The following is a 230,686-nucleotide window of genomic DNA, read 5'->3' as shown; positions in this document are numbered from 1 at the left end:
AATGGTATTTGTGTTGGTATTGACCTGAAGCTCGAGATTGCCTGTGCGCGGAGCCTTGATGTCCTGACCGCCATTGTAAACTAATTTACCCGGCTCTGTCTCTCCATACGAATTACTCCAATTCCGTTCAGGTGTCAGTTTAAATGTCAATTTTCCTTCTGGAAAATTGATTATTCCCGTATAGATTCCATCGCTCGTCGGCGAAATCAACGATTCGGCATTGGCCTCTACCCAATCTTCGTACGCGCCTATGGCATACAAATAGCTCGTCGAAGCATACGGGCTTGCTTTAAGACTTGCCAAAGCTGAAAACACAGCGGCAATTTTCGTATTGATACTCGACTTGAGGCGAACATCAAAATCTGAAACTGTTCCGGTTGGCACGCCAAGGGAAAGTAGGTACCCATTCAGTTCATTGCCCGTAAATCCCAGGCTTGTCCGGCCATTAGGGATCACTACTTCCTTTACAGTTTTAAAATTATCCCCTTTCAAACCGATCTGCAGCACATTGGTCACAGCAGCTTGAAAGCCAAAGTCAGGCTGTACCAGTGTAAGGTGTAACACAGTGTCACTGGCATTATCTTTTGACAGGGTCACCGCGGTTTTATCGAGGGTCAATGTCGCCGGTTTTATGGCATCGTCGCTAGCCAATCTTGCTTGTGTCTCGTCTTTTTTACAACTCTGGAAGACCACAAACAAAGTCAGGATCATTCCGATATAGTGTCTAATTTTCATCCCTTTATTTTTTATTTTGGCGTCCGTCAGGCCTATCGATTGCACGTCATGGAATACGATACTGCCCGATACTCCAATATGATATTCAATTAATTATAACCCGGATTTTGAACAAGATTTGAGTTAGCAATCAAATCTGCCGCAGGAATGGGAAATAATACCCGATAGCTTTCCACTGCCTGTCCTGCCAATACACCGCCTTTAAATGGCCATAGGTAATTATCGCCCGTAAATTTTCCATAGCGGATCAAATCAGACCTTCTAAATCCTTCCCAGTATAGTTCCTTAACGCGTTCGTTGAGAATATCGTCCAACGAAAGATTGGTTAAGTTTCCGCTGTTGTTACCATAGGCACGGACACGCAGCTTATTCACATAATCGAGTGCCTTGGCCATCGTACCACCTGTTCCACCACGCAATGTCGCCTCAGCATAAATCAAATTCATCTCAGCGAGGCGGATTAATGGAAAGTCTACAGATGCCACAAAACCTTCTGCGGCGGTAGGTGCCGATCCATCCCTGTTCACATTACGGAATTTGGTCACGGCCAAACCCTGCTTATAGACAGCGATATCTTCAATTTTAACACTTGTATTTAAGTGAAACATCGCACGCTTGTCCGTTACTCCGGAATAATCACCAAAAATCGTTGCGATATTATCGCGTACGCGGTTACCGGCCCAACCACCTCCGGGAACACCAAAGGAAGTCGGATTCATTGTTGCATCGATAGCAGCATTGATGAGGTAAGTCGTTCCACCTTTACTTTGTGTTTTGGTACCGTCATAAGGCAAGTAGAAAATAAATTCAGGATTGTTGACATCATTATCCGCATAAAATAATTGGCTATAATTCGTGCCCAAGCTATAGCCTGAGTTCAGCACCTTTTCGGCATAGGTAATGGCTTCGCCATATTTTTTATTGCCAGTTCCCAGGTACACCTCGGCATTGAGATACAATCTGGCCAATAATCCCCATGCGGCTACTTGGTCAATACGTCCATAAACGTTCTGTTTGGCTCCTTTCAGTTGATTGGCGACTTCCAGGAGCTCTTTTTCCACATAAGCAAAGAGTTCAGCTCTCTTAATCTGCGGTGGAGACACCTTCCCTACAGGAGTTTCTTCGGTTACAAAGGGTGGATTTCCAAACAGATCAAGCAATACCCAATAGTTATATGCACGCAAAAAGCGAGCTTCGGCACGATAGTAAGCGATTTCAGTTTTATCTGCATCCGAGATGCCGCGGCCGCTCAATTTCGCATCTGTACTTTCTCTTAGAAATTCATTGACGAGCGTCGCACTATAGATACAACGGGTGTAAAGACCGCGGAGCATGGGGTTACTATCATCAAACTTGAGGTAATCCAAACCGCTAACTCCGCCATCATTAAGCCATGCACAAGCGGCCTCGTCTGTTGTCAGTTCCTGTGCATTCCAAAAAAGACGCAAGAAATCCGAAGTACCCGCATCGAGACCACCTAGATCTGTATTGTTTGGCCCCGAGGTACTGGTCATGGTCAATGAACCATATAATCGCGCGAAAGCCATTGTATACCCTTTGAAATCCTTATAGGCTAGATCCGCGGTGACATCATTGGTCGGTTTGAGATCCAAATCCTTATGGCAGCTCGAAAGCGATAGTGCCATTAAACAGACCGTTATATATTTATTTAGTTTTTTCATGTTGTTTATGCTTTAAATCAAATTCTTTCAGTTTAAAAATTGACATTGACTCCGAGTACATAGGTACGTGGTCTAGGATAAAAACGATCATCTATACCATTGGAAATTTCAGGATCCACGCCTTTGTATTTTGAAATCGTAAATACATTTTGCACGGTAGCCGAAATCGAAAGCGTAGCTTTGCTGTTGCGGATAAAATGACCAACCTGATAAGCGACATTAAGGTTATCCATCTTTAAAAAAGAAGCATTTTTGACATAATAATCACTGAGTAACTGTTTTTCTTTGAAATTGGTATTCAAAAAGTCCACAGGTGCATTGTTGATCACCAAAGATGCCTGGTCGATCACATTGTAACTGCTTCCAAAATTGGACGAAACATTATCGTAGACATAGTTGTCCAAATTGGCTCTCAAAGTTGTGCTTGCAGACCATTTTTTGTACGAGTAAGCAGCCGAAAAACCGATCAGATATTTAGGCAAAGGCGATTTATACATGTAACGGTCGCTATCACTGATCACGCCGTCGCCGTTGCGATCCACATACAACCCCTCTACTGGTTTTCCAGCATCATCATATACCTGTTGATAGACCCTAAAGCTATAAGGTGTAAACCCCACCATGTGGGCCTGAATATTGTTGCCCGTACCACCACGGATACCACCTGTTTCGATCATAAAATTCGGATCGTCCGATAGCGTCAAATTGGTGACTTTACTTCTGTTATAGGTCAGGTTGATGCCAAGGTCCAAGGTTGAATTTTCCGTTTTAACCGGTAACACATGTAGATTAAATTCAAGACCTTGGTTTTCCATATTACCGACGTTAGTCAGTAGAAAATTGCTAAAGTTGGATCCCACCGCAATCGGAATGGTACTCAATAGGTCCTTGGTTTTTTTTGAATAATAGTCCACGCTACCATAAATGCGATTATCGTTAAAACCAAAATCGATTCCGGCATTATAGGTTGTGGTACTTTCCCAACGGATATCACCATCGTAAACTACCGGCGAGTACAAATAATAATATTCATTGCCAAAGCGGTACATCGACTGGTCACCACCTATGGTATAATTAGGCATATAGGAATAATTTGCTATACCATCCTGTTGTCCGGTTTTCCCATAACTCAACCGTAGTTTCAGATCCGAGATCGCGTTGTGATCTTTTAAGAAACCTTCATTTTTTGCTCGCCAGGTAAAGCCCACCGATGGAAAATATCCCCAGCGATTATCGGGACTGAATCGGGAAGATCCGTCCGCCCTTAACGTTCCGGACAGCACATAACGGTTGTCATAGGAATAGATCATCCGTCCATAATAGGAGATCAGCAGATTTTCAGGTTTATCAAAAGGAAGATTCACCGAGGTCAAAATGTCCCCTGCCTCACTGGTGCGATCGAAATTATAGGACTTCGTGCTATTTTTATAATAGCCATAGCCCAAGGTAGCGTCAATATTACTTTTTATAGCTGGCAATTCTTTATCATATTTCAGATAGAATTCCAACACTTTATTGTTGATATCTGACTTATACTGTGTACGTTCCCCTCCTTCATTAAAATTACGCGCCGCAATAGCAGGTGTCAGGGTGTTTCCTTTAGCACGAGCCAAATCATAACTCACATTCAGGTTAGCATGAAGCTCGGGCAAGAAATGCATGCTGTAGTCTAATTTGGCATTTCCCGTGCTCCGAAAGACATCTCCAATATCTTTTCGCAATTCCAGTAATGCCAAAGGGTTTCTGGGCGAATTTGGATTCGGTTTCCCACCCTGTATCCATTCGTAGTATCCTCCAAAGCTATTTTTATCATCAACATAGACCGGTTGGGTCGGGTCAAACTGTATGGCTGAACCGATAGCGTCCTGCGTTGCGAATTTGGATTTCGACCAAGTTGCGCGTGCGTTTACCTCCAATTTCAGATGATTATCGAAAAAATTGGGCGTCAAGGCCAATGAAGTTGCTGTCCTCTTCATGTTGTCATTTTTCAGCACACCATTCTGGTTCATATATCCGACCGAAACACGATAAGGCATCTTGGCAACTTTTGAGGCGATATTGATATTATTATCCGTTGTAAAAGCATTACCATAGATCACATCCTGCCAATCGGTATTCGCTGTTCCCAACAGCTTTTTCATCGCGTCGGTTCCATTTGCATTGACATAATCACGAATCTGATCTGCGGACAATAAATCGACTTTCTTAGCTACTGTCGCCAGTGAATTCTGTGTACTGAAATTGACCTGCGTACCGGCACGGCTACCTTTCTTGGTGGTAATCATAATGACACCATTGGATGCACGCGAACCATAGATTGCTGTTGCATTGGCATCTTTCAGGATAGTAAACGTCTCGATATCATTTGGATTAATCATACTCAAGGGATTGGCAACCCCTGAAATGCCACCACCAGCCAATGGGATTCCATCAACAACAATAAGTGGATCATTGCTGGCGTTTAAGGAAGCTCCCGTCCGGATACGAATTGTGCTTCCTGCTCCTGGCTGTCCGCCACTGGTTGTGATCTGCACACCCGGTACTTTACCCATTATGAGCTGCTCAGGAGAAGAAATCTGTCCTTTTTGAAAGTCTTTTGATGTTACCGTACTGATCGATCCCGTAAGATCACTTTTCTTTTGTGTACCGTAACCAATAACGACGACCTCCTCTAGGGCACTCGTATTGGATTTAAGGTAGAGGTTTAACGGATTTCGTCCATCGTTCACTTGGATTAAAGTATCCAAGCTCGCATATCCGACCATGCTCACTTTCAGGTGTAATTTCCCCGTTTGCAGTCTATCCAAGCTAAAATCCCCATTCGCATTGGTAGACAGCGATTTTTGAATATCCTCAAAGCGCACTGTGGCACCGACCAAGGAATTTCCTTTCTGGTCCATTACTCGCCCTTGAAGCGTCGCCTGTTGGGCGAATGCCGAAGCACTTACCCCAAGTAGCATGTTCAGAGCCCAAAATGGACGTAATAGCTGTTTGTTCATAAAATAACCGTTTATTTATTTAGTTTTGTTTTGCTTATCAATTGGTATTGCCCTGGTAAAAGGCTCAGTTTTGACTGGCCGGACCAGTTGAGCTCTTTCCCCGTAAAATTATCCACCCACTGTCCCTTTAATGCTTGCGGCAATGCAAACTCCGCATCTTCTACTCCGAAATTGCCAAGTACCCCTACTTGTTGCCCATCTTTTTCCAGTACAAAATATTTCACTACATCCTTTACACCTGCGGCAGTGATATTTCCATTTTGAAAGATGTTATTTTGCGTTTTAAAACGTGTGAGTTTGGCATAGGTCTCAAAGAGCTGCCTACGCTCGTCTTGTTGCAGATAATTCCATAAAAGCGGTTTTTCACCCGTACGTCCATTTTCGTCGATAGACACATCATAGCCATATTCACCAAACTGCCAGATCATCTTTGGCCCCGGTGAAGCCAATAAAAACAGGGCCGCCAATTCCATACGTTTGAGCGCTGTACTCAAGTTTTTGATGTTATAACTACCTGATGAATTCCCATAATTCAGGCATTTGAACAACAGCCGTTGTTCGTCGTGACTTTCCATATAGGATACAAAAGAAGGCTGCGCCATACCGTGGCTGGTGGCAAACAATCTGCCCAGATCTGAGCCATTATTTGCATTCCATCCCATTGCTGCTTCATTGAAGACAGTATTCATATTATTCCAGAGCAGCATGCCCGATTGTGCCAGCTCCATTTCTTCCTGATCTCCACCAAGATGTTCAAGAATAATATAACAGGAAGGATCTATGCTATGAACATGCTGCTGGTATTGCTTCAAAATGGCCACACGGGATGCATCATAGGCATTCCAGGCGCTGAGGTCATTTTCCGAAGTCCCCGAATTTTTCTGCGTGAATCCTTTGGACAAGTCAAATCGAAAACCATCAATTTTATACTCTTGCATCCAATAGGTCAACACATCCTTGACAAAGGTTTGGGTATAGCTACTTTCATGGTTGAAGTCGAAACCGACATTGAACGGATGTCTAGCGACGGTATTGAACCAAGGGCTATTCCCAGCGACATTGCCCTTTTCAAAATAAAGCTGTACGAGTGGGGACTGACCAAAAGCATGATTAAATACAACGTCCAAAATCACGGCAATACCGTTTTCATGACAAGCATCCACATAGGCTTTCAAGTCATTTTTCAATCCATAATATTTATCCAGAGCGCGATGGAAAGAAGGATTATAACCCCAAGTCGAATTTCCCTCCGATTCCTGGACAGGCATCAATTCAACCGCATTAACCCCTAAGCGTTTTAAATAAGCTAGGGAGTCTTTTAGTGTGGTGTACCGATGCTGTTTGACAAAATCACGGACTAACAATTCATAAATCACCAGATTACCTTGCGCAGGTTTAGTAAATGAGCTGTTTTTCCAAGAATAAGGCTTTTCTGCGAGATCCAATACCCCCACAATTCCGTGCGCTGCTGCCGGATAAGCTGGCAGTACATTGCTTGTCAGACCCAAGGCCGGATCATTTTGTGGATCGAGAATGAGTTCGGCATAGGGGTCAGCAATATAAAGTTGACCATCGACCAAAAACTCATAAGTATATTTTTGAGCGAAATCCAGATTAGATAAAGTCACCCACCAGGTTTTACCATCCGGTGTCTGACTCATCGCATAGGCTGGCAATGCTTTATAACCGTTAAAATCCCCCAATAGATACACACTGTTTTTCAAGGGGGCAGTCAATGCGAAACTGACTTGTCCTTTTTCCTTATTGATTGTCGTCCCGTTGGGATTAACGCCTCTTGGAAGCGCCGCAATGGCCGGTTTTGCCTGTACAAGTAATGTGATTTTAGTCGTAGCGACCTGACCACCTATTTCCAGACGTGCCTCAAGCTCATGCAGCCCATTGCTTTGTAAGCTGACGGATTTTTCCAACGACAGCGCAGCAGTAGATTCTGCTAGTTGCTGGCCATTGTCCCAGATACTGATTTTTCCGGACCGCGTTGCCTGAACTTCAAGCTTCAAATCTTCGCCAACGACATACATATGCTCGGTTGTAATCGGATCAGTGGGTTGCAGCGTAGGTGACACAAATCGAATCGCCTGCCCATTGCTCGCCACAAGAGGCAGAAATAAATCTGAATTATTTTGGTTTCGTTGGATCAGCGATCCATCGCCATTGCGTGCCAAAAATGCCAGCTGGCCAAAGGCCTCAGCGTTGCTCAGGTTAAAGAATTTGGCGGGAGTAAATGTGAATGAATAAAGTCCAGCCGCGATAAACTTCAATTTGTAGGCATTGTCGTTCGTTGACCAGTCTGTCACCACGTGTTGCCAGTTACCACCATTGATAGGGATCAATCCAGCGTGTAGGTATAGATCTGCTGTACTACCTTTTAAAGCAGCATTTCCTTTTGAAAAATCAAATTGCAGTGTAATTTCCCTATCCCAGAAGAGGAATGGAGAAGAAAGATTGACGAGGCCGGTCTCCGGCCGTTCAGTCACAGGCGGCTGTTCAATATCAACAATATCTTTTTTATTTGCACATGATGCTAATAGGACGACCATCCAAAGATACCCTATTAAACGCGTGATATGCTTCCCCATCGATAACTAGTTTTCATTGGAAATTGACAATGGGAACGTTCCCGAAATCAAGGTAAAAAGAAATCGCCTATTGCGATTTTCTGGATTTCCCCTTCCAATATTTTATACAAATTGATTATTTAAATATTTTCGGGAATGTTCCCGAAAGTAATCAAAGCTAAATAATGGGATGACAAAAAACAAATATTTTTTTTCTTATTTCAGGCTGGATTTTTGAAAAATAAGCTGGGAATCAAGGTAAACCGAATTAGCAAACTTATCACTAGTTGGATCATCCATCTTATCCAAGAGGTATTTTGTTACTAATTCGCCCATTTCATAGGCCGGTTGTTTCACCACGCTGAGTGCTGGATCAATGAGATCGGCGATATCCAGACAGGAAAAACAAATAATCTTGAGATCTTCCGGAATCCGTATCCCCTGCTGCTTGGCAACGCGGATACTGGAAATCGCCAAGCGCTCAACAGAAGCAAATATGGCATCTGGTTTCTCCCTTTCGATCAAGGCGGCAATATCCCGCATATTTTGTTCCGCATCGTTAACAGTATCCAAGATCAGTTCCGGATGGATCGTCAGTCCAGCTTCCAGCAAAGCTTTCTCGTACCCGTTTTTACGGACCTTACCAATAGAAACATTGGGATTGATGGCGAGGTAAGCAATCCGTTTGCAGGCATTCGTAATCAAATGCTTCGTTGCGAGATAAGCCGAATCAAAGTCATTTCCCGTAATGTAGCCCCCTTTCCAGTCGTCATATGCGCGGTCAAAAAACATCACCGGAATACCTCGTTCTTCCAGCAACTGGATATGGGAGTGATCTTTTCCTTCACCTGAAGCCGAGATGATAACACCATCCACCCGCCCATTTGCTAAGGAACGAATGATAGAGGCTTCATTCTGCACCTGATGATCAGTCACGTAAATCAAGGTATGGTAGCCCTTTGACCGCGCCACAGCTTCAATGCCCTTGATGGCCTGTGAAAAAAACTTATTGCCAAATTCGGGGATAATAATCGCAATAGTCAGGCTTTTGTTCGCTTTGAGGCTACTTGCATAAACATTTGGCGAAAACCCTATTTCTTCGGCCATAGCCAAAATACGAGCTTTCGTAGCCGGATTAATATCGACGTTATCCCGAAATGCACGGGAGACGGTGGACTTTGACAAGCCTAGTCTTTTGGCCAAATCTACTATTGTTAATTGAGACATATCGGGGTTCCCTCTGCTGTTCGTATTTAATAATTGCTTAATACAAATAAAGCAATTATCTCTCCAGAATAACAAATTTTCTTTTTTGTTCCCCCTGTTTTAAATCAGCTAGTCATGTATTTTTTTATCACCGTATAAGAAAAGCAATCTAGTGATCAAACATTGTAAATGATTATTCCAATATGCTAGCTTTCATCATCTTTCCGCCATCAGACAACTTGCCTATTTCGGCCAGTCAAAAACTAGTTTTACCTAATACCATTTTCATACTTTACTCGCTGTTTGTTCGGTACTACTTCGGTATTTGTTCGGTACTACTTCGGTTGGAACCGAATAAGCAACGACTAACTTCCGAAGAAAAAACGTCTATTATACGAAAGAATGTTGAAGTTGATAGCTAGAAAATATAAGGTCAAACTTGTCAAGTATGCGATTCGATGTCTATAACATGTTGCTGTCTAAGATAGGGTAATACAGGTCTGTATTGTGGTAGAAATATTGATCAATAAACAAAACAGGCTTGACAAAACAGGCTTGACAAAACAATCTTGTCAAGCCTGAGTCGAAAATTTACAGCAAAGACTAGAATTTTCTAAAATCCCATTCACCGCGATAGGGTCGGCTGCGCATGAGATTAGCATAGTCATTGTCGAACTGTTCTTTGTGTGGATTCCATTTCAAATCCTTTTGAAGTTCATAAGCAATATTAATGGCATTGCACACTGAGCTCGTCCGGTGGCCTATTTCCACATCACAGATAGGCTTGCTTCTTTTTTTAATCGCATCAACCCAGTCCTGATAGTGATTATCGCTATAATACAGACGACGATCTGCAGATGTCAATTTAAGATTGGCCAAATTTTCCGGATTCGAGCGGATAAATTCTCTGCTTACTTCAATCTTACCTTTTTCACCGATAAACTGAATCGCATTATGTACTCCCCATTGCACATGATTTACCTTAACACCATTTGCGTAGCTAAAGGAAAGCCCCGTGTTGCTATTGGCTTCTTTGGGTGGATTAAAATGAACTGGGCCAGATTCGTCCATGCCCAATGCCCATTGGACGATGTCAAACATATGCGCCCCCCAATCGGTGATATAACCACCGCCAAAATCGCGATAGCCGCGCCACCATGCCCATTTATCATCTTCCAATGGCGGACTTAAGATTGGGTTGTATCCCCTATAGGGTGAAGGTCCTACCCACATATCCCAGTCGAGATAGTCGGGTGCTGGCATGGATGGAAGATCACATTGCTTGACCGGCTCGCCAACAGATACGTTGATTTCCTTTATTTTACCGATATAACCGTTGAGAACCAGTTCTGCGGCCTGTCTAAAATTGTACGACGAACGCTGCATGCTACCTGTTTGAAATACACGTTTATATTTGCGGGTTGCATCGACCATTGCCCGACCTTCGGCAATGGTAAGCGCAAGAGGTTTCTCACAATAGATATCCTTTCCAGCTTTAGCAGCATCGACCGCAATCTGTGCATGCCAATGATCCGGCGTCGCGATGACAACCGCATCAATATCTTTTCGACCCAACAGTTCCCGATAATGGTGATATGCTTTGATTTCGACCTGTGCCTTTGATAGTTCCGTTTGTTTTTTTGTTGTTGCAGCAATAAATGCAGCCAATTTGTTACGATCGACATCACAGGCAGCCAGACTGGCGATTTCCTTACAGCGATTGAGGCCATTCATTAAGGTATAGGATTGTTTTCCTACACCAATAAAGCCAAGATTGATACGATCGCTTGGTGCAAGGAATCCATTTCCCCCCAACACAACGCGAGGGACAATTGTAAAAGCCAAAGAGGATACAATCCCCTTGGCTATAAATTCTCTTCTTTTCATTCTTTATTTTATAATTTATTTTCTGTTCGTCTTTACCGGCACTTTATCAGGCCTTTGACGGCAAATTGGTTTAGCTATAAATGATTTATTCAGGTTTTCCTAAAGATAGTTTATTCTTGAATCGGAACCAAGGTAATCGACACAATCTCCGGTAGAACATCGCCTTCTATGGCTGTAGCTTGCAAAATTACCTTTGTACTGGGCTCGCCAATCACTTGCTGAGACACTTCTATGGTCCCCATACTCACTTCCTTAAATTTAGTTACTTGTTCAGCTATAAATTCCCATGGCAGTTGCTGGCCGAGCATCGAGAGCATAATTTTTCCTCGATGCTTGTTGTTGGGCAGATAATTAATGAGCACCTTATACTTACCGGGTTTTTGAATTTTGATATCCCAAAATACCCTGTCCTGAAGATCTTTCCATTGGCCGATAGCGTTTGGACGATTGGGATCATGGGTATGTGCGCCAATTATTTTCAACCCCTTCCCTTCCTGTAGTTTTGCATTATTTGCGTTCATTACAATACGCCCATCTGCCTGTGTCTGGGTCAGACTCTCCTCAATAATTGGTTTTCCCTGTATTTCAACAACAATAACTTTCGGGCCTTTACCTTTATCAAAGGTATCGACAGGAATTACAGGTTTTCCATTCTCCGAAGCAGGTTTTACTTTCGTTTTGGGCGAAGCCAAAGTATAAACAGCTGTCACCTTGTTTTTGATAGGCAGATCTATTTTTCCACTGGCAGGGCGGTCAAAGACATGCAGGTATAATTTACCGTTCTTTTGAGTGCAATAGCCCCAATCCAGGGCCTGAAAAGGACTGGCCGTGGTTCCGTATATCGCTTCACTATTGATCTTCATCCAATCACCGATCTGTTCCATAATCCGCACCGCAGGTTCGGGAATTGCTCCATCTCCATCCGGACCGACATTCAACAGAAAATTGCCGCCTTTACTCACCGTTTCTACAAATAATTGCATGATCTTGGGAAAGCTTTTCCAGTTTTGATCGTGAGCACTGTAACCATAACTTTCATTCATGGTATGGCTCACCTCCCAATACATGCCAGGTAGACCTGTCGGTGGAATATATTTCTCCGGAGTTCCGATATCACCGTTCTTATTTTCAAGTCCATTCCAAAATCGATTATTGATAATAATGTTGGGCTGCCATTTGATCAGATCTGTCAAAATATGTTTTGTACCCCAGGCTTCGCCCTCACGCTGTTTGCTACTGAAATCGGGCCATAACATATCTAAACGCCCATAATGTTGGGCAAGCTCTTTAATTTGACCATAGAGATAGGCTTTATACCGCTCATGATCAGGCTGATGGTTATCCGTATTCGGATTTAACTGAAATGCCTCATAAGAATCGGGATGCTGCCAATCCAACAGCGAATAATAGGCTCCCACTTTCATTCCCTCCTGGCGGAAAGCTTCCATAATTTCGCGGTAAAGATCTCTTCCCTTTGGCGATAAATTTGCCGTACCCGTTACATCATTTTTCAGGGCATAAGGCTGTTGGCTATTGAATAGACTAAAACCTTCGTGGTGTCGGGAGGTCAGCACCATATACTTCATTCCCGTTTTTTTTGCAAGACGCGCCCAGGACTTCGGATCAAAAGAACGTAATGTGAATTTTGGTTTCAGCACTTCAGCATACTGCTTGCTAGGAATTTTACCCCAAGTCTGAATCCATTCGGCATAATGTTGTGGGTATTGCTTTCCTTCAAAAGAACCTCCTGCGGCACTGTATAAGCCCCAATGGATAAATAGTCCAAAACGGGCTTCCTTAAACCATTCCATGCGCTTATCTTGAGTCTCTTGCCAACCAGCCACACCTTCATAAGGTGGCGACTTGGTCTGTGAAATTGCGCCCTCAGTCATGCACAGCAACATTCCCACCGCTACTGCACACTTCCACTTAAAAAAATTGATTTTCATCATGATATAGATTTATACATAAAAGTTCATTCATTCGGATGACAAACCATCGCCGATTAGAAACCCAAAGTTTTAATTTCCGTCTGGATAGCAGCATATGCTTTGCTTGCATCTTCCATTGGAATTCCCTTGGATAGTCCAGGTCGTTTATGACCTGCAAAAGTCAACCATGCGTCTTTCATAATTGTCTGCCTTTTTAAAACGAGCGCATATAATTGCAAAAGTTTTGGCTTATTGTGCAAATTGTCGTCCCATGTGCTTTCAAGCGGAAAGTCAGGTATCAGGTGCTGCACAATTTCCTTTGCCATCAGCCAATGGCCCAGTTCTCCAGGGTGTACCCCATCTGCTGCCAGCTTAAATTGAGCATCTTTCTCGATCTTGGCTTCCAAATAACGACGCATGGGAAAATGGAGGTCGATAATTTCCCAGGACTGCTTTCTGGCATAGCCGATAAGCCATTCGGCGTAGCGATCCAATACTTTATTATAGCCATTGAGTCGAAGCTGCGGATCATCATGTACAGGAGGAGTCATCCATATTATGCGTTTGACGCCCTGATCAACCAAGCGTTTGTGCAGGCGGATAATTCCATCTTTATAAGCTTCAAAACGGGCGGAATCAAAAGGAAGATAAATGCCGTCATTCATGCCATAACAGACGAAAACAACCTCAGGCTTGATTTTATCAAGCACGCTGGCCAAACGATCAAATAGACAAGGTCGTGGAAATTTTCCATCGGCATGATTCGGTTCACTGAGTCCAGAAACAGTCTCACTTGGTAGCCCCGAATTAATAAATTGAGGTTGCCCTTTCGGGTGACTGCTCAGAAGCAGACTTTCGGTCATAGCGACGTATTGCCCGGCGTAAGTAATGCTATTGCCCAAAAAGAGCACTTTTTGCCCCGCGTCCCAAGCAAAATTATTTCCTTTTTTCTGCCCAATAGCTTGCGTATACCATAAACTTAAGCAAAAAAGCAGCAACAAAACGCGCATTTTTTTTGTATTCATTACTAGTTGTAACATCGTTATAATTGATAGAGCCAATATTCGAATTAGCTTAATTTTATTTTGAGCGCGTAGCCCAAACTGTTATTTTGCATCTTCCTAGGTAATTTCAACTGCAGTCCTTGGTCATCCTGCCAAAAATGGACCTGACCAAACCCTAAGATTTCCACTGATTTCACTTTAGCTTTATTTTGGTTCAGAGACTTTACGTTGACGACCCCATCCTTGGGTACTACGAGAGCCATGGCATAGACAAAATCTTTCTTTTGTGTAAACCAAAAATCCGAGGCAGTAAATGCTGCTTTGAATCCCTCTCTTTCCCGTTGTTCGGTGTCTGTTATCCGAATTATTGTTGGTCCCTCGTGTGCGATGGTCCAAGGCGATGTCCCATAAACCGCTTCAGCATTGAGTCGTAACCATCTCCCTAAGATAGCAAGATTTTTTTTTACAGGTGCGGCTAAATTTCCTTCTGCGTCGGGACCAATATTGAGCATATAATTACCTCCTTTGCTGACTATTTCCAAGAGCCAATACCGTAATTCATCCACATCTTTCCAATCATGATCATAAGATTTATAGCCCCAGGAATGGTTGAATGTACCGATGGCTTCCCAAGGTCTGGTAAAATGCTCCGAAGGATCGGGAATCCGATTATCGCCCGGAATGGCATAATCGCCCATCCCATTACCAATCCGTTCGGAGACGATGATATTCGGATTGAGGTCATACACTGTTTTGTAAAAGCGAAAGCTCTGTTCGGCAGTCATCAAGCCGGGCATGTCGAACCAGATATATTTTAATTTTTTGAAACGTTGTAAGATTTCCTGTACCTGCGGAATTGCTTTTTCATTCAAGTAGGAAGCAAAGGAATTGGCACTGGGGTCCCAAAGATTTGCCCCAAAGGCATCAGTTTTTTTGTTTAGCATATCATGCTGTGCTTTGGTAGTGGCATACTGTGCGTCACTACCGTCTTTCCAATCAATATTATGGGAGTAATAGACACCAAAATCGAGTTGATGACGAATGCAAGCATCGTAAAGTTCCTGAATGACATCCCGTTTATAGGGTGTCGCCTGTAACACGTTAAATGAGCTTACCGCTGAGCCATATAAGGCAAATCCATCGTGATGCTTGCTAGTCACAACAAGATACTTCATTCCGGCATCCTTGGCCATTTTAACGATTTTATCGGCATCGAAAGATTGCGGCGCAAATTGATCCGCCAATTTGGCATAGGTGGACCGTGGAATTTTTGCAACCAATTGAATCCATTCGGCAACACTTGGACTACCCAAATCTTCTATCTTCTTTCCATTCCATATACCCGCCGGAATGGCGTACAGCCCCCAATGAATAAAGAGTCCAAATTTTTGTTGCTGAAAATCCTTGAGTGCCGGTGCCTTCTGCCTGTTCATCTCCTGCCATTCCTTCATCAATTGCGCAAGCCGATGTCTTCGCTTGTTCCAACGCATCAACGCTTCTAAATAATAATAGTCTGCATATACCAAGGGTACATCGATCTCCCCTTTATGCGGAATACTGCCCACACTATGCTTCAAGACAAACAAGCCATTTGCTCCAACCTCACTGGAGTACTGTGGCGAACCCAATGATCGCAAGATCATTTCGGCCACATCCAAATATTCCTGCTGTTGTCCAGTTTCCATATAGTCAACCAGTTCCAGCAATGCCGAAGCAGTGACTGCGGCGGCAGAAGCATCACGCGGTACGGACTTAAAATCAGCGTTACGATAATCCCAATTTGGAAAGAATCCGGGCTGGTTGACATCAAAATCCCATAGCGGCACCTTATCTTGGGGTAGACGCGGATGCTTTATATAAAAATCCGCCATTTTTTGTGCGACTTCAAGATACTTTGGGTCTTTCGTTTCACGGTACATCAGCACAAAGCCATACAATCCCCAAGCTTGTCCTCGCGCCCAGGCGGAATTGTCCGAAAAACCTTGTGCGGTCTCCTTGCTTAATACAGCACCGGTGTTGGGGTCATAGGCAACAACATGATAAGAGCTATAATCTGGACGATATTGGTTTTTTAGTGTTGTCTCCGCATGCCGAATGGCAGCATTACGGTAAATGGGATCACCGGATAACTTGGAAGCCAGAAAAAGCAGCTCCAGGTTCATCATATTGTCAATAATAACCGGAAACTCATATTTATGTTTACCGTCCCAAGAAGGAAATACATCCCATGATTTAATAGCACCTACCTTGGGATTAAAACGTGTCAGCAGCGATTTAGCACTCTGGATTAAAATCGCTTTGAACGTTGTATCTCCAGTAAGCCGATAGGCATTGCCATAACTGCTATTCATGACAAAACCAATATCGTGGTGATTGGTATTGAATTGATTTTGGTGTAATGAATTCGTCCATTTTAATGCTGCGTCCCGCCATTTATCGTCACCGGTATAGTCAAAAACATACCAGAGACAGCCCGCCCAAAAACCGCCGGTCCAATCCCGGATATCCGTAAAAGTTGTTTTTCCGTTGCGATCTGCCGAGCGTGGATACTTACTCATGTCCTTATGATCTTGATACAGTAAAGCATATTGTCGTTCGGCTAAATCGAATCCTTTTTTTGCAATATCACTTGTATCTGCATGCAGAAGAAAAGGATAAAAAAAGGTCAAAAAATAAATAACGTATAGGCTATATTTAAAAACAATCATGTTTAGGTTTATTTTATATGGAACCGGGGATAGCTCCAAATAGCCTCACTCCCCGGTTTTATTTTACAAAAACTAGTCGATCCAACCCGGATTTTGCACCAAGTTCACGTTCATCTGTATTTCGGAGGTAGGGATAGGCCATACGGTCAAGAAATCGCCCTTATAGCTGTAATTCCCAACATTTGTTCCCCAGATCTGTTTACGTCCATTGCCAGTTTGAAACACCTTCTCTTTCCAAGTTCCCCAGCGCAGTTCGTCGAAGTAATTGATTCCTTCATTCGGGAACTCCACACGACGTTCATTGCGAATACGCAGGCGTAAGTCATCCTTTCCCCCAACAGCCGTTGCAGCATTTGAATTTAAAAGCGCGACACCAGCTCGCTGCCGTACTTCGTTGACTTTTGCAATAGCCTCATTCAATTTCCCGTCTTCATTCAATGCTTCAGCCCACATCAGCAATACGTCGGCATAGCGGAAAATCGGAAAATCAATGGGACCATAATTACGGTCCACAATCTCATTGACTCCTTCCGCAACAAATTTTCGGTAGAAATAAAAGAAATTGATCTGTGTATCACTCTGAATATCGCCATCTACCTGTGCCTGTCCACGAAATGGCCAGCGCATAAATTGAAGACTTTCTACATTGGTAAAATTATAGGCGCCCCTAAAAGTCGAATAAGGCGTCACGACATTGGCCTGCAAACGAGGGTCACGGTTTTCATAGGCTTTTTTGATACGCTCTTCATTACCTTGCGGCAGATATAGGCTCATCTTTGCTCCTCTCAATGCCGCGGCCGCTTTCTCAGCCTCCGTCAGGTTGTTGCGTAGAAAAAAGACTTCTCTTTCATTTTCAGTTAAACTGCTATATCCGGGAATGATTTTATCCCATTCAAATTTAGAACCGTCATTATTTTCATAGAGATCGACCAAATGTGGTGAAGGCATGTAATAATTCCAGCCCCGCGAATAGACTGACGGCCAACCGCAAAACAATTGCATATTATTTCCATAGCCTGACTCACTCCGATGCTGAATGGAAAAAATCATCTCAGGACATTGCTCATTGGCTTCCTTAAACAAAGCTTTATAATCAGCGAAGAGTGTGTGGCCAGCATCTTTTACTTTTTGAAAATCAGCTGCAGCCTTTGCCCAATCTTTTCGATAGAGATACACTTTACCCCGTAAGGCATAAGCCGCCGCCTTTGTTGCATGTCCATAATTCCCATTGCCCGCGGGATAACGATCCGGAAAATTAGTTTCCGCAATACAATCGTTCAAGTCAGCCAATATTTGATTCCAGACCTCATCTTCCGAACTACGCCCTTTGATGGCCTCGACCGCCGTAAAAGGCTCAAGGTAAATAGGTACTCCTTTGTAAAGTTGATTGAGTCGAAAGTAAAAGTAAGCGCGTAGAAATTTAGCTTCGGCTATATATTTCGCTTTCTTTTCTGCTGTTGAAGGCGACTTTATGGGAATATTTTTCAAAGCGTCGTTTGCCCGCTGAATACCTTCGTATTGGATCTTCCAAACATTCATAAATAAGGGATCGCCCGCAGTGATGGTCCCTGTCAATAAGGGTTCATCAAAACGTGCCTGCCCAGTGTAGGAGAAACGGTCAAACTGATAGAGCTCATAAGGCGAAATCAATCCGCTATGCCCCATTAAGAGTCGAAAGGAACTATAGATTCCCGCAACGCCCAAATCTGTTAAATTATCGGTTGTCCACATCGTTTCAGTGGAGACCGATGAATACGGAGAGGTATCCAAAAGATCTTTTTTACACCCCACTATACTTGTTAGCAATACAATCGCCAGAAATTTTTTCATCTTTTTCATTGTTCTCATTCGGATTAAAAAGTTAGATTCAAACCCAGTGAATATTGGCGCATCGTTGGGTAGTTTACAACAGAAGAGTTGATCAACGATGGGTCGTTACTTGCTGGTCCAATTTCCGGATCCAGTCCCGGGAACTTCGTCCATGTCAGCAAGTTTTCGCCAGCTAAATAAATCCGGAGTTTAGCGATCGATAAACGGCTCGCTAAGCTTTCAGGAAGGGTGTAGCCCAACTGAAGATTTCTCAGCTTCACAAAAGAAGCGTTATACAAGTAATAATCGCTGGTACGTCCATTCTGTGCGTCAGTCACGCCTTTTAAGCGTGGATAATAACCATCGATCCGATTGTTGGGATCTGAGGGATTTGCAGGATTATAATAATAATGGTCGTTAGCGACCAATGCCGGTACCGATTTACCCTGCGCCACGATGGATGAATTGAGATAAAGTTCATTCCAATAATACGACATGCCTGAAGAAGCGGACCAGATCATAGACGCATCAAATCCTTTATAGGCCATGTTGATAGTAAGACCATAATTGAATGACGGTGTTGCCCTTTTGCCCATAAACTTTTGGTCATACACATTTCCATAAATACCGTCCCCGTTCATATCCGAATAAATCAAATCACCATACCAGATCTTGGTAGGGTCTATGCCATCTGCAGGCTGAAACAAATAGCCTGCTGCGACCATGGCCTTTAACCAGGCCATATCCTGCTCGGTGCGGATCATACCGTCGCGCGGTCCACCATTTTTATCAACAGCACCATCCGTTAGAAAATGGTTTCCTGATCCACGGTACACATTGTACAAGTAGAATTCATTGATTTCGTGCCCTTCCAGAATCCGCTGGTTTACCCCGTTAGAAACCATGCCGATATTTGACTGATAAACCCGATTACCTGCGGCATCAGTGACATAGCCCTCCGACAATGCCCCTTTATATTTTTCTACCCGATTGGTATTATAGGCGAAGTTGGCTGATATTCCATATTTAAAATCGCTGATTTTATCTTGGTATCCTAAGGTCAATTCAATCCCCCGTTTGCTGACTTCGGCAATATTCATCGTTGCTGCTGTAGCGGTCCCTGTTGTCGCAGGAATAGTCGGGACGTATAAAATTCCATCTGTGTAAGCGCGGTAGGCATCAAACTCGACTGTCAATTTATTTTTCAATGCTGTCGCTGTAAAGCCAACATTTGTCGTGGTGGTCGTTTCCCAGTGCAGCAGGTCATTTCCCAACTTAGTCTGTGCCAAACCACGGACAGCCTGATTATTGAATGAGTAATTTACAGTACCATATGACGGAAGATGATCGTAATTACCCGGAGATGCATTATTTCCGGTTTTCCCCCAGGAGGCTCTTAGCCGCAAATCATTCAGAAAGGATTTGAGCGGACTCATAAAAGATTCCTCCGAAACACGCCATCCCGCGGAGAAGGCCGGGAAGAAGCCCCAACGTTTGGCGGTGCCAAATCGCGATGACCCATCGTACCGTACCACCGCTTCGGCGAGGTATTTATTATCGTATGCATAATTGGCACGGCCAAAAAAGGACCGCAAACCGTAATCAAGCTCATCGCCTGTAATGGAACTCATTGTTGTCGCCGAATTAAATGTCGTCAAGTCGGGATGCACAAGTCCCAGTTTGGCCGCACCAATATTATATTGGTTGAAATACTGTTCATTGTACCCCAAAATCCCCCCCACATCGTGTTTACCAAATGATCCTGAATAACGCAATACATTATCGATGATCACGTTGTAGTTCTTAGTCACACCATATTGCGTTGTTATTTGTCCTGACGATAGCGCCGCTGTACTCAATTTGTTTGTTGCAAAATTCCATTTTTCATAAGGAACCTGATGGGAATTGGTTTCGGTGTACGTATGGTTATAATTTACCTTTGATTCAAACTCCAGCCCTTTCATTAAATTTAATTTTGCAAATACTGTGGTATTGAATCGATTGACCTGGTTCTTCCCGCTCATCCCATTTAGAAAAGCCAAGGCATTATTTGCAGTGGCCGATTCTTCGGCAGCAGCCGGGAAACCATAGACACCATTGTAATAAGGATACACTCCGGGCACAGTTTGGGTCAGATAGGAATATGCAGTAACCACATCGGCCACACTCAAATTCTGCATATCGCCAAAGGTCTGGGTGCCTACAGTCAAAAACTTGGCGACTTTGGACTGTAAGTTTATACGCATACGGATCTTGTCCGCGCCAGTTTCGGGCATCGTCCCCGGATTGTTGAAATAGCCTACTGAAAAGAGGTATTGCGTATTCTCGTTGCCACCATTTAAGGAAAGATTGTGATTTTGTAAAAGTTTGCGTTGTCCAAAAAGCACATCGCCCCAATTGGTATTCGGATAAGCGACTTTATTGGGAATACCAAATTCGGTTAGCCCGTTTGGATTTTTCTTTGCTTCTTCCCAGAGATTGATCGTTGCATCCGTATAAACAGCCGCCTGCCCCAAATTCTTGAAGCCTTCATTGACAAGGCGCATATGCTGGGCATAGTCGGTGATAAATTCGGGCACATTATTGGGTCGAAGCATCGAAACCATGCCCGTATAGGACACATTATTTTTTCCCTTGGCGCCTTTTTTTGTCGTAATTAAAATAACACCATTTGAACCTAAAGATCCATAAATTGCTGCCGTCGCAGCATCTTTTAAAATCGAAATCGACTCCACATCGTTGGGATTGACAGCATCCATGGATCCCACGATACCATCGATAACCACCAAGGGTGAGGTATTGTTTAATGTTCCCTTTCCACGAATAAGGATATTAGCACCGTCTGCCCCCGGTTTTCCTGTTGTGGTCTGTACATTCACGCCGGCCGCGAGTCCAGCCAAGGAAGACGTAAGCGTGGACGTTGACCGGTTTTCTACTGAACTTCCGCTCACGGTTGATACAGCGCCAATCACATTTGCGCGTTTCTGGCTTCCGTATCCCACAACAACAACCTCGTCCAGACCGTTCACCTCCTCCTGAAGCACAATACTTAATTCGTCATTTCCAGTGACACTTTTTTCCAAACGCTGGTAGCCCACATTCGAAAATACCAAGATGCCATTCGTAGCAGGTAACTGAATGGTGAACCTTCCCTCTTGGTCCGTGATCGTGGAGATATTGGTCCCTTTCACCATAATAGTGGCTCCTACGACAGCCTGTCCCTTGCCATTCACGACTTTACCGCCAATGCTCCGCTGTAGAACTTCTTTTCGGTCGGTATTTAGCAGCTTTCTTTTGGGTTTTATCACGATTACCTCGTCTTTTTTGACCCACTCCAGATTCAGTGGCGTTACAATGGCGTTTAGCGCATCTTCCAATTTGGCATGTTGTATATTGACAGACAAACGAGTCTGGGCCAAGGACTTGCCATTTAAGAAAAAATTAAACCCGCTTTGTTTTTGGATATCGCGCATTACCTGATTTAAGGTCACATGCTTAGCGGTTAAGTTTATGGTCTGCGCATTTCCCTCAGCAAACAGTTGCATGGTGGTCAGCAAGGAAATGAGTACGATCAATTTCATAATCAGTATACTTCGTAAAGTTAAACTCCACGGGTGTAGCCTAACAAATGGATAAAAAATCATATGTTTGTACGGTTTGTATTTATTTATAAATGGTTATCAAAAATTTGCCCTCGGGCAATACTTGTAAGTATATGCATCCAATTCAAGGCAGTGCCCCCCAGCACTGCCCTTTTTGTCTTGCCTATACCCTTCTCCAGCTTAGGTTGAATCCATGATCATTTCTTTTTTCATCAGTATTTAGGGTTATTATTGCAATGGTGTCACCAATAAGATATTTTTTTCCTGTTTTTTGTTCAGCTCAAAATGCAGCCCACCTTCTTCCAATACTTCGAGTACTTCCCGGAGTGGCTTGCTTCGTTTTATACGACCATAGAAATGCGTCTGCGGCACTTCGGCTTTGTATCTCACTTCTACATTATACCAGCGACCAATCTGCTGCAATGCTTCCGACAGTGGTGTTTCATCAAAATAAAACAGGCCATCTTTCCAAGCAGTGAAGGGTGCTGTATCCACATTTGCAACTTGTATATTTCCGCTATTGGTATTGGTCGATTGTTGTCCCGGCTTCAAGTATATCGGCAGCGTGGCATGATTTTCCTTTGATAATTTAACCTTCCCTGTGATTAAGGTCGTCTTGATCGTCGTATTTTCGGGATATGCATTTACATTAAACGCGGTTCCAAGCACCTCAATTTCCTGTCCTTTACTCTGCACTTTGAAAGGTCGTGAACTATCTTTGGTCACCTCAAAAAAAGCCTCGCCCAGCAGGATAACTTTTCGTTCATTTTTGGCAAAGCTCATCGGATATTTTAAAGATGAGGCCGCATTGAGCCACACTTTTGTACCATCAGGTAAAGTAATCTGGTACATCCCGCCCAACGGAGTGGTTAACTCCAACATAACCTTGCTCGGATCTACTGTCATCCTCTCTTTACCTAATGTGGCGGAAGCAATAGATTTCCCATTTTCGTAGGTAATACTTTCGCCCATAACAATCCCGGATGCTTGCTTATCAAGCTCCAGAAGTGTACCGTCCGCCAAACGAAGTGTCGCACGGTTTCCGCCAGGCTGTACGATATCCTTCATTGTATCCTGTATCCCAGCCAGGTTGCCATCCATCTGAACAGGACTCGTCTGCTGCCGCCAAAATACCGTTGAAAAAACAAAGAGCAGTAGACAAGCCGCAGCAGTCCAGTATAGCCATCGAATAGAAAATATGGTTTTCTTTTGCATCGGAACGATACTTTCTGCACCCATATCGGATATCTTATCGCTATCTTCGGCCCTCCGCTGAATTTGCTCTTTGATGTTTTCAAGCATTATTTTCTGCCTAGATTCGCTCATTTTCTCTACAGAAGAAGGCTGCAGTAAATTAGCGACTATGGCTTGGTCGATGGCATCCTGACCATGGATATCAGCAGTAGAAAGCGCGTGCTGTAGCCATTCGATCTCCTCAAGCGAACAGTTCCCTTCCTTATATTTTTGAAGTAATTGGTCTATTTTAGATTTATTGGTCTCCACTGAGCTGTATTTTTAAAGTAAATACACACAGCATGGAATAAAGGTCTGCTCTAGAAAAAAATTTTTTTTAATGTGCAGAATGGAGAAGCAGAATCAGTAACAAGGCCGAGAAACCATTGTCCTGCAGTGCACCGCTTCGGATAAACTTATTTGCCTTGACAATATGGTCACGAACAGTAGCAATAGAAATACCCATTTCTTCCGCAATCTCCTGATAGCTTTTACCTTCTAGCTTAGATAGCCTGAATATCTTTTGGCGTTGTTTGGGCAATCTGCTCAACAAGTCTTCAACCAGGGCCATGGCCTCCTTTGATTCCAGCACTTTATCAATGGTATTCTCGGATTCCGATGCCCCGTAGGCGAGCTGGATCTCAGATTCCATCTCCAATTTCAGTCGTCGTTTGAAATTAAAAGTAATATTACGCGAACAGGTAAACAGAAATGCTGCGAAAGATTGCTCAGGATCTATTTTTGATCTATTTTCCCAAATACGTAGAAAAACATCCTGAAGTAAGTCTTCGGCGCTAGTTTCATCTTTTAGAAACTTAAGAATATTGGCGTAAATAATTTGGCTATAACGATGGTACAAAATATCAAAGGCCTGCATATCTCCATGATGGAGTTGGCACAAGAGTTCCTTCTCAGGCAGATTTTGATCGATGTCCATAATTGATTATTCTAGGTATGAAGTTAATTACTTCGCTGCAATATTTCAAATCAAATTTCTGAATCCCTACAAACTTGTGGTATTTTTTCTTAATTTGCAGGAGCTAATACCCCCCATAGCTGCATAATCAATCAATTAATATATCCATTTAAAACCATGCAAAATTTCATATACTTATTTTTCGGCCTCCAGGTCCGAACCACCCAATTTCTAAAATTAGGATTAACCTTGTTGCTAGCCGGCCTATTTATCAGACCCACACATGGTCATGCCCAATCCTTAATGCACCCAATTACCCAGATCCATGATGTCAAATCCCAAATCAGCAAAAAATCCGAACCGGTATATACTGCATACAAGCAGTTGATTATACTGGCCGACTCTCTTTTATTGGCCGACCATCATGCTGTCGAGGATTTTAGTGTACCTGGCTTCTACAGCGATAAAGAAGGCCAACGTGCCATGGCAAAAAAACTCCATGCGGATGCTTTTGCGGCCTATTGTACTGCCTTAGCCTATACCTTAAACGGTGAGGAGAAATATGCATCCAAAGCCCTATATTTCATCAACTCCTGGGCCACAATCAATAAAAAATATTCTGATTTTGACGGACCCGTTGTACTTTCTTATGCTGGTGCCGGATTAATGATCGCAGCTGAATTACTTAAAAACGATCCTCTTTGGACGAAGAACGACCGTGATCATTTTAAGGCCTGGACTATGAACGTCTATCAAAAAGCGACACATTTCCTACGTGAAAGACCCAATAATATTGCTGATTGGGCAAGATTTGCTAATCTACTTTCAGCAAATTTTCTTGATGACCAAAAAGAGCTTTCTTTTACAATAGCCTTAATCAAGACTGATCTTTTTGAAAAGATCGCAGCAGATGGTCACCTTATCGAAGAAGTAAAACGGGGTGAGAAAGGTTTATGGTATACGTACTTTTCTTTGGCTCCATTGACAGCCTCCATGTGGTGCATACACAACGCCACGGGAGAAAACCTTTTTGCAGCAACGAAGGATGGAAAATCAATCAAGCGGGCCATAGATTATTTATATTATTACAATCAACATCCGACAACATGGCCTTGGTTTAAGAATCCTGATGTTGACATTCAGGACAGGACAGTGGGAGTCTGGCCTTCCAATCTGTTCGAAGCCATGAAGGATATTTATCATACGCCTGAATTTGATTCGTACCTCTCCATTTATCGTCCCGTGGTCTACAAAAAAAATCATTTTGCGTGGACCTTCCCAACACTAATGCCGGCACACTTGCGTCCAGACAATACGACCAAGTAGCGCAGGATTAAAGCGATCCTTGTCGTGACAAAGGATCGCTTTAATCGCACAAACCAGCGCTTATTTTTTAAACTCAGCGATGCTCAGCTCTTGAAACTCCAGCTTTTTATCCCCTAGGATACGAATCTTGGTTATTGGCTTATTCGGAAAAAATAAGCTGGTCATTGTCGTCAGTCCTCCATCTGCAAAAAGCTCCACAGAGCTCACATCGACATACAAGCTGAAAGACAATGTTCCGGTATTCAACAAGCGTTGCGCCAAAGCCGTTTTAGCGAATTCCGCATTGAAAGACACTTCGCCGGACTTAGAACGATCGATGTAATATGCATTTTGGTCTTCACGATAACCAATGACCAATTCGTCACCGGATTCATTTGATAAGATCACTTTAAAAGCCTGTTGCTTCAATTTCTTGAGGTCCAAACGGTACGCTTGTGGAAGGTGTTCCTCGAATGAGACTTCTTTCGCCCCGCCGTCATGGTATTTTTTTAACGGCCGAAATGCAGTTTCAATTTCTTTAGGCGCAGTACTCGCGACGTAGAAAGACTGTCCAACTTTTTCCAGGGATAAAACACGGGGTATGGTTGATGAGGAACGCCATGCGGTCGTAGGCACCTCATTAGCATATTGCCAATTGCTCATCCAACCAATCATCAGAGGTCTATCGCCTAGATTGCTCCAGGTTACGCCAGCATAGTTATCCGGTCCCCAATCCAACCACTTAATTTTGGTATCCTCGGTACGAAACTGATGCCCATCAAAATCACCGACAAAATATTGTGTCACCGAGCCGCCGTTAGGTCCTCCTGGATTGATACTCACCAACAAAATCCATTTCGTAACGCCCTTATAATCCATGGGAATAAGATCTGGGCATTCCCAGACTCCGCCATGGGCGCCCACCTCTTTGCCAAATTCGCTTTCCTTATTCCATTCCTTTAAGTTTTTAGATGAATAGAAGGTAATACAATCCTTGGTTGCCAAAGTCATGATCCAACGTTGACTATGCGCATGCCACATTACTTTTGGATCTCTGAAATCCCATATACCCGGATTTGGCAGCACCGGATTCCCCTTATACTTTGTCCAAGTAGCGCCCTCATCCAAACTATACGCCAAACTTTGGTTTTGATGTAATCCTGTTTTCCGGTCTTCTTCCTGATGATTGTGATGGGTAAAAATGGCGACCATGGCACCTTTTCCAAAACCTGCCGTATTATCCTTATCGATCACAGCACTGCCCGAGAAAATAGTTCCTAAACTGTCCGGATATAAGGCAATCTTTTTTTCATCCCAATGAAGCAGATCTTTGCTGGTCGCATGCCCCCAATGCATAGGCCCCCAGACTGGCTTTTCGGGATTATGCTGAAAAAAGAGGTGATAATTTCCGTTGATATATACCATGCCATTCGGATCGTTCATCCAGCCTTGTCCGGGCGTAAAATGGTAGATCGGACGGTATTTTTCCTTAGGATCTTTTATTTCTTTCGAATCAACTTGCGCAAATGTTGTACTCGCTATGCCCGCAAGAAGCAGCATAGTTCCATATTTCTTTATTCTATTCATAGCTTATTTAGTTTATATCATTTCAGGTTATTTATGTTTGTCCATAAAATAGCGATATTTCTTATGATTTCTCGACTTTCATCATATTGACTTTAATGGTACCCTGATCAGCATAAATCGTCCATGGATTCTGCTCCATTTTATAAATACGATTGGTAAAAGCGACATTATTATTAACATAGACCACACAGATAGATTTTTCGATGACAATTTTTACGTCAAAACGTTTATCGGCAGGTATGATCAACGGCGTAAAGTTAAGTTCTGTTTTTCCAGCTGTCCCCCCCAAACTGACTTCCCGATTCATAAAGAGCGAAGGCATGCCCCAGCGATTTGCAGAAGTTAAGTCGAAGGCAATACTGTACAACTCAGAAGGATTGTCACAAGCACCAAAAGTGAAACCAAAGTGGTCAGATTGCGAAGCATCTATCGTCATTGATATTTTAACAGCGGTTTTGTTTCTGTTGAATTGTGCATAGCTCCTCCCATTGGACTGCGCCGTTATACGATATGTTTTATTATTTTCCAAAACATTTCCAACAGCATTCAGCTTTTCAAACAGTAACTCCTCATTAAACTTATTGTCCACAGCAGCGGGAATACCCGGATATAATCTCCCTGTCGGCCCCTGCAATAGCCTGTGCGTAATCAAAGTTCCAGACCAGGGCAATTCATTATTACTGTTAATGGTCTGCCCTGTGGAGCACCAACCCGATAGGTAGCGCGCTGTTCCATCACTTGCTGTCTTGCCAGCATAAAGGTATAAGCCATCAAAAGTTTCATGATGGCCGTTTGCATCTCGACATATTTTCCAAGGGCCATCGGGTGAATCAGCAATGCGATAAAAAGTCTTGCGATGCGCGTCCCGATTGATCCGGGAGAATGTCAAATACCATTTGTCTCCCATTTTAAATAGATCTGGACACTCCAGTATTTCTGCATCCGTTTCAATCTGATACTTTCCTACAGCTTGTGCATCTGTCGCTACGATGGGTGTTATACTAGACCAATTGTTCAGGTCTGCTGATGTATACCGTGCAATAGCACCTTTGCCATCCTTACGCGTGGTTACCAACATCACGTAACTGCCACGAGTTTCGTCCCAATAGACATGGGGATCCCGAAAATTGTTTTGGTCATACCCCGGAGCGGCCTCTATTGTCCAGGCAGGCTGCTTTGTCCAATTCAGTAAATCTGTCGAAGTCGCGATCATCACTTTTTCGGCTGGGTTCAGGTTGCCATTATGCCCCGTATAAAAACAAAAATAGGTCTGATCCTTCTTAATAAAACTGCCTGTCCCTATCCATTCATCCTGACTTCCGATAGCCCCGGCCGGCAATACTTGTGTAAAACCATCAAATGTGGCGTAATCGCTGGTTTTGGTCACATAAATCGGATGACGATTGGCATTTTCGTAGAGATAAAACAAATAATAATTTCTATCATCGGCATTGTAATACGGCATGGGATCTCCGACAAATCCCTCCTGTGGCTTATAAAAGGTCTGAAACAGACCGGCTTCCTGTACCGAAGTACAGGAAATAGACCGATCTACTGCTTCTGGATCACTCTGCTTATCGAGAGGCAAGCTTTGATCACCACTTTTACAACTTGTCAGCAACGCTATCAAGTATAGCACCTGAATTAAATAAAATTTTGTTTTCATTTACGATCTCAATAAAACTATTACTTACTATTGTTTTGCCTATTCCCCTACAGTATCTTTAATTCCTCCTAATCCATCCTGTTTCACTTACGTTCAATCTTCGCAACAACCATCTCATTATGATGAATTGTCACTACCTAGGCGCTTCAGTCTTTTTTTGCTTAAAGTATATCGGAACTATTTTCTAAGCTCTTTAGCGTAAAAATTGAAAACAGACCAATATTGACGGAACCACAAGACACTATCCTATCGTTCGTTTTAATATTCCCACAAGAGGCATTGGCTAATGTTTTAATATCCCGGGTTTTGTTTATAGAGGTACTTGCTTAACCTGATCTGTGCTTCCGGAATGGGCAAATACTCATTCTTATCTGCCGTAAAATGAGCTACAGCATAATAAGAACGACGCGATTTCTCCGATTCATAATACGCATTCATGGTTTGATCCGCAATTCCCCAGCGTACCAGGTCGAAGAACCGGCCATTTTCCATCGCTAATTCCAAACGGCGCTCCCAACGTAAAGCCTTCCGTGCATTTTCCTCGTTCCATATGATATTTTCACCATTTTTATACGTTTCGATCAACATTTTATCGGTGGCATACCCCGTCATTGTGGCACTATTTTTTGCACGCAGACGCACTTGGTTGATCAACGGTAAGGCTTCGGCCGGACGATGTGATTCTATAAGTGCTTCGGCACGCATCAGCAAGACATCGGCCACACGCAGCACAATACGGTTTTTGGTATTCGCAAAAAATGGAGCCATCGGTACAAAACAATCACAATCAGGATCAACGTTCTCTTTCAGCGAAGCATAAACCGAATAGTCCGCGGGATTACGATTCCAGCTCTCTTGATAGGTGCGTTTGGTATTGTATTTATAAGGCAGTCCCGGAATCGCTACGGTATGAAATAACCTTGGGTCATATTTTTCCGAAGCGTTGAACGTATTTAAAGTATTGTAGTTATCAAGAGGCACACCCTTTCCTGTCGTGCGAAATGCATTTACCAAGCTTTGACTAGGTTTATTAAAATCGCAGCAACCGACACCCATTGGCACAGAGAGCACATCCGAGAAATTCACACGGCCAAACTTGGTTCCATCATCTTTTGAAAATTGAACTGAAAAAATTGCTTCTGTACCGTTCTCATATTTCCCGGGCAAAAAGTTGAAAGCGAAGTCCGCTTCAAGTGCATGATTTGAAGCAAGTACAATGTCTGTATTTTCCAACACTTTATTCAGATCGTCCGAGTTAATTCCTGTTACGGCATGTCGCTCGGCATTGTCCTGGCGATAAGCTTTATACAGATATGTTTTCGCAAGATAAGCAGCAGCTGCAATTCGGTTGGCACGACCAATTTCCGTTTGCGTGGTCGGCAAATGATCTACCGCGTACTGAAAGTCGTCGACAATTTTTTGCCAGAGTGCATCGTTGCTCAACGCTCGATTTGATACCGTTTCATAATTATCTATCGGCACATTTTCATCGATATAGGGCACATACTTAAAGAGGTTTTTAAGCATAAAATAGAAGTGTCCTCGCAGAAATCTTGCTTCGGCCAATTTTCCCTCCTTTCCTTCAAAACCATCCATTTCCTGAATCGTTTTGATCGTCGTATTGGCACGTGAAATGGCTACATACAGCTGAAACCATAATTTATCCAGCTCCGCAAAATTGGTCGTAATATTGCTGGATACCTCCAAAAAATGGAACGTTTGAATATCCTGCGGACCCGAACCACCTTTGTACGCGTCATCAGACCTTACTGTACCATAAGGCCAGAGGCTAAAAGGTACATCATAATGGTCATTGCCCAAAGCAGCATACGTAGCCGTCAGTAATCTTTCAGGTTCCTTTACCTGGTCGGAGCTCAGTACAGCATTGGGGGTCTGCTCCAGAAACTTGGTACATCCGGACAGTAGGCCGGTTGACACCATCATTATTATCGCTAGTTTATTGGTTATTTTTTTCATTGGAATTCTATTTATTAACATGTTCCATATTGATGGATTATTCTTTTGGTTCCTTTGTCCATTATCTAAGGATTCTCGGTTACTTTCTGCTAAAAGCCAATATTTACTCCCGCGGTCCATGTCGTAGGGATAGGATAGCCCCAGCCTACATTCTCCGGATCTACACCAGTAAAATTCTTCGATTTGACAGTAAACAGATTCTGTCCCGTAAGGTAGACGCGTAACCGGCTCATCCGCAAACGAGAAGCGGTTGCTGTGGGTAACGTGTATCCAATGGACAGGTTTCGAAGTTTCAGATAGGATCCGTTTTCAATAAAATAATTGGACAGTCGGCCTTCATCATTATTATTTGTCGTCTGCAATGCTGGAATTGTCGAAGTTGGATTCTGCGGTGTCCAAGCATTGAGCAGGCGCACACCCTTGTTGGAGTTTACATCATCTACACTCCAAAAATCAGTCTGTTTTTTCAGCCAATTTTCAACATCAATCCCCTGCACCCCCTGAAAATAGGCTGAAAGATCGAAGCCCTTATATTTCAGTGCGATATTCAAACTATAGGAAAAATCAGGGTGTGGGTTTCCGATCCAGGTACGGTCCATGTCTGTAATTTGCTGATCTGCATCATACACATTTACGTAGCGCAATCGCCCGATCCCTTTCCCCGTTTGGTTGACATGATTGTCAACATCCATCTGATTTTGAAAGATCCCATCGGTTACATAACCATAAAACGAACCCAACGGTCTACCAATAATATTATCCCCCTGGCGTCCACCGTAGGAGTTTTCAACGGCTACAGGCAAGTGAGTTACCTTGTTTTTATACGACGATAAGACAGCGGTCACATCATAATCCAACCCAAAAGCGGTCTTATTGCGGTATCCCACAGTAAAATCCAGGCCTTTGTTTTCCATCGAAGCCCCATTGGCCCAGCGATAACCACCCTCACCTACAACACCAATATAGGCGGGATTAATCAGCATATCTTTTGTTGCTTTGACATACCAATCAACTGACCCGTAAAGACTTTGGCCAAACAGCGTGAAGTCCAAACCGATATTGGTCTGTGTCGTAGTTTCCCACTTCAGATCGTTGTTTTCTGTCTGAATTTTCCGGTATCCCGAAGGTAAGATTCCGGTTCCCGAACCCGAAAGATCATAAGCAGTACCGTCGACGATATTCCAGGTTGGGTCACCGATCCCATACTCAGGCACAAAAAGTGCATAAGTCGCTAGATTACCAATCCCCTGATTCCCCGTCTGCCCCCAGCCCACACGTAATTTAAGATCAGAAATATAATCTTTGGTATTCGCCATAAAACGTTCGGATGAAATCCGCCAGCCCGCTGTTACAGCTGGAAAGGTTGCAAAGCGGTTATTTTTGCCAAAACGGGAAGAGCCATCATGTCTCACTGTAAAGGAAGCCAAATAACGGTCATCAAAAGAATAGTTTGCCTTTCCAAAATAAGAGAGGAGCGAAAAGCCTGTCGAGGTACCACCGACAGCAGCAATTCCAGTGCTTACGCCAGGCCACATATACTCAGGCGTTTCGATAGAAAAAGCCCCATCACCACCGGTATATGCGTTAAAATTAATATCATTCTGACGATTCATTTCAACACCAGCCAATAGGTCTATCGTATGATTAGCGATCTCTTTTCGGTAGGTTGCCGTATTCGACCAAGTCCATTTCATTCCATGTGACTGTTCCATATTGACAGCACTTCTATCGCTGCTCATAAACCCGGAAAGGTAGGAAACTTGCAAGTTACGTTTATAATAATTACCGTAATCTATCCCATAGCTTGTCCGGAGATGCAAGTCTTTAATAAGCTGCAAATCGGCATAGACATTTCCAAATAACCGCCAATAGTTGTATTTATTATTTCTGTTATCATGTAGCAGGCGTACCGGATTATGGCGATCGTTCATTCCCAGCGCTGGACCGCCCCAACCAATGCCGTCAACAGTATGTACTGGTATGATAGGCAATGCTTTCAGGGATAGATCAAGTACATCTCCGGGTACCTGTACCTCGCCTGTATTGTTGACCGTAAAATTCTCCCCAACAACCAGCTTACCATCAAAAAGTTTGTAATCGGCATTCATCCGAGCTGATATGCGCTGGAAATCCGTATAACGAAGAGTTCCGTTATTACGCAGATAACCCAACGAGAAGTATGAACTCGACTTATCCGTCGCCGAACTCAAAGTGGCATTATAGGACTGGAGCAGACCTGGTTTAGAAACTTCATCGAACCAATCCGTATCTGCGGCATACATGGTATGCTCGCGGTCGATATATTGTGGTATAACGACCTTGTTTAGCTGTGGCAGACCATTAGCGTCATTGTTCCACTCAAACTGATAACCAATATTATTGCTGTTCGGATTACCACCGCTATTAATCGTAGCCTGCCATAGTGCCTGTCCATACTGCTGGGCGTTAAGCACCTTCATCCGGTTGTTAAAATGTGTACTGGTTGCATAGGCATCAACTGTAAGTTTTGTTGCGCCGATTTTTCCTCTTTTGGTTGTAATCACAATAACGCCATTTGCTGCGCGTGATCCATAGATACTTGCTGATGAGGCATCTTTCAGGACTTGAATACTCTCGATGTCGTTAGCATTAAGCTCATGCATCCCACCTTGCGTAGGTACCCCATCAATGACATAGAGTGGATCTTGGCTACTGTTGATCGAACTGATACCGCGCATCCGTACCGTGGCAGCTCCGCTAGGACTACCGTCAGAGGTTACCGTCATACCTGCCACGCGTCCCTGAAGTGCTTTCATTGGATTATTTTCAGGCGCTTTCATCATTTCTGTCACATTGACGACGCTCACCGCCCCAGTCAGGTCCTTTTTGCGCTCGGTCTGGTAGCCTGTAACAACCACTTCATCAAGTCCCTTTTCGGTGCTGATCAATCGGATATCCAAAAATTTCCGATCCCCCAATAACATAGTCTGAGGTTCGTAGCCTACATAGGTTATTTCCAAAGTACCTTTGTTACCCGATACCTGCAACACAAATTCCCCTTTTTCATTCGATTTGGTTGCCTGAGTGGTTCCCTTGACCACTAATGACGCTCCAGCGATAGGAGCCGCTGTTCCGCTGTCCGAAATCCGCCCCCGAATTTCTGTCTGCTGCGCGAAAGCAGCTACCGAAAAGAGTGCCAAAGACGGGAGCAACATAACTTGCTGTCTTGTAAACATAATTGGTTATTATAAGTAGATTATTAATTAGATTATTTGTCTCGCTGTTGGTTTTATTTTTGTCATAAACAGCTATTGTTTCACCTTTAGATTGCTATCGCGAAAGATTGGATTCAGCCAATGGAAGCGGTTGATATCTTCAGGACTATAAGCAGGGCATGCACCGCTGCTCTGCGTCACAAAACCACTGAGCGTAGCTGCAAATTCCAGTACTTCCTCAAGTTGAACACCATCCTGCATCTGAAACCTCTTGGCCAGAAAAGCTGCCAAAAATGAATCCCCGCTTCCAATCGTATCTTCTACCTGAACCTTCAATGCTGGAAAATGATAACTTATATTGTCTTTTTTAAAATGATACACTGCACCGTCTGCACCATACGTTACTATAACTTCCTGAATTGCAAAACGCTCCATGATTAGATCTACACGCTGCTGATCAGTAGAAGTAGCTGTAGCACCATTCCAATCCGAAATAATGTGCAGTTCTTCGGCATTCATTTTCACAAAATCAGCGTATTTTAAAAGGCTATGTATTTTTTCGGGACCGAAATATGGAGCGCGCAGATTGACATCCATCACGCGGAAACGTGCTTTTTCCAGTAACAACAACAAGCTTTGAAAACTTATCTCATCTCTACAGGCTAAACTGCCGTATACCAAAAAATCTATGACCTCAACCTCTTCCAGCACAACAGTATCCACCGCTATTCTATCCCAAGCAACAGGATAAACGATTTCGTATTGTACATTGCGTTCCGCATCAATCGTAACCTCGACCGTTGAGGTGGGTAAACTGTCGTCAAACTGAAAAAGTGTTGTCGGAATTCCCAGTTGCTCACACGCAGAAAGCAGTTCGCTTCCATTTTCATCACGGCCTATGCGTGTCAGCATACGCGTCACAACACCCAATTTATTCAGGTGATACGCTACATTCAAAGGAGCGCCACCCAATTTTTTGCCTGTAGGTAGATTGTCCCAAAGAACCTCTCCAAAACAAATACCTTGTATTGATTTATCTCCGTTTCTCATATTTACTCTTTTTTATACAGCGCTTTGGCTGAGTGCCAAAACAGTGTACCGAATTGATTATTTTAATTTCCTTTACAAATACCTACTTAATGCAGATTGATGGTCTGCCCCATATCTTCCAAAGACCGTCCTTTTGTCTCGGGCATAAATTTCACTACATAAATAAGCTGCAATACCATAAACAGGGCAAACATCAGAAAGGTGCCACCACCGCCAAGAATCTCCGTCAGTGCCGGAAAACAAAAAGTGATAATTGCTGCCATCACCCAATGCGTCAGGCTACCAAATGTCTGCCCTTTGGCCCGTACATCATTTGGAAAAATTTCGGAAATAAACACCCAAATCACCGCTCCCTGCGAGAAGGCGAAAAAAGCGATAAAACTCATCAGGTAGATGGTAATGGCGAATCCTGTTGTCTGTCCGGTGTAGAAAGCCTGCGAAACCAATGCTAGCGATACGATCAATCCCAGAGAACCCACAAGCATTAATTTTTTGCGACCTACCTTATCAATAAAATTGATCGCCACCAAAGTGAAAATAAAATTGATTACACCAATACCGACTGTGGATAGCAGCGAACTCTGCGAGCCGAGACCAGCCATCTCAAAGACACGCGGCGCATAATAAATAATCGCATTGATACCCGAAAGCTGGTTGAATAGCGCAAAACAGAGGGCTAACAAGATCGGCTTGGCATTTTCACGTATAAATAATTTACCTTCGCCCGCCATCTTATTATTGGATTCCTGAATTTTCTCGATTTCAAGCTCGTAATCTTCAGAATTTATTCTTTTCATGATCTTCGTTGCTTCGGACAAATTATTTTTATGCAATAACAGCCACCTCGGACTTTCGGGAATAAAGAAGATCAATATAAAGAACAAGAGCGATGGAAAGCATTGCACTCCCAGCATCCAGCGCCAGGATTCTTCCCCCAATTGTCCGATAAAATAGTTGGATAAGTAGGCAATCAGAATTCCCAATACCACATTAAACTGAAAGAGGCCCACCAACTTGCCTCTTGAAGCCGCAGGGGAAATTTCGGAAATGTAAATTGGCGCCGTCACCGAAGACACACCGACTCCGATTCCTCCCAAAAAACGAAATAAAATAAATATAGTCCAGTCATTCGCCAATGCGCTCCCAATGGCGGAAATAAAATAAAGTGCCGCCACAACAAATAATGTATTCTTGCGGCCAAGCTTATCCGAAGGCAGCGCCCCCAATGCTGCACCGACGACAGTACCTATTAAGGCAATAGCCATTGTAAGCCCATGCTGAAACTCGCTCAGATGCCAATGCTCCTGTACTGCCTTTTCAGCTCCAGAAATCACTGCTGTGTCAAAGCCAAATAAGAATCCGCCCAACGCCACTACAAATGACCAGGCTAATACGGTGTTTTTGTTCATGTTTTCCCTATAATTGATTAACTCAAATTTAACTCAGGATTCATGCTAACTTAAATTTGGACACAGCAAAAACATGTATTTATGTAACATTTTTAAAAACACAACAAACCTTTATATATCAATATTTTACAAAAAATTCATCTTTTAAAACTGTTAGTTTTTAGACATATCCTATAGAAAATGATACATATTTATCTCAATCCATTTTAGTGTAATAAATACACTAACCATATACTGATTATCTAAAAAAAGTGAAATGATGTATATTCGGATTGTAAAGGGAAAAAAAATCATGGGAAGACACACCGTTTATGGCCTATTGATCCTATTCCTTTTTTTGGGTTGTCAATCAGTAAGCCAAAAAAAGAAGCGGGTCATCGCTTTTTCGCAATGCATTGGAAATGATGCCTGGAGACAGACTATGCTCGAGGAAATGAAACGCGAACTCTCCTTTAATCCCGACATTGAATTCTTATACCGGGATGCCCATGGCAACAATGCGCTGCAAATTGACCAGATACGCGAACTTGCCAAAGCAGATATCGACCTGTTGATTGTTTCGCCCAATGAGGCGGAGCCGCTTACTCCCATCGTTGATTCCATATACCAGCTTCATATCCCTGTGATCGTAACCGACCGCAAAACCTCTTCAGGTCAATATAATGCATACGTAGGGGCAGACAACCTGGCCATTGGTAAACTTGCAGGTCAATATAGTCAAACTGTCCTTCAAGGCAAAGGCAAGGTCGGATTAGTGACCGGACTATCGGGGACATCGGCTTCCATCGAACGCGAAAAGGGTTTTAAACAAAGTATTTTGGCAGCATCTGGCATGCAAATAAGCGGTATTATCCACGGGGGATGGGAAAAAAACACAGCCTATGCCGAAACGCGAAAGCACATCAGTCAGATGGCGCAAAGCGATGTCATTTTTACTTTCAATGATCAAATGGCCATGGGCGTAAAAAAAGCCCTGGACGAAGCGCAGCTCAAAAAGGATATTAAAATCATCGGCGTAGATGCACTGCCCGGACCGGGCAATGGCTTGGAACAGATTATGCAAGGCCATATGTATGCTTCCATGTTGTACCCCACTGGCGGTACTGAAGCAATCCGAATAGCGCTAGCGATAATCAACAATCAGCCTTATAAACGTGAGAACATCCTTGCTACCTCCGTTATTGACAAAACAAATGCAGAACTACTCGCACTGCAGTCCCATAAGATCCAACAGCAACAAATAGATATCGACAAAAGACAGGAATTTATTACCGAGCAGAACCGTATTTATCAGAATCAAAAGTCTGTCCTCAATGTCCTTGTTGTCAGTCTGGTGCTCGCAGTCGTGTTTGGCGGTGTTTCCGTCATTGTCATCAAAAGCAATTGGGAGAAGAACAAACATCTCGAAATCAAAAATGGCGAAATCTTGTCCCAGCAGAAGCAAATCGTTGAGATGAACAGCCAGATTCAGCAGGCAGCGGAAATTAAAAACGATTTTTTCACCAACATCTCCCACGAGTTCAAAACTCCGCTCACTCTTATCCTAGCACCAATAGAGGATCTCGAAACACGGAAGGATCTTGCCGACGATATCAAAGATCAATTGTCACGTGTCAAACGAAGTGCGAAAAAAATGCAACGCCTGGTAAGCGATCTGATCGATATCCATCGCATCAGCAAAGCAAAGATCAAGCTTCAGGTTTCAGCAGTACAGATTGACCCTTTTATACAACAGGTAATCAACAGCTTTAAGCCGCTGCTCAAAAAAAACAGAATATCCGTCAGCTACGTTAACAAAAGTATATTAAAAGAAGTATGGATTGACGAATACCTGATGGAACAGGTGCTATCCAACCTCCTTTCCAATGCCATAAAACATACCGCAGCCAGCGGAAGAATTGAAATTTCATTGGAAGAAAATAGCTTCAAAGATTACTTCTACTTACGCGTATTGGACAATGGTTTAGGAATTGCACCTATCGATATAGAGCATATTTTTGATCCTTTCTATCAAGGAACAGGTAGCAGGAATGGCTCTGGGATTGGTCTTGCTTACGCCAAACAAATCGTCGAGCTACATCATGGCCAGATCACGGCCAGCAGCAAATTAGGCCATGGTTCGATTTTTACACTACGGATGCCCATAGGCAATGCCCATTACGAGCAGGAAGAGCTCCTGAAAGATGGATCTGGCATAAAGCCCATATTCAAGCAGCAAGAATATCTGGAGCCTGAGGTAAAGTCTCCCGAAAAGAATCTTTCCTTTCATTCTGATAAATCAAAAAGCATCCTAATTGTTGAAGATAACGATGAAATCAGGGACTACCTCAGATCTATCTTAGAAAGCGACTACAATTTATTATTGGCCAGAGATTCGCGTCAAGCCAATAACTTTATGAAAACGCATTTCCCAGATTTGGTACTCACCGATATTATGCTGCCTGACGGCAGTGGCCTAGATATCCTCAAAGATGTCAAAACCTTCTATCAGACTGCTCATATTCCAGTCATTTTGTTGAGTGCACTTGCTAACGAAGAAACTATGCTTGAGGGAAGCCTTTTGAAGGCAGACGACTATATCACCAAACCATTCAATGCAGCCCTCCTTAAGGTACGGATTGGCAATATCCTACAATCGAGGCATCAGCTGAAAGAAAAATATAGCAGCACTGTGGAGCAATTTGATACTTCACAGTCTGATAGCATTAACGAGAGCGACAGACGCTTTCTCAATAGTTTTTCGACGATTGTTGAATCAAAGCTGGCCGATTCAAGGCTGAGCGTCGACGATATTGCCAGCGAACTTCACTTATCGCGCGTGCAGCTCTATCGAAAGGTTAAACAGTTGCTCGACTGTAGCATCAGCGAATATATTGTCGAAAGAAGGCTCAAAAAAGCCAAAAGCCTGATGGCAGATGGCCTCCATATCAATGAGATCTTTAGCAGTGTCGGTTTTTCATCGGCTTCCTATTTTGCTTCAGCATTTAAAAAGAGATATGGACAGTCGCCAAGCAGTTTTAAAAAAGAGCTGGACAGAAAATAATAGAACAAAAAATCAAATAAAAAAACGGTTAAGCAACTAGTGCTTAACCGTTTTCAATCAACTCATCGCCACACTCAAAAGGTATTCCCAAATCGTGTTAAATGTGCGATTAATAACCTGGATTTTGTTTCAGCGTTCCCTTGCTGTTGTCGATGACAGCCTGCGGAATTGGCCATAATTCATTTTTATCAACTTTGAATGTTCTGTTTTCGGAGAAAAAGCGGTCAGTCAGAGATGTGTAGGTTACCTTCCCTGTTTTTGGATCAACCGTTCCTTGTGACAAAGCACCATTCACTGGACCGTTCAACACATCTTTCGCTATTCCCCAGCGGATAATATCAAAACGACGACGTCCTTCACCCGCCAATTCGACGCGAAGTTCTCGACGTACCAATTCACGTAATTTGCCTTGACCGGCATATACAGCTTTATCCACTTTTGGCATATTAGCACGTTCGCGTACCAGATCTATATTTTCATATACGCTGTTATCAATCTTTCCCAGTTCGATTTTTGCCTCAGCATTTAATAATAACATCTCTGCATAACGCATCACAATAATATTGGTACCTACATTCCATAAGTTCACATAGCTGCTTGGATTTTGAATATACTTCTTGTAATTATAAGCTGTACTGGATGCATTATCAGGACCGGAAGGATAATCGTCTGATTTTGGGTTCAGCGGATCAAAATATTTGCCATTGTACGAGGCTCCAGGATAAACAATAGTTGCTCCCAGGCGCGGATCCCTATTTTCATAAGGATTTGCAGGATTATAATTTGTCGATTCACTAATGGTTTTTCCATCTGCCGTTTCAAATGCATCTACCAGACTTTGGGTAGGCACAATTGATCCCCATCCCCCCATGGAATTGGGGAGCATAATGCCAAGCATGGTATACCCTTGTACATTGGCTATATACTCAATGTTCATCATCACTTCACTGTTATTTTCATTTGCCTCCTCAAATAAAGTAGCATAGTCATCAAAAAGTTTATAGGTTCCTGCAGAAATGATTTCTTCGGTAGTATTGATTACCTCTTGATGTTTTTTCTGGAAGGCATAACAACGAGCCAAAAGCCCTAAGGCAGCACCTTTGGACATTCGCGCACCGCCTCTTGCGTAAGACAAATCAGCAGCAGCTTCCTTTAATTCTTTTTCCACAAATTCCAGCACTTCTTTTTGGGTATTCGCTGGAATGTAAGCATCTTCTTTAGCTAATGTTTTAGTAATGATTGGCACAGCGCCGAATAAGGTGGCCATATCAAAGTATCTGTAAGCACGGATCACCCGAACTTCAGCTATCAACTTTTTTCTTTTTTCCACAGCCATCGGTGCTTTATCAATATTCTCAAGAATATAATTTGCACGACGAATATGCTCATAGGTATACCTTGCTTCGGCATTTCCAGAATTTGTTGGTGTTGCTGTACCGTTTCCTAGACCTTGAAAGCCCTCCCATGGAAAATCGCTATTGGAATTATCTGAAGTACAGTCCATATAAAAGATTTGCGTCCCATCTTCCCAGGCAGAACCCTCGTTCATTTTTCCGTCCCCATCACTTGTCCCACTATACAATCCAGTCACAGCAAAGTCCGCCTCCGCTTCTGTTTTCCAAAAATTATCAGCATTATAGGCATCTAGAGGTTCTTGATCCAGTTTCTGACACGAAAATAAAAGTGTCGCAACACTTAGTGCTATGGTTATATTTTTAAGTTTCATGATTTACAATTAAAAGTTTACGTTAAGACCAAAGACATTTGTTTTTACTTGCGGATAGTAATTACCGCGTGAATCAGCTGGTGCCTCTGGATCAAATCCTTTAGCAAATCCAGTGAATGTCAACAGATTTTGACCGCTATAATAAAGTTTGGCCCCCTTTATTCCAATTCGATCTGTAAATGTTTTTGGCAGCGTATAGCCAAAAGTGATATTTTTTAGACGTACGTAACTCGCGTTTTGAATCCAGAAGTCCGAAGGGGTACCCGAAGGGCTATTTTGTGTCCAGCTGGTGAGTGCACGTGGCATAGATCCACTTGGATTTGTTTCGGCATTAAAGCGATCAGCATAGATGGTTGTGGGTTTATCCGACCCAGAGATGCCGCCAATGGCTTCGCCCCACAGATATCCTTGTACCTTTGCTGCTCCTTGGAAAAAAAGACTCAGATCAAAGTTTTTATAGCTCATATTTGAAGTCAAGCCAAAGATGAATTTAGGATCTGGCGATCCTAAATATACCCGATCGTTGCCGTCAATCTTCTTATCCCCATTTTGATCTTTATAGATCAGGTCTCCAGCACCGATCTTATCATTTACACCCTGTATTTTACTATTCGTGTATTCCTCATTAGAGCGGTAGATTCCAATACTCTCATAGCCGTAGAATGAACGAATAGGTCTGCCTTGTTCATAGACATAAAACGTTCCATTCACTTGTGGTTCATCGCTTGCCCATTTTTTAATCTGATTATTGATATAGGATCCATTGGCAGCTATGCTATATTTAAAATCCCCGATACTATTTTGGTAATTGATTTGTAACTCTACCCCATTATTTTGTACTTTCCCCGCATTCTGATAAGGTGCCGGAAGACCGTAAAGGTTTGAAACAGGCAATTTTAAGAGTACACCATCGGTACGACGGTCAAAATATTCAAATACAAAACCTAGGTTATTCTTCAAGTTCAAGTCCAAACCAATATTGGTACTTGTGGTCGCTTCCCAACGCAGTAATGGATTGGCCGATTGTGCTGTAGCTCCTCCAGAACTCACTTTATCTTTTTCAAAAGGATAATTAAATCCTGGAGCAATTGTAAATATTCCTGGATAAAATGCATCTCCCGTTGGATATAAATTGTCTGATGTTGCAGACAACTGCTGATTTCCCAATTTACCCCAGCCTCCTCTTAATTTCAATTCTGATATTCCTTCAGCCAACGCGGATTCCTTGAAAAAATCTTCCTGCGAAATACGCCATCCTGCCGAGAATGAAGGGAAAGTACTCCAGCGATTATTCCCCAAGAAACGCGAAGTCCCATCACGTCTTACATTGGCTTCCAAAAGATATTTGTCTGCAAAAGCATAGTTTATCCGGCCAAAGAATGAACGTAAGATCAATTTTTTGGCACCGCCGTCTACTTTCATGCCATCTCTGCTACCTAAATTAAGTTCCGGAAAATCATGATTCAAAAAACCTTGTGCGTAGGCACTTGAATAGTCAGCCCTAAAAGTCTCATCCATAAATCCACCCAAAACATTGAACTGGTGATTTCCAATCTTTTTATCGTAGGTCAATAAGGTCTGAAAAGTCAATCGTTCTGATTGGAAGTTATAGACTGTCAAGTTATTTATTCCCTGTTTAGGGCCAGATTCGCCATTTTGATTGTAGTATTGAATATCTTTAACAAACTTAGACGACATATTGTCTATGGGCTGAAATCCAATAACCTGTTTTACTTTCAATCCCTCTAAGATTTTAAATTCACCCGAGAAATTTACCTGTGTATGTTTATAGGTCATATTATCTTTAGACTCCATGTCCATCCAAGCAATGGGATTACCATCGCTGCCACGGCCGTACACACCGTTGCTATATTTATAGGGAATAAAATTTGGAATCCGGTTGACTTGTCTAAAGATCTGTGCCATATCACCAGTATACGGGTTTACTGGCTCTGTAATGCGTTGATAATTGTAGGCCAATCCCAGATCAAAGCGTAATCTTTCCGATACTTTCGCTCCTACATTTGTGCGCAAGTTATATCGGTCTGAACTTGCTACTTTAATCACACCTTTTTGTCCCAAGTAACCACCAGAAGCCATATATTGCACATCTTCTGTGCCACCTGTCACTTGCAAGTTGTGCGCTTGTTGGAAGCCCGAGCCCTTGTACAATAAGCCCAACCAATCTGTATTGGGATGTCCATCTGGATCCGAACCATTTTTAAAAAGCTCAAGGTCTTGCGCTGTAAAGCGAGTCGTTTTTCCTTCATTCTTGAGTGCTTCATTAAGGATCACGGCATGATCATAAGAATTCATATATTCCGGCAGACGTGTTGGGTCTTGAATACCAGCATATCCTGTATAATTTAATTGCGGTTTGCCACTACCCCCTTTTTTTGTCGTAATTAAAATGACCCCATTTGCCGCCTTCGAACCATAGATCGCAGCGCTCGGTCCATCTTTCAATACAGATACACTTTCAATGTCATTTGGGTTGATATTATTCATCGAACTTTCGATACCGTCCACAATCACTAAGGGATTGGCGTTGTTGATCGTACCCAGACCACGAATCCGTATGGTACCATTATCTTTACCCGGTTGACCAGAATTCTGTGTAATGGTTACACCGGAAAATTTACCTTGAATAGCCGATGATACGTTCGTCACGGGGCGATCCTGTAAGTCTTTTGACGTAATTGCCTGTACGGCACCAGTGAGGTTTACCTTCTTTTGTTTGGCAAAGCCCACCACCACGACTTCCTCCAATGCCGCGTTGTCGCCTTCCAATTGAATAGAAATCGTACTACCAGCTACAGTCACTTCTTTGGGTTTATACCCCACACTACTTACAACCAAAATATCACCAGTCTTGGCCTTGATTGAAAATGCACCTTTTGTATCAGTCGATGTCGACACGGAGGTACCTTTCACCGAAATGGTAGCACCTGCCAGTGGTCCATTATCCGAAGTGACCTTTCCCGTAATCTGATTTTGTTCAATTAGGTTCGCTGTACTCTCAAAGACGGCAGGCCTATCGATCGCAAACGTACTTTGCGAAGATGCCACAAGAAGAGCAATAGCAAGCAGGCTTACCTTTTGGTTACTTGTAAATTTTGAAATCATAATTAAATAGTTAGTTATTATTTAGTCAGTCAGTTTTTTCAGTTTAAGATTGACTGGTTTAGTCCCTTAAATTAGAGGGATATTCTTTGGAAAAAAAGTATTGGACAAACGAAATCGATTGCGTGAATAGCGCAATCGATTGTTTAATCCCTATAAAATGAAATTTATGTCACTCGGTCTCCTGTGTATTACCAAGATCGTACGGAGAGTTTTCGATTAACCTGACCATGCAAATGACGCCCGCCTGTGCAACCGGCTTATCGCATTAATGCAATCCATCAAATCGTGCTAAGACGCAAAAAAAGGTCCGTTGATCTATCGACCAACGAACCTTTTTTGATGCAGAAAGGGATTCGAATACATCATGGTCTTAAAAACCAATGCCGTATCAGCTGATCATTGAGCAAAAACCGGCTTATTTTAATTTGCCCAGTTTCTGTTCGCTTTGTCGCCCATTACAAACTCCAGCGTACCACCGTTCAGGATATCCGCATGGTTTAGCTGTGTACTATTCAATGGTTTTCCGTTTAACGTAGCCGATTGGATATACTTATTTTTTGCTGACGCATTTTTTCCGATGATCACAAAAGATTTTCCGTTCGGCAGGCTTAACGTTGTTTTCCTGAAAAATGGCGATCCAATGCTATAGGACGCCAGTCCGGGTGTAACAGGATAAAAACCTATCTGTGAAAAAACAACAAAAGCAGACATACCACCACCATCCTCATCACCCGGCACCCCCATCAGGTCGTTTCTAAACCACTCGCCAATTAGTTTGTGGATACGCTTTTGTGTCATCCAGGGTTGTCCCGCATAATTATAGAGGTACGGAATATGAAGGGCCGGCTCATTGGCCATCGAAAACTGACCGACATTCCCCGTATGATCCGGTAATTGTGCATAGAAATCAAATTTGGAACGTCCCAGCGGCTGTTGGAACATTTCATCCAAATATTGGACAAACAGCTGATTGCCACCCATTAATTTAATCAGGTCGGGGATATTGTGCTGTACATCCCAGCGGTAGATCCAAGCATTATTTTCACCATAATACCCCCTGGCTCCTTGTCCTCCGGCGAAGACATAGTCAAAAGGCATGATAAAATTACCTTTTTCATCTTTGGGGTGGAAAAATTTGGTCTGTTGATTAAACAGATTTCGGTAATTGAAAGACTGCTTCATAAACAGATCATAATCCGCTTTTATACCCAATTCGTTCGCCAGTTGCGCGAGACACCACAAGTCATAAGAAGTGCCGAGGGTAACCGCTACAGGCTGACGTTTTTCAAAGCCATGTACTTCTGGGTAAATTTCCTGTTCGCCCGGGTGCAAAGCCGGAATATAGCCCTTTTCTTTGAAAAATTCATCCATTTTTCCTGCAGGCTTGCCCGACCATGGCGCCAAGGTTTTTTCGGTAATCGCTCCTTTTGCAGCCAGATATGCTTTCTGAATATCAAAACCACGAATCCCTTTCCGATAGGCATCCAGTAAAGTTGCTACGCCATGGTTGGAATTCATTCTGCGGCTATCTCCTGTGATCTCTGGAAAAGTCGGCAGCCAAGGCCTGTCCATCTGCTCCGACATCCGCACAAAGGAATGGAGAATATTCGATTCTGACGCTGGGTCCAGAAGAACGCGTAGGGGGTGATGGGCGCGATAAGAATCCCATATCCAGTCATCTGTAAAAAAAGGTTTACCTTCATCCGAATGTACTTTGCCGTCAAATGCACTAAAATAACGCCCCCCTTCAGAAATGTTGACCGGCCGCTCATAAGTGCGGTACAAAGAGGTATAGAAGACATTTTTGTCCGATTCACTGTCGCCTTCCACAGCAATCTTTCCGAGTGCTTGATTCCAGATTTTACGGCCATTTTCTGCTAGTTTCTTTTGGTCAAAATCAGCAATTTCACGGTTCAGATTTGCTTTAGCCTGTGCTGCATCAATAAAGGAAACGCCGTACTTGATTTTTAAATTCGCTCCTGCCTTGTCAAATTGCAGGACAAGACAAGCATTTCTGCCCTTTGCATCCATACCTTTTTCTAATTGCTGACCCTGCAGTTTACTAACTCCAGTTGGTTGAATATCAGGAACGGCATAGATATACACACGTGTGCCATTGCCAATTTCCTGACTGCCTGAAAGAGCTTGTCCATCCCAGTTCAATTCCCCGTCGCGTGAATTGAATTGCAGGTATGTTGTCGCTGTGCTCGGAAAAGCAAACGTGTACATGCCCGACTGATGAGACAGCGCATAATCTACTTTAATATCTTCCTGATCTAAAACAACTGAATAGCGATAAGGCTTAATCTCCTCCTGATCATAACTGTACAACTGCACAGGTTTAAGCTCCTTGGGCAACTGCAGCATTGGGCTTAGATTAAAAGCCGACGATCCACGATGGCTCGTAACAATAAGTGGAAGGCCATACAGACGATCCGAGGTAAAATCGTCCCTTTCGGGATAGACCCGCAAGATACTGTTAGGCAGATGGACAGTCGGGTAAGTTGGCACCAGTAAATGACTGATATTACCCATATATGGATTGACATAATCCACAAAATCTTTCTGTTTTTGGGACTGGGAAAAACCTTTTAGCAAAAAGATAGACAAAAAAGAAAAACAACAGACTGTCCGTAGAAAGGTTTTATGTTTCAGATTGATATTCTTATTTAGCATTCTAGAATTATTAAGTGATTAATAGTTTAAGGGCCAAACATCCGTTTCGCCCTTAAAGATAATTTTTTTTGACCACATTTATTCCCTCCGTATCCATTATTTAGGTCCTTTCAGGAGGCCCGTTTGTTTTACTTGTTTAATACGACCATCAGCATGATCCTCCAGGCGGTCTATGCAGATCGAACGCGGCCAATCAATGAGCTCGCTTTTTTTGCGAAAGTTCACTATGATGATAAAAGACATACCGTTCCCTTCACAATTTAGATTTAGCCTGATCTCAATTATAAAATTTTAGAGAGAAACCGAACATTTCTCCAATTATCAACAGCTCGTCAAAACAGTCTATTTTTCGCTACCAACAACGAGATATGATGGTCTCCGGTGTTGCTTCCATTCGGGTAAAAATATCGCTACGGACCGAAGTGGAATTGGGATGTTAAGGGATAATGCCTATATTCGGCAAGCATTCATCCAATTGGCTACAATAGCGCATAAACCATCAATCAATATGAAATTACATACGTGCTGGATACGATCGACACTGATTACTTTACTGGCAACATGCTTTTACCTGAACAGCATTGCTTCACAAGCCCCCAAGATCGTTTATCTTTCCGATTACGGTGTGCTTCCCAATACCGGGACCAATAGCGCTGCTACAATCAATAAAGTCCTTCATACAATTCTCAGAAAGGCCAATAGAAATCAGTCTCTCGTTTTAAAATTCAAAAAAGGACGCTATGACTTTTATCCCGAGGGCGCATTATCACGAACATACTATATTTCCAACCACGATCAGGATAATCCCAAGATAGTAGGTATCGCATTCGAACAATGCAGCAACCTCACGATCGATGGCCAGGGCTCAGATTTCATTTATCATGGCCGGATGTTGCCGATTGCATTGATCGAAAATAAAAATCTGACCCTTAAAAATATCCATATAGATTTTGAACGCCCACAGATCTGTCAGGTCCAGATCCTGAAGAATGACACGATCAAAGGCACGATCGTTTACAAAACAGCTCCCTGGGTGACTTACACAATCAAAGACAGTGTATTTTACAATACCGGCGAAGGTTGGGCCATGCGTCCAACATCCGGAATCGCCTTTGAGGAAAAAACCAAACGCATTGTTTACAATACCAGTGATATTGGGGTAGGAACAAAAAGAGTAACCGAGCTTTCGCCGGGTATTATCCAAGCCGAGCAATGGAAAAATCCAAAGCTTATTCCGGGCACCGTCGTGGCCATGCGTGCAGGACATCGCCCCAGCCCAGGTGTTTTTGTCCATAAAGGCAAAGACATACGACTCGAACATATTAGCGTGCATTATGCCGAAGGTATGGGTTTATTGGCTCAGCTCACCGAAAATATCAGCCTGGACAGATTCCAAGTGGCACTGCGCGGTGATCAAGATCCCCGGTATTTTACAGCGCAAGCTGATGCGACCCATTTTTCAGGTTGTAAAGGTGTTATTGTCTCTAAAAATGGGCTATACGAAAATATGATGGACGATGCCATTAACATCCACGGCACTTATCTCAACATCACGACAAGACTGGACAATAAAACACTGGTGGGCCGTTATATGCATGACCAATCCTACGGATTTGACTGGGGTGATGCCGGAGACACGGTGCAGTTTATCCGATCAGGGACGATGGAACTTTGGAACCAGAAAAACCAGATTCAATCCATTCAGATATTGCGCAACAAAGAGGATGATCCGGTCCGTGAATTTAAGATTACGTTCAAACAGGCGCTCGATCCGGAAATAGATCCTGCGAAAACAGCGATCGGTATTGAAAACCTCACCTGGACACCTCGCGTTGTTTTCAGCGACAATACCATTCGTCACAATCGTGCACGCGGTGCCTTGTTCAGTACACCGAGAAAAACCCTCGTCGAAGGGAATCTTTTTGACCATACCTCGGGCACTGCAATCCTACTCTGCGGCGATGCCAACGGCTGGTATGAGACCGGCAGCTGTCATGATATTGTGATCCGGCACAATACATTTATCAATGCGCTGACCAATATGTTTCAGTTTACCAATGCGATTATCTCGATCTATCCTGAAATTCCTGACCTCAAAAATCAACAAAAGTATTTTCATAGCGGTATAGTCATCGAAGATAATCTTTTTGAGACCTTTGATAAACCCATACTCTATGCGAAATCCGTGGATGGTCTAGTTTTTCGCAACAATCGAATCAGAACAAACAGGGCGTATCCGGCATTCCACTGGAATAAAAAACCTTTATTCTTCGAGCGCGTCGTTCACGATGAAATTTCGAATAACACCATCGATGGCAAACCATTTCATCTTTCGCTATGATATCCTTTAAAAACAACAGCAACCTGATTTTATTGCTGTTATTTAGCAGTGTGGGACTAAGATGCCTGGCACAGTCGGCCAATCAGTCACAGGATCTCAATACGAATGAACGCCCCAATATTGTGGTATTTTTTGTGGATGACCTGGGCTGGCAGGACATGTCCGAACCATTCTATTCCACCAAAACAGCTATTAACGAGAAGTTTCATACACCACATATCGAATCACTGGCCAAAGATGCCGTTAAGTTTACCAATGCTTATGCTACGCCGGTATGCACGCCCTCGCGGGTGAGCTTTCTCACAGGGTTAAATGCTGCACATCACCGGGTAACGAATTGGACACATCCGAAAGCCAATACAGCTACCGACAGCAACGATGAGATCCTTAATCCACCTGACTGGAACATCAATGGATTGAGTCCGGTACCAAATATTCCTCATACCATATATGCGACACCATTTCCCAGCATCCTTAAGTCTAACGGTTACTACACCATCCATATCGGTAAGGCCCATTGGGGATCTGCTGGCACACCTGGCGCCAGTCCGCTTAATTTGGGTTTTATGGTCAATGTGGCCGGCCATTCGGCGGGACATCCACAAAATTACTATGGCGAACAGAACTATGGCAACCTTCCGAGCAAAACCAGTTATCAGGCTGTACCGGACCTGATGGAATACCATGGGTCATCCACTTTTCTGACGGAGGCACTGACGCAGGAAGCACTGAAAGCACTTGAGGAACCTATTCGTCGCAAGGAACCCTTTTTCCTCCATTTTTCCAATTATGCTGTTCATGTCCCAATTCAGCCCGATCCGCGTTTTGTACAGCGCTACCTCGACCGGGGTCTGGACTCTACTGAAGCCGCTTATGCCTCTTTGGTGGAAGGCTATGACAAAAGTATGGGCGATATTGTCCAGTTTCTAAAAGACAAAGGCATTTACGACAATACGGTTATTATCTTTTTGAGCGATAATGGCGGGCTCAGTCTCAGCCCCCAGCGTTCGGGAGAAGCCCATACACAGAATCTGCCGCTCAAAGCGGGCAAAGGTTCTCTTTACGAAGGGGGCATACGTATTCCACTACTGATAAAACAAGCCAGCAGGCATGAGCCGAGCAGTAATCCTACACCCGTTATGGTAGAAGACCTATTTCCAACGATTCTCCATATGGCAAAAATAAAGGATTATCAACTCGTACAGCGCGAGCCGGATGGCAAGGATCTGACGAGTCTGTTAGCAGGCAAGAATGACGACCGATGGAATAACCGTCCCCTTATCTGGAATATACCCAATAAATGGACTGTTCCGGATGGTCCGGGTATCAATTTCTTTTCGGCGCTACGCCAAGGCGACTACAAGTTGCTTTATAATATGAAACAGGGGAAATTAGAGCTCTACAATCTGAAGGAGGATATCGGTGAACGCAACAACCTCGCTCCCCGAATGAAGGAGAAAACCAAAGCACTCAGCAAGTTACTTTCCGATCAACTTCGGATATGGAAGGCACAGCTGCCGACTTACAAGGCTACTGGACAACAGGTTCCCTATCCTGATCAGCTAAAATCTGTAGACCAATAGCTTTTATTGTCAACAAAATAGTTTTTTAAGTTGGCTCAACTTTTATAGAAAGCCTTGCGATCAAATCGCAAAGGCTTTTATTTTAAACCTAATAAAACTGATACATGATTAACACGGATAAAGCTACCGGATAGCAAAAAAATATTAGCTGTCGTTAATAAACCTCTGTAACCAGCTGAATAGATCTACGGTAACTTTATCTTGAACAATGCAGTAAACGCATACGGAGGACCATGAGCCGTACAGCACATTAAAATTGAGCTTTACACAAAAACAAAAGATTACCGGGCTACTTATTTTTGTATTGTAAAAACAAGTAAAGATGAAAACAAAGCACAAAGCCGCAGGCTTCTTCCGATTTTTGAAATGGTCAGCCCTAACGCTTGTTGTTCTCATCGGATTAATCACCGGCTATATGATGCATCCCCAATTTGGTAAAAGACCCTCAGGCGAAAGACTTAAACGTATCGAACAATCGAAGCAATTCAAGGATGGAAAATTTCGCAACAGCAGCCCAACACCACAGCTGACACAAAGCTGGACGGTAGCCCTTTCCGATTATTTCTTCAAAAAATCACGCGAGACTAGCCCCAAACATAAGATACCTTCGGTTCCAGTCAATTGGGACAGTCTTTTTACCAGATCCCATGGTTTGGTTTGGCTGGGGCACTCCTCCTATCTTTTGCGTGCAGACGGAAAAACTATCCTTGTCGATCCGGTACTAAGCGGCAGCATCTCGCCTATACCGGGCAGTGGCAAAGCCTTTGCGGGCGCTGATGTAACAACAACGGATGCGCTTCCAGCCATCGATTATCTATTTATTTCCCATGATCATTACGATCATATGGATTACAAAACGCTCAAAGCACTGCAACCCCGAGTCGGCAAAATAATCGTGGGACTTGGCGTAGGTGAACATCTGGAATATTGGGGTTATCGTAACGATCAGATTATTGAAAAAGATTGGTGGGAAGAGATCGATCTGGGAAATGGATTTCATGTAACAGTCACACCGGCACGGCATTTCTCCGGTCGCAGCATCTGGTCGGCTAACACACTCTGGGCCTCCTATGTGCTTGTGACGCCAAGCCGCAGATTATACCTTGGCGGAGACAGTGGCTACGATACCCATTTTAAAGAAATCGGTGATAAACTTGGCCCATTTGATTTGGCCATACTCGAAAATGGACAATATGACATGAGTTGGAAATACATCCACATGATGCCCGAAGAAGTGGTGCAGGCGGCAAAAGATTTAAAGGCAGCCAAGTTATTACCCGTGCACTCCTCCAAATTTGTCCTAGCCAATCATGCCTGGTACGAACCCTTAGAGCGTATTTCCAAAGAAGCATCAATACAGCAACAAACCCTGCTTACCCCACGCATCGGTGAAGTAGTTGATCTGGATGATACCGACAGTGGCCACAGCTACTGGTGGAAAAACTGATTAAGCGATTGAATTAATTGTCGCTGGTGTTATTCCAAATTTCTCTTTAAAGGAAGCGTAAAAATGGGAGAGGTTTTCAAAACCAAGATCGAGGTAAATGTCCACAGGTCTTTTCCGCTTATTCTCAATCAGATAGTATGCCTCCGAAAGACGTTTTTCCTGTAGCCATTTGCGGGGCGAGGTGCGGAATATCTTTTCAAAATCGCGTTTAAAGCTTGCTAGGCTACGACCGGATAATTTGGCAAAATTCTCCAAAGGAACATTATACTTATAATTTTTCAACATAAATTCCTCCAGGTCAATCTTAAACGGTTCGGAAAAATCAAACAACAGGTCTTTTAGGAATGGATATCTTTCCAGTAACAAGGTGATCAGTTCGTAGATCTTGATGGTTTCCATCTGAGGGCTGACACGGTCCGAAGCCTCCGCATAAGGCGCCAATGATTCAAAATAACTTTTGATAAAGACATCACCCTCCAAAAGAATATTCGTATCCGACTGCTGCTTCTTATCTGAAGAGAGCTGATGGTCCAGGGCATATTTCTTGAGCCGGTCTGCATGGAGCATGATGGAGATAGACTGATAAGCGGAATTTTTCGAAGGGTGTTTGAACGCCTTTGCCAGTTGATTTCTCCGGGCGACCAATATCTGCCCTTCCTTTGTCACCAGCTTTCCCTTTTCATGGTCAAAATGTGTCTCACCGGATAGCTGGAACAGCACCGCATGTTCAGGGATAAACTGTTCATGACCAAAAGCCTTATCCACATAACAGGAATATAAAAAAGCCTTTCCAAAATCTTTTTCCTCCATATTGATCATATTCAATTTTATCAATTCATATAGCAATAAGCCGTCCTCGTACGAAAAGCGGAACCTATTCCCAAGATAACAAATATTGTTTGCTTTTTTGAATTTTCATTTTCCATACGGCTCAGATGATATGTTCCCAAAAGCTCATTAAAAAAATATTGTGCTCTCGACCTTGCGCCAAGCTGCCGACAAAGATTATTAGCCCACCATTATTTCGTACTGTTGTATGGACCTCCTCTTTCCAATACAGGCCGAAGTGGTGCTTTCCACACTTTTAATCATCAAAAAAGACACCATGCGCATCTTACTTACCTGTAGCAAGTCTTTTCCTTATTATACTGACAAACTCGGGTGAAACACCGAGATAAGACGCGATATAATATTGTGGCACCCGTTGTGATATCGTTGGATATAAGTCGATAAATTCAAGATAGCGTTCAGTGGCCGGTTTGGCCATGGTGTGGATCAGCCTATTTTGTAGCACAGCAAGCCTACGCTGTACCAGCATACGAAAGACGCGTTCAAACTTTGGAATAGTATCCAGCAGTTTTTCTTTAGTCTCCGGAGTCAGCATAAGGAATTCACATTCTTCCAATGTTTCCATATACAAACTCGACGGTATTTGGTAATGAAAGGAGGCGATATCACTGATCCACCAATCTTCGACTGCAAAGGCCAAGGTTACCTCAAAACCGTTTTCATCAAGATAATAGATCCGAACGCAGCCTTTCTGGAGATATCCTTCAAACTGGCAGATCTCCCCCTCCTGCAGCAGCATGGTTTTCTTGGGGACTTTGCGTGTAGTCAACAAATCAGTAAATTGTGTTATCTCTTCTTCTGTAAGTATTATACACTTGGAAACATTGTTGAGGATATTTGCGTACATCATATCATTATTGTCAAACCTACTTATTTTCATGTAAAATATAACCGGCACCATAGATACTCTCGATATGTAGCATCTTATCGACCTGCAGCAATTTACGAATACGCGAAATAAAAACCTCCAGGCTTTTGCCATTAAAAAAATCTGTATTCCCCCAGAATAACAAAAGAAGATCCTTTTTGTTGACCAACAGATTTTTATGTAAGATCAGATGGCGAAGCAGTTCAGCTTCGCGGATGGTCAGCTTTTGTGCTTTTCCTTCGCTATCCGACAAGCTATAACGCTCCATATCGAGCCACAGCTGACCAATCCGCAGTCCGGTCTCAGACACATCATCCGGTACAGGAGCCGCAGCTACGGCCAATAAATTGCGAATTTTAAGCAATATTTCATCCATATCAAAGGGTTTAGCGATGTAATCCACCGCCCCCAGGGACAGTCCTTGGAGGCGTGAAGTTCGTTCGTGCAGGGCTGTCAAAAAGAAAATCGGCTGTCCCTTCTTCAGTTGCACAATATCCTGAGCGAGATCAAAACCATTTCCGTCCGGTAGCTGCACATCTATAATCAGCAATTTAGCCACGTGCTCCTCAAAGGCTTCCAGTCCGGTTTTCATTGTGCAAGCCCACACCACACTAAATCCCTTGTAGCGGAGATAGCGTGAGAAAACCTCGCCCAGATCAGGTTCGTCCTCGATTAGCAGGATATCAATCCTTTTTTTTGCTATTGAAATCCCCATTGTCAATGTAAATATAAAAAATAGTACCGCCCCCGGGCCTGTTTTCCAAACAGATTTTCCAACCTAGGCGATCCAAACAAGATTTTACATAGTATAATCCTAATCCAAGTCCGGGTTTACCCCCCGAAGACTGTCCGCGATAGAAGGCCGTAAATAGCGCATTCCTATCCGATGGAGCAATTCCCCGCCCATTGTCTTCAATCTTCAGGCAATATTGTTCAACTTTCCTCTCCCAGCTCAATCGAATGGTCTTGGTGGAATGGTCATTAAATTTGATGGCGTTTGAGATCAGATTGTCAAGTATTGAAAAATAATACCCTTCATCCAGTTGCAATAACAGCTCCTCCCCTAGTGGCGTATAGTCAATTTCAATTTCTCCTTGGTAACGCAGTCGCAGTTCGTGTAAGATTTCCATTGTAAATAAGTCAAGGGGAACCTGTACAATTTTGGCCTGCTGCTCCTGCAAAGCGACGGATCCCATCACTTGTTCAAAATAGTCCTTAAGCCGCTTTGCCTGCCTTTCGACCACACGCCCCAACTGAGCTACCTCTTTATTGTCCGGATCAGTCTCCCGATCGATCAGGCTATGCGCGCTGACCAAAATTGTTGTCAATGGTGTATTGAATTCATGCCGCATATGATTCAGGAAACTTGTTTTCAGATCGACAAGTTTACGTTGATTGACCCAATTTCTGTAGGTTCTATAGCTCAGCAGCACAATAAGAGCTATACAAGCCAAGGAAAGTAAAAATACGGGCGCCATTTGTTGTATGATCCGCCAGTTCCGGTTTTCATAATCCACATAGAGACTATAAGTAAAACGATAAGGAATCGGAGCTCTGTCGCTGACGGCCAACTGGAATACCCGATTGTTGAGCGATCCCTGTTTGAGTGAGCCACTGATGGCCGACATATAATTAGCATTCGTACTTTTATAAAACACCTTCCAGGTACTGTCTATTGGATTGTAGAGTTCTAGCTCATCAAAATGAAATAAATAAACCAGTGCTGTATCGAGCTGCTGCTGCTGAACGATCTGATAAAAGAGGCTGTCCAGCGACTGTTTTTTACGCATGCTAGCGAGAAATTGTTCCATCCTTTGCTTGCCGTACTGTTGTGCATCTGGCGAATGGGCCATGACTTTCCTAAACCAAGTCTGCAGATACGGAACCAGTTCCGCCTGAAATACAGCATCCCCCCCGGGAAAGATCTTATCATCCATAATGGCTGTACCATATTCATTTTGGATCAGATTGAGCTGTCCAATCTGATAGTTTTTATCTTCAAGTTGATAGGTATTGAAAATCAAAAAGCCGATTAGGGCCGTTAAGATCAAGAAACTTGTCCCAAATGCCCAAGGATATATATTTCTATTGAGGCTATTCATAGTTTAAAAATAGCATCTATTTACCGATTCAAGATACCTATTAGGTTTTTATTAGGCTTTCATTAAGCTTTCGTTAGGCCGATGATACCCCGATTAACTGTACTTTTATAGTATAACAAATTAGCAAATTATGTCCAAAATTTCACAAACACTACTTTACAGCCTATTTTACCTTTTGTTGGGTAATACACTATTCGCACAGTCCAGTTTTTCGAAAAAAGTTCTTGAGCAGAGCCAGCTCGATTTTGTTAACTTAGGATTTGGAATGTTTATTCACTATGGCATGCCTACCTTTATGGAACAGGACTGGTCTGATCCCAATGCTCCTTTGGAACTGTTCAAATCACCGAAACTCAATGCGGATCAATGGGCCAAGGCAGCTAAATCGGCCAATATGACCTATGGCTGTCTCACCACCAAACATCATAGCGGTTTCCCGATCTGGGCAACCAAAACCACGGATTATAACGTTATGAACACCCCTTTACACCGCGATGTGGTAAAGGAGTTTACCGATGCCTTCCGTAAAAATGGCCTGCGCGTGATGCTTTATTATTCCATTCTGGACATGCATCAGGGAATACGCCCAAAGACGATCACCAAAGCCCATATCCAGTTGATTAAGGATCAGCTCACAGAATTATTGACACAATATGGCGAGATCGATGCTTTGGTTATCGATGGTTGGGATGCCCCTTGGTCGCGCATTTCGTACGATGATGTTCCTTTCGATGATATTTATTATTTAGTCAAATCATTACAGCCCAAATGCCTATTGATGGATCTCAATTCGGCTAAATATCCGGGTGATGCATTATTTTATACCGACATCAAATCCTATGAACAGGGTGCGGGACAATTTATCTCCAAAGAACATAATAAACTGCCCGCCATGGCCTGTTTGCCCCTACAGCAAAATTGGTTCTGGAAAACATCATTTCCAACCGTTCCAGTAAAGGATGTGAAAGAACTTGTGGAAAAATTCGTTATCCCCTACAACAATGCCTATTGCAACTTTATGCTCAATGTAGCTCCCAATAGTGATGGTTTAATGGATCAAAACGCACTTGAAGCCTTAAAAACCATCGGTACATTGTACAAAAACAAACCTAATTACAGCACCTTACCAAGCTATCAGGCTCCAATTGTCGATCACAATATTGCCAAACAAGTCGCTTCTTACAGCAGCTGGGGTGAGGATATGAATATTATGGATTTTGCCAATGATGATAATTTTGGTAGCGCCTGGGTATCCAATCCACAGGCTAAAAAAGAAGTATGGTATGAATTGGATTTTGAGCGTAGCAAAGCTTTCAATAGCGTGGTTATCACGGAAGGTAAAGACAACCCATCGCACTATAGTTTATCTTACCTCAAAGGTGGCAAATGGCATTCCATTTCAACCACACCGGTGCAACAAGGCCGAATTAAGATCTTTCGTTTTGACGAAGTCCTTGGAGAAAAATTACGCTTCAATATCCATCCCGAGAAGGATAATGCGGTGGTAAATGAGATCGGTGTTTACCAAGAAAGAAGGTAGAAATAGACGATTCCCCGCTATATAAAACAGCAAAAATTCCCGATCGCAAAGCGTCTCGGGAATTTTCGTTTTCACCTTTTACCATTACCTTTATTTCCATAGCGGGTTCTGAACCAATACCCCTTTAGAAGCATCAATTGCAGATTGAGGTATCGGCCAGACGTAAAATTTTGGATTATTAAAATACCGTGTGTCAACTACAGTTTTCAAATATTTATTTTTATGGCCATTTTCTGTACTTATAGAGGCAATGCCATCCGGAGCATGAACTGTATATATAGGCCCTTGCAGAACCTGTTCTCCGATTTTCCAGCGCAGTATATCAAAATACCGAAGCCCCTCCCCTGCTAATTCTATCCTTCGTTCATGTCTGATAAAAGTACGTAAACCAGATTGATTCATTGCCCAGCCATTCAATGCAAAAGTCTGCTCGACAGATGGCATATTTGCTCTCGTCCGAATTTGGTTTAAGGAAGCGAGAACCTCATTTGAAGGTCCTGATAACTCATTTTGTGCTTCAGCATAATTCAATAAAACCTCAGCATAACGAAAAGCTTTCCAATTGTTTGTTCCGGATCTTACATAATCATATCTGTCTACATTTTTGGCCCATGAAAAACCTGTCCGTGAGCCAAGGTCACCACCGATTCTGTCACCAGCATTATTAAATGGGTCATACTGATTTATATTGGAAAAAAAAGGATAAGGGAAAATGTCCCCCGGACACAATATCGTCCCCCTTAGCCTGGGATCTCTATTGCCAAAGGGGTCTGTTGACTTATAACCAGGATCCTTCGTGAAAGGATAATATCCATTTTTACTTTCGTAATCGTCTACCAATTCGGCCGTAGGCCCAAGAATATTACGACCGTTCATCAAGGCCTGAGATCCCAGAATATCTCTCAGGCTGTTCTGCTTAACGGACAAAGTATACCCAAAGGACCAAATATCCTCTGCCGAATAATCACCGTCCTTTTGAAAAAAATTATAATAATTCGGATAAAGACTATAAGTCTTCATCGCCATTAGTTCTCTGGCAGTAGCTGCCGCTTGACTAAACTGTTCATTATAAAGACATACCCTAACTTTAAGGGCCATTGCCGCACCTTTGGTCGCCCTCCCCAAGTCTGCACCTGTATAAGACTGAGGTAAATCTGCCGCGGCTTCGTCCAGCCATTGAATAACATTTTTTATAATCTCCGATTTAGCAGTTTTAGGTAGATCTGCTTCATTTGGATCTTTAATCAGACTATTAACAAAAGGAATATCCCCATAGAGCGTAGTCATCATAAAATAGCGGTATGCTAAGACAAATTTGACTTCTGCAATCAATCTTTTTTTCAGATTGACCTCCATGCCCGGAACCTGGTCTACGTGCTCAAAAAAACTGAATGCTTGTCGCATGGGAGAATAATTCCATTCTTTTCCACTGATGGTCGGATCTTGGGTGCTATTGCCAAAGCGTTTTGTTGTCGGATCATTGCTAATACCGTTATCGCTCATTCCCTCATAATATACAAAATTATCCTGGGGCATAAAGGTATACATTCGAGTTGCAAACATCACTGCATCCTCCGAAGACTGCCAGTACGTTTCATCTGTGATCTGATTCAGCGGAACATGATCCAACATATTTTTGTTACAAGCTCCTGTCATGATACAGAGCGCCATGGCACCTAATAATTGTGTTAACTTTATCATTTGATTGCTCATTATTTTATATTTCTAAAAATCAACTTTCCCTTCTTTTAAAACGATAGATTTAGACCCAGACTCAGATTTCTAACCTGTGGATAATTGGATCCATCACCATAATTCGAGATCTCAGGATCCAAACTTTTTGGAAAATCTTTATTTGTAAAAACGAATAGATTGTCCGCCGATGCAAAAAATCGCAAAGAGGAAAGACCGAGCTTGTTTACAATTTTGCTATTCATCGTATAGCCCAATTGAATATTTTTAACACGCAGATAAGAAGCATTAAACAACCACCAACTCGAAAACTGACTGTTATTAATGGACTGATCTGTACGCAATATGGGATAACGTGCATCCGGATTAGTCGGTGACCAATAATCTAACTGCGATTCCAGCATATTTCCATCACCATTATAAAAAAAAGGCACTTGAGCTCCACCGCTGACACGGGCAAGGTTGCTCATAACCCCCTGCAATAATATTCCGATATCAAATCCACGGTAGGATCCACCCAAATTAATTCCATAACGATACCGAGGAGTTGCCTGTCCCAAAATCACGCGATCATCAGGCGTAATCTTGCCATCCCCATTGACATCCCTGAATTTGATATCCCCGGGGATATTTCTTGGGGTCTGGGTTGCATGATTCGCTATCTCGTCTACTGATTGAAAAAGCCCCTCTGCTTTCAGGCCATACCAGATCCATCTCGATTGTCCCACGATAAGCGGGTTATCGCCGTAACTGGGGCCGGTTCCCCCTAAATCAAGGATTTTGTTACGATTATCAGAGAAATTAACGGAAGCATGATAATGAAAATCATTGACATGGTTCTTGTAGGCAATATTTACCTCAAAACCCTGATTCTGTAACTTTCCGACATTTTGCTGAGGTGCTCCAATCCCATAAGTACTTGGCACAACGGGCGATCGTAGAATTCCTGATGTTCGTTCTCTGAATAAGTCCACGTTCACATCAATATGATTTAGAAATGTGAAATCCAACCCAACATTTGCAGTAGTTTTGACCTCCCAGGTCAAATCTGGATTCGGCGAATTATTATAATAGGTGGTCGTGGTGCTATTTTTATTCAGAATATATCGATCCTGTCCAATGGTATTCGCCCAAGGGTATAATCCGCTTGCATTTTGATTGCCGACCTGGCCATAAGATGCCCTGAGTTTAACGAAATTTAAAACATTCGTGATAGGTTTTAAAAAGTTCTCCTCTGAGATAATCCAGCCAGCAGAAACCGATGGGAAAAAGCCATATTTTTTATTCTGAAAAACCGAGGTGCCGTCATATCTGGCATTTGCCTCCAATAAGTAACGCCCTCTATAATCATAATTTACCCGGCCAAACCAAGATCTAACAGCGTAAGATGTTGCGTTTCCGGACACATTGGTCAAGGTTGGATCAGATGATCCTGCATCAATCTGATCCAAGGAATTGTTTAAGAAATCATAACGTGTAATAGCGTTGTAATCATAGCGATCGGATTCCTGAGAATATCCCAGTAAAACTTTTAACGCGTGGTCACCCAAGGTCTTATTATAGTTTAATGTAATTATTCCAGTGGGATGGCTTTGCGCATAATTTACTTTACTCGCACTATTGGGATCATTCACATACACTACGATCTGTTCATTATCATTATAAAGCGGATATCTGCTAAAAAATGCCGAAGTAAAACTATTGGTATAGTTATAACTATATGTCCCGTTCAGTACCAAATTATCCAGAATTTTAAATTCAGCAAGAAAATTCGTATTTATGGTGTTAAGATTTTCATTACTGACCCCGCCCTTTGTCATGATATCATTCGGCTGAGCACCCCCACGGTAACTTCTGTCATTTCCTCCTTTTGTATACGGATATTCGGTTACAGGAACAATATAGGACCATTGTAGTGCATTGCCTATGCCATAAGCAGGCTGTTGCTTATCTTCCTTGGTCAGCACTGTATTAACACCAAGTTTCAACCTTTTCGATACCTGAACATTTACATTACCCCGCGTATTATATCTTTTGTACTCCACATTTTTAATTAATCCGCCCTGGTTTAGGTAGCCTCCCGAAACGAAATAATCAACATTTTCGCTTCCACCGGACACGCTTAAATTATGCTGGTTTTGCATTGCACGATTGTCAAGTATATAAGGGATCCAGTTTGTACTCGGCAAGGCTCCAGATTTGTACTTTTCAGCTAATTCGGGATCGAATTTAACCTGAGCATTTGGATTATCGTTCAACTGGGCCTGATTGTACAGGTCTACAAATTGCGGCGCATCTACAAATTTAGGAAGTCTCACCGGACGTTGTGCCCCCAACATCGCGCTATATTGTACATTTGGTTTACTATTTTTTTTGCCCTTCTTAGTTGTTACCAAAAGTACCCCGCCCGAAGCCCGGGCGCCATAAATAGCCGTCGCCGAAGCATCTTTCAAAATACTGACAGACGCGATATCATTTGGGTTGAGGTAATTTATATTGTTCACAGCAATACCATCAACAATATAAAGAACCGGATTATTCGACAAAGTGCTATTGCCACGAATATCCACTGAAGTTGAACCATAGCCGGGATTGCCATCGGTCTGCTGGATATTTAAACCACCAGCTTGGCCTTGAAGAATATTGATCACTGAAGGAACAGCACGATTTTCAAGGTCCTCACTCGAAACCGTACTAACAGAACTCGTCAAACTCGCTTTCTTCTGTGTACCGTAGCCAACCACGACCACCTCATTTAGACTGGTTTGCGAAGGCTGCAAAGTTACATTTAACATTTTTCGACCGTGCACCGGAACAACCTGTGTTTGATGACCCACATAGGAAAATACAAGTGAGCCATTTTTCGGCACACGAATACTGAACATCCCTCTGCTGTCCGTTTGGCTTTGTTCTTTACTTTCTTTCACAGCTACTGTAGCTCCGGAAATACCCTTTAATCCTTGTTGTACTCCTGTTACTTGCCCCGTCACTAAAATCAACGAATCCTGTAGATTGAGGTGATTTAATATTGGTTTGGTAATTTTCATTTCAGCCGATCTGGCTGGCGAATAACATGCTACCGAAGTCAATAGCAAAATTGACCAATGACAATTTGCTTTCCAACGAAGCATATATTGAGTCTTTGGTTGAATAAAAAAATGATTCATAACATAAAAAGTTTATTAGTTACTTGAATAGGTATAAGGTTTTTAGTATTCGTAAAGATACTATACACAGCTGGGCACTATGCTTAACGGAAACCTAATGAAAGCCTAATAAAAACTTAATGGTTAATTCAATTTTTATCCACTAAAATATTTAAGGTGAAAGAAGATAATGGATCCAATATATACAAAAAGGGCAGTTGGTAACCATAAGGGCACTAAAAAAATTCCTTTAAGAAACTTTTTCAGTGCCCTTTCAAATGTAGAGGTGCTTTTTGTATACTGTGGGAACTAAGCCGTTATTTTTCCCAGCCTTGATTTTGTCCCAATTGATTATTCAGCACAAGCGCCGAAGAAGGGATCGGGTACAGGTACTGTTTACCATCATCGTACCACATTCTATTCATTGTTATACCCCATTGCAAATGATTATCTGCAGTCATTGTCTGGGAGTTTTTAGCACCACCCAGTTTCACCTTGGTCACCCCTTCCACGGTGGGCTCCGGTCTACTTGCATCATAAAACAATACATCAGGAGTACCGTCACGATCCAGGTCCATTGGTTTTTCCAAAGCAGGAATATAGATACCTGTCCACTGTAATTTAGCCATCAGTTCACCAGTTTTCCATCGTTTCAGATCATTAAAACGGAATCCTTCCAATGCTAACTCCCCTGTCTTTCGCGGCGGATTTCCAGCATAACAGGATTAGAGATACCCGGAAAGAATGTATTTTTCAAATAGGTATCCACTTTGGTCGGCAGCACATTGGCTCCGTCGGAAATTCCGGCACGAGCACGTAGTGCACCAACGGTCTTTGACCAATCCACATCGTTGAATGTTCCGAGTTCCTGCTTCGCTTCCGCATAATTCAGCAACACCTCTGCATACCGCAATTCTTCGCTTTATTAATTTCTCCTTCCCCCTTTTCTTAAACTAGTTCAATGAACAGCAAATTTCGGTCGCTTAATTTTGAGTGTACCCGCTGTAAAAAAACGGATAACAGTCAAACATTAGCAAATCATTTAATTAGATATATCTAAAGAAAAGGTCATTTAACGAAATATCGTCAAATTTAAAACAAAGACAAAACACCTAATACACTATAAAATAGACAACTAAAACAACAGGCAGAAAAATTGAACTTCTCAAGAAACATAAAACAACATTTAAAACACATAATTTATGAAACCATCAGCAGAACTATTATCACCAAGCAACCATGCGCTTGTATTAATCGATTTCGAAGGACAAATGGCCTTTGCCACCAAAAGCATTACCATGGAAGAATTGAGAAACAATGTCGCAGTAATCTGTGGCGCTTCCAAAATATTTAATGTCCCAACAATCGTCACTACTGTCGCCGAAGAGAGCTTTTCAGGGCCGGTTTTTCCGGAAATTGAAACCTATTACCCGCAAGCTAGCAGCGGATACATCGATAGGACAAGCATGAACACATGGGAAGATGAAGCGGCGTATCAAGCCATCACAGGCACCGGAAAACAAAAACTTGTTCTTGCAGGACTATGGACAGGTGTCTGTATTGTCGGTCCGGCACTTTCCGCTTTGGCTGAAGATTATGAAGTTTACGTTATTGCTGACGCCTGTGGCGACGTGAGCCATGAAGCGCATGAACGTGCCATGCAACGTATGATTCATAGGGGTGTCAAACCGATTACTTCGGTTCAGTACCTCTTAGAATTGCAAAGAGACTGGGCACGTCAGGAAACTTATGTTGCCGTAACAGACTTGATGAAAAAACATGGTGGCGGCTATGGCTTAGGTATCCATTACGCCCACAATATGGTCAAACATTCCTAACATCATCCAAACAAGTTACAATTATAATCCAAACGCCGTGTATCCACAACAACCCATAGCCCCTTATTTCCGTCGAGCGACCCTTCTGTTGTTGTTATTTGGCCTGTTACCAAATCTCTTCGCCCAAAGCTTCAAATTGATGCGTTTTGAGGAAGATTATCGTAGCCTCGCTGATTCAGCACGCCGGGGTTATGAGCGGTTCAAATATATGCCACTTGCCTCTGACGACAAAATTTGGCTATCTCTTGGGGGGGAGGCGCGAGCAGAATACGTGGATTTTAACAATGAAGACTGGGGGCGCTTACAACTTGGAAACAACAACTTTCTACTGCAGCGCTATAACCTCCATGCAGACCTCCATTTTGGTGAGCGCTTCCGGTTATTCACACAATTGCGGTCAGCCTTGCAATATGGACGCAAAAACGGCTCCCGACAGATCGACGAGGACCAATTGAATGTCCAGAATTTGTTTATCGATTGGACAATCCTCGAACGAAATAGTCGATCGCTCCTACTGCGCATAGGCAGACAGGAACTTGACTACGGTTCTGGCCGTCTGATCTCCGTTGGTGAAGGCCCCAATGCAAGGCGATATTTTACAGGTGCAAAAATTGCCTATAATTCAGGCAAAGTCAAGCTCGAAACTTTTGCGATGATGGCCGATACCATTAAAGCGGGAGTTTTTGACAACAAACCGTCCAAACAGATCAACCTTTGGGGTGCCTATGGCAAAATCATCATGCCTCGACAAGCAAACATCGACCTTTATTACATTGGGATATACCGTGATCAGTCAATATTTGAAGAAGATGCCGCCAAAGAAACCAGACACAGCATTGGCACCCGTATATGGAAATATGGCGGTGGTTTTATTTACAATCTTGAGGGAGCCTATCAGTTCGGATCCTTTGGCAAAGGCAAAATATCCGCATGGACTGCCTCGGTCGATATCGGCTACCTCTTCGAAGACAGCTATTTAAAACCTTCGATCAATCTGCGCAACGACTATATCTCAGGCGACAAGAAGGCTGGAGATGGCAACCTACAGACTTTCAATCCCATTTATCCCAAGGGAGGATATTTCGGATTCAGTCCGCAGGTCGGCCCGGTCAACCTGATCGATATCCATCCCTATGCCACATTGGATCTGCTTGCAAACTTGAAGTTACAGGTTGACCTGGTATTTAATTGGCGCCATTCACTTCAGGACGGCGTTTATAGACCCAGCGGATCATTTAACCTTGCAGGCTCAATGTCCCGAAAACGCTACATTGGCACAGCCTATCTAGCCAACTTTACTTGGGCTGCCAACAAACAACTTTCGCTTGTGTCAGGGATCCAGTATTTTAAAACAGGTGCATTCATTGAAGACATCATTACGACACCTAAAAACGGAATTTTCTTCAATAGCAGGATAGCCTTTAAATTTTAATCATATGAAAATAGCAAAGAGACTTTTTCACAACAAAACACCACAATGGACACTGGTTGCTTTATTTGCTGCTCTGGCAATTGCGCCTGTAAAGAGCAATGCCCAAGCAACCGCTGTTGCCCCCAAAGCTACAGCAATAGGAACAAGCACAATATGGGGCAACGTCGATGGACTTGCCATTGAAGGATTGGTGCAAGGCCCTTCGGCAGCAGTTAGCGAATTGCAAATAGCCTGTATTTTTGAATACACCGAAGGTGATATCTTTATCTCACCACCTGCATTGCCCCCAGCGCTAAATGGTCTTGTCCATTTGGATGAGGCATTGCATGGTTCCCTTACCGAAATGCGTAAATCGGGTAAATTCAAGGGGCACGCACGCGAAACCATTCTGCTGACTCCAACCCAAAAAGGTACACTCGCAAGCAAAAAGCTACTGTTAATCGGTTTGGGCAACCGTCAAGATTTCGATGCCGAACAAATGAAAGATATTGCCCACGTCGCCATGCGTGAAGCGCTTAGGCTAGGGGTCGAGGATTTCAGTTTTGCAAGCGACCTCAAAGATGCCGGCATAGACTCGCCGACAGCCTTAATTGCAGAAAATATCGTACTTGGCAGCATTGATGCTTTTAGAACCCAGAAATGGTTGGGTGCAAAAAACATGGATCAATCGCCGAAATTAAAAAAGATCACTTTATTGGCCGGCCCTGCATTCTTCGAAACCGCAGGTGAAGGTATAAAAAAAGCGATTTCATCCTTACACAATTAAACTCAACGACTATGAAAGCAGATCTCATTCTCCATAACGGGAAAATAACCCATTTTGGCAGTGCACAGCAGGAGGTGACCGCCGTGGCGATTCAAGATGGTAAATTTATCGCGGTCGGACCTGACAAGGACGTATTGCAATTTGCCGATTCCAGCACCAAACTTATAGATCTCGGCGGAAAACGCGTAGTCCCGGGGATCAACGACTCCCATATTCACCTGATCCGCGGTGGTCTCAACTATAATCTGGAATTACGCTGGGATGGAGTTCCCTCTTTAGCCGATGCTCTGCGCATGCTCCGGGAGCAGGTTGACCGAACACCTCATCCGCAATGGGTACGGGTGGTCGGCGGATGGTCCGAGTTTCAATTTGCAGAACGACGTATGCCTACCTTAGCAGAGATCAACGCCATCGCACCCGAAACACCAGTGTTTATACTGCATCTCTACGACCGGGCATTATTGAATGCTGCTGCCCTCCGTGCTGTCGGCTATACCAGAGATACACCAGCGCCTCCCGGTGGCACAATTGAACGTGATAGCCAAGGCAATCCAACAGGCTTACTTATTGCGTCCCCAAATGCCATGATCCTCTATTCGACCTTAGCAAAAGGTCCTACACTTCCTTATGCGGAGCAGCTCAATTCGACTCGTCACTTCATGAAGGAATTAAACCGTTTTGGGATCACCAGTGTCATTGATGCTGGAGGCGGTTTTCAGAATTACCCTGATGACTACAAAGTCATCAGTGACCTACACCGCGAGGATCAGCTTACTGTCCGCATTGCCTATAACCTATTCACACAAAAACCAAAACATGAATATGAGGATTTTCAGCAATGGATTGATACAGTCCCCTTACACCAAGGTGACAACATGTACCGACACAATGGCGCCGGCGAAATGCTAGTCTTTTCGGCAGCAGATTTTGAGGATTTCCTACAACCAAGACCTGACCTCAATGAAAACATGGAAGCCGAACTTGAGAAAGTCGTCCGTCTATTGGTGAGCAACAGGTGGCCTTTTAGATTACATGCCACTTACAACGAAAGCATCAGTCGCTTTTTGGATGTATTTGAGAAAGTCAACCGAGATATTCCATTTGATGGACTTGCCTGGATCTTTGATCATGCCGAAACCATCGATGAACGTAATATCGAACGCACCAAGGCATTAGGTGGTGGCATCGCCATTCAAAGCCGTATGGCTTATCAGGGTGAATATTTTGTCGATCGTTATGGGCACGAGGCAGCCGAACAAACACCGCCAGTCAAGAAAATGCTCGAAATGGGAGTTCCTGTCGGTGGTGGCTCCGATGCAACCCGTGTGAGCAGTTATAACCCATGGGTATCCCTTTATTGGCTTACCGCTGGCAAAACAGTTGGTGGACGGCAACTGTATCACAACAGTGTACTTGATCGTCAGACGGCCTTGCAGCTTTATACCAAAGGAAGTGCCTGGTTTTCACAAGAACAACAGCAAAAAGGTGATATTGCGGTGGACATGCTGGCCGACCTGACCGTGCTCAACAGCGACTATTTCACAATCGACGAGGAAGCCATCAAATCGATTGAATCCGAACTGACGATTGTAGCAGGTAAGATTGTCTACGCTGATGGCGATTTCAGTTCATTTTCACCACCGCCTATCCCCGTTCTACCTGACTGGTCCCCCACAAAAAGTTATGGTGGCTACTATCGTGTCTCAAAAACGCCCCAGCACGATCACCCCAATACTGCTTCCACAAAAAGCAATATTGTGGATACGGTCCATCTTTGTAGCGGCAGCTGCCAGGTGCATGCACACAACCACAATCATGCCCGCATGAGCAATATTGCTATCAACAATTATTCAGCATTCTGGGGGGCCTTAGGCTGTTCATGTTTTGCATTCTAATACGCAAGAAAATGATGGAAATACTTCAAAAACTATTTTATACCGACTTAGGTACCGCGGTCAACAATACCGCTCTACTTATTTTTCGGATACTATTCGCTTGGGAATTACTTACCGTCCATGGCCTCAAGAAGATAAAGCAAAGCCAGGAAGCTCAGGTAGAGCAGATTCCCAATCCCCTGCATCTCCCTGAGAAGCTTAATGCTGCTGTTGCCCAATTTGCCGATACCATCGTACCTTTCTTCATCGCACTCGGACTATGTGGAAGGCTGGCTATACTTCCAACCCTTGGGGTCACCGCTGTTGGCTATTTCGTGGTCCACCGTCATGATTCGCCTCAGGTCAGAGACATTCCATTTATGTATACGTTATGTCTTCTATTCCTGCTACTGACCGGCCCTGGAGCCTACTCTATCGATCATTTTATCTATCAACTATTAATAAATATACGTTAACAACATGGAACCACATATCGGAATAAAGGAAATTCATTTAGCTGATGCTGCCCATTTTCTCGCTAAATTATTAGCGGATGAGTATCTGTTATACACCAAAACCCGAAATGCACACTGGAACATCGAGGGTCCAGACTTTTACAACAAGCATTTGTTTTTTGAAGCCCAGTATAACCAACTGGATGAAATCATAGACAGCCTCGCCGAGCGTATCCGCACATTGGGGCATTATGCACCGGGAACTTTAAAACAATTCCTACAATTGTCTCAACTCACTGAAGAAAGCAGACAGACCAACCAGAGCAGCGGATACATCAGTGACTTGCTTGTTGATCACGAGAGCATTATTATTTCATTGCGCGAAAAGATCGATTATCTGGCCACCCAGCTTAAAGACTTTGGAACAAGTGATTTCATCACAGGATTAATGGAAACCCATGAGAAAATGGCCTGGATGTTACGCGCACATTTAAAATAAAATTATGGAAAATCAAAACAATGCGCACATCACCACACTGGTTCTTACGCTTGTAGGAGGATATTGTGATACCGTCACTTTTGTGGCCGCTGACAAAATATTTTCGGCTCATGTTACAGGCAACTTCATTGTTTTTGCTTATCAGCTGATCAATGGTGGAGATATCAGTGCTTGGATCAAATTGGCCACTTTTCCCGTTTTTGTCGCCGCTGTCATGGCGGGCGGGTGGCTCACCTCACGTTCGCACAAGAAAAACACCGTTCTGTTCGTCGAAGCCCTGCTACTCGTAATTGTAGGATTATTGGCAATTATGCTTCCAGTCGAAGAGTCCAAAACAGTCATGTATGGACTCGTGATGCTTGTTGTGTTTGCGCTGGGGATGCAAAATGCTTTCGGAAAATTATTTGCAAAAGCTACACATGGACCGACGACCATGATGACCGGCAATGTGACCCAGGCCTCACTGGACCTATGTGTGTTGATTGCCAATAAATTTAAAAACCCTGAGACAAATGTCAGTTTTGGGAAACAGCTGATTACACTATCGGGATTTTTCATTGGATGTTTGGCTGGTGCTTATTTCGGTAAACAACTTGGATTAAGTTCTATTATATTTGCAGGAATAGCAATGCTAATCTGTTATTTTCTTTCCAGAGATAGCGAGCATTAACGGATAGCAAGCTTAAAAACAATAGCGGTGCAAGCGTCGACTTATCGTCCGTTTGCACCCAATTAATATCCACCTTGATGAAAATCAAATTTTTACTAAGCGTATTTATCCTTTGGATGAACAGTGCTTTTTGTCAGGACAATGGCCTAATTGACCGGTATATGGACAGTTTATCCCTTGAGCATGATACCGGACGCAAAGGTCATTTTTTATATGAGGCCGCAAAGTGTTATCTCGAAAAGCCCGGTGAATTGAAAAAAGACCTCGACAGTGCGCAATGGCTCAATAGAAGGTCCCAAAAGCTGCATTTGGCAGCTAATCTCAAAACCGAAGCCGCCATGAATATGCTTTTAGATGCGCGCATTCAGGAAGAGATGGGCAAACCATCCCTTGCTAAAGAACAAAAGGCAGCAAGCCTACGTTTTGCCCATAGCCATCGCCTCAATAAAGCTGCGGCAATAATTTACTTATCCATGGCAGGGGATATCAAGGACGTAGCCTTTAATCAAAAAGAAGCAATCTTTAAAGAGGCTTTGCTACAGGCCACTAAGACTAATGACAAGCTGCTCGAATCTAAAATTCTGATGGAACATTCCAGTTATCTTTCCGGATATGGTGATTACAAAGGAGCAGTAAATACCGCACACCGCGCTGCCACATTAAAAAAACAGGCCGGGGATCAGAACGTCAGCAGGGAACTGGTATCCGTAGCCGGCAACCTCCGATTACTCCTCCGCCTCAAAGAAGCACTTAAATATGCTCTTCAAGCTCGCCGTATTGTCGAAAACGAAAATACGCCGACAACGCAAGATGATATGGCTGCCGTTTATAATATTGTCGGGCTAATCTATTATGATCTTAAATCCAATAAAGAGGCGCTTGCAAATTATCAAAAAGCATTTGAAATTGCCAAGCAAAAAGGTGACCGCTATGCTATCCATACCATAACCCTCAATCTGGCGACGATATTATCCCGTTTAAATCGTACCGCGGATGCGTTGAACCTGCTTGATAATGTGACAAAAGACTATATTTCGGATCTCTATACGATACGTTATGCCTATTTGTATACCATGCTTTACTGCAAAACCAAGGACACCCAAAAAGCACGCCCCTATTATCAAAAACTGTTAAGCTATTACAAGACAGGAAACATTACCGGACAGGAAAAACACATTATGATGATCGGCATTACAAGCTTCCTGTTTGCAAACGGTCAGATCAAGGAAATGTACCCATATTTAGCGGAAATTGAGCGCTCCTTGACAAAAGAAACAAGTTTGTTGCGTGTATCAGAGTTACGTAAACTCCATTACCTGGCCGACTCTGCACGCGGGGATTTCAAATCAGCTTTTAAAAACTTTGCAGCATTCAAAACCATCAGCGACTCGATCAACAGCGTGGACCGTGCAAAAGAACTGACCGCACTACAACTGGACTACGATACCGAAAAGAAGGATCACGATATCGTTTTGCTCAAACAAAAAGGTGAGCTCCAGAAATCACTGCTTGAACGTGAAGCGATTATACGGAATGTCTTCATTGGCAGTCTAATTGTGCTTATTATCTTCGTCGGGTTTCTCTATGTTCAGAACACAATTAAAAAAAGAAGCAACCAAAAACTCACGCTTAAGCAGGAAGAAATCAATACCCAAAACGAAAAGTTAAAACAGTTGATTGCTGAAAAAGAATGGCTCCTCAAAGAAATCCACCATCGTGTTAAAAACAATATGCAGATTATTATCAGTTTGCTAAATACACAATCCGCTTACTTAGATAATCAAGATGCGATCAGCGCAATCCAGAATAGCCAAAATCGGATGCATGCGATGTCTTTGATCCATCAAAAACTGTATCAGACCGATAACCTCTCACGCATTGACATGAAGTGGTATATCCGGGAGCTTACCGGTTACCTCAAAGATAGCTTCCAATCTGAAAAAAAGATAAGCTTTGACATGCAATTGGATCAGATCAGCCTCGACGTATCGCAAGCCGTACCGGTTGGACTTATTCTTAATGAAGCGATCAATAATGCCATCAAACATGCTTTTGATCAACGGGAGGGTACGGTTTTTATCAGCTTCAAACGAATCAAGGTAGCGCCCTATGATCTTATGCTCAGTATTGCTGATAACGGTGTGGGCTTGCAGGAAGATATTGACAAGGACGAAAACGATTCTTTTGGCATGAGCCTCATGCGAGGTCTGACCTCTCAGCTCGAAGGTGAGTTTAACCTTGTATCAGACCATGGCGTTTTTATTACCGTCCAATTTTCTCAAAAAGAAGGTGAAATTTAAGACAAAATTTTATGCACAAAGGCAACAAGATCTTAATCGTAGAAGACGAATTTATCGTCGCTAACGATCTCAAGATGATTCTCAAAAAACATGGCTATCAAGTTGTTGGTATCGCATCTTCGGTTACGCAAGCTACAGGAATCATCGAAACCCAAAAGCCCGACTGGGTCTTGCTTGACATCATATTAAAAGGAACGGAAACAGGTATCGACCTTGCCATGCGACTTAACGAAGTACAAATTCCATTTCTCTTTATATCAGCAAATACAAACCAGGGAATTTTGGAAGCGGTAAAAGGAACCAGACCTTATGGCTTCTTGACCAAGCCTTTCCGGGAGAAAGATCTTTTCATCATGTTAGATATTGCCAAGGAACGGTTCATGACAGAGAAAAAGGATTGGGAGACGCCTGTAAAAGTGGCAACTGGTAAATCTGCCAAAGAGGAAATTGTAGGTACAAGCCCCGCTTTTAAGGAGGTGTTGTCACAGGTGGAGCTTGTCGCTCCGACTGATACCTCGGTATTGCTTTCAGGAGAGAGTGGCACAGGCAAAGAGAAGATTGCACAATCCTTACATCAGCTTTCACTACGCAGACAACAACCTTTAGTTGTCGTCAATTGTGCAGCAATCCCCCTATCCTTGATCGAATCCGAACTTTTTGGCCATGAAAAAGGCGCATTTACGGGAGCTCAAAATCGCCGTATCGGCAAATTTGAGCAAGCTGATCGCGGCACAATCTTTCTGGATGAGATTGGTGAACTGCCGCTGGAGGCGCAAACCAAATTGCTCCGCGTACTTCAGGAACAAGAAATCGACCGCGTTGGCGGCGACTTACCGATCAAGATCAATGTGCGCATCATCGCTGCCACCAACCGCAACCTCGAACAGGAAGTTGCTCAAGGGCGGTTCAGACTTGACCTCTACTATAGGCTCAATATTTTTCCGATCGCTATCCCTCCGCTACGTGAAAGGACAGAGGATATCGAATTACTCGCAAATTATTTCTTGGCTAAATATGCTTCTAAACTCAACAAAGACATTGTGGGTTTTACAGCCAATGCTTTTGCACAGCTGCAGGCCTATCCATGGCCGGGCAATATTCGGGAAATGCAACATTTGATCGAAAGAACTGTTTTACTGACAAAAGATCCAATGATCAGCACATTTGCTTTTACAGATCATATGGGAGGTCAAACCAAAATTGGGGGTAAACAACCCCAAAAATTGGGATCACTCGAAGAAATGGAACGTGCCCATATCTTGCGGGTCCTTGAATCCTGCAATGGAAAGATTTCTGGGCCAGGCGGAGCAACAGAGATTTTACAGATCAGCAGCTCCACCCTTTATACCAAAATGAAAAAATACGGCATTACATCGGACTTCTATTAATAACAAAATTTCATTTTCCTTCTTTATAACCGCTAAACATGACCTCAGAAACAGCTCTACAAGCGCTATACGACCGTTTACGAAAACGGGAAAGCGAACAGCTTAAGCAATTAGCACTCAGTCAAAAAATGGCAACAATATCTACCCATAAGGCATTTGAGGCGCTTCAACCAGATTTGCAAAATTTTTTGGATCAAGATAACTTGTACATATTTGTTGCGGACAAAGAGGAAAAAAGCTATAGCCTACTTTTACAGGTAAAAAGAAATACGCAGGTTATCAATAACGACTTGTGGAGCTGCAAAGCAGGATTTTTTCAGCATTGCATTGATTCAGCCGAGCCAGTTCAACATGGTCCCAAAGAGATTTTAAAAGCCGAAAGCACCTTCCCTACGATTCTTGTTGAAGCGGTACGTAGCGGCAGTAAGGCAATTATATCCATGGCATTTCGAATGCATGACCAACGCTGGGCAATATTAAGTCTGGAATACAAAAAACGGACAGATAACGATCTACAACTCATTAACCGCATCACCAGCCTTATTCCGCAACTTAACATTACCATAGGCAATATACGGATGAATACCCAGTCAGTACAGCTTACGACATCCAAAATACTCGCCTCGCCAATTGTATCCTCCGCCCCGGTGCGAACCGATTTTACAACGCCAGAGGTTTTAAGAACACAAATAATCGGAAATAGCGAGCAAATAAAGATCATAAAATCACAGCTCGAAACAGTTGCCAGTACAGAAATGACCCTGTTGATTCAAGGAGAAAGTGGAACGGGAAAAGAAGTCGTCGCTCAGTACCTCCATCGTCTATCTACCCGTTCTCAGCATTCTTTGATCAAAATCAACTGTGCTGCGATTGCACCGACATTGATCGAAAGCGAACTTTTTGGTCATGAAAAAGGAAGTTTTAGCGGTGCTATAAAGCGTAAGATCGGTAAGTTCGAACAAGCTAATGGGGGCACCTTATTTTTGGACGAAATTGGTGATCTCCCTCTCGTATTACAAGCTAAGTTGCTTCGGGTGTTACAAGAAAAAGAGGTTGAGCGTGTTGGCGGCAATAAAATTATTCCCGTAGATGTGCGCATTATTTGCGCAACGCACAAGGATCTACTAGCCGAAGTACGGGCCGGCAACTTCAGAGCAGATCTCTATTACCGTATAAGCGCATTTCCAGTCACGTTACCTCCTTTACGTGAGCGTAGAGAAGATATCCCCATCTTAGTGCAGCATTTCCTTGAAAAACATGCCGGAAAAGTTCCGCCAAAGCAAATGGGAAAAAAAATGCTCCAACGTCTTGGTTTACATCCTTGGCCGGGCAACATTCGTGAACTGGAACATGTTGTAGCACGTGCAATTCTTTTGACAGAGGGTCCGACCATAAAAAACATCATGTTATCAGACAACCCAGTTTTTGTCGGAGCAAACAAAATTCCGGACTTTAGTCCACAGACCCTTGCAGACTTTGAAAAACAATATATCCTTTGGGTGTTGCGACGCTGCAATGGGCTTATTTCAGGCACAAATGGTGCTGCGACCATTCTTGGCATTCCAGCAACCACATTACAGTCCAAAATGAAAAAGCTTGGTATAAGTAAGAAATTTATATCCCTAAAAGAATAAACAAAAAAGGCCGTTCCTAAAAAAGAACAGCCCCACTACTATTTAAAAACTAATTTTGATCCGCGGCACATTTTATTTTGTGATAAAAGCCAGGATATCTTTATTGATTGTTTCTGCTTCAGTTGTCGGCATTCCATGCGGGAATCCAGGATAAGTGATCAGCGTACCATTTTTCACCAATTGTGCTGCTCTTCTACCCGTAATATCCAGCGGTACAATTTGGTCATCCTCACCATGTAAAACCAAAACAGGAACCGCTACTTGCTTAAGTTCTTCCGTAAAATCTGTTTCAGAAAATGCTTTGATACAGTCGTAGTGCGCTTTTATTCCCCCCATCATTCCTTGTCGCCACCAATTATCCATCACCCCCTGCTGCACATTGGCTCCATCCCTGTTATAGCCATAAAAAGCAAGGGTAAAGTCTTGAAAATATTGTTGTCTGCGTGTCGCTGTATTCAATCGGATTTCATCGAACACGCCCATGGGTACACCGTCAGGATTTGTTTCGCTCTTAGCCATTGTCGGTGTTACGGCACTAATTAATACCGCTTTTGCGACACGTGAAGTCCCATGATTGGTTATATAGCGGATTACCTCCCCACCACCAGTAGAATGGCCGATATGGATCGCATCTTTTAAATCCAAAGCTGCTACCAATTGTGCTACATCAGAAGCATACGTATCCATGTCATTCCCTTGGTCAGTCTGTGTAGAGCGTCCATGACCACGACGGTCATGCGCAATTACGCGATAGCCTTTATCGAGGAAATACATCAGCTGAGCATCCCAGTCGTCGCTTGACAAAGGCCAACCATGATGGAAAACGATGGGCTGCCCTGTACCCCAATCTTTGTAATAAATTTCAGTTCCGTCTTGAACTTTGAATGTTGCCATGATGAATAATTTATATTTTTAATTGTTTAATTTATACAATATACGTAATACAACAACTTAACCATAAGACACAACACGTTGTTTTTAAGGTATTTAAAACAAAAACTTTCCATTTAAAAACAACGAAATATCGTTAATTGCATATTGGATTGATCGGTTGTCCACGAACCTTCCAACACGCGCAACAGGCCTTATCTTATCCGCCCAATCCTAATTCAGGCAAGATTTAAATTATCAATTTTCGTATAGTATCCGGACAAGATCCTCTGCGCCGCCATCGAATTTCTCGCCGTTGACAAAAAATGTAGGTGTACCATTTACCCCGCTCATCATACCACTTTCAAAATCACCCTCTACTTTTTCGTCCAAGCTTTGGTCTTGCATGGCGCTTTTAAAATTCCCGACATCGAGCCCCAGTTGTTCAGCAAGATCTATAAACAACCTTGTACTCAGGTTTAACTGGTTTTCATAGATTGCATCATGCATCTCCCAAAATTTACCCTGTTGGCCCGCTGCTTCGGCAGCAAGTGCCGCTGGCCGCGCATATTCGTGCATCTCTGACAATGGAAAATTGCGAAATACAAACCTGATTTGACTCCCCAATTCGGCCATCATCTTTTTCAATATGGGATGAGCAGCGCCACAATGTGGACATTGATAATCCCCATATTCGACAATCGTTACCTCTGCATTGCCATTACCCTGGATATGATCCTTATCGTTTACTTTTGGCTTTAATGACATAAATTTCTATTTAAGATTTTCCAATGCTTCTATTATCCCATCTGCTCCTGGATTTACCGCTGTTGGCGATAGGTAGCTCCATTGAATAACACCCTCTTTATCGATCACAAAAAGAGCACGTTTACATTCTCCTTCCTCCTCATCATACACCCCATATTTTTTCGCGACTTCACCTTTTGCCTCAAAATCCGCCAGCAGTGGAAAGTGCAATTTTCTGGATTGTGCAAAAGCAAGATGACACCATTTGCTGTCTACAGATATACCTAATATCTCTGCATCATATTTCTTAAAATATTTAAGCATTTCATTGTACAGCGCCATTTGATCACTACATACCGGGCTCCAGTCAGCAGGATAAAAAGCAAGGATTACATTATGACCTTTAAATTCCGACAATTTAATTGTCTGATCCGGAGTCGCATACAAGGTAAAATCAGGCGCAACATCATTCTTCTGTAGCATATTAAGATATTTAAAATTTAACCATCACCCAGGGCCGCAATCCGGTTTAGCTATTTATCGCATTGGGCCCTACCTATAAAACAAAGTGTTGTAATGGAAAAATTGTTTTATTTTCTTTGCGATCAAATCAATACAGTGCCCGTTGTACACTCAAATTTACGCAGCAATTGAGCTGTATTTCATCGTTTCCGTTACTTGTTTAACCATTTACGGATCATCTTTGTATAATTGGGCATGACCAGATAAACCATCAAAAAAACGATACATCCGGAGATCAATAATCCATCAGAAAAATGATTTTGAGGAATATGAAAATACCGGAGAACAGGCAGCAGAATTATTGGTATAGTCAATGACAGCGGGTAAATTGCTGACCAGGTAACAAGATATTGTTTCCAGCGTCGCGGCACCTGATGGGCTTGCTCTGCTGTTTCAAAAAGAAACTCGAGGCCTGATTTGATCTGATAGCGGTCTTGCTTCCGAAATAAGGGAGCAGCTTTCTCGATCATACGTCGACGCGTGTCCGATTTCATCCAATTTTTTAGGTTATCGACAGTATCAAACCGGATAATTACCGTATAGACAAACGTCAATTTCGGGATAGGACGGATGATCTGTAAGTCTATAAATCCTCTCGCATGTTTGGTGAGCGGAACAACCTCCGCTAGCCACTGATCGTATTCCAATTGCTTGTCATCTAAAATATGATGTGTTATAACGACAGAGGCTCCCTGATTTTCCATAGTTATTATTTGTTAAAAGTTTACATTTACACAACCGGGATATACTTATGCCCGGTATCTATCTTTTCTCTCATCGCACAGTTCGTAGGGATTGCCTATCGAAAATACAATTTTATAAAAAACATCAAACCCACGATTTGGCTACGAGATCCGTCGATCTGCCTACATCCCAAAAATACCAAATCATCAACTTTGTAGCATCAATTTATTTTTAAACTAAAACACATGAAATCACAAAAAGTATGGTTTGTTACCGGTGCCTCCAAAGGACTGGGTTTAAGTTTGGTAAAGGAACTTTTAGCACAAGATTATCTTGTTGTAGCGACCTCGCGTACGAAACGAGCCCTGGAACAAGAAATCGGTGAAAATGAAAATTTCCTTCCCCTTGAAGTCGACATCACCAATGATGCGGACGTCGCACGGGCAGTGCTGTCGGCAATTGATTATTTCGGGCGGATCGACGTCCTGGTCAACAATGCAGGATACGGGCAGACAGGCAGTGTCGAAGAACTCAGCGACTCCGAAGCCCGACGCAATTTTGACGTGAATGTCTTTGGATCACTCAATGCTATCCGGCATATCGCACCGCATATGCGACGTCAGCAATCGGGGCATATTTTTAACATTGCATCCATTGGTGGCCTTGCAGGAAATTACCCGGGTTTTGGCATCTATTGTTCCACAAAATTTGCTGTATCCGGATTTACGGAAGCACTCGCTGTTGAAATGCAGCCTTTTGGTATTCACACGACCCTGGTTTATCCCGGTTATTTCAGAACGGATTTTTTATCCGATGGATCAATCCAAACCGCAGCCAATCCCATCGAAGCTTATGTCACAGCACGGGAAAATGAAGCAGCGCACTTACACCAGATCCATGGCAATCAGACAAACGATCCGCAAAAAGCAGCTACTTTATTGATCGAGCTCAGCACTTTGACACATCCGCCAGTCCATTTCCTAATGGGTGAAGATGCCTTTGAACTAGCCAAAAACAAGATTAACATGTTGACTGCCGAGATTGAAAAATGGAAGAGCTATACGGTATCCACAGGTTTTGAACAGACTGCACAATAGCCTAAAGCTAGAACTGACAGCAAGGAAAAATCAGCAACATTAAAAAAAGAAAATAACTAAATTTACAATTATGGAGAATACATTTCGCTTTCATTCCCTTTCGGAGTTCCACAGCTTTTGCGGGCTGCCCCAACCAGAGCATCCCTTGATCAGTTTGGTTGATTATAGTCAAGTGCACTATCCTATTAATGACAGCAAATTAAGTTGGATACAGCATTTTTATTCGATTGGTTTAAAGCGAAATGTAAATGCCAGGTTCAATTATGGGCAGCAACAATATGACTTTGATTCGGGTGTATTGACTTTTATATCACCATTACAATTCTTGAAAGTAGAGATTAATCAAGAGGTCCGTGCCCAACCCAGTGGCTGGATTCTCTTGATACATCCCGATTTTTTGTGGAACAGCGAACTGGCGAAGCATATCCATACATACGATTTTTTCCAATATGAAGTCAACGAAGCACTTTTTCTTTCCGAAAAGGAGGAGGCGGTAATTGTTGACATTCTCCAGAATATCGAAAAAGAATATCAATCCAACATCGACAAATTCAGCCGCGATCTGATTCTCAAGCAGATCGAACGGCTGCTCATCTATGCAGAACGATATTACGAACGTCAATTTATCACACGAAAAAAATCCACTCAGGAGCTGGTGACCCGTTTCGAAAATATACTCTCGGCACATTTTAGCTACGACAGCCTGATCACAAAAGGAGTTCCAACAGTAAGCATGCTTGCCCAGCAGCTCAATCTTTCCCCTAATTATCTCGGTAGCCTACTGCGTATCTATACGCAGCAAAATACCCAGCAGCATATACAACACAAAATGATCGAATACGCCAAACTAAGATTGAGTACCAGCGCCTTATCGATCAGCGAAATAGCATACGAGCTAGGCTTTGAGCACCCGCAGTCATTCAGTAAAGTCTTTAAGAAAAACACGCAACAGAGCCCCGTAGAATTTAGGCAGGCGTTTCAATAAGTACGGCTTGCAAACATCCAGATCATCCGTATCCACCATTTTGCTCGCATGATCTGGAAAAACCGATCGATCTTAGGCTATTTCCTCCAATCCATAGACCGTTGCCTTGGGTCTTTGCAGTTTTAGCGATACCATTAATCGGCATAATACCCTTCAACACCAATTCCGATCGTCCAGAAAAACTTCGCTTTTTCAAAGTCTTCGAGCAGCATATCCACATTCTCTTCGTATTCCCCTTCGGCCTTTATCGCTTCGATATCCTCCTGGATATCCTCTACGGTCATCTGCCGCCAAACACCAACTGAGCTGTTCAAAAAGGCATAACAATACCCCGCCTCAGCATCATCGACAGGTCCACTGTTTTTTTCACTCAATATATGGAGCAGTTCGTCGGCTTCCACCTGAAAGGGGTTGACTCCGTAGATACTGACTTCGGTCTTTTGGGGATAAGGGCCATTAATGCTTTCGATGAATTCAAGCTGCCCCAGGTCATTGAAATCCAACCGTAATTCGAGCTCATCATAATAATACTGACCGTCAAGGGCGTCTGATGGCGCACCCAGAAATTCCTGTACCTGCGCTTGGTCCATGCCGAAGGGCACTCGCCCTAAGTCTTCAATATGAATTCCTACAAGTGGAATAAATTCGATCTTTTTCATAACTACCAACTTCGTATTTGTTTATATCGCAATGCATATCAATTGCTCTATTAAAGTTAGGCAAAAATTGTAAAGCAACCAGCCGAAAGAAGATAATCTAACCCATTGACGAAAGTGATTTTAATATCTAACTTTAAAAAGAATATTAGAACATACATGATGAAAGATACACTGGACAGCTTAGATTTACATATCAAAAATCTCAGACCAGATTTTTACAGGGATTTACAAAACCCGTTGAACCAGCAAGAACTTGAGATTCTGGAGCAGAGATATGTTATTCAGCTTCCAGACGACCTCAAAACATTCTATCAGTGGAAAAATGGACAGCGTAACACCTGTTACGACGCCTTTATCAATAATTCAATGTTTATTCCGCTGGAAGAAGCTCTTGGCATCGCTCAGGAACTAACCAGTTTGATCGGTACCGACTTTGAAATTGAAAACTGGTGGAACGAACGTTGGATACCCATTTTTCATAATGGTAGCGGTAGTTACATTTGCTATGATCAGGACGGAATCTTTTCCGGTCAAGAGGGACAGCTGATTGAATATTGGAACCGGGACAATGACCGCAATGTTATCGCTCCTAACCTCGAAGGATTTTTAGGACTTCTTAACGACTATTATGCCCATACACCAAACGAAAAATTCGACGAATTTTTTAGCATCGATACCACCAGTGAATATCCCCGACGTTTTAGGGTGAAATAACAGATGGTTTGGCGTATTCTTACTACGGTCCAATATCTGTTATTGCATCCAAAAACTCATCATCATCATTTTTTTTCCTCGTAAAATCTCTGAATTTTCTTTAAATAGGTAATCGATTCAGGTGGAGTGATACTATCGCCAAACTCTTCATACACATAGTAAATGGCACTTTTTTCGCCAAGCTCATGAGCCTTAAGTAGATAAAATAAGGCTTGATTCCGAGAAACACTATCCTTGCCTGCAAGCTCGACTCCATTTATTGTCCCTTTCCATGTAAGTATATCATATAGATTCAGATACGCCTCAGGACATTGATACTTGTTAGCCATTAGGAGGGTATAGTAATATTCATCAGGAGTCAACAACATGTTACTATTAGCTATTGTATGATACGCTTCAAAATCACCTAGATTAATTGCTCGACGCCAAAGCGAATCAGCTACGCTCCGAGGTAATTCTAGATCTTTGGGATCATCGATTACTCCCACTTGCTTTTTTTCGGCATGATGGCTACAGCCCCAGAAAAATGCACAAAAAATAAGGGTAAACAGGCGTAAAATCTTTATCTCTCTTATTTTCATCATAGATATATAACCTGTTATTTTTTAAGTAATCCGCACCCATTCATCCGCTTTTGTTGACCGTTCACTTCCCCCTCCGATCATTAAACATAACTTTTTTCACATAGTTGCTTTTTCCACTCGCAGCGAGAACTGCCGAATCCAGCGAAATGTAGTTACCAAAAAAAGAAATTAGTTCAGGAGAAGCCTCATACACCAAATAATTCAGTCTTAAAGTTTTATTATCTGGATTCAAGCATAATTGACATAAGGATTGTTCATGATCAAAAAACTCAATCTCTAGATTTGAGCAATAATTATGTTTGTGCAAGATATCATTCATTTCAGGTTTATACCGCTTTAACTTAGCCATTTCATCGAGAAGAGTATCCCATTTCGCTAATGGAACTGTATCATTCTTGGTAGCAAAAAAATCAGCCGCATGATGTCTATAAAAATCACTCAAGTACATTTCTTGACCGTATTGCTCATCAACAAATTCTCGACTATACAAAATCCGTAATTCCTTTTCACGTTGTTTCTCTTTGGATCTGCAAGATAAAAGCAATATTGACATACAACAAAGTGCAATCAAAATTAAATAATCCTTTGGCTTTATGATCATATCGATCTTTATTGTGCTCCGACGAAAGTAATAAATTATGATTCCAAATGACCACATGAACAAGGTATTTATTAAAATGAAGATGCAATATTTCATCCAATTCCACATATTCAGAAGTTAAAACATTATATACTTTTTTTATAGCAGACAAAATAGGAATTTAAGTGAATAGATAATACCTTTGGGCAGATAAAACCACTTCAGTACCTGAAACGAATATTGATGAAATCAAAAAAAGCAACGACCTGTGACCACTCCTGCCTTATGTGCCGCTATGTTTTAAAGGATTGGCTTGGCCAGATCGATCTGCATCGAAAACAGATCAAGGTAAAAAAAGGCGAGCAGTTTATCGCTGAAGGAGAAGCTGTCCACGGTATTTATTTTGTACAATCTGGACTTATCAAAGTACACCGCAACCTTAGCGACAAGGAAATCATTGTCCGTTTCGCGAAAGAAGGTGATATTGTCGGCCATCGGGGCGTTTCATCCGAACAAGCTGTCTATCCAATTTCAGCAACCGCATTGGAACCAACACAACTCTGTTTTGTTGATCTACCCTTTTTTATGTCAACGCTACGCATCAACTCTGAGCTAAGCTATCAACTCATGCTCTTTTATGCTGACGAGTTACAGCTCTCGGAGCAGAAGATGTGCAATCTTGTCCAACTATCCGTTAAAAACAGATTAGCCTGGAGCCTACTGCTGCTCCACCGTATTTTTGGTGCTGGGTCTAGCGAGGGTTACATTGGTCTTGCACTAAGCAAGAAAGACTTGGCGTCCTATGTGGGTACTACCTATGAAACTTTTTATCGCATGCTTGGCGAACTTGCGGCGATGGGAACAATCACGGTTGAGGGAAAGAAAATTTTCATTAAAGATTTCCAGCAGTTAAACAGATTAGCTTCTGAACAAGAAGTATAAAAAAGGGGGAGCCAACAACTTAAAAATGATCTTGTGCTCCCCAGCGTAAATATTTCCCAATCTATACGTCAACGTTAAAATTTGTACCCCATTCCGATCCCCAATTTCCATTTCCCATCAGAAGTACTGGTTTTTGCATTATAAAAAGCGAGCAACTGGATGGCCATATGTCCGGATACCAGCGTCAGACCAACCCCGAGCGTCGGGGTAATCCAAGAATTCTTTGGCCTCCCTTCTTCTACCTTGTCATCTTTTAACTTTAAAGTAGGTAGCAATCCGAGCATTACAGCCCCCTTTTTAGCAAAATTATATTTTACTGCAGGCCCTGTACAGTTAATGTAAGCACCGTGATCTGCATATCCCGCCACTAAAATACCCTCAAATAAACTGGCTTTTACAGGGGGTTGCTGGCTATAGGCCGCCAGCGAGAGCACATGCAGCATCAGCATGACCGTGATTTGTTTTATTTTAGCCATAACTATTTAGTTTTGCGAGGTCGATACTTGTCCTTTTCTGTTATACGTGTAATAGATTGCCATTCCTGTAAACAACAAACCGCCAACAATATTACCAGCGGTCACGATAAGCTGATTGTAAAGCCACCAATCGGAGATGCTTACTTTTGCACCAAACATCATTCCGGCTGGGATTACAAACATATTGACCACCGCATGTTCATAGCCCAGCGCGAAGAATATAAAGATCGGAATGCCCGCGGCCAGTATTTTACCCAAAGTAGACTTGGAAGTCATGGACATCACAACGCCCATACAAACCATCCAATTACACAGAATCGCTTTGACAAAAGCAGCAAATAAACCCGCAGCCCCATGATCACCATAACCGATTGTTTTCTTTTCACTGATCAGGATCAGACTCTGCTCGATATTACCCAATTGGCTGACCTGTCCGGTCTCCGTGCTTGCAGCCCAGAATAGCAGGGCAAAAAGGACACTTCCCAAGAGATTACCCAAGAATACCCAAAACAGGTTGTTCGCCATCACCCTAAAACTAATTTTTCCTTCAAACCAGGCCAAGGGCACAAGGGAGAAACTTCCCGTCACAAGTTCCAATCCAAGGATGACGATAATGACAAATCCCACCGGAAAGACAAATGCCCCCACCAGGCTCAAACCCGTCTGTGAAGTCGCCAATAAGGCCAACGTCACCGATATCGCCAATAAGGCACCGGCAAGCGCACCACGGATCAGGAGATCCCGGACCGGCAGGGAAGATTTGTAGACAGCGGTATTCATCATTGTTCCCGCCACTTCTTTGGGGCTAATGTAATCCATAATTTATTTACGTTAAAAGTTTTCCATTTAAATAGTTCCGAAAGCCCTAAGCGATCATTCCGATATACACGTTGCCGTTTTCGACTTTAACGGGATAGGTCTTAATTGCACATTCATCACCGGAGAGACATTCCCCCGTATCCAGTGCAAAGGTTTTCTTATGAAATGGACAAGCCACCTTTGGCGTATCCCCCAGCGAACCCAACATTCCCCTGCTTAAAATCATCTGCCGTTTATGTGGACATTCATTCTGGGTAGCATACCATTCATTGCGGCGTGCAAAATAAAATAGCGCGACCTGTTGATTGTTTAGCTTGAGACAAACCCCGCCATTCTCGATAGCATCTTCTATTTTACAGGCTTGAAGCCATTGTGTGTCTAGTTGCGTTTCCATATGATTCTCTTTAAAAAGGTTTTTGTATAATGTTTAAATAGTTTTTAGATTCCAATCGGCTGCTTTTTTCTGTCCGCGCATCATGTCAAACTGTACCGTATCGTCCTTTTCCTCAGGTGCGTTTACAAAATGTACAAAACGTTTACGGATATTGGGATCCTCTACTGCAGCCTTCCATTCACAACGGTAGCTATCAACAAGCAATTGCATATCCTGTTCCCAAGCTTCTCCCATTCCGAGACTATCCTCCACCACCACATTCCGCAAATAGTCGATCCCCCCTTCCATTTTATTGAGCCAAGGAGCAGTACGCGTCAGTGGGTCTGCTGTACGGATATAGAACATCAGAAAACGGTCAATATACCGGATACAGGTTTCACTATCAATATCGGCCGCCAAGAGTAGCGCATGCTGAGGTTTGCTACCACCGTTTCCACAGACATAGAGATTCCAGCCTTTTTCCGTCGCGATGATACCAAAGTCCTTGCTCTGTGCTTCGGCGCACTCACGGATACAGCCACTGACAGCAGACTTGAGCTTATGCGGAGCCCGCAGTCCACGATAGCGCTCCTCAATGCGGATGGCAAAAGACACACTGTCGTGCAGACCAAATCGGCACCAGGTACTACCCACGCAGCTTTTCACGGTACGCAGTGCCTTTCCATAAGCATGCCCACTTTCAAAACCCGCTGCGATAAGTTCCTCCCAGATAAACGGGAGGTCATTGAGGTGTGCACCAAACAAATCAATGCGTTGTCCTCCCGTAATTTTTGTATATAAATTATATTTTTTAGCCACTTCACCGATAACGATCAGCTTGTCAGGTGTAATTTCACCGCCCGGAATCCGTGGAACGACAGAGTAGGTTCCGCCTTTCTGTATATTGGCTAGGTAACGGTCGTTACTATCCTGTGCCACATCATTTCCCTTACCAAGAATCATTTCATTCCACAGGCTAGCAAGCAGCGAAGACACGAGCGGTTTGCATACCTCACAACCATGACCACGGCCCAATGCATCCAACACATGATCGTAGCTTTTCAGCTCGTGAATTTTGATCAGGTCGTACAGCTCCTGACGGCTCAGGTCAAAATGCTCACATATTGTATTACGGATATATTTCCCCTGTTGTTTCATGGTATAGTTGACCAGATCTTTTACCATAGGTATACAACCACCGCATCCCGAACCAGCTTTGGTACATTTTTTAACAGCCTCTGCATTTTCGCAATTATGTGTGGTCACAGCATCACAGATCTGCGCTTTGGTAATCCCTTCACAACTGCAGATCAATGCCTGATCCGGTAAGGCTTCCAATCCCGAAGAAGCCGATTTGCTCTCGCGCTGCTCGCCAAACAGCAGCAGTTCGGGATGCTCAGCCAAAGGCATACTATTGTTGACCATTTGTAGGAGCATATTGTAACTGGTAGCCTCGCCCACGAGAATTCCACCGAGCAGACGCGTACCGTCCGTACTGACGTTCAATCGTTTATAGACACCCTTATTGCGATCCTCCAGCAGGATTGTCCGGGCATAAGGCTCACTGACAAAAGGGTCACCAAAGCTAGCCACATCCACCCCCATCAGTTTTAATTTGGTACTCATATCAAATCCCTTGAAAGATTTCTCTCCACCTATGATATGAGAAGCAGCAATTTCCGCCATTTCATAACCAGGAGCAACCAAGCCATAAATCATGTCATTAACCAGCGCACATTCCCCAATGGCATATACAGCAGGCTCAGAAGTCTGCATCTGTGCATTGACCAGTATCCCGCCACGTTCCCCGATGGCTAATCCAATTTTTTTTGCCAGCTCATCCCGCGGACGGATACCAGCAGAAATCACCAGCATATCTGTTTCGAGCACCGTACCATCGTTAAAAGCAATACCGGTAAGATGTTCATCCCCGAGTAGCTGGCTTGTGGATTTTTGCAGTTGACAGCTCAGCCCCAATTCAGCCAACTTAGCTTCTAAAAGGGCGCTCGCGCTTGCATCGATCTGCCTGGGCATCAATCGCGGTGCAAATTCAATGACAGCTGTTTCTTCAATACCCAAGTCAACGAGGGCTTTTGCTGCTTCCAAGCCCAGCAGCCCACCCCCCATAACCGTTCCTTTTTTAGCTTTCGCCGCATAAGCTTTGATCAATTCTAGATCCTCAATGGTCCGGTAGAGAAATACGCCTTGCTTTTCTATCCCCGGAATTGGCGGAACAAATGCAGCCGAGCCTGTTGCAAAGATGAGGTAGTCATAATGAATAATTTCACCCTTCAATGAACAAACCTCTTTTTTACTTAAATCTACATCAACAACGGGATCATTTAAATGAATTTTAATATTATTCTCAGCGTACCAATCGTTTTTTGAAAGAAAAAGCTCATCAATCGATGAAATTTTAAAGTAATCTGTCAGATGTACGCGATCATAGGCACGAATTGGCTCTTCTGCAAACACCGTTATCTCTAGATCGGGAGATTTTTGTTTTAATTTTTCACAAATCTTATTCCCGACCATACCATTTCCGATAATTACAATCATTTTTCTTTCCATAACATCTATTTTTTTATTAAAAAACCATATACATGATTTCATGCCACTAATTTATGAAATAAAAAATCAAATAATCAACAAAAAGATGATTTTTATCATATTTTTTCATTAAAAAACTACAAACAATCAAACATTTTGTGATTTTAATCATAATTTTTAATACATTTACATATATAAAGACAGTAAAAACAGGTAAAACATGAAAAAATCAACCGAAAAATCATTATTTATTGTTGGAGCTGGTCCGGGAGACCCAGAATTGCTCACCATTAAAGCCTATAAAGCGATCGAAAATGCGCAAGTTATCCTATATGACAACTTAATCAACGATGAAATCCTAAGTATAGCGAATAAAAACTGTATAAAACGTTATGTTGGCAAGCATCCTTATGGCAAATACGTACCACAAGAAGAAATAAATGACCTTATTCTTTACTATTGTCAAAATTTTGAGCAAGTGGTACGCTTGAAAGGTGGTGACCCCTACCTCTTTGGACGTGGTTTTGAAGAATGGCTTACCGTGAAAGACCAAAATATAAATGTTACCTATATTCCGGGAATCAGCAGCATGCAAGGCGCAGGTCTCAATAGTATCCCGCTCACGCATCGCGGTGTAAGTGAAGGTGTATGGGCATTGACCGGTATGAAAAAAGATGGCAGCCTATCAGCCGACCTTCCACTAGCTGTCCAGAGCAAATCGACCGTGGTGATTTATATGGGGATGCGTAAACTTGATGAGATTGCACGTACTTATGTACTCTATGGCAAAGGAGATACACCCGCGGCCATTATACAGCACGCGAGCCTACCACAACAAAAGCAGGTGTTATGTAAAGCGAAAGATCTTGTGCGAGCTAGTCTGGAGAATAGCCTCGGGCATCCGGCGATTATTGTCATCGGAGAAGTTGTCAACTTGCAGCAGGCCGCCACAATCGTTATGGAACAACGGCATATTATATAATATAGCACCTAAAAATTCCTTTTGATAGCTTCGTATTTCACACCATAACCCATAAACGAAAAAAGCCCCCATACGGAGGCTCTCTCATTATATATTATTTGGTGGTTTTTCTACCAATTGTCATTCGACTTGCTATCGTTGATTCCCTTTGAGAATTCAGCGATATACCTATTGATGAATGCATCTAACCCTTCCTGCAAGCTTTTTCGGGCCACTTTGCCATTGCTACCATACAATGCATTTTTTGACATAAAGTTATTCGTACCGTTCAACGGGTATTCAGCTCCGCCCGGCGACTCAAAATATTTGTAATTCGGTGCGAACCTTATTTTCGAATCTTTGAAATCCAGGGTAATCTTATAATAAAAATCATAGTACGTTTTTGAACCCAAATAGGTGGTATAAACAGCCTTCTGCTCCATCGCATCGATCACAATTTGCTCGCCATCGATTTTCGTCGTTACTTTCTCAGGATTATTATAATAGGAATTCACATACTTTAGCGCCGCTTTATAGAGATCGTTTTGTGATCTACCGGCGAAATTCAACACAACATAGTTTTTGGACTCATCGCTAGTATCTACAAAATCCTTCGGTGTTATTTTCATTGATTGTGCTTGCACAAATGCCGTAACGATACAAAACAATAAAACGGCAAAAAACTTTTTACTCATTACCTGTAGTCCTTTTTTCAATTTAAGATTAATTATATTATTACACGTTGCTATGTTAACAGATATTATGCCAAACTTATACAGTTAAACTTTAAACGGCAGGTTTTGTCTTTCCTCATTTATAAAATATAATCATCCGGAATTACCAGACATATTTAGCGTATTCCTAATGAAAATCCATTTAAGCTATTGAATTTTCTCAAATTCAAAGGGAATTTCCATGTCCTTATTAGAAACTTTTGCTTTCAGCTTTCCACTTTCGGTCCAATACTGGATCTGTTTCGGAAAATCTATCGAATCATTCGTAAAAACAAACTCGTTGCTTTTAAGCTCTGCCAGCTTAAATTCAATAGGTCTTTTTTCATCCGGAGTTTTAACGAATAAGCTCCATTTTCCATCCGTTGCGATTAACGACATTTGCTCCTGGCTTACGGTATCCCCTTTTTGCAATGTATAGGAAAAGCCTGCATATTCTGTCACGCTTATTTTTTCCCAGTTTTCAAAAGTTTCTTTTCCTTTTTCTTCGTTCACCCGCTTCCAATTTCCGTTGAGCCAATCTAAATTCACAATTACCTCCTTTGTAGGTTCAGATGCAGTCGTTGAGGTTGCAGTGGGACCACTTTTTATCGTCTGGTGACAGGATACAGCGACAGCGGTATAAACTAAAAGACCTATCCTTTTCATCATTTACTATTTTGGTTATGAATTGTATGTTAATATTGACTTCAATATACCTATTTTTATACAATTTTACCTCTCCCGCCTAGGCATACTTAAAATATCTTCCTGTTCCCTGGCTTCCTGTTTACTCAATTCCATCAGACCTGAATCAGAATGGTAAATAGCTTGGTAGTTATTTAAAAAGATAAATCGAAAGTATCTGGCCGTCCCTGCCTCCTCCGCAAACTTTTTTGGATCTTCATAAAATGATTCCTTACCCATATACTGTTCGCCGGGGGTTGCAAGTGCCCTACCCGTTTTATCCTTGTCCGACCATCCGCCCTGACGGTTAAAAAAGGAGATATCAGATTTGTAGTTTTGATATTGCCCCTGATACACATGTGTCTTTTTCTTCGGATCCGTATACGTTAACTTAAAATTGATATCATCCACAAACTCAATCTTGTAGGCGGTCTTCTCTTTGCCGAATATTATTCTCATCTCATTGTACTCCGAATTTGATGGCGATCTTTCGTATTTGGCTGTAAAATACCAGGTTGTATGCTGGAGCGGATAAGTCTCCGTAACAGGAAACGTGTAATTATCCGAAGAAAAAGGAAATTTTTGTCCTTTGTCATAGATCAGCAGGAATTTTATGGCATGAAGCCGCTTATTGTCAATGACGGTATCCCCGGCGATCATATACTTAACCACCGGATTGTTAAATGTAGCTTGATAGGTATTCGCATCGATCTGCTCAAGCTTAGGCTCATAATCAAGCAAGCGCGCTCTAAAAACACTAAGATCGGCGGCCGTAATATAAGTCAGCAACAGTTCATTCTTATTGTCCTGCTGTCTGGTGGACAACGACAGTCTTTCCTTCGTCTGCGGATGTATATAGAGGCTATCATTTACCCGCTGGAATCCCGTAGGTAACAGATAGGCCGCATTTAGTTTAGCAACTTTATTTTCCGGAATCCCTTCATCTGTATATAGATGAATGAAATTTCTTGGATAGAATTTTTGTGCAAACAAGCCTTTGCCCATACAGAAAATCAACACCAGCAGACTTAACAACTTTGTTATTTTTACGTTCATTTTTTGCTTTTATAATCTATTTGACCCTAAAGATAGGGATAACATCACAACAAGCGGATCTATTTTAATATCCGCATTAGATCAGTTACGATTCGTAAAAGTCAGCGCAAAATACAGGAGGACAAGCCAGATCAGCAGAAAGACGCCATTGGCAAAAAGCAAAAATATACCCAGAGTCGTCAGCCTTGGCAAAAGGCCGTACAGACTCATGTCGTCGATTAAGCGGAAAAGATAATTCGAGAGCCATTTTACAGGCAAAAGCCCGGCATTGATGCTAGGCTTTTATTTTTGGATCTATCCAATAAGCAGTGTGGTTCGTGTGGCTAAAAAATTCCATGGGCGTCACATGACAGTCCATGGTATCCTGTAATCCCCCATCGGTATAACTTACCAGTTCTTCGGAGGGGACAACCATTCCCGTAATGATAGCCGATTCATCCAGACAGTTTAAATCGGACAATAGGACATTGATATTGTTGGATACGACCCATTGTTCCATCTCTGCTTTGGTCAGCTGCTGTACCCTTTCTGCCAAAAATTTAGCTTCCTCAAGCTCTTTTTCGACACTATTGGGATAAAATAGTTTGAGGAATGCAACATACTTATCAAACTGTTTCGTTCGGATGGCTTCATTGCGTAGGAATTGCTTCTCCCCCAATTGCCCGTACTCCTTCGCATATTTACGCAGTTCCAATTCCGACAATTCCCGATTCGACCAGTTTGCCAACTCCGACAGCGCATACACATCGGTGCCCTGTCCATCACATTTGTTTAGATATTCCCAGACATCCCCCTGGACGATTTTGGGTTTATTATGTTCCAGAATGTTATATCCCTCGGCAATCCACGCTTCAATTTGTTCCCGTTTCATATATCAATTTTTAATTTAATACCTAATCTCTAGTCCCTAATCGACAAGCACACATTCAACCGTGTCAAGTCCGACAGCATGTACGGTCCATTGTGCCGATTATTCTATCTTATAAACAATCGGTCGGAGCCGAAAGTTTCCCACAAAAAAAAGAAAAGGCCAGGAACATAAAAGAATCCTGACCTTTATAACTAAGTTATCCATCAAATGGATTATTATAAGGACAAGATCCAATTGAAAATAGTTTAAAAAAGCTTCAAATAGCCATTTTTTTTAAAAGCTCTATTTTTTCTGTCAATTTATCATGTAAAATTTGGCAGTTTTGGTGCAAAAATTTCAGTTTTTTAAGCTCGGTATTTTTTTTGTGGATTATTTAATACAGTCGGCCGGCTGGCAAATTTAAATTATTGTTATACTTCATTAAAAGGAGGTTACTATGAAACTTGCAAAAAGAAACTGGAACAATTTTTCACTTTTTTCGCCCATGTTTGATAATTTTAACCGTGAGCTTTTAAATTGGGACAACAAAAATTTCTCATCAACAAGTACCACCGTTCCTGCGGTCAACATCAAGGAAAACGGAGATACTTTTGAAGTTGAGGTTGCTGCCCCGGGCATGGCCAAAGATGATTTTAAGGTGACGCTCGATGGCAACCTATTGACCATATCCTCGGCTAAGGAGGAACAAAATGAGGAACATAAGGAAAACTACACACGCCGGGAGTTCAGTTACCAATCTTTCCAGCGTAGCTTTGAGCTTCAGAAGGATGTAGTCGACCAGGATAATATCCGGGCATGCTATGAAAATGGCATGCTGCGATTGACAATACCTAAAAAAGAAGAGGCCAAGCAGAAAGAACCACGACTGATCGAAATATCCTAAAGATTCAAATAGCAACTTTAACTTGGTTAGCCTCCACTGGAGGCTAACCTATTTTTCAGTCTTTAATACAAAGATTATGAAAACATCGAATTATTATATTGAATTACAGATGTACTGCCACGGACGTTATATCACTATCGCCAGTTTCGACCAGAACAGCTGCGAAAAGATTATTCAGGAATTATTTGATGAATTACTTGGTGACCATGAGGCCTCGGACATCCGGCGATTGCGCATCAATCTTCTCCTGAACGACACAGAGGTTCCGAAGACACAATTACGATCAATACACTGCACACTGGATGAATTGGCAGAAAACACCAAGACTATTATTAAGAAGACCTTCCGGTCAGTAAATTTCGACTGACGGCAGTCCGCTCTGGCATTCAGCACAAATTATCGGCTTACAGTTCATTTAAGCACATTTTTTTTACAATTGTTTTTTTCTTTCACCCTTGATTTTTATCAAATTGATTTTTAATTTGGGAGCGGTTTTTTCAAAAAGGTACCTGATACCCCAAACCGACATTTTTTAAAAGCTAATATTCTATTTAAATATAAATTTTAGTTATTGGATCATGTTAACAAAATTACTAATTACAAACACAGACCGACATTTTTCTTTCAGGCCATTTTTTATCGCACTTATTGTGCTGGCAAACAGCCTTTATCTATCGGGGCAAACCGTGAAACCGCTCAAATCCAGTTTTGAAGCGAGGTTGATCAATATTGAGGCCCCTAGCAATGAACCTTTTCGTTATACCACGACTCTGACCAATGGATCTGCTCAATTGGTCAACTACAACTTGAATGCACAGCTACCCGACGGATGGCAGATTAGCTACCGCGTAGAAGGGTCGCAAGTGACTTCCCTGCAGATGCAGCCCAATAAAGTACAGGAAATCAGCATTGAAATCAGTTGTCCCATCACTGCTAAGCCCGATAAATATAAAATCCCCGTAAAAGCCATATCTTCAAAAGATACGCTACAACTCGATCTGGAAGCAGTCGTCAAGGGCTCTTATGCACTTGAGCTGACCACACCAAGTGGAAGACTCAGCGACGAAGTCGTATCCGGCAGCAGCAAGGAAATTCTGCTTAAAGTCAAAAACACAGGTACTCTTCCGCTCAATATACTGGAACTGACGTCCCAATTACCCAGCAGATGGGAGGCAAGCTTCGATCCCTCGACTATCAAACAGCTCGAAGCAGGTAAATCTATCGACGTCAAAGTCAACCTAAAAGTTCCCGACAAGACTATCGCCGGTGACTATGCGGCCAAATTCGAGATCAAGTCATCCAACAGCAACGCCGACATTTCATTCCGTATGATCGTCAAGACCTCTTTGCTTTCCGGCTGGATCGGCATGCTGGTCATCGTATTGGCTATTGGCTTGGTGTATTATCTTATCCGCAAATACGGCCGCAGATAAGGGCGCGACAAAAAGACTATCATTATGAAGGATCCTATCATTCAATTGACAGGCCTGACCAAAAACTACGGTAAAGTAACCGCCGTAGACAAGTTGGACCTGCATATTTATCGCGGAGAGATCTTTGGCCTACTTGGTCCCAATGGCGCCGGAAAGACAACCAGTATTCTCATGATGCTGGGCCTGACCGAACCCACGGCCGGTACAGCCCATGTCTGTGGCCATAATGCCACGCGCAATCCTATCGCAGTGAAACGCAAAGTTGGCTACCTTCCCGACAATGTAGGTTTTTACCCGGACATGACAGCGTTGGAAAACCTATGTTTCATTGCCGAATTAAATGGACTTACAGAATCCTATGCACAAGCTGCCGCTAAAGACATGTTGCATGTCGTGGGACTCGAACGGGAGATGCATAAAAAAACGGGTGCTTTTTCCCGCGGGATGAAACAACGTCTGGGCTTGGCCGAGGTGCTGATCAAGGCTCCCGAGGTTGCCATTCTTGACGAACCTACGCTGGGCATTGATCCCAAGGGCGTTGATGAATTCCTGGAACTCATCAAGAAGCTCAGCAGGGAGCATAACCTTACAGTCCTGCTTTCTTCACACCACCTCCACCAGGTACAGCGTGTATGCGATCGGGTGGGCATTTTCGTTGGCGGTAAGTTACTGGTCGAAGGATCTATTGAAAGCCTGGCCCAAAACCTGCAACAGCAGAAAGGAGTCAGCACAGTCATTACTCTTGAACAGCCCCCAGGCGATAGCGCAAAAATTGAGCAAGCGCTCCATGTGCTGCCTGGAATTCGCAAACTTGCTATCACAGGGCATTCGATCGAGTTGATAACCGACAACGATGCCACCGCGGCCGCCGTACGCATTCTGGTCAACAATGGTGCTGATATTGTTTCCGTAAACCGCAATGACTACCAGCTCGACGATATTTATAATACATATTTTGAGAACAGCATAACAACAAATACTGTCTATGAAAAATCCAACGGTTTCTTCAAAAGATATCAATAACCGACCATCCGTTCCGATGCAGGTGCTGGTCCGCAAAGAAATCGCGGCACATATCCGCAGCTGGCGTTTTATTATTCTGATCCTGCTCATCGTACTGACCTTCGGAGCATCCCTGTATGTTTCTTCCATGGGGCTCAAGGACGCTGTCAGCAATATGCGTGATCCCGATCAGTCATTTCTATATCTAAAGCTCCTGACCACAACGGACAATTCCATTCCGCCGTTTCATGTTTTTTTAAACTTTCTAGCACCATTATTGGGCATAGCCCTTGGTTTTGACGCCGTCAATGCAGAATATAACAATGGGACACTCACCCGTTTGCTGGCACAACCAATTTACCGCGACAATCTATTGTTCGCCAAATTTCTGGCACCACTGGTCGTTGTGGGTACATTATTTGTCGCGTTGGCCCTGTTGATGATCGGTGGCGGACTCATTGGTACCGGTGTGCGGATAGAACCCCAGGAATTGCTGCGTATTTTGGGTTTCACTCTAATCAGTGTGCTATATGTTGCTTTCTGGCTGAGCCTGTCCATCCTGTTGTCGATCCGCTTTCGTCAGCCGGCCACTTCAGCACTCACCGCAATCGGCATCTGGCTATTTTTTACCATATTCTTTCCTATCCTGGTAAATTTGGCCATTCGACCATTTTTACCCAATCCCAATTACATCTCCGAACAGGAATATCTTGGTTACAATGAATTGATCTTAAACCTGCTTCGCTTATCGCCAAGCCAGCTCTATACCGATGCCACGACCACCCTGCTGATGCCTTCGGTACGCAGCCTTGGCCCTATCGCCATGGAACAGATGGTGGGCGCCATCCCTTCACCACTCTCCTTTCGCGAAAGTTTTCTGATGGTCTGGCCCCAGATCAGTGGACTCACCGCCGCCATGATGGTCTGCTTTGCCTGGTCCTATTACATTTTTATGCGAAGGGAAATAAGGAGCTGATCGCATCGCTTTAATATACTAAAACAACAAAGGCTGCACTGTCCGATCGGATAGGCAGCCTTTATCAAGTATATAATGAATAAAAAATGGGTACTTAATCTCTATTTTCTCTTTTGTAAGCGTAGTAGAAGACAATCGGGAGAATGGAAAACGAAAGAATCATACAGATAATCAAACCGCCGACAATCATAATGGCCAAGGGTTTCTGGATTTCAGATCCCATGCCATTGGACAGGGCAGCTGGCAATAAGCCCATCGCTCCCATGAGTGCAATCATTAAGATCGGCCGGATCCGGCTTTTTACGGCTTCATAAATAGCAGGTTTCAAGCCCATCTTGTGCAGCAGGTTTTCCTTCATGACGCCTATTAAGACAATTCCGTCGATCGTTGCCACGCCAAAGAGAATAATAAAACCGATACCGGCCGAGATCCCAAATGTCGTCCCCGTCATCCATAGGGATACAAACCCACCGATAAATGCAAAGGCAAGCGTCAGGGAGGAGATCAGCGTATCTTTAAGATTGCCAAAATTGGCGTAGAGCAAAAGCAAGATCAATAGCAGGGAAACCGGCACCACGTTCATCAGCTGTTTGGTGGCCCTTTCCTTGCTTTCAAACTCACCGGCCCAGACAACCTTGTAAGACTTGGGCAATTTAATATCAGCCGCGATCTGTTTTTTCGCATCCGCGATGGTACTGCCCAGATCCCTGCCTTCAATATTAAATCCAACACCGATATAGCGCGAATTCCCGTCGCGGTAGATAAAGGCCGGTCCCGTATGATAGTCTATAGTTGCGATTTCCCGCAGCGGCACCTTCTGGTCATTCATCGTCGGAATAATGATGTTTCCGATCTTTTCGGGGCTGTCCCGGTACTGTTTCTGAAAGCGCAGGCGGACATCAAAGATGCGCTCATTGTCGTAAAAATGCGTCACGGACTGTCCCCCGATGGTCATCTCGATGACCGACTGCACATCTCTGGTCGACACCCCATACTTCGCCATCTTGGAGTCGTGCAGCTGAATCCGCAGTTCGGGCAGACCAATATTTTTAAATACATTCACATCCGTGATACCTGCTACCTTCTTGAGCGATTCAGCAAACTTATTGGCTTTGTTCTCCAGATCCTGCAAGTTCTCACCAAAAATCTTGATCACCAGCGGACTTTTTACGCCGGCCACATATTCCTCCACATTGTCCTGAATCGGCTGGCTAAAACCAAAATTGATTCCCGGGAAAGTCTGCAGGCTATCGCGCATCTGCCCGATCAGTTTCTCTTTCGATATTTTCCGCTTCCACTCCCCCTCCGGTTTCAGTTCAATATTAAATTCGATATTAAAAAACCCGGTCGGATCCGTCCCGTCATTGGGTCTACCCGTCTGCGTCATAATAAAATCAATCTCATCAAATTGGTCGATCAATTTGGTTTTCATTGTTTTCGTCAACTTGACCGATTCCTCCAGGTTGACACTATTGGGCAATGTCGCACGGACATAAATGGCCCCCTCATTAAGCTTGGGCAGGAATTCCGAACCGTAATGGCTAAAGCGCACCATACAAACAACCAGCACCAGTCCAAAAAGCGCCAAGGTCCATTTTGGATGATCAAAAGCTTTTTTGAACCCACTAAAAATTACCTTTCGGCTGACCCTAGTTATTTTATTATCATCCTCTTTGATATTCGTCTTCAGCAGATACTTACACATTGCAGGCACATAGGTCAGACTCAGGACCAGGGAGCCCAACAGGGCATAGCCGAGGGTAAAGGCCAATGGCGAAAACATCTTTCCTTCGACCTTTTGAAAAGAGAAAATCGGTGTCAGTGCGACAATCAGGATCAGTAAGGCAAAAAAGATATACCCCGCCACCGAACCCGCACTTTTTTTAATGATGCCCAGTTTGGATACCTTGTTGAAACGGGCCGTCCCCAGCCGGTGCGCCTCCTTTTCCAGGGAGACAAAAACCGTCTCCACGATCACCAACGTGCCCTCGAGCAATAGGCCAAAGTCCAGTGCCCCCATGGAAATCAGATTCGCCGGCAAACCCTGTATTTTCAATAAAATAATCGCAAACAAGAAGGCCAATGGAATCACCGAGGCCACAATAAAGGTCGTCTTCCAGTTGTTCAAAAAGATAAAGACAATGATCGAAACCAGGATAACGCCCTCAATCAGGTTTTTCGACACCGTATGTACCGTATTATTCACCAATTTTGTGCGGTCAATCACCGGTTCGATCTTGACATTTTCAGGTAAAATACGGCCGTTCAGTTCCTCAATTTTTTCTTTCAGGCGTGTCACTACCGCTGATGGATTTTCACCCCGGAGCATAATAACGATACCCTGTACCAGATCATCCTCCTGATTGAGCCCCACCTGTCCGAGCCGCGGTTTGGCACCCAGTTCGATCTCAGCCACATGCTTGACCAGGATGGGCGTATTACCCACCACTTTGATCAAAATATTGCCAATATCTTCTATTTTATCCAGCAAGCCCACACCACGTACCACATAGGCCTGATTTCCTTTTTGTATCACATCTCCGCCCACATTGATATTTGAGCGCGATACCGCCTCATATACATCCAAGGGCGAAAGGTTGTAGTTGGCCAGTTCCGTTGGATTGATCTTTATTTCATAGATCTTTTCTTCACCGCCGAAGCTCACGACATCCGCTACGCCCGGCACCCCGACGAGCTCCCGTTCGATCACCCAGTCCTGAATGGCAGATACCTCCTTGATCGGCAGGTTGCTCTTGACCACATAGCGGAAGATTTCTCCCGTGGCACCCGACGGTGGTTCGATGGAGCTCTCCGCTCCTTCCGGCAGCTCAATGGAACGCATCTTGTTGCCGGCATATTGTTGCGCATAGAAGTCTTCCACACCATCCTCAAACTGGACCGTGACGACAGAGAGCCCAAACAGCGAGATCGACCGTACATCCGTCTTTTTCGGGATGGTGTTCATTTCCTTGGTGACGGGCAGCGTGACGAATTTCTCGATTTCTTCGGCACTGCGTCCCGGCCATTGCGTGATGATCCGGACACGGGTATTGGTCACGTCCGGGAATGCTTCGATCGGCGTATGCAGGTAAGCGTAAATTCCGCCGAACAATAAAGCCAGCGTAAAAAACAGCACCACCAGGGAATGTTTCAGTGAAAATGAAACGATATTTTGTACAACTTTCTTCATCCTATCTGTTCATCAATTCATCAAATACAATCAGTTCATTTTCTGTCAATACGCGGTCCCCCTCTTCCAGACCCGTTTCGACGAAAGCATAGGTTTCGTTTTCCGATACGATATCGACAGCTTTCAAGGATAAATCACAGTCACTTTTGTAGATCACGACATAATTCTGGTTGTTATGCAGGATCACCGCATCTTTGGGGATCGCCAGCAAGTTTTGTTTCTGCCCTGCGGATCCTTTCTCCACCAATACGTCCACACTCATGCCCGGTTTGAGCCTCAGATCCTTATTGAGCAGCTTGACACGCGCTTTGACCACCCGTTCTTCGGGATCAAAAAAGTTGGCCACCTGATCGATATAGCCTTCAAAATATTCCCCTTTATAGGCCAGTGTTGTGATCCTGACATGCGCCCCATTTTTGACAAAGGGTAAGTTATTTGCGTAAATATTGACAGTCACCCAGACCTCATTCAGGTTGCTGATTGACATTAGATCCGTATCATCGCCCACCGTCATGCCCGGACTCACCTTTTTGTCAATGATATACCCCGCTTTGGGCGCACGGATATAAAAAATGCCATTTTCGGCCGATCCGTTCAACAGCTTCATATTTGCCTTTACGTTCCGGATCCCGATCTCCACCGATTTCAGTTCGCTCTCCATTTCCTCCAGTTCACGTTGGGAAGCCATCCCGTCTTTCAGCATGCTGCGTAAACTATTCACTTTACTTTCCGTCAAACGTCGGCTATTTTCCAGTTCGCGGAGTTCCTTGCCCAGATCATTGACCGAAGTCCCTTTGAGTGCGATCAGCACCTGCCCTTTCTCCACATAATCACCCACGTTTACAGCGACAGACTGCACCATACCCTGAATCGGGCTCTTCAATGCCGCAAGTTCATCCTGGTTGTATTGAATTGCGCCATTTAAGGCAATCTGTTCGGACACATCCCGCTTTTGGATCGAATCAATTTTAATATGGTGTTTGAAATCATCACTGAGGCAAAAGTTTTTTGTCCCCACAATCTGCTGTTCCTCCTTTTGCGATGACTGACAGCCCAACAGGAGACAGATGGACAAAAACGTCATCAGCATTACAACATTCCCTTTCATTGGATGATATCCTTTCCGACTAAATAACTCAGTTCTTCGCCATACTGAAGATATTTTGCCTTTCGTTCCAATATTGATTCTTTGTTTTCCATATAATTATTGATAAAATCTATAAACTCAACGATCGTCAGTCTGCGTTCCTGAAAATTTCGGACGTAGCGTTCCAGGGCTATAGCCAATCTACCGTCAAATCCATTATCTGTAGCCTTCAGGCTAGATTCCAGGTTACTAAGACGTGCCGAAAGAAAATCAATCTCACGTTCGATATCGATTCGGGACTGCTCGATTTCAACCTTGTTTTTTTCCAGTTCCAGCTTGGCGATCTTGATATTCCCCTGGTTTCTATTAAAGAGGGGCAGATCCAAGGACAGGCCCAGACCAATAAAATCACGCATAATATTGCCGCCCCGATCATAATTCACCGAAACATCGAGGTTGGGCACACGTTCGGCTTTCTCTATTTCCAGCTGGGCCTGACCTTTCTTAAATTCATTGTGGATGATTTTATAATCACCACGATTATCCAGGGCCATGACTTTCCATTCGTTTTGTCTATTCGCAATAAAGGCCGGGTTGCCTATGGAATCCACAATGGAAAACGCCTTTCCTTTCGCCCCCAGATAACGTGCGACATCGTTCATTTTTTCAATTCTCTCCTGCTGGATTTCATTCAGTTTATTCCCAAAAGCAATGGACTCGCTCTGGATGCGGAGATAATCCATTTCGCTGACGTTGCCTTCCTTCCACTGGTTCCGGTAAGACTGCGTCAATTGATGAAAGATTCCAACCTGATTGGCGTAGAGACGCTCCTTTTCCTGCAGCACCTGCAGCTCCAGGCATTGGCTACGGAGGTCATATTTCAGATTCCGGAGCAATTCCTCAAACTGAAGTTGTGCATTCTCCTTTTCAAGGAGTTGCAGCTGTACCCGTTTTTTTCTTTTGCCGGCCAGTTCAATCGTCTGCTCCAATTCCACGGCCACCTGTTGGTACCGTCCGTAGTTCCCGATCAATGCCGGCATTTCCTCGCTGGAGGAGTTTTTCCAGAGATTGACCTCGCCAATAGAGATCTTGGGGTTGGGCCACAGCTTAGCCTGCAAGATCGCTGCGTCAGCCTGCTTTAGCTGAAAACGCTGTGCCATCAGGGCCAGGTTGTGTGTTAAGAAGACTTGTTCTATTTCCGATTTTTGCAAACGGTTTTCGGGCATTTCCTGTGCAGATAGCCTGCTATTCAGGCCAAGAAGAATAAGTAATGCAATGCGTATTTTTCTCACTCTATTTTGTATTTCCACAAAACTAAGCGACAGGGATTACAGGCAACTTTAAGGTAAATTAAAGTTTGATTAGAAGAGATTAGAGAAAGATTAGAATTTTGGAAACAGCAGCGATACCGTTGTCCCTCGTTCATCGGAACGGATAGCAAAGTCCACGCCCTGGTCTTTAAAAACGATCTGCGCAAAAGAAAGACCGATGCCGCTGCCCTTGACTTTGCCGACATTTGTTGCGCGGTAAAAGGTCTGCTTCACCGCCTCCAGTTCCGCCTGCGGAATTCCGATACCCTGATCAATGATCTCCAGGGACAAACGCTCATCGACTGTTGTCATGCGCACCAGCACTTCCTGACCATTGGCGTATTTAAGCGCGTTTTCGATCAGATTGGAGATCGACAATGCCAGGAGCATGCGATTGCCCCGAAAATTAAAATAATGCGGTTCATCCACCTGTAGCTCAATTTTCAGCGGTACGGAAAATGTGCGCTTAAACTTAGGCACCAGGTCCCATACCACCTCATCTATGCGAAAGACCTCCATGGAGCGCGTCAGGGCCCGGTCTTCCGTCAGCAACAGAAAATTACCGATAAGCTGGTTCAGAAAATTGACGTGTTCGGTGATTGTTGCTGCCAGCTCCTGATACTCCGCCTGACTGCGGGCTTTCGTCCCAAAAACCTCCATCGATCCCAGAATACCGGCAAGAGGTGTGCGGAACTCATGGGAGACGTAACTCACAAAATTCTTTCGGATGATCATGTTTTCACTGATCCGTCGCAGGAGCGCATTGTAGCTTTCGATCAGGTCCTGCAGCTCATCCTTCGTCCTGATGACCGTGAGCGGCTCCTGGATGGTATTTAAATCCTTATGCCGGATTTCCTGAATGACATTCCGAATGGGCAGATAAGCATATTTGCTCAGCCAGACCGACAGCAGGACGATACTAATCAGAGCAACCAGAAAAACAAGCACGAGAATAAAAAGCAGGCGGTTCAACTGATGGCTGAAATCCGCATTTGACTCCTTGACAAACACAAAAAAATCACCCTGATTATCTGGATAATATAGGCCGAAATAAAAGCTATCCTCCGTTTTAAAATAAACTTTTTTTTGTGATTTCAGCTGCGTCAGCAAGCTTTTATTGATTTGACTATCCGACTTCAAGCCACCGTAGCTTACCCGGCCCTCGGCATTATAGACCGCTACCATGGCCCGCTTGACCAGACTTTCGTATTGATTTTTAGACTCCAGGTGTTTCAAAGGACTCTGTTCATCCGCTTCCAAGTAGTAGATCCCGGCAATCTTTGCATTTTTTTCCAGCGAACTGATCAGATGGCGTTCCGAAGAATTATAGAATATCCAATAGATGACCAGTGTGGCAAGTCCAAAAATGATCGTGAAGACCAATGAAGAAAAAAGTGTCAATCTGATCTTGAGGTTCATCGTCAGTCTGTTTTGAGCATGTAACCAACCCCTTTGACCGTCTTGATAATGGATGTATCAGTTCCGTCATCCACCTTACCCCGCAGATAAGAGACGTACACATCCACGACATTTGTATTATTGTCAAAATCAATTCCCCAGACCGCCTGCAAGATAGCGGTACGCGAAAGTGTTTTATTGCGGTTTTCGATCAGATACTTAAGCAGCTTAAATTCTTTGGGGGACAGATCCACATTTGCACCGCCTTTATAGACTTCATAACGATCCAGGTCTACTTTGAGGTCACGAATTTCGATGCAGGTGTCATTAACTATATTTTTATAACTGTCCCGGCGCACCAGGGCTTTGATGCGGCTGACGAGCTCCTTAAACGAAAAAGGTTTGACCAGGTAATCGTCGGCACCACTTTCCAGGGCATCGACTTTATCTTCAATTTCACCCAGCGCGCTTAAGATCAGAATCGGAATATAGTTTTTGCGGTAGCGCAGCATTTTTGTAAACTGGATCCCATCGATTCCCGGCAGCATAATATCCAATACCACGATATCCAGTGATTCGGCATGGACCCATTCCCGTGCGGCCTCCGCGGATTCCGCCAAAATGACCCGATGGCCCAATTCTTCCAGTCCTTTCACCACAAAGCTACTGATACGACGATCGTCCTCTACCAAAAGTATCTGCATAAACGGAGTTTATCTTTATATGGGGTTATAAAAATCATATATTTCCCAATGGAATCTTACAAGTATACGAAATTAAGAATTAATCCCTTGCAGTCCACAGCCGTCCAATGCCTCTATGGATGCCCTGATCCAGCTCTCGGCTCCCCATACACCGATGGAACCACTTTCTATCAACACCTTGCCAGAAACAGCATTCGGCACGCCCCTATTTTACGCAGCGGACAGTGACTATTAGCTGTCCAACATGGCGCTGTGCATGTTCTGCCGCATGAAACAGCAGGCCGATCAACGTTGTTGGAATGCGCTTCCGGCCCAGAAAACGCTCCTCGGTCAACGTGTCGGGATTAACAGCAGCTAAGATTTGTAAGGCCTGCTCAATCTGCAGCTGTAAGTTTTCGACTAAAGTAGCTACGTTAAGCTCCATATCCACGACACCCTCCTGCCGAAGGTAATCGAACTGCCCAGCAGACAGCGCTTTGCCCGCAGCATAGGTAAACATGCGGTCGATCACACCGCGGATATGCAACAAGTGAAATCCAATGCTGGCATTTCCACAGGGACGAGCCCAGAGCTGCTCAGATGACAGCTGCGCAGTATATTTCACAATATCCTCTTCTGCCTGCAGCAGCGCATGAGCCACCGGCTGCAAAAGATCGGGAATCCCTGCAATCGGTCCCCGCATCCAAACTTCTACGTTTTCCATACCTGATTCTATAAGCTATTTTGTTTGCTCGTACTCTTTAACGCCCAGGCAACCAATACTGGCTGGAAAAATAAACGGGCAAGGCGCTTCCCATCGCTGTCCAGTCCGAAACCATCCCGATGTTCAGTATATTGCCCGGAAACACCGCAACAAAAAAAGCAGCTGCAATTTTACCCACGGCAGCACGCTGTTTACCCCTGGCCAATAGCAGCGCCGTGCCCAGGGCAATTTCAGCAAAACCGGAATAGACCACCGTATCGTCTTTAGAGATCGGTACCCAATCCGGTACCTGCGCCTGAAATTCCTTTCGGGCAAAAGTGAGGTGACCAATTCCCGCGACCACCAAAAATGCACCTAAGCCACAGCGCGCGATCTTTTTAAAACAAGATTTTTCCATAACTTTTTTATTAGAAGACAGTACAGGGCGAAAATAGTTTGATAGGACAAATAAGATTTCAAAAATAACCCCGATAAGGTATAAAAAACAGCAAAAGCAAAAATTCTATACCCGAAGTGGTATAAATAATTTGTTTTTACTTATATTTATATCAGAAAAGGTATAGATATGGATTCATTGCAATTATTTGTAAAACAAAAACGAAAGGAACTAAAGCTTACTCAAGAAGATTTGGCATTTAATGCTGGAGTAGGTTTACGTTTTGTCCGTGACCTTGAACAAGGAAAAAAAACACTTCGGTTAGATAAAGTAAATGATGTATTAGCTTTATTTGGTAAAGAGGTTGGCGTAGTGGATAAAATTAGAGCATAATGGCGCGTGAAGCAAAAATATATTTTCAAGATCAATTAGCAGGATATCTAATTGAAACCGATCGTGGTTATTCATTTAACTACGATCAAAATTATATCAGAACAGCCGATCCTAAGCCTATCAGTTTAACCCTACCGATTTCGGAACACGCGTACCACAGCAATGTTCTTTTTCCCTTTTTTGACGGTCTGATTCCAGAGGGATGGTTATTGGAAATAGGTGAAAAGTATTGGAAACTCAATCCCCGAGACCGCTTTGAATTATTGATTAATCTATGCCGGGACACCATTGGGGCCGTTTCCGTCTATCCGATGGAGGCGGAAGATCATGCTTAATTGTTTATTTTGCTACCAGCCAGTTGAAAGTGGGGAATACCATATTGCATGCTCAAAAAAGTTTTTTGGCACAGCCCAAGTTCCTTATCTGGAATTAGATAGGGAAAAATTAAATAAATTAGCTCAAATAACAGTAAATGAAAGACTGGCGTTAACCGGCGTGCAACCCAAGATATCACTTAGTTTAAATGGGGAAAAGGGTAGTAAACGACTAACACTTGTCGGCTTATGGGGAGAATATATCCTTAAGCCCCAATCTACAGATTTTCTTTTTATGCCTGAAGTAGAAGATTTAACAATGCATTTGGCTAAGCTATTTAAAATAGAAACTGCTGAGCACTCCCTGATACGAACAGCTACTGGAGAATTAGCATATATCACAAAACGATTTGACCGAGAAAAGGGGAAGAAAATTCATATTGAAGATTTATGCCAATTATCGCAGCTACTGACAGAGCAAAAATACAATAGCTCTTATGAGCGAGTGGGGAAAATCATCAGACAATTTGCTACAAATTCCGGACTAGATGCTATCAAATACTTTAGATTAGTGCTGTTTAGTTTCCTCACTGGTAATAATGACATGCACCTAAAAAACTTTTCATTAATCCATCATAATAACAATATTTTACTATCGCCTGCGTATGATCTCCTAAATGTGAACTTGATCTTCCCGAAAGACAAGGACGATATGGCCTTAACGTTGGGAGGTCGCAAAAGAAAGATTAAGCAATCTGACTTTAACCAATTAGCTTCAAGTTTAGGAATTTCTGATTTAGTTCGGAATAATATCTACAGCGACTTTTCAAAACATGCCGATAAAATTCCCAATTGGATTGATCGTAGCTTTTTAACTGAGGAATATAAGGAACAATACGCAAAGGTGGTTACCCATAAATTCAATCAAATCGAATTGTAGATTTATCCGCTTATTTATTTAGCTTCCAAGTTTCTTTCCCAAATGTTTCCAGAATCTATCTGAAACTTTACCCTGTAGCATTTTCTGTTTCCAGGCTTAAGACAGCCTGGACGACAAAAAACAAGTCAACAAGAGATGTAATAGAACTTAGTAAAATAGCAAATATGAAGAAATTAACCTGGTTAGCCGCTGTCCTAATGACAGGCAGCGCATTGACATTTATGGCATGTGACAAAGACGATCCGATTGAAACAACAACAAGCTATGCCGAATTGCCGCAGGCAGGTAAAAAGATGATTGAAACTCATTTTGGAGTAAACACAGTAGCCAGCGTTACGCGAAAAAACAATGCCGATACAGACGGTAGCCTCTATGAAGTCAGATTGACCAGCGGCATCGAGATCGACCTCGACAAAGATGGCAACTGGACCGATATCGACGGAAATAATCAAAAATTACCCGACGCATTAATTCCTTCACCCATATTGAGCTATGTCACCAAGCAATACCCTGCCCCCCTATTTATTGAAGGGATTGACAAAGAACCCTATGGTTACCAAATCGACTTGTCCAATGAGCTGGATTTAAAATTTAATACCGAGGGAGCTTTCATCGGTCTTGATGATTAAATGAAACTACAAAAAGGGACTTACCATACGATAAGTCCCTAACAAGTAAAAAAACTAAAAATTGCTTATTGACGATCCCATCCGCCACCTAAGGATCGGTATATGGCGACACTTGCTTTGAGCTGGTTGGCTTTCTTTTCCACCAGTTCAAATTTGGATTCCAGTGCATCGCGCTGTGTCAGCAACACCTCCATATAATCCGCCCGCGCATATTTAAACAGGTCATTGGAGATGTCTATGGATTCTTTGAGCGCATCCACCTCCTTGGTCTTGATTGCCAGCCCATTCTCCAGGTTTTTAATTTTGGAAAGCTGGTTGGCCACTTCGATGTAAGCCCCCAGTATGGTTTGCTCATAATGATATACCGCCTGCACCTGTCTTGCGTTGGCATTGTAATACGCCGCTTTGATCGCCCTCTTGTTGATCAGGGGAGCAGTCAGTTCGCCGACGAGTGAGGTCAGAAAAGACTCCGGTTTGATGAGGTAAGTCGGATCAAAAGCCTGCAAGCCCACACCGGCAGCAATATCCAGGGAAGGATAAAAACGTGCCTTCGCCGATTTGATATCCAGTTTGGAAGCCGCCAGTTCATATTCCGCCTGTTTGATATCCGGCCTATTTTCCAGCAGATCAGCAGGGATACCCGTATATACAGTCTGCGGAACAAGCTTATCAAACGCTTCGTGATCCCGTTGTACCGGCTGCGGAAACCGTCCCACCAGGTAGTTGATCCTATTTTCCGTTTCCGTTATCTGCTGCTGGATATCATACTGCATGCCCTGAGTCTTTAGGATCTGCGCCTCAAATCTTTTGATGGCAAGTTTATTGGACCGGGCATTCTTTTTAAGGTCATTGACCACCGTAAGTGCGTCATTTTGGATCTTCACATTCTCATTGATGACCAGCAGCTCATTATCCAGGGCCAGGAGCTCATAATACGCATCCGCAATTTCGGAGATCAGATGCGTCACCATAAAGTTTTTCCCTTCTACGCTGGCAAAATAGCGCTGCAGCTGTGCTTTGGTCGCATTGTGCAGTTTGCCCCAGATATCCGTTTCCCATTTTGCCTGTACACCGACGCCAAAATCAAACAGCGGCTCAGGCATTTCCCGTCCCGGTTCGATTTCCGTATTTTTCTCCATCGCGCCAATATTGGTATAGCGGCTCACTTTGTCCACACCGGCACCGACCTTTACCCCCACACTGGGTAAATATTCCCCCTTTTTGGCACTGACTTCATTTTTGGCCATCTCGATTTCCTGGAGCATAATATGGAGCTCCTGATTGTTGGCCAGTGCCAGACCAATCAGCTCCTGTAGATGCGGATCATTGAAATAACTGTTCCATCTGATTTTTCCGGTATTGACAGAGTCATTTTCAGCTACCCCATATTTCTCCGGCACTGTTCTGTTTTCGGCACGCTGTTGTATTTCCAGGGGTTTGCAGGCTGCAAAACCGAGCAAGAAAAGTGCGATACCCGTATATTGATATATTCTGTTCTTATTCATAGTGTATCATGTCTTCGCTTAAAGGTGAATCGTCTTCGGCCTGGATCATTTTTCTTCCGTCAGCCAATTTTGCAAAAATGTAATAGAGTCCGGGAATGACGATAACGCCAAAGACTGTTCCGACGAGCATACCGCCCAAGGCAGAAGCACCGATGGTATGGTTCCCGATGGCTCCGGCCCCACTCGCAAAGACCAGCGGCACGAGTCCGGCTATAAAAGCAAAGGAAGTCATCAGAATCGGTCTGAACCGTGCCCGTGAGCCCTCGATGGCTGCTTCCAGTATCGTGTCTCCGGCCTGACGGCGTTTGACGGCGAATTCAACGATCAGTACGGCATTTTTACCCAATAAACCAATGATCATGATCAAACCGACCTGGGCATAAATGTCGTTTTCCAGTCCCATGGCCTTCAATAGGAAGAAAGAGCCAAATACACCGACAGGAAGCGACAGCAATACCGCAAACGGAATAATAAAACTCTCGTATTGTGCGGCCAACACCAGGTAGACAAAAACCAATACAACCAAAAAGACATAAATCGCCTCATTTCCCCGTTGTGCCTCATCATAAGACAGTCCCTCCCAGGCCACTTTGTAGCCATGCGGCAAGGAAGCAAGGGCAGTCTCGTTGATCGCCTGAATGGCATCGGCCGTGGTATACCCATTGGCCGGCAGCCCGCGGATCGCAGCCGAGTTGTACATATTATAACGTGTGATCTCATTGGGGCCCTGCGTTTTTTTCAAGGTCATGAAGGCCGAATAAGGCACCATCTGATCATGGTCATTTTTGACATAGAGGTTCAAGATATCCGAAGGCAGCCTTCTGAATTCAGGTGATGACTGCACATACACTTTGAAAAATTGGCCAAAACGGATAAAGCCCTGTTCGTAGGTACTACCGATCAGGATATTGAGGTTGTCCATGGCCTTACCAATGGAGACCCCTTTTTGCATGGCGGCATTATTGTCAAACACCAATTCATATTGCGGGTAATTGGCAGCAAAAAAGGTGAACACACCTGTCAGCTCCTTGCGTTTTTTAAGTTCAGCAATAAAGGCTTTGTTGACTTTATCAAAATCCTGGTAGTCTGTGGTTCTATTCAAATCGAGTAAGCGCATGGAGAAACCTCCTGAGGAACCGAAACCAGGAACAGCCGGCGGTTCGAAAAACTCTACGGTTGCACCCAGATTTTTAGATTTTTCTTCCAGTTCCTCCATGATCTCTTTTACCGAATGCTCCCGTTCGCTCCAAGTCTTCAGGTTGATCAGACAAGTCCCGGCATTCGAACCCCGACCTTCGGTCATGATCTCATAACCGGCGAGGGAAGAGACCGACTCCACGCCGTCCACCCCCTGACAGATCTTCTGCAACTCGCGGGAAAGTTTATTGGTCTGTTCGAGCGTCGATCCCGGTGGCGTCTGAATAATGGCATAGATCGTCCCCTGATCCTCACTCGGTATAAAACCGCCCGGAAGCGTTCGGTTGATCAGGAACGTGCCCACACAAAACGCAATCAATATCCCCCAGGTGATGATCCTACGGCTGGCGATTTTTCGGAGAAAAGAAGCGTAAGAGCCGGTCACCCGATCGAAGGTACGGTTAAAGGTATCGAGCGCTTTGGTAAATAGATTTGATTTTTTAGGTTTCCCATGGTTATTTTTCAGCAACATGGCTGCAAGCACTGGCGTGAGTGTCAGTGCCACCACGGCCGATATCACAATGGAACTCGCCATGGTAATTGAAAACTGACGGTAGAACGTCCCCACGGGGCCTGTCATAAAAGAAATCGGAATAAATACCGCCACCATGACCGCCGTAATGGCGATGATCGCACCTGCAATTTCAGCCATCACTTCCTTGACGGCACTGTAAGGTGAGATCGCACTCTCCTCCATCTTGGCATGCACGGCTTCGATCACGACAATGGCATTGTCCACCACAATTCCGATCGCCAGAACGAGTGCAAACAGCGTGACCAAGTTGATCGACATGCCGAACCACTGGATGACAAAGAATGTACCTATTAACGACACTGGCACCGCAATGATCGGGATCAGGGTAGAGCGCCAGTCGCCAAGAAAAATAAACACCACAATGGCTACCAGGATAAAGGCATCGCGCAGGGTATGCATTACCTGTTCGATTGAGGCATCCAAAAACTGCGATACGTCATAGCTGATCTTATAGTCTATGCCCGGAGGGAAATTGCCCTTCATCTCTGCCAGCTTCGCTTTGACATCTTTGATGACATCATTGGCATTGCTACCATAATTCTGTTTGAGCACAATGGAAGCCGAAGGATGTCCGTCCAGATTGGAGTAGATATCAAAAAATTCACTGCCCAATTCGACTTTGCCGACATCTTTGAGTTTGATATTCTCCCCTTCCGAATTCGCGCGAACAATAATGTTTTCGTACTCTTCGGGTTGATTGTACTGTCCTTTATAGGTCAATACATACTCCAGGGATTGGGCGGCGATACCCGAGCTCTGTCCCAATCGACCCGGCCGGCCGATGATACTTTGCTCTCCGATCGCTTTCATCACCTCATCCACCGATAAGTTGTAGGCCCGCATACGGTCGGGATTTAACCAGATCCGCATGGCATAACGGCGGCTACCCAAGATCTGGGATTTGGCGATCCCGTGGATCCGGTTGATTTCGGGAATGATATTGACCGTGGCATAGTTGTACAGAAACTTTTCGTCCATACTTTTGCTGGTGCTGTACAAGTTGACATACATCAACATACTGGGCTGGATCGGATTGACGATCACCCCCTCCTTTTGCACCAATTCAGGCAGGAGGGGCATCACCTGATCCACCCTGGTTTTGACCAGCACCACCGCATCGTTGGGATCCGTTCCCGGATCAAAGATCACGTTGACGGTCGCCTCCCCGGCACTGGTTGCATCTGTAGCGATATAACGCATGCCCTGCACCCCATTGATGGCATTTTCTAAGGTAATCAGCGAAGATTTGACAAGTACATCCGCACTGGCGCCCGGATAGGCTATCGAAACCGCCACCGTGGTCGGTGCGATCTTCGGAAATTGTTCGGTAGGAAGCTGCTTGATCGCCAGTCCCCCGATAAATAGGATGACAACCGATATGACAATAGCAAATACCGGTCGATGAATTACTTTTTTAAACATAGTGCTGCGTTTTAATTACTCTGCATATAAATCCAGGTTTGACATGACTTTCTCCGGGGCCTGGTACCTCGCTTCAATGGTCTGATTTTCCTGTACCATGCGAAGACCGTTCAGCAGAATCTTTTCGTCCTTGTTCAGTCCCGAAGAGACAACGTAGATATGGGGCAGTTCGGCAGCAACCTTTATTTCCCTTGCTTTTACTTTATTATCTTTTGTGATGACATATACATATTTCTTTTCAAGCTCCTCAAATGTGGCTTTCTGCGGGATCATCATCGCATTCACATAAGGAGAAGTAATGACGATATTTCCCGTCTCCCCAAAGCGTAATAACCCCTTTGGATTTGGGAACGTGGCCCGATAGGCAATATTTCCGGTTTCATTATTGAAGTCCGATTCGATCGTTTCAACAATACCTTCCTGACCGAATTCCTTGCCGTTGGCCATGGTCAGGCGAACATGCAGGGGGCTGTTGTCCTTCTTGGCTTCCATCTGATTGAGGTATTCCACTTCCGGCACATTGAAGTATACCCACATTTTACTATTATCAGAGAGTTCGGTGATCAATTCTCCCTCGTCCACCAGGCTTCCTTTGCGCACATGTAGTTTACCGACGATACCCGAGAATGGGGCTGCGATATCCGTAAATTTAAGGTGGGTGTTCATCGACGTCAGTTCGGCCTTAGCTTTCTCATATTTTGCTTTGGCCATCTCAGTTTCCTGAGGTGCAACGATATCTTTTTCAGAGAGATTTTTGGTATTTTGATATTCGATTTCGGCATATTTGACCTCTGCTTTTGCGCGGTTGACATCGGATTCATAGAGGTTGGGCATAATTTTAAAGAGCGGCTGTCCTTTTTGTACAAACTGTCCTTCATCCACAAATATGGACTGGATGTAGCCCTTTTCCTGCGCACGCAGTTCAATATGGTTGATTGAGCGGATCTGGGCAACATAATCTTTATTGACAATGGTGTCTTTCACCAGGGGTGTTGTCACGTTGAAAACTGCGGCTTCCTTCTTTTCCTTTTTTTCAGACTGACAGCTCGTTGATAGCACAATAAAACACAGGCTGATATACATGAAGCTTTTCATGATCGTATATTTTTATAATAATTTTTGAAAAATTTGAACAATAGTGTGACCAGCTTCCAAAATAAATGAAAGCCATTTTGATATTCTTTTAAAAAAATTAGTTAAAAATCACAGCCTGAAGACACTGTAATGGATATAAAGGGCGTTTTTTAATGGGCTAAGATGCTCTGTATTGGCAAGCGAAACTGCGGTGCACGTATTGTGAAATTCGGGGTGGATGTAGGCGTTCAGATTTCCAAAACCCTCTTTGGCAAGCGCAAATAAATTAGTGGTATCCGAATCACTTCCTGTCTCGTCGTTTTCACCATCTTTCTCCGCGACAAAAGCTCTGAGTTTTTCATGGCGGTGGTGTTCACCTTTACGGATGACATCTACATCCTGTGCCTCAGTTTTTACCTGTCTGTTGTAATGTTCGACTGCATTCCGCTTGGCTGATGCAGGCTCATTTGACGCTGATGCATAATACCAGCCCAAACTGACAAGTATTGCACACAGAACGCTGAATAGATATTGATGGAATCTTCCTTGCATCGTTAAAGCAAATGTAATTAAACTTTAAAAAGGATGCAAGGAATTTGAATATAGAAGTTTTAAAGATTACAGGTTATTGTTACAAAGTATTTAAAATTAACCCATTAAAATTAAAATAATGATATTTAAATAGATCTAACGCGCTGATTCAGACACAATAAACAAAAGTCTGCTTGTATTTATGCCGCTACATAACAATCGAAACGCCTTTGGGAATACACATCAATCCTGCCCATTTCCGTAAAGGGCCTCTGAAAGAACCTGTAAGTAGCTATCCGCTTCTTCAAAACGTTTGAGTTCTATCTCATAAGATGCTGTCACAGGCTCAAGTGATGCTTCGCCTCCCTTAAAATCGACGTAAGCCATCACTGTATCACCGCCCCACATCCAGTCAAAGATCAATGCAAAACCGCTCTCGGTATAGCTGGCCAGTTGTTTAAAAAGAGCCAGCATTGGCAGTATTTCGTGATAGTTTTCGCTGAAATGGAGTGCTGCAAAAGTCCAGCGCTGATTTGTGTCATCGTATTGTTCCATAGCTCCGTAAGATGCTGTTCTGAGCAAATCATCCAAGACATCACGGATACACTGTTTTGAATAGGTAGGAATGGTTTCCAAGGCTAATTTATTATACATCTGGCGGCTTTCCCACCATTGCAACCAATTTTTATCAATGGCAGCCTGCATTGGTCTCGCTGCGAAAAAAGCGTTTAATCTTTCTCTTTCAATTTGAATGCTGATATAGAGCGTATCCAGTTCCATACATGTATTTAGATTATTCCATTACTATAAAAGTATTGCTTAAATTATGATAAGCTTTATACTTAAAATAAGCAAATACCGAACTCCAAATGAAAATAATGAAAATCAAGATATTTAACAACCAATGTCCAAAAAAATCAGTCTATCAGCTGACGCTTCGGATATAGACATCATTCGATCAAATAGATCAATGGCTGAACAAAGACCGGTGACCTATTTGGTCGAAAGGTGCAATGAGATGAGCATCGATAATAGAAATGCCAAGGATTAAAGTTCCGCGGTCAAAGTCGACTATGGCTTCAAAGTCGACGAATCGTAAATCAGGCAGGACAGATATAAATCAGTAAAAAAATATTCGATCTTAATATGCACATTTGCATGTAAACAACGTCGATTCAAACATGAAAAAATATATTATCGTATTCAGTCTTTCGCTACTCACGTTAACTGTCGCTGCGCAGAAAAGAAGAAAAAAGCAGGTACCCCCACCAAAGGAGTTTATCCCTGTCGTTAAACCAGACTATATTACCAACGGTTCGGCCGCAGATGCCCTCTCTGTGCCGATGCCCACAACCAGCTCTGTTCCTATCCTTTACACAATCGCCCCCGTTCCTATCCATGCCACAACCATCGAAGGAAAAGAAATGCGTTTCAAGAATATCGAAGAACTGACGACGACAGACTTATCGAAACTGAAAGAACTGTCATTTCGATCGGTGGGTAGCGGCAAGTCTATCGACAGCGGCATTTTGCAGCAAATCATTGAACGTGCTACGCAACTGGAAATACTAGGTATTGACAATTTCGAGTTAGCTGTTTTTCCTGAAATCAAGACAGCTCATCATCACCTAAAGAAACTGGCACTACGAAAAAACAAGCTAACATCACTGCCAGCAAGCATTTCCAATCTTACCGCGTTAACAGCTTTCGACTGTGACAACCCTCTTGCCGAACTGCCGCCATCATTCACACAACTCAAAAACTTAGAAGAACTTGGACTGTACAACCACCTATTTACAGCCTTTCCAGCAGAAATCTTTAGCCTGAGCCAACTTTCCATATTATATCTATCGGGCAATTACAAAAGTGAAACGAAACTGAAGGAACTACCTGACCTGTTTCAGCAACTGCCGGAACTAAAAGAGCTGGGTATACAAAATGCAGAACTTTCTTCATTGCCCAGATCTATCGCGACATTAAAAAAATTGGATCACGCAAATTTTTCCAACAATCAATTTAAGTCGTTTCCCGAAGTACTTGCTACAAATCCCAAGCTGGTCTATGTTCCCTTTGACGATAATCCCCTGCAATGGGAACCATTCCTGGCCTCTATCAAAAAAATACAATGGCGAGGACTGTTCTTCCTGTACGAAACAGGATTTACCAAAAAACAGTACGAACAGCTTCAGAAGATCCTGAGCAAAATCGATGTGTATTACGACGGCATGAATGACTAAGATTTAGCGCCTCTTTGGGCAGTCTGGCCGCAAGTCAAACGGCCAATAATCTGATATGATGATCAATAGCGATGAATAACTCAAACGAAAGTTATCTAAAAGAGACAAGGAAATTGTACGACAAAATTACGTACAAATTTCTGATGCCAGTGCTATATATTGTATTCCTGTGCGTCAGTCCGCCACCTGTTCTTATCTTTACGATAGTCTTATCCCCGCTGCTGTTTATACTGTTTTTTAACCGTAAACTCTTCAGTAAGAAGTTCGCTATTTTTTCGTTTGTGATCTTTTTGACCGGATCAACTATCTATTCCTGCTTACCGTGGTTTCAATACCGGAGCTTTCTTTTTTTTCATCCCAGCTGGACGGAAGCAGAGGGCAGAATTATTGATTATAAAATCCGCTGGACGCCAACGACAAAGCACTCCGCAGCTTCATCTACCGCATCCATTACCTACACGTACAGGGTCGGGGACAAAGAGCAGCGAGTTTACGCTTCGGAGGCAACCCGCCGTTACTCCAATAACTTATGGAATACAGACGGCGATATCGAAGGCCATAATTTAGCACTGGACAAGCAGATAAAGGAGTACATCAACGCTAAAAATTATAAAATACTGATCAATAGAACAGATGATTCCAGACTATTTATTCCTTTGGATTATTTTAGCTTTTGGGTCGCTCTCCCCCTTCAGATTATCCTCATGCTTCTAAAAATCATCGTAGCATTGGCCATTATTATTTCGCTGCCTTATATCTATGCATATGTACTTGAGCGGATAAAGGAAAATCAGCGAAGGAAATATTGATGCCTCCGGTTGATCCCAACACGACTATCTAAGTCTAATTTTCTATCGATTCAAAAACTTAGCATAATTTCCTATATTTATGCGATGCTCCAAGAGCTCCTGTTATGTCAATTTCTTAATACATATTAAATCACTTGGAAAATTTGCAGAGATCGCTACCTTATGATATTGAATCGCTCTTTCAGCAGTATTACAAACAGCTCTGTCTGTTTGCAAATAATATCCTTCATGACGAAGCACAGGCTGAGGATGTTGTACAGAGCTTTTTTGCCGGACTTTGCGAAGGGCGCAATACCCTGCCCCAGGAGGAGCATGCCCGAAAAGGCTATCTCTTTATCGCCATCCGAAATAATTGCCTCAAACAGATCCGGAGCGAAAAAGTAAAAAGCAAATACTTCGATCAACTCGATAAGGACATGATCGAAGAACAGACGATCATGGATGCCATGATGCAGGCAGAAGTTATCAACCAGCTGATGGAAGCGATCAACCAATTACCGCAGGGCTGCAAGCAGGTGCTGCACATGGCAATTTTTGAGAAGCTCTCTAACGATGAAATCGCCAACAACTTGACCATTTCCATTAATACCGTCAAAAGCCAGAAAAAAAGAGCGATACAGCTCCTACGCACGCGGTTGGATAGCCGCATGCTAGCGCTCCTATTATTTTTACTTCCTGACTAATAATATTTTACGATTCTTTCTATTTTTCCTTCCATCCTTTTGCAGTCTTTGTGGCTCTTTTAATCAAACAGCCGATTGAAGAACATGAAGGACCACCAATTTATACTCGTAGATTACTTAGTAAAGCATTTTAGCGGAACACTAAGTCAAACAGATCTGCAGTCTCTCCAAAAGATCTTTGAAGATGATCCTACCCTGCGCGATCAATGGGAGCAATCCATCAGCCGGGGAGTCAAATCAAGTGATGCCCAGTTTTGGAGTAACCTGGACCTTGATCGGGCAAGAACAAAGATCTTAAACTACGAGCCGACCAGGGCAGCAATTCGGTCCGTAGGCAATGGCCGCCTACGAAACCTAAAAATCTATGTGGGCTTGGCCGCCAGCCTGCTCCTTATTATTGGTGCCGCACTGTTCCTGCATAAAACACAGCAGGATAAACAGATTGTCGCCGATCAGGTGTATCATTATAAAAATGACGTTTTACCGGGTGGACAGAAAGCCACACTCACCCTTTCCAACGGTAAGATTGTAGAACTTTCGCAAGAGCAGGCTACCCTGCAGGAACAACATGGTGAACAGCTCCGGATTACCGATGGACAACTGCACTATAAACCCAACAGTGCGCAGGCAGAACTTGCTACGCTAAAAAATACATTGACAGTCCCTGCATCCGGGTTCTATCGCATGGTACTGCCCGATGGCACCAAAGTCTGGGTCAATTCAGCTTCTGAACTGAGCTATCCGCTAGCCTTCGGCAAATCAGTCCGCAAAGTAGAACTACGCGGAGAAGCTTATTTTGAAGTGGCCCATGAAAAAAATCGACCTTTTATTGTCACCACTGCTCATGGTGATATTAAAGTATTGGGGACAGCTTTCAACCTAAGAGCATACAACAGTGCATCATCCAATGTCACCCTGATCAATGGCAGCATCCAGCTGACCAATACCAATAAAACGACAAAACAGGTCGTTCCTGGACAAAAAGTTGAATTCAATGGCAACGACATGCGTGTCACACGGGCAAATATTGAAAAGGAAATTGCCTGGCAGCAGGGCTACTTTTACTTCGAGCACGACCAGATCCAGGATATTATGGAACAGCTGTCAAGATGGTATGATATCCAAGTCATTTATCAGGGGCCCATCACCAAGAAAACCTTTGGGGGCAGCATCAGCCGAAGCGTGAGCCTGGCCGAGGCATTGGAATTGATAAAACGTGGCGCTGGTGTTGAATTCGCCATCGACAAGAAAACCGTCACCGTCAAAAACAAAAACAAGTAAGACAACCAATTATTAAAGGAGGACCTATTTATGATTTAGAGATTTACGTAACCAAACTTAGTGGTACCGCGTCAGTCGATGCTAATTAAAGGTATCTGAGTACCTGAATGAAAAACAAAAAAACCAATCTTATTGCTGAATATATGAATTACTTTATCAAATGTAAAGATTACCTGTTCGGGAGTCGTATGTCCGAACCTAGCTTTGCACCCCTCATTTCAAAAAAAGTCAAAGCAACCCTATTTCTTGGTTTACTATTTACTTATGGTGTATACGGTAAAACAGAAGCCCAGCAGGTCACTATGCGTGTCAACAAAGGCGACCTGAAAACGATCTTTCTGGAAATCAAGAAACAAACCGGCTATCATTTCTTTTATGATGAAAGTCTCTTTAACGATCTAAGAAAGGTGAACGTCAACGTCTCCAACCAAAAGCTGGAAAACGTACTCAAAGAACTTTCGGACGAGCTGCCGCTTCAGTTTGAAATGCACAAGAAGCATATTATCGTCCTGCCAAGTGCGCCAAAAAATACCGTTCAGGCCCAACAACAATACACTATTAAAGGCAAGTTGATTGCCCAAAAAGACGGCGTCCCCATTGAAAATGCAACAATCAGTTTAAACGGAACGAATACCGGAACATCCTCTGATAGCAACGGAAACTTTACGCTAAAATCCACACTATCAGAAGGTAGCTTGACGATCTCCCACCTTTCCTTCAATTCACAGACTGTCAAATTTAACAGTGCTACGGCTGGCAGCTTAACCGTATCCCTAGTAGAAAATGACAGCGCTTTGGAAGAAGTTGTTGTTGTGGGCTTCGGTACACAAAAGAAGGTCAACTTAACAGGGGCTATTTCACATGTCGGCAAAGAAGCTTTTGAGAATCGTCCGGTCGCCAATATCGGGCAGGCTTTACAGGGCCTCGTCCCCAACCTGAACATTACCTTTGGCAATGGTTCGCCAAACAGTACACCGGGGTTTAACCTGAGAGGCGGTACGTCCATGAGTTATAATACGAATACAAAAGTTTTTGAATCCGTCAATGGCGACCCCTTGGTGATCATCGATGGTGTCGAGAGCTCCACAGGTGCCCTGAATCAGCTCAACCCGAATGATATCATGGACATGTCTTTTATCAAAGATGCCTCTGCAGCTGCAATCTATGGTACAAAAGCAGCCTATGGCGTCATCCTAGTCCGCACCAAACGTGGGGAGTTCAATCAAAAAGGCAGGATAGCCTACAACTTCGATTCAAACTTTGATACGCCTTCTGGCCTTCCTGACATCCTCAACGCCTATGAGATCCAAAAATCGGGTATGGACCGAACACTATGGACAAATGGTAAACCCAACACATCGGATGAAAAAAGGCTGGAAATGATCCAAAAGTATATGGATAATCCAACGCCTGAAAATGCTTGGTATCAGGAGGGAAACAACATCATTTGGGTAGCCAATGTCAATCCATTTGAGGAAGCGGTCAAAAAATGGACCCCGATGCAAAAACATACGCTTAACCTCAGCGGTGGTGCCGAATCCATTAACTACTATATTTCCGGAGGCTTACAGAATCAATCGGGTATGTATAAGATCAACACCGATAAATTGAAACGCTACAATGCCCTGATGAATATCAATGCCAAAGTGAATAGCTGGTTCAGCGTTTTTGGGAAAATAGGTTTTGACCAGACCAATTTCAACAGCCCTTATATTGTTGGCGGAAAGGGAAGCATCTGGTCTGCCATGATGGGCGAGACAAACAAAAACATCAATATGCCCATCCAAACGGGGCCAAATGATCCTTTGCCCAATACCTATACCGATAACATTCTTGCCTGGTTGAGTTATGGTGCTAACAACCAGTCCACGGACAGAAGGGTTTCCTTATTGATCTCACCCGAATTTACCCTCATACCCAATACGCTGAAACTTAAGGCCGACCTGAGCTATCAACCGCAATCGTATAGCCTGAATCGGTATAGTCCAAAATTCAACCAAATAATAGATTCCTGGAAGTATTCCTCCCAACAAGCCGACGCAGGAGAAAATCAGGCTTATTTTGATAACAACAACACCAATAAATATTTGGTTAATATCTATGCTGATTACAAAAAGACCTGGGCCGAGAAACATAATTTTTCCACTGTCGTGGGATATAATCAGGAACAGACAAAATTTAATCAGATCACCAATAAATTCCGGAAACTGATCTCAGCAGATATACAAAATCCTGATGCTGCAGAGGATCCATCTTTGCATACCGTATCCCGAAATGCATATACGCTTGCCGGCCGTGCCGTATTCGGACGGGTGAACTACAACTATGCCGAAAAGTATTTCTTTGAGAGCAATCTGCGTTATGATGGTAGTTCCAAATTTACAAAGAATGATCGGTTTGTTACCTTTCCATCTTTCTCTGCTGGCTGGCGGATCTCGCAGGAGGGTTTTATGGAAGGTACAAGAAACTGGCTCAACGAACTTAAGCTGCGCGGAAGCTGGGGAAAATTAGGCAATCAGCCTTCCTCCATCTATCCTTATCAGGCAACAATGGAAACAGGAAAAGCTCCTTATCTGATCAATGGGGAACAGATCGTCTATATCAATCCGCCTGGCCTAGTTTCCCCTTATCTGACTTTCGAAAAGGCCAGAACCTGGAACATTGGTTTAGATGGTACATTTCTCAAAAACAGACTCGATGTTACCTTTGAGTATTACAACAGAAAGACCACGGATATCCTGACTGATGGCAGTGCCGCGTTCCCATCCGTTTTGGGTACGGTTGCACCTTTGGAAAATTCAGGGATACTGGAGACAAAAGGATTCGAACTTTCTTTCCTTTGGAAGCAGACGATTAACAATGAGCTCCGCTATCGTGTCGGTCTTAACCTCTCCGACTACCTGACCAAGGTACAGCATTATGCTTCTAATACGACCATGATGATTGTCAATCAATCAAACAGAGAAGTGATGTATGATGGGAAAACCGTTGGCGAAATATGGGGATACCGTACCGGCGGGATACTGCAGGAAAGTGATTTTGCCGGCAAAAATCCACTCAATGGCAACTGGATTTACAATGGTGCTTATCAGGGAACGGTATTTCCAGGCTATATCTGGTACCAGGATCTGGGCGGACCTGAGGGAATTCCGGACGGTAAAATAGATGCTGGTTTGAATACGCTGGCAAATCCGGGTGACCGTGTCGTCATCGGAAATTCCACACCACGTTATCGGTTTGGGATCACTGGAAATGTGCAGTACAAAAATTTCGATCTTGATTTCCTATTCCAGGGCGTACTGAAACGTGATATCTGGACTGGCTTATCGTCCTATTGGGGCGGTGGCGCTGGCTCAAAATGGATGTACGAAAGATCCTGGACTCCGGATCGTACCGATGCCGAATTTCCCATGTATGGCCTTTCGGTCGACGTTCAGGACCGATATCTGATCAACGGTGCCTACCTCAGACTCAAACAAGCCGTATTAGGCTATACCCTGCCTAAAGAGCTGACCAAACGATTTGGCGTCGAGCGGTTACGCTTCACACTGGCCGGTTACAATATCTTTGAAGTGACTAAAATACCAACAATTTTTGACGTCGACCAGATATCCGCCGATTATCCGCAAAAGAGATCCATTGCTTTTGGTGCCCAAATTGTCTTCTAACTAAACTATTATGAAAAAGAACATATTCAGATTAATCGTGATCGGTGCAGCATCATCTCTCTTGTTGACCCAGTCCTGTAACGATAAATTTTTACAATTAAGTCCTGAGACCGACCTATCGAAGGACAACTCCTTATATACTGAAACCGAATTGAAACTCTACCTGAATAACCTCTATAGCCGGTATATTCTAGGGCATGGTACGGTCTGGGCAGATGCCAAAGTCAATCCCAATGTGGTTGGCGGCAGCCATCTGCTGGCCAGCGATTTTATGACCGACAATATGGTCCGTTATGGCAATATCAGCAGTATCCTGGATAACACATTTATTCCGCCAAATGGAGGCGCTTCGGTCGACTGGACATGGGAAAATCTGCGCTCGGTCAATTATTTCATCCAAAACTACACAAATGCATTGCCTGCTGTGAATAACGATATTACCCGACTGAACAAATATATCGGGGAGGCGTATTTCTTTAAATCTATGGATTACTATCGCAAACTAATGTTGTTTGGTGATGTACCCTGGCTTTCAAGCGATTTCAATATCGACAGTAAGGAATTGTTCAACCCTAGGGATAGGCGCACCGTGGTCGCCGATTCCTTAATGAAGACGATCGATATGGCCATTGCCGGACTGGAAGGCGTCACCGGCCGTCCCGATGGGCGCATCAATCAGGATATGGCACTATTTTTAAAAGCACGGATAGGCCTGTTCGAAGGTTCCTTTCGAACCTATCACAACGAGCTATCCTTGCAAAGTACAGCAAAATCTTTCCTAGAAGCTTCTGTAGATGCCTGTGAAAAAATCATAGCCACTGGTCGCTATCAGCTCTATGCCACAGGCGACAGCCCTTATTGGAAATTATTTACGTTTAAAAAAGACCCAAATTCTGACGGTAATAAAGAGGCTATTTTAGCCAGGGTATACAATGGTACTGTGGTGGGCCATGCCACTCAACGGTATTGGGATCAGAACAACAGTGTCTCAGGCGGGCGACCAGCGGGAGGTGCAACACGTGGGCTTATTGACGAATACCTCTGTATTGACGGGAAACCGATCTATACCTCGGGCGCGGCTGGCAACTATACCGCCAACCCCCTATTCAAAGGATATGATGGCCTATGGTCCGAACTTGAAAACCGCGATCCGCGCCTGAAGCAAACCATTAATTATCCGGGTGAAAATCGTTCCCTGTTTAACAGAACGGATGGAACCACCAGTCTCGAAAAAAATGGTATCACATACCCTAGGCTATCCTACAATGTCAGTGGAGGCAGCACCATAACCGGTTACCTTCCCATTAAACACTGGATGGGTGACCGTACCGAAAATGAAGCGACGACAAACGGACAACAAACGGCTATTGAGTTCCGCTATGGAGAGGTATTGCTGATGTTGGCAGAAGCTAAAGCTATCCTAGGCACTTTGACTCAGAATGACCTCGATCGGACGATCAATCTGTTGCGCCAACGTGCAGGATTTGATTTTGCAAAATACCCCAGCAGCAAGCTCGAGCTTGGCAACCCGCCGGCAGACCCAAGGCTCGATGAGATCTACGCTACCAAACTGGATTACACCGTTAGCCCTATCATCCGTGAAATCAGGCGTGAACGTCGTGTAGAAATGGTCTTAGAAGACCGCCGTTATGAGGATTTGATGCGCTGGAAAGCCGGCAATCTGATGACCGTTCCCCTGCGCGGCATGAAATTTACAGCCGAAAAAGGAAAATTATACGATGGTTCGCATACCGCCAAACCTATTATCGCCCTCAAAGAAGAAGTCAATAAAGACATCTTTTTGGATAATAATGGATTTATTATCGCATATCCGAGGAGTGCCACCATCACAAACGGCGTCGCCTTATGGGCAGACTACCGCTACTATTGGCCATTACCTTTATATGACCTCACGTTGGACGGTAGCCAGCTGGTTCAGAACCCCGGATGGTTGGGTGCAAAATAATGAGGATAAAAAAGAAATAATATCATGAAAATTAGATCAAATATATACCTGTTGCTAAGCTGCCTGTGCGGAAGTTTAGTTTTTCATTCCTGCAAAAAAGATCTTGGTCCGATCAAAGAGAATTTAACTGTTCGGGAGGCCGTAAATTCGGGGGGCTTTATGCAGATCCCTGTTAAAATCGGTACACCGCTCCAGATCAATCTGGCAGTCAATCCCGGAAACCGTACTGTAACAGACGCGACCTATAGCAACAAACATCCCGAAATTGCCACGTATAGCAATACCGGGCTGGTTACTGGCTTAGCCGTCGGCAAGGACACTGTCACCATACGATCTGGCGAACTCAATGTATGGTATATTGTCAATGTAACCAACTAAAGGCCAACGATCGACAAGCTCAAAAAATAATGGTAAGAGATGACCATGTGTTAATTAGTGTTTAGTTTAGACTATCAGGCAAAACCGCCTGGTAGTCTTCTTTCATATACAAGGGATAGTACAGATAAAACTTTCAATTGGCCACCAATAGTAAATAAAAGCAATTCCAAAACATGAAAAGAATAACTATAAAAAATATTGCCAAGGCTTTAGGCTACTCTGTAGGTACCGTATCCAAAGCACTCTCAAATAGTCACGAAATCAGCTCATTAACTAAAGTTAAAATTCAAAATTTTGCTCATGAGAACGGCTATCAATCCAATCAATATGCCAAACTATTGCGTAAGGGGCGAACAAATATTATCGGTATGATTGTTCCTTCGATCGGCAATCCATTTTTCTCGCAGATTCTCGAAGGTATTGAAAGAGAGATGTCAGAAACGGCTTATAACCTCATTATTATGCAGAGCGTAGACGACCCCCAGCTTGAATTGAAACATTTAGAAATGTTATCCAAAAAGGGTGCGGATGCTATCGTCATTGCAGCAACAGGAAATAGTATCTCATTAAAATATCTCCGAAAATTAAAAAATGAGGGCACCCCTATTGTCCTTATCGACCGGACCAATTACGATATAAATACGTATAAGATTGGAATAGATAATTTCAAAGTCGTTTACGAAGGTATTTCTCAGTTAATCAATCGCGGTAAAAGAAAAATTCTATTTATTTCCAATCTATCGCCAGGAACATCATCGGAGCGTCGGCGTGGTTATATCCAATGTCTACGGGATTTTGACATAGCTTATAATTCGAATTACGTACTATCGATAGAAACGAATAGAAGAAGAATAGATGTGCTGGACCAGCTAAAAAATCACCTCACACATTTTGTTAATTCAAGTACCCCGCCCCAAGCAATTTTTACCGCATCAGATCAACTTACCTATTTAACCTTAGAGGCTCTACATACAATCGGAATCTCCGTACCGGATCGTTTAGCCCTTATCGGTTTTGCTAATTTCCAATACACCAATATTTTTCAGCCGTCATTGTCAAGCATTGTACAGCCTTCGCGTGAAATTGGATCTCAGGCTTTCGCTATTCTCCATAAAATTTTGGACAGTTCGGACAACGAGATTGCAACACAGTACCAAAACATTGAATTACAAGCGTCTATCCTCACACGCAAATCCTCTGAATAAAGTATATCAATTGAAACGTTTTCGTAAGTTACGCAAACGTTTGACTTAAACGGAAATCACTATAAATTAAAATATATTCTCTACTATAGATATGTGTTTTGGTTGCCCCCTAAGTAACCAATACCCATTAACAATTATAGATTATTTATTTCAAAAATTATGAAAAAACCAACAAAAAGATGGATGCAAATCATTCAACGAATTGCATTGTCCGCCACAGTCCTATCACTTTTTTTCGCTTGTTCAAAGCCATTGTCAGAGCAAGGTACCACAGAAATCCGAAGGTCAAAGGCCTCCTCGAATGGCGTCATAGACACATCACTATCCAACCTTACATTTGTCACGAATCCGGTCAATCTCAATATCATTATGTTTGTCCCCACAGACAATCCAGCCTTACCCGGCTACAAAACCCGGCTATCTCAGCTGTTTGTCCATTTTCAGGACTGGTTACATAATGAAATGGGGCGCTATGGCTACAGCAATTATCTGGGTCTGGCAAAAGATTCCACCGGTCTGGTTAACATTATTGAAATTCCGGCGGCGGGAGCACAAGCGGACTATCCCTATAGCTCAGCTATATCAGCCGGTAAAATTATAAATGAGATCAATGCCTACAAAACCAGCCATCCGGGCCAATTTTCATCCAACAATCACTACCTGGTACTTTTGCCGGCGAGAACAGACGGCGATGGCAGCCAGCCATTCTATGGCTATGGAAAATACTGCTTTGCAGTGGACAATTCCTCCATGTCCGTCAATGGAATTCCGAATCCGAGCTCAAACTATCTCGGCGGTATGCTCCATGAATTGGGACATGGATTAAACCTGCCCCATAACCGTGCTAAATATGTCAGTGAAGAACCTACCTTGGGCACATCACTGATGGGAAGCGGCAATGTGAGCTTTAGCAAGGGACTGCCTACTTTCCTAACGGGCTCTGATGCAGCAATTCTCAGCAGAAATGAAGTTTTTCAATCAACAGTAGCAACAGCCAGTCCTTATCAGGCGCCCAGTTATACCGTACAACCTCAATTTGCCATTGACAACAGTCAGCAAAAAATCTTTATTACAGGAAATTATACTTCTAATTTGCCTGTGAGCGAGATATTGGTTTATATGGATCCCAACGTGAACAACGAAGGTACCGGGGCCAACAAAGATTACAATGCAGTCACATGGAAATTTGCGCCGCTTTCTTCGGGTAGCATCCAAGGAACCATAGACCTCAATGAACTTTATTACAAAGGCAATACACCTTACGAACTTAAAGTAAAATTATTACTGCAAAATGGATACACTACGTCCAATGTTTACGATTTCAACTATGTCAACGGACTCCTGACGACCAATCAAGATTCGGTGTACACCTATTCCAATGCCTCCTATGCCGGTGTGAAAGGAAGCTTTGGTAAAGGGCAGTATACCACCTCGGATTTATTGGCGAAAGGCGTGACAGACAATAGCATCTCTTCCATTAAAGTTGGAGCCAATGTTAAAGTCACCTTATACAACGGAAATAATTTTACCGGCGATAGCCTCGTCGTTACATCTACGTCTTCCTATCTCTCTACGTTCAACGATAAAGTTTCATCCATGAAAGTACAAAACCGTTAGAAAGAGCAAAGCGCTGAGATGAAGAAATTACTTTTTAGAAAAACAAAAACAATCCTGCTTCTGCTATTTGCTTTGGCAGGATTGAACCTGTTTGGCCAGCCCGCTCCCTGGTTTACCAAGGACAAATTTGGTCTATTTCTGCATTGGGGTCTGTATTCGCAGACGGCAGGCGACTGGAACGGACACCCGACCAAGGGCGGTGAACATTTTATGCTCTATGAACGGATCCCGGTCAAGACCTATGCGAAGATCGCCGATCAGTTTAACCCGACCGCTTTCGATGCCGACCGCTGGGTGCAGATGGCCCATGATGCCGGGATGAAGTACATTGTAATTACCGCCAAGCATCACGATGGTTTTTCGATGTACAATTCGGCTGTCAGTGACTATAATATTGTCAGGAGAACCCCCTGGGCCAAAGACCCCATGCTCGCGCTCGCCGCGGCATGTAAGAAGTACGGGTTAAAGCTCTGCTTCTATTATTCCCTGGGCCGCGATTGGGCAGATCCCGATGTACCGACCAACTGGCCGACCAAAGCCGGCCGCAGCAATACCTGGGACTATCCCGATGAAGACGCCAAAGACCTGAACAAGTATGTTGAAAACAAGGTCAAACCGCAGCTTCGTGAACTGCTGACCCAGTATGGCCCCATCGGTATTATCTGGTTTGATACACCGGAACTGATTACCAAAAAACAGAGTCAGGAGATTCGCGACCTGATCCACTCCATTCAACCCCAGTGCATTATCAATAGCCGGATCGGGAATGGTCTGGGCGACTATGCCGTGGTCGAGCAAACCTTGGTTTCAACGGCACGAAAAGATTGGGAGGCCTGCATTACGATGAGTGAAAATTGGGGCTACAACCGGCATGATCAAAACTGGAAAAGCCCCGAACTGCTCGTCCGCAACCTGATTGAAGTAGTCAGCAAAGGCGGTAACCTCCTGCTCAATGTAGGCCCCAAAGGCGATGGTACCTGGCCCGTCGAAAGTCAGGAAAACCTACAGGCGATAGGCGCCTGGATGAAGGTCAACGGCGAAGCCCTATACGGCACAACCGTTTGGAACGGCAATAAGGAAGTCGCAGCAGCGCAAGCGGCAAAAAAAGAATCCGAAAAAGATAAAGCCAGCATGAAGGACGCTGTCAATGATGCAACCCCGAAAGAAATTGTATCAGACTATCGTTTTACCCAGAAGGGTGATGTTGTCTACCTCTTTGTACGAAGTCCGGCATCAAAAGCGATTGCCATTCCAGAGCTTGCTAAAGACAAACTTGTGATCAGCTCGATCAGTCTGCTTGGCAGCCCGTCAAAGGTGAAATGGACGCAGGGCCAAGATACGCTAGCACTTGTGTTACCAACTGTCAAAGACCCGAGTATACCGATTTATGTGTATAAGATTGAACCAAAATAAAGCGTATAAAATTTTACCCCTTACACAAGCAGATTCCCGGCATATCCATGCCGGGAATCTGTTATCTACAGGAGCTCCTGACTGAAATCGGCTATGATGGTATCGCTGTTTCTTTGAACTATAAGGAAGCATATGTCGCCGAACTAGGCTGTTCATACAGAAATTGTAAATTACAAACATTTAAAATCTCCCGAAACCTATCCTGAGGCATTATTCTTTCGAAGAAGACTGTACTACCTTTGGTTTAACGCCGAAATGCTTCTTGAAGCTCGCTGAGAAATGCGCAGGATTGTTATAACCTAAAAAGCGTGAAATTTCATTTATTGGCCGATCGCCCTGCGTAAGTAGCGTCTTAGCTTTTTGCATTCTAACTTTGGTAACATAGCCATAAATGGTCGTTCCATAGCATTGTTTGAAATATTTCTTTAAATAGTTTTCATTCGTTCCCAATTCGGACGACAATTGCGATAAAGATGGCGGATCTGTTAACCTGCTCTCCACTATATTTTTTGCTTCGGCCATAAGTTTTTTCATTTCCGGGCTCAGGCTATTACCGGCCCTGGTAACCATATTGCCAAACTTGTGCTGGTCGAATGTCCTTGCCAACAGCTCCAGGAGCTTGCCAAAACAAAACAAGGGATTCCATTCTTTATCAAGCTCCGGATTAAGCAATTCCGCTATAATTTTCTTTTGCTGATCACTGATCAATATGGAATCTTCAAACAGTGTACCCGTTCGTGACTTTTCCAGAAGTCTGCGTAACTTACCCCGAAATGAACTGTCTACGGGCAAATAGGTCTCAAACAAGGAGATTGGCATATTGATTTCAAAAAAACTTTCTGCCGGGCGGCGATGCCATAACCCTAAAATCTGAGGTGCTGCAAACAGGTAACTTTGGACATGCCCGGGTGAACAACTCCCCAACAGATCACCGTCCACGTAGTACTGCCGGTCGCTATTTAAGGCGAAAAAAACATGAATGTAAGGAACCGCATTGTCAATACAGATATAACCATCACTGGGAGATGTTAGCTCTGAATGCATCATATGAATCCCCTGAGGCATGATGATCTCGGAGATCTCCATTTGCGAAGAATATTGCTCCAAGGTGTTTTGCCGAAACTGAAAAGGCTCATTCATAAATGTTCGGATATCAAACGAATAGCGGGGCGGCGCATAGGCCATCTCACGCGCTACCTGCTCATCCAAAGACCATGATTCCTGCAGATAAGAATTATTGGATAAGACTTTTTCTAAACTATCTGTGTACATGCCGACCTATGAAATTCCCGAATTGCATATTTTTTCTCCCCCAAATATAAGTTTAATCATCGAATTTTGTCTCCTTATTAAGATTAAATTTAAATAATATGCGAAAAATACCTATGCTTGTCGCAACAATATGGAGTCTACTACTAACTCAAACACATGCGCAGGAAAAACAGCTATTCCATGGGACAGTCTTGAATGAATACAACTCACCGCTAGCCGGAGCTACGATCACCGTACTTAAAACCAACCAGCATACCGCAACAGACCATCTTGGCCAGTTTATATTGTCTACATTGGCCAAAGGCACTTATGATATCCGGATCAATGCAATCGGTTACAAAACAATCAAGCAGAAAATATCGATCGATCCGGCACATCCAATTACCTTAGCATTTCCCATGTTTCGTGCAGAAGAATCTTTACAGACCGTGGAAATCTATGGGCGCAAAGAAAAGTCTTATCGCAACACACAGTCCTTTATCGGCAGCAAGACCGAAACAAAATTACGCGATTTGCCGCAGTCTGTTTCTTATGCGACCAAAGAGCTTATTGCCGACCAAGGACTGATGCGTGTAGGTGAAATTGTTAAAAATTTCAGTGGTGTCAATCAGTTTACCTTTTACGACGATATTACGATCCGTGGTTTTCGGATCAACGGGGGATCCAATACCCAGCTGGTCAATGGCATGCGTACCACAACAGGATTCTGGAAACAACCGCTGGCCAATTATCTGGAACGGGTAGAGGTATTGAAAGGCCCATCGTCGGCCCTCTTCGGAAATGCAAGTCCCGGGGGTGTCGTTAATCGTGTCACAAAAAAACCGCTCGATGAGGCACGAAAATCGCTGCAATTTTCTGTAGGAAGCTTCAACAACCTCCGGGCCCTTGCCGACTTTACCGGGCCTATGACGACAGACAAAACGCTCCTGTACCGCCTCAACATTGGCTATGAAAATGCACAAAATTTTAGGGATCTTCAGTTCGATAAAAACTTGGTCTTAGCACCGTCATTCTCCTTTATTCCTTCAGAAAATACGCGTATCAATTTTGATATGGTCTATAATGATTCGAAGTCAAGACTCGACCGCGGACAATCTGTCTTTGCCAACGGCGATCTCTATTCGACCCCTATCAGCCAATCCATGAGCACGGCCAATGATTTTCTGAATGAACAAACCTATATGGTGACCGCTTCGTTGAATCACCGTTTCAATGAAAAGCTGAGTTTCAATGCATCTTATATGAAAACAGGCTACGCAGAGGATCTATCCGAACACCGATCAGCCAATGCCTATGCTGTAGACGGGAAAGGAAATAATATTGAAAATATGGTGGCAAGACAGGTTTTCATCCGAAACAGAAAACGGTTTGTCGATAATATCACTGCTTTCTTCAATTACAACCTAAACACGGGTGTGCTAGCACATAAACTCATTGCCGGCTATGACTATGCGCAGGAAGTCTTGCCAGTAGGCGGCTCGCAGCTAACAGCAAGTGGCTACAGAAATAAAGATAATACAGGAACCATTGCACGATTTGATCCAAAAAAAATCGGAGATTATCTGCTCGATAAAAATGGCAACCCAGTACCCAATGTTTCCAGTTTTGACCTCAGCAATCCATTAAAAAGCCAACAGTTGCAGGACGGAAGTAAATATTTCTATGCATCTACATTGGTCGCACCGACTTATTATCATCTGAATGCATTGTATGTGCAGGATCAGCTCACTCTGGGCCCGCTTCAATTATTGCTGGGGTTACGGTATGAGAACTATAAGGATATCGCCAATTATAAAACCGATCAGGCCGAGAATGTACACCAAGATGTCCTACTGCCACGCTTCGGTGCAGTGTATACCATTAATCCCCAGATTAACCTATACGGAACCTATGTCAAAGGCTATAACCCACAGACAGCTTCGGCACTGGCAAATCCAAACGCGGGCGGGCCATTTGATCCGCTCGAAAATGACATGACCGAGTTTGGATTAAAAACGGCCTGGTTGGATGGAAAACTGCAGGCGAGTACAGCAATCTATCAGATCAATCAAAAGAATACCCTTTACCCAGCGCCTACTGATGATAATGCCGACTTAATGGAGCAGATCGGAAAGGAAAGGTCCAAAGGCATAGAGTTTGACATTCAGGGCCAGATTCTACCCTATTGGAGCGTGATCGCTTCCTATGCTTACAATGACGCCAAGATTACCGAAGGTGGCAATAAGGAAGAATTGAATAAACAAAAACCCAATGCGCCTCAAAATACGGCAAATATCTGGACCAGATTCTCCATTCCTTCCGGAAAAGCAAAAGGTTTGGGAATAGGTGTCGGTGCGAATTATGTAGATAAGAGAAACCTTTCCATTAAGCAGTACCAGACAGTACCATCGTACAGTTTACTGAATGCCGCTTTATACTATACCATTGGGAAAGTGCAACTGCAGGCCAACTTTAATAATATCACCAACAAAACACATTGGGTAGGTGGTTATGACTATATCCGTCTATTCCCGGGTGCACCACGCAATTTCCTATTTACCCTAGGCTATACCTTTTAAGTATGACTTTCAAAAAGATAATGTTGTTTTTACACCGCTGGATCGGATTATTATCCGGTCTGGTGGTTTTTATCGTGAGCATTACAGGCGCTATTTATGTCTTTGAGAAGGAACTGTTTGCGCTATTTCATCCCAGCTATGTGACGGTAACGGCACAGAAAGGCGAAAAAATCCTTCCTCTTTCAATCATGAAGGCAAATGCACAGCATGTCACCGATCATCCCATTAACATTATCCGCGTTCCCGCTACCACCGATCAGCAACAAGTTTATATTTTTGAATCCCTAAAGCGCCGTCCCAAAAAAGATATCGTCGGTGTATTTATCAATAAAGAAATTATCTATTGGGACCGTATTTTCGTAGATCCCTACAGTGGAAAGGTCTTAGGTAAAATAGATGTCGAGACTAATTTCTTCTGGATTGTAAGGCAGATCCATCAATTTTTATATCTCAGGCGCGACGTCGGAAGCACCATCGTGGGCAGCAGCGTTCTGCTGTTTATCATCACGCTACTTTCGGGTCTTTTCCTTTGGTGGCCAAAAAACCGTAAGGTCGCTGTTAAACGGCTCAAGATCAATTTCAACGCTAAATGGAAACGTCTCAACTATGATCTTCACCAAGTACTAGGCTTTTATGCTTTCTTCGTTGCTATGGCCATTGCGGCAACTGGTTTAGTCTGGTCCTTCAAGTGGTGGGAGACGAGCATATACTGGCTTATGGATGGTAAGCGACCCAATACGCAGATCGAAGAGCCAACAGCACCAAACAATACGATGCGTGAGGCCAGTATCGTTTCGTTAGACCTGATATGGTCCGATGTTGTAAATAAGCACACGGTACATCAGGGCATTTTTATCAATTTGCTTCATGAGGTTTCCCAAGCGAATGTAACCATCTATCATACAGGAAACACCCTATGGTCGGCCTCGGATACCTATGCCTATGATCTCCGTAATGGAAAGCCCTATTTTAAGAGGCTACAAAATGATAAAACATTAGGCATGAAATGGAGAAATTCCAATTACGACATTCATGTCGGAAAAATAGCAGGGAGGACAGGTATGTGGATCGCATTTATAGCAAGCTTAATCTGTGCCTCCCTACCGGTTACAGGCTTCTGCATCTGGTATGGCCGAAAATTTAAGAAGAAAAAAATGCGTTCGTAGCCACTTCAATCAAATCCGGCTGCAACCAGCACCCATTATTGTCCCTCAATCCTCATAATAGGCATCCATCAGATTTTTCCTTTCCATAGTTGCAACGTCGATATATTCAAACTTTTTATACTGACAGAATGATCCCATATCTTTATCTCCATTGATAAAGATACCACCTACCAGAATCACATATTTGCACGGGTATCGGGTTTCTTTTACCAACACTTCAATGCGTTCGTCTATCGCTTCATACATGACTTCTGTCGCTTCAAAAATTTGGTTTTCCGCATTCAGTATCCTTTCTTTGCTGTGGAGAAAAATTTGCTCAATGGTATTTATCTGGAAATCCAGCGAAGTGATATTTCCTTCAATGATCTGTCCGGCTGCCAGTTTGGCAAGGGCCCCTTTTGCTGCCCCGCAGCAGGCAGAATTGGTCCGTTGTCCTATTCTGCTTATCTCTCCGATCTGCCCATCCCGGGTAATCCCGATGTGCGGCGCATAAAAAATGATCACAGCCCCATCTTCAGGGACATGGTGCGCAAATGCCCCCATCCCCGTAAGTCCGGCAAAAGGAAAACCGTCTAGTCCTCCCAGGTGAAATGGACCGAGCATTTCATAGGCTCTAGGAGGATATTGTATGGCATTGACGTCGTCGCAGCACATACTGTCCGCATGCATTAACTGCTTAGGTTTTAATTCCAGGTATTTTTCAATCGTGTCCAATAAACGATTGACCGTATCAATAGACGTTAAGGCCTTTGGATACCATTTTCTTACAGATTCTATACTCATAATTTTATTATTTTTTACATGACGATATTATTCACGGGCTGTATCGCGGGAGGAAGCTCCTTTTCGCCCAAGATTTCACGCAGGTCAATTTCAATGTTCCTGCTGATCTGTGTGATCGGGATATCGTTGGCATTACCCTCAAATGGATTTTCCGTACTCTCCCCGATTTGTTCCAGCACCAGAAACACCCAGCCCAAAAGAATGCTGAAAGGAACGGTAAGCCAGACGATATGATCGCCAAATTTTTCGATCATTTTAGAAAACTCCCCCAAAAACCCCAACGGAAGCAAAAAGCAGAGCGCATTTGTGAAATAGAGATTGATACTCGAAAACTGGCGTGGATAGGGAAAATTTTTGATTCTTTCGCATTTTCCCTGCTGATCATACAATTCCTTGAACTGATTTTCAAGTGCGGTATAATTATAAGCCGAAATTTGACCTGCTTCATTTAATTCCCTTAACTGCGCAGACTGTAAGGCAATGATCTGGGTCGCCCTATTTTTTGTGGAAAGCACATACTTAAGCTCATCATCGCTTAAAAAGTTTATGAGTTCCTCATCAAGCTTACCTTTCCATTCAGGAACTTCATAGTACCTGAGAAACTCTTTATTGTAGCCTTTTGTTTTTACATGTTCCCAGCTTTTTGTTTCCCTGAGCTGAAACCTCAATGCCGTGAGCCAGGCAAAATGGCGATAGATGATCTGCTGATGCACCGCCTGTTCCTGTACCTTATCGTCCATTCTTATGAAATCCCGCACCAAGATCCCCAAACTGCGGCTGTTGTTGATGATCGCACCATAGATCTGACGGGCTTCCCAGCTCCGGTTGTAAGTCTGCGTATTCTTGAATCCCGAAATGAATGCCGCTGCCGTCCCCAGCAATGCGACCGGAACCCAGGGGATAGCCAGCCATTTCCAGTCCATAAAATAAAAAAGTACGGTTGGAATAACACTCAAAATAAGCATTTTATAAATCTTCATCCTGGTCCAGGGAATGAAATGGTAAAGTTTGTAATGTGAGCCTATATTCATAAATAAGTTAATTTTTTGATGAAAATTTGCTGATCAGAATCCCTACCAGTACAACCGTGTAAAATTGACCGGCTATTCCCACAAATGCGGTGACCAATTTGGTCACATGGGTATTGGGCGTAATATCTCCAAATCCGATACTGGTGAAAGTAATCGAACAGAAGTAGACCAGATCCATAAATGTAAGTGCGGCGGAGGACTGATCAACTCCTTTAAAAGATGCGGGATCGCGGTACTGGAAAAATTGCAGTGCGAACACCGAGATTTCTATCAGTAACATATACCCGCATATGGCAGCCGAAATAATATCCGTATTGATATATCCGGGTTTTATCAGAAACCGGAGCACCTCCATAAAAAGAAAGCAAAAGAACACCACATAGTTGATATTCAAAAAGGTAAAATACCAGGGTAGCTCCTTAAAAAATGGGATGCCAACAGGTAATAACAAAATGATGATGAAATGCAGATTTCTGAACCAGTTTCCCCAGCTATGTTTTCCGGTGAACAACAAGATAGACCCTACTCCCAATACGAGCATGTTGACCGGCCATATGACACGGGTATAAAAATCCAGATCCGTAAGAAATATTCCTACAAATAAATGCTGCATCAGGACGAGCAGAAGAATTTCATATTTTCTTTTCTGCAACTTTTGAATGATCATCGGCGATTTTAATAAAAATTGAAAGCTGGTCATCATTAACCGAAGATACTCAGGTTATTGCCCAGCGGTTTTCAAGGGATATTGCAGGTAGATAATCACTAGGTTCAATAGTAAAAACGGCAGTTCGATCAGCACCCCTTTCAGATCTTTATCCAGCAGATGCAGACAAATGATCAGCAAAATTCCTGCTGCCATTAAAAAGTTTCCCCAGACAAAAGTCTTCGGGAACAAGATCATTAACGCGGCAATCATCGTAACCGCACCATTTATTGCCAGTGCTGTTTTGTTAAATCCCCATTTACTGAACATGTCCATCATGGCGGGTTTCCCCATCAGCATGGCATAGCCCTGTTTTATTCCCATAAATACAGCGATGAGGATCAATATCGAATTAATCAGTCTGATTATCATAATTTTAGGCTTAAAAGTAAAAATGGATAATGGGTTTTATTTAAAATTACCATTATCCATTATCTGATCAATTATTTCCGGTTAATCAACTATTATCTTGTGGTATAACCGCCGTTGGCAAAAATAGTTTGCCCGGTGATCCACCAACCGTCCGTTACCAAGAATTCTACCAAAGGCGCGATATCTTTAATATCTGTCAGTCCGCCCAGCGCAGAAGCTGATTTGTGATAGGCTACCGCGTCATCACTCTCCTGTCCGTAAAAGAAAGGCGTATCCATCGGCCCCGGAGCTACTGCCGTCACGGAGATGCCTCTGTTTCCGAATTCTTTCGAGGCCGCTCTTGTAAAATGCTCGACCGGTGCCTTAGCTCCAGCATATGTTGAATACAATCCAGTATAGGCAGCCAGCAAGGAAGTCACAATCGTACAGATTTTACCATGATCATTTACTTTTTTACCAGCTTCCTGCAGGAAGAAATAAGCCGATTTTGAATTGATTCCGAACATGGTATCATATTCTGCCTCTGTCGTTTCGACAAATGGCTTTTTCAAAACCATACCCACGGTGTTGATGGCAATATCAATTCCACCGAAAGTTTTTATGGCTTCATCAAAAAATTTGGTGATATTACCTACCTGGGTCAGGTCTCCCTGATATAAAAATGCTTCAGCACCCTGGGCTTTGACATCAGCCAATGTTTTTTCACTTTCTGCTTTTGAGCTTTCACTATTAAAATGAATAGCCAGCTTTGCTCCTTTTGCTGCAAAATCTCTGCTTAATAAGCCGCCAAGGTTTTTTCCACCTCCGGCAATCAGGACTACTTTCCCTTTTAAATCGTTGTGTGCCATAATTTAGTTTCTTGTATAATTAAATTTACAAAAACTGACGGAATATTCCGTCAGTTTTTGTAAAAAAAAATTATGCGCTTATTGAATCCCAGCACATTTGTAAAAATAGGGCTATTGTAGCGTCATCTATGTCCATCTTTTCATCCATCGCCCACAGCAGCCAACCGTTGATCGTGCTGAACGTAAACAGCCTTAAGCGTCTTGCCGTTAATGGCTTGAACAAATTCTGATCCAGGCCCAGCGCATACAATTCGTCAAATTTCAGAAAGTCCATCATGGCTATTTCATGGATTTCTTTTGTCAAGATCGGTGATGCTGCAAATTGATAAGAAAACTGGAATTCCAACGGATGCTCAAGAAAGTACCGAATGACCCTTTCCCAGAGAAAATTGAACTGATCATGTAGACTGCCCTGTTTCTTGTAATTTTTGAAAACATAGGCAGATTCGCTGGCCTTTTGCCGTATCCAAATCTGCTGTACGATCTCTTCCTTGCTATTAAAGTTTCGGTATACGGTACCGATACCCACGTTTGCTTCGGCTGCTATCTGGGCAATGGTAACTGCATGCAACCCTTGGGTTACGAAGAGTTTAAGGCCCGCCTTTAATATCTGCTCTCTTTTCAAAATAAAATAAATATAGTCTCAAATTTAACAAAATATATCTTGAATAAACTATAACAACATATATTATGACACATATGCCCGAACTGGGGCAGGCCCACTGCCGCTCTGTAAACTGAAAAATATCCGGGTATAGTATATACCTCAAGGTAAAAATATTATCTTTAAGACTGAAAGTGAATTAAACGATTAAACAAGAAAATGATAGACAACAAAGACATTATCTCCATGGCGGAAGTTCAGATCAGAAGCTTTGTCGAATCCAAAAGGCCACAAGATATTGAGGTGAGAAAGAAATTGGATTTTGGATACAGCTGGGATGGGCAGACTGCCTTATTATTTGAGATTCGCCCGCAATGGAATAATCCAGCTCACATACTACATATCGAATTTGCGAAAATAAAGTATATCAAATCTAGCAAGCAATGGAAGCTATATTGGCGGCGGGCCAGCGGTAAATGGGAAGCTTACGAACCAATACCTTCAAGCGACAACCTGCAGGAGCTAATAACTGAGATCAGTCATGATGGTTATGGCTGTTTTTTCGGATAAAAAACATAACAAAAAAGCAGTCTATATCGACGATATGGGCTGTTTTTTTTAAGAATTGTAAATAAAAGGCGTTTGAAACACTTTATTTCATTTCAAACCAGCGCCTAAAGTCAGCGGCATCCTGACGGCTGACAAATATATCCTCCTGCTGCTCAAAATTCGGTTTCAGTTCAACCCTTATTACGCCATTCTCTAAAGCATGATATCCTTTAATGATACTCCGATTGACGATGTAACGCCTGTACATCAAGTAGTATTGATTATGGTCGAGTATTTTCATCAATGTATCGAGGCTATAGTTGTGTGTATACTCCCTGCTACTCGTTAAAGTGAGGAGCTTTTTGTCGTCGGCTGAGCTTTTGATAAATGCAATGCCGCTAAGTGGGACATAGTTATCTTCATAGCCATATTTTACCCTAAGACAAGGTGCAAGCATGACCGTATCGGAAACATCTTCCATCCGCCCGTCTTCCAACTTCACTTGCAGCTCCTCATATTCAATGAGCAACTCCTTGAGTTCAGTCTTTTCTATTTCTGCCTCAACATATTGATCTTTCACGAACTTGGCAAACCGGATGACGTATACCAGCAAGAATAACAGGTTCAATATGAATATAAACAAAAATACAAACCTGAATTCGTTGCGAATATATGGACCTATAGCATCCATTCCCTTTGAGGTTAACGGTAAAAATACCAACAGCACAAAGACTGTTGTGAGCAGGGCAGGCAACAGTAAGCCATAGATAATCTGCCCGATCAGACGTGGCTTAAAATCTGTCAGCCAGGATAGCTTCTTGTCCATGAATCTATTAAATACATGCGCTGCATATAACACGCACAAAGTAATAAGTGAGGAAAGAAACCAATAGAGATAGAATCTTGGTTCTGAATACCGTTCATCAAAGACCAGAAATTTGCTGGGCGAGCAGAAGAAATTACCGATCAGAATAGCCAAAATTAATTGAAGTCTGATCGAAAAGTAGTTAACTTGAATCTCCGAATGGAATCTCTCAATTAGTTTCTTTGTTTGCATGAAGTTGTCAAAATGGTTAAGGCAGGTAAAATTAACTAATTCCCTAAATAAAAAATTGACAGAACTTCAAAAGAACAATGCAGGATTCGGTAAAAATTAACAGAATCATGCTTTTTTTTATTCCTTTTCTCCAATACAGCTAACCGTTCATCGTATAATTTCGTTTTCGTCCGTCAGCGCAAAACACCCCCTAAAAGGCCAATAAGCTATATTTATGCCTTATTTCAGCTACCGTTCATCCGCTTACCAACAGTTTACCTTGCCTTCTAAGTAATACCTTGCTAATTTTATAGTAAGGGTAGTTTTTACGACAATCAAGAATAATAAGGCGGTCAGCGCAAGCCATATGACTATTTAACAATAAATAATATAATTATGAGAAGATTACGAATAACACATGGATCATCGTTCTACAGCTCCCCGGTAGACCAATGTTTTTACTGCGAACGCCGTCTTAGTGGCTATCATAGCTGGACTAACCTGCAACGATGCAACGACCTATTCCGCCCATCGACCAAACTGTGCGGAAATAAGATCCGGGTCATCGTGTGCCACACCTGTCAAAGAGCAAAGTCACGGCTTGAGCCTGAAGAATTCCTGGAAATACTGCACGAGAGCTCTGAAAAACAGCAGGAGTTTAAATATATTGACGTATCCCGGATTCAGACTGTGGCCAAAAACGTATCCTATATCCTGAATCATCTGGAGCCGAATCTCAATCAACGAAATCTTACGATCGTCAAGAAAACAGACTCCGAAAAACCACAATTAAAATATCAGGATATTCCGAAAGAACAGTCCAATGTAGCAGTAACGCAAGTTAATACAACCCTGACCTGCTACTATTGTGACAGAGCCTTGGATACTTCGCGGAAAGATCCCAGTTGCCAGATCACACGTGACCATGTACGCCCTATTTCCAAACATCCTGACTCAAGGCTGATCGTATTCAGCTGTTACCTCTGCAACAGCACTAAGGCGAATGATGAACCCGAAGTTTTCCTGGCCAAACTAAAAATTGCACATTATCACGAACAGAACTATAAAAAAATACCTTACCACCAGATCAGCACCATGATTATCAATCTACGCTATTTAATCAATAAGTCCTTACAGCCTTTTGCCTCATACCCTGTCCTAGAGACTCTTCAGCTCTACGATCTTCCGATCCTGCGGCAACAGCTTCACGACAAGAGCAGGCAGCCCTGGCTCGATCAGCTTGATGATTACGCCTTGCTAGAACTGCTCTTGGTATGTCTGAGTGCGCAGACCAGGCGGTCAAGGGATGGCTTAGCCCATGATGCTGCTTTTTTTAATATCTTGCTTTGGCAAGAGCGATTGGAACTCGCTTTAAAAATCGGTTGGGTCTCTGCCTTCTACCGTATTGACACCATTGATTTTCACTCGCTCACGGATGAGAAGGAGTTTGATCAATTTTATATTTTAAACGATCGGGGGCGTGCTGTTTTACAGCTGGAGATGAACCGCCGTGTACAACAAAATAGGCAATCATGATCAGATCGTTAAACCAATTGGAGGACGCAGTCAATGCGTACGGCATACTGCAAGGCAGTTTTCATGGCAGCGCTATCCCGAGCGACAAGTCCATTATAGTGGCCTGCGATGCCCTGATCCGCGATTCCGAACAACTTTATATCAGTCACTCCAAATCAGGCATGGCCAAGGAATCTTTTAGACGCTACTATACCAAATTCAGATTGCTTTTTGATAGATTATATACTTATAAAGCCCATCAATCGGATAGCACCATTGTCAAGCTGCACGAAAGTATCTGGCAGAGCATACAGCATTTTAAAGAGCATATGAATCCCTTGGATGAGCTCCCCATATACGACCAACAGCTTCTCAAGGAGTCCAGCCTCACAAAACTTGCTAAATTATTCGCCCGCTTACGCGCTAAACAATTAGACGAAGAATATCTCTTAGAAATCCAATATGGTATGGACAGTCTGTTTGACGGGCACAAGCCGCCCAGGCTGCTCTTTTATCATTGTGAATGGCTAGACAGCTTTCTCATGGCATTGCAAAGCATCGCCTACGATACCCGTGACAAGTCCTATCCTAAGCGGTTTATGGAATTTCTGATCCGGTACAATTTCAACTACCTCGGTCTCCGCAACCGATGGAAAGAAAATATTGAAAGACAGTTGAGCACGCTATCCCGGGCTGACCAGCTGTCCCGCCTCTTGCTCCTGGAAAAGGAAATCACCCATTACCACCCTTTTCCTAATAGCCACTACGATATCGAGCAGCCCCATCTCAAAATGATGATGAATGAATATATTTGCGCTGAACTGGATTATCTGGAAAAAATCACAAACCTAGAGGCGGAAGCCCAAGATACGCTGGATCAGATCCCTAGCCCTTCCAGCGGAATCCATATGACGCTCACAGGAGAGGGAATCACCTGTCTGTTCCATTATTCCAGCAAAGTTGGTCTTTTTAAGAATAAGCATAAAAGTGACGCAGCCGTAGGAGTAGCCCAGCATATTGTTACCAATCGGGGCAACCGCATCAGCGCCAATCAACTGTCCAAATTCAATAAATTTGAACATATATTCAGCCTATATCTCGTTGAAGATAAGCTCAAGGAAATGCTCCATTTCATAAAAAAAGATATTGAAGAAGTCGAGCTGCGAAAATAATTGAGATTTAAATACCTCTTTAAAATAGATTAAAACGGTTTTCTAAAAAAACTAGGGGGATTCTACTTTATCCCCCTAGCGAACTTGGTCAGCAGATCCAGATACCCTTTGCTCAAACTGAGTTCTAAGCCTCCCTTTCAGTCCGATATCCCCCACCAGCATTTGTCCTAAAAATGTATCCCATCTCCCCTTTTTTAAAATTCACAGTTGTTTAAGGTACTTTAAAGGCTGATTCATCGGCTCAATCCTTCTAGATAGGATTGAGCCGCTTTGTCCTTCCTTTGCTTTCAGACTTACACAGTATAACAATGAAAGCAAAAAAGATTATATACCAGATCATCCTCATCACACTGATGGCCCTTTGGATCCCGATCAGTCTGGACAAGTTCATCAACTATGAACTATTCAAGTCTGCTATGATCCAGCAACCTTTTAGCGACCAGTTGGGTATGTTCTTAGCTTATACCTTGCCTCCTCTCGAACTTGCCGTTGGCCTGCTTTTTATAATGCCAAAGACAAGGATATGGGCATTCAGCTTGTCGTCTTTGATGATGCTCGTTTTTGTGGCTTACGTAGGCTTAGCTGTCCTAAAAGTATGGGGCAAAATTCCCTGCGGTTGCGGGCTCGTATTCCATCAGTTGGGCTGGGTGGCCCATCTTTGGCTCAATATGGGCTTTCTAGTCGTCAGCCTCTTAGGCTTATGGCTTGAGCTCGCCATTTTAAAACATCATTCTCCGGTCAATCGAATCATAGAAAATAATGCCAGTGATGATATTACAAGTTTACAGGTGAATTCAGGTTCACCAACTGCCAGAGAATTGAAAACCAGCCCTAGGCTACAAAAAGAATAGTGTATCAAATCAACAGCGGAACTTGGATTCAAGGCTAATCCGGGTGAAGGGCGCGTCTGCCAAAAGACACTTATGGTATTCCAGCGCTGTTGTCGACGGCTACGTACAGAAAACCGACGCATCGAAGGGATAAGAAAGAAATTTAAAAACTAAAGTAAAAACTTAAAAATTAAAAACATGAAAAATTCATTTAATTCTATTAAAAAACACGGCTTGGCCGTATTTGCCATGACACTTTTATTAGGTTATGGAGGTTTTAGTTATGCAAAATCAATGTTTGCAACAAACTGGTATTTAATTCAGACTCAAGGAACAAATCCTGATGATGACACCATTGGTGCCGTAACGATGGATCCAAGCCAAGGAGGTGAATGCGAAAGCGAACCGCATCCTGAGCGTTGTACTATCCAGTTACAAAATGACAATAACTTTAATCTAGATGGAGTGCAGGTTTCAGCTGCTAAAGCCCTTCCGGGTGTCTCCGAATTAGATCGCACAAACTACAAATAATCATTAAACTTCAAAAAATGGCCTCATATCTAAACGGTATGAGGCCAATTAATTTATCTCGGAAATTGAATAACTTTTGAGTTAACAATAACATTATTGGGCGCCAAAAATGTAAATTTCAAGTCTTTTGCCATTAGCGTATACATTTCCCCAGCTAATGCACGATGAAGTTGAATATTTCGGTTCTCTATAAAATTAAACCGTCTCAGATCAATCCATCGAAGCCCCCTTATCAGTAGCTGTTTGCGTCTCTCTAGCAATACCAGATCCAACGCCGCGTTTTTTTCCAAACCTTTGTATTCTTGGTAGGTATTCTTTGCAAAACGTGTTACCAACAACTCATTTAACTTATCTAACCCCAATTGTACTTGTCCTGCTCTGATCAAACATTCCGCATAAATCAAATACATTTCATCCAACGCCAAGCCGGTGAATACACTACTGGACCCTACATATGAACCTTTGTAAGAGTATAACCCATCGGATTCCAGCTTGAAGAATAAATTTTTCCGAAGATCGTTCTCGGCATAGCTTGTTATAAGATCAGCATTTATCCGTCCTTTGGTAGGCGCTACGGATTCGGTTGAATAGCCTTGATCATAGAAAAGAATCTCTGAATTACCTACACCTCTACTTGGGAACGAGTAACGGCTACTTGCCGAAAAGTTTTGATAATTCAATAATTTACCAGCACCGTCGAGTACCGTTTTCGCTGCCTCCAACGCATCATTGTAGCGTCCCATAGCGAGATATACACGAGCCGACAATGCATAAGCAGTACTTTTTGACGGCTGATAAAAATCAGTCGATTCAACACCCAGCAGTTGCTGTGCAGCTAAAAGATCTTCCAAAATACTATTATACGTCTCCGATACCGAAGAACGAATCGACACTTCCTGCGGATCGGCGGACTTGCGTAAGGGCAAGCCATAGGCGTTGTGTTCCTCATCCCCTATTGGCGCTGCAAACTCACTAGCCAGCTGAAAGTAGGCATTAGCCCGATGGAACAATGCCTTTCCTTTAACCTGATCGTACACGTTTGCATTAGCGCCGGTACGTTCAATTTTGGAAAGCCCTTCCAAGATAATATGAGCCGACAAAATCCGCTTGTAACCATAATTCCAATCCGGACATTCAGTATCCATAAATCTTTCATCCTGCCAGCGGTAAGCATTCTTTTCACCAAAGGTCGTGATCAGATCCCAAGCACTTTCACTTAACGTAAACTCCTCAGCAGCGGCCGATCGCATCGAAGCAGCACTGCTTCCGCTAAAAAGGCTTACATCGCCTAAAAGCAAGTTAAAATCATCTAAAGATTCTGGGATCACCTGCTTACGATCTCTCTTTATATCTAAAAAATCTGGATTGCATGCTGATGTCAAAGCAATAGTCAATCCCAGTATGATTAATTTTTTCATTTTCTTACCATTCTAATTGTACACCAACTGTATAAGTCCGGGGAGCGGGATAAGCTGCTGCAACCGCATCTGGATCCAATCCAACCTTGTTGGCCCTGCAGAGGATGCCAACATTTCGGACATAGCCGAAAACACTTAATCTTCCCTTTTTGCCCATTGGCAGTTGATAAGATAACCGCACATCCGACAGGCGGATATAATCACCTTTTTCAATCATCAATTCCGAATTTGTATATAATGCATCGCGATACAGGTCCATGGTAGCAGGTACCGCAGGAACAGTGGTCATCAGTTCGTCACCCGGTGCTTGCCATCGCTTCAAATAGTCCTGATGTCCGATTCCACTATAAAAAAGTTTAAAATAGTCGATTGTATTCCTACGAAAATAAAAACCATTTTTCCATTCGAGGTTAGCACTCAATTCAAAACCTTTGTATCCGATATGATGGCGCATAGATCCTTGATAAGGCGGAAAATCGGCACCCATGAAACGGATATCGTCCAAAGTTGCATTTGCAGCATATTTGGCATATTCTTGATCACCATTAGGCGTTATGAGTTGGCCGTTTTCAGTGCTAATGCCGTTAAAATGCCAGGCATAAAGCGCGTCTCGGGTATAACCAACACGTGGTTGTGCATTGCTCACCATCTGGTCCATAGAAAGATTACTATTCGCCATATACTTGGTTATTTTATTTTTTGTCATGCTCCAAAGAAGATTGATATCCCATTTGACCACGCCCTGCAATGCTCTTACAGAGAGGTTGAGGTCGAGCCCATTTGTACGGAGGTTAGCATAATTGATCCTATTATCAATATAGTAACTCGTGCCTTCGGGTGATATACCTGTACTAGGATCCAAATAATTGGGCCCTATCAGATCTTTGCCCGATTTAACGTAGTAATCTACCGATCCCGACACCCTTTGCTGCAGCACCGAGAAATCCAAGCCCAAATTGACCGTAGCCAGTTTTTCCCACCTCAAATTAGGATTTCCTGCACTGGTCAACTTTGCATAAGGTAAGCCAGTCGTCAGATTGGCACTACTGATCCGCATGGATGGATATGCACTGATCGTATTATTAACATTTCCGCTATAACCATAGGTTGTACGCAATGTAAGTTTATCCAACCAGTTGGCATGATCCCCTAACAGCGGTAGCAACTGTTCGGATAAACCCAAAGACCATAGCGGTACGCCCCGCTGATTAGTCTTCACCCCAAATAGGTTAGAGGCATCCCATCGTACACTTCCGCTAAGTCCATGCGTCCTGTTCAGCAGATAGGTCGCATTGGCAAAGTAAGAGATGAAGCGATCCACAGTAAAGCGTTCTTCAAATGGGGTCGCCGGTATCACACTTGCGCCATTTGGCCGCATCGTATACTGCTTGCTGTAATCAAGGTTCATCAGGGACGTTCCATTATCCGCACGGTAACCATACAGTCGGTAACCGACATCCCGGCTTAATGTATTTTGGCTGATCTCTGCTCCTGCCAAGGCGACCAATTGGTGTTCTACACTCCATTGCCGCGTATAATCCAGCTGTATCCTGCCATTATGCCCAATGATCTCGCTGTTTTGCCCGTCTTTGATTCCACCAAGTGGGATAACTCTTGTACCATCTGCTTGTGTAAATTGGTTGATCAGATTGCGAACAAAATAACTGTCAGCATCATATAGGTTCTGTTGTTTTACTGCCTGATGTTGATAACGATATTTTACATCAATAGAAAATCCTCTTCCTATTTTATAATTCAAACCGGCACCGAGCGTGAGCTGTTTGGAAAAGGAACTTATATCACGCCTGTCTCGGTCTACAAGCGGGCTAAATGTCCAATCCAATAGCCCTTCGCTTTCGGCTCTGTCGCGATAGGCGTGGTTAAATTGATAATTGACACTGGCGGGTGTGCCGTCCGTGTTTTGTAGAAAAACATAAGGTGACAACCCAGAGCCCGATGCTGTTAGCTGCTGTAGTCTATAACCATTCTGCTGCACCTTATCGGCCACGTAACGCAAGTAGGTATTGACTGTTAGTCGGTTACCTATTTTTAAATCGTGATCGATATTGAAGGTCAGTCTTTGGTCGCCATTGCCTATGATCGATTGTGGATTATAGTCGTAGCTTCCTGAAATAAAGTAGCTGCTCCGTTCGGCACCTCCCCTAGCCTGAATTGCATAGCGCTGGCTTAGTGCACTTCGGTACAGCAACTTTTTGGCTTCCTGCCGGATATCCTGCTGCTGCATTTGCGCTTTTATCGTACCAAAATCTTCTACTGCGATCTCCTTGGCATCACGTTTAAACAACAAACCAACATAATCGGGGATATAAAGAGACTCCATGTTGTAATAATTTCCCTTTCCATATAAGTATTCTTCGAACTCCATCATATCTTTTGCAGGTATAAACTGTCTGTTATAGTGAAGATCAGGCTTTTTTGTCAGCTGCCAATTACTCTGGAAGGAGAATCTGAGCGGAGTACTGAGGTTTCCCTTTTTGCTCGTGAGGACAATAACACCATTCCCCGCCTTAGCTCCCCAGATGGCAGCAGCAGCAGCATCTTTCAGGACTGTTACACTTTCAATATCATTTGGATTGATAGCATTGATATCTCCCTCATAGGGAAAATTATCTAGTATTATCAAAGGTTCGGTAGAAGATTCAATTGAGCTAATGCCCCGCACCCGCAATGCATTGGGGAATTTATTCTCGCCCACACTCAGACTTCGGTCAAACTGCAGACCACTTGTCACACCTTCCAAGCGGTCTAAAATATTACCTGCGGGATTACGCGTGATCGTTTTCTGATCTACAGTCGCAAAAGAGCCTGTTAGCATATTCTTGTTGAGTTTGTAATACCCTGTATTTACGATCACCTCATCCAATTGATTGTCGACGTGACTTAATTGTATCGTTCCTAGGTCCAGAGCCTTTCCAAGCGCCATCGTCATTGGAGCGTAACCCACCATAGTAATCCTGATCTGTTCACTTTTCTTTTTTTCGAAAGAAAAATAACCGGACGAATCTGTTTTCAGCTTTCTTTGATCAGGAGAAGTTGCTATGGTAGCGCCCCGTATACTTTCACCATGATGACCTATCAGACGACCAAAATATGTCTGTGCCAGCACTACCTGTGATGACACGACAAAGAATAAAAAAATATAAAATTTTCCCACAGCACCTCCCTAATAACCGATAACTAAAACAGGTACACGCTGTTTCTCGATTTCTACCCTTAGCCCATAGGCATCCAAGAAGGCATTAAATTCTTCGGACGTTAATTTGGTCTTGGTGAAATACGATCGCGGCAATTCATATGCATAAGGAAAGTCCTTTAGTAAACCTATCCGGTTAAAAGCATTTTCCACATCGATCTGATATCCATTTGTTTTGGCAAGCAAAGCAGCTATGACAAGCGACAGCTTATGTTCACTATCTTTTTCCTTGGAGGGATCATATTGTAGGTATTCATCTCCCGTACGTTTCTGGAGCGGCTGGCTGAACAACCTCCTGGTTTCCGAAATGGATTTTTTTGCTTGGATGACCGGATAGCTTATTGGCGGGGTAAGCCCGATGTGCACATTCCAACCTTTGGTCTTTTTCAGATACTCCGCCCAATATTGCTGCAGCAGAGCTAATCCTTTTTCCTTTCCCAAGGATTTTGGGATACGCATCTCGTAACTGAACAAATTTTCCTGCGACCAAGCCTCATAAAGCGAATCTAGGGCATAAGGCGATAATCCTGTCGCTTGCTTGGTGTCCAATACTAGGTATTTTCTATCGCTAGCGGTAAGATTATTTTTAACGGCGCCATTATCTATATTATAAAACGGGAAAACCTTATCTTTAAAAATATCATAGAGCAAATAATCCAACTTTTGGTTTATTCCATAAAAAAGGATACTATCTCTCTGCTCTTCAATACCACTAATATTTCTTGCATACTCTTCCACATAGCCTCCGATCTTAAAAAACTTCTTAGTATGCAAAACCGTTGCAGGAGCATTTTCATTAAAAAAAAGTGGCTTTGACAGATCAGCTAATTTTACATTCAATGCATTATACATTTTGGGCATCTCACCATCCAACACATTCTTTAAATTCTCAACGGTGGCATACTTTGCATAAGGCTTAGCAATTACCCGCCCGTCTTTGATCCATACCATGTGCGGAATAGAACGTTTGGGAAAATACTGCATTAAAAAAGTATCCGCATAGATTGTCTGATGGTTCCATTTAAATCGGTCCATCAAATGTTGGAATTTATTTATGGGTTCGTAATTAACGGGTACAATCGTAATTTTGGTTGTATCCAGATCGGGTAGAATTTCATGCAGATGCATGAGTGAGCCCAAGCATGGTCTACACCAACTAGCCCAAAAATCAAGAATAATCAATTTATCTCGATCTGCCTCTAGATTACGTGTAAACGTTTTTTGACTAACCCAGTTGATAAACTTGTTTTGATGTACAAAAAATTCATCAGGTATAGTATCACCAATATATAATGATTTACCATTTGGTATCACCATTGGCCCATCGGCCCCGCTGTCCTTGCGGGGCGTCTGAGCCGATAAACTAAACATAGAAACTAGCAGAGCCAATAAAGCAAGAGCTCTGATGCTCTTCAATACCTTAAAAGAATACTTAGATGATTGGAAAACTAAAACCAAGCATGTCAGCGGCATGCGAGAAGTGCTTTTATTATCGAATAAATAAACAAGGTATTTTAAAGCTCTCTGAGCCTTTGAAATACTATCAACGACAAAAGAGCTAATATTAGAGCCCATACGCTCATAAAACGTCTTAAAAGCATCAAATTTAAAACAACTTCCCTCTCTTCCAATATCCAATCTACTATCCTCTCCTTTTGCAGATTGTGTTGTCGCATTATCAGACTTACACCCAAGATCCGCTAGTGAGCTACTGACAGCTTGTGCCTGTTTAGTAACTCTTTGGTATATCTTTGGTAGCTCTTTAGTACCTTTCCAGTACCTTTTTGGTACCCTTTCGGTACATTCCCGGTAGCTTAACGGTGAATTAACGGTACCTTTCGTGCCAAGGAATAGACTAACCAACTCCCTACCAACTCCTGACCAAATTCGTCCTTTCCGTGGGTTTTCATTGAGTCGGCATCGGTTTTTCGTCGAGCCACCCCGATGCAACCCCGAAGAAAATTGGGAGCCCGCTGAATAAAAGGCAGAAGAAAGGCAGGTATTGGTCAGAAGAAAGTCCGAAGGTGGTACGGCTCCATTAGTCAGCACTCGACCAGTACCCCTACAGTATGATCTGCTTAGGTATCTGGCCAGTGCTTGGCAGATGTAGGTATTTTTATATCTCTTGACTGATGTCAATAATTTTAACGTATTCATAATTTGTTGGTTAATGGTTTTGAGAAAGCTGATAAAAAAGATCATAGATGTCCTTACTATTTTCGAGCTCACAGGCGATAAACCGATTGCTACGTAGAAATGAAATTTCTATCCCCGACAGATTAATTCCTTGATAGTGGACTATAAAGTAGGCCATCAGCATCCGGAATAAAGCTATAGTAAAGTGCTGCACTTCAGCCGTACTGATCGCGGGATTTACCTTCCTTTCCCTATCCAGATAAATCGTCAGGAGCTCGACAATATAGTTGCGACAGCTATCCATGTCGTAACAGCTCCAGAACTCTTTAATACATGCTACAGGGTCGTAATCCAAATGATGGATTTCATACATCGCCATATCAAAGGCGACCAATTTCTTAAAAAGCTTGTTCATTTTTTTGGCTTTTGAGGGTGCGTGATTGTATGGAGCTCTTTGAAAAAAGGATCAAAAAAATCCCTTATCGGGTCAAAAGACCCAATACATCACACTGTTAAAAAATTAATTAACTATACCTCAGAATGCCGTTTTACTCTTTATTACAGGTTATATATATGGTTCGTTACGGGCATCCATACTATTAGAAAGAACCGACCCTTTGTTGTGTTACAACAATATCTTGGATAGAAATTTGTCATCCATGAAAAGTTTAGCTAAATTTATGCTGCGAACAATTATTAGCGCAAGCCATCTTCATTGCCTTCAATCTCCATTTAATGTATTGATGTGTAGGGTCGGTGGCAGACACGCAAAGGGAATTGGCTATTCTTTTGAATAGACGAAACTAAACCATTTTTATTGGCTCTTCTCCTTTTACGTGCTGTTTATTTTAATTGCGTCTAATCCGGCGCTCGGATTAAATTTTTGAAATGCTGTTTGGCGGAATACCGAATGAATTGAGACGGGACTCGGTACCACTGGAATAAAGTTTTATTTAACATCGTTATCATAATTTATCTGGATATGATGAACGTCGTTATCTGATGGGGACCGTTTACTTGTTTAGGTTAGCTAAGCAAGGAGCGGTTTCACACTTTGAACCCAGGGGAGCTAACCCTTGTCACCTCTACGTCTGCAAGAGATTTCGAAATGACATCGCCAAAGCTACACGTGAAACCGCTCGCATGCCGCATATATCAAAAGTATAAAAACTTTCTGAACACACAAAAGCATGGAGCGATCTACACGGGTTCTCTCGGCGAATTTTTAGCTCTGTTCGGGTACGAGAAAACGTCGTTCATCAAGGTTATTTACCTCGAATATTAAATCGTCCATACAAATATAACAATAAATATTAAGTGTGGCAATAAAACCACAAAATATATTTTATGAAAAAGAATAAACATTCGAAAATATACAAGGCTATTGGCAAGAATCTTAAGAGAAGAAGACTAGAATTGGATTTAACACAAGAAAAACTAGCAGATAAGATACCCAAAATGGATAGGTCAAAAATTAGCGATATGGAGAATGGAAAGGAAGATTTTGTATTTTCTAAATTATTAGATCTTTGTGACGCTTTGGATTTAACAGTACTTGATGCTCTGAAAGTAGATGACGAATAACCTTATTTACTAATATTAATTATGTGCTTATTTTTTGACTTTTTTGTCTCCCATTTCACCGGCTTTGCGACAATTATTGCCGCTTGTATTGCTGGTTGTATTGCTTATAATTATCAAAAAGGTAATCTTGATATTTCTCATGAAAAGATGGAGAAAGAATTGTTTACCGAATTCAACGGACGATATGACATGTTAAATGATAAGTTATCAGAGTTAGATACTAATCTAAATTTGAAAAACTTAAATAAAGATCTAGAAAAAATTGTTATAGACTACTTTAACCTTTGTGCCGAACAATATTATTGGTATAATAAAAAAAGGATTTCTGAAGAAATTTGGAACAGCTGGCACTCTGGAATGATGTATTACTATCAAAAATACCCTGTTGTCCAGGAACTTTGGGAGAAAGAAACAGAAGGTGAAAAATATAAATCCTATTATTTAGAAAAAAAGCAAGGATTTTTTGAGAATTAATTTACACATTAAGTAAGAAGGATGAATAAAAGAAGAATAACAGTAACCAATTATCTAGCTTCGGGTAATCCTGAGGGTATAATTTTCTCATACATGTTCAATTGGACTGGTCAAGCCATAAAAATACCTCGGAATCTATTTTTGGAAGCCAAATAACTACCAGAATTAAAGAAATCTGGTAGTTATTTTCTTTTCGGCCAAAACGATGAGAATCCTGATGATACACTAAATTGGGAATGAGCAAAATACTGTATAATAAAATAGTATAGTCTTAAATTAAAGCAAATAATGTTTTTAATATTTATAAGCTACAAATGAAAATAACAGGAAGACTTATTATTATCGCACTTACCATTATAACATGTGCACTTTGCTACTTTAATTTCAAAAAAGATGAAATGGCAACATTAATAACTATTATATCTACTATTGTTGCCCTAGCCTCCTGCTGGATTTCATTTGAAGTTTTTCAAAGACAGGAAGCCCTAAATAAACCTCAATTGATCATTGATTTCGACATAAAAAGCCGTCCTCGGATCTTACAATTAATACTCTCAAATTTCGGAAACAGCCCTGCATTCAATGTTTCCGTAGACTGGGATGTTATATTGATTCAAAGAGATGATTCTGCTTTCAATTGTTTGACGGGGCAACAAAACCAAATACCTGTTCTTAATAAAAATCAAACACTCAACTTCTTTATAGACAGCACAGTCGATTTCTACGCAAAGAAACGAGATTTGACATATTCTGGCGTTATCAATTATTCACTAGATAGGAACGGAAAATATTATAGAAAAGAAAAGTTTACCATTTCATTAGTAGGATACAAAAAAACAATGCTCTATCAAACAGAGTTATCAGAGACCTTAAAACAGCTTCGAAAAATTCCTGATGCTTTAAATGAAATAAGATCAGAAATCCAAAACAGGAATCTCTAGCGGATTTATTAATGAGGCTAACATATCTAACACATTTCAATAGAAAATTACACATCAAACCAAGATTAATGGCACACGAACCTAAATTAGAAGTATATAAAATTTATACAAAACCATTCCCAACAACGGAACACCCGTCTTTCGGAAATTTCTTACTGAACAATTTCTCAACCGATGATGAATCACTTACTTATGCTGAGGGATTTAAAAAACTTTTGCAAACGCTTATCACCTCCATAGATACCAATTTTGTATTGAACAATACAAACAAAAAGGGCTTAAGAATAGATGAACCAACAAACGCTATCGAAAAGTCAATCAAAATAGCATCTACTAAACAGATTATTCACGGCACCATAAAAGGAGGACGATACGGTCAAAACAGATCAATTGGATATACGAACAATCCGAAAAAGAAATATACTAAGGTTGCCCAAACGGATATAGTAATGGATACCTTCTATTTTCTTTTGTACACTCCGTTTAAGAGCAATAAAGGTATATTAATGATACAAAGCTACACAGACGATCAAATTAATGACGTTTTTTTAAATTGGTTAAAAGATAATCTGAGCGGTAAAGGCTATTTCAGACCAACTATAGATACTTATTGCCCAACCAAACTTCAAGATGAATTTAGAGAATCAAGCGCAGTAAAAGAATTGAAGTTTACAAAGGATATCTTAATATCGGGTATCGAAACTGAAGATGGAATCTCAACAGAAGAATTTTCAATCAATATTTCAGTTAGATCCAAAGATGGAGGGAAAAAAGTTTCCAAATTAGATTCTTTTGTAAACACAGTTCGAGAGCTCGCATTTGGTAAAAAGGATAATCCGTTATCTTTAGAAGATTTCAACAAGCAAATAGGTATACTTTATAATGGTAGTCACCAGAGCTCTTTCGAACTCGACAGCGACATTAACATTAAGCCTACTATATATCTAAAAGGTAGAATAAAGCTACAAGATGATGAAACTCCAGATTGGAAAAGTTTGCATGATTATTGTCTAAACTTACTGGAAGAAATAAAAGTAGAAGTCTATCCCGAAAACAATGAGCTATCTTAAAATCACAAATTATTTAGGAGTACTTTTAAGAGAAGGGCGCAAGTGGGAATTTAGCGATTTATTAGACCAAAATTCACCAGCAACAGATAAGCAAATTAGACATTACTCTTGGATAAAAAGATTGATACTTTTAACGCCAACTATTTTGATATGCGCTTTTCTCAAACAAGGAATCGATAAAGATGCCGTAGGTTATGCTATAGCTGCATTATCAATATTTATTGGTTTGTTTTCAACTCTAATAATTACTATGTATGGCAGATTTCTGGCAATACCAAAACTAGGGGAAAACGCTACGCATTTACAAGAAATAGAAGATAAAAAAGTTAAAAATTTCATCCGTCAATTTACTTTTATAACGGGAAAAAACCTTCTAGTATCAACGATATCGATAGCTCTAATGTTATTGATACTTGTATTTCCTGATTACATGTCTATAGACGCATATTCGCTTAAATTCGTTGACTCAACTCAACAGATTGACGTTCAATCAAGCCTTCTTGCACTTAATGCAGTAATAGCCATAGCTTTGAGAATATTTATAATTTACCTAGGTTTCGCATTCTTTCTTTCATTGCTATATTCATTGGGAGCATTATTTGCTTTTCTGAAACGAGAATATAAATAGACTGTTTAACCCGGAATCACAGAAATAGACAGCTAAATTACTATTTTAAAAATTCTATGTTTGATTATTGGATATAATGTTGATGTTGACCCCTCCGCTGGACATACTGACCCCTCTATCAAGGCTTTCTTCAGTCCAACTGATGACCTGACAATATTACTTCTTTTTTCTTAGACTTTCGCCTTTAAGTTCGATTCTGTAAGATCCATGGATCAGTCTATCAAGTATTGCATCTGCAATTGTATCTTCACCGATTACATCATACCAACTGGCCACAGGTAACTGACTGGCGATTATTGTTGATGCCTTAGCGTGTCTATCTTCAATTATTTCCATCAGATCCAGCCTTTGCTGCTGGTCCAGATTTACCAGGCCAAAGTCACCCACAATAAGCAGGTCTGTTTTTGATATCCTGTCCATCAGCTTATGCAGTGTGCCTTCAAGGCGGGCCATTTTAGTCTTTAGAAGTAGTTTTTGCAGGTTAAAGTACAGGACTTTATACCCCTGCGCACAAGCATGATGGCCCAATGCTGAAGAGAGGAAGCTCTTCCCACAGCCCGTAGCACCGCTGATGAGTATCGGATCTCCTTTTTTGATGTACTCGCCAGTAGCCAGCGTAGTGATCAATCCCTTGTCCAAACCTCTGGTAGCGACCATGTTTATCTCCTCTATCGAAGCCTGATAGCGGAACCCGGCATTCTGTTTGAGACGCTCAAACCTTTTTTCATCCCGTTCATCTGATTCTGCCTGCAGCAATAGGGACAGCCCTTCGGAAAGGGTGAGTTCTGTACTACGGCGGGTTTCATTTAATGCTTTCCAGTTACGCTCCATACCATGTAAGCGCAACGCTCTCATCTGTGTTTCAATATTCATCTTATTTTATTATTGTTTATTTTATTCTGGTCATTCCTGCCCATCATTGTATTGTCGGTCCATCGTTTGGCTGATCAAACAGTGTCGGCTGGCTGCCTGCATAGTATGCTCTTCCCCTGATATTGGCATGCTCCGGCAGGGAGCTTTTTACGGAAGTTTCTTCCTGATTGTTTGCTGTTCCGTTTTCAAGTACATTCCTAAAGTAGTAATAGGTATATAGCTTATTTTTTAGTACGTAACTACATGTTTTATCAAACTCTTCTGCCGGGAAGTCCCGTTTTAGTCTGAACAGTCCGTCACAGGTACGGAATAACTGCTCGGGATAATGCGCCCGCTCAAAGAGTATCTCCAGAAGTTTGGCGAACTCCGCAGAGTGTGCTTTTGCCCTTGTCAGGTACGTTTCATGCGAGCGGTTCTTATACGCCTGATGTTCGGACCTTAAATGTGTCGCCAGAGTGGTGTATGCATTTTCCCTGTAACTGCGTATGTGCGCGGCAATCTGTTTGCCCCGACAATAGATCGAGAGCATATTGCGTGTGTAAATGATCTTTACCTTTGTTCCGATATAAGCGAAGGGTACGCTGTAATAGTGTTTATTGCGCTGCAGATAGATATGTCCGTTATCCCCAACTTTGAGTTCAGCATAGCTCTTCAGCTCGAAGCGTTCTTTGGGAAGTTCGCCCAATGTTGATTTTTCGGAACTTAAGAACCGCTCTTCCCGGCAGTATGGCTTTTGCTGCATCCGGGTCTGGTTGTGCTTTAACATACAGACCTTTATAGCTTCATTGAGCGTATGGATATCAAAGAACTGCCTGTTTCTCAGTGGTGCAAAAACACGGGTATAGATCATTTTTACCTGATTTTCTACCAATGATTTGTCTTTTGGGCGGCCCGCACGCGCCGGAACCACAGCTGTGCCGTAGTGATTGGCAAAGTCTTCCATGGACTGGTTCAGTACCGGCTCATATTTATCGGCCTTGATGACCGCTGCTTTGAGATTGTCGGGGACAATAGCCTTGGGCACACCGCCAAGGGACTCCAGGCAGCTGCTCAGTGCATAAAAAAAGTCGGGGGTCTGCTGAGATGGTACAGCGATGGCAAATGCATAGTCTGAAAAGGGCAGGCAGGCCACAAATACCTCACAGGCGACCAGCTCCCCGGTGGACCTGTCAATATAATGGAGCTTTTTTCCGGAAAAGTCAATATATAGTTTATCACCGGCGGTATGTTCAATCACCATGCTGCCCTTGCGCGAGACAAGCTGTTGCCTTAAATGATAGTTGAACTGTGGATAGCTATAACCCGTGGGATCACTTTCTATATATTCTTGCCAGAGCAGCAGCTTGGTAACTCCGGTACGCTTAAGTTCTTTTTCATAATAGTCAAGACGGCTTTTTAGGTACTCAAACTTGTCTGCCTTGTAAGCAGGATTCCCTGCGTGGAACGACTTTTCCAACAGGGGATCCTCCTGTTTAAGAAGTTCTTCCGTATTGAAACCGCCGTCGGCCATCTTTTTAAGATAGGACTTCACCGTATTCTTGCTCATACCAAGGATGCGGGCGATTGTTTTTATTCCGCTACCGCTCTGGTACAATCTGATTAATTGCTTTATCTGACTCATTCGTTTTGGTTTTCCAGCCATCAGTGATCCGAATTGTTTGATCACTAAGTAACAAAAACTACTTGCTAAGGGGTCAGCATGCTCCAGCGCAATGAACTGAAAAATGAATTAGGGGGTCAACATGAGCCAGTATGGCAGTTGAATAACAGCTTTAAACGCACTACGCATCCCTAATTCTAATTCAATTTTGAGGGGTCAGCTTGTTCAAGTATATCCACCCTGAACCGATCAGTCCACAGAGCCCGTCGAATGATTTTCGCATGTCGCAAAAGCCATCATAAAGATAAAAACGGTGCGAGGATCCCAGGGCAAACATCAGTAAAGACGGATCAGCTGTGATAAAAGGGTAAGATCATTTTAAGTCTTTATACGCACACCATTGGGATAAATAATCTCAACATCGCTCTTTCCCCGCGCCTTATCAATTGTTATAAAGCTGCCGCCGCCTGTGTGATTTTCTTTACTGCGAGAAAACCAATAATAAAAGGTCGCTTCAGTGATCCCATTTTCAATACAGTAAGCTTTCTTACTTTTTCCGCTCTGCTGCCAGTCTGCTATCATAGACAGCATACGCTCACGTTTTTCTTGAATGTTATTCATAGCAACAAAGCTAACAACCATGGTAATCTAAGTCAATATGTACTTGGTAGGACGGATACTAAAAGACCGCCAACTTATAATTAGGCTGCTAAAAATTTACACCAAAGTGGTGTATTTTGCAGCGGAATCACTGGTGTACTTTGGAGCGGAATAGTGGTGTAGTATGGTGCGGAATATGCAGATAATCAAAGATTACAAGGTAACGATTTGGTAACGGTGCTTATTGCTTTGCATTTCAACACGTTTCCGTTAGCTCATAGCAAATGTATAAAAAATTAACCAATCACACTAAATTAGAATAAAGACTTTAAATCATATTCTATATATCTTGACAGGTTAATCGAAAATTATTACTGCTTTGCACTATTGATTAAAGCGGACAATGTATCTCCTGCTAATGTCATTGCATTTTGTAAATCCTCTTCATTGATATTTACAACCCCTCTATCAGTAAAAGTCACATTTAATCCATTTACTGCCTTATCTATGGGAAAAGGGCTTGATTTTACTTGTTCAAGCCTGTTAACATTAGTCATCGCTCCTGGGGGAACACCTGTCGGTATTGCGTGTAAAACACCTGCTCTCGTCCACGTTTTGAAGAAGAAGCTAATTGTTGTTTCTATCTTAGTTCCGTTGTGCTCAACTATATAAACATCTTTGGCAATTTCCAGTTGGGCAGTGTAATCAATTGCTGGTAATGAAAGGTTGAAAATAGTTCCCTTCTCAATTATTACTGTCCTTTTCGGCAAAACAATTGCTTCTAAATCTTGGATTGTCTGGAAGGCAAGTTCCAAATCGTTACGGTAAATTGGGCTTTCAATATCGCTGTGGGACATTGGATTGAATAAAATACTTTTATAATTCTGTAAACTGTCAACTAATTTATTTGGTGGTTCAATGCCAAGGTCTTCGTAGTATTCTTTCAAACGGTTAATTAATGTTTCTAAGTTGATTGGTTTTACTAAACCTTTCAAACCTTCGCCAACCGTGTATGTTTTTAAAAGTTTGCTACGCAACAGACGTTCACATTCTTTCCGCAAAGCATTGGCACACGCAGGAAAATCAAATGCATCAAAATATGCTCTTGCTTTTTCCAATGATGTTTTATCGTTATGAATAATTTGAGGACCAGAATTACTTTTGTAAAATTCAATAAACTTCCAGTTTTTGGGTAAATTTACTTTGGCAACTTCATACCAATGTCTATCATAAGTTGTGATGAAAATTTGAAAATCCTTAAAAACTTTGTCTTCTTCAGGGGTATCCGTTTCTTTGAGTAATTCCAACAATTTCAAACGATTTTCGTTATCCAAGCCAATTAAAATGTCATCTAAAAACAACGGCTTCAAATCGGCTGAAAATGGACTTTGTTTGATAATAGCACCCAAGAAAATACTTATTGCAATGGCAGAAAGCTTTGCTTCGTTCAACGCAAAATGCGGATTATGTGCATCTATTGAACTCCCATTTTCAGAAACTTGTAAATTGATTACTGGAAATTGGTCTATTCGTCCCCAATCGTTTATAGTGATATTTCTTCGGGTAAATTGAATCTCCATTTCGGGATAAAGTTTCTGCAAAACTCTATTCACAAAAGGTGCTAAATAATCAGAACCTGTTGAATGAAAAAGGCTGTCAAGGGCTCTGTTCACTTTTCGGGCTTTGTTTTCAACCGATGCCTTTAATTGACGTGCGAAATAAAACTCGTGTCCACTTCCAAATCCTTTGTCGTGCTCAACAAGCACGTCATTCCATAACCTTGACAATTCTATGTTCTCAGTTATGGTATTTGATTTGAAGTGTTTTAATACCCCGTTTACAACCAACTCAAACACATCAATTCTGTCCGAAATCTTTACATTGTGAACCCCTAATAGATGTTTGTATGTCAAGAAGCTCTTTAATCTATTTGCATCTATTATTTGTGTAGTATTTGTATTCTTTGTTGTTTCATTTAGAATATTTTTTGTTCCACCGTCAAATTCAACTTCAATAGAACAATCTGTTCCCCCATCTGTCAGATTGAAGTTTCTAAGATTTGACATTTGGACATTTTCTACACTGGATTGGAAAAAGTCTTTCAAAGCATAGTAAAACGAGCTCTTGCCACTTCCATTTTCCCCGTAAATAAAAACATTAGAACCACTAATAGGAATAGTTTCCTGCTTGGTGAATGCTTTATACTTATTTATCGTGATATTCTGTATTTTCATTTATCTCGGTTCTTTTAATTTTTAATGGACTCAATAAATAGCTAAAGCTATTTTAGAGCTTCTTTTATTATTCTTACTTCCTCGACACTATCTAATGTTTCTATGGCAAAACGGACAGGATGATTAGGGTCATACAAACGCTCAAACTCACTTTGGATAATAGCCAATTTTTCTTCTTCGCTCATTTCATAATTTATAGGTTGTAAATCGCCTAAATGCTTTAAGACTTCTTTGCCTGCGGATTTGATTTCTTCGGGGAAGTAGAGTTCATATGTGATTGCAGAAGCTAATGAGTCAAAAAAAGAAAGTTGAATTCTTAAATTTTCTTTTTTGAGGGACTTAGTTAGTAAGAGTATATAATCAACCAAATAGCAAAATATCTCCGATAAATTAGGGTTAGGAATAATTGGTAAGTTATTGACCTCATATCCATTTACATTGCTGTTTGTACTTGTAAGCTTGAAAACGTAATTATGTAATTCACTATTTAGTTGAAGTAAAGCAACTTTATTCTGTTTTAACCCTTCTGGCATAAGAATATAATTTACTGAGTTTGCCAGAAATATACCTTTTGGAATTAAAGCCATTTTTAAACGAATTTTTTCATTCACTCCCGTAATTCCCTGCATCCCTATCCTATCTTGCAAATAATGCGTTGACCTTGGACCAAAATTATTTTTTAAGTATTCATCCGAATCTAAAAACATAATTTCACCTTGACTCATTTTGGTTCGAATCTCATATCTCCCAATTATTGCTCCTTTTAGGAGAGTGCTATAATTTTCAGATTCTCTCAAATATTTTTTATCAAGGGATAAATCTATTTCTCCAGTATAACAATTCGTCAAATCCAAAATTCGCTCTTGATTTGAATAAATTTTCCTTAATACTTTAAGGTCATCCTCACTAAGCACTGGTATTGTATAATAAATCGGGTCGAGATTAATAATGTCGTTCTTTGTTAAGAAGACTTTTTCATTTGATTCGTTTATAAACTTGTCTGAATGAGTTCTCAAATAGAACCGATTTGTCTCTTGTCCTTTAGCTGTGAAGAATAAAATAGCAACGGACATTTTCGCGTGTCTAAATACTCTTTTATTTTCATCGTCTCTTTCAGGGAATGCTTCAATTCCTATTAGTTTAAAATTTTTAAGATTATGTTCTCTTATATTTTTAGATGTCACATCACCAGTATATGCAAGTGGAAATATTTCCGAAAAGACACCATTATTATTTAAAAGATCACCAGATTGAGTTATAAATAATCGGAAAATATTTATGATACCCCCTTTAGCTGATTCATATTTTTGAGCCGCTTTAAAATAATCTAGGTGTGCGGAGTTTACAGTTATTGAGAAATTCTGATTTTGCTTCTTATTTAAAAGCCCATAAGGTGGATTCCCAATTACAATATCAAAACCTCCCTTTGTTCGCCATACTTCCGAGAAAAAGAGTTTAAAGTCAAAATCAATTTTGTATCCAGCCCATTCAGATGAAGATTTTAGAAACTCCTGAATTTTTTGATTTATGGTATGTCTTTGTTTCTTTTTTTCTTCCTCATTAGTTTCATTATAAAACTTTTCTTTCAGCTCCTCCAACAACTTTTGTGCATTACCATCGAGTATTGTACCATTTTCAGGTATTCCTATCAATGAATTGCCACATACAATCTTGTAATCTAAATTAGGCAGGGTTTCAATCGGGTCGAGGTCGTCTTCATCCACCACTAAGGAGAGCCACAACCGTAGTCTGGCAATGTCTATGGCAGAAGCGTCTATATCCACCCCGTAAATACTTTCCTGTATAATGTGCCGTTTCAGGCGGTAAATATATCGGCTGTCGCTTACGCTTTCTCGGTGTTCAAAACCAAAACTTTTTAGTTTTTCGGTTAGGTAGTTGTAACTTAAATGCGGTTTAAGCACCAACATTGCGTTGACCAATTCGTGTAGCAAACCAACAGGAAAAGCTCCTGAACCAATGGCAGGGTCGCAAATTTTTATATCGCTTAGCTTTTGGTCAATCAAATCAGCATTTTGGCGTATGCTTTCGGGCAGTTGGTATTGGTATGTTTTGGTTTCGCCTTTGGTTGCTACCCGTTCGTCATTTTCCAATGCAAAATGCCCTTCACGGATAAAGGTTTCGAGGTTTTCTTTTTTTACGTTTCCTTCCAGCGAATTGTCCAAATAATGTATCAAACTCTCCTGACACATATAATGCACAATTTCACGTGGCGTATAAAAAGCCCCTTTGCTTTTACGCTCGGTAATATCAAGCATATTTTCAAATACTTTTCCCAGCATTTCGGGGTCAACGGCTACTTCCTTGTCAAGCGGTTCGTCTTCCTTAATGGTAAAGTTGTAGCGGTCAAATACATCTAAAACACCTGTACCTACATCACCCGATTTGTTTTTTTCTTCGTTTCGGAACAGCGCTGAAGGAATAGTGATATTAGCGTTCAGCCAGTCGTAATCAGCTTCAAACAAACCACCGTTCAAGAAAGGAATACGACAGTCGAAACGTTTGTAGTACGAATTTTCGTTATCACGCTCTTTTGCCAATGCTTCGTAAAACAAGTATTGCAGTTTGTCTTTAAAGAAGTTGAGTTTTTTGTTGTGTGCTTGTTCATAAAGTTCCTGTACAAAGCGTTTTTTACCTGTTCCCCAGCGTTCGTTTTGTGCTACGCCCAACCAACCTTTTTTTTGTAAGAAATACAAGAACACAATTTGCCCCAATAGTTTTTTGGTAAACCGTGCATTGTCAATTCCTGCTTTGTCTAATTCCGCTTTTATTGGGCTGTCGTTTTCAAAATGCTCGTAGAGTTTGATGTACAGGTCTTTGTATTGATTGAAGAATTCGTCCGTAACTTTTTCAATGCTAAAGGCAGCTTCCAATTCTTCTATGGTAGGATTGTTGGCAATGTTTTGTAACAAAGGCAACAATTGGTTTTTGGCGGTATGTGCTTTTTCGTATTTGCCTACCAAAAACGAATAGCGTTTGGCAGGGGTAAATTCTTTTTTGAGTTTTACCTTGCCTTTGGCTTCATCTAATTCTGAACGGTATTCTAATTTGATAAACGAAAAACGCCAGTCCGCCCCAGTATCTTCTTTGCTGTAAAAAGCGACTAAAGCATAATCTTTTTCAAACTTGCTCAGATGTTTAATGACAAAATTTCGCAACACGGTTCTTGCCCGTTCGAGTTTGGTAACACTTTTTACTTCTACCACCAACACATCTAAGGCTTCGCCTTCAGGGTCAATATATTTCCCAATGCGTTTGTATGAATTGATGTGTTCTTTGTAGTCGTCCCAAATCAAGTTTCCACTGTAATGATTGTATTTATCCTCGAAATCATTCAAAAGGTTTTTGGCAAAAACAGTAAATTGTTCTTCACTAAACGCATTGTTGAACGTTTTTTCTATAAGGTCTTGTGCTGTTTTCTTGTCCATACTGCTTACTTAATCAAATATCCCGAAAGGATAACTTCACGTTTTTGAAACTTCTTGGCATTTTGTATTCCTTCAATAGCTACATATCGGATATGTTTTTCCAGAATACGTAAAATTTGAAGTGGGTCGGTTGTTTTTTCCAATTCGTTTTTTATGATTTGTGCTGTTTTCTTAGCAATCGTTCCTTGTGTTAACATTTCACGAATACCATTCAAAAACTCATCATTAGAATCGGTAAAACCTCTGAAATTTTTAAAGGATTTATCTTTCAATCGGGTTTCAATGTACTTGGCGTTTGAACGTCCACCACTTCCCTTTGTCGGCTCATCGCCAACAGTAGTATCCAATTCAAAGCGGGTTTTATTGGTTTGTAACAAATGATAATACTCGTTTGGAATGTCGGCACGCTTTGTTTCGGGTTTACATTCCAATTCTTTTACAGCATCAAAAAAAGTTATTTCTCCTGAATTGCCGTTTAGGTTGATATAGAACTTTTTGAGTTTACCAATACGGAAAAAAGTTACCAATTGGTCGTTTTCTAACTTTTCTTTTTTGAATCCTGAACGGGCTTTCTTTGGTAAGTTTTTGATTTTCTCAAACAATTCAGGCTGTTCATCTCTGATTTTCCGCATCAACTCCAAATACTTCAACTCAGAATCACTTTCACTATCTTCTCCCGTATAAGCCGTTTTGCTATTTAAGGTATTGAACAGCTCCTGACTTCCGAATTCTTCACCATCACTAAGGTATTTGGCATCTTCCCCTAATATGTCGTGAAACATTTGGATTTTGTTGGTAATATTTACTTCTAAACCAAGATGTTCGTCAGATTGAGTAGTAGGGAAAAAGTTAAAAATATGTACTTTCGGAAACTTACTTCCCAAACGGTTTACGCGTCCTGCACGTTGCAACACTCGTGTTGGATTCCAAGGCAAATCGTAGTTCACCAACACATTAGAACGGTGCAAGTTAATACCTTCTGCCAACACATCCGTAGTTATTAGAATTCTTATATCATCTTGTTGAGCTTTATGTTTTGGATCAAAATTGGCTGTAATTATTTCTCTCGAAATATTATGATTTGATTTTAGCCTTTTGTTTGTGTGCCTTCCTCCTGTACTTGAGTAGAACATCACTTTACTAGGAAATTCCTCTTGTAATATCTCGTATAAATAATCACCCGTTTCCTTAGATTCGGTAAAAATTACAAGTTTGTTTTTCACCAGATGTGCTATTGATTTTAGATCATTTACAAATTTTTCTGACTTAGGGTCTGAATTTACATTTTGCCATAGATGTTTTACCTCCTTGAGTATGGAGAGATCAAATTCCAATTTGTTAATGAAATCCTTTTTGAAGTCTTTCGAATCGTATTTATGTGCTTTTTCATCTTCAACAAATGCTTCCAATTTTTCAATATTGTCACTTTCAATCAGGTCGTATACATCTACTTTCTTGCTGATGTAAACGGCGCCATTTTGGTACATCTCAATAAATTTCTCGTAAGAAGAGATAAATCGGTCAACACTTTGGCGAAATGCGTGAAAACTGCTTTCCAAACGTTTAACCAAAATACCTTTCATAAATCCACCTACGTTGCGTTGCTGTTGTCTTTCAAACTCACTTAATGTTTTGTTCCCAATGTAATAGAGTAAAGGCGTATATCGGGCATACGTGAATTCTTGTAGCTTCTTAATCGTGGCGTTAAAAGTCGTTTCTAATTCGCCCTCATATTCATAAACTATCTTTTGTGGATTGTCCAAATCAGGGAAAGTCAAATTCTGCATTTGCATATCCTTTTTGAAATAGGTCATTACGTCTGTTCGGGTCCTGCGAACCATTACATAACGCAAAATACTATTTCTAATATCATCCGAAATTTCTTTGATGAGTTTTTTGTATTCGGGATCAGTCTTTTCCAGTTTTGCTAATTTGGTTCTGAAATTTGAAAAATATTTTTCCAAATTCGGTATTCCCGGAATAGTTGAATTTTTTGGTGCTTGAAATAATTTCAATTGAGCAAAAATATCATCAACCGTATTGTTTAAAGGTGTTGCAGTAACCAAAATAACTTTTTTGCCACGGCAAATATCCAACAAATCCGCATACGATTGTGTATTCTCATTTCTGAAACGGTGAGCTTCATCAACGACGATGTAGTCGTAACGCTCCAAACCTTTTTTGATGATGTATTCCAACTTGCCCAACGATTCTACCTCAAAACTTCTGATTCCAAAATCAAAAAGAGAGTCTTTCCAGTAATCTTTCAAAACAGGTGGGCAAACAACCAAAGTTCGACCTTGTAACTGTTGAAGCAACAAAGCTGTGATAAATGTTTTACCCAAACCAACAACGTCTGCTAAGAAAACTCCGTTGTAGGTTTCTAAAATTTTCTTAGCCTGAATGGCAGCCTGATGTTGGTATTTCAGTTTCATAAAACCATCGGGTAGAAAAGGTTCAAATTCATCAGCCAAATTGATGTCTTCCTCCAAATACTCATAAATCAATTTCAGGTATAATTCATAGGGTAAAATTTGGTCGTTGAGCCAAGTTTTGTTTTGAATGGTATCAATAAAATCTTCTGAAATATCCACTGATTCTTTCCAAAGTGCGTTGAACTGATTTTCGGCAAAAAGCACATCTCTTTTGCTTCGCAATTCGACGTTAAATTCACGGTTTGTCACAAAACCTGATTCCGAAAAATTACTTGAACCCGTAATCACAAACCCATAATCACGGTCTTCGGGCTTAAACTTCCCGATATACACTTTGGCGTGAATATTTTTGGAGGGATATGCCCTGATTTCTAATTTTTTGCCGTTCCCATTATATGCTTTATCCATTTCAGGGTCTTGGCAGTCAGCTTTTAAAAACTCAATAAACTTTTTAATGCCTATTTCAAGACAATTATCGTTTTCATCACTTGTTTCAATTTCTTCTTTTAAGTTCTTCTGGTATCTTTTTTTAGTTCGTTGGTGAGATTCAAAGTCTATGGTAGAATTTTGTTCGTAGTATTGCATCATATCATAAGAATCTCTGTCCACACTCAAACCTACAAGGATCCTGATTTTCTCAACAGGTTCTAAAGCATCGTACAATTGATGAAAACCGCTTGCCCTGAAATACCCAACCAACACGTCAAATAACTGTGTGTCTTTCAGAGTTGATTTAAAACGGCTTAATAAAGTATGACCTTCTTCGTTGGTGAAGAAAGTTAAATCTGTTTGGTCTATTGTATTGCTTGAACTCATATTACTTTCGGCTTTTAATGGTGTTAATCGTTTCTTCTAAGCCGACTTTTAAAAATTTCAAATCACCTAAATCTGATAAAATAATTGCCTTGATAAATTCTATTTCTATTTCCCTTAGTTGAATATTTAGAGTGTTCGCCAAAACAGGCAACATTTCCTTGGTGGCGGTTCTTTCTCCACGTTCAATTTTACTTAAAATAGAAGTGTCAATATCAAGTTCAGCCGCAACCTTTCTAAGTGGAAGACCAAGCTGTTCTCGTTTATCTCTTAAATATTCTCCAAAAGAATTCATCTTGTTATACTTGTTTGGACTAATTTGTCAAATGTATGAAAAATTTAGACTCAAATTGAAATCGGAAAGGAGTTTTCTTTCTATTCTTTTTTCAAATATTTTGCTTCAAATTCTTCAGCTATCTGAATAATTTTTTGACACAATATCGCCATTTCAGTCGTTTGTTTTTCTAATTTGTAGAGAAAAGCTGCGGCTTTTCTCTCTGAAAAATGACGGTACAACAGCTTTACAATTTGATTATAATTCACTCCAATAGAACGGAATTGACTGTGAAACGATGTCAATCGCATATAAAAATCAACCGTTCCTTTGTCGATTTTAACCGTTTTCATTTCCTTTCCAAACAATAATGAAACAATAAATTTAGCCTTATTGTCTATTTCTGATTGGTCAAAAAGGGCTAAAAATTTAGCATTTTCTTCGTCTGTAAGACGAAAAACGTGGCGGTTCATTTTTGGATTAATCTTCGGTTTGTGTCCACCTTTGTTCTGTTTCCTGTGTTTTTCTTCCATAATAAATCGATTTTAAATTTTTCTACCATTCGACTTCGGAGAAATGGTTTATCCCTCTGTGTAAGGGCAAGTAGTCTTGAGGCACTAAACTCGATTTTCTAAAAATAAGAGGAACTTTTACTTCAACAATCTCACTTTTTTGTCCTTACGTTTTAGAGAAATAGTCCGAATTTCATTTAACGCAGAAACATCTTTTATAGTTCCGAAATCACCGTTCAACAATTCTATTTGAGGATAATTGTAATTGTTACCAACCAAAATTATTCGGTCGCCGATTGCTATAGTAGTTTGATTTGAAAAAAAATAGCTTCTAACAAAATCGTTGTATTCTTTTACAGATGAATTTGAATATGCTATAATTATTGTTTGGTCATAGAGTGAATTGTTACAGGCAGATAAATACTTTGACAATAGTTCATCATATTTAATACCGATAATGTCTTCAAAGCCGGTGTTAATATCAACTTGATTAAACACATTGTTCTTTAAGGCTTTTCTCAATTTAGTTGCATTGTGTAAAATCCCACTATCCACTTTCTGCCTCACAATCTCTGTCAATTCAAATTCGCTTGAAATCAGGCTATAATTTTCATTTAAATAGTTTCTGTCAAGTGCAGGAGAAAAATTCATATTCACAGGTGGCAGCTGCGCGTCATCTCCTATAAAAATTACTTTTTTACCGTAATTTAGGTTGCTAAAATTGACGTATTTAATTAAATCCTTAAGCAAGGATCCAGAACCAAATCTAAAAAACTCGGTTTCAGAGTAAATATCTGAAAATGGAATGCTCGGCTTCCCTAAACATTCCATTTTAGATAGATCAGTTTTATTTTTCAAAATATCCACTGATGTATTTAACGACCGCTGTTATGTCTCCCATATAAAAACCCTCATCACCATGCTTTTTAATATAAAATTTACCTTGGCGGTCATGATTGTATGCGATCTTAATTGACTTACCTAAAATACTTTTTATACCATATTGCTCAATTCCTGACTGAATGTATCCAAAATCTATCGTTCTGGTATCTATCCCCGCATTCTCAAGTTTATGTTTCAATACCAGGCTCATATAATCTGGATCCTCCTCTTTAAAATATTTAGTTCTACGTAAAGGATAAATAAGATCCCCCTCAAAGAACTTAACATATTTTTGGTAAGAGTTTTCTAGGATAATGGGATATTTGATAAAATAATATAACCAATCTTCCTCATTTTTAGAATTTAAATATTCTTTGATAATATTCCGAAGCCCTTCTAATGTATCTTCAGAAGAAGAAATATTATCGAAAAGCTTTAAAAAAGCTCCTCTAGCTACATTATATGTATTTAAGCTCGTCCCTAGCTCCTTCAATAATCTCTTCCAACTAACATCACGACCACTATTTACGAAAAAACAAAAATTAGTTGAGTAAACCGCATAATCACCATATGTCAACAAAGCTCTTCTAAACAGATCATCTTGAAAGGGAATAAGTCCTTTCTCATTAAAGAATTTTATAAATTTATTATAAGCTTTCTCAATACTACACTTGATTGTTACTAAATCTTCTTGTGTCAATGACTGGAACTTGTCATAATTGTAACGTTCGACAATACCACTGATTACCAATACTCCAGTTATCTGCCCTAATAGGTATCCGTGATTTTCAATTTCATCAAGTATTAGGTTAAAGTTCAATTCTGAAATTCTTAAGGTCAATTTAATATGCTCTTCCTTAGTTTGAACAGAATCGAATCCAGACATAGAGTTTTTGAGGAAATCTTTATAAAGATCTCCAGAGTAACTATCCAAAAACGTACAAATTCCCTGTAAGCTATCTATGAAATCACTGGATCTATTATAAATCGTATTGGATGTCATGTTGTGGAGCAGCCTACTCCACTTATTTAGCTCAATGATATCCAGATGAAGCTTATTTCTACGGACATATTCAAAAATCCCATAAAACAAAACACGAATTTGATAATCTACATTAATTTTCTTTGAAAACACAGGTAAAATTATCTGCTCATAGAATCCTGATTCATCTAAATAAGTTCTAAAAGCAACGTTTTTTATTGTCAATAAATCTAAAATATCAATATAATTTATAATAGTACTTTCATTAATAAGATTATTAACATATAATGAATAATAAGATATTTGAAAATCAGGATCAGAAAATTTCTCTATTGCATGATCAAATTCGACCTTATTGTTTATAGCAAGAACATTTAGAGATATAAACGATAAAAGATTAAGCAGTTTCTCATCAAATAGATATTGACTATCCCTATATCTCCAAAATAGATCACTCCACTCGTTATCTATTTTGGTCATAAAATAAGTTTCAACATCAACTTCTTTAACAAAATCCGAGCTCTTAATAGAATAATTATAATTGGAATTGAAATCGCTTTCTTTGATAAATTTACCTAACTCAGCCTTTAGATTTTCAAAACTCGTTAGTGGTTTACCCCGCGAATTCATCTTAACATATAAACTATCGGATAATCCAAAATTTGATATTTGAAGGAAATTAAATGTTACTGGTGGATTCTCGACATCAATTAGATCATGAATAGTGATCTCCGATTTTCTAAATACTTCGTGTATTGAATCCAACATAATGAGGATAGCTTTGATACTAATATCGTGGTTCCAAACAACAAAATACCAGTTCTTATTTTTTAAGACACGCTCGAAGCTACTATTATCTCCAAACACGTCTCTATAATCACTTTCATCCAAACCATCTAAAAGTCGTTTCAAAAACAAAGATGTTGAAGGCCTTATCTCATAACTAAATTTTGACAGCTGAACTTTTAAATCATCAATTTTCCTATCCCTAAAAGCGAAATACCAATAGATCAAATATAATGTTGTTAACCGCTGTTGCCCGTCAAGTGGTATAAATGTATTATTGGTATTAACCCCATAAATGAAATCTAAATCCAAAGCGGGGCTATGCTTATGCTTGACATTCAACATTCCCTGATGTAAGTCAAACAAAAAAATATCACGTATTTCCTTTGCTTTCGCATTTTGTCTCCCTTGGGCATAATCTCTTTGAATCATAGGGATTTCAATGCCTCTACTGAGATTAATACCGTCGATATTATTATTTAAAATACTCCAAAGTGTTGTTTTCATTGTAGATTATTTTTTTAAGATCATCAAGTTTTGATATCATACTTTCAATATCATTAACATAGGCAATTTTATCAGCTCTAGTCCAGTAAGCATCATTCCCTTGGTGTTTGGTGTAGTATTTAAAAAACACTTTTCGAGTTTCACTTGGTATATAAGCGGACTCTATATCAAGTTTTTTAATTTTATCACGTTTAATAGCGAAAACAGAATTACTTAATACTGAATTTGAAGAAACATCTAATAGTGTGAGGTTGGAGATTGCATGCTCGTCATTCAACCAAGTCCAGCTATCTGTATCAGTTTCCTCGCTAGTTTCTGCACTCCATAGTTTTGCTTGAATAAATTCATCAACCTGCTTAAAAAGACTTAAAAACTCTTCTCTCTCTGTTTTTTCTGATCTTCGAACACGATCAAGTTCAAATAGAATACCACTTTCTTCAGGGTAATAAAAATTGAAATGCTCCCAATGATCAACAGCCCAAAGTTGCTGATCGACTTCTCTAATATCATCGGAATTCTGGGCATAAATATGCTCCAAAGACCATTTTACGTTGTCTTTAATACGTTCGAACGGAAAGTGCTTGGAAGTATCTGGTTGTATAAGGGAATGCATGATATTGTGAAAAACCAAAATAGTATGAATTTTTCTATTATGCTCATTATATCTTAAGGTAGATAAATCTCCTTCGACACTTTTTTTTACTAGCTTTATTATATTATCGAGGAATAACTTTCTATCATTATCTTTATACAAATCAAGAAGCTTAATTAAGTTGATATTATCAAAAATCAAAAAACCAATCAAATGATTAAATGTCTTTTGAGTATACCATTCCAATAAAATATCAAAATATTGCTTTAGCTTATTCCATTCCTGTTCAACAAAGGATGAATTTTGGTCACTTAACGTCCTCAAAGACTCTTGGTCCAATCGAACTTCCTTAATTCTGTTATAAAAGCACTGAAAAGCGAAATATTTGTTTTGCTCTAATTCAGTTTTTCCGGTAATTAAGTCGAGAATATAGTCAATTCTAGTTTCATATCGTTTAGGATCACCATTATAGATAAAGCTCCAAAAACTTTTATCCTGTAACTGTTTCTCCATCTGATCCCATTCCATTGCGATCAACGCCTGTTTATGAGACAGTGCAGTTTTATAAGATGTATCATCTGATTCGGGCTGCCTTCCTAAAGCTAAATTTTCCTTACTTAAAAATACAGCTTTTACTAACTCCGAATTCGTCAAAGGTATCTTACCAATATTAATTCGAGTAAATACATCTATTGGATTAATAAATGGATCCGTGATCTCATACCAAATAAAATCTACACGTTCAATTAGTTCTTCATATATCTTCCAAGCAACATTTGCAGATGTCTTTTTTCCCTCAAACCAATTATTTATGGCAATATATGCATTACTCATGTAATAGAAGTCTGGGTTGCTGGTATCAAGAGAATTATCCAATTGATCTAAAAAAGTTTTACTATTTGGACGAGTCTCATATTCGATACTAAATAAGTTAATATCATCTATTTTTTTTCTAAGCTTTGTCAATAAAATGAATATCGTTGTCAAACGCTGTTGGCCATCCAATACTTCATAGGCTCCATTTGACATTTTTTTCACAACGATAGGTTGTAAACAATATCTTTCTTTTGTTGAAGTTTTAATTTGTGAAAATTCCAAAATATCGTCTAAAAGGGCTTCTACTTCAGTAGTCCCCCATCGATAACCTCTTTGATAGGAAGGTATATAAAAACGATACTTGGGTCCATCACTTTGAATTGTAAGTTCCTGCACCGAAATTGGTTTCAATATATTTTCTGTCTTTAATAAAAGTTCACTTTCCATAGTCTTATTTATATAGGTGTTTATCAGAAATTTCAAGAAATCTTTTTAATATCAAAATAGTTCCATATCGCATTGGGGCCGCCTAATTTCAGCAGATCAATACCATATTTGCGCATAAAAGCTTCCTTGACATGGGGGCAGCCATTGGCATATAATTCGGAATCGCGACAGGATACTTCCACTGTCATTCCTTTTTCCATGACGGTCAAATTCGCCGCCAGACGTGATTTTACAGTAATTAAAAATAGGCTCATTAGATTAATATGATTATGTTAAATTAATAAATATTTGCATAGTTAAAAAGTAATTTCAATCGTTTCATAATAAAAGAGCGTAACGATTTTGTTGAACTTCGTTAAATATACTTGGCTATAACGTCAAAGTCGGTCGCTATCAGAGATTAATAAATAAACAGGAGTGTTGAGGCAATCTAGGATTAGCGAAGTCGATCGATACAGGGAGATCCAATTGCTCAAGAATCAGTTTGAGCCACAATTGCTCTATTTCCTCTCCTACTTCAGGAAGTCTCAAAAGACTATCCAAACGATTTAAATATCGAATCACCTTGTGGCTGTCCAATACGGTGACGTGATCCCATGTCTTGGAAAATCTTAGATATTTATCGATATAAGGTTTTGCATTACTCCCTTCCAATTTCAATGGTCTGCGCAAGATCAGTCGTTTTTGGCTGAATGCATAGAAATCGAGCAATTTGATCAAAATAGGATCGTGCATGGCACCAAAGAGTACTGTATGATCGGCAAAAGCCTCCAAATGTGCATGTACGGTATTGATATCGATGGAACATATCCGATAGCTTGTTCCCCCATAAATGGGAACCGCATCGGTCATCAATGGAATAAAGGTAAAATTATCAACTACAGGGTTTCCTTGCCAATCAGACAGACAATCCAATGCTGCATAATAAATGTAACCTACACGAAGGTGAGAGTACATACCCTTGATTTGAACCAATAGGTTAAAAGCCTCAAACCCTATACTGACCAGATCCAAAGCCGACAAGGTTTCGCGATATTTATTCTCCATCTTGTTCCTTCGAAACGATAATACCTAATTCATCCAGCCGCTGATAAATATATTCCTGACGGATCAACGTGCGTTCCATTCCTGCTGCTTCATTGTACCGATCGATCAGACGATCTACATCTGATGATGCTATCACCGTATAGGCAAAGGATAGCCGTTCTTTCGGGAATATCCGATAGCTATGATCAGGCATCACGTGAAAGCTTGCACTAAAAGCTGCAACGGCCAGAGACGCGACTTTGATAAATGATCGGATTGCTTTCCATAATTCGGTCGTAATACCAGTTCCACTATTGGCCAAAATCCATTGCTCACGCGACGAGATATTCTGTTGATTCGTTTCTTTTTCCATAAAATAATTTTGTTTGGTCCAAACTTAGGCTCAGGAGCGGTCAAAGGGTGTCGCTATCTCGAAAAAAATATTTTTTTTCTCCCCCCTGGTCAAGACGACGTATTTTGTCGCTTCCTAAATCTATCTTTGTCAAAAGCTTATTTATGTCAGTAAGAAACACCATATTACGCCACAAGTTAATTATCAACAAATTGCGTCACAGACCGCTTTCCTGGCCGGAGATTGACCAGATGTTACAGTACGAATCAACATTTATTGGTGATGACTTCCACACGATCAGCCAACGTCAGTTTCAACGCGACATTGATGATATCAGGGTACTTTATAGAATCTCGATCGAAAGCGACCGTTCAAAAAAACAATACTTTATCCAGCACGACACCGAGGAATCGGAGCGGGCACTGGATGCCTTTGACATATTCAACCTGATGCGTCTGGGAGATAATGGCTCAAAGAAAATCGTCTTTGAACAGCGCAAGCCAAGGGGGACAGAATATCTGGGAGATATTGTACAGGCGATACATAATGACCTTGTGCTCTATTTCGATTACCGCAAGTACTATGAAACCGAGGTAGAACACCGAAGATTATTTCCCATCCTCCTAAAAGAAGTGCGCAACCGCTGGTATGTCATTGGGCAGGATCTGGACAAGGATAGTCTCAGGATCTTTCCCCTGGATAGGATCTTAGCACTGGAAGTGGTGAAAGCTGGAAAATTCAAGGCTCTCAAAGTAGATCCTGAAACGCTCTTCGAGCATAGTTTTGGTATTATACTTCCGCATGAAGACCAGCAAATCGAAGAAGTGATCCTCTCCTATTCTGCTTTTCAGGGCAAATATATCAGGTCATTGCCTTTGCATCATACACAGGAAATACTGGCTGACAATGAGGAGGAGCTGCGTGTAAAGCTCAACATCTACATCACGCATGATTTTGTGATGGAGCTGCTTTCGGTAGGTGCCGAAGTCAGTGTCATTGCTCCTCAAAGTCTAGCTGACAGGATGAAAGAGGAATATCTTAAATCATTACATCGGCAATCCTAACTTTCCGTCAATATGCATATCATTAAGTTAAAAGGGCAAAACGTACTCTTGTTGTCGGACACGCATGGGATGCATCGTCAACTGGATATTCCTGAGGGAATCGATATCATAATCCATTGTGGCGATATCTGCGATGCGGGCGATATGGTTCAGCTATCGGATTTCTTTGTGTGGTATGCGGGGCTTGCCATACCGCACAAAATATTTGTGCATGGAAATCATGACCTACTCTTTGAGCTGGAACCGCTACAAAGCAAAAAATTGATACCCGAAGGGATCCATTGGCTTAACGACAGTTCGGTTAGGATAAATGATATCCAGGTCATGGGCATTAGTGGTTTTCCTTTTTTTCACCACATGGAATCGGAGGTACAAATTGATATTATGGTTTCGCACTATCCGCCAGCTGGTATTTTGGACAATGGCTATGGCAGCACGGAAATCCGTGAGTTTGTATTGGAACGATCACCAAAGTACCATGTTTTTGGTCATAATCATGCGGACTACGGTAAGAAGAAGGTTAAGGCTATTCAATTTATCAACACGTCCTTGTATGAGCTGTTGAAAGGAAAGCTGTGATTAGCATGGCTATTTTAGCTCTTGTATTACTTTTTTACTAATGTTTCTCATAGGCCCGCACTATTTACGGGTATATCCAAGACAGGGGTGAAACAAATAAACGAACATAGTTTTAGAAAGCTATCATTCGAAATAACGCTTCAATTAAGTTATATTTAAATAGGAAATTACGGAAATCAATGGGGCATAATACGAAAGGTGTATTTTTGGATGATATCAGAATACCATCGGATCTGACTTACTATATATCGAAGGAAGAAATAGACCAATATCTTCTAACCGATTGGACCGTTATTCGTAGTTATCAAGATTTTGTGACCTATATATCTGAAAACGGTATTCCGTCAATCATCTCTTTTGATCATGATCTGGGAATAAATCTTGACAACACAGAAGCAGAGTCGGGGTATGACGCTGTGAAGTATATCGTGAATCTAATTATTGAACAGGAACATCGGGTTTTGCCCCAGGTATTATGTCACTCGCAAAACCCCGTAGGCAAAACAAACATCTTATCCTACTGGAACAATTTTATTAAAAGCATTGATAAAGGTTAACCAAACTTTTAGAGCTCAAATAGATAGCACCTGCATTATCCTTCGCAGACTTTTCTCGGAAAACGTCGCGCCGTATCCGCTTTGCAATTCTCTCCACAGTGTAGAGACAATTGCTTCGTCTGTAAAAACACTTGCAAACTGTATGCAATGCCTTATGCTGTTCGCTCGCCAACATACATTTTATAAAGAACTCTTGAGGAAGGACAATATCTATATCCTATTTAAAATAAACAAAAAGCCACATCTCTCGACGTGGCTTCACAACTTATATATTTGTAAGGGATGGCTCTTATTTATACGAATTGATTGATTTGGAGACTTTCCATTCATTCCCCACACGCTCCAACGTAACCAAGTCAGTCTTGGTAAAGCTCTCAAATTTCAAGGTCACTTTAGCCACCATATAGTCTGCTGACTCTTCAAGGATGTAGGTACTCACCATACAGTTTAAACGCTCACCTTTTTGCTTTTTCAAGGATTTGATAACTGCTTCACGGCTATGAGATTGTGCATTGGAAGCTTGGATTTTTTGGCTGAAGTCTTCAGCAAACAATTGTTCTACTCCTGCCGACTGGCCTTCGGTTGTTACCGCAACATAATGGTCAAGGGCAAAGTCTGCTGTAGAAAGGTTAACGTTTGCTTTTGCTGATTTTGAACCGGGTCCTTCAGCGGCCATAGCAAAAGTAGATACTGCGATTAAGGCTGCTGCTGCGAATGTTTTTACTAGCGTTCTCATAATGTCTTTATTTTATTGTGTTAGTTCTGTTGTTCTTATTTGTTGGCTCAAAACTACGACACAATACGCCCCTGGCCTATAGGCTTTAGACCAACGATCAGGAAAACTCGGTGAATGGCGGGAATGGGGAGGTGAAAGAATGCAATTTTATTTTAAGAAGCTTTGGGAAAAGTTTTCTCAATTTCAACTGGAAGTTTGGTTTATTTCTAATTATCATAATTTGTGTACCAAGATTTATTTTGGCACTTCAAGCGAACCAAAATACAGATTATCAATTTATTGTCGCCATAATATTTTGGTCATTTATCATGCCCTTTATATTTCTAAGTAGGGCGGGATTGAAAGCCATCAGTTTGTCAGGAAGCCTCCAATCATTCCGTTCTTATCGTATGGAATTGATTTCATTTGCATGTTTACTTTTCACTAAGATCAGCCTGTTGTGTACATTATAAAAATAGTAGCCAATATTAAAAATGATACCACGACCGGGACTACTGTAGACCTGCTTCTATATTTAAGATCTTTCGGAAACATAAGCCCGCGAATAAGAGATAAGCCGACTACTCCAATACCTGAAAAAAACAGCCTGATATAAAAACTACTATCAGTGATGTCCATATAGTTTCCACCTATATAATCGATAATATAAATCTGTAACAGAGTGTAGCCTATTGCAAATAACAAAGAGACAACAGCCCCCTTGATATCTTTTATTCTTAGGAAATTTAAAGCTTGGAGCACAGCGCCGAAAATAACTCCAAAAAACAGGCAAAAAAATAATATCGCGCTATTTTTATATAGTTTGATAGCATCTTCATCAGTTGTAGCTCCCTCATCCCAAGAATTCTCCTCCGCAAACTCTGCTTCTCGCTTCTGATTAATCAGCGCTTCGATCTGCTCTGATTCAGCGGGAGCAAAATCTCGCCCCCTATCTTTAAGAATCTCATAAGCATATTGAACAGCATCCGCTACTGACCTACTACCTGGTTTTATATACTTTTCGAGTTCGTTGTCTGAAAGCTTTTTGATCACACTTCTATTTACCATAATTTTCCAGTACTTAAATTAGTTACCCTTGTTATAACGATATTTACAATGACTATTAATGATCGTCTCATTGCTCACCGGAAAATATGCAGTTCGACGGCAAATTTACCTTCAAAGCAGGACATGCCGAAAGTAGTACCAAAAGTTTTTGATGATATAAGTCATTGTCCATTTAATAAGCCAATTCAAGTTATCAAAAATAATTTACTCCAATAAAACTATTTCAAATTGACTATTGTTCTTACTATATAAAACGGCTATTAGTTACCTTTCTAGAGAAAGGATCAACATAAAAATTGGCGTAGTGCAGTGAAAATCCAATTGTCTTTAAAAACATTGGATGACGAAACAAAAAAGAGGAAACGATAAGAAACATAAAAATTACTGTACAGATAAACGCTAAGAGAAAGGGTCTGATGAGAATCAGGCCCTTTTGACGTAAAAAAGCCACATCTCTCGATGTGGCTTTACAACATTTATATATTTATTTGAGATGGCTCTTATTTATATGAGTTGATTGATTTGGACACTTTCCAGTCATTGCCCTCGCGCGCTAAGGTAACCACATCTGTCTTGGTGAAGTTCTCAAATTTTAGAGTCACCTTAGCCACCATGTAGTCTGCTGATTCTTCTATGATGTCTGTGCTTACTGTACAGTTTAGTTTCTCACCTTTTTGTTTTTTTAAGGATTTGATGACTTCTTCACGGTTATGGTTTTGTGCATTGAAAGCTTGGATCTTTTGGTTGAAATCTTCGGCGAATAACTGCTCTACTCCCGCCGATTCGCCCTCAGTAGTGACCGCTACATAATGGTCCAGTGCGAAATCTGCTGTAGTAAGGTTTACGCTTGCTTTTGCTGCTTTTGATCCTGGTCCGTTAGCGGCCATAGCGAATGTTGATACTGCGATTAATGCTGCTGCTGCGAATGTTTTTACTAGTGTTTTCATAATGTCTTTATTTTGTTGTGTTAGTTTTTTTGTTCTTATTTGTTGATTCAAAACTACAACACAATAGGCCCCTAGCCTATGGGCTTTAGATCAACGATCAGGAAAACTCGGTGAATGACGGGAATGGGGAGGTTAATGGACCACTCATGGCAAAGTTCTCTTTTTTAAATTTTGCAATACAGTATTTATTTGCTTAAATTGGTATAAGAGAGATTTGTAGGAAAAAGTTGCCAATTCGAAAAATCATGGAATCAATCTTTAGAAAACTAATGTGCTGCCTAATGGTTTTTGAGGTATCATGGATATTTTTTCGCTGTATAAATGGAGGCGCTGATTCTTTTACTCGTGGGCTTTCAATTATGCTCATATCCCAAATAGCAATAGTAGTCATGACATTATCAAAACAAAAAAAGAGTAGTTCAGACGATAAGGCTACTTAAGGCTTGATATATTCTTGATAACTCTTTTTGATGTACAGGATAATATCATAGTCGGACATGTATTTTACTGTGTCAATATTCGGACGGTACAACTGCATGAAAGTTTGTAGGGAGTCACCTTTAAGGCCCGTCAAATTTTGAACCATACGCTTTGAAAAGGTGTTATCAAGATATTGCTCTTCTTCTTCCTTTATTAATTTCTGTTGTAGCTTGGATTGGGGATTACGTTTTTTTCCTAACATAGAAATTACAGAAAGCACATCAACACTAATCAGCGAGGCCGTACTATTGCTAGCTTGATTAGGGTGTCTCGGGACATTTGAAGAATAGCTTTTGGTGATGAAAATGTCTTTAAATTTGGGCTTGCTATAATTGAAGGTCTTGGCAAATTCTTCCCGAAACTTTAAGGAATCAGCCTTATAATTTCTTAAAGGATTGATCTTGACTTCATCCAACAAAATTGTTGTTCGCTCCATATATATAACCAGATTATCAAGGTTGCTATTACCAACTATATATTTTTCCTCGCGATATCCGATTGAAGAAAAGGTGATTGTATCTCCAAGCTTAATGTCTGACAATATAAATTTGCCATAGGCATCGGAATAGATATTGCGCGAAGCTAATTTGATCGAAACACCTATAAGAATATCACCCGAATGCCTATCTTTAATCGTGCCTTTCAGATCTTGTGCAGAAGATAAATTTGCGATAAAGAGCAATAGCAACAACAACCTTAGTCTACTCACTTTCAATTAGTTTTAAAATAAAAATATTATAAAACTAAACATTTAGCAAGGTGATTAACTGTTTTTAACGCATGCTGCTTTGATAATAACCACCGGCTATCCAAATAAAAAGCCACATCTCGCGATGTGGCTCTACAACATTTATATATTTGACTAAAGGCTCAGTTATTTATAGGAATGGATCGACTTGGACACTTCCCAGCTGTCGCCTTCGCGCACCAAAGTCACGAGGTCGGTCTTGGTGAAATTTTCGAACCTCATAGTCACTTTAGCGACCATGTAGTCGGCCGACTCTTCGATGATATCGGTGGTCACTTTACAGTCCAGCTTCTCTCCTTTTTGTTTTTTAAAGAATTTAACAACCGCGCTACGTCCATTGGCAGCTTCATTAGCCTTCTGGCTGAAATCTTCAGCAAACAGCTGCTCTACGCCTGCCGATTCTCCTTCGGTTGTGACCGCAACATAGTGTTCAAGGGCGAAATCTGCGGTAGAAAAGTTAATGTTTGCTTTTGCTGATTTGAAGCCTGGTCCTTCAGCTGCCATAGCGAAAGTGGATACTGCGATTAAGGCTGCTGCTGCGAATGTTTTTACTAGAGTTTTCATAATGTCTTTATTTTATTGTGTTAGTTTTTTATCTGTTCTTATTTGTTGACTCAAAACTACAACACAATACGCTCCTAGCCTATCGACTTTAGACTAACGGACAGGAAAACTCGGTGAATGGTGGGAATGGGGAGGTGAGCCTGGTTCGTATCAGATTCGTACCACGTTCGAATCATCAACAAATGATGTACAGGCGACATACAGACCCTGACCAGTCTTTGAACAGGGAAAAACTGTCCAGAGACTGTGCAACAATAGATCCATACTTGTTCCGCCCAGAAGGCTTTCCGAAGGAGGTACGAACACAACCCCAACAAAAGTTATTTAAACTCATCCCCGAATAACAAATTTTCGTAATTGATAAAATCAAAATTTTCATTTAAGGCTAGCTTTTACACAGGAAGAATACCTGGATATCTAATTTATTGGAAAGGCACTTCCCTAATCTTACAAACCTTGGAAAATACCTCATTTAGGATATTTTGAAATTGTCTTTTTTATACTTTAGATCTATTAAAAATCACCTACAATTTCATCAAATTGAGCGTTGAAATATTCACTTAGCATAGCACTATTGGAAGCTTCAATCGCAGCAAATATCTTCTTCTTATGTGGTGGTATCTTGGACTTTGCTTTGAACCAAAGCACATAGGTTTTACCTTTTTTTAACTTCTCTGCAGATTTTTGAATCACCCACGATGATTTATTATCCTCGTCTTTGAAAAGAGCCATTTTATTAAAGTAGGAAACGTCTATATCGTCAACATTTCTATCACTATCTAGCAGATAAAAACTGTCTTCTCCCTTTTCAAAGGTATGGAAATACCAATAGAGATATCCATCAATTGTAGGTGTAAACTTAAAACCTGAGTAATAGGCATCTCCAACCATCAGTGGGTTTTCATAAAATGTATACGTTGCAAAACTTTTATCCTTGGTGTTCGGCAATGTTAAATTAAAAAAGTATCTGTTGATATCAACCGCTTTGACTTTATCATAAAATACTTTTTTGTCGGCTTTGCTTTTAATTTCATTACGTTCTTTTTGAGCCTCCATCTCTTTAGCTTCCGCGTCAGCCAGTTTCAAATCTTTCGTGATTTTATCGAATAAAAACACTAGGCTGTCGGCTTTAACCTTCGTGAAATTACCAATTCGGAAGAGAATAGTTGACTTTGTCGTTTTTCCAGATTGCTCACTAGTTACCGCTTCTATTCCATCTCCTGAAAATTCATAATAACCCTGATTAAGTTTATATTTTATTTTCCCTTGAATTTTAAAAACAGATTTGGCTGTTTCAAAATCAGCATTCTTCCCTGTCAGAGTGGCGACGCTGTCCAATGAAATCGAATACCGTTGTAAATTATATTTCCCGTCAATTGTTTGGACATTTCCGCTCTTCAACAATGAGTACCAAGTTTTCAAACTCTCCTTCGCAGTGGTCATTGCCGACTGTCCATTTGTTATTGTCGTATTAAATACGTAAGCTAACAGTAATATGATTATTTTCAATGTTTTCATGGCCAATATTTTTAATCAAATAAAACCATTTTTACATCGCTATTCAATACCCCATTTAGGGTATTTTTCGAATAGGAATATTATCTACCAATGTGTTAATAATCAAACAAAGTTTTTATTTTAATACAATAAAAAACTATCTTTGCATCAAATGTCTATTTCAATTTTAGGCTTTTTGAAAATTATATATTGGTTTTTAAAGGTCCTGTACGCAGGTCTTCAACTCCAACATTGGTTTCGACGCAATCAGAAGTAATAAATCTATTGTTAGTCGTTTATTCAACGAGCCCAGGATTTAGGTCACCGACGAGTGGCCGGCGGAGTTATTACCGTTCAAAAAGATCATAGAACTGATGCCTCACGGGGCAAAATGTTAAGAAAGAAAAGATGTCAGGGGAATAGGCAAGCATATACTCCGGAAGCGTGGATAACATTATCCCCGCTTTTTTGTTTTCTGATAGGGCTTATAACGGAATACATGATCTTTTAATATCAGATATCTCTCTTTATTGAAAGTTATTTGTATATAGCGGACTAATCTCAATAAATTTATCAAATACGCCTTGTATTTCAGGTAAAATACCAGCTTTTTTAAATATTGATGCATTGTCAAAAATGGCAATGCATCAAATGCAATATTGAGATCGACCAAATCTTCATGAGCTGACACTAATTCTTTAAGCTGTTTTGATTTTCCTTAACTAAACATTCCTTTTCTAATTGAAAATACAGCAAATTTCAGATTGTAGGATCTTTTCCTCGCTCAAAATCAAATTCCTGAGATTTTTTTTAGAAATATAGCTTTCTTCTTATCAAATCTGTATAAACTCGTCGAAATCATCTGCTTTACCAAAAAGATAATTAGCGATGGATGCACTTTTTTTCACATTGTCTTCCGGTCGTACAAAAAGCTTGATATATCCGAAGAGTGAACCGCAGCCGGCAGTTTCAAATAGTGTACGGAGTCGTTGATCATGCTCAATATCATAATCTAAAAATGCAGTGACGCGGTCTATCATCAGATATTTTGCGTCTTCTTTTTCCAACCCTACGAGCTCCTTGAGCTTTGTGCCTTCGGGAGTACCTTCATTCGTCAGAAAAAGAAAGGTACGTATTACCCATTTATCACCGTGATAGCTCACCAGAAAATAGCCAACCTTGTGCCGGGCACAATAACAGGCGATGAGTACCTGTCCACGATAATTAATTTTTAAAATTGATGATATTGTCCCGGAAAGGGTCCAAATAATCTAATCCTCTTTCTTCAAATATTTCCTCAAGCTTTTCGGCACCATATTCCCTTTTAAAGGCTAATTCATCTTCTGTAATAGGCACTAACCAATAAAAATGGATTGATTTATTGTCTTCAAGGGTGAGAACTTCTAGTTGGGGTCCGTCCAGATAAGGTAATGAAATCAACCCATAAGAGCAGGAGGAACCCAGCCGCCATCCTCTTCCCCAATTGATGGTATGCCAGTGTCCTAAACGCGAGCCGAATCTATGGAAATGAGCAACTACGATTAATGACTCAACTAGGGTTTGGTCTTGCTCACCAGAAAAAATGTGCAGTTCGAGGGCAAATTCATCATCAAAGCAGGACATCCCCAAAGTGGCATAAGCCCACATGCTGCGTTCGGTTGTCGGGGGAAATTCCAAGATCCGAAAATGATCACCTAAGTCCCGATATGGACCTTTTTCCCAAGTAAGCGCCTTATAATATTGTCCCCAATTGGAGATATAGTGCGCTAAAAGTTTTTGATGATATAAGTCTTTGTCCATTTTAATAAGTCAATTCAAGTTATCAAAAATAATTTACTCCAATAAAACTATTTCACATCGGCTACTGTTCTTACAATACAAAACGGTTACAAGCTACCTTTCGAAAGAAGGGTTCAACATAAAATTGGCTTCGTACAGTGAAAATCCAATAGTCCTGAAAAACATTGGATGACGAAACAAAAAAGAGGAAACGATAGGAAACATAAAAATTACTGTACAGGTAAACGCTAAGAGAAAGGGTCTGATGAGAATCAGGCCCTTTTGACGTAAAAAAGCCACATCTCACGAGGTGGCTCTACAACATTTATATATTTGTAAGGGATGGCTCTTATTTATACGAATTAATCGATTGGGATACTTTCCAGGTATTGCCCTCACGTTCCAAAGTAACCAGATCAGTCTTGGTAAAATCTTCAAATTTCAAGGTTACTTTGGCAACCATGTAATCCGCTGACTCTTCGATAATGTCAGTTTTTACTGTACAGTTCAGCGTCTCTCCTTTTTGTTTTTTCAAGGATTTAACGACTTCGCTACGGTTATGATTTTGTGCATTGGATGCTTGGATTTTTTGATTGAAATCTGTCGCGAATAACTGCTCCACGCCTGCAGATTCACCTTCTGTGGTAACCGCCACATAATGCTCTAAAGCGAAGTCTGCTGTGGAAAGATCTACGTTTGCTTTTTCAGATTTTGATGCTGTTTTGTCAGCCGCCATAGCGAATGTTGATACTGCGATTAAGGCTGCTGCTGCGAATGTTTTTACTAAAGTGTTCATAATGTCTTTATTTTATATTGTTAGTTCTTTTGTTCTTATTTGTTGACTCAAAACTACAACACAATACACCCCTAGCCTACGGGCTTTAGACCAACGGACAGGAAAACTCGGTGAATGGCGGGAATGGGGAGGTTAAAAGCAAACAAGCATGTTTTTTGCCTCTACATGAGAAACAAGAGTAATTTTCAGCTATTTTTATTGCTGTATACAAGCATAACACTAAATTGCAGTTCGGAATAATCAGTAATAGAATAATATGCAATAAATCTGGACTGAAAAACCGATTTTAAATAGCTTTTAAAATAAAATAGAATGGTTACATATATAGAATTTGGAAATATATTCAATTTGCCAGATGTAAAAAATTATGCGCACGGTTGTAACTGTGCAGGAGCAATGGGAAAAGGTATCGCTTTACAATTCAGGGAAAAATATGGTCAAATGTATCTGGAATATAAAAAGCGTTGTAAAGATGGGAGTTTTAACCTTGGCGACGTTTTCACTTATAACTATGGTGAAGGCACTGTTTTCAATTTAGGCACCCAAGAAACCTGGAAAACCAAAGCTGAACTTAAAGCAATTGAAGATTCCCTTCTCAAGATGCTTATGTATGCCCGACAAAATAACATCAATAAAATAGCGCTACCTAAGATAGGTGCTGGCTTAGGCGGTTTGAATTGGGAAGATGTAAAATCTATAATTGACCGACTTGGTAAAGACTACGCGGACATTGACCTTATCGTTGTAGAAAATTACAAAAACCACAGCTAAAAATGCAGTGGCCAATAAAATCGAGATAAAGGATGAAGGTAATTGATTTTGAAATATCGAGCAATAATGGAATAATTTCCAGGACATTCAACAATTTAGGAATTGAAACATTTACAGGCTTCTGTAAATGGGTTGAGAGACTTGCTTATCATTATTGTTTAAAGTAAAAATCACCTTATGAACATTATAACACGTAATATGATTAGACTCAAAACAATTAAACATATGACAAGCGGAACAATTATGCTTCTTTTCTTGTACTTTATTCCTTTCAAATATTGATCCCAAAATCCAAACTGCAATATTGCTGCACCTATTCCATATAACAAAATACCAGTGAACCTGCTTTGATCAAAATAATCTTTAAATTCTTTGTATACTATAATTAGTGCTATCGTATAACCAAATCCAAACAGGAGTGTTACCAACGCTTCTTTTTTCTTGGATAATGTGAATAGGTTGATTGCTAACAATATAGCGCCTGTAAATAATCCGAATAGTATACTAAAATACCAAATTGCTCTTTGTGAATAGAAACTGACAATTGCTTTTTTAGCATCTTCGTCAATATCCCATGCGTTAAGGGTGCTATAATCAGGTTCTTCTTTTTTCTTCGATTCTATTAGTTGACTTATCTGAACAATTTCTAATTCTGAAAAAAAGTAGCCTCTTTTTTTCAGAATATCGAAAGCCATTTTTATAGCTTCAGGGACTGATCGTGTATCTTCTGTAGTATACAGTAACAAATCCTTATCGGATAACTTTTCTAAGACTGATCTTTTTACCATAAATCTAATATAACCAAACTGCCTGCTACAATTCTCAAATTTTAAAATAACAGTACTAAATTATTAATTAATCAGGCAAGAAGAACAAAACTCGGAGAAATAAAATGGCGATTTGGAGGACACGATATCTGGGTAAATAATGATGGTTTCCCTGTGATAACTATACTTGTTTAACAAAACTTATATTATCGGCGAAAAACGCCGATAATAAAGAAAAATATAAACAAAGAAGTCTTTTTGACAAGTAAGTATAATATCATTACTTCTTAATTTTAGACAAATGGGAGGTAAAAAACTTATATTGATATCATATCTGAATTGACTCGCCGTATTCGTCCGCTTTACCAAAAAGGTAATTAGCGATCGATGCGCTATTTTTGACTCCATCTTCCGGACGTACAAAAAGCTTGATATACTCGAAAAGCGAACCGCAGCCCGCAGTTTCAAACAAATCCCGAAGCCGCTGATCATGCTCAATATCATAATCCAAAAACGCGGTGACCCGGTCTATCATCAGATATTTAGCGTCTTCTTTTTCCAATCCTATGATCTCCTTGAGCTTTGTACCCTCGGGAGTACCTTCATTTGTCAGAAAAAGAAAGGTACGTATGATCCATTTATCACCATGATAGCTCACCAGAAAATAGCCAACCTTGTGTCTGGCACAATAACAGGCGATGAGTACCTGCCCACGATATACGATTACCTCGGGTGTACCATAAATAAAAGTCTGGGCAAGGTAAATCTGTATGAAGCCTTTGGGACTATAGGTGCGTTCTTCGAAACGATTGAGCGCATGATGCTGTATATAGAGTGGTTTGGCTTCCGCATCGGAAATATGGGTGATACCGAACCTCGCCGGATCGAATTGTATCCATTGTGTCCAGTCGCCTACGAAAACCGAAGCATCACCGATGGCCACAATTGGTCTTGCAAAGCCATCGATCTCCTGCTTATCCAATTTGTTTTTCAACCTCCGCAAACGGATCTGATTTCGCCCGCCGGGCTTAGTCAGTGCCAGATCGGATACATCAAACTGCAAGGTACCTTTGATAGGATCATAAAACTGCTCGTTCGTAAAGCTCAATGTATAAAAAGCTCTAGTCTTCGTTTGAAAAAGCCAGTCTCCGGAGGTCAGATAAGGCGCAAAAGCAGTCTTCATCTTGACATGCTCTTTAATACAGTGGCTAGAAAGGAACTCGACAAAATGAACAATAAGTGCCAAATCCGTAAAAAAAGTCGAAATAAAAATCTGCTCGCCCGATGGTAGGGTGAGCGTGCATTTTTTGATAAGACCAGTAATGCTTGCCCGATAGCTTTCTCGGCTCTGAGTGTCGGCAATAACGTCGTCATCAATAATGATCTTTAGTGCCGGATAACGGTTTTTATAAAACTGAGCCAATAGCTTTGGAGAAAGCATCTCAAAGTAGCCCGGGCCGACCATTTTTTCGAAAAGTAGTTTAATCGACTTGATATAGACACGGTATCTTTCCTGAGTCTCTTTAGCGGTATTGACTGGAGCTTTGGTTTTCTTCTTCCTTTTCATATTTACTTTTCCCCTTCTTCAAAAGGAGTTTGAGCGGCAATAATCAATGATTCGGCCAACAGCATAAACATATTCTTTTCCGTCTGTGATTCCATGGCATATCCAATATCAAGAAATGCTGGCACCATCTTGTCGTATATCTCCTTGGTTTGTCTAACTTGTTGCTCCACAGCTTCCATATCATTGCCTGACCGCATATAAACATGCACCAAATAGCCGAATAGCTCATCCTGCTTGCTGCTGTAGGACTGATCATACCAGTTTTCGTTGGTTTCTTCCAATACCATCACCCACGCACCTATTTTATTAAACTTTTGGCTCTTGACATAATCCTCCTGATCTGTGAGGTGGTCGATCTCAAACAGCAACAGCATGATGACATCGTTCTGCTGGTAAGCATGATCAAGGATACGGATCAGATCGCTCTTCTTGATATCACCCGTATCAGTAATGGTGAACTCATCGGTCATCTGTTGCATAAGGGTATGATAAAGCTCCACCACTTTTCGGGGTTTGTCCATTTCGCCTTTCTCTGTAAAATGCGATAAGGGTGTAAATCCGAGATGGTCCTGCAGGTATTGATCCATGATGGCCCCGCTCTCTTTACTTTCGTCCAGTTTGTCCAGGGGCAAATCCAAATTGGGGACGACCATATTCAATATCCGGCCAAACTCTTGTAACCCCAGATCACCGGCATAGGGCTGCCCGGTATAGCGGGTATAAAACTCTAGCTGATCTGGGCCTGGGGTAGACAGCTCAAAGGATTGATCGCAGAGAGTAATAATCGCCTCGGCCAGGGTTTGCTCCTCATGCTCGGTCAGGCTAAATCTTTCCTTCTGCTCATCCAGCTGCTGTGCCATCCAAAAGTAGGTGTCAGCCAGGACATCTGCCGAATCGCCCATAACTCGGTGATAACAGGCTTTGACCTGCTGCATGAGTGCTTTACTTTTATTTCGATCCGCTTTGAGACGTAGATATTCTTCTTTGAATTCATAAAACTTTTCGATCAGCTGATTTCTATTATAATAGCGTGCTATGCTCCATAAGTTGCTATTTTGCTCCTCAGAAAATACATTATCTTCCAAATGAGCGAAAGCACTGTCAAAAGTTCGTTTGACCGCATCTGTAGGCGGGGGCTCCATGCTAACGGGAATATCTAGGCATCTGAGCAAGAGACATTCGCACAGATGGGTAAAGCGCCGGTCGCTTACCTGATAGGTCCTCACTTCAAGAAGCATTTCGTCAATGGAGTCCAATAGTTGTTGGTCAGCCCTTCCTACAAAAAAATCTAGTGAACCTTGAGCCTTTGTAGCGACATCCATCGTCAGTTCACTCAAAATCGGATAACGGTCTGCCATTTCCAGCAAATGGCCGGGCCGGATATACAGATTCAAATAGTCAGATTCGCTCTGTGCCGGTTGATGAGCTATGATTTGATCATTCTGCCAGAATAAACGACACTGTCGCTCAGTAACGCGGCGTTGCTCCTGCCCATGTGCAAACCTTAAAAGGCAGTCCTCAGACAATTGTATATGAAAGGTAACGACTGGCTCAGCGGGAATAGTGTATATTTTTTTTCCATCTTCCATAAAACAGGCTAAGAAGCAGGCGGTAATATTGTTGCCATAGAGGTAGTGGCATTTGATGGTGGAATCTCCAAAAATATATTCCTGAAAATCTAAAATGGGCCTCTGATCTTTTAAACTAAAATTGGAGTATGATGTGGGAGCATCTGGCTTATCACTGAGAAATACCTCTAAGATGGGATGTTGATCTGCTGACTGTTGGTTCATATTGGATATCGGTTAAATAGCTCATGATTCCCATGGCGCTGCTGCAAGAAATCACAATAAGTTTATAATCGAAAAATATAGCTTAACGATCAGTCAATGACCGGACTGATCTGTTTATAACTTTAAGGTAGTAATATTTAATTAATTAAACAAAAAATCGCAGTAAATTGTGACAGAGCGTATCAATCTGACAGGCAGAATTGGAACAATGGTTTAAAAAGATATTTTTTATAAAACTATTTCAAATCGACTGTTGTTCTTATATTACAAAACGGCTACAAGCTACCTTTCGAAAGAAAGGGCCGACATAAAAATTGGCGTCGTACAGTGAAAATCCAATAGTCCTGAAAAACTTTGGATGACGAAACAAAAAAGAGGAAACGATAGGAAACATAAAAATTACTGTACAATAAAACGCTAAGAGAAAGGGTCTGATTAACGTCGGGCCCTTTTGACGTAAAAAAGCCACATCTCACGAGGTGGCTCTACAACATTTATATATTTGTAAGGGATGGCTCTTATTTATACAAATTAATCGATTGGGATACTTTCCAAGTATTGCCCTCACGTTCCAAAGTAACCAGATCAGTCTTGGTAAAGTTTTCAAATTTCAAGGTTACTTTGGCAACCATGTAATCCGCTGACTCTTCCATAATGTCAGTTTTTACTGTACAGTTCAGCTTCTCTCCTTTTTGTTTTTTCAAGGATTTAACGACTTCGCTACGGTTATGATTTTGTGCATTGGATGCTTGGATTTTTTGATTGAAATCTGTCGCGAATAACTGCTCCACGCCAGCAGATTCTCCTTCGGTAGTGACTGCAACATAGTGATCTAGTGCGAAGTCTGCCGTGGAAAAATTAACGTTTGCATTTGTTGCTTTTGCTCCTGGTCCTTCAGCTGCCATAGCGAATGTTGATACTGCGATTAAGGCTGCTGCTGCGAATGTTTTTACTAAAGTGTCCATGATGTCTTTATTTTATATTGTTAGTTCTTTTGTTCTTATTTGTTGACTCAAAACTACTACACAATCAGCCCCTAACCTACGAGCTTTAGACCAACGGACAGGAAAACTCGGTGAATGACGGGAATGGGGAGGTGAAGTTTGTGTTTAATATCTTAACAAATGAATATTTGGTTATCTTTAAGAAAACATTCTAATATGGTTGACCTAACACGCAGAAAGGTACTTGCGTATCATTTAAGACATTTAGTTGTCGGGCTTATTAGCAATGATGAGTTTGAAGAGTCAATTACTGACGATGTCTCTTTCGGCTGGCTGCCTGAACAATATTATCATTCAAAAGAGGCAAAATCTGATGATCCTATTATAAGGCCAATGCTCGAGCTAAGCTGGTGTTTGTATAGCGACTTAGAAAATCGTAAACTTACGGGTAAATACCAACTTTCGGATAAAGAACTAAAAGACATTGCTCGGATTATTTTATTCCTGAATTCCGATTTTGAGTACGAGTGGCCCTACTTTGATCGTATAAATCTGTTAATACGGTTATCATTTAAAGACCTGTTATTTACTGTCCTGAGCTTGGGACAACATTATAACGTGAAATTAAATGAACGAAAGAAACAGTATGAAGCATTTAACAATACGGGCGATCACGAGCTATGGCCATTTATAAGCAAAGAACAATATGAACAGCAATTGAGAAAACAACCCTTTTTATGGGGAAAGAAACCCGATTAAATTTAGCAAATAATTCCCTTTGCTCGTGCAAAAGAAACTGTATTCAGAATAAGGTTCACATCTAATTACAATGACTATCCAATTATCTATCAAAATTTTCAGTTCAAGGAACTATCTACTTGCCAGCGTTCTTTTAATTAGCTTTTTTGGCTTTTTTAGCTGGCAATCCTTTGCACAAGAAAAACAAAGAGTAAATTACAAACACCTGACCTATCTCCCTAAAAATTATAATACAGATACTTCCAAATATCCACTCGTTATTTATCTCCACGGTGGTTCTCAAAAAGGAAATGATCTGGAAAAACTAAAGATCTATGGTCTCCCCTATTTAGTAGACAAGGGAAGGGATTTCAATTTTGTTATGGTCGCACCCCAATGTCCAGAAGGCAAATATTGGTCTACAGAAAATTGGTTTGATTCATTATACAATGAAGTAACCTCAAACTACCACATCGATAAAAGTCGCGTTTATGTGACCGGAATAAGTATGGGTGGCTATGGGACCTACATTACAGCATTAGATCATCCTGAAAAAATCGCAGCTATTGTTCCATTATGCGGTGGTATAAATGACAGTGACACCAGTCGCATTTGCACGCTCAAAGACATCCCCATCCTGACATTTCACGGAACCGCTGATGCTGATATCTCCATACACGAAACAGAACGAATAGAAGAATCACTTAAGAAGTGCAATGGCGATATCACTTTCCATCGACTCGAAGGTGAAGGACATGGAATTCAATATCTTTATGAAACTAAACCTGAAATTTATGAGTGGTTATTGAGGCAGAGGAAGGCGATGAATATTGAATAGCCTTAAAGCAAAGGTTAGAATAATGTTTTTGAATTATGTATATTAGAATGCACTAGTTCTAAAAAATGTCATAGTTATAACCGCTTAACATGATTACTACAGAAATACAGAATATCTTCGAATTCATTAGCTTCCTAGACTCAAACAAAAAGAATTATATAGGAAAGTATTTACCAATTTGTGAAGAGCTTGAAAAGTTAATTGGACAAAGGAATCAATTAAAACCTCACGACAATTACCGCGATAAACAGCAGTATGATGTCCTTCAAAAGGAAATAAGCCCTAAATTCGAGATTCTCCTTTCGAAGGTTTATCACCCTGTAATGGATAAATTGGCCGAATTAGATATTTGGTCCGGAGACCGAGCGCTTGCAAGCATTAGCAATTACGTTTCATCCGCCGCGATTAACTTTAAATCTACCTTTGAGTCTGTTGATGTTCCGATAATAATCGCATACAAGAATAAGTATCTCAATTTCAGAAAAGAAACAAATTCAAATTTCCTTACGCTGGAATTAGTGTTCTCACTGTTGGATAGAGATCTAAAGGAACTGTTCGATTATTTCAAAGATTCGGATGAAGATGAATTCAACGCTTTGATGGCTGAATTGATTCAATGCAACTCTTTAGAAGAAGCGATGAGGTTACACCAAGAAAATCCATCGCAAAATAAAAGGTTTTCGATTCCCTCTCTAAATGTTCCAAATGCCGCTAATGAGAATAGTGAGCAAATAATAGAGATAGATCGTTATGACATGCTTACACATCCAGTTAAGAAAACAAAAAGTTCATTTGAAGAGGCGATCTATCGTATCAAATTACTGAAGAGATTCATCGAAAACAACAATGGCAATAGGGCCTTCAAGAGCCCTGAAAATCAAAATGAATCTGCGTTTCAATTGGTTTTCAAATCCATTTGTTCGGATTCAATCTGGGATATAAATTCAGAAGTTAACAACGGAAGAGGGCCTGTCGATTTTACCGTTTCCAAAGGTGCTAATGACAAAACAGTAATTGAACTTAAGCTCGCAAAAAGCTCTAAGCTTAAACAAAACCTCCAATACCAAGTTGATATTTATAAAAAAGCTAATCGTACAGATCAATCTGTAATTGCCATTTTGCACTTCAATAAAGCCGAGCATAATCGTGCGGTAAAGATCCTAAAAGAGCTAAAGTTAGATAAACTTAAAAACATTATACTGATTGATGGCGAAGAAAAGCCTTCGGCTTCGAATGTGAAAAATACAGATTAATTTTCGGGACTGTCCCACCAAGTGTGTCAATAAAAAATACGGAGGAGAACTATAGGGATTACACAAACCTGCTGCACAAGTCTTCTGCGTACTATAAAATCTTCTTGTATTTACGAGTTCCGGAACTCGAATTTCTAAGACATTCCAATACTGGTTATACAATGCAACTCAAGCTAATTCAAGTTATCAAAAATATTTTACTCCAATAAAACTATTTCACATCTGCTACTGTTCTTACTATACAAAACGGTTACAAGCTACCTTTCGAAAGAAAGGTTCAACATAAAAATTGGCGTCGTACAGTGAAAATCCAATTGTCTTCAAAAACATTGGATGACGAAACAAAAAAGAGGAAACAATAGGAAACATAAAAATTACTGTGCAAATAAACGCTAAGAGAAAGGGTCTGATGAGAATCAGGCCCTTTTGACGTAAAAAAGCCACATCTCGCGAGGTGGCCTTAAATAAACATATGATTCACTAGTGGTCAACTTTTGTAATCGAACTGACCACTAATTATTAGAGACTATTTATAGGAGTTGACTGAACTGGATACTTTCCAGTCGTTACCTTCGCGCACCAAAGTCACCAAATCAGTTTTAGTAAAATCCTCAAATTTTAGGATCACTTTGGCAACCATGTAATCTGCCGACTCCTCGAGGATATCGGTGCTTAACACACAGTTTAGCTTCGCTTCTTTTTGCTTTTTAAAGTATTTTACGACTTGATCGCGGCTGTTGGTCTTTGCATTTGCCGATTGAACCTTTTGGTTGAAATCGGCAGTAAATAAATGCTCTACGCCTGCTGACTCTCCTTTAGTAGTGACTGCAACGTAGTGGTCAAGTGCTAAGTCTGCTGTGGAAAGGTTAACGTTTGCTTTTTCAGTTTTTGATACTGGTTTGTTGGCTGCCATAGCGAAAGTAGATACTGCGATTAAAGCTGCTGCTGCGAAGGTTTTTACTAATGAGTTCATAATGTCTTTATTTTATATGTTAGTTTTTAGTTCTTATTTGTTGACTCAAAACTACGACACAATACACCCCTAGCCTACGGGCTTTAGACCAACGGACAGGAAAACTCGGTGAATGGCGGGAATGGGAAGGTGAAAAGAGAAAGTTTTTTTGCTATCTTACAGCAACCCTTTAAAAAAGCACCTTTTATGCAACCTTATTTAAGAAACTTTTGGAAAAATATTCTAAATTTCAATTGGAAATTTGGTTTATTTCTAATTCTAATAGTTTGCGTACCAAGATTTATTATGGTGCTCCACGCTAATCAATATGCCGATTATCGTTTTATTGGTTTAATAATGCTGTTATCTTTTATTGTTCCTTTCATGTTCTTGAATAAAAAGGGTATGAAGGCCATTGGGTGGAACAGACCTAAAAGTTATACGTGGCTGTGCATAGCTTTTATTAGCGGTTGCTTATATGCTTATTTGTTATTCCTCCTGGGTAAATCCCTTTATCAGGACAGTTATCAAAACTGGTATGTATATATCGCGAATTCTTACAAGATTCCCTCAGATTTAACGATAGAGGCAAAAAGGCAAATGTTCCTCATCATGGCTGGTACAGGAATGTTATTTAGTCCCTTTGGTGAAGAACTTTATTTTAGGGGGATAGTTCATGAAACCTTTGTTTCGAAATTTGGAAATCGTGGAGCGTCAATAATAGATAGCTCGGCGTTTGCCTTAACCCACATTGCACATTTCGGACTAGTATACCTGCAAGGCGGTTGGCATTTTCTTTTCATACCCGCACTCATCTGGTGTTTGTCAATGTATTTTGTGAGCAGACTGTTTTACTTCTTCAAGGTGAAATCAGGAGCTATTTGGGGAGCTATAATTTGCCATGCAGCTTTTAATCTGAGCATGATTTATTGTATATTTTATCAGTTATAATATCAAAAGCGTCTAAAAACTTAGTAGAATCATATAGATTTCTGTGATATCTAAAGGTTATTTTATCGTGATTATATTTTCTTAATCGCTTAGAATATTTCGCTATTTTGCCCCTTAACGATTCATGCTATCTTGAATTTTTCTGATACTTATTAGAAGATCCTCCCATGTTAGACTTTCTCCCACTATCATATTTTCACGCATGGTTTTATAATCCGCCCCCCACTCTTTTATTACCTCTTCAGGCGGAAGGATCCTTAACCTCCCTTTTTGATGGCTGGAATAGTCAATTCCTCGTAGTGGAGTGACTATTTTGCGATGTTGGACTATTGTGTTAAATAATTCTTCGTCTTCAATGGCTTTTGCTCCAAAATCAGTATTCATAATCTTATCTATATCATAGAAGTGCCTAGTTAGCCTATTAGTCCTGATTTTATCAATCGGCTTAGAGAACTCTTCATGTAATAAGAGAACTTTTTCTATAAAGGTCCGTGTAGGAATTACAACCTGAACATTAAAAGCTGGCTGAGCAAATCCTGTATCTTTATAATGCTCATCTATAAAAGATAGGACCGACTGTATTTCGAACGGTTCAGTTAGCGATCTGCGCCCATTTCCAAGAGTACTCTTTGTTGGATATATGCGTGACCGACTGGTGCTATCGAGTGGTAATAAATTTCCAGCGTATTAGGATCGCTAGTATCGTCTACATGAGTATTATAACGAATTTCATAGGAATCCTTAGGAACTCCCAATTTTTCCAATTGGATGATCAATTCCTCTCTAAACTCATTGATAATAAAACCTCCGGAGGCTTTTCTCAGTCTTTTTATTTGGGATTTTGAATCTAATTCGTTGAAACCTAATAGATGTCGGTCGATTATTAAATCAATGTCTTCTGAAAAACGATCTATCAGTTGATATGCCTTGCTTAGTGATGTACCGCCTTTAAAAATAATAAACTCAGCATATTTCGTTGCAAATACAGCCTTCAAGACGATACAGACCCACCAGTCTTTTTCAATAACAAAAACTGGTAACCCCATTATACTGCTGAATTGATCTAGAACAAGGCTCTTTTGTTCCGTGTTAAGATTTAGCCACATAATTTTAAGATTGATAAAGCTTATTTATTTCTTTCTGAATCCATACTGGCGCATATTTCAATTGAGAATCAATAATTTGTTTATCAACTTTTTTAACTGAAGTTTTTATTGTATCTAAGAATTCTTCGGTCATATTTTTTTGTTCCTTTTCCTTAAATGCCTGCACAATCAGATGTAATAACTCATCTTTTATGGCAAAGCTTTTTGGAACTGTCCGTTTAAATTTTATACTGCGATTACCGATCTTAACTTCACGCTGTGAACCATCGGTAAGATAAACTGCTTTTAATGGTATTTGAGTAGTCAGCCCTAATAAATACGACGCTAATATACCTGTTGGAGCGATACGAGCTTTATCTCTCTTTGCAATTTCTTTAGCAATTTCTTCAATGCTAGGATATATTATACCCAGCACAGGATCTTTTTTTGGTTTGATATAAATACCATGAGCCAATCTTTCAATAAGTCCATCATTTTCCATACGAAAGAGTGTCAGCCGAATATTCTCAGGCGTTCCGTATTTTTTAAAATCATTCGCAAAAAAAAATTCGCCACGAAAAGACTTAACAACCTTCTTTTCTATCTTATTTCTAGAGGTTTCCATAATTAAAAATTATTTAAACTGTAACAAATTTAGTAAATATTTGTTACAGTTAGATGCAAATTCATCAAATTACATACTTGAATATTGTTCATAGCAACAAAGCTAAGAACCGAAAGAATATAGGTCAATTGGTAGGACGGATACGTACTTACCGACTTGATCGCGGCTGTTGGTCTTTGCATTTGCCGATTGAACTTTTTGGTTGAAATCTCCGGCAAACAACTGCTCTACCCCTACCAATTCACCCTCGGTGGTGACCGCAACATAGCGTTCTAAAGCTAGGTCTCCTGTGGAAAGGTTAACGTTTGCTTTTTCAGTTTTTGATACTGTTTTTTCAGCCGCCATAGCGAATGTTGATACTGTGATTAAAGCTGCTGCTGCTGCGAATGTTTTTACTAATGAGTTCATAATGTCTTTATTTTATTGTGTTAGTTCTGTTGTTCTTATTTGTTGATTCAAAACTACAACACAATACGCCCCTACTAGCCTATGGGCTTTATACCAACGGACAGGAAAACTCGGGGAATGGTGGGAATGGGGAGGTTAATCAAAAGCCCTAAAGCAATGATTATTTTTTTACGGTTACTATAACCTTATGGCTTGTCTTATTTAAATGCATATCATTTGCTGTGAAAGTCAGCTCAAAATCTCCAGCCACGGTTGGGCGCCCCGATAATTTCATTTGCGCACTATCAAAGTTGAGCCAGTCAAACTGGTGGTGATTAACGCTGTAAGCCAATTGTCCATCGTCTATATCTTTAAAATAATCTTTAGGGACGGATATCTCGAATTTCTCTCCTATTCTAAGCGTTGTATCAGAAAGAGCATTATAAACAAACGGCTTAAAAAGTTTTGACGCGTTGACCCAATAGATATCTGATTCGTTTATTCCTTTTTCTCCAATTTGCAGTCGGCTAAAAAATAGAAACTTATTATCAATACTCACAAATGGCCTTCTCTCCCAATCTTTTGAATTTATGGTTTCATCAACCAACTGAGGTTCAACCCAGTGATTGTTGATATCACGATAACTGATATATAAATCCACCCCGCTTTCATTGTCTGTATATCTACAAAAGATGATGTAATCCTCCTTGGGCGAAATGAATATACTTTCCTCATCATTTGATGAGACAAATTCAGAAATAATATCAACGCTTTTATATGCATTATCATTAAGTTTTGAATAGTACAAATCCGCAGTGTGGCAGTTATCTTTACCCTCGCAATTTCTGTTAGAAGAAAAATAGATGGTACCATCAGATGTCATACTGGCATTAGCTTCTCTACTTGCCGAATTTATCGGAGCTTCTAGCTTTTTTGGAGCCCCCCACCCATCATTAACTTTCTCGACTATCCAAATATCAGTACAGGCGTTATCAGCATCAGCTTTACCTTGAGTAAAAAGCAGGGATTTACCATTAGGGGAAAAGTAAGGAAGATAGGCACATTCACTTTTTAATGGTTCAAAAATCACAGGTTCAGTCCATTTTTTATCAATCTTTTTAGCATAAAATATTTTCCCACTGAAGTCGTCCTTGTTGAGTACACCAAATGCTAATTCCCGATCATCGGGTGTAAATGAAATACCATGCTCTAAACGGCCTTCCACTGAAACAATATCTGGAGCAAAAATTATGGGGATAGAATCAGGAGGAGCCTGCCCAAAATAGTCAGTCGATTCAATAGACGATTTACAGCCAATCAATATAAGAAAGTGAATAAGCGTTAGGATTATTTTAGTCATATGTTCCACTATTTCAATGTATGCTTTTATACTGCCAGACTTGAATATATGCACGAAAAATTTATACTTAATTACTTCTTCCACGAAGGAGGAAACCATCAACTAATACCTTCTAAACGATGACAATACCCGTTCATAGATCGGCACTTTACCCTCAGGTACCTTACTATAACCAACAGTTGTCTTTCCTATCTTCACATCTTTCCAATACTTCCCTTCTTTGTCAACTCCCAAAAGTTCAAAAGTATCAGGCAGCACTTTTGCTACTTCTATTCCAATACTCCTATTTACCTCTTTTAGCAGGTCTTCATTTTGGAATCTTAACTGAAAAATACTATCTCCAAGTGCTTTAATATTATTTGCATTAGGCGTATGCTTAAAGTCGGTAATATAAATATGGCTGGAGTCAGGATACAGATAAATATTTTCGTTTTCGACACCGGCTTCAAAGCCTGTAAATTGATATCCGCGGGGAATATCCAATTTATATATACTTCCCTTATAGACAACGTGTTTCACTGTCACAAAGTCCGATTTCACCCTGCACGACGATACTACAGCAACTAAGAAAACCATACATTTCATAATCATTTGATCCATAATAGTAAATTAAGGTATATCTTTCTATGGATAACTCAGCATTTCGCATGATCTTGTTTAGCTTATTCCATTCACACTCATGCCGGATAGTTCTTTTGTAGACAAGTTTATATCAATATTCCAATAATTACTTCCTCCGTCTTGAATCTCAATAATATCCTTTGATAACTTTTCGTCATCCATTTCTATTCCTCTGTATAAATATACTCGGATAATGACATTACCCTCCGAGGTCAAATAACCAAGATATTGACGAATATATTTCCTCAGCGTTTTCTTATTTATGGTTAGCTTCTTATACTGCCTTTGATTCTCTGCTATATAATCCGTCCCAATGCTATCCTGTAAGATCTTTTCTGCTCTTGTAATATCTTCTTCACTTGGTGTATAACGTCCACTTTCGGGAGGAAACCCCCAAATAGGATGCTCTTTTGGAAAAATAACCCCTTCATAGTTTTTTCCTATCACAAATGTAGCCTTTTGCGAATAGGCATAGTGACTTATCAGAAATAGTATAATTAATAGTCGGTTTTTCATTTTAATGCATATTTCTTTTGCCCCAGATGTCTAAGCATCATTTATACCATTAGTGATAGCTTAACAGTTTTTTGTCAATTCAGTATAGCCATAAAAGTATTCATTAGGCCAAAAAATTGATTACGCTTTCTCGATCGATATCTTGTATTTTAAATGGGTCATGAGTAAGTATAAAAAAATTGCCATCTTGATCAAACCCTAGAAAATCTCCTTCTTCAAGCTCCTTTAAGTGAAAATAATCTTTTCCATCAATGTTGGTTATATAAATATCTCCGATATTGATGTATTTTAATTCTTTATTCGTAAGAATTTTTTTAGCAATAATACTACGTTCATCGCCCCAGAACTTTTTTCTAATTTTAGAAATATCAATATTTTTATCGTCAAATTGAAATGATCCTACTTGTAAATCTGTTGAATAACCCAAAAATATGTTGTGTCCAAAATATAGCGTAACATTTACACTTTCTTTTTTTATTAAATCTCCAATTATAATTCCTTCCACTTTAAAATTTTCGTCCAATTCACGCTCGAATTCCTTATAGAATGAAACAGGATGTTGACAATTAATTATATTGGGGATGTCAGACCTATTAATACCAACTTTATGTACAAATTCTAGCTGCCCCATATAGTGTTCGTACCTACTGCCTAATAATTTAAACACTTGCTGTAAAGTTGTTATTTCCCAACCTCTTAATTTTCGATATTTTTTCTTAAATAGGTTAAACATAACTATTTTTTTCTTTTTAATACCAATTATAGGACTTGAACAATCCTACATTCCATTCCATTCTTTTTTTCAAAAATCTAAATCTATGTTTTCAAGCATGTCACACTGAATCAGAAACATAAAGATTACTTTGCAAGTAGACATTATCCCGAGATGAACTTTTTTACCAAGTCAATGCTATAACTCCTGTCCCAAATTGGAAATATAGTGCGCTAAAAGTTTTTTATAAAAAAGGTCTCCTCCATTTTTAATAGCCGATTCAAGTTATCAAAAAAATTGCTCAAATAAAACTATTTCAAATCGGCTACTGTTCTTACGATACAAAACGGCTATTAAATACCTTTCGAGAGAAAGGATCAACATAAAAATTGGCGTAGTGTAGTGAAAATCCAATAGTATAGAAAACACATTGGGTGACGAAACAAAAAAGAGGAAACGATTTTATAGGAATCTAACATGTTACTAAATTTTTCGCATGCATACTGCGTACCCCGATCTGAATGAAAGATTAGACCGGGAGAAAGTTTATGGTTCTTAATTGCCATTTTCCAAGCGGCCAAGGAGGTTTCTTCGGTTTTCATCCCATCACTAATACTCCAACCGATACATTTGCGGTCGTATAGATCGAGAACGGTAGTCAGGTATAAAAAACTGGAGTTGCTAACTTAGTCGGCATATCAAGTTAAGAACAATAAAAAATCTTAAATTTGAAATAATGATTAAATCTATCGAGCCTCCAATACTACAAATTATCAAAAAAGACGTTCGACGAAGTACGTCTAGAAAGATTGATTTCTAATTTTCCATAAGCGCCCTCATATGTCGGTGCGTCAAAAGAAATTATAGGGTAAAATTTATAAATATCCTTCAGGCTTTTGTCGTTTTTTAAAAACATATTTACATCAACAATTGTGCTATCCGAATTGCTATAGACCTTAAGTTGTTTGTAAAAGGCATTGTTACCTACTGTTTTGGTCAGAACTGATGTTAATACAGAATCAATAAAAATTAAATCTTTTTGTTTCAGATTATAAATCTTGTCAAAAATTGTATCTCTTGGCGCATTAAAAACAGCATAATCTCTAAATCTCTTTTGATCGAAATAATTTATAGAATAAATTTCCCCTTTTTGCAAAGAAAGCCTTCTAAAAAAACTCTCTCCACTATATAAATCCATATAGCCGTTTTCTAAAATTGCTCTATTCACATTGTTAAAAACAGGAGTAAAGAATAAAACATTTCCATCTATTAGAGTTTTACCTACAAGTGTATTCTTTGCTAACATTTGAGGGTTTTCTTTAGGATCTATTAATTCTAATGTAACAGAATCAAGATCCATTGAATAATCAGTCATCCGATAGGATGAGTCTTCAAATATTTCAACAGCGTAATCTGCAGCTCCAAACATCTCACTATTTACTGTTACGGCTTTAATCAAAATTTTCTCTTTAAACCTTCTATGACAGGAACTCAAAGAAAGTATTAAGATTATGCCGATGCCGATGAACTTTATCGCTCTCAAAAATTTACTAATACACACGCTTTTCATCATAACTAATTTTCTGACCTCTCCCCAAAAAACTGGAGCATTTAAAAGTAGAGAATTCGGTGATGAATTACTAATTTTAAAAGGGAGGAAAAGCGATAGCACAGATCGCCTTTGCGATCAAACAGTCCGAGACAGGTACCCGTGTGGAAAAATCGTAATAATTTTGACAGAGCTTGTCAATCTGACAAGCTGATTTGGAACAATGGTTTGAAAAGATATTTTGTATAAAACTATTTCAAATCGACTGTTGTTCTTATTATACAAAACGGCTACAAGCTTCCTTTCGAAAGAAAGGTTCAACATAAAAATTGGCGTCGTACAGTGAAAATCCAATTGTCTTCAAAAACATTGGATGACGAAACAAAAAAGAGGAAACGATAAGAAACATAAAAATTACTGTACAAGTAAACGCTAAGAGAAAGGGTCTGATTAACGTCAGGCCCTTTTGACGTAAAAAAGCCACATCTAACGAGGTGGCTTTACAACATTTATATATTTATTTGAGATGGCTCTTATTTGTATGAATTGATTGATGTGGACACTTTCCAGTCATTACCTTCGCGAACCAAAGTCACCAGATCAGTCTTGATAAAATCTTCAAATTTCAAAGTTACTTTAGCAACCATAAAGTCGGCTGATTCCTCAAGGATATCGGTGCTTACCACACAGTTTAGTTTCTCTCCCTTTTGTTTTTTCAAGGATTTGACAACCGCGATGCGACCGTTAGATTGTGCATTGGAGGCTTGGATCTTTTGGTTGAAATCTTCGGCAAACAATTGCTCCACGCCTCCTAACTCACCCTCGGTCGTTACCGCAACGTAGTGGTCAAGTGCAAAGTCCGCTGTTGAAAGATTTACGTTTGCTTTTTCAGTTTTGGATACTGGTTTGTTAGCCGCCATAGCGAATGTTGATACTGCGATTAAAGCTGCTGCTGCGAATGTTTTTACTAATGCTTTCATAATGTCTTTATCTTATTGTGTTAGTTTTTTTCTGTTCTTATTTGTTGACTCAAAACTACGACAGAATACGCCTCTAGCCTATGGGGTTTAGACCAACAGACAGGAAAACTCGGTGAATGGCGGAAATGGGAAGGTAAATATTTTTTATTATATTAATGTAAAATCAATAGTCCAATCACTTATGAACGAACAATCAAACATATCTTTGATATCGGTATCACTACAGCTAAATCAATCAGTGAACTTAAATGTATTGTTGAATCCGATCAAATTAGTGAGCTACATTTGCTAAGATATCGGGCAAAAGAACAAGACAACGGCAATGGTTCGTTGATGAGAATCCTGCCACTTTTATTTGAAATCAAAGGACTTAGGTCGGCGGAACAATTTGAGAAAATTTGGCAGATTTCCGCCTTAACGCATAAGCACATTCGCGCTGCAATGGCATGTTTTATCTATCTCAAATTAGCCGAACTCATTTTTCTTGGCCTGGCCAAAGAGCAGGCTTATACTGAAATGCGAAACCAAATTTCCAAATTCTGGGAAGACAGCAATTTTCCTGATTCAGAAAGAATTCATTTTAATAGTACTATTTTGCATGACATTCGATCTAAATCATATGCCGAACTAAGGTCTAGTGGATATGTGATTGATAGTTTAGAATCAAGCCTATGGTGTTTTATGGAGAAAGACAATTATAAGGATATTGTATTAGCTATTATCAACCTTGGCGAAGACACAGACACAGGTGCTGCGATTGCGGGTGGATTAGCTGGTTTGTACTATGGGCTGGAAGGTATACCTAAAGATTGGCTTCTGAACCTCGCCCGCTATGAAGACATCAAATTGCTGATAGAAAAAATGGCGAGGAGATATTTGGATTAGGAATTATGATTGTAATTCCTAGTATGTATAAACTTATTTCAAAACATGTCAATTTAAAGTGTCGAAATATTTATTTTAAAACCATTTCACATCGGCTACTGTTCTTACTATACAAAACGGTTACAAGCTACCTTTCGAAAGAAAGGACCAACATAAAAATTGGCGTTGTACAGTGAAAATCCAATAGTATTCAAACACTTTGGATGATGAAACAAAAAAGAGGAAACGATAGGAAACATAGAAATTACTGTACAATAAAAACGCTAAGAGAAAGGGTCTGATGAGAATCAGGCCCTTTTGACGTAAAAAAGCCACATCTAACGAGGTGGCCTTAAATAAACATATGATTCACTAGTGGTCAGCCCTGAGTTGACTGGACTCACCACTAGTTATTGGAGACTATTTAAATGAGTTGATTGATTTGGACACTTTCCAATCATTACCTTCACGTACCAAAGTTACCAGATCAGTCTTGGTAAAGTCTTCAAATCTTAGTGTTACTTTAGCAACCATAAAGTCGGCAGACTCTTCGATAATGTCAGTAGCTACCGTACAGTTGAGCTTCTCCCCTTTTTGTTTTTTCAAGGATTTGACAACCGCACTACGGCTATGAGACTGTACATTGGAAGCTTGGATCTTTTGGTTGAAATCTTCCGCGAATAATTGCTCAACCCCTGCTGATTCTCCCTCCGTAGTTACAGCAACATAGTGCTCTAAGGCAAAGTCTGCTGTAGAAAGGTTAACGGTTACTTTTTCAGTTTTTGATGCTGGTTTGTTAGCGGCCATAGCGAAAGTGGATACTGCGATTAGAGCTGCTGCTGTGAAGGTTTTTACTAATGAGTTCATAATGTCTTTATTTTATTGTGTTAGTTTTTTTTCTGTTCTTATTTGTTGACTCAAAACTACAACACAATAGGCCCCTAGCCTACGTGCTTTAGACTAACGAACAGGAAAACTCGGTGAATGGCGGAAATAGGGAGGTGAAGAATTTCCGACAGTCATTAAAATGCAACACCAGCATTAATTCGCAATAAAGTTCATTAGATATCAATTATGAGGATGGTAAATATGCAAATTGCTTCCGCAAGAATAACTTTCAGTACGGATTAAATCGAGTTTGATCCGATCTGATATATTGGGAAATAATGGCCTTCCCGAACCGAGAACAATAGGATATAGCATTAATGCATATTCATCTATTAAATCCAGCTTTGCCAGTTGAGAAACAATAGTACCACTTCCGTAAACAAGAATATCACCACCCGAACCACGCTTCAATTGTTCGATATCGTGTTTATTGACTTCCCTAACAATTTTCGTATTGTTCCAGTCGGCCTCAGCAAGCGATTTTGAAAAAACAATCTTTGGCGTATTATTCATGAAATTAATAAACGATGGCCGGTCAGCTGCAGTCAAAGTCTTATCGGACCAGTATTGTGACATTACTTCATAGGTTTCTCTGCCATAAATAATAGTATCGGCTTTATCCTGTCGCTGTTCATAAAAATCCTCTATCTCGCTATCCCAGGGAAACCAATCTGTTTCGCCATGTGTACCGGCGATAAAACCATCAATCGATACCCAGTTTAAAACGCTGATTTTTCTCATAATAAGCTTAATTTCACGTGTAATTTTTGGATCATAATGCTACTTGCTCCAAAACCATTTTTGACTTAAATAAAATTATAGATTAATAACCTTTAAGCGCTTACCATAAGGCAAGAAAAAAGTTGTTTTCGCGCTTAAATTTTTAGATAAGCTCATGTTAATCCAAGTTATCAAAAATATTTACTCAAATAAAACTATTTCACATCGGCTACTGTTCTTACTATACAAAACGACTACAAGCTTCCCTTCGAAAGAAAGGTTCAACATAAAAATTGGCGTCGTACAGTGAAAGTCCAATTGTCTTTAAAAACATTGGATGACGAAACAAAAAAGAGGAAACGATAGGAAACATAAAAATTACTGTACAATAAACGCTAAGAGAAAGGGTCTGATGAGAATCAGGCCCTTTTGACGTAAAACAGCCACCCAATAACTACTGGTGGCTGTTTTTGATTATCACTTGATACTTTTTATTGCACCTGTACTTTCAATAATTTTAACCATCCGGTACTGGTCATATCCCCATTTACGGCAAGCCGTATTCCCGGCTGATTTTCATTTGTCGTATCTACAATAGCGACAGCCCAGGTGTAATTGCCGGCAGGTACATCCACGTTCGCCTTTAACTCATACGATGTTGAAGTATTCTTTATCCAGGTTGAAGGTTCTCCATTGTCATCAATAAAAACTTTTTTTACGTTATTTTCTTCATCCAGAAGTGCAAAAGCTACTTTATACTTATAGTTCCATTGGGGAATATTATTCGGAAAGTAACCCCAGCCCATATTCCGCCAGCGATGGTTAATTATCGTTTCGCTACCCGCATTGACTTTCTCCGGCAAATAAACCCGATCAGGATATAAACGATAGCCACCCTCAGAAATAAAACGCTGACATAAGGTAAAGGATTTGGTAAACCAGCTTTCAATTTCACCGATACGGAAATCCATCATGTTTACGCCTGCTTCCAAGGAGCTGTCAAATTCGCCCTGCCGAACGTCCTCGGGATGGTCTTGTCGGTATTTACCACTTGGATCAGTCCAGTAACGATGGGTGCCTGTAGTAATCCAGCCGCCTTCCATAATAATCGGACGTTTAAAATTCCAGGCCTTGGCAAAATTTTTCTCCCAACTTTGATAATAATCGGTCATCCCAAAAGCATCCTGACGCAGGCTGTACCCTTTGTTGATCATCTTATTCAACAGCTTCTCCGAATTAGGATTTGGAGCTCCATTGCCCGCTGGGTCGCCGACTACGCGATGATAATTGATCAGCAAGGGGACCTTTGTAAAGTTCTTCGAATACACATCCGAAATCCAATCTACAACTTCTTCTTTGATGACCTCAATATTTTGACCGGAGGGGTTATTGGGATCTTCATAAATGACACTGTGCCCCTCGCCCCACAATCCGAGTCCATAGGCATCTACAAAGGAAGTTTTATTTAAATCATTAAAATCCTTTGCCAGTTCCTCGATCAGCTTGCTATAATATTTTCTAAAAATAGGATCTTGCAGCACCGGCGTTTTTCTGTCCGGAAAAGATGCATTGGCGACATAATACTTGGCTCCTGCATCGAACACAAACTGCGGTGTATTTGCCCCCTGGTCTCGACCGTCGACGACGATACGAAAGGCGATTGGCAATCCTTTATCTTGTGCCCCCTTGATCATTTTATAGATTGAAGTGCTGGGATCTCTCCAGGCATACATGCCATCGGCAGGATTAAAGGTGCGCCAGCTGGTACGGATATAACAGGCTGATGCATAGTCAATCGCTTTGACCGTTTTACCTAAGTCAGGTACATAGAATTGGGTATCCCAATAAGAGGGATTGCCCGAAGCTGAAGCGTACATGACCCAGCCGTTTAAAGGGTTACGAAACATAGAACTCCTGTTGTAACTGGGTTTCACTAAGGTACCCGGCATAGCATGCTCAATATCAGCGCCATCTTTCTTACATGAAACTGCTAGAAAGCAAAGCATGACAGCAAATGCTTTGAGACAGGATTTTTTATAGTTTATATTTTTCACTTTCAAAAATGTTAAAGTTAATTTATGCGCTTTTATACGATCGCTTATCGTTTTAACGCCAGAATTGTCATGTTTCTTAAATCAAAAATCAGCACATTGGTCGTGGCGGGAATGGTGAAATAAGAATCGCGATTACCTTTTACAGTTCCCCCTCCCATTTCGGTTACTTTTCTTAAAGTGAGCGTCAGAGTCTGGGCCACACCATCAGATGTGGGTGGAGCGCTAAATGCGTAAGCTAGATTTTTGTTATTACTGTTATCCCCAGTCACGATAAACTTGGTAGTGCCCACTTTACCGCCGGTATAGACCAAAACTTGCGGGTCGGCCAAACTTACCTGGCAATCCATTTTAACCGGAGTTCCCCAACCATTAATACTTCCGTGCATCCATAAATCCGTCACAGTGGTCGTATAAGGTTGATCTCCCGTCCAGGTCACGGTCTTTGCTGCGAGGGCTTTTGCCGGTGAATAGATCGTTGCTGTGGCTTTCTGCATGTTGACCACCACGCGGTATTCTCCAGCAGTTTCTATTTTCCAGGAGAACACACGCTCTCTCATCTTGATACCGACAGCGTTTCCATCGTTTAATACTGTGTTTCCATCGGCAGTAACCACATAATTGGTCTCCCCGTTAAATTCGACCGGAATTTCGAGTTCGCCCGGCTGTAAATTCAATACATAGGCATATTGATCTAGGTTTTCCAATGTTTTAGGCATCTCCACCTTACTTTCGCCAACGGCACTTCCGCTTAAGAACACTTTATCGGCATCAAAAACGACCGTTTTAATTGGGTTAACGGTAATTCTTACGGTCCGTACTTCGGGTGCCTGAAAAGTGGCGCCACCCTCCCATTGGGCAACCACCCTAAACTCCAGCGTAAAGCTCTTATTTGTGGGTATGCCCCATTTTTCGTTTGCCCAATTTTGCAATTGTTCAGAAGTAAAGCTTCTGCTGAATACATTATCATCTTCATAATTGAATATGGCTGTACCGGTGCCAAAATTGTTCCCAACCACATCTAACATGGTACTATAGCTGACCACATGATCATCTGACTGTGCCCTGGCGGGCTTCCAGTTAAATGTGACAATATCTTTGGTCATATTGACCTCGTCCAGTGTAATGTTTTCTGACGAGGGCTGAAGCTCCATCGTTTCATTGACTTTGGGTATATCCTGAATTTCCTGTTTGCACGATACCTGGCACAGTACCATGCATAAGAAAAATAAAGCTTTGTATAAATAATTGATTATTTTCATTGGTTTATATTTTCACGAACATTTGGATAGTATCACGCGCTTGACTCGCGCAGCTGCTGTTTTATCATCAGACCGGGAAGCTGCCGAAAATACGAATGCTATTCGGACAGCTTCCCGCTACCATTAATTATAACCCGGATTCTGAGGGAATGGTGCTCCTGTATTTGCATCCCTGATCACCTGCGGAATCGGCCACAAGATGTTATTATCTGTGATCTTATCCTTAATGGCGTTATTGTACTTTTTGACACGCTCCACCAATTTGTTGGTACGTACCAAAGTAAACCTTCTGCTTTCTTCCCCGACTAATTCGCGGATACGCTCATCGAGCAGAAAATCCATATCCATCTGTGCGCCGGTAATTTCGGATGCCCCCGCTCTTTTCCGTACCTCATTGACGGCCTGCGCGGCCTTATCAGGCATATTTTGCCCCAAATAGGCTTCGGCAAGCAACAGGTAGGTTTCGGCTAAACGGAATTTCATGCGGTCTTTATAACTACCAGTCAGACTTAAATTTTCAGTACGGCCATAAAAGAATTTGGTAATTGCTGGAAATAGGCTCTTTGTAGTAAACCAGGTCTGTTCGGTAATATTGGCTTTTTTGCCATATAGCGAGGCCTCGTTCGCGTTGTTATAATACCAGTTACGCTTAATATTATAGCCTGAATTACGGATATCATTTGCTTCGAATATGCCGGCCACATTGCCAGTCGCATTGGTACCTGTGGTACCTACCCACCATTTCATCGGTACTAACTGTGCGATACCGCGACCGCCCAGGGTATCAGCCAAAACAAATCCCGTAATCGTTGAGTAGTTCGGTATCCAGGCCCTCCGGGTCCAGTCATCCGAATTGGTACCACCGCCAATGGTGTTAAACTGGAATTGCAAAACCCATATACTTTCTTTGTTGCCGCTTTTTCTATTTTGGTTATTCTCCAGAAATAAATCGCTGAATACATCGCCGGGCTTACTGTTATTTACGCCGTATCTATTTTTCATGAGGTTATAATAACCGCTATTAATGACCGCCAATGCCGCCTTTTCGGCTTCGATATGATTGCCCTGCAACAGATAGATTTCGCTCAGCAAATGGCTTGCCGCCCATTTGGTCAGCTTCCCTTCTTTGACGCCGTCCGGATTGGTGGGCAGGTTATCTACGGCAAACTTCAGGTCGTCTACCATATGTCCGATAACTTCGGCTTTTGGTGTACGGGTAAAATTCAGCTGAAAATCATATAGAATGGTTTCTACATAAGGGACATCGCCGTAGAGATAAACCAAGGTACGGTAGGCATAAGCCCGAAAGAAGCGGGCCTCAGCCTGGAAGCGGGCTTTATCTTCCGGTGTATCCCAATTGGTGTTTTTTTCGGAATAAACCAACATGAGGTTTGCCGATGAAATAAGATTATAAGCCCAATTCCAGTAGGTACCCACAAACCGCTCTGAGGCTGTAAGTGTAAGGTTGGCAAAAGCCGTCAGTGAGCCATCGCTATTGATGGCATCAGCGATATCCGTAGATACTTGCAAGGCTTCGTATGGACAGGCACCATTGTGGATAAAGGCGCCACCTTCGCCATAGGTATTGTATTCTGACCGGGTGAGTGTATATAAACCTGCGCTGCCCACCTCGAAACCATAGGTGCTGGTATAGGTATTGGATGGCGCCAGTTCAGTTTTCAGCTCTTCTTCCAGAAACTTCTTACAGCCCCCTAGAGAGAACAATACCATAAGCCCCAAACTTGTTGTGATAATATTTTTCATTTTCATGTCCTATTCGATTAGAAGTTTACATTTAAGCCAAACATATACGATCGTGCCGTTGGATAAGAGGCCATCCAGGTGTTGTCGTAATTGAGTACCTCCCTGATATTAGAAATAGTATTGAGATTGTTGACGCTGACGTTTACATCAATACCATTTACACCTACCTTTTTAGCAATTTTGTGTGGCAACTTATAGCCAAAGGTGATGTTCTTTACCTGTACGTAGCTCACCTTTTTATAATAGCCGTGTCCCAATGGATTGAGATAGCCCGGCGAAACGATCGTCGCATTGGGATTCTCGGGCGTCCAATAATTGGCATCGTGTACATAGTTGGTAATTCCGAAAGTCCAGGCCCCTAGATTGGCCATGTGATCATCGCGCCATACATCAAAAACACCTGTAACCAACGCGGATGCATAAAAATTTTTGTAAGAAAACCGGTTGGCTAAAGAAGCTGTATAACGTGGATTTTTAGATCCGATGACCACTCGATCACTCGCTTCTATCTTGCCGTTACCATCGCGATCGTACAGCTTGGCAGCTCCGGGCGCTACCCCATCAACAGTAATGGTTTCTCCATTTTGCCATACACCGATCATTTTATAATCGTAGAATACTCTTAATGGTTGACCAATAAACCAGTTGTTGGCAATATCATCGATACCATCCCCCCTCAACTCGACAATTTTGTCTCGGTTTAAGGAAAACACAGCAGTCGTATTCCATTGAAAATTTTCTCCTTTAACGTTCGCTGAGTTTAAGGTGACCTCAATCCCTTTATTTTGGGTCGCACCAATATTGTCCCAAATTCGGTTATACCCATTCATGATTGGTACGGTACGGGTCATGAGCAAATCTCTTGTTTTGGAAAGATAGGCATCGACGGTACCGCTCAACCTGTTTTTAAACAATTGAAAATCTAGACCAAGGTTGGTCGAATAGGTAGTCTCCCATTTCAAATTAGGGTTACCCACGCCATCTCCCGCCAAATAGGCTGTTGTAACGGCCGTTCCATCGTCACCCCAAATGTATTTTACATTTGAATAAAGACGGTCTAATGTGCGGTAGGGTGTAATCGCTTGGTTACCATTGGCGCCGTAAGAAAGACGAATTTTAAGCATGTCCAGCCATTTGGCGTTATCTTTCAGAAAACGCTCTTCTCCGATTTGCCATGCCGCTGCGGCAACTGGGAAAAATGCGAATTTATTGTTTATACCAAATACGGAAGCTCCATCCGTACGCCCGGTTAAGGTCAATAGATACTTGCCTTTATAAGCATAATTTATTCGGCCCATATAGGATAACATTGCGGATTCGGATAAGGAAGCGCTGTTGGAAACAAGCCGGCGGGCCGAACCGATCATAAAGTATTCGGTATCATCGGTTACAAAACCTGCTCCGCTCTGGGCTGTTGACCAGCTTTTTGTTTTTTGCATACTGAATAAACCCGTCACATCAAAACGATGATCGCCGATCTGCCGCTCATATTTGAGCAGGTTCTCCCAGGTATAATCGTTATAATTGGAATTGTTGATGGAAGCACTCCCTCCGGCCTGTGTACCTTGATCCCTGCCTTCAAAGGTGTTGCGTCCGTAATAGGTTCCTGTAAATCCGTTCCGGTAATTATAACCAAAATTTGATCGTAAGGAGAGCCCTTCCACAGGCAGCAAAATGTTGGCGTAGCCAGAAAGAAAGAAGTTGTTATTATACCTATCCTGAATGGCATTGACGTTGCGCATCGGATTGACAATCAATGAATACTCCATGGGCTCGGGCACATACTTTCCCGATTCGTCTTTATAGCTGCCATAAGGACTTTGTTTTATAGCATGTTCCAAATTGGGCGTAATACCACCGTCGCTTTTTCGGGTATATTGCAGGCCAACACCAGTCGTTAACCACTTATTAAAAGTCTGATCAACATTTGTGGTTATATTTAAACGTGACAACTTGGAATTGTACACCACACCTTCTTGGTCTAAAGCTGCCAGAGCAGCCATATACTTTGTATTTTCGGTACCACCGGAAATGCTCAGCTGATGATCCATGGTCATGGCTTTTCGAAAGACGTAATCCTGCCAATTGTTAGTAATACCTTTCGCATAATTGCCACGCTCCGTTACGCTAATAATATCGCCTGCAATAGGATCCAACAAAGCACCGGTGTATCCCTGCCTGATACGGGCAATATCTTGTTGAAAGCGGATGTATTCATTTGGGCCCATGACATTGATGCGTTGCATGGGCTCGGCCATACCGATCAAACCTTTGTAATTTACCTGCGCTCTACCCAATGCCCCCCTTTTGGTTTGTATCAGAATAACCCCATTGGCCGCACGCGAACCGTAAATAGCGGCCGCGGAGGCATCTTTTAATATAGAAAGGTTCTCCACGTTGTTAGGATCTATATCTGCCAGTGAACCGCTATACGGAATACCATCCAAGATAATCAGTGGACTATTATTTGCCGAGATAGAATTTTCACCGCGTATCAGCAAGGTTTGCGATGCTCCTGGCGCGGCCTCTCCGGTAGTAATGGAGAAACCGGCCACTTGTCCCACCAAACGATCCATCAGATTGGAGGTAGATACCATGATGAGCTGCTCTTTTCCCACTACGGCCAAACCACCTGTTAAATCCTTTTTCTTGGCGGTACCGTAACCTACGACCACGACCTGGTCCAGGACATTGTTTCCGGACATCTTCACATTGATGACTCCAGATGGATTGACCTTTATTTCTTGGCTATTGAAACCGGTATAAGTAAATAGTAGCGTAGCGGTGGATGCCGCCCGGATGGTATAATGACCATTTGCATCTGTTTGCACCCCGTTTTTCGCACCTTTAATCATGACGGAAACACCCTTAAGTCCTTCTCCTGCATCATTGGTCACCAGACCTTTGACTTGCATTTGATCTGTTGCTTGCGAATAAGCGTAATTGGACGCCACCGATAATAGGGTGGCACTCATTACCCAGCTCCTGAGCCAGATATGTATCTTTTGTATCATTGATTTATATTGGTTAGTTTAAAATTTACTTGCGTTCTTTACGTTCCCTTTCTCGTAAAGACTATGAGTTTAAAAATAGGTCTGCTTCAATAGGCTTGGATTTTTAATTTAACTTCTTGTGATAAATAACATTTCATTGCTGCAAATGCATGCGCGATGCTGATCGAAAAATTTCGTTTTCGGACTCATTGGCGAAGCATAAACTTCTGTTGCGCCTTGCTCATGTTTTTTGTAAAGTTGGGGTTACCCTTCGTGAGCTTAATCACGTGGTCAGGAGGAATTTTCATACACATATTTTGCCTTTTTAAAATTGGTTAAGACAAAACTATCATCATAACCAATTCATAGGGTTCGTTTTTGTACGAAAATGGTTTGATTTTGTACAAATAGCAAAAACAGGTGTTTTTCGCGCTAAAATAGGGATATAGAGCGATTTATAATTATTTTTTTATCTCATTACATGATCAAGGACAACTGTTTCACTTTGTTGTACATCGATCGCTTCATTCTTGCCTTCATAAATAATATCCCTGAAACTAGCCTGCGAGATACCTTTGGCTTTTATAGGCTGATGGCTGATTAGATTTCGTACGAATAGGCCCTTCACATGTTCGGCATATTCGACAACCAAACCGTGTTTCGCTAAAGGACTGATGACCATATTCTCGATAAAAACATTGCTTATCCGAAGTTTACCCACGGGCATAATCCGTATGGATCGGTGTGAAATGGAATAGAAGTCCTGCCAGTTCTGAAGATAAATAGTCGAAATATTGTCGATTTGGCCCCTATAGATCGATCCACTGACCACATTGACATTTTCTTCGCCTGCTCCCACACCAGTATCTGTCAACCCGATATTAATAAAGTCGTCACCGCTTTTACCTCTGCAATTCGCAATAAGAATATTTTTACAGCCAAAACGTATGCCCATACCGTCCTGGTTCAAGATCTGTTTGTCTGCTCCATCAACAGTGACGGCCTGCCTCACGTTAAAAGTCATATCGCTTACCTTACCGTTTGTACAGCGTTCCAATACCAGTCCATGCCCATGATAATCTTTTAATGTAATGCCGCTCACCTCAAATACATCGGTATGCGCCAATATGATGGCGTGGTTTCGCCATCCGCCTTTTTGGTTCTCCCCGGCTTTGCCAGCATCAGTACCGTAGGATTGTCCAAATCCGCTGGGGTTGAGGGACAAGGTTTTATTATGGTCACCGGTAGCCCTAGGATGATCAGCTCCTTCTAAAAGGACATTTCCTTTTCCAATAATCCGGATATTCTTTGAGGGCACGATGTCTTTGATTGCCAGTCCGGTATTTGCCGAACGGATAAAATTATCTCGGCATTTATCCGATAACTTAATGGTACAGTTGTTCAATTCGAGTTCAAAATCACTAGGAAGCAAAATGGCCTGATCAATGAGCCAGATACTTTTTTTCGCTACCGCATCATATTTAGGGATCACTACTTTTCCAGTCGTATTTTTTGCTTCATTTATGGCTTTTTGTATCCGCTCTGATTGTGTACCCGTTTTATAGTTATTCGGACTAATATAAGTTTCCTCTACCGTTGGGGTAACAGCTGCTGCCAGATAAATTACATTGCACAAGCAAATTAAATAGGTGAGCAAAAGCGCTTTTTTTAAAATTGTCATTTTCATCATCGTTAGGATTTCAATAATATAGGATTGTCTTTCGCTAGTCTGAAAGGCATTATCGTTTTATTTTGGATGTCTTTTTTATTTCTTTCCACTCAAAACCTTCTTCTTAAACTCTGAAGGGCTTAGATCAAACTGCTTTTTGAAACAGACACTAAAATATTTGGCGTTGTTAAACCCGGTCTGGTAAGCAACCTCCGCTACCGTCAAATCCGATTTCTCCAACAGATAAGCACTTCTCTTCAGGCGCATATTCAAAATAAATTCTTTGATCGACATCCCCACAATATCATGTATTTTTTGATAGAGAATGGTTCTGCCCACATTCATATCAGCCACAAAATCTTCTACGGAATAACTGGCATTGTCAATGTTTTCTTCAATGACCTGAATGGCCTTAATCAGTAGCTCCTCGTCCATGGAGGTGACGGTAACATTGGAGGGATCTACCTGAATATGTTTACTGTATTTTTCTTTAAGTTCCTGCTGATTTCTTAAAATGGTTTCTGTTTGTTGCAAGAGATAGTCGACATGAAAGGGTTTATCAATAAACACATTGGCCCCATATTCCAATGCTTTTATTTTATTCTGATTATCATCTCCGGTACCCGAAATCATGATAATAGGAATATGGCTCGTCTTAAAATTTTGTCTAAGGTTACGGCAGACTTCCAAACCACTGCGATTTGGCATGATCAGATCGGTAATAATGAGTTGCGGATATATTTTTTCAGCTTTTGTTAAGCCTTCTTCTCCGTCACTTGCCGTATATACATTATATTTTTCGGCCAGGCGCTGCTCCAGATAGACACGAAGTTGTTGATCATCTTCAATGAGCAAGATATTATCTGTTTTTTTGATAGGGATAGATCCGCTTTCAGGCATTGCTGTATCCTGCGTGATAATCTCGTCGATTTCAGAAACGGTATAATCATACACGTTAGACTGCATATCGCCTGAACCGGCCTGTTTTCTTAAAGGTAAGGAAATGGTAAATGAAATTTTATCGGTTTTATTGACCATCCATATTTTGCCCTCAAGCACATCTACCAGTTCTTTTACAATGGCAAGCCCTAGTCCTGAACTTTCTTCAAAAGTTGGCTTATGCGACGACAGCCGGTTGAAAGAGGTATACAACGTTGCAATCTGTTCTTCGGAAAAACAATCGCCTGTATTTAAAACTTCGATGGAGATATATTCTGTCTCCTCTGGGTTTAGCACCGAAAACCGTTCTTTTTCTTCTGCTGTAGCACTATAGATACGTACGCCCACATACCCATTGTCAGGTGTATACTTTAGGGCATTGGAGAAAAGATTAGTCAATATTTTCTCGATAATATCATAATCAAAAGCAACATGTAAACTGTCCTTATGTGCAGAAATATTGGTTTCAACGCCTTTTTTATTGGCATAGAGCTCAAATAGGCCAAATATATCTTTTACAAAATTGATAAAATCGCCAATTTGCGGATTGAGTGTAATTTTTTGGCTTTCGATTTCGCGAAAACGCAGCAATTGGCTAATCATGCGTTGTATTCTGGAGACATTCCGCTCTATTAAATCCATATAAACCAAAGCAGTGTCATTGGCCGCAATTGTTTCTTTGAGTTGCTTAAGCGGCTGTAATACCAGGGTTAGCGGTGTTTTTAAATCATGTGAGATATTGGTAAAAAAGTCAGTACGTGCTTGGTTCAGCTCTTGCATATTCTGCTCTTTTAAACGCTCGAGTGCCAAACGCTCCTTAAACACTTTTTTATTGCTGTAATACCGCATAATGAAAAAGAGCAGGGCAAAAACAAGTGCTGCATAGAAACAATAGGCCCACCAGGACAAGAAAAATGGCGGATCGACATGGATGTATAATCGCGATATTTGATCGCCCCACTGTCCATCATTGTTGGAAGCCTTGATTTCGAAGGTATAATCTCCGCCCGGAAGATTGAGAAACTGTACGGATTTCTGACCTGCATGACTAATTTGCCATTCTTCGCCAAGTCCCAACATCCGGTAAGCAAACTGATTCTTATCTGCGGATAGATAGCTATTTGCCGAAAACTTGATCTCGACATTAGGCTGGCTACTTGAGAGCCTTATCTTGTCTTCTTTTTGATTGGAAAGGCTACCAATATCTTTCTTCAAAATTGACGAGCCGTCATCTGCTTTCACTAATTTGTTGTTGACCAAAAATCCTGTAAAAAATACCTTCGGTTTTTGCAGATTTTTATTGAGGTATGCGGGATCGAAAAGCAAAAATCCATTGGTGCCACCAAACAGCATTTCACCCCTAGAAGTCTTGTAAGCGGCATGAATATAAAATGAACCAATCTTATTTTCTTGGTAAAACCTAGCTTTTTCAAATTTCCTGGATTTCCGATCGAAACAATAAAGACCATCACTAGTACTTAACCAGACATTTTTCGTGGTGTTATCTTCTAATAGGCCAAATACCATTTTCACAGGAAATCCGCTACCTGCACTATAATTGATGTATGTTCCATCTTTTTTGAGCACATTTACACCTCTGCCCAATGTTCCCAACCAGACTTCGCCATTTGAGGTGAGTGTATAACTGCACAGGTAATTTGCAGAATAGGAGGCATCTTTGACCAGGTAGTGTTTTAACACCTTTAACGTGTAGGTATCTACAACAAAAAAACCTTGATGGCTAATTAAACAGAGCTGATTTTGGTTATTCACATATATTGCTTCGACTTCCAGATTCAATTTTTTGCCCTTAGCGTCGATGACGTTTACCATTTCTATATTGCCTAGCCGCTTTTTTCGGTATAAAAATGACTTATCGGGATCTGTCATCCACCAGGTGCCTTCTTTATCGTTTACAAAATCATAAACGGTTAACGGTTGCTGGCTTTCCGGCGAATGGAAATTAAAACTGCTGAAACGTTGATTGTCCACATCATAACCGCCGATACCACCATTATAGGCAGAAATCAACAGGCTTTTGCTCGTACCGTCAAATTTCAGGCGTTTGATCATTTGGGGAGTTGATGAACTACCCTGCGATTGTTCAGGACGAATAAACTGATCTTTTTTTCTGTTCCAGTAATTCAGGCTCCCCCCCTCGGTGCCGATCCATATATTTCCCAGATGATCTTCCTGAAAACTGCTGACAATAGGATGATTTAGACCTCCTGGACTGGGTTTAAAGTAGCGTACCCGGGAATCGAAAAGTGAGCAATAGGCTATTTTACCACCGTAGGTACCTATCCAGGCTCCTTGATCCGGATCTGCATAAATTGTCCATATCGAGTTATTAGGCAATGAATAAGCATCGTTCAGGTTCATCTGCAAAGCGCTGCGGCTTTCATTAACGGGATCATAAAGAAATAATCCGGCTTGTGTAGCCACCCAGATCACTCCAGTTTGGTCCACATACATCTTTTTGGTTAAAACAGATGAATTTTCCCCCATGCTTACGGGAATTTTATGTTTTAAGGTGCCTGTCAAGTCTGTTACATGGATCCCGCCCCGCTGTGTCAAAAAATAATAGGAGCCACGGTATGCGACAGCATCGTTCACCTGGTTGACCGTACCGCCAAAATCCGCAAACCGGACCAGGTTTTTTTTTGTCATTTCTACTTTGTATGTGATCGCGCCTTCCGTTAAAAACACATAGTCTTTGGTACTTAATATATTTTGGAAATACTTGTCTTTGGGCAATAAAAAGCTTTCTGTTTTTTCATCTTGTGGATGATAACGAAGTACACTATTGTCTGAAAGCATGTAAAGCTGGCCATCGCCATGTACACATAATGATCGGATTTTTCCTGGGACCACGACAATGAAAGAAAATCGCTCGTAATCAAATTTTAATAAGCCGTGGCCCGAAGCTAAAAATAGATTTCCCTCTTTATCCCGAATTAACGACCCATAACCCATTTTCTGCTTCGGTTTGATCGCAGAAACGATATCGTTTAATTGATAAAAGCTGTTGCCATCGTACATGAATAGCGCATCGGGGCCGGTGTACCAGATACGCCCTAAACTGTCTTTTGCGATGCTTTGTATACCGCCGTAATACGAAGTTTCGGGCATCAGGTGAAACCTGTACCTCGAGAGATCAATACCGAGAACAGATTGTCCAAAAAAAACAATGAAACATATGATCAAACTGTATTTTTTCATTTACCAATCCTACTAAAGCTGTTTAAATTTCGATTAAAGATTTCTACCTGCCGGACTGCCATCAAAATGCCGAACTGTATTTTATTAAGACAAGTATTTCTTTAAGCTACGATTCTCTTTCAATTACGCAAAGGGCTGTCTCAAAATTTCGCCATAAGTTCCTTTTTACTCTTTCAAATACATTCTAAAATCCTAACTCCTATTTACTTAAAAATAGGAGTTGGGGACAAACTTATCTTCTTTTGTTGATTGTTTTTGAGTTCGAAGATCACTAGCTCATTTTTGCCAGGTACTAAATCTTCCGAAGGAATTAATATCGACTGTTGTTTTTCTTCTTCCCAATAGGCCCCCAAATATCTTTGATTTAACCACACCTCTCCCATTCCCCATCCGGTCATATTAAGATACATATTTTGAGGACGACTGAAATCGAATTGACCTTGATAGAAACCGGGTGTATCAGTGCCTGGGTTTTGTTCAAACACCAAATCCTTTATTGGATAGTTGCGTACATTTAAGGGAATCATTTTCCAGTTTTGGACGTTGTTTCCATCTAAGGTAACGTTGCCAAACAGCCCTTTTGAATTATCCGTAATTTCTGGTCCATAGGTGATCCGGCTAATGTTCTCTACATAAAATTGGAGTGTGTGATTGCCCGGATCTGCTTTGATGGCTAATTTTTTACCTTTATCAGTTAAGGTGCCCTGTAACTTGCCGTCCATATAGACCACGGCATAATCACGTACGTTTTCCAATTCCAGCTCTCCGCTTTCGGTATCGGTATCGGTATTTATCTCTGTCTGATAAAGCACATAGCCAAATTCAATGTTCAAATCGTTCATGGGCAATGCATCTTCGGCTTCCACAGCCTCTTTATAAACTTGGGATACAGGAGCTTTTCGCTCTAATATAATTTCCTGTGCCATTAGGGTCTGGCCTAAAAGAAATGTCATCATCGGAAATACAACTGTTTTTAGCATCGTTTAAACCTTTCTTATTTTGTTAAAAATGAATGAATAAAAGTTTCGTCCAAAGTTACTTGCGGTGAAAATTTATCGCTGTTCACATAATTATCAATACTGTACAACAATTGCTGGGTAGCCGGACGCTTATCCATATCTGTTTTTGTATCCAATGCCAGCAGCAGCAGTTTCCCGCCATTCACCTTTGCTTCGAAACCAATACCTAATTTTTGGTTGTTATCGTAGCTGTCGATGACCTGTATAAAGGGACGCAGTTGTTGTGGTGTATGTTGCATTTCGATTACTTTTGCATAGTTCAGGATATCCCACCATTGCCAATCGGTATGATACGAAGTAAGGAAATCCTTAAACATGGCCTGTTCATGATGGACCAGGTTGCCGATTGTCATCGGTGCCCAAGCAAACATAATGGGGTTCCAGAAATGATTATGAAACATTGATTTTCGACCTTTCACGCTGGCTGGAGATGGATAAAAAACAACTGTTTTGCCTTGAGCTAACTGTTTCTTTGCTGCATCATCGTAAATATCGGTGTACAATACTTTATCTGTAGACTGCATCAGATTTTGATGTCTGGGATATACCCAAATGTCCCAGCTGTTTTTAATCGTGTCATTAACCGCAAGATGGACGGTAACCTTCTGGCTGCTGATGTTTTTTAGGGGGATCTCAAATTCACCGACTGGCGATACATGTTCGTTGGCAATGGTTTGCTTTTTCAAGGTTCCCTTTTGCAATACCCGGCCAGCTGTATCGGTCATCCACCATTTAATTTTGGCATTTTCAAGGGCTGAATTGCTAAAGTTATAGACCTCTGCTTTTCCCCTAAATGTTTCGCTATCGAAATAACTACTTTTATCGTATCGCAAAAGAGCGACTGTTGGCGCACAAAACTCCCTGAATTTTTCGGCGGTGACCAATCCTTTCGAATCCCAAAACGGATCGAAGATTCCTACAGGGGCGTACCCTTGTCCAGGAAAATCGTTCATTGACAAGAGCTGGAAGCCTGCAGATTTACCGGAGCGCAACAAGCCTTCGATCACGGCCTTGTACTCCAGCACGGTCAGCGCACCAGACGCCCGAAAGAAGTCGTTCGCTTGATCCAGCATGCCATTCTTTTTCAGCAGATCTCTAAATACTTCAAAATTGCGGGCTTCAACGGGGCTGTTGGCATACTTCTTTATCTCATCAAAATTCGGATAAATACATCGCTGTCCCGATTCGTGCGAAATGACTGGAACATCTACATCAGATTCCATATTCTTATCCCAGTCGGTACCGGGTAGACCTTCGTAAACCTTTACGGGCCCCCTATTGGTCTGCTGAGATACGTAATATTGATCCGATTTGACCCTTGTTCGAGCTGTAGAACCGCTATACAAATGTCGTGGATCAGCTTTTCTGCCTTCGGCGGTCAGTTCTTCGATAAAATCGAAGTTGCCGGTAATTTCATTGCCGTTACAGTACAAAATAAACGAAGGATGGTTGCCGTACTCTTTCAAAATAGCCTTAATTTCCCTACGGAAGAAGTTATATCTGGCTTCGTCTGGTTCAGCATCTTTGCCCCACATGGGCATCTCCACCTCAAAGTAAATTCCATGTTTATCCGCCATGCGAAAGGCCGCTGCCGGAGGGCACCAGGAATGAAATCGCAAATGGTTCATCCCATATCCCTTCATCAGTAACATAATTCGCTCCCATGAGGCATCATCGAGTGGAACGTGTCCTGTTTTGGGAAATACAGCATTTTCTACATTGCCTCGTAAATGAATAGGGTGATTATTGAGCAAGACGTGGTTTTTGCCTTGCTTTACTTCACGCATTCCAAAAGTTGTCTTTTTTTCGTGCTGGTAGGCATTTTTTCCATCTGAAGTTGTCAACTGGCAGCTTATCTGATAAAGATTAGGATTAAACTCGTCCCATAATTTCATGTTCTTACCCAGCGCGATATTGGTTTCCACAAAAGTTACCGAATCGGTACTGACTACTGCAACTTCTTTTTTTAGGCTATGATTTGTGCCTGTAATCGTAAGAGAAACTTTACCCTCTATCTTTCTTTTGGTATCATTATTTACCTGTAATCTTACTTTTATGGAATGGTCGGTTATGTTGGGATAAACCTGAAGGTCTTCCAAATAAACAGGATCTATGGCCATTAATTTCATCTCTCCTAAGATACCGTTCCAATTAATTTGGGTAAATTCGGTATGCGCATGGTTCCACTTATGGGTATTATACTGAAACCTATTATCGATACAAACCGTAATTCGATGCGTTTTTCCGGCCTTTACAAATGCTGTAAGATCGTGGCTGTGGGGGACACTTACATAATCGATACGGCTTACTTCCTTGGTATCCACATAAATTGAACTTAACCAGTGGGTACGCTCAAAATACATGACTATTTTTTTACCTTTCCAGGAGGCAGGAATTTCGATATCCCGTTGGTACCATGCCGGTCCCATGTATTCGTATTTTCGGGTCAGACGGTCAATATATTTGTACGGATTTTTATGTCCTATCTGATAATCATCGGTAATGCCAGGAAGTTTGATCGTTTCTTGTAAAATGTGATTATAGCGCGGCGACAGCGAGCCTCTACGGAAATCCATGACATCGGTCTGGAAACCCCAAGTACCCGATAAATCGATGACATCTTGCGCTTTTAACAGGGTTGCCTGCACTAAAAGCCCCAGTAAGCATATCATTTTAATGTATTTGTATATACTTATCCTGTATTCGTCTATTTTGTGTTTCGATTTTTTTTGTGCTTTCATTCTTTTAGTAAATATTTTTGTGCGCAACGATGAAAAAACTAGTGTTATTGTGATAATCTTCTTTAGGCCCTGTTTTGGAAGTACAAGGATTGAGGTCTTATTTATTATCATAATATTCCTTCATTAAAAACCAGGCTTTTTTTCGGTACCCTTGATCTGATACTAATCCTTTGCGGTTCCAGCCGTCTTGGTTGATCGGATGAAAACGGAATGGCGAACGGAAATCAAAAAGTACCCAGGGCGAAGTTCCGCGCAGGTTTGGAATATGCTTAAACATTTCGAGGTTATTTTTATACAAGGTTGCTTGGTAATCTTCGCTCCATGAACTGACAACATCTGCATCGCCGGTATTGCCGTACAACGCCTCTGCCCCAAATTCAGAAATAATTAACGGTTTCCCTCTTGCCACTTCCCATCTGGCTTTATCAGGGGTGATTGGCCAGGGATGGTACCAGCCCATATATTTGTTAACGGCTACTACATCCAATTCGTTGACAAAAGAATCGTCCATGACAAATACCTGTTTCTCTTTTTGAAAACGGACCAAATCAAAAGCGGCGGTAACCAGTCTGGTGGTATCCATACTTTTGCAGGTTGTTATCAAATGCCTGATAAAATTATTTCTAGATTCGGACGGCTGGGTTTCGTTAGCCACACCCCAAAAAGTGAGGGCACAGCGATTTTTGTCTCGAGAGACCATTTCACGCATCATTTTGCCTGCTTTTTCTTTGGTCGAGTCATTTTCAAAGTCGATCCCCTGCCATATGGAAATTTCTTCCCACAACAAAAAGCCCATTTTTTCGGCCGTCCGCACGATATATTCATTTTGCGGATAATGTGCTAATCGAATCATATTGCAACCTAAAGCTTTAGCTTCTGAAAGCAGCATTACTGCATCTGACTGCGAAAAAGCACGGCCTCTGCGTTGCGGTATTTCCTCATGAAATGAAATGGACTTTAGAAAAATAGGCTGGCCGTTCAGAAATATATCTTCCCCCTTAACCCCAATATTGCGAAAGCCGATCTCCTCCTCTATCTGATCCTCTTGGCTTAAAATCTTTACCGTATACAGTTTTGGTGCAGCTGGCGACCAACGTTTAATTTCCCTTGATGTAAATGACGTCTTTACTTCTCCCTGAGCATCTGTCTTGAGCGTTTGAGTAAGTTGCAATTCCGGTATTTCGATGGTAATGGAAGAATTGGCCAGCTTATCCGAGAGCTTTACATGAACATTGATTTTATCGGCTTCGGTTTTGTCTAATTGAATAAAATAATCGTCAATAAAAACTTTTGGCGTGCTTACCAAAAAAACATCACGGGTAATGCCGCCATAGTTCCACCAATCAAAGGCCATTGCCGGAATGGCATCTACCTGCCGGGTATTATTGACCTCGACTGCCAAAAAATTATCCTTTTCTTTAACCACATCCGTTATTTCCACCTGAAACGGTGTAAAACCACCCTGATGCTGTGCTATTTCTTCTCCGTTGAGGTAAATACGGCAACGATAGCTTACAGCACCAAAATATAAGAACAATCTCCCATTGCTTTCTTTCACTGTGTCAAACTTTCGACCATACCAGATGGTACCTTCGTAGTATTTAAGTTCAGGTAGCTGACTGTTCCAATCCGAAGGCACATTCAGACGTAGACCGTTCTCAAAGGAGTATTCATAAAAATCGGTCTTGCTTTCCGGTTTTTTATTCAGGTAGATTTTGTTTTTTCTGCCCTGGTCGTATAGGTCTACAATAGCGTCCCATTTTCCGTTTAATGATTGTACACGTCTGCCATACACATTGGTCATATTTTGCTGCGCGACAACCTTAAAGGTGATCAGACTAAAAAACAGGGACAATATCAAATATAGATTGCTCAGCTTTATCATAATAGGTTTACTTCTTAATATAATTGTAAGTGCAAGTCGCACATTCGCTAAATTTCTTCGTTTTCAAAATGACACATCGACCGAATACATACATAGCAATTATTATTGCTGATGGGAAAGGGTAAGCACAACAATTTGGTATTTAAGTTAGTGCACTTGCAAGGTTAACAACTTTGTCCAACCATGAACCTGTGGAGCTTCATCAAGCGCTAGCTGAATTGCTGGTTTATTTTTCATTGCGGTATCAACAATAGCGACCGCCCAGTTGTAATTTCCAGCAGGTAAATCTATTTTTGCGTTAAGTTGGTAATTTGCGGCAGTACCTTTCAACCATTTAGACGGATCGCTCTGATGATCTACAAAAATCTTTTTCGCGTTTCCTTTGGCATCTAACAGAGCAAATGCTACTTTATATTTGTAATTCCACTGCGGAATATTATTAGGTAAATAGCCCCAGCCCCTATTTTGCCAACGGTGCGAAATGAGAGCCATTGCACCAGATTTTATCTGTTTGGGCAGCTTGATCTGGTCGGGGTATACACGATAGCCCCCCTCTGTATTAAACCGTTGAACCAGATCAAAGGACTTGAACCAGGATTCGGTTTCTCCTCCCGCCCTAAAATCCATCATATTGACATGAGCTTCGGCCGAAGCGTCAAATTCTCCTTTTCTCACATCCTCATCGTGCCCTTCTCTATATTTTCCACTTGGGTCTTTCCAATAACGATGCTTACCTGGAGCAATAATCCATCCGCCCTCCATAATGATAGGACGCTTGAAATTCCATTTGCTGGCAAAATCTTTTTCCCAATCCTGGTAGTAGCCTGTCATACCAAAAGCATCCTGGCGTAGGCTATAGCCTTTCTCAATCGCTTTGTCCAATAAGCGTTCACTATTTGGGTTGACGGCGCCCCAACTTTCTGGATGACCGACCAAACGATGATAGTTGATAACCAAAGGCACCTTGGTAAAGGTTTGAGCATATAAATTGGTTACCCAATCCAATGTTTCTTCCTTTATTTTTTCGGTACTTTCGGGAGTTGCTATTGTTGGATCTTCATAGACTACAAAATGTGCTTCGCCCCATTTCCCCAAGCCATAGGCATCAATAAAAGAAGTTTTATCAGGATCATTAAATTCTTTTGCTAGAGCTGTGATAAATTTGCTGTAATATTTTCTAAATACCACATCCTGCGGATAGGGGGTCTGTCTATCAGGATACTTTTTATTTTCCAGATAATACTTGGCACCAACTTCAAACACAAATTTAGGCGTATTTTGACCTTGATCACGACCATCTATCACAATTCGGAGTGCGATGGGAAGTCCCCTCTTTTGCGCTCCTTTAATGAGGTTTCCTATTTTGGAGTTTGGATCATCCCAAGCATAAATACCGTCGCTTGGGTTTAGCGAAGACCAGCTCGTACGCACATAACATGCCGAAGCATAATCGATGACCTTAACTTTTTTTCTTAATGCCGGCACAAAATATTCGATATCCCAATATGTATCGTCTGCGTTACGGGGGGCATACATTACCCAGCCATTTAAAGGGTTGCGTAGGAACGAATGGCCGTCGTACTTGGGGTTTAAAATAATATAATCGGCATTGCTCAGGTCATTTTGACCGCTATTTTTTTGACTAAAGCCGAGCAATACAGAAGCGCATAATATGGCTAATAAAATAATTTTAGGTATTCTTTTCAATATCATCTGTCTATTTGTTATTCCATCTCTGAGAAGGTCTTTATGTCTACCACGTTCTATTTATCGAATTTTAGAAATCCGATCATGAAGGCTACTTCGCTCGTATATAGTATACGTTTAAACCCGCGAAGAAAAAGGAAATAAAGTTTTAGGCCTCCCATATATTTTCTCATTCATTTAGTTGGTTATTTAGTGCCCGTATTATCAGCTTTCTTCTTCATGTTAATACATTAACATTTTGTTTTAATCACTGTTAATTTATCTGGACGGTAAACAAAAGTAGATATCCTTCGTTAGGCTTATGGTATTGATTTGTTCAGAAATGGTTCATTTTTGTACAAACAGGGGATTTTTGTATATAAAAAAGTCCAAACTAACTAAATTTTGGTTTCTCAAAATCGGAATGGATCAACAGCAGATTAATTACATCATCCAACATATACTTCTATTATATGAGTGTGATGTCTCAAAGATTGACCCTACCGCGACAAATGTGCATGACATTCATTACCTGGTTGATCTCGTTAATCAGCTCTCCGCTTGCACCCTGCTGGGAGACAAAGGATATCTGTCAGCTGAGATGCAGCTGAATCTTTTCGAGTACTCCAACATCAGGTTGGATACGCCAAAGAAAAACAATCAAAAGAGCTACAAACCTCAATTCAGCTTATTCAGAAAATCAAGGAAGAGGATCGAGACATGGTTTTCCTAGATGTGCGACCAATTTATGGTTAGACGCAATTACGCCAAATCTCTTGACAGTTTTAGAACCAGAATTCTGACAAAGATAACGGCAATGACGGTCATTCAATACATCAACAAAAATATATTCAATAGGAATATCAACAATTTAAAAATAAGCATTATTTAAAATGCACAACGGGTTAACTTTATAATTTTTGCAAAAAATCAGCCAGAAAATTTTATACTAAAGCCTACGAACGATATCTTCATCGATATTGATAAATTTACATTTGTTAGATTCTTCAATTGAATCCTGAAAAATATAAAAATCAAAGAGATTAGAACATGCTTTATCTATATATTTTCCAAATTTCTAACAGTTTAATTTTGAAATCAGACATGCAACTAATATATTAGTTATAAAACTAAAAAACTAGTTATGAAAATCTATTTTACGCTATTATTTATTGTAATTAGCCACTTGGTAACAGGGCAAATTACTATACAAAAATTATTTGAGCTAAATGATCAAATAATTAAAAAGCATCCAGAAAACTATCAGATAGCCATTCAGGAATTCAACAAACTACCGGTGGATAGTATGGATGCAAGAACAAAATCCCTTTTTTATCAATTCCAATCGACTTATCATTCTTTTATTGGCAATTATGATAGTTCAAGATTTTACTGGGATCAGCAATATGTTCACGCGCTTAAAAACGATGAAATAAAATATGACAGTACATTTTATAAACAGCATAACTTTGTCGATGCCAAAAAATTCATCCTGAAAAGAGCCAAAAATGAAAAAGTAGTAATGATCAATGAAGCTCATAACATTCCCTATCACCGCGTATTTGTATCCCAATTATTAAATGGGTTTCGTGAATTAGGTTTCAAGTATTTAGCTATTGAAGACCTTGCAGATCAAAACATTAACACAACACGAATCGTCACAGATACAATAGGGTATTATAGCCACGACCCCCTCTTCGCAGAAATGATCAGGGAAGCGTTGCGACAGAATTTTGTATTGATAAAATATGAGGCCAGAAATACAAATAGTAATCGTATGCGCGACTCATTACAAGCAGTCAACCTAGCGAAATTGCTAGAAACTGACCCTCAAGCGAAACTGCTTGTCTATGCAGGATATGATCATGTCCATGAAAATACGCGAACCAGTTGGAAAAAAATGGCTCAGTTCTTTAAAGAAATGACCAATATTGATCCTTTAACAATATCACAAACTCGACATATTGAACGATATCATACCCAGTTTGAAACTGACGAATTCCTAACCGTAAACAAGTTTGTTTCGTTCAGTGTACCCGTCATCGCTTTAAAAGATCATACCGTCTGGCATGATGACTTCGTAGATATTTCGCTTTTCTACCCCCGCTATCTAACCCCCAATAATCGTCCCAAGTACTTATCAATGAATAGTACTACAAAGGCTCTACCGCTGGATACGTACGGGCAAAAAGGACTTTTTGTTCAAGCTTATTATGCATGCGAAAAACGAGGGCATCGAATACCAGCAGACCAGCTTTTCATCAAAACCACAAAGGAATTTCTATATTTAAGGCCTGGAAACTATATACTTGAATTTAAAAACACAAATGATCAGATTGTAAATACAAAAAGAGTAAGTGTCCGTAAATAACTGTCAAAAAGCCACATCTAACGAGGTGGCCTTAAATAAACATATGATTCACTAGTGGTCAGCCCTGAGTTGACTGGACTCACCACTAGTTATTGGAGACTATTTATATGAGTTGATTGATTTGGACACTTTCCAATCATTACCTTCACGTACCAAAGTTACCAGATCAGTCTTGGTAAAGTCTTCAAATCTTAGTGTTACTTTAGCAACCATAAAGTCGGCAGACTCTTCGATAATGTCAGTAGCTACCGTACAGTTGAGCTTCTCCCCTTTTTGTTTTTTCAAGGATTTGACAACCGCACTACGGCTATGAGACTGTACATTGGAAGCTTGGATCTTTTGGTTGAAATCTTCCGCGAATAATTGCTCAACCCCTGCTGATTCTCCCTCCGTAGTTACAGCAACATAGTGCTCTAAGGCAAAGTCTGCTGTAGAAAGGTTAACGGTTACTTTTTCAGTTTTTGATGCTGGTTTGTTAGCGGCCATAGCGAAAGTGGATACTGCGATTAGAGCTGCTGCTGTGAAGGTTTTTACTAATGAGTTCATAATGTCTTTATTTTATTGTGTTAGTTTTTTT

The 230,686-nt window shown here is 41.4% G+C and carries 184 protein-coding genes and 2 pseudogenes (1 of these 186 cut by a window edge); 64 read left to right on the top strand and 122 right to left on the bottom strand.

The genetic code is table 11. From position 1 onward, the window contains the following. The 13 genes from DCO56_RS20855 to DCO56_RS20795 all read right to left on the bottom strand — a co-directional run. Positions 1-735, bottom strand: partial view of a SusE domain-containing protein gene (locus tag DCO56_RS20855; RefSeq protein WP_146191105.1) — the 5' portion only. 285 nt of this gene lie to the left of the window's left edge; the window shows 735 of its 1,020 coding nt (coding positions 1-735); it begins with the start codon at positions 733-735; its stop codon lies off the left edge, out of view. A gap of 89 nt (positions 736-824) precedes the next feature. Beyond that, positions 825-2,417: a RagB/SusD family nutrient uptake outer membrane protein gene (locus DCO56_RS20850; RefSeq protein WP_108635675.1), complete on the bottom strand. Its 1,593-nt coding sequence runs from the start codon at positions 2,415-2,417 to the stop codon at positions 825-827. Positions 2,418-2,449: 32 nt separating this feature from the next. Further along, the gene (locus DCO56_RS20845) at positions 2,450-5,416 is read right to left on the bottom strand and encodes a SusC/RagA family TonB-linked outer membrane protein (RefSeq protein ID WP_108635674.1); all 2,967 of its coding nucleotides are present in this window, start codon (positions 5,414-5,416) and stop codon (positions 2,450-2,452) included. An 11-nt stretch (positions 5,417-5,427) separates the two neighbouring features. Continuing rightward, positions 5,428-8,013 carry an alpha-amylase family glycosyl hydrolase gene (locus DCO56_RS20840; RefSeq protein ID WP_108635673.1) on the bottom strand — a complete coding sequence of 862 codons (2,586 nt, stop codon included), beginning with the start codon at positions 8,011-8,013 and terminating at the stop codon, positions 5,428-5,430. A gap of 195 nt (positions 8,014-8,208) precedes the next feature. Beyond that, a complete protein-coding gene (locus DCO56_RS20835) occupies positions 8,209-9,195 on the bottom strand; it encodes a LacI family DNA-binding transcriptional regulator (protein ID WP_245935885.1) in 987 nt (328 codons plus the stop codon). A 606-nt stretch (positions 9,196-9,801) separates the two neighbouring features. Beyond that, positions 9,802-11,085 carry a Gfo/Idh/MocA family protein gene (locus tag DCO56_RS20830; protein ID WP_108635671.1) on the bottom strand — a complete coding sequence of 428 codons (1,284 nt, stop codon included), beginning with the start codon at positions 11,083-11,085 and terminating at the stop codon, positions 9,802-9,804. Between the two features lie 110 nt (positions 11,086-11,195). After that, entirely contained in the window at positions 11,196-13,037 is a 1,842-nt protein-coding gene (locus DCO56_RS20825; protein WP_108635670.1) for an alpha-L-fucosidase, read from the bottom strand. Between the two features lie 53 nt (positions 13,038-13,090). Further along, positions 13,091-14,056 carry an SGNH/GDSL hydrolase family protein gene (locus tag DCO56_RS20820; protein ID WP_241254803.1) on the bottom strand — a complete coding sequence of 322 codons (966 nt, stop codon included), beginning with the start codon at positions 14,054-14,056 and terminating at the stop codon, positions 13,091-13,093. Between the two features lie 29 nt (positions 14,057-14,085). Next, positions 14,086-16,728, bottom strand: a complete 2,643-nt coding sequence (locus DCO56_RS20815; protein WP_108635669.1) for an alpha-L-fucosidase — start codon at positions 16,726-16,728, stop codon at positions 14,086-14,088. A gap of 72 nt (positions 16,729-16,800) precedes the next feature. After that, positions 16,801-18,567 (bottom strand): RagB/SusD family nutrient uptake outer membrane protein, encoded by a 1,767-nt coding sequence (locus DCO56_RS20810; protein WP_241254804.1) that lies wholly within the window; start codon positions 18,565-18,567, stop codon positions 16,801-16,803. A 14-nt stretch (positions 18,568-18,581) separates the two neighbouring features. Beyond that, positions 18,582-22,118 carry a SusC/RagA family TonB-linked outer membrane protein gene (locus tag DCO56_RS20805; protein WP_181390632.1) on the bottom strand — a complete coding sequence of 1,179 codons (3,537 nt, stop codon included), beginning with the start codon at positions 22,116-22,118 and terminating at the stop codon, positions 18,582-18,584. A gap of 249 nt (positions 22,119-22,367) precedes the next feature. Further along, positions 22,368-23,642: a FecR family protein gene (locus DCO56_RS20800; RefSeq protein WP_108635667.1), complete on the bottom strand. Its 1,275-nt coding sequence runs from the start codon at positions 23,640-23,642 to the stop codon at positions 22,368-22,370. Between the two features lie 67 nt (positions 23,643-23,709). Beyond that, positions 23,710-24,309 carry an RNA polymerase sigma-70 factor gene (locus tag DCO56_RS20795; protein WP_108635666.1) on the bottom strand — a complete coding sequence of 200 codons (600 nt, stop codon included), beginning with the start codon at positions 24,307-24,309 and terminating at the stop codon, positions 23,710-23,712. 156 nt (positions 24,310-24,465) lie between these two features. Here DCO56_RS20795 and DCO56_RS20790 point away from each other — a divergent pair, with 156 nt between their 5' ends. Next, positions 24,466-25,614, top strand: coding sequence for an alginate lyase family protein (locus DCO56_RS20790; RefSeq protein ID WP_108635665.1), 1,149 nt, complete (start codon positions 24,466-24,468; stop codon positions 25,612-25,614). A 60-nt stretch (positions 25,615-25,674) separates the two neighbouring features. Here DCO56_RS20790 and DCO56_RS20785 read toward each other — a convergent pair whose 3' ends face one another. From DCO56_RS20785 to DCO56_RS20760, 6 genes are all read right to left on the bottom strand, one after another. Further along, positions 25,675-27,180 carry a glycoside hydrolase family 32 protein gene (locus DCO56_RS20785; protein ID WP_219929435.1) on the bottom strand — a complete coding sequence of 502 codons (1,506 nt, stop codon included), beginning with the start codon at positions 27,178-27,180 and terminating at the stop codon, positions 25,675-25,677. Between the two features lie 61 nt (positions 27,181-27,241). Beyond that, the gene (locus DCO56_RS20780; RefSeq protein ID WP_108635663.1) at positions 27,242-28,846 is read right to left on the bottom strand and encodes a glycoside hydrolase family 32 protein; all 1,605 of its coding nucleotides are present in this window, start codon (positions 28,844-28,846) and stop codon (positions 27,242-27,244) included. Between the two features lie 291 nt (positions 28,847-29,137). After that, complete coding sequence (locus DCO56_RS20775) at positions 29,138-30,823, bottom strand: RagB/SusD family nutrient uptake outer membrane protein (protein WP_108635662.1); 1,686 nt, start codon at positions 30,821-30,823, stop codon at positions 29,138-29,140. An 89-nt stretch (positions 30,824-30,912) separates the two neighbouring features. Next, positions 30,913-34,038: a SusC/RagA family TonB-linked outer membrane protein gene (locus DCO56_RS20770; protein WP_108635661.1), complete on the bottom strand. Its 3,126-nt coding sequence runs from the start codon at positions 34,036-34,038 to the stop codon at positions 30,913-30,915. A gap of 72 nt (positions 34,039-34,110) precedes the next feature. Continuing rightward, a complete protein-coding gene (locus tag DCO56_RS20765) occupies positions 34,111-35,067 on the bottom strand; it encodes a carbohydrate kinase family protein (RefSeq protein ID WP_108635660.1) in 957 nt (318 codons plus the stop codon). 86 nt (positions 35,068-35,153) lie between these two features. Then, on the bottom strand, positions 35,154-36,476 hold the full coding sequence (locus DCO56_RS20760; protein WP_108635659.1) for a sugar porter family MFS transporter: 1,323 nt from the start codon (positions 36,474-36,476) through the stop codon (positions 35,154-35,156). 292 nt (positions 36,477-36,768) lie between these two features. Between DCO56_RS20760 and DCO56_RS20755 the strand changes: the two genes are divergently transcribed. Further along, entirely contained in the window at positions 36,769-39,519 is a 2,751-nt protein-coding gene (locus tag DCO56_RS20755; RefSeq protein ID WP_165308489.1) for a substrate-binding domain-containing protein, read from the top strand. A gap of 109 nt (positions 39,520-39,628) precedes the next feature. On the opposite strand, the gene DCO56_RS20750 is transcribed toward DCO56_RS20755, so the two are convergent. From DCO56_RS20750 to DCO56_RS20740, 3 genes are all read right to left on the bottom strand, one after another. Next, the gene (locus tag DCO56_RS20750; protein ID WP_108635657.1) at positions 39,629-41,245 is read right to left on the bottom strand and encodes a RagB/SusD family nutrient uptake outer membrane protein; all 1,617 of its coding nucleotides are present in this window, start codon (positions 41,243-41,245) and stop codon (positions 39,629-39,631) included. Between the two features lie 9 nt (positions 41,246-41,254). Beyond that, positions 41,255-44,371 (bottom strand): SusC/RagA family TonB-linked outer membrane protein, encoded by a 3,117-nt coding sequence (locus DCO56_RS20745; RefSeq protein WP_108635656.1) that lies wholly within the window; start codon positions 44,369-44,371, stop codon positions 41,255-41,257. 420 nt (positions 44,372-44,791) lie between these two features. Then, the gene (locus DCO56_RS20740) at positions 44,792-47,047 is read right to left on the bottom strand and encodes a GH92 family glycosyl hydrolase (protein WP_108635655.1); all 2,256 of its coding nucleotides are present in this window, start codon (positions 47,045-47,047) and stop codon (positions 44,792-44,794) included. 508 nt (positions 47,048-47,555) lie between these two features. On the opposite strand from DCO56_RS20740, the gene DCO56_RS20735 reads away from it, so the two are divergent. The 3 genes from DCO56_RS20735 (at position 47,556) to DCO56_RS20725 (ending at position 52,418) form a co-directional block, all read left to right on the top strand. Then, entirely contained in the window at positions 47,556-49,388 is a 1,833-nt protein-coding gene (locus tag DCO56_RS20735) for an alpha-1,3-galactosidase-related protein (RefSeq protein WP_219929434.1), read from the top strand. After that, entirely contained in the window at positions 49,385-50,971 is a 1,587-nt protein-coding gene (locus DCO56_RS20730; protein ID WP_108635654.1) for a sulfatase, read from the top strand. The genes DCO56_RS20735 and DCO56_RS20730 overlap by 4 nt, the downstream gene beginning before the upstream one ends. A 322-nt stretch (positions 50,972-51,293) precedes the next feature. Continuing rightward, positions 51,294-52,418 carry an MBL fold metallo-hydrolase gene (locus DCO56_RS20725; RefSeq protein WP_108635653.1) on the top strand — a complete coding sequence of 375 codons (1,125 nt, stop codon included), beginning with the start codon at positions 51,294-51,296 and terminating at the stop codon, positions 52,416-52,418. On the opposite strand, the gene DCO56_RS20720 is transcribed toward DCO56_RS20725, so the two are convergent. The 4 genes from DCO56_RS20720 to DCO56_RS20705 form a co-directional block, all read right to left on the bottom strand. Continuing rightward, positions 52,419-53,228, bottom strand: a complete 810-nt coding sequence (locus DCO56_RS20720; RefSeq protein ID WP_108635824.1) for a helix-turn-helix domain-containing protein — start codon at positions 53,226-53,228, stop codon at positions 52,419-52,421. 304 nt (positions 53,229-53,532) lie between these two features. Beyond that, positions 53,533-54,117, bottom strand: coding sequence for a Crp/Fnr family transcriptional regulator (locus tag DCO56_RS20715; RefSeq protein ID WP_241254806.1), 585 nt, complete (start codon positions 54,115-54,117; stop codon positions 53,533-53,535). Positions 54,118-54,133: 16 nt separating this feature from the next. Next, positions 54,134-54,850 carry a response regulator transcription factor gene (locus DCO56_RS20710; protein WP_108635652.1) on the bottom strand — a complete coding sequence of 239 codons (717 nt, stop codon included), beginning with the start codon at positions 54,848-54,850 and terminating at the stop codon, positions 54,134-54,136. After that, positions 54,819-56,237 (bottom strand): sensor histidine kinase, encoded by a 1,419-nt coding sequence (locus tag DCO56_RS20705; protein WP_108635651.1) that lies wholly within the window; start codon positions 56,235-56,237, stop codon positions 54,819-54,821. The genes DCO56_RS20710 and DCO56_RS20705 overlap by 32 nt, the downstream gene beginning before the upstream one ends. 130 nt (positions 56,238-56,367) lie before the next feature. On the opposite strand from DCO56_RS20705, the gene DCO56_RS20700 reads away from it, so the two are divergent. Beyond that, the gene (locus DCO56_RS20700; RefSeq protein WP_108635650.1) at positions 56,368-57,777 is read left to right on the top strand and encodes an alpha-L-fucosidase; all 1,410 of its coding nucleotides are present in this window, start codon (positions 56,368-56,370) and stop codon (positions 57,775-57,777) included. A 90-nt stretch (positions 57,778-57,867) separates the two neighbouring features. Here DCO56_RS20700 and DCO56_RS20695 read toward each other — a convergent pair whose 3' ends face one another. The 4 genes from DCO56_RS20695 to DCO56_RS29905 form a co-directional block, all read right to left on the bottom strand. Continuing rightward, complete coding sequence (locus DCO56_RS20695; protein ID WP_181390631.1) at positions 57,868-59,478, bottom strand: RagB/SusD family nutrient uptake outer membrane protein; 1,611 nt, start codon at positions 59,476-59,478, stop codon at positions 57,868-57,870. A 47-nt stretch (positions 59,479-59,525) separates the two neighbouring features. Next, positions 59,526-62,636, bottom strand: a complete 3,111-nt coding sequence (locus tag DCO56_RS20690; protein ID WP_108635648.1) for a SusC/RagA family TonB-linked outer membrane protein — start codon at positions 62,634-62,636, stop codon at positions 59,526-59,528. A 296-nt stretch (positions 62,637-62,932) separates the two neighbouring features. Then, on the bottom strand, positions 62,933-63,244 hold the full coding sequence (locus DCO56_RS29910; protein ID WP_281259418.1) for a RagB/SusD family nutrient uptake outer membrane protein: 312 nt from the start codon (positions 63,242-63,244) through the stop codon (positions 62,933-62,935). A 53-nt stretch (positions 63,245-63,297) separates the two neighbouring features. Then, positions 63,298-63,528 (bottom strand): RagB/SusD family nutrient uptake outer membrane protein, encoded by a 231-nt coding sequence (locus DCO56_RS29905; RefSeq protein WP_219929432.1) that lies wholly within the window; start codon positions 63,526-63,528, stop codon positions 63,298-63,300. A gap of 289 nt (positions 63,529-63,817) precedes the next feature. On the opposite strand from DCO56_RS29905, the gene DCO56_RS20680 reads away from it, so the two are divergent. The 10 genes from DCO56_RS20680 to DCO56_RS20635 all read left to right on the top strand — a co-directional run bounded on the left by DCO56_RS20680 (position 63,818) and on the right by DCO56_RS20635 (position 75,471). Further along, a complete protein-coding gene (locus DCO56_RS20680; RefSeq protein WP_108635647.1) occupies positions 63,818-64,453 on the top strand; it encodes a hydrolase in 636 nt (211 codons plus the stop codon). A 37-nt stretch (positions 64,454-64,490) separates the two neighbouring features. Next, a complete protein-coding gene (locus DCO56_RS20675; protein ID WP_241254807.1) occupies positions 64,491-65,885 on the top strand; it encodes an alginate export family protein in 1,395 nt (464 codons plus the stop codon). Between the two features lie 4 nt (positions 65,886-65,889). Continuing rightward, complete coding sequence (locus DCO56_RS20670; RefSeq protein WP_108635646.1) at positions 65,890-66,651, top strand: M17 family peptidase N-terminal domain-containing protein; 762 nt, start codon at positions 65,890-65,892, stop codon at positions 66,649-66,651. Positions 66,652-66,662: 11 nt separating this feature from the next. After that, entirely contained in the window at positions 66,663-68,546 is a 1,884-nt protein-coding gene (locus DCO56_RS20665) for an amidohydrolase (protein ID WP_108635645.1), read from the top strand. Positions 68,547-68,557: 11 nt separating this feature from the next. Next, a complete protein-coding gene (locus tag DCO56_RS20660; protein WP_108635821.1) occupies positions 68,558-69,001 on the top strand; it encodes a DoxX family protein in 444 nt (147 codons plus the stop codon). A 4-nt stretch (positions 69,002-69,005) separates the two neighbouring features. After that, on the top strand, positions 69,006-69,479 hold the full coding sequence (locus tag DCO56_RS20655; protein WP_108635644.1) for a Dps family protein: 474 nt from the start codon (positions 69,006-69,008) through the stop codon (positions 69,477-69,479). A gap of 4 nt (positions 69,480-69,483) precedes the next feature. Next, positions 69,484-70,149: a YoaK family protein gene (locus DCO56_RS20650; protein WP_108635643.1), complete on the top strand. Its 666-nt coding sequence runs from the start codon at positions 69,484-69,486 to the stop codon at positions 70,147-70,149. 77 nt (positions 70,150-70,226) lie between these two features. Then, positions 70,227-72,449 carry a tetratricopeptide repeat-containing sensor histidine kinase gene (locus DCO56_RS20645; protein ID WP_108635642.1) on the top strand — a complete coding sequence of 741 codons (2,223 nt, stop codon included), beginning with the start codon at positions 70,227-70,229 and terminating at the stop codon, positions 72,447-72,449. A gap of 11 nt (positions 72,450-72,460) precedes the next feature. Continuing rightward, positions 72,461-73,837, top strand: a complete 1,377-nt coding sequence (locus tag DCO56_RS20640; RefSeq protein WP_108635641.1) for a sigma-54-dependent transcriptional regulator — start codon at positions 72,461-72,463, stop codon at positions 73,835-73,837. A gap of 38 nt (positions 73,838-73,875) precedes the next feature. After that, positions 73,876-75,471, top strand: a complete 1,596-nt coding sequence (locus tag DCO56_RS20635; RefSeq protein WP_108635640.1) for a sigma-54 interaction domain-containing protein — start codon at positions 73,876-73,878, stop codon at positions 75,469-75,471. Positions 75,472-75,543: 72 nt separating this feature from the next. On the opposite strand, the gene DCO56_RS20630 is transcribed toward DCO56_RS20635, so the two are convergent. The 4 genes from DCO56_RS20630 to DCO56_RS20615 form a co-directional block, all read right to left on the bottom strand. Further along, positions 75,544-76,365: an alpha/beta fold hydrolase gene (locus DCO56_RS20630; RefSeq protein WP_108635639.1), complete on the bottom strand. Its 822-nt coding sequence runs from the start codon at positions 76,363-76,365 to the stop codon at positions 75,544-75,546. A 234-nt stretch (positions 76,366-76,599) separates the two neighbouring features. After that, complete coding sequence (locus DCO56_RS20625) at positions 76,600-77,109, bottom strand: DsbA family protein (protein ID WP_108635638.1); 510 nt, start codon at positions 77,107-77,109, stop codon at positions 76,600-76,602. Between the two features lie 6 nt (positions 77,110-77,115). Then, the gene (locus DCO56_RS20620; protein WP_108635637.1) at positions 77,116-77,571 is read right to left on the bottom strand and encodes a redoxin domain-containing protein; all 456 of its coding nucleotides are present in this window, start codon (positions 77,569-77,571) and stop codon (positions 77,116-77,118) included. A 191-nt stretch (positions 77,572-77,762) separates the two neighbouring features. Beyond that, on the bottom strand, positions 77,763-78,314 hold the full coding sequence (locus DCO56_RS20615; RefSeq protein WP_108635636.1) for a putative antibiotic biosynthesis monooxygenase: 552 nt from the start codon (positions 78,312-78,314) through the stop codon (positions 77,763-77,765). Between the two features lie 225 nt (positions 78,315-78,539). Between DCO56_RS20615 and DCO56_RS20610 the strand changes: the two genes are divergently transcribed. Together DCO56_RS20610 and DCO56_RS20605 are read left to right on the top strand one after the other, a co-directional pair. Further along, positions 78,540-79,391: an SDR family NAD(P)-dependent oxidoreductase gene (locus DCO56_RS20610; RefSeq protein ID WP_108635635.1), complete on the top strand. Its 852-nt coding sequence runs from the start codon at positions 78,540-78,542 to the stop codon at positions 79,389-79,391. 70 nt (positions 79,392-79,461) lie between these two features. Continuing rightward, positions 79,462-80,376: a helix-turn-helix domain-containing protein gene (locus DCO56_RS20605; protein WP_108635634.1), complete on the top strand. Its 915-nt coding sequence runs from the start codon at positions 79,462-79,464 to the stop codon at positions 80,374-80,376. A gap of 134 nt (positions 80,377-80,510) precedes the next feature. Here the strand turns inward: DCO56_RS20605 and DCO56_RS20600 are convergent, their stop codons facing one another. Next, positions 80,511-81,035 carry a hypothetical protein gene (locus DCO56_RS20600; RefSeq protein ID WP_108635633.1) on the bottom strand — a complete coding sequence of 175 codons (525 nt, stop codon included), beginning with the start codon at positions 81,033-81,035 and terminating at the stop codon, positions 80,511-80,513. 156 nt (positions 81,036-81,191) lie between these two features. On the opposite strand from DCO56_RS20600, the gene DCO56_RS20595 reads away from it, so the two are divergent. Next, on the top strand, positions 81,192-81,749 hold the full coding sequence (locus DCO56_RS20595) for an SMI1/KNR4 family protein (RefSeq protein WP_219929431.1): 558 nt from the start codon (positions 81,192-81,194) through the stop codon (positions 81,747-81,749). 65 nt (positions 81,750-81,814) lie between these two features. On the opposite strand, the gene DCO56_RS20590 is transcribed toward DCO56_RS20595, so the two are convergent. Together DCO56_RS20590 and DCO56_RS20585 are read right to left on the bottom strand one after the other, a co-directional pair. Next, positions 81,815-82,333: a hypothetical protein gene (locus tag DCO56_RS20590; RefSeq protein ID WP_108635631.1), complete on the bottom strand. Its 519-nt coding sequence runs from the start codon at positions 82,331-82,333 to the stop codon at positions 81,815-81,817. Positions 82,334-82,394: 61 nt separating this feature from the next. Next, positions 82,395-82,934, bottom strand: a complete 540-nt coding sequence (locus DCO56_RS20585; protein ID WP_146191104.1) for a hypothetical protein — start codon at positions 82,932-82,934, stop codon at positions 82,395-82,397. Positions 82,935-83,156: 222 nt separating this feature from the next. On the opposite strand from DCO56_RS20585, the gene DCO56_RS20575 reads away from it, so the two are divergent. Next, positions 83,157-83,855 (top strand): Crp/Fnr family transcriptional regulator, encoded by a 699-nt coding sequence (locus tag DCO56_RS20575; protein ID WP_108635628.1) that lies wholly within the window; start codon positions 83,157-83,159, stop codon positions 83,853-83,855. A 74-nt stretch (positions 83,856-83,929) separates the two neighbouring features. On the opposite strand, the gene DCO56_RS20570 is transcribed toward DCO56_RS20575, so the two are convergent. The 4 genes from DCO56_RS20570 to nirB are packed head-to-tail and all read right to left on the bottom strand — an operon-like array spanning position 83,930 to position 88,094. Further along, entirely contained in the window at positions 83,930-84,331 is a 402-nt protein-coding gene (locus tag DCO56_RS20570; protein WP_245935884.1) for a hypothetical protein, read from the bottom strand. 6 nt (positions 84,332-84,337) lie between these two features. Then, complete coding sequence (locus tag DCO56_RS20565; protein WP_108635627.1) at positions 84,338-85,150, bottom strand: formate/nitrite transporter family protein; 813 nt, start codon at positions 85,148-85,150, stop codon at positions 84,338-84,340. Positions 85,151-85,196: 46 nt separating this feature from the next. Continuing rightward, a complete protein-coding gene (nirD, locus tag DCO56_RS20560; RefSeq protein ID WP_108635626.1) occupies positions 85,197-85,544 on the bottom strand; it encodes a nitrite reductase small subunit NirD in 348 nt (115 codons plus the stop codon). Positions 85,545-85,577: 33 nt separating this feature from the next. Then, a complete protein-coding gene (gene nirB, locus DCO56_RS20555; protein ID WP_108635819.1) occupies positions 85,578-88,094 on the bottom strand; it encodes a nitrite reductase large subunit NirB in 2,517 nt (838 codons plus the stop codon). A 199-nt stretch (positions 88,095-88,293) separates the two neighbouring features. Between nirB and cobA the strand changes: the two genes are divergently transcribed. Next, entirely contained in the window at positions 88,294-89,055 is a 762-nt protein-coding gene (gene cobA / locus DCO56_RS20550) for a uroporphyrinogen-III C-methyltransferase (protein ID WP_108635625.1), read from the top strand. A 110-nt stretch (positions 89,056-89,165) separates the two neighbouring features. Here the strand turns inward: cobA and DCO56_RS20545 are convergent, their stop codons facing one another. From DCO56_RS20545 to DCO56_RS20530, 4 genes are all read right to left on the bottom strand, one after another. Next, the gene (locus DCO56_RS20545) at positions 89,166-89,729 is read right to left on the bottom strand and encodes a DUF4468 domain-containing protein (RefSeq protein ID WP_108635624.1); all 564 of its coding nucleotides are present in this window, start codon (positions 89,727-89,729) and stop codon (positions 89,166-89,168) included. A 186-nt stretch (positions 89,730-89,915) separates the two neighbouring features. Further along, positions 89,916-90,416: a DUF6265 family protein gene (locus tag DCO56_RS20540; protein ID WP_181390630.1), complete on the bottom strand. Its 501-nt coding sequence runs from the start codon at positions 90,414-90,416 to the stop codon at positions 89,916-89,918. Between the two features lie 63 nt (positions 90,417-90,479). Next, entirely contained in the window at positions 90,480-91,487 is a 1,008-nt protein-coding gene (locus DCO56_RS20535) for a hypothetical protein (protein WP_146191103.1), read from the bottom strand. Positions 91,488-91,761: 274 nt separating this feature from the next. Continuing rightward, positions 91,762-92,358, bottom strand: coding sequence for a hypothetical protein (locus DCO56_RS20530; RefSeq protein WP_108635622.1), 597 nt, complete (start codon positions 92,356-92,358; stop codon positions 91,762-91,764). Positions 92,359-92,794: 436 nt separating this feature from the next. On the opposite strand from DCO56_RS20530, the gene DCO56_RS20525 reads away from it, so the two are divergent. The 5 genes from DCO56_RS20525 to DCO56_RS20505 all read left to right on the top strand — a co-directional run bounded on the left by DCO56_RS20525 (position 92,795) and on the right by DCO56_RS20505 (position 96,652). Continuing rightward, positions 92,795-93,241, top strand: a complete 447-nt coding sequence (locus DCO56_RS20525) for an Hsp20/alpha crystallin family protein (RefSeq protein WP_108635621.1) — start codon at positions 92,795-92,797, stop codon at positions 93,239-93,241. Positions 93,242-93,317: 76 nt separating this feature from the next. Next, the gene (locus DCO56_RS20520; protein WP_108635620.1) at positions 93,318-93,608 is read left to right on the top strand and encodes a hypothetical protein; all 291 of its coding nucleotides are present in this window, start codon (positions 93,318-93,320) and stop codon (positions 93,606-93,608) included. Positions 93,609-93,819: 211 nt separating this feature from the next. Next, positions 93,820-94,674 carry a COG1470 family protein gene (locus DCO56_RS20515; RefSeq protein ID WP_108635619.1) on the top strand — a complete coding sequence of 285 codons (855 nt, stop codon included), beginning with the start codon at positions 93,820-93,822 and terminating at the stop codon, positions 94,672-94,674. 24 nt (positions 94,675-94,698) lie between these two features. Then, complete coding sequence (locus tag DCO56_RS20510; protein ID WP_108635618.1) at positions 94,699-95,697, top strand: ABC transporter ATP-binding protein; 999 nt, start codon at positions 94,699-94,701, stop codon at positions 95,695-95,697. Then, positions 95,660-96,652, top strand: coding sequence for an ABC transporter permease (locus DCO56_RS20505; protein ID WP_108635617.1), 993 nt, complete (start codon positions 95,660-95,662; stop codon positions 96,650-96,652). Before DCO56_RS20510 ends, DCO56_RS20505 begins: the two co-directional genes overlap by 38 nt. A 94-nt stretch (positions 96,653-96,746) precedes the next feature. Here the strand turns inward: DCO56_RS20505 and DCO56_RS20500 are convergent, their stop codons facing one another. The 8 genes from DCO56_RS20500 to DCO56_RS20470 all read right to left on the bottom strand — a co-directional run bounded on the left by DCO56_RS20500 (position 96,747) and on the right by DCO56_RS20470 (position 105,441). Then, entirely contained in the window at positions 96,747-99,842 is a 3,096-nt protein-coding gene (locus DCO56_RS20500) for an efflux RND transporter permease subunit (protein WP_108635616.1), read from the bottom strand. A gap of 1 nt (position 99,843) precedes the next feature. Beyond that, entirely contained in the window at positions 99,844-100,950 is a 1,107-nt protein-coding gene (locus DCO56_RS20495) for an efflux RND transporter periplasmic adaptor subunit (protein WP_108635615.1), read from the bottom strand. Next, a complete protein-coding gene (locus tag DCO56_RS20490; protein ID WP_108635614.1) occupies positions 100,947-102,221 on the bottom strand; it encodes a TolC family protein in 1,275 nt (424 codons plus the stop codon). The genes DCO56_RS20495 and DCO56_RS20490 overlap by 4 nt, the downstream gene beginning before the upstream one ends. A gap of 90 nt (positions 102,222-102,311) precedes the next feature. Further along, on the bottom strand, positions 102,312-103,658 hold the full coding sequence (locus DCO56_RS20485) for a sensor histidine kinase (protein WP_108635613.1): 1,347 nt from the start codon (positions 103,656-103,658) through the stop codon (positions 102,312-102,314). A gap of 2 nt (positions 103,659-103,660) precedes the next feature. After that, positions 103,661-104,341: a response regulator transcription factor gene (locus DCO56_RS20480; RefSeq protein ID WP_108635612.1), complete on the bottom strand. Its 681-nt coding sequence runs from the start codon at positions 104,339-104,341 to the stop codon at positions 103,661-103,663. A 72-nt stretch (positions 104,342-104,413) separates the two neighbouring features. After that, positions 104,414-104,542 (bottom strand): hypothetical protein, encoded by a 129-nt coding sequence (locus DCO56_RS29900; protein WP_281259417.1) that lies wholly within the window; start codon positions 104,540-104,542, stop codon positions 104,414-104,416. Positions 104,543-104,546: 4 nt separating this feature from the next. Then, positions 104,547-105,044 (bottom strand): DinB family protein, encoded by a 498-nt coding sequence (locus tag DCO56_RS20475; RefSeq protein WP_108635611.1) that lies wholly within the window; start codon positions 105,042-105,044, stop codon positions 104,547-104,549. A gap of 37 nt (positions 105,045-105,081) precedes the next feature. After that, complete coding sequence (locus tag DCO56_RS20470; protein ID WP_245935883.1) at positions 105,082-105,441, bottom strand: DoxX family protein; 360 nt, start codon at positions 105,439-105,441, stop codon at positions 105,082-105,084. A 168-nt stretch (positions 105,442-105,609) separates the two neighbouring features. Here DCO56_RS20470 and DCO56_RS20465 point away from each other — a divergent pair, with 168 nt between their 5' ends. The 4 genes from DCO56_RS20465 to DCO56_RS20450 all read left to right on the top strand — a co-directional run bounded on the left by DCO56_RS20465 (position 105,610) and on the right by DCO56_RS20450 (position 107,696). Continuing rightward, complete coding sequence (locus DCO56_RS20465) at positions 105,610-105,813, top strand: type II toxin-antitoxin system Y4mF family antitoxin (RefSeq protein WP_108635610.1); 204 nt, start codon at positions 105,610-105,612, stop codon at positions 105,811-105,813. Further along, entirely contained in the window at positions 105,813-106,148 is a 336-nt protein-coding gene (locus tag DCO56_RS20460; RefSeq protein ID WP_108635609.1) for a HipA N-terminal domain-containing protein, read from the top strand. Before DCO56_RS20465 ends, DCO56_RS20460 begins: the two co-directional genes overlap by 1 nt. Further along, positions 106,141-107,067 carry a HipA domain-containing protein gene (locus DCO56_RS20455; RefSeq protein ID WP_108635608.1) on the top strand — a complete coding sequence of 309 codons (927 nt, stop codon included), beginning with the start codon at positions 106,141-106,143 and terminating at the stop codon, positions 107,065-107,067. Before DCO56_RS20460 ends, DCO56_RS20455 begins: the two co-directional genes overlap by 8 nt. 164 nt (positions 107,068-107,231) lie before the next feature. Continuing rightward, the gene (locus DCO56_RS20450) at positions 107,232-107,696 is read left to right on the top strand and encodes a PepSY-like domain-containing protein (protein WP_108635607.1); all 465 of its coding nucleotides are present in this window, start codon (positions 107,232-107,234) and stop codon (positions 107,694-107,696) included. Between the two features lie 65 nt (positions 107,697-107,761). Here DCO56_RS20450 and DCO56_RS20445 read toward each other — a convergent pair whose 3' ends face one another. From DCO56_RS20445 to DCO56_RS20425, 5 genes are all read right to left on the bottom strand, one after another. After that, entirely contained in the window at positions 107,762-109,201 is a 1,440-nt protein-coding gene (locus DCO56_RS20445) for a TolC family protein (RefSeq protein WP_108635606.1), read from the bottom strand. Further along, positions 109,194-112,355 carry an efflux RND transporter permease subunit gene (locus DCO56_RS20440; protein WP_108635605.1) on the bottom strand — a complete coding sequence of 1,054 codons (3,162 nt, stop codon included), beginning with the start codon at positions 112,353-112,355 and terminating at the stop codon, positions 109,194-109,196. Before DCO56_RS20440 ends, DCO56_RS20445 begins: the two co-directional genes overlap by 8 nt. Positions 112,356-112,370: 15 nt before the next feature. Continuing rightward, positions 112,371-113,450 carry an efflux RND transporter periplasmic adaptor subunit gene (locus tag DCO56_RS20435; protein WP_108635604.1) on the bottom strand — a complete coding sequence of 360 codons (1,080 nt, stop codon included), beginning with the start codon at positions 113,448-113,450 and terminating at the stop codon, positions 112,371-112,373. Positions 113,451-113,558: 108 nt separating this feature from the next. Continuing rightward, positions 113,559-113,981 carry a hypothetical protein gene (locus tag DCO56_RS20430; protein WP_108635603.1) on the bottom strand — a complete coding sequence of 141 codons (423 nt, stop codon included), beginning with the start codon at positions 113,979-113,981 and terminating at the stop codon, positions 113,559-113,561. A 222-nt stretch (positions 113,982-114,203) separates the two neighbouring features. Further along, positions 114,204-114,740, bottom strand: a complete 537-nt coding sequence (locus DCO56_RS20425) for a hypothetical protein (RefSeq protein ID WP_108635602.1) — start codon at positions 114,738-114,740, stop codon at positions 114,204-114,206. Positions 114,741-114,864: 124 nt separating this feature from the next. On the opposite strand from DCO56_RS20425, the gene DCO56_RS29350 reads away from it, so the two are divergent. From DCO56_RS29350 to DCO56_RS20375, 11 genes are all read left to right on the top strand, one after another. Then, positions 114,865-115,011 (top strand): hypothetical protein, encoded by a 147-nt coding sequence (locus DCO56_RS29350; protein WP_181390629.1) that lies wholly within the window; start codon positions 114,865-114,867, stop codon positions 115,009-115,011. Between the two features lie 130 nt (positions 115,012-115,141). After that, on the top strand, positions 115,142-116,197 hold the full coding sequence (locus DCO56_RS20420) for a leucine-rich repeat domain-containing protein (RefSeq protein WP_108635601.1): 1,056 nt from the start codon (positions 115,142-115,144) through the stop codon (positions 116,195-116,197). Positions 116,198-116,268: 71 nt separating this feature from the next. Next, on the top strand, positions 116,269-117,006 hold the full coding sequence (locus DCO56_RS20415; RefSeq protein ID WP_146191102.1) for a hypothetical protein: 738 nt from the start codon (positions 116,269-116,271) through the stop codon (positions 117,004-117,006). 134 nt (positions 117,007-117,140) lie between these two features. Beyond that, the gene (locus tag DCO56_RS20410; protein ID WP_165308548.1) at positions 117,141-117,689 is read left to right on the top strand and encodes an RNA polymerase sigma-70 factor; all 549 of its coding nucleotides are present in this window, start codon (positions 117,141-117,143) and stop codon (positions 117,687-117,689) included. Between the two features lie 84 nt (positions 117,690-117,773). Next, entirely contained in the window at positions 117,774-118,970 is a 1,197-nt protein-coding gene (locus DCO56_RS20405; RefSeq protein WP_108635598.1) for a FecR family protein, read from the top strand. Positions 118,971-119,077: 107 nt separating this feature from the next. Continuing rightward, positions 119,078-122,638, top strand: coding sequence for a TonB-dependent receptor (locus DCO56_RS20400; protein ID WP_108635597.1), 3,561 nt, complete (start codon positions 119,078-119,080; stop codon positions 122,636-122,638). Positions 122,639-122,648: 10 nt separating this feature from the next. Beyond that, entirely contained in the window at positions 122,649-124,604 is a 1,956-nt protein-coding gene (locus tag DCO56_RS20395; protein ID WP_108635596.1) for a RagB/SusD family nutrient uptake outer membrane protein, read from the top strand. A gap of 24 nt (positions 124,605-124,628) precedes the next feature. Further along, a complete protein-coding gene (locus tag DCO56_RS20390; RefSeq protein ID WP_108635595.1) occupies positions 124,629-124,982 on the top strand; it encodes an Ig-like domain-containing protein in 354 nt (117 codons plus the stop codon). 173 nt (positions 124,983-125,155) lie between these two features. Next, a complete protein-coding gene (locus DCO56_RS20385; protein ID WP_108635594.1) occupies positions 125,156-126,187 on the top strand; it encodes a LacI family DNA-binding transcriptional regulator in 1,032 nt (343 codons plus the stop codon). Positions 126,188-126,346: 159 nt separating this feature from the next. Beyond that, positions 126,347-127,804, top strand: a complete 1,458-nt coding sequence (locus tag DCO56_RS20380) for a beta/gamma crystallin family protein (RefSeq protein ID WP_108635593.1) — start codon at positions 126,347-126,349, stop codon at positions 127,802-127,804. Positions 127,805-127,822: 18 nt separating this feature from the next. Then, complete coding sequence (locus DCO56_RS20375) at positions 127,823-129,217, top strand: alpha-L-fucosidase (protein WP_108635592.1); 1,395 nt, start codon at positions 127,823-127,825, stop codon at positions 129,215-129,217. A gap of 210 nt (positions 129,218-129,427) precedes the next feature. On the opposite strand, the gene DCO56_RS20370 is transcribed toward DCO56_RS20375, so the two are convergent. Beyond that, positions 129,428-130,489 carry a helix-turn-helix transcriptional regulator gene (locus tag DCO56_RS20370; RefSeq protein ID WP_108635591.1) on the bottom strand — a complete coding sequence of 354 codons (1,062 nt, stop codon included), beginning with the start codon at positions 130,487-130,489 and terminating at the stop codon, positions 129,428-129,430. Positions 130,490-130,587: 98 nt separating this feature from the next. On the opposite strand from DCO56_RS20370, the gene DCO56_RS20365 reads away from it, so the two are divergent. Further along, the gene (locus tag DCO56_RS20365; RefSeq protein ID WP_108635590.1) at positions 130,588-133,047 is read left to right on the top strand and encodes a TonB-dependent receptor; all 2,460 of its coding nucleotides are present in this window, start codon (positions 130,588-130,590) and stop codon (positions 133,045-133,047) included. A gap of 2 nt (positions 133,048-133,049) precedes the next feature. Continuing rightward, positions 133,050-134,213 (top strand): PepSY-associated TM helix domain-containing protein, encoded by a 1,164-nt coding sequence (locus DCO56_RS20360; protein ID WP_108635589.1) that lies wholly within the window; start codon positions 133,050-133,052, stop codon positions 134,211-134,213. 45 nt (positions 134,214-134,258) lie between these two features. Here the strand turns inward: DCO56_RS20360 and DCO56_RS20355 are convergent, their stop codons facing one another. The 6 genes from DCO56_RS20355 to DCO56_RS20330 form a co-directional block, all read right to left on the bottom strand. Beyond that, complete coding sequence (locus tag DCO56_RS20355) at positions 134,259-134,996, bottom strand: hypothetical protein (RefSeq protein WP_108635588.1); 738 nt, start codon at positions 134,994-134,996, stop codon at positions 134,259-134,261. A gap of 14 nt (positions 134,997-135,010) precedes the next feature. Then, positions 135,011-136,027, bottom strand: coding sequence for a bestrophin family protein (locus tag DCO56_RS20350; RefSeq protein WP_108635587.1), 1,017 nt, complete (start codon positions 136,025-136,027; stop codon positions 135,011-135,013). Between the two features lie 7 nt (positions 136,028-136,034). Beyond that, complete coding sequence (locus DCO56_RS20345) at positions 136,035-136,694, bottom strand: potassium channel family protein (RefSeq protein ID WP_108635586.1); 660 nt, start codon at positions 136,692-136,694, stop codon at positions 136,035-136,037. A gap of 54 nt (positions 136,695-136,748) precedes the next feature. Next, complete coding sequence (locus DCO56_RS20340) at positions 136,749-137,105, bottom strand: DoxX family protein (protein WP_108635585.1); 357 nt, start codon at positions 137,103-137,105, stop codon at positions 136,749-136,751. Between the two features lie 92 nt (positions 137,106-137,197). After that, positions 137,198-137,953, bottom strand: coding sequence for an SDR family oxidoreductase (locus DCO56_RS20335; RefSeq protein WP_108635584.1), 756 nt, complete (start codon positions 137,951-137,953; stop codon positions 137,198-137,200). Positions 137,954-138,023: 70 nt separating this feature from the next. Next, positions 138,024-138,578 carry a TetR/AcrR family transcriptional regulator gene (locus DCO56_RS20330; RefSeq protein WP_181390628.1) on the bottom strand — a complete coding sequence of 185 codons (555 nt, stop codon included), beginning with the start codon at positions 138,576-138,578 and terminating at the stop codon, positions 138,024-138,026. A gap of 198 nt (positions 138,579-138,776) precedes the next feature. On the opposite strand from DCO56_RS20330, the gene DCO56_RS20325 reads away from it, so the two are divergent. Further along, the gene (locus DCO56_RS20325) at positions 138,777-139,127 is read left to right on the top strand and encodes a DUF3024 domain-containing protein (RefSeq protein WP_108635582.1); all 351 of its coding nucleotides are present in this window, start codon (positions 138,777-138,779) and stop codon (positions 139,125-139,127) included. Positions 139,128-139,209: 82 nt separating this feature from the next. On the opposite strand, the gene DCO56_RS20320 is transcribed toward DCO56_RS20325, so the two are convergent. Continuing rightward, a complete protein-coding gene (locus DCO56_RS20320; protein WP_108635581.1) occupies positions 139,210-140,163 on the bottom strand; it encodes a LytTR family transcriptional regulator DNA-binding domain-containing protein in 954 nt (317 codons plus the stop codon). 375 nt (positions 140,164-140,538) lie between these two features. Between DCO56_RS20320 and DCO56_RS20315 the strand changes: the two genes are divergently transcribed. From DCO56_RS20315 to DCO56_RS20300, 4 genes are all read left to right on the top strand, one after another. Then, positions 140,539-141,678: a hypothetical protein gene (locus tag DCO56_RS20315; RefSeq protein WP_146191101.1), complete on the top strand. Its 1,140-nt coding sequence runs from the start codon at positions 140,539-140,541 to the stop codon at positions 141,676-141,678. After that, positions 141,675-142,829, top strand: a complete 1,155-nt coding sequence (locus DCO56_RS20310) for a hypothetical protein (RefSeq protein ID WP_108635579.1) — start codon at positions 141,675-141,677, stop codon at positions 142,827-142,829. The genes DCO56_RS20315 and DCO56_RS20310 overlap by 4 nt, the downstream gene beginning before the upstream one ends. A 308-nt stretch (positions 142,830-143,137) precedes the next feature. Further along, positions 143,138-143,680, top strand: a complete 543-nt coding sequence (locus DCO56_RS20305) for a MauE/DoxX family redox-associated membrane protein (RefSeq protein WP_108635578.1) — start codon at positions 143,138-143,140, stop codon at positions 143,678-143,680. A gap of 177 nt (positions 143,681-143,857) precedes the next feature. Next, on the top strand, positions 143,858-144,190 hold the full coding sequence (locus DCO56_RS20300) for a hypothetical protein (RefSeq protein WP_108635577.1): 333 nt from the start codon (positions 143,858-143,860) through the stop codon (positions 144,188-144,190). A 53-nt stretch (positions 144,191-144,243) separates the two neighbouring features. Here the strand turns inward: DCO56_RS20300 and DCO56_RS20295 are convergent, their stop codons facing one another. From DCO56_RS20295 to DCO56_RS20280, 4 genes are read right to left on the bottom strand one after another with little or no spacing between them, the layout of a single operon-like run. Continuing rightward, positions 144,244-145,608 carry a RagB/SusD family nutrient uptake outer membrane protein gene (locus DCO56_RS20295; RefSeq protein WP_108635576.1) on the bottom strand — a complete coding sequence of 455 codons (1,365 nt, stop codon included), beginning with the start codon at positions 145,606-145,608 and terminating at the stop codon, positions 144,244-144,246. Between the two features lie 4 nt (positions 145,609-145,612). Further along, positions 145,613-148,750 carry a SusC/RagA family TonB-linked outer membrane protein gene (locus DCO56_RS20290; RefSeq protein WP_181390627.1) on the bottom strand — a complete coding sequence of 1,046 codons (3,138 nt, stop codon included), beginning with the start codon at positions 148,748-148,750 and terminating at the stop codon, positions 145,613-145,615. A 42-nt stretch (positions 148,751-148,792) separates the two neighbouring features. Continuing rightward, entirely contained in the window at positions 148,793-150,979 is a 2,187-nt protein-coding gene (locus DCO56_RS20285; RefSeq protein WP_146191100.1) for a TlpA family protein disulfide reductase, read from the bottom strand. Positions 150,980-150,989: 10 nt separating this feature from the next. Further along, on the bottom strand, positions 150,990-151,373 hold the full coding sequence (locus DCO56_RS20280; RefSeq protein ID WP_146191099.1) for a hypothetical protein: 384 nt from the start codon (positions 151,371-151,373) through the stop codon (positions 150,990-150,992). A 932-nt stretch (positions 151,374-152,305) separates the two neighbouring features. Here DCO56_RS20280 and DCO56_RS20275 point away from each other — a divergent pair. The 5 genes from DCO56_RS20275 to DCO56_RS20255 all read left to right on the top strand — a co-directional run bounded on the left by DCO56_RS20275 (position 152,306) and on the right by DCO56_RS20255 (position 155,655). Further along, positions 152,306-152,542, top strand: coding sequence for a helix-turn-helix domain-containing protein (locus tag DCO56_RS20275; RefSeq protein WP_108635572.1), 237 nt, complete (start codon positions 152,306-152,308; stop codon positions 152,540-152,542). A 21-nt stretch (positions 152,543-152,563) separates the two neighbouring features. After that, positions 152,564-153,016 (top strand): hypothetical protein, encoded by a 453-nt coding sequence (locus tag DCO56_RS20270; RefSeq protein ID WP_108635571.1) that lies wholly within the window; start codon positions 152,564-152,566, stop codon positions 153,014-153,016. A 314-nt stretch (positions 153,017-153,330) separates the two neighbouring features. Further along, on the top strand, positions 153,331-153,957 hold the full coding sequence (locus DCO56_RS20265) for a hypothetical protein (protein ID WP_108635570.1): 627 nt from the start codon (positions 153,331-153,333) through the stop codon (positions 153,955-153,957). A 68-nt stretch (positions 153,958-154,025) separates the two neighbouring features. Further along, complete coding sequence (locus DCO56_RS20260; protein ID WP_146191098.1) at positions 154,026-155,027, top strand: hypothetical protein; 1,002 nt, start codon at positions 154,026-154,028, stop codon at positions 155,025-155,027. Continuing rightward, positions 155,014-155,655: a hypothetical protein gene (locus DCO56_RS20255; protein WP_108635568.1), complete on the top strand. Its 642-nt coding sequence runs from the start codon at positions 155,014-155,016 to the stop codon at positions 155,653-155,655. The genes DCO56_RS20260 and DCO56_RS20255 overlap by 14 nt, the downstream gene beginning before the upstream one ends. A 156-nt stretch (positions 155,656-155,811) precedes the next feature. Here DCO56_RS20255 and istB read toward each other — a convergent pair whose 3' ends face one another. The 14 genes from istB to DCO56_RS20185 all read right to left on the bottom strand — a co-directional run bounded on the left by istB (position 155,812) and on the right by DCO56_RS20185 (position 174,853). Then, positions 155,812-156,528: an IS21-like element helper ATPase IstB gene (istB, locus tag DCO56_RS20250; protein ID WP_108635567.1), complete on the bottom strand. Its 717-nt coding sequence runs from the start codon at positions 156,526-156,528 to the stop codon at positions 155,812-155,814. Between the two features lie 43 nt (positions 156,529-156,571). Next, positions 156,572-158,149, bottom strand: coding sequence for an IS21 family transposase (gene istA, locus DCO56_RS20245; protein ID WP_245935882.1), 1,578 nt, complete (start codon positions 158,147-158,149; stop codon positions 156,572-156,574). 357 nt (positions 158,150-158,506) lie between these two features. After that, complete coding sequence (gene tnpA / locus DCO56_RS20240) at positions 158,507-158,749, bottom strand: IS66 family insertion sequence element accessory protein TnpA (RefSeq protein ID WP_245935881.1); 243 nt, start codon at positions 158,747-158,749, stop codon at positions 158,507-158,509. Between the two features lie 350 nt (positions 158,750-159,099). Further along, positions 159,100-160,962, bottom strand: coding sequence for an AAA family ATPase (locus DCO56_RS20235; RefSeq protein ID WP_108635565.1), 1,863 nt, complete (start codon positions 160,960-160,962; stop codon positions 159,100-159,102). Positions 160,963-161,009: 47 nt separating this feature from the next. Next, positions 161,010-164,408: an Eco57I restriction-modification methylase domain-containing protein gene (locus DCO56_RS20230; RefSeq protein ID WP_108635564.1), complete on the bottom strand. Its 3,399-nt coding sequence runs from the start codon at positions 164,406-164,408 to the stop codon at positions 161,010-161,012. Positions 164,409-164,413: 5 nt separating this feature from the next. Next, entirely contained in the window at positions 164,414-167,659 is a 3,246-nt protein-coding gene (locus DCO56_RS20225) for a helicase-related protein (protein WP_108635563.1), read from the bottom strand. Between the two features lies 1 nt (position 167,660). Then, a complete protein-coding gene (locus tag DCO56_RS20220; RefSeq protein ID WP_108635562.1) occupies positions 167,661-167,951 on the bottom strand; it encodes a helix-turn-helix domain-containing protein in 291 nt (96 codons plus the stop codon). Between the two features lie 80 nt (positions 167,952-168,031). Next, positions 168,032-168,463 carry a conjugal transfer protein MobA gene (gene mobA, locus DCO56_RS20215; RefSeq protein ID WP_181390626.1) on the bottom strand — a complete coding sequence of 144 codons (432 nt, stop codon included), beginning with the start codon at positions 168,461-168,463 and terminating at the stop codon, positions 168,032-168,034. A 117-nt stretch (positions 168,464-168,580) separates the two neighbouring features. Continuing rightward, on the bottom strand, positions 168,581-169,300 hold the full coding sequence (locus DCO56_RS20210; RefSeq protein ID WP_146191097.1) for a hypothetical protein: 720 nt from the start codon (positions 169,298-169,300) through the stop codon (positions 168,581-168,583). Further along, positions 169,290-171,599 (bottom strand): DUF262 domain-containing protein, encoded by a 2,310-nt coding sequence (locus DCO56_RS20205; protein ID WP_108635559.1) that lies wholly within the window; start codon positions 171,597-171,599, stop codon positions 169,290-169,292. Before DCO56_RS20205 ends, DCO56_RS20210 begins: the two co-directional genes overlap by 11 nt. Continuing rightward, entirely contained in the window at positions 171,568-173,454 is a 1,887-nt protein-coding gene (locus tag DCO56_RS20200; RefSeq protein WP_108635558.1) for a DUF262 domain-containing protein, read from the bottom strand. Before DCO56_RS20200 ends, DCO56_RS20205 begins: the two co-directional genes overlap by 32 nt. Positions 173,455-173,486: 32 nt before the next feature. Next, positions 173,487-173,708, bottom strand: a complete 222-nt coding sequence (locus DCO56_RS20195) for a DUF6140 family protein (RefSeq protein WP_108635557.1) — start codon at positions 173,706-173,708, stop codon at positions 173,487-173,489. 139 nt (positions 173,709-173,847) lie between these two features. Beyond that, entirely contained in the window at positions 173,848-174,501 is a 654-nt protein-coding gene (locus DCO56_RS20190; RefSeq protein ID WP_108635556.1) for a hypothetical protein, read from the bottom strand. Continuing rightward, positions 174,491-174,853, bottom strand: coding sequence for a hypothetical protein (locus DCO56_RS20185; RefSeq protein WP_108635555.1), 363 nt, complete (start codon positions 174,851-174,853; stop codon positions 174,491-174,493). Before DCO56_RS20185 ends, DCO56_RS20190 begins: the two co-directional genes overlap by 11 nt. Positions 174,854-174,996: 143 nt before the next feature. On the opposite strand from DCO56_RS20185, the gene DCO56_RS20180 reads away from it, so the two are divergent. The 3 genes from DCO56_RS20180 (at position 174,997) to DCO56_RS20170 (ending at position 177,032) form a co-directional block, all read left to right on the top strand. After that, positions 174,997-175,896, top strand: coding sequence for a helix-turn-helix transcriptional regulator (locus DCO56_RS20180; protein WP_108635554.1), 900 nt, complete (start codon positions 174,997-174,999; stop codon positions 175,894-175,896). Positions 175,897-175,908: 12 nt separating this feature from the next. Next, a complete protein-coding gene (locus DCO56_RS20175) occupies positions 175,909-176,475 on the top strand; it encodes a metallophosphoesterase family protein (RefSeq protein ID WP_108635553.1) in 567 nt (188 codons plus the stop codon). Positions 176,476-176,654: 179 nt separating this feature from the next. After that, the gene (locus DCO56_RS20170) at positions 176,655-177,032 is read left to right on the top strand and encodes a cyclic-phosphate processing receiver domain-containing protein (protein ID WP_219929430.1); all 378 of its coding nucleotides are present in this window, start codon (positions 176,655-176,657) and stop codon (positions 177,030-177,032) included. Positions 177,033-177,321: 289 nt separating this feature from the next. Here the strand turns inward: DCO56_RS20170 and DCO56_RS20165 are convergent, their stop codons facing one another. The 9 genes from DCO56_RS20165 to DCO56_RS20115 form a co-directional block, all read right to left on the bottom strand. Beyond that, positions 177,322-177,768 carry a nuclear transport factor 2 family protein gene (locus DCO56_RS20165; RefSeq protein WP_108635552.1) on the bottom strand — a complete coding sequence of 149 codons (447 nt, stop codon included), beginning with the start codon at positions 177,766-177,768 and terminating at the stop codon, positions 177,322-177,324. A gap of 429 nt (positions 177,769-178,197) precedes the next feature. Continuing rightward, positions 178,198-178,815: a hypothetical protein gene (locus DCO56_RS20160; protein WP_108635551.1), complete on the bottom strand. Its 618-nt coding sequence runs from the start codon at positions 178,813-178,815 to the stop codon at positions 178,198-178,200. Positions 178,816-179,315: 500 nt separating this feature from the next. Next, on the bottom strand, positions 179,316-179,762 hold the full coding sequence (locus DCO56_RS20155) for a nuclear transport factor 2 family protein (RefSeq protein ID WP_146191096.1): 447 nt from the start codon (positions 179,760-179,762) through the stop codon (positions 179,316-179,318). Positions 179,763-180,198: 436 nt separating this feature from the next. Next, positions 180,199-180,951 carry a carboxypeptidase-like regulatory domain-containing protein gene (locus tag DCO56_RS20145; RefSeq protein ID WP_181390625.1) on the bottom strand — a complete coding sequence of 251 codons (753 nt, stop codon included), beginning with the start codon at positions 180,949-180,951 and terminating at the stop codon, positions 180,199-180,201. Positions 180,952-181,116: 165 nt separating this feature from the next. Continuing rightward, positions 181,117-181,554, bottom strand: a complete 438-nt coding sequence (locus DCO56_RS20140) for a nuclear transport factor 2 family protein (protein WP_108635547.1) — start codon at positions 181,552-181,554, stop codon at positions 181,117-181,119. A gap of 513 nt (positions 181,555-182,067) precedes the next feature. Next, a complete protein-coding gene (locus DCO56_RS20135) occupies positions 182,068-183,072 on the bottom strand; it encodes a hypothetical protein (RefSeq protein ID WP_108635546.1) in 1,005 nt (334 codons plus the stop codon). An 812-nt stretch (positions 183,073-183,884) separates the two neighbouring features. Further along, the gene (locus DCO56_RS20125; RefSeq protein ID WP_108635544.1) at positions 183,885-184,214 is read right to left on the bottom strand and encodes a hypothetical protein; all 330 of its coding nucleotides are present in this window, start codon (positions 184,212-184,214) and stop codon (positions 183,885-183,887) included. A 61-nt stretch (positions 184,215-184,275) separates the two neighbouring features. After that, positions 184,276-184,851 carry a suppressor of fused domain protein gene (locus DCO56_RS20120; protein WP_108635543.1) on the bottom strand — a complete coding sequence of 192 codons (576 nt, stop codon included), beginning with the start codon at positions 184,849-184,851 and terminating at the stop codon, positions 184,276-184,278. Positions 184,852-185,179: 328 nt separating this feature from the next. Then, positions 185,180-185,626: a nuclear transport factor 2 family protein gene (locus DCO56_RS20115; RefSeq protein WP_108635542.1), complete on the bottom strand. Its 447-nt coding sequence runs from the start codon at positions 185,624-185,626 to the stop codon at positions 185,180-185,182. Positions 185,627-185,938: 312 nt separating this feature from the next. Here DCO56_RS20115 and DCO56_RS20110 point away from each other — a divergent pair, with 312 nt between their 5' ends. Then, entirely contained in the window at positions 185,939-186,397 is a 459-nt protein-coding gene (locus DCO56_RS20110) for a macro domain-containing protein (RefSeq protein WP_108635541.1), read from the top strand. Between the two features lie 170 nt (positions 186,398-186,567). On the opposite strand, the gene DCO56_RS20105 is transcribed toward DCO56_RS20110, so the two are convergent. The 4 genes from DCO56_RS20105 to DCO56_RS20090 form a co-directional block, all read right to left on the bottom strand. After that, positions 186,568-187,185 carry a hypothetical protein gene (locus DCO56_RS20105; RefSeq protein WP_108635540.1) on the bottom strand — a complete coding sequence of 206 codons (618 nt, stop codon included), beginning with the start codon at positions 187,183-187,185 and terminating at the stop codon, positions 186,568-186,570. Between the two features lie 307 nt (positions 187,186-187,492). Next, a complete protein-coding gene (locus tag DCO56_RS20100) occupies positions 187,493-188,731 on the bottom strand; it encodes a hypothetical protein (RefSeq protein ID WP_108635539.1) in 1,239 nt (412 codons plus the stop codon). A 2-nt stretch (positions 188,732-188,733) separates the two neighbouring features. Next, positions 188,734-190,524 carry a hypothetical protein gene (locus DCO56_RS20095; protein ID WP_108635538.1) on the bottom strand — a complete coding sequence of 597 codons (1,791 nt, stop codon included), beginning with the start codon at positions 190,522-190,524 and terminating at the stop codon, positions 188,734-188,736. A 518-nt stretch (positions 190,525-191,042) separates the two neighbouring features. After that, positions 191,043-191,489 (bottom strand): nuclear transport factor 2 family protein, encoded by a 447-nt coding sequence (locus tag DCO56_RS20090; protein WP_108635537.1) that lies wholly within the window; start codon positions 191,487-191,489, stop codon positions 191,043-191,045. A 195-nt stretch (positions 191,490-191,684) separates the two neighbouring features. Here DCO56_RS20090 and DCO56_RS20085 point away from each other — a divergent pair, with 195 nt between their 5' ends. The 3 genes from DCO56_RS20085 to DCO56_RS20075 all read left to right on the top strand — a co-directional run bounded on the left by DCO56_RS20085 (position 191,685) and on the right by DCO56_RS20075 (position 194,297). Beyond that, complete coding sequence (locus tag DCO56_RS20085) at positions 191,685-192,227, top strand: hypothetical protein (RefSeq protein ID WP_108635536.1); 543 nt, start codon at positions 191,685-191,687, stop codon at positions 192,225-192,227. Between the two features lie 70 nt (positions 192,228-192,297). Then, positions 192,298-193,044, top strand: a complete 747-nt coding sequence (locus DCO56_RS20080; RefSeq protein ID WP_108635535.1) for a carboxylesterase family protein — start codon at positions 192,298-192,300, stop codon at positions 193,042-193,044. Between the two features lie 89 nt (positions 193,045-193,133). Next, entirely contained in the window at positions 193,134-194,297 is a 1,164-nt protein-coding gene (locus DCO56_RS20075) for a PD-(D/E)XK nuclease domain-containing protein (RefSeq protein ID WP_108635534.1), read from the top strand. Positions 194,298-194,823: 526 nt separating this feature from the next. Here the strand turns inward: DCO56_RS20075 and DCO56_RS20070 are convergent. Beyond that, complete coding sequence (locus tag DCO56_RS20070) at positions 194,824-195,270, bottom strand: nuclear transport factor 2 family protein (protein WP_108635533.1); 447 nt, start codon at positions 195,268-195,270, stop codon at positions 194,824-194,826. A 129-nt stretch (positions 195,271-195,399) separates the two neighbouring features. On the opposite strand from DCO56_RS20070, the gene DCO56_RS20065 reads away from it, so the two are divergent. Further along, positions 195,400-196,200 (top strand): CPBP family intramembrane glutamic endopeptidase, encoded by an 801-nt coding sequence (locus DCO56_RS20065; protein WP_219929429.1) that lies wholly within the window; start codon positions 195,400-195,402, stop codon positions 196,198-196,200. A gap of 114 nt (positions 196,201-196,314) precedes the next feature. Here the strand turns inward: DCO56_RS20065 and DCO56_RS29895 are convergent, their stop codons facing one another. The 11 genes and pseudogenes from DCO56_RS29895 to DCO56_RS20010 all read right to left on the bottom strand — a co-directional run bounded on the left by DCO56_RS29895 (position 196,315) and on the right by DCO56_RS20010 (position 204,035). Beyond that, entirely contained in the window at positions 196,315-196,761 is a 447-nt protein-coding gene (locus DCO56_RS29895; RefSeq protein ID WP_281259424.1) for a nucleotidyl transferase AbiEii/AbiGii toxin family protein, read from the bottom strand. Between the two features lie 35 nt (positions 196,762-196,796). After that, complete coding sequence (locus DCO56_RS29890) at positions 196,797-197,246, bottom strand: nucleotidyl transferase AbiEii/AbiGii toxin family protein (RefSeq protein WP_219929428.1); 450 nt, start codon at positions 197,244-197,246, stop codon at positions 196,797-196,799. A gap of 64 nt (positions 197,247-197,310) precedes the next feature. Further along, positions 197,311-197,910: a DUF6088 family protein gene (locus DCO56_RS20055; RefSeq protein WP_245935880.1), complete on the bottom strand. Its 600-nt coding sequence runs from the start codon at positions 197,908-197,910 to the stop codon at positions 197,311-197,313. Positions 197,911-198,012: 102 nt separating this feature from the next. Further along, positions 198,013-198,318: a hypothetical protein gene (locus DCO56_RS20050; protein WP_146191095.1), complete on the bottom strand. Its 306-nt coding sequence runs from the start codon at positions 198,316-198,318 to the stop codon at positions 198,013-198,015. A 160-nt stretch (positions 198,319-198,478) separates the two neighbouring features. Continuing rightward, positions 198,479-199,657, bottom strand: coding sequence for a putative Ig domain-containing protein (locus DCO56_RS20045; RefSeq protein WP_181390624.1), 1,179 nt, complete (start codon positions 199,655-199,657; stop codon positions 198,479-198,481). A 102-nt stretch (positions 199,658-199,759) separates the two neighbouring features. After that, positions 199,760-200,257 (bottom strand): hypothetical protein, encoded by a 498-nt coding sequence (locus DCO56_RS20040; protein ID WP_108635529.1) that lies wholly within the window; start codon positions 200,255-200,257, stop codon positions 199,760-199,762. Between the two features lie 57 nt (positions 200,258-200,314). Continuing rightward, positions 200,315-200,794 carry a hypothetical protein gene (locus DCO56_RS20035; RefSeq protein WP_108635528.1) on the bottom strand — a complete coding sequence of 160 codons (480 nt, stop codon included), beginning with the start codon at positions 200,792-200,794 and terminating at the stop codon, positions 200,315-200,317. Positions 200,795-200,897: 103 nt separating this feature from the next. Further along, entirely contained in the window at positions 200,898-201,527 is a 630-nt protein-coding gene (locus tag DCO56_RS20030) for a hypothetical protein (RefSeq protein WP_108635527.1), read from the bottom strand. 356 nt (positions 201,528-201,883) lie between these two features. Further along, positions 201,884-202,171 (bottom strand): annotated as a pseudogene (locus DCO56_RS30110) (DDE-type integrase/transposase/recombinase); the annotation flags it as partial. Positions 202,172-202,269: 98 nt separating this feature from the next. Then, positions 202,270-202,965 carry a hypothetical protein gene (locus tag DCO56_RS20020; protein WP_146191093.1) on the bottom strand — a complete coding sequence of 232 codons (696 nt, stop codon included), beginning with the start codon at positions 202,963-202,965 and terminating at the stop codon, positions 202,270-202,272. Positions 202,966-203,588: 623 nt separating this feature from the next. Then, positions 203,589-204,035 (bottom strand): hypothetical protein, encoded by a 447-nt coding sequence (locus DCO56_RS20010; protein WP_108635523.1) that lies wholly within the window; start codon positions 204,033-204,035, stop codon positions 203,589-203,591. Between the two features lie 162 nt (positions 204,036-204,197). Between DCO56_RS20010 and DCO56_RS20005 the strand changes: the two genes are divergently transcribed. Continuing rightward, a complete protein-coding gene (locus DCO56_RS20005) occupies positions 204,198-204,920 on the top strand; it encodes an ADP-ribosylglycohydrolase family protein (RefSeq protein ID WP_108635522.1) in 723 nt (240 codons plus the stop codon). Positions 204,921-205,319: 399 nt separating this feature from the next. Here DCO56_RS20005 and DCO56_RS20000 read toward each other — a convergent pair whose 3' ends face one another. The 12 genes from DCO56_RS20000 to DCO56_RS19945 all read right to left on the bottom strand — a co-directional run bounded on the left by DCO56_RS20000 (position 205,320) and on the right by DCO56_RS19945 (position 227,765). After that, on the bottom strand, positions 205,320-205,766 hold the full coding sequence (locus DCO56_RS20000; RefSeq protein WP_108635521.1) for a nuclear transport factor 2 family protein: 447 nt from the start codon (positions 205,764-205,766) through the stop codon (positions 205,320-205,322). A gap of 201 nt (positions 205,767-205,967) precedes the next feature. Then, positions 205,968-206,528, bottom strand: a complete 561-nt coding sequence (locus DCO56_RS19995; protein ID WP_108635520.1) for a dihydrofolate reductase family protein — start codon at positions 206,526-206,528, stop codon at positions 205,968-205,970. 470 nt (positions 206,529-206,998) lie between these two features. Further along, complete coding sequence (locus DCO56_RS19990) at positions 206,999-208,561, bottom strand: DUF4832 domain-containing protein (RefSeq protein WP_245935879.1); 1,563 nt, start codon at positions 208,559-208,561, stop codon at positions 206,999-207,001. A gap of 44 nt (positions 208,562-208,605) precedes the next feature. After that, on the bottom strand, positions 208,606-209,820 hold the full coding sequence (locus DCO56_RS19985) for a SusE domain-containing protein (RefSeq protein WP_219929427.1): 1,215 nt from the start codon (positions 209,818-209,820) through the stop codon (positions 208,606-208,608). A 123-nt stretch (positions 209,821-209,943) separates the two neighbouring features. Next, positions 209,944-211,584 carry a RagB/SusD family nutrient uptake outer membrane protein gene (locus tag DCO56_RS19980; RefSeq protein ID WP_108635814.1) on the bottom strand — a complete coding sequence of 547 codons (1,641 nt, stop codon included), beginning with the start codon at positions 211,582-211,584 and terminating at the stop codon, positions 209,944-209,946. 17 nt (positions 211,585-211,601) lie between these two features. Then, positions 211,602-214,598 (bottom strand): SusC/RagA family TonB-linked outer membrane protein, encoded by a 2,997-nt coding sequence (locus DCO56_RS19975; protein WP_108635518.1) that lies wholly within the window; start codon positions 214,596-214,598, stop codon positions 211,602-211,604. Between the two features lie 448 nt (positions 214,599-215,046). Beyond that, on the bottom strand, positions 215,047-216,267 hold the full coding sequence (locus tag DCO56_RS19970; protein ID WP_108635517.1) for a glycosyl hydrolase family 28 protein: 1,221 nt from the start codon (positions 216,265-216,267) through the stop codon (positions 215,047-215,049). A gap of 75 nt (positions 216,268-216,342) precedes the next feature. Next, the gene (locus tag DCO56_RS19965) at positions 216,343-220,407 is read right to left on the bottom strand and encodes a hybrid sensor histidine kinase/response regulator transcription factor (protein ID WP_219929426.1); all 4,065 of its coding nucleotides are present in this window, start codon (positions 220,405-220,407) and stop codon (positions 216,343-216,345) included. Between the two features lie 203 nt (positions 220,408-220,610). After that, positions 220,611-221,363 (bottom strand): hypothetical protein, encoded by a 753-nt coding sequence (locus DCO56_RS19960; protein ID WP_245935878.1) that lies wholly within the window; start codon positions 221,361-221,363, stop codon positions 220,611-220,613. A gap of 38 nt (positions 221,364-221,401) precedes the next feature. Further along, on the bottom strand, positions 221,402-224,098 hold the full coding sequence (locus tag DCO56_RS19955) for a sugar-binding domain-containing protein (RefSeq protein ID WP_108635812.1): 2,697 nt from the start codon (positions 224,096-224,098) through the stop codon (positions 221,402-221,404). Positions 224,099-224,264: 166 nt separating this feature from the next. After that, the gene (locus tag DCO56_RS19950) at positions 224,265-226,052 is read right to left on the bottom strand and encodes a glycoside hydrolase family 2 protein (protein ID WP_108635515.1); all 1,788 of its coding nucleotides are present in this window, start codon (positions 226,050-226,052) and stop codon (positions 224,265-224,267) included. A 147-nt stretch (positions 226,053-226,199) separates the two neighbouring features. Continuing rightward, on the bottom strand, positions 226,200-227,765 hold the full coding sequence (locus DCO56_RS19945) for a DUF4832 domain-containing protein (RefSeq protein ID WP_108635514.1): 1,566 nt from the start codon (positions 227,763-227,765) through the stop codon (positions 226,200-226,202). 295 nt (positions 227,766-228,060) lie between these two features. Between DCO56_RS19945 and DCO56_RS19940 the strand changes: the two are divergent. Further along, positions 228,061-228,630 (top strand): annotated as a pseudogene (locus DCO56_RS19940) (transposase). A gap of 252 nt (positions 228,631-228,882) precedes the next feature. Beyond that, on the top strand, positions 228,883-230,109 hold the full coding sequence (locus DCO56_RS19935; protein WP_108635512.1) for a hypothetical protein: 1,227 nt from the start codon (positions 228,883-228,885) through the stop codon (positions 230,107-230,109). A gap of 99 nt (positions 230,110-230,208) precedes the next feature. Here the strand turns inward: DCO56_RS19935 and DCO56_RS19930 are convergent, their stop codons facing one another. Continuing rightward, positions 230,209-230,655 carry a nuclear transport factor 2 family protein gene (locus DCO56_RS19930; RefSeq protein ID WP_108635511.1) on the bottom strand — a complete coding sequence of 149 codons (447 nt, stop codon included), beginning with the start codon at positions 230,653-230,655 and terminating at the stop codon, positions 230,209-230,211. Positions 230,656-230,686 lie beyond the last annotated feature (31 nt).

It is taken from the genome of Sphingobacterium athyrii (assembly GCF_003071065.1).
Lineage (GTDB): Bacteria > Bacteroidota > Bacteroidia > Sphingobacteriales > Sphingobacteriaceae > Sphingobacterium > Sphingobacterium athyrii.
This window is presented reverse-complemented; position numbering and strand designations above follow the sequence as displayed.

Excerpts from the sequence above, each read along its gene's own strand:
- DCO56_RS20600 (WP_108635633.1), bottom strand. The coding sequence starts at position 81,035 with ATGAAAAAGATCGAATTTATTCCACTTGTAGGAATTCATATTGAAGAC.
- DCO56_RS20425 (WP_108635602.1), bottom strand. The coding sequence starts at position 114,740 with ATGGAACTGGATACGCTCTATATCAGCATTCAAATTGAAAGAGAAAGA.
- DCO56_RS20615 (WP_108635636.1), bottom strand. The coding sequence starts at position 78,314 with ATGGAAAATCAGGGAGCCTCTGTCGTTATAACACATCATATTTTAGAT.
- DCO56_RS19955 (WP_108635812.1), bottom strand. The coding sequence starts at position 224,098 with ATGATATGCTTACTGGGGCTTTTAGTGCAGGCAACCCTGTTAAAAGCG.
- DCO56_RS20275 (WP_108635572.1), top strand. The coding sequence starts at position 152,306 with ATGAAAAAGAATAAACATTCGAAAATATACAAGGCTATTGGCAAGAAT.
- DCO56_RS20565 (WP_108635627.1), bottom strand. The coding sequence starts at position 85,150 with ATGGATTACATTAGCCCCAAAGAAGTGGCGGGAACAATGATGAATACC.
- DCO56_RS20305 (WP_108635578.1), top strand. The coding sequence starts at position 143,138 with ATGAAAGCAAAAAAGATTATATACCAGATCATCCTCATCACACTGATG.
- DCO56_RS20190 (WP_108635556.1), bottom strand. The coding sequence starts at position 174,501 with ATGGAGAATAAATATCGCGAAACCTTGTCGGCTTTGGATCTGGTCAGT.
- DCO56_RS20530 (WP_108635622.1), bottom strand. The coding sequence starts at position 92,358 with ATGAAACGGGAACAAATTGAAGCGTGGATTGCCGAGGGATATAACATT.
- DCO56_RS20705 (WP_108635651.1), bottom strand. The coding sequence starts at position 56,237 with ATGAATAGCCTCAATAGAAATATATATCCTTGGGCATTTGGGACAAGT.
- DCO56_RS20795 (WP_108635666.1), bottom strand. The coding sequence starts at position 24,309 with ATGGACATCGATCAAAATCTGCCTGAGAAGGAACTCTTGTGCCAACTC.
- DCO56_RS20650 (WP_108635643.1), top strand. The coding sequence starts at position 69,484 with ATGGAAAATCAAAACAATGCGCACATCACCACACTGGTTCTTACGCTT.
- DCO56_RS20620 (WP_108635637.1), bottom strand. The coding sequence starts at position 77,571 with ATGCTACAGAAGAATGATGTTGCGCCTGATTTTACCTTGTATGCGACT.
- DCO56_RS19970 (WP_108635517.1), bottom strand. The coding sequence starts at position 216,267 with ATGATGAAAATGACAATTTTAAAAAAAGCGCTTTTGCTCACCTATTTA.
- DCO56_RS20500 (WP_108635616.1), bottom strand. The coding sequence starts at position 99,842 with ATGAAGAAAGTTGTACAAAATATCGTTTCATTTTCACTGAAACATTCC.
- DCO56_RS20735 (WP_219929434.1), top strand. The coding sequence starts at position 47,556 with ATGAAATTACATACGTGCTGGATACGATCGACACTGATTACTTTACTG.
- cobA (WP_108635625.1), top strand. The coding sequence starts at position 88,294 with ATGAAAAAATCAACCGAAAAATCATTATTTATTGTTGGAGCTGGTCCG.
- DCO56_RS20385 (WP_108635594.1), top strand. The coding sequence starts at position 125,156 with ATGAAAAGAATAACTATAAAAAATATTGCCAAGGCTTTAGGCTACTCT.
- DCO56_RS20085 (WP_108635536.1), top strand. The coding sequence starts at position 191,685 with ATGGTTGACCTAACACGCAGAAAGGTACTTGCGTATCATTTAAGACAT.
- DCO56_RS20810 (WP_241254804.1), bottom strand. The coding sequence starts at position 18,567 with ATGAAAAAGATGAAAAAATTTCTGGCGATTGTATTGCTAACAAGTATA.
- DCO56_RS20055 (WP_245935880.1), bottom strand. The coding sequence starts at position 197,910 with ATGGAAACCTCTAGAAATAAGATAGAAAAGAAGGTTGTTAAGTCTTTT.
- DCO56_RS20635 (WP_108635640.1), top strand. The coding sequence starts at position 73,876 with ATGACCTCAGAAACAGCTCTACAAGCGCTATACGACCGTTTACGAAAA.
- DCO56_RS20605 (WP_108635634.1), top strand. The coding sequence starts at position 79,462 with ATGGAGAATACATTTCGCTTTCATTCCCTTTCGGAGTTCCACAGCTTT.
- DCO56_RS20345 (WP_108635586.1), bottom strand. The coding sequence starts at position 136,694 with ATGATCATTCAAAAGTTGCAGAAAAGAAAATATGAAATTCTTCTGCTC.
- DCO56_RS20095 (WP_108635538.1), bottom strand. The coding sequence starts at position 190,524 with ATGAACCAACAGTCAGCAGATCAACATCCCATCTTAGAGGTATTTCTC.
- DCO56_RS20535 (WP_146191103.1), bottom strand. The coding sequence starts at position 91,487 with ATGAACGTAAAAATAACAAAGTTGTTAAGTCTGCTGGTGTTGATTTTC.
- DCO56_RS20575 (WP_108635628.1), top strand. The coding sequence starts at position 83,157 with ATGAAATCAAAAAAAGCAACGACCTGTGACCACTCCTGCCTTATGTGC.
- DCO56_RS20370 (WP_108635591.1), bottom strand. The coding sequence starts at position 130,489 with ATGTACACAGATAGTTTAGAAAAAGTCTTATCCAATAATTCTTATCTG.
- DCO56_RS20765 (WP_108635660.1), bottom strand. The coding sequence starts at position 35,067 with ATGAGAAACGGAGATAAATCAATACAAGGTATTTGTTTTGGAGAGGTT.
- DCO56_RS20540 (WP_181390630.1), bottom strand. The coding sequence starts at position 90,416 with ATGATGAAAAGGATAGGTCTTTTAGTTTATACCGCTGTCGCTGTATCC.
- DCO56_RS20265 (WP_108635570.1), top strand. The coding sequence starts at position 153,331 with ATGAAAATAACAGGAAGACTTATTATTATCGCACTTACCATTATAACA.
- DCO56_RS20695 (WP_181390631.1), bottom strand. The coding sequence starts at position 59,478 with ATGATAAAGTTAACACAATTATTAGGTGCCATGGCGCTCTGTATCATG.
- DCO56_RS20185 (WP_108635555.1), bottom strand. The coding sequence starts at position 174,853 with ATGGAAAAAGAAACGAATCAACAGAATATCTCGTCGCGTGAGCAATGG.
- DCO56_RS20610 (WP_108635635.1), top strand. The coding sequence starts at position 78,540 with ATGAAATCACAAAAAGTATGGTTTGTTACCGGTGCCTCCAAAGGACTG.
- DCO56_RS19950 (WP_108635515.1), bottom strand. The coding sequence starts at position 226,052 with ATGATAAAGCTGAGCAATCTATATTTGATATTGTCCCTGTTTTTTAGT.
- DCO56_RS20050 (WP_146191095.1), bottom strand. The coding sequence starts at position 198,318 with ATGAACTCATTAGTAAAAACATTCGCAGCAGCAGCAGCTTTAATCACA.
- DCO56_RS20760 (WP_108635659.1), bottom strand. The coding sequence starts at position 36,476 with ATGAACAAAAACACCGTATTAGCCTGGTCATTTGTAGTGGCGTTGGGC.
- DCO56_RS20455 (WP_108635608.1), top strand. The coding sequence starts at position 106,141 with ATGCTTAATTGTTTATTTTGCTACCAGCCAGTTGAAAGTGGGGAATAC.
- DCO56_RS20270 (WP_108635571.1), top strand. The coding sequence starts at position 152,564 with ATGTGCTTATTTTTTGACTTTTTTGTCTCCCATTTCACCGGCTTTGCG.
- DCO56_RS20395 (WP_108635596.1), top strand. The coding sequence starts at position 122,649 with ATGAAAAAGAACATATTCAGATTAATCGTGATCGGTGCAGCATCATCT.
- DCO56_RS20115 (WP_108635542.1), bottom strand. The coding sequence starts at position 185,626 with ATGAACACTTTAGTAAAAACATTCGCAGCAGCAGCCTTAATCGCAGTA.
- DCO56_RS20505 (WP_108635617.1), top strand. The coding sequence starts at position 95,660 with ATGAAAAATCCAACGGTTTCTTCAAAAGATATCAATAACCGACCATCC.
- DCO56_RS20040 (WP_108635529.1), bottom strand. The coding sequence starts at position 200,257 with ATGGATCAAATGATTATGAAATGTATGGTTTTCTTAGTTGCTGTAGTA.
- DCO56_RS20235 (WP_108635565.1), bottom strand. The coding sequence starts at position 160,962 with ATGAAAATACAGAATATCACGATAAATAAGTATAAAGCATTCACCAAG.
- DCO56_RS20090 (WP_108635537.1), bottom strand. The coding sequence starts at position 191,489 with ATGGACACTTTAGTAAAAACATTCGCAGCAGCAGCCTTAATCGCAGTA.
- DCO56_RS20315 (WP_146191101.1), top strand. The coding sequence starts at position 140,539 with ATGAGAAGATTACGAATAACACATGGATCATCGTTCTACAGCTCCCCG.
- mobA (WP_181390626.1), bottom strand. The coding sequence starts at position 168,463 with ATGGAAGAAAAACACAGGAAACAGAACAAAGGTGGACACAAACCGAAG.
- DCO56_RS20295 (WP_108635576.1), bottom strand. The coding sequence starts at position 145,608 with ATGAAAAAATTAATCATACTGGGATTGACTATTGCTTTGACATCAGCA.
- DCO56_RS20100 (WP_108635539.1), bottom strand. The coding sequence starts at position 188,731 with ATGAAAAGGAAGAAGAAAACCAAAGCTCCAGTCAATACCGCTAAAGAG.
- DCO56_RS20710 (WP_108635652.1), bottom strand. The coding sequence starts at position 54,850 with ATGGGGATTTCAATAGCAAAAAAAAGGATTGATATCCTGCTAATCGAG.
- DCO56_RS20070 (WP_108635533.1), bottom strand. The coding sequence starts at position 195,270 with ATGAACTCATTAGTAAAAACCTTCGCAGCAGCAGCTTTAATCGCAGTA.
- DCO56_RS20155 (WP_146191096.1), bottom strand. The coding sequence starts at position 179,762 with ATGAAAACACTAGTAAAAACATTCGCAGCAGCAGCATTAATCGCAGTA.
- DCO56_RS20230 (WP_108635564.1), bottom strand. The coding sequence starts at position 164,408 with ATGGACAAGAAAACAGCACAAGACCTTATAGAAAAAACGTTCAACAAT.
- DCO56_RS20440 (WP_108635605.1), bottom strand. The coding sequence starts at position 112,355 with ATGTTTAAAAAAGTAATTCATCGACCGGTATTTGCTATTGTCATATCG.
- DCO56_RS19975 (WP_108635518.1), bottom strand. The coding sequence starts at position 214,598 with ATGATACAAAAGATACATATCTGGCTCAGGAGCTGGGTAATGAGTGCC.
- DCO56_RS20000 (WP_108635521.1), bottom strand. The coding sequence starts at position 205,766 with ATGAACTCATTAGTAAAAACCTTCACAGCAGCAGCTCTAATCGCAGTA.
- DCO56_RS20030 (WP_108635527.1), bottom strand. The coding sequence starts at position 201,527 with ATGTTTAACCTATTTAAGAAAAAATATCGAAAATTAAGAGGTTGGGAA.
- DCO56_RS20790 (WP_108635665.1), top strand. The coding sequence starts at position 24,466 with ATGCAAAATTTCATATACTTATTTTTCGGCCTCCAGGTCCGAACCACC.
- DCO56_RS19995 (WP_108635520.1), bottom strand. The coding sequence starts at position 206,528 with ATGAGAAAAATCAGCGTTTTAAACTGGGTATCGATTGATGGTTTTATC.
- DCO56_RS20470 (WP_245935883.1), bottom strand. The coding sequence starts at position 105,441 with ATGGAAAAATCTTGTTTTAAAAAGATCGCGCGCTGTGGCTTAGGTGCA.
- DCO56_RS20340 (WP_108635585.1), bottom strand. The coding sequence starts at position 137,105 with ATGATAATCAGACTGATTAATTCGATATTGATCCTCATCGCTGTATTT.
- DCO56_RS19935 (WP_108635512.1), top strand. The coding sequence starts at position 228,883 with ATGAAAATCTATTTTACGCTATTATTTATTGTAATTAGCCACTTGGTA.
- DCO56_RS20545 (WP_108635624.1), bottom strand. The coding sequence starts at position 89,729 with ATGAGTAAAAAGTTTTTTGCCGTTTTATTGTTTTGTATCGTTACGGCA.
- DCO56_RS20750 (WP_108635657.1), bottom strand. The coding sequence starts at position 41,245 with ATGAAACTTAAAAATATAACCATAGCACTAAGTGTTGCGACACTTTTA.
- DCO56_RS20640 (WP_108635641.1), top strand. The coding sequence starts at position 72,461 with ATGCACAAAGGCAACAAGATCTTAATCGTAGAAGACGAATTTATCGTC.
- DCO56_RS20310 (WP_108635579.1), top strand. The coding sequence starts at position 141,675 with ATGATCAGATCGTTAAACCAATTGGAGGACGCAGTCAATGCGTACGGC.
- DCO56_RS29890 (WP_219929428.1), bottom strand. The coding sequence starts at position 197,246 with ATGGGGTTACCAGTTTTTGTTATTGAAAAAGACTGGTGGGTCTGTATC.
- DCO56_RS20665 (WP_108635645.1), top strand. The coding sequence starts at position 66,663 with ATGAAAGCAGATCTCATTCTCCATAACGGGAAAATAACCCATTTTGGC.
- DCO56_RS20780 (WP_108635663.1), bottom strand. The coding sequence starts at position 28,846 with ATGAAAACAAAATTTTATTTAATTCAGGTGCTATACTTGATAGCGTTG.
- DCO56_RS20445 (WP_108635606.1), bottom strand. The coding sequence starts at position 109,201 with ATGAATAAGAACAGAATATATCAATATACGGGTATCGCACTTTTCTTG.
- DCO56_RS20405 (WP_108635598.1), top strand. The coding sequence starts at position 117,774 with ATGAAGGACCACCAATTTATACTCGTAGATTACTTAGTAAAGCATTTT.
- tnpA (WP_245935881.1), bottom strand. The coding sequence starts at position 158,749 with ATGAATAACATTCAAGAAAAACGTGAGCGTATGCTGTCTATGATAGCA.
- DCO56_RS20380 (WP_108635593.1), top strand. The coding sequence starts at position 126,347 with ATGAAAAAACCAACAAAAAGATGGATGCAAATCATTCAACGAATTGCA.
- DCO56_RS20195 (WP_108635557.1), bottom strand. The coding sequence starts at position 173,708 with ATGAGCCTATTTTTAATTACTGTAAAATCACGTCTGGCGGCGAATTTG.
- DCO56_RS20080 (WP_108635535.1), top strand. The coding sequence starts at position 192,298 with ATGACTATCCAATTATCTATCAAAATTTTCAGTTCAAGGAACTATCTA.
- DCO56_RS20320 (WP_108635581.1), bottom strand. The coding sequence starts at position 140,163 with ATGCAAACAAAGAAACTAATTGAGAGATTCCATTCGGAGATTCAAGTT.
- DCO56_RS19980 (WP_108635814.1), bottom strand. The coding sequence starts at position 211,584 with ATGAAAAATATTATCACAACAAGTTTGGGGCTTATGGTATTGTTCTCT.
- DCO56_RS20165 (WP_108635552.1), bottom strand. The coding sequence starts at position 177,768 with ATGAGAACGCTAGTAAAAACATTCGCAGCAGCAGCCTTAATCGCAGTA.
- DCO56_RS20475 (WP_108635611.1), bottom strand. The coding sequence starts at position 105,044 with ATGGAAAACGTAGAAGTTTGGATGCGGGGACCGATTGCAGGGATTCCC.
- DCO56_RS20160 (WP_108635551.1), bottom strand. The coding sequence starts at position 178,815 with ATGGTAAATAGAAGTGTGATCAAAAAGCTTTCAGACAACGAACTCGAA.
- DCO56_RS20755 (WP_165308489.1), top strand. The coding sequence starts at position 36,769 with ATGGGAAGACACACCGTTTATGGCCTATTGATCCTATTCCTTTTTTTG.
- DCO56_RS20805 (WP_181390632.1), bottom strand. The coding sequence starts at position 22,118 with ATGAAATTGATCGTACTCATTTCCTTGCTGACCACCATGCAACTGTTT.
- DCO56_RS19960 (WP_245935878.1), bottom strand. The coding sequence starts at position 221,363 with ATGATGACATTTCTTTTAGGCCAGACCCTAATGGCACAGGAAATTATA.
- DCO56_RS20700 (WP_108635650.1), top strand. The coding sequence starts at position 56,368 with ATGTCCAAAATTTCACAAACACTACTTTACAGCCTATTTTACCTTTTG.
- DCO56_RS20770 (WP_108635661.1), bottom strand. The coding sequence starts at position 34,038 with ATGTTTACAAGACAGCAAGTTATGTTGCTCCCGTCTTTGGCACTCTTT.
- DCO56_RS20480 (WP_108635612.1), bottom strand. The coding sequence starts at position 104,341 with ATGCAGATACTTTTGGTAGAGGACGATCGTCGTATCAGTAGCTTTGTG.
- DCO56_RS20255 (WP_108635568.1), top strand. The coding sequence starts at position 155,014 with ATGAGCTATCTTAAAATCACAAATTATTTAGGAGTACTTTTAAGAGAA.
- DCO56_RS20450 (WP_108635607.1), top strand. The coding sequence starts at position 107,232 with ATGAAGAAATTAACCTGGTTAGCCGCTGTCCTAATGACAGGCAGCGCA.
- DCO56_RS20200 (WP_108635558.1), bottom strand. The coding sequence starts at position 173,454 with ATGGAAAGTGAACTTTTATTAAAGACAGAAAATATATTGAAACCAATT.
- DCO56_RS20670 (WP_108635646.1), top strand. The coding sequence starts at position 65,890 with ATGAAAATAGCAAAGAGACTTTTTCACAACAAAACACCACAATGGACA.
- DCO56_RS29350 (WP_181390629.1), top strand. The coding sequence starts at position 114,865 with ATGTCCAAAAAAATCAGTCTATCAGCTGACGCTTCGGATATAGACATC.
- DCO56_RS20280 (WP_146191099.1), bottom strand. The coding sequence starts at position 151,373 with ATGAACAAGCTTTTTAAGAAATTGGTCGCCTTTGATATGGCGATGTAT.
- DCO56_RS20300 (WP_108635577.1), top strand. The coding sequence starts at position 143,858 with ATGAAAAATTCATTTAATTCTATTAAAAAACACGGCTTGGCCGTATTT.
- DCO56_RS20175 (WP_108635553.1), top strand. The coding sequence starts at position 175,909 with ATGCATATCATTAAGTTAAAAGGGCAAAACGTACTCTTGTTGTCGGAC.
- DCO56_RS20325 (WP_108635582.1), top strand. The coding sequence starts at position 138,777 with ATGATAGACAACAAAGACATTATCTCCATGGCGGAAGTTCAGATCAGA.
- DCO56_RS20850 (WP_108635675.1), bottom strand. The coding sequence starts at position 2,417 with ATGAAAAAACTAAATAAATATATAACGGTCTGTTTAATGGCACTATCG.
- DCO56_RS20630 (WP_108635639.1), bottom strand. The coding sequence starts at position 76,365 with ATGGCAACATTCAAAGTTCAAGACGGAACTGAAATTTATTACAAAGAT.
- DCO56_RS20730 (WP_108635654.1), top strand. The coding sequence starts at position 49,385 with ATGATATCCTTTAAAAACAACAGCAACCTGATTTTATTGCTGTTATTT.
- DCO56_RS20740 (WP_108635655.1), bottom strand. The coding sequence starts at position 47,047 with ATGCTAAATAAGAATATCAATCTGAAACATAAAACCTTTCTACGGACA.
- DCO56_RS19985 (WP_219929427.1), bottom strand. The coding sequence starts at position 209,820 with ATGAAAATAATCAATTATTTATACAAAGCTTTATTTTTCTTATGCATG.
- DCO56_RS20725 (WP_108635653.1), top strand. The coding sequence starts at position 51,294 with ATGAAAACAAAGCACAAAGCCGCAGGCTTCTTCCGATTTTTGAAATGG.
- istA (WP_245935882.1), bottom strand. The coding sequence starts at position 158,149 with ATGAGTCAGATAAAGCAATTAATCAGATTGTACCAGAGCGGTAGCGGA.
- DCO56_RS20595 (WP_219929431.1), top strand. The coding sequence starts at position 81,192 with ATGATGAAAGATACACTGGACAGCTTAGATTTACATATCAAAAATCTC.
- DCO56_RS19945 (WP_108635514.1), bottom strand. The coding sequence starts at position 227,765 with ATGATATTGAAAAGAATACCTAAAATTATTTTATTAGCCATATTATGC.
- DCO56_RS20170 (WP_219929430.1), top strand. The coding sequence starts at position 176,655 with ATGGGGCATAATACGAAAGGTGTATTTTTGGATGATATCAGAATACCA.
- DCO56_RS19965 (WP_219929426.1), bottom strand. The coding sequence starts at position 220,407 with ATGAAAAAATACAGTTTGATCATATGTTTCATTGTTTTTTTTGGACAA.
- DCO56_RS20260 (WP_146191098.1), top strand. The coding sequence starts at position 154,026 with ATGGCACACGAACCTAAATTAGAAGTATATAAAATTTATACAAAACCA.
- DCO56_RS20745 (WP_108635656.1), bottom strand. The coding sequence starts at position 44,371 with ATGATTTCAAAATTTACAAGTAACCAAAAGGTAAGCCTGCTTGCTATT.
- DCO56_RS20010 (WP_108635523.1), bottom strand. The coding sequence starts at position 204,035 with ATGAAAGCATTAGTAAAAACATTCGCAGCAGCAGCTTTAATCGCAGTA.
- DCO56_RS20225 (WP_108635563.1), bottom strand. The coding sequence starts at position 167,659 with ATGAGTTCAAGCAATACAATAGACCAAACAGATTTAACTTTCTTCACC.
- DCO56_RS20360 (WP_108635589.1), top strand. The coding sequence starts at position 133,050 with ATGACTTTCAAAAAGATAATGTTGTTTTTACACCGCTGGATCGGATTA.
- DCO56_RS20660 (WP_108635821.1), top strand. The coding sequence starts at position 68,558 with ATGATGGAAATACTTCAAAAACTATTTTATACCGACTTAGGTACCGCG.
- DCO56_RS20785 (WP_219929435.1), bottom strand. The coding sequence starts at position 27,180 with ATGAATAGAATAAAGAAATATGGAACTATGCTGCTTCTTGCGGGCATA.
- DCO56_RS20680 (WP_108635647.1), top strand. The coding sequence starts at position 63,818 with ATGAAACCATCAGCAGAACTATTATCACCAAGCAACCATGCGCTTGTA.
- DCO56_RS20435 (WP_108635604.1), bottom strand. The coding sequence starts at position 113,450 with ATGAAAAGCTTCATGTATATCAGCCTGTGTTTTATTGTGCTATCAACG.
- DCO56_RS20220 (WP_108635562.1), bottom strand. The coding sequence starts at position 167,951 with ATGAATTCTTTTGGAGAATATTTAAGAGATAAACGAGAACAGCTTGGT.
- DCO56_RS20355 (WP_108635588.1), bottom strand. The coding sequence starts at position 134,996 with ATGAGTATAGAATCTGTAAGAAAATGGTATCCAAAGGCCTTAACGTCT.
- DCO56_RS20105 (WP_108635540.1), bottom strand. The coding sequence starts at position 187,185 with ATGGTAAAAAGATCAGTCTTAGAAAAGTTATCCGATAAGGATTTGTTA.
- DCO56_RS20570 (WP_245935884.1), bottom strand. The coding sequence starts at position 84,331 with ATGGCTAAAATAAAACAAATCACGGTCATGCTGATGCTGCATGTGCTC.
- DCO56_RS20420 (WP_108635601.1), top strand. The coding sequence starts at position 115,142 with ATGAAAAAATATATTATCGTATTCAGTCTTTCGCTACTCACGTTAACT.
- DCO56_RS20075 (WP_108635534.1), top strand. The coding sequence starts at position 193,134 with ATGATTACTACAGAAATACAGAATATCTTCGAATTCATTAGCTTCCTA.
- DCO56_RS20625 (WP_108635638.1), bottom strand. The coding sequence starts at position 77,109 with ATGTCATTAAAGCCAAAAGTAAACGATAAGGATCATATCCAGGGTAAT.
- DCO56_RS20375 (WP_108635592.1), top strand. The coding sequence starts at position 127,823 with ATGAAGAAATTACTTTTTAGAAAAACAAAAACAATCCTGCTTCTGCTA.
- DCO56_RS20845 (WP_108635674.1), bottom strand. The coding sequence starts at position 5,416 with ATGAACAAACAGCTATTACGTCCATTTTGGGCTCTGAACATGCTACTT.
- DCO56_RS20495 (WP_108635615.1), bottom strand. The coding sequence starts at position 100,950 with ATGAAAGGGAATGTTGTAATGCTGATGACGTTTTTGTCCATCTGTCTC.
- DCO56_RS20515 (WP_108635619.1), top strand. The coding sequence starts at position 93,820 with ATGTTAACAAAATTACTAATTACAAACACAGACCGACATTTTTCTTTC.
- DCO56_RS20120 (WP_108635543.1), bottom strand. The coding sequence starts at position 184,851 with ATGGACAAAGACTTATATCATCAAAAACTTTTAGCGCACTATATCTCC.
- DCO56_RS20140 (WP_108635547.1), bottom strand. The coding sequence starts at position 181,554 with ATGAAAACTCTAGTAAAAACATTCGCAGCAGCAGCCTTAATCGCAGTA.
- DCO56_RS20585 (WP_146191104.1), bottom strand. The coding sequence starts at position 82,934 with ATGATCATAAAGCCAAAGGATTATTTAATTTTGATTGCACTTTGTTGT.
- DCO56_RS20825 (WP_108635670.1), bottom strand. The coding sequence starts at position 13,037 with ATGATGAAAATCAATTTTTTTAAGTGGAAGTGTGCAGTAGCGGTGGGA.
- DCO56_RS29910 (WP_281259418.1), bottom strand. The coding sequence starts at position 63,244 with ATGGCTAAATTACAGTGGACAGGTATCTATATTCCTGCTTTGGAAAAA.
- DCO56_RS20400 (WP_108635597.1), top strand. The coding sequence starts at position 119,078 with ATGAAAAACAAAAAAACCAATCTTATTGCTGAATATATGAATTACTTT.
- DCO56_RS20815 (WP_108635669.1), bottom strand. The coding sequence starts at position 16,728 with ATGATTGTTTTTAAATATAGCCTATACGTTATTTATTTTTTGACCTTT.
- DCO56_RS20285 (WP_146191100.1), bottom strand. The coding sequence starts at position 150,979 with ATGAATACGTTAAAATTATTGACATCAGTCAAGAGATATAAAAATACC.
- DCO56_RS20645 (WP_108635642.1), top strand. The coding sequence starts at position 70,227 with ATGAAAATCAAATTTTTACTAAGCGTATTTATCCTTTGGATGAACAGT.
- DCO56_RS20840 (WP_108635673.1), bottom strand. The coding sequence starts at position 8,013 with ATGGGGAAGCATATCACGCGTTTAATAGGGTATCTTTGGATGGTCGTC.
- DCO56_RS20715 (WP_241254806.1), bottom strand. The coding sequence starts at position 54,117 with ATGATGTACGCAAATATCCTCAACAATGTTTCCAAGTGTATAATACTT.
- DCO56_RS20485 (WP_108635613.1), bottom strand. The coding sequence starts at position 103,658 with ATGAACCTCAAGATCAGATTGACACTTTTTTCTTCATTGGTCTTCACG.
- DCO56_RS20525 (WP_108635621.1), top strand. The coding sequence starts at position 92,795 with ATGAAACTTGCAAAAAGAAACTGGAACAATTTTTCACTTTTTTCGCCC.
- DCO56_RS20775 (WP_108635662.1), bottom strand. The coding sequence starts at position 30,823 with ATGAAAAAAATAACCAATAAACTAGCGATAATAATGATGGTGTCAACC.
- DCO56_RS20720 (WP_108635824.1), bottom strand. The coding sequence starts at position 53,228 with ATGGAGGAAAAAGATTTTGGAAAGGCTTTTTTATATTCCTGTTATGTG.
- DCO56_RS20465 (WP_108635610.1), top strand. The coding sequence starts at position 105,610 with ATGGATTCATTGCAATTATTTGTAAAACAAAAACGAAAGGAACTAAAG.
- DCO56_RS20035 (WP_108635528.1), bottom strand. The coding sequence starts at position 200,794 with ATGAAAAACCGACTATTAATTATACTATTTCTGATAAGTCACTATGCC.
- DCO56_RS20110 (WP_108635541.1), top strand. The coding sequence starts at position 185,939 with ATGGTTACATATATAGAATTTGGAAATATATTCAATTTGCCAGATGTA.
- DCO56_RS20135 (WP_108635546.1), bottom strand. The coding sequence starts at position 183,072 with ATGAAAACATTGAAAATAATCATATTACTGTTAGCTTACGTATTTAAT.
- DCO56_RS20430 (WP_108635603.1), bottom strand. The coding sequence starts at position 113,981 with ATGCAAGGAAGATTCCATCAATATCTATTCAGCGTTCTGTGTGCAATA.
- DCO56_RS20390 (WP_108635595.1), top strand. The coding sequence starts at position 124,629 with ATGAAAATTAGATCAAATATATACCTGTTGCTAAGCTGCCTGTGCGGA.
- DCO56_RS20590 (WP_108635631.1), bottom strand. The coding sequence starts at position 82,333 with ATGATGAAAATAAGAGAGATAAAGATTTTACGCCTGTTTACCCTTATT.
- DCO56_RS20180 (WP_108635554.1), top strand. The coding sequence starts at position 174,997 with ATGTCAGTAAGAAACACCATATTACGCCACAAGTTAATTATCAACAAA.
- DCO56_RS20350 (WP_108635587.1), bottom strand. The coding sequence starts at position 136,027 with ATGAATATAGGCTCACATTACAAACTTTACCATTTCATTCCCTGGACC.
- DCO56_RS20045 (WP_181390624.1), bottom strand. The coding sequence starts at position 199,657 with ATGACTAAAATAATCCTAACGCTTATTCACTTTCTTATATTGATTGGC.
- DCO56_RS20830 (WP_108635671.1), bottom strand. The coding sequence starts at position 11,085 with ATGAAAAGAAGAGAATTTATAGCCAAGGGGATTGTATCCTCTTTGGCT.
- DCO56_RS20415 (WP_146191102.1), top strand. The coding sequence starts at position 116,269 with ATGAATAACTCAAACGAAAGTTATCTAAAAGAGACAAGGAAATTGTAC.
- DCO56_RS20655 (WP_108635644.1), top strand. The coding sequence starts at position 69,006 with ATGGAACCACATATCGGAATAAAGGAAATTCATTTAGCTGATGCTGCC.
- istB (WP_108635567.1), bottom strand. The coding sequence starts at position 156,528 with ATGAATATTGAAACACAGATGAGAGCGTTGCGCTTACATGGTATGGAG.
- nirD (WP_108635626.1), bottom strand. The coding sequence starts at position 85,544 with ATGGAAACGCAACTAGACACACAATGGCTTCAAGCCTGTAAAATAGAA.
- DCO56_RS20335 (WP_108635584.1), bottom strand. The coding sequence starts at position 137,953 with ATGGCACACAACGATTTAAAAGGGAAAGTAGTCCTGATTGCCGGAGGT.
- nirB (WP_108635819.1), bottom strand. The coding sequence starts at position 88,094 with ATGGAAAGAAAAATGATTGTAATTATCGGAAATGGTATGGTCGGGAAT.
- DCO56_RS20460 (WP_108635609.1), top strand. The coding sequence starts at position 105,813 with ATGGCGCGTGAAGCAAAAATATATTTTCAAGATCAATTAGCAGGATAT.
- DCO56_RS20510 (WP_108635618.1), top strand. The coding sequence starts at position 94,699 with ATGAAGGATCCTATCATTCAATTGACAGGCCTGACCAAAAACTACGGT.
- DCO56_RS19930 (WP_108635511.1), bottom strand. The coding sequence starts at position 230,655 with ATGAACTCATTAGTAAAAACCTTCACAGCAGCAGCTCTAATCGCAGTA.
- DCO56_RS20820 (WP_241254803.1), bottom strand. The coding sequence starts at position 14,056 with ATGTTACAACTAGTAATGAATACAAAAAAAATGCGCGTTTTGTTGCTG.
- DCO56_RS20205 (WP_108635559.1), bottom strand. The coding sequence starts at position 171,599 with ATGAAAACAACACTTTGGAGTATTTTAAATAATAATATCGACGGTATT.
- DCO56_RS20365 (WP_108635590.1), top strand. The coding sequence starts at position 130,588 with ATGCGAAAAATACCTATGCTTGTCGCAACAATATGGAGTCTACTACTA.
- DCO56_RS20690 (WP_108635648.1), bottom strand. The coding sequence starts at position 62,636 with ATGAATCATTTTTTTATTCAACCAAAGACTCAATATATGCTTCGTTGG.
- DCO56_RS20520 (WP_108635620.1), top strand. The coding sequence starts at position 93,318 with ATGAAAACATCGAATTATTATATTGAATTACAGATGTACTGCCACGGA.